The organism is Pseudoclavibacter soli DSM 23366 (assembly GCF_000423505.1).
Taxonomy (GTDB): domain Bacteria; phylum Actinomycetota; class Actinomycetes; order Actinomycetales; family Microbacteriaceae; genus Pseudoclavibacter_A; species Pseudoclavibacter_A soli.
On sequence record NZ_AUIC01000003.1, the window covers coordinates 460,112 to 641,879 of the forward strand.

Below are 181,768 nucleotides of genomic sequence, written 5' to 3' on the forward strand. Positions count from 1 at the left end.
CGCTCCAGCCGGCGGTTGCTGAGACAGTCATTTGCGTCGCCGCCGCAGGCGCCACCAGACGAATGCCGCCACGGCCAGCAGCAGCACAATGATCACCACCCACTGGAACATTCCGACGAATTCTTCGATGACCCCGAAGTTGGCGCCGAGGGCATAGCCGGCCAGGATCAGCACAGTGTTCCAGATGAGGCTGCCGAGGGCGGTCAGCGGAAGAAATACCCGAAGGCGCATACGTTCGATGCCAGCCGGAATCGAGATCAGGCTGCGAAACAGCGGAATCAGCCGGCCGAAGAAGACGGTCGCCGGGCCGTGCTTGAGAAACCATCGTTCGGTGGCAGTGATGTCGTCGGTGTTGATCAGCGGGATGCGCGCGGCAAGCCGGATGAATCGGTCCCGTCCCAGCCACGCCCCGAGAGCGTACAGCGCCAGCGCACCCACCACTGAGCCGACCGTCGACCAGATGATCACCGCGACGAGGTCGAGCTCGCCGGTAGAGGCTGCGAACCCGGCCAGCGGCAGAATGGCTTCGCTGGGAATCGGCGGAAAGAGGTTCTCGGCGGCGACCAGCACGGCGACGCCGAAGGCTCCCAGTGCGCCCATGATGTCGGTGATGAAGTTTGCATAGACGCCGAGATCGACGCCGTCGGGTGTGGTGACCGTGCTGTAGGGGATCATTCCGCGGTGTCTTTCTGTGGTCATCGCGTAGTGCAGCAGTGCATTCGTGGTGCGCCCCCTGGGACTTGAACCCAGAACCCGCTGATTAAGAGTCAGCTGCTCTGCCAATTGAGCTAGAGGCGCTCAGAACTCGTCCGAGCCAAGAGACAACGATAGCACCAGATGTGCGCGCGCACAAACCGCCGACGTGCCTCACGTTCTTTGAGCGCGTGGTGGCTGTTGGTGCCTCAGCTTCTGTGAGCGCGAAGCTTGCCTGTGTGGAAGGCAAGATACCTATGGCCGCGAGAAGGCACGTCACGAATAAGCTCCGTACCGCGTATCGGAAGGCATCGAAGGCCGAGAAGGCCCGGATCCTTGACGAGGTGGTCGCGACGACGGGGATGGGCCGGTCGACCGCTCGGCGGATGCTGACCGGGCCTGCGCTACCGGCCCCGGCCGAGCAGGTCGACCGGCGCAGGCTGCGGCCCAAGCAGTACAGCGACGACGCGCGGAGCCTGCTGGAGCGCGTGTGGGCGTTGATGGGCATGCCGTGCGGGAAGTACCTGACCGTGATGCTGCCGCTGTGGCTGCCGCTGCTGAACGAGGCCGGCGACCTGGACAAACCGTTCGCGACACCCGCGACGGTCAGTGAGTTGGAGGCGATGAGCGCCGCGACGATCGACCGGTACCTGGCCCCGGCGCGCAAGACGATGCAGCTACGGGGCATCTCGACGACGGTCCCGGCCCCGGCGGTGTTGCGCAACTCGATCGGCCTGTCCAAGGTTGGGGATGCCCCGCCTGCGACACCGGGTGTGATCGAGGCGGACACCGTCGCGCACTGCGGACCCACCTTCGCCGGGGAGTTCGCCCGCACCCTGACGATGACCGACCTGGTTACCGGGTGGACCGAGAACGCCTCGATCCGCAACAACGCGTCCCGCTGGATCGTGCAGGCCGTGGGCCAACTGCGGGACGCGTTCCCGTTCCCGCTGACCGTGTTCGACTCGGACAACGGTTCCGAGTTCATCAACCACGACGTCGCCGACTGGCTCCAAGAGCGCGACATCGCCCAGACCCGCTCCCGTCCCTACAAGAAGAACGACCAGGCCACCGTGGAATCCAAGAACAACCACGTCGTCCGCAAGCACGCGTTCCACTGGCGCTACGACACCGCTCAGGAACTGGCCCTGCTGAACGAGCTCTGGCCGCTGGTGTCACTGCGGCTGAACTTCTTCACCCCGACCAAGAAGCCGCTCGAGTACTCCACCGCCGCGGACGGGCGCCGACGCCGCGTCTACGACAAGCCCGCGACCCCGTGGCAGCGCGTGCTCGCCTCCAGCATCCTCACCGACGAGCAGACCACCAGCGTCGCCGCGCGGATCGAGGGCATCAACCCGGCCGACCTGACCCGGCAGATCAACAAGATCCAACTCCGCCTGATCGAACTATCCCAACACAAGACCGAGGCCATGGCCGCATCCCGCGGGCTCGATATGGCATCCTTGAAACCGTCGATCCGTCGACTCACAACAACCAAATGAACCGCAAGCCTCGCGCTCACAACCCGTGAAGCACCAGCTCACCTCTCGCGCTCACTATTCAGTGAGGCACCTCGACCGCGACTAGACTCGCCGGTATGAGCACCGAAACCACGCGCTTGCAGGCGGGCGACGCCGCACCAGAGTTCCAGCTGCCCGACGCTGAGGGCAACACCTTCGATCTCGCCGACCCACGCGGCCAGAAAGTGGTGCTGTACTTTTACCCCGCCGCCGGCACGCCTGGATGCACCACCGAGGCCTGCGATTTCCGCGACAACATCGCTTCGTTGCAGAGTGCCGGCTACCGCGTGGTCGGGGTGTCGAAGGATGCTCCAGCCAAGCTCCAGCGCTTCGCTGAGACGCAGGCACTGCCGTTTTCACTGCTGAGCGATCCTGAGCTCACGGTGCACCGCGCTTATGGGGCCTACGGCACAAAGAAGCTCTATGGCAAAGAGGTTCAGGGTGTCATCCGCTCGACGTTCGTGATCGACGAGCAGGGCGTCATCTCGCTGGCCCGGTATAACGTGCGAGCCAAGGGCCATGTTGCATCGCTGCGACGGGCGCTCGGCCTCGACGACTGAGCCGTTCAGTCGCGACGGCTGCGGTCGCTCGTGGCCTCGACAACAGCCGGGGTGAACAGCAGCACCCCTTCGACGACAGCTGGGAGCACCAGGGCCAAGCAGATGACCACACTCGAGGTGCTGCCCCCAAGGCTGCCCACGCCCAGTGCGGTCATCACCAACTGAACGAAGACTGCTGCCGAGCGCGCCCATGCCCGCCCAGCCCGCAGGCCACGCGCAGCCAGCAACACCCACAGGCCAAAGCCGACCAGCACGACGATGAGCGCCAACGCGAGTGGCACCGACTGCGGCGTGGCGATCACCATCTCGAGTGCGAGCCATGCTGCCCAGCCCAGCGCAGCCACCGCCTCGAGCGTCAGCAGAGCTGCAGCAAGCCTCAGCTGCCAGGACTGTGCGGGGTTCGCCATGGTGATCCTCTCCGATCGTCGTCACCATCTTATCGACGCCTTGGACCCACAGGATTGTGAGCCATGGATTCCTTGCAATCACCGTGGTGCTGTGGCAATATTCGGAGTGCCAAACCGTTGACTGGCATTGGGGAACAACTCGAATCGCGAGTGTTCTGGCGTGCCCGAAATAGGAGTGTTATGGACTGGCGGGACACCGCGGCCTGTCTGCAGGCCGACCCGGAACTCTTCTTCCCCGTGGGCAACACCGGCCCGGCTGTCGACCAGATCGAGAAGGCTAAGGTCGTGTGCTCCACCTGCGAGGTCACCGACGCGTGCCTGCAGTACGCCATGGAGACCGGCCAAGACTCCGGCGTGTGGGGTGGCCTCAGCGAAGACGAGCGCCGTGCCCTCAAGCGCCGCGCAGCTCGCGCTCGCCGAGCCAGCTGAGCCGCGCGCGCATCCTTTGGGCGGTTGATCGCCGCGCAAAGGTCTCGAAGCGCTGGGTGTCAGACCCCGAGCGCTGACACCGGAATCGTGATGGTCACCTCAGTGCCGCTGCCGGTCAGCGTGTGCCAGTCAATCGACCCCGAAAGCTCACCCTCGATCAGCGTGCGCACAATCTGCGTGCCCAGGCCAGCACCAACTTTACCCTCGGGCAGCCCTCCCCCGTCGTCGCCAACGACGATGCTCAGCTGCTCGTCATCTCGACGCGCCTCGACCCACACCTGCCCGTCTGAGCCGTTGAGGCCATGTTCGACCGCATTGGTGACCAGCTCGGTCAGTGCTAGTGCCAGCGGCGTCGCCGAACGCGAGGGCACCTCGCCAAAGCTGCCAGTAAACGTAGGGTACACCTTCATGTTGTCGATCGAGGCCACCTCGGTGATCAAGCGCAGCACCCGCTCGAACACCTCGTCAAAGTCGACCGACTGCGTCAGGCCTTCAGAGAGCGTGTCATGCACAACCGCGATGGCCTCGACTCGTCGCATCGCCTTCAGCAGCGCTGAACGGGCTTCTTCTGCCTGTGTGCGACGCGATTGGATGCGCAGCAGCGACGAGACGGTCTGCAGATTGTTCTTGACGCGGTGATGCACCTCACGGATAGTGGCGTCTTTGGTCAGCAGCTCCTGCTCTTGTCGACGCACCTCTGACACGTCGCGGCACAGCACGATGCCGCCGATGCGCTCATGGTGATGCCGCAGCGGAATTGCCCTCAGGGTGATTGTCGCCCCGTTTCCCTCGACGTCGGCGCGCCACGATGCCTGCGAACTGGTGACCACAGGCAGGCCCTCGTCGGTGGTCGACCGGTCAGAAACCAGGCGGGCGGTGATGGTGGTCAGATTGCCGCCCTCGAGCTCCCCGTCGAACCCGAGCCTGTTGTAGGCCGAGATCGCGTTCGGGCTGGCGAAAAGCACATCGCCACGTCGGTCGAGGCGAATAAGCCCGTCGCTGACCCGTGGAGCGCCGCGCCTGGGGCCAGTGGGCGCTGAGAGGTCGGGAAAATCACCGCTGGCGACCATGTCGAGCAGGTCGCTCGCACAGCTGAGAAACACCAAATCTTGCCGGCTGGGGGTACGCGACTCGGCGACGTTGGTATGCCGGGTCACCACGGCAATGGGAGGTGTCACCTCAACCCGATCGTCGTCTCGGCGCAGCGCTCGCACTACGGGCACGGCCCGCAGTCGAGTGGGCGAGTGTTGGGTCCAGTCGGGGCTTTGTGAGACATGCACCTGGCCATCGGCATAGGTACGCTCGATGAGCTCTTGCCACTCCCCATGAGCATGATGTCCGATGAGGTCGCGCGTGAAAGCCGTGGCCGAGCCGCTCGGGCGGGCATGAGCGACCGCTTCGAAGGCGCCGTCGGCATCAGGCAGCCAGAGGATGAGATCGGCGAGGGCCATATCGGCGATCATCTGCCAGTCGCCGATCAGTGAGTGCAGCCAGTCGACGTCTTCGGCTGAGAGCTGGGGGTTGCGCTGGGCGAATTCGGAGAGGCTGGACACGGGGTCAATCCTAACCGTTCGCCACCAGCCCGACTCAAGCACTCATGGACGACTTATACACAGGGGCACCCGCCGCTCCCTCGTGCCAAAGCACAGCCGCCTCTACGCTGGTGCACAGGGGCGGCGATAACTGCCCTGAAGATGCCGACAATGACTTCGACAGGGGGAGAAATGTCACATCGAAGCCACCTCGCACCACATATCAGCACGCCCGGGGCCACTGTAGACCCTGCGGCCACTTCAACACATGAGCGCATTGAACGCATGCTGGCTGGGCTCTTTCTCGCCTGCATGGAGATCGTAGCCGGAGTGCGCCCCGTCGAACACGTGAGCCGATGGGTCACTGCTCCCCTGCTCGACAAGCTCCGCATTCGTGCTGAGCTCGAACGTCAGCAGCGTCAGATCGCCCGCGAGGGCGCTCGACGACCAGGTTTGCACATCCACCGCACGCTGGTGCGCCCCAGCTACCATCACCGGCGCATCGAGTGCCTCGTGGTGTTCGACAACCATCACGGCCGCACACGAGTAGCCACAGCCGTGTTCGAACGCTCACACACCCAACGCTGGCTGCTCAGCGACTTCGCCGTGCTCTGAACCTGAGCACGGCAGACAAGTCAACGCTTGCTGCGCCGCTGCGCGCGGTTGCCGCCCTGCTGTTTCTTCTGCGCTTTCGCGCCCTTCGCCGGCGTGGTCACCTCTTCTTCACCCGACTCGTCGGCAGCCGAGTAGCTGAACTGTGCCGGCGACTGCGTGGGCTCGAGACCACGAGCCTCAACCTGAACATCAGGCACACCATCACCGTCGACGTCTTCATGACCAACCTGCACCTCGAGGTTGAAGATGAAGCCGATCGACTCCTCTTTGATGGCACCCATCATCTGGTTGAACATCGTGAAGCCCTCACGCTGGTACTCGACCAACGGATCGCGCTGCGCCATCGAGCGCAGCCCGATGCCCTCTTTGAGATAGTCCATCTCGTAGAGGTGGTCACGCCACTTGCGGTCGAGCACCGAAAGCACGACACGGCGCTCAAGCTCGCGAATGGCCTCCTCGCCGAGACGGTCGGCGCGCTGCTCGTAGGCGATGCGCGCGTCGCTGAGCAGCTGCTCTTTGAGCCACTTGTCGGTGATGCGCCCGATATCGCCAGCCTCGTCGATGATCTCTGTGGTGGTCACACCCACCGGATACAGGTTGCCCAAATCACGCCACAGGCCGTCGAGATCCCAGTCAGCGGCCGTGCCCGAGGTCACGTGGTCGTCGACAATTGCCTCAACGCTGTCGGTCAAGAAGCCCTGCACCTGTTCTTGCAGGTCAGCGCCTTCGAGGATGCGGCGGCGGTCGGCGTAGATCGCCTTACGCTGGCGGTTCATCACGTCGTCGTATTTCAGCACGTTCTTGCGAATCTCGGTGTTGCGCGCTTCGACCTGCGACTGCGCGCTCTCGACTGCACGCGAGACCATCTTCGATTCGATGGCAACCTCTTGCTCCCCTGACGACCGAGCCATCAAGGCCTCAGCCGCCGCTGAGTTGAACAGGCGCATCAGGTCGTCTTCGAGTGAGAGGTAGAACCGAGACTCGCCGGGGTCGCCCTGACGGCCGGAGCGGCCGCGCAGCTGATTGTCGATGCGTCGTGACTCGTGTCGCTCGGTGCCCAACACGTAGAGACCACCTGCCTCCACCACGTCAGCAGCTTCTTTCTCAACCCGCTCTTTGACTGCGGCGAACGCGTCGTCCCAGGCAGCCTCATACTCTTCTGGGGTCTCGGTGGGCGAAAGCCCCTTGCTGGCCAGTTCGGCGACGGTCAAGAACTCGGCGTTGCCACCGAGCATGATGTCGGTGCCTCGACCGGCCATGTTGGTAGCCACCGTCACTGCACCCAGACGACCGGCCTGGGCCACGATGGCAGCCTCACGGGAGTGGTTCTTCGCGTTGAGCACCTCGTGCTTGATGCCACGCTTGGCGAGCAGGCGCGAAAGATACTCGCTCTTCTCGACGCTGGTGGTGCCTACGAGAACCGGCTGGCCGCTCTCATGGCGCTCGGCAACGTCGTCGACCACTGCCTGGAACTTGCCCTCTTGGGTGCGGTAGATGAGGTCGGGCTTGTCGACTCGCACCATCGGCTTGTTGGTCGGAATCGGCACCACACCAAGCTCGTAGGTGCTTGAGAACTCGGCAGCCTCGGTCAGCGCTGTGCCGGTCATACCGGCGAGTTTGTCGTACGAACGGAAGTAGTTCTGCAGGGTGATCGTAGCGAGCGTCTGGTTCTCGGCCTTGACCTCGACGCCCTCTTTCGCCTCGATGGCCTGGTGAATGCCCTCGTTGTAGCGACGCCCCTCCATGATGCGACCGGTGTGCTCGTCGACGATGAGCACCTCGCCGTTCATCACCACATAGTCTTTGTCGCGCTTGAACAGCGCCACCGCCTTGATGGCATTGTTGAGGAACGAGATCAGCGGAGTGTTCGCCGACTCATAGAGGTTCTCGATACCCAAGTAGTCTTCGACCTTGGCGATGCCCGACTCGAGCACACCGATAGTGCGCTTCTTCTCGTCAACCTCGTAGTCGATCTCTGGTTTGAGCCGCTTGGCGACCTTTGCGAACTCGGTGAACCACCGGTTGGCCTGCCCGTCGCCGGGGCCCGAGATGATCAGCGGTGTGCGTGCTTCGTCGATAAGGATCGAGTCGACCTCGTCGACAATGGCGAAGAATCGCTCGCGCTGCACCAAATCGCTCTTCTGCCAGGCCATATTGTCGCGCAGGTAGTCGAAGCCGAACTCGTTGTTGGTGCCGTAGGTGATGTCGGCGGCGTACTGTTCACGCCGCTGCTGTGGGGTCTGCCCAGCCAAGATGCAGCCGGTGGTCGCACCCAAGGCGCGGAAGACACGACCCATCAGGTCGCTCTGATACTTCGCCAGAAAGTCGTTGACCGTGACGACGTGCACGCCCTTGCCTGCGATGGCGTTCAAGAACGCGGGCAGCGTGGCCACCAACGTCTTGCCCTCACCGGTCTTCATTTCGGCGATGTTGCCCTGATGCAGTGCCGCACCGCCCATGATCTGCACATCGAAGTGGCGCATGCCAAGCGTGCGAGATGCCGCCTCGCGCACGGCAGCGAACGCCTCGGGAAGCAGGTCGTCGAGCGTCTCACCCTCGGTATACCGCGCTTGAAACTGAGCGAACTCCTCGTGCAGTTCGTCATCGCTGAGTGTCTTGTAATCGTCTTCGAGTGTGTTGACCTCGTCGGCGATTCGGCGCAGACGCTTGATGACGCGACCCTCGCCGATGCGCAGGATGTTGTCGAGAATTCCAGCCACGTGTCTACTTTCTCTTCAGCTCGAGCGCCTGCCCACGGCGCACACCTGCCCCATTCTACGTGTTCGACCGCCCGAGGTCAGGCTTCGGGGTGTTTTCTCAGTTTTCTGCTGGGATGCTCGCGCGGCACCTGCGCCAGCGTCACCGCTGCAACCACCGCACCGCCGGCTGCACTGACTGCTTCTATCGCTGCCCGCAGGGTGGCTCCGGTGGTCATCACATCGTCGACGAGCACCACCGTGCGCCCCTGCACAAGCGACTGGTCGGCGTACATGGCAGCAGTCAGGTTGCCCGCGCGCTCCGCGCGACTCAGCCCGCGCTGATCACGCACCGAGCGAACGAGCCAGAGGCCGTCGTCGCTCACCACATGAGCTGCGCTCGAAAAGAGCAGACCAGGCAGGGCGAAGCCCCTGCGCCGACGCGCTTGGGCACTTGAGGGCAGCGCCAGCCAGAGTGCGCTCCGAGTCTGCGGCAGCACCGCGAGCGCACCGCTCAGCCGAGCTGCAACAGCGCGCAGCAGAGGCAAAGCGGCCCGGGCATCCTGATCTTTCACCGCCCGCACCATGGCTCGCACCCGCCCCCGCTCGTCTGAGATGCCGACCACTGGCACGGCCTGCACGCCGTCGTCGACCCAGCGCACGGCATGAGGGGCATCAGCCCAGCCCAGGCAGGCAGCACAGCAGAGTCGCCCGGCCCGGCCGCAGCCAACGCAATGCGCGGGCATCAGCAGATCGAGAAGGCTGGAACAGAGCGCAGCGAGCGCAGCGGGCGCAGCGGGCGCGAACCGTCGCGATCGTTTCATGTCACCCATGCTGCCGCACTCGTCTCATTCGCGACAGGCGGCACCGGCGATCTGTGGAGAGATCAGCGCCAGATCCAGGCCAGAGCCGAGAAGCTCTGACGCGCATCAACCCACGAGGTGCCCTGTTGGGTGAGCACGCTGCCTCCCGCGAGCGCACGAATGGATGCTGTGCGCGGGCCGGCGACGAGCGCGTCGATGGCCTGACCTCCAGTGGTCTGGGCAGTCTGCGTCGTCTGCCCGCTGATCGCAGCCAACGTCACCGTGCTGCCGGCGTCTGTCGGGCTCGCCCACAGCAGAGTGTCATCGGCATACCAACTGAATGCCGAGACCGCCTCGCCCGTGCCCAGCTGCACCGCAGCAGTGGTCTCCGCTGGATGCCCCTGTGCGTTTCTGGCCACACCGACGACCTCGATGGTCGTTTGCCCTTGAGGGCCGACGGCCACGCCGAGGCGCGACCCGTCTGGGGTGATGATCGCCTGCTGCACTTTTTGCCCCCCGAGATCGAGCACACCGCTGTCGCCGGAGTCGAGGTCGAGCCAGGTGATCTGTCCACGGGATACATACCAGGCATAGCCCTGGCGATCGAGCGACACCGCAGTGGAGGCGATGTCTGCCGTGGTATGCGCAGCGCCATCGGCGCCCATCCAGCGCAGCTCGGTGCCCGTTGCCGCGACGAAGCGCCCGTTCACCACCGCGAGCGAGAGCACTGTCACTCCGCTCAGCGACTGAGTGATGCGTGTGTTCGTCTCACCGGGGTCTGATTCGGGCGTCCACGCGCTCTCATCGAGCACCTGTGCGCCGCCGCTGTTGACCACGATCATGCGCCCGTCATCCACCTGTTCGAAGTCGAGTTCGTCGGAGGAGTACTCCTGCACATCGATGGGCACATTATTGACCACAATGCTCACATCAGTCACATTCGACACTTGGGTGAGCGAGCGCACCAGCATCGTCTTCACCTGGCGCTGCTCGGTCTGCCCAAGCATCAGAAAATCCGCGTTCAATGAGACCGCAGCCACTCCGTCAGCGACCGCGACCGAGTCGACGGCCATGCGCACATCACTGGTCAGCGCGGTGCCGACGACGCCTTTGAGCAGCGGGCTCGGCCCAGCAAACCAGGCCGAAGCAATACGTGTGACCGCTTGGTCACCGACAGGAAACCAGCGCACGTCGGCGACAAGCGAGCCCGCGCCAGCCCCCAGATAGGCCAGCGACACCGATCGATACACCAAGCTGAAGCTCGCCTGGGTGAGGGTGATGCCCTGCGGTGCAGAGTCGATGCGCCATTGTCCGTCGACTTCGGTCAATCGATACGCATCTGCCACGGTGTCACCGGCTGGGCGGAAAACGCCGATGTCATCGACCACTGCCGATCGTTGGCCGGTGGCGATATAGACGTCTCCGTCGCTGTGCTGCAGACTCGGCGAATCGGTGATCACCTGCACCTGCTGGTCAGGGTGCCAGGTCTGCGCGAATTCATCGGTGAGATACTCACGGGCGACGGCGTGCGAGGCCCTTGTGTCGGCAGAAGCCAGGATGAAGCCGGTGATGATCTCCTCTGGAGAGGCGCCATCACTCGGGCCGGAGGCGTTGACCACATACCCGGTGTCTCCAGAGACCGTCTGGTCGCCCACCCGCTCTGGGCTGCCGCTGTCGGGCAGGCGCACACAACCTGAGGCGGTCACGGCCACGAGCATCAGACCGACGAGAGCCCGATGCAGACGATGCAGATGTCGACGTCTCATGCGACAGCCTCCTTCGGCAGGATGATCGCGAACGTCGACCCCTCACCTGGCGTGGACTCGACGGTGATGATGCCGTGGTGCAGCTGCACATCTTCTCGCGTGATGGCCAGCCCAAGGCCGGTTCCCCCGAGCGTGCGCTGCCGAGAGGTGTCTGCTCGCCAGAAGCGGTCGAACACATGCGTCAGCTGGTCTGGGGCCAGGCCCACACCCTGATCGATCACGGAGATGGAGACCGCCGCCCGCGCCAGGCCATCGATCGTGAGCTGAGCGTCGGAGACCTGCACTCGGATGGGTCGCCCCTGCCCATGCTCAATGGCGTTGGCCAGCAGGTTTCGCACGGCACGGGCAATGCGCCCGGCATCAATCTCGGCAATCTCCGGTGTCTGCCCGATCTCAACGTCGAGCGAGCACCCACGGTCATCGGCCAGCATTCGGGCTCCATCGACCACCCCCAGCACGAGCTGACCGACGTCGGTGAGTTCTGGATGCACCCCGGCCACACCCGCATCAAAACGGCTCATCTCGAGCAGATCGCTGAGCAGCACTTCGAACCGTTCGACCTGTGCGTGCAGAATCTCGGCAGACCGTGCGGCTCGCGGCGGCAGTTCTGCCCGACTGTCATAGACCACGTCAGCGGCCAGGCGAATGGTAGTGACCGGTGTGCGCAGCTCATGAGAGACATCAGAGACAAAGCGCTGCTGCACGGTGGAGAGTGTCTTGAGCTCGGTGATACGACTCTCGAGCGCGTCGGCCATGATGTTGAACGAAGAACCCAGATCAACCGCTTCGTCGGCACCGGTCTGCGGCAGCCGCTGCCCGAGATCTCCGGCGGCGAGCCTTCGCGAGGCCTCTGCCGTGCGACGAATGGGCTGCAGAATGGCCGCGGCGCTGGCCGCGGTGATCGCGACCGAGGCAAGCGTGAGCACTGCGGCTCCGATCGAGAGCATCCACTGCACGAAACTCAGCGTCTGCTGCTCGGCCTCCAGCGAATAGCGAATGTACAGCTCGTAGTCACCGCCCAGCGGCAGCGAGACCGTCGTGCCCACCATGATGCCCGGGGTCTCACCACCGATACTCACCGGCTGCCAGTAAATGCTGTCGGGTGCGGCACGCACCTGCTCACGCAGTCGATCGGGAATCTGGTCGGCCTCGAGCGTCGCGCTGATCAGATCAGTGCCGGCCAAATCACCGACGCTGTCTGCGGTGTGCAGCAGCGCAACCTCCTGCGACCCAGAAGTGGCCTCCGCAGCGCGCAGCATCGACGCTTTCAGCACCTGCAGGGTTTGATCGTCTTGCGCGGTGGAGGCCAGCGCAAGCGACTTCACATCTGACACGGCCGTCGTGCTCACCGCGAGCACATTGTCACGCCGTGCGTCATAAAGCTGTGAGGCGATGCGCAGTGTGAGCAGACCGAACACGATGACCGAAACAGTCAGGCTGAGCACCAGAGACACCGCAGTGGCTCGGGCCAGCAGCGAGCGGCGCAGCCACTGCAGCACCGATCGCACTGCCCGCGGCATGCGACGGCCGGGCATCTCAGCGCCCCGCAGCGTAGCCGATGCCCCGCACCGTCAGCACGTAGCGGGGGTTTTCGGGGTCACGCTCGATCTTCGCTCGCAGTCGCTGCACATGAACGTTAACCAGTCGGGCGTCGGCCTTATACGAATACCCCCACACGCGTTCGAGCAGTTCGTCACGGCTGAACACCCGGTCAGGCTCCGAAGCGAGGGTAGCCAGCAGATCGAATTCAAGCGGCGTGAGGGCGACCTCTTGACCGTCACGGGTGACCCGGTGCGCGGCCTGTTCAATGAGCAGGTCACCCAGGTGCAGCACCTCGGGGCCGGTGGCGCTCAGCCGACGCAGCCGTGCCTGCACTCGAGCCACCAGCTCTTGCGGGGCGAAGGGTTTGGGCACGTAATCGTCAGCCCCGGCAGCGAGGCCGCGCACCACGTCGTCGGTGTCAGAGCGAGCTGTAAGCATCACGATGGGCACATCAGAAGATTCCCGGATGCGTCGCGCCACCTCGATGCCGTCGAACCCGGGCAGCATAACGTCAAGCAGCACCAAATCTGGGTGCTCTCGCTCGAATGCCGAGACTGCGCTCGGGCCGTCGCCAGCCGAGACGACCTCCCACCCCTGCCGACTCAGCACGATTTCGAGCATCTCAGCAAGTGCCTCATCGTCATCGACCGCGAGTATGCGATATCGCATCATCGCCTCCTGTGCGTCACCGTTGTACAGAGTATGCCAGCTGAAGCGGTGTGCCGCCTGTGTCAGTACCGGTAGTGATCTGGTTTGTACGGGCCTTCAACCGGCACACCGAGGTAGTCTGCCTGGCGCTCGGTCAAGGTGGTCAGCCGCACGCCAAGGGCGTCGAGGTGCAGCCGCGCCACCCGCTCGTCGAGCAGCTTGGGCAGTCGGTGCAGATCGGTGGTGTAGTGCTCAGTGCGCGTGTGCAGCTCGATCTGCGCGAGCACCTGGTTGGTGAACGACGCGCTCATCACAAAGCTGGGGTGCCCAGTGGCGTTACCGAGGTTCATCAGCCGACCTTCGCTCAGCACCAGGATGGCTCGCCCATTGGGCAGTCGCCACTCATCGACCTGCGGTTTGATCGGCACGCGTACGGCTCCCTCGAGTCGCTTCAGGCCGGCGATGTCGATCTCATCGTCGAAATGGCCGACGTTGCCCACGATCGCGTGGTCTTTGAGACGCAGCAACTGGTCGACGGTGACCACTTGGGTATCGCCGGTGGTGGTGATCACGATATCGACGGTCTCGACGACTTCGTCGAGCGTGGTGACCTGGTATCCCTCCATCGCCGCCTGCAGCGCGCAGATCGGGTCGACCTCAGAGACGATGACTCGAGCCCCCTGACCACGCAGCGCGGCGGCAGCGCCCTTGCCGACGTTGCCGAAACCGACCACAAAGGCAACCTTGCCGCCGATGAGCACATCGGTGCCGCGGTCAAGGCCGTCAGGCAACGAATGGCGGATGCCGTACACATTGTCGAATTTGCTCTTGGTCACCGAATCGTTGACATCGATCACCGGAAAGAGCAGCTGACCGCGGCGAGCCAAATCAGCCAGGCGGTAGACGCCGGTGGTGGTCTCTTCAGAGGCACCGCGGATCTCCGTGGCGAGTCGCCCGAACACTCCGGGCTGCTCGTCAATCAGACGCCGGATGACCTTCCAGAGGTACTGCTCTTCTTCGGTCAGCCCTTCAGATGACGGGATGCGCTGAGCGTCGAGCTCTGCAGCGAGGCCGAAGTGCACGAAGGTGCTGGCGTCGGCGCCATCGTCGAGAATGAGATTCGGACCTGTCCAGTCAGCCTGCTGAGCCTGGGCCTCACCGCTCCAGTCGAACACCCGCGCCAACAGGTTCCAGTACTCTTCGACGGTCTCACCCTTCCAGGCGAACACCGGCACGCCGCGAGGGTCTTCTGGAGTGCCATCAGGCCCAACCACGACCGCAGCAGCAGCCTCATCCTGCGTCGAGAACACATTGCACGAACTCCACCGCACCTGCGCACCAAGCGCCACCAGAGTCTCGATCAGCACTGCCGTCTGCACGGTCATATGCAGCGAACCTGCGATACGCGCGCCTGCCAGCGGTCGACTACCCGCGAATTCCTCGCGCAGAGCCATGAGACCGGGCATCTCGTGTTCGGCGAGTCGAATCTGGTGACGACCTGCCTCGGCGAGGCCGAGATCGCGAACCTGAAAGTCGGTGACCGGTGCGGTCGTGGTCATGCTGCTCCTTTATGAACATCTCTGGGTGGGCTTGCTCAACTGTACCCGGGCTGCCGAGAGCCTGCATGCACCCCGCCTTATGATGGAGGGATGGATCCCCGTCGAATGCGCTCCGGTCGCGCCTCGCGCCACCGCAGGCTGAAGAGCCCGGTGAGCGGCCCACTGCTGCCTCCGCTCGACTCCCGACGACATCGCCTGATGGATCGCGTGGCCTCCACCTCGACATATCTCAAGAACACTTGGTCGCCAGAACTCGACGACGTCATGGTGCTGCTCAGTGATATGCCGGTCACCATCAGCGATCATGATCCTCGCTTCACCATCGATCGTCCGCAGCGCACCATCGTTTTTCACCGGCTGCCGATCGAACGCTCCGCCGATATGCGCGAGGCTGATCCGCTGCAGCGTCAAATGATGGTGGAGTACTGTGTGTTCAGCGCGTTCGCCGAGCTCACCGGGCGCGAGCCCTGGGAGATGTCTGGCGAAGGTCGGCCGCGCTGAGATCTGGCCTCAGCGGGCCACAATGTGCACTGTGCTGCTCAGCGATGCGCTCTGCAGCGCGGTCGCCGAGGTGGTCGACCCTGTGGTGCTCGAGATGGCCAAATACAGTGGCTCGTCGCTGCTCACCGTCGCACGGGCTCCCGCCGACAGCTCGACGGAGGCAAGCCCGGTGTCGTCGATTTCCACCGTCCGAGTGGCGCCGTCGACCTCAACCTCGACCTGCTGCCCAGACTGCCCTGCCACCACCAGTCGTGCGTCGGCAACCCCGTCAGGCACTGCGACCGTCATCGGCTCTGCAATCGCGTTGGCGCTCTGCACCCAAGTGAAATCGGGGGTTGAGCTGCCGCCGACGACGGTACGGGCAGCAGCAACCACCGGCGCATCGGCAGTGACATCGATGCGATAGTCACCGTCTGGGAGGTCGGTCAGCGCGGAATCACTCACCGCGCCGCCGGTCAGTACCACGTCGAACTCCTTGGTTGTCGCACCAGTGATGCGCACATGCGCGGTCGTGTTGGCCTCGGTCGCCAGCAGACGAAGGGTGTTCTGCGCGTCTTCGAAACCAGCCGTCTGACTTGTCTCAGTCTGGCCCACGCTGTCGACGATGTGCACGCCGACCACGGTCTGCGTGCGCGCCGGCGCCGCCCCAGCGGCCTGCACATCGGCACCGCCGGCCTCGAGTACACGCACGGTCGACTGCTGCACGAAGGCGGCAACCGGAGCCCGGCTGGCCTGCACGCGAACCACGAGCTGTTCATCGCCATTGGAGTATGCCGACAGCGGCAGCACGCGCACACCGCCCGCAGCCACGGTGAGCGAGTCGCGGTCGATGATCAGCTGGCCCTGCGCGGTGTACACGCTGAGCGTGACCACTGACTCGAGGTCGCTGGGATTTGCCAGCAGCACAGAGGTGGTGCGACCGACGGTCTGCGATCCAGCAGCGATCCAGCTGTCAAACGTCGGGCTGGCGCACTGCGTGAGGATGCCCCCGCGCACTTGATCGGCATCGGCCGACTGCCAGCTCAGCGCGGCGATATCCGCTTCGCTGGTCGAAGACGTGATCGCCAGTGGCGCCGCGATGCCGCTGCGCTGCACGACGCCCTGTTCTGCCGAGGCTGTGCTGCTCGAGCCAGACCCAAGATCAGTCAGGGTGAGGCCGCCAGTCGCCGCGGCTGCGGCCTGCGCCGCTCCCACGGCCTGGCCGGCATCGATCGCGCTGAATGATCCTCCGGTGCGCAGCGAGCCAGGGCAGACACGCGTATTCTCAACGGCCTGTGGCACGACCTCAAGCGGATCGGCAACCGCCGCGCCCGTCGGCAGCGATACTGAGCGGGCCATCCATGCGCCGCCGAACAACGCAGCCACCACGACCACGGTCACTGCCCAACGTGCGGCGCTGCGCAGCACACGACTGGCGCGCCCGGCGCGCTGTGCAGACTCTGGCTCAGTCGTCATCACCTGCTCCTTCCAGCAAGGCGAAAGCGGCAGACTCGGCTTCAGCCCCGCTGCGGCCGATCGGCAACGCCAGCACAATGAACAGCAGCAATAGCACGCCGCCGAGCACGGACAACCACCAGATGTTTGTCGTCGGCTGCGCCGACGCAACACTGTCACTGACCTGCCAAAGGCGCCCAAAGTCACTCGAACCAGCCGGTTCTAATGACGAGTTCGCATCGAGTGCGGTCACCAGCGTCTCAGCGGGCTGTGCACCGTCGCTGGAAGCGACCAGCACGAAACGCACCCCGTTGGTCGCAAACCATTCATTGGCGTCGTACCCGCTGTAGCTCAGCAGATTCGCTGTGGTCTCGGCCAGCTGATACTGCTGGTCGGTACTCGACACCATCGATTCGGTGATGCGCTGCTGCCCGATCAGTGTGCCGAACGTCGCTGAGTCGACAAGGGTGGAGTCGATCACGTCGTCGGAGCGCAACGTCACGACCAGCACTCGCCCATCGGCCTGGGCCCGCTCGTCGGCGGTGACCAGAGCCGGACGTGCCGTGTCGGTCGGGCTCACCGCACCGCCGTGCACCAGCGCGAGGCCGGCTGGAGCAGCAGCAACCGCGCCCAGCAGCACCACAACGGCAGCCGTGAGCATACGGGGCATGAGCCGCCCACGAAGCCGTTCAATGCCCGCCAACCCGACCAGAAGCCCCAGAAACGCCAGGCTCAGCAACGGCAGCGCATCAATCGGCTGCTCGCCGACGGCTGAGGTGGCGACCAGCAGGTGCTGCGAGGCGAAGGCAATCGCTGTCGCAAAGAAGAAGGCGACGAGGCCGCCCAGCGCGGCACGCCAACGCTCGGTCAACAGCGAAATCACCAGCAGCGCCAGCATGCCCGCGACGGGCAGCGCAGCCACCGCCAATGCGATGGTCGCATGCCCCGACAGCACCGGCACGAGCTGCTGCAGCGCAGTGGTGTTCAACGCCTGAGCAAGCCACCCGGGCAGCGTGAGACCCAGCACGTTGTCAACCAGTGGCCCCGGGTCGACGATGAGCGAGCTCCAGACTCCGGTGACTGCGGCGTTGTACACCTGCACCGCAGCAACAGCCAGCGAGGGTGTGAGCAGAGCCCAGAGCAGTCGGGCGGTGCGTGGTCGAACAGCCACAGCGATCAGCCCACCGACTACCAGCAGCAGCCACCCTGCCGGAGAGACAACGAGCGCGACCGCTGCCCAGAGGCCCGCCGCGGCTGCCTGGCCAACGGCTCGCGTATGTGCTGCCTGGCGCCGGGTCGCTCGCACAAAGGCGCCCAACGCGACCGGTGCAGCGAACAAAAAGATCAGCACCGGCACACGGCCGTCGACGAGCGCAGTCACGGCAACTGGAGAAAGCGCCCACGCGACTCCCCCGATCGAGCGGATCCAGCCGACGGTGGTCAGGCCGCCCACGGCGTACCACCCCGCCAAAAAGAGCAGGGGAAGCGTGCTGAGCAGCATGATCACCACACTGGCCGACGGGTTCCAGAACGTCACCGTGGAGAGCAGCAGCCAGAGCGCGTTGTACGGGTCTGGCAAGACCGGCAGCTCGAGGGCACCGGCACGGGGAAGGTGTGTCACCGCGGCAAACGCTGAGGCCCAAGAGTCTGCCACTGGCGCCGCCTGGCCTCCGGTTACGGCAGAAGCGGCAATCAATCGCCACCCGACCAAGACGTTGAGCACCCACAGGATCAGTGCGACCAGCGGAGCCTTCGACCGCCAGAACGGCACGGAGTCATCGTCATCTGGGCTCTCGCTCACATAGGCAGCGTCTTCTCGGGCGCCGGCGCGCAACTGCCCCACTCGAGCTGAGGAGATCAGCAGCGGCTCGACGGCCGACCAATCGGCACTCGACTGCTGAGCGATACGACGACGCTTGGCACGCACCCGCCCACCGTTGAACATCACAGCCATGGCCGCGGCCCACTCGCCCAAGATCAGCTGGGGGCGCTTGGCCGTGAGATGAGCGATGGTCGACCACAATGCCAGCAAGGGCAACCCCAGCCAGAGCAGCACAGACTCAAGCGGCTTCGCATAGCTGAGGCGCCGGTACAGCTGCGCCCAACGGATCTGCCGGTACGTGGGCCCCGCAGTGCGAGAGTTCGACAGGCGCAGCGTTTGCCGCTGCGGGCGATGCCGCACTCGTGCGCGCGGCACGGTGACGACTCGAGCGCCAGCGAGCCTGGCCCGAACACCGAAGTCAAGCCCGTCATCGCTGAAGGTGAGCAGCGGGTCGAACCCACCGAGACGCCGCCACAGCCCGGCCTGCACCAACATGCCAGCGGTGCCCACAGCGAGCACGTCAGCCTGGGTGTCGAACTGAGCCTGATCGAGCTCGCCCGTGGCGGGGCTGATCTTCTCGCCTCGCACGGTCATGGTCAGGCCGAACTCGTCGAGACGATCCGGGCTCTGCGCCTCGACCACCTTCGGCCCAAGCACCAAGGCACTGGGAGAGCGTTCCTGCTCAGCGAGCAGCTCGGCCAGCGCATCAGGTTCTGGCGCACTGTCATCATGCAACAGCCACAGCCAGTCATCATCAGCCAAATCGGGGATGACCGCTTCAACAGCTCTGGCGATCGCGTCGCCGAAGCCCGTCTGAGCACTCGCCTTGACAATGAAACTCACATTGGCCGCTCGAGCGACCGAGACAGAGTCGTCAGAAGAACCAGTGTCTGCCACGATAACCGGCACAGGTCGGGTCTGCGCTGCGAGGCCTCGCAGGGTGTCTGGCAGCACATCAGCACCGTCATGGGCGACGACGACGGCGAAGACCCGAGCGTTCATGGAGTGTCCATCAGATCGCCCGACGCCGCAGCTTTCTGCGCTCGCGCTCACTCAGCCCGCCCCAGATTCCGAAACGCTCATCGTTCTCGAGCGCAAACTCTAGGCACTGGGAGCGCACCTCACACGACGAGCAGATGCGCTTGGCGTCACGGGTGGAACCGCCCTTTTCGGGGAAGAAGGCCTCGGGATCGGTCTGCGCGCACAGCGCCTGCACCTGCCACGAGAGCTCTTCGGACTCGCCTGCGTGCTCGGTGTACCCTGCGACACCGCGAAGAATAGGATCGTCGAACCAGTCTTCGGGTACGGCACTCAGTCGATCACTCGGCATGGGCACGCCCCTTCCTTTGACTGGTTCATTGACATCCGGACAAACTCATTACACCGGTGTAGTTCGTCTGAGTCAAGTCGAGCGGTCATGAGACCGGCTATAGTCGAAAACCATGAGCACTCTCGTTACCGGCGGCGCCGGCTATATCGGCGCGCACGTCGTACGTCTTCTCCAAGAGCGCGGCGATCGAGTCATCGTCGTCGACGATCTCACCACTGGTGACGCCACTCGAGTGGGCGACGCCACACTGCATCAGTTCGATATTTCTGAACCCTCGGCACGCGCACATCTCACTGATCTGATGCGCAGCGAAGAAGTCGACTCGGTCATTCACTTCGCAGCCAAGAAGCAGGTCGGAGAGTCCGTTGAGCGCCCCCTCTGGTACTACCGCCAGAACCTCGATGGTCTCAACAATGTGCTCGGCGCAGTAGTCGACGCCGGCGTCGACAATGTGGTGTTCTCGTCATCGGCCGCAGTCTATGGCGAGCCCGATGTCGCTGTGGTCACAGAGGAGTACCACTGCCGCCCGATCAATCCGTACGGTCAGACGAAATTCGCCGGCGAGTGGCTGCTTGACGCCGTCGCGAAGGCCCACGGCGTGCACGTTGCCAAACTCCGGTACTTCAACGTCGCAGGCGCTGGCTGGGACGACCTGGGCGATCCCGCTGTGCTCAACTTGGTGCCAATGGTCTTCGAACGCATCGAACGTGGTGCGGCACCGCTGATCTTCGGTGATGACTACGACACCGCCGACGGCACGTGTGTACGCGACTATATCCACGTCTATGACCTGGCTGAGGCGCACTTGGCCACGCTCGACTACCTGCGCGGCGACGACCGCCCCGAGTCGACGTTCAATATCGGCACTGGCACCGGCTACAGCGTTCGGGAGGTCGTCGACGAGATTCTGCGGGTGACTGGCTCCGACGTCACGCCTGAGGTGCGCGAACGTCGCGCCGGCGATCCGGCCCAGCTGATTGCCGACAGCTCGCGCATCACCAGCGTGACCGGTTGGCAGGCGAGTCACGGCCTCAGCGAGATCGTGACGAGCGCATGGAGTGCATGGCGCCTGCGCCATGATCACCCTGCTGCTGACTGATACACTTGCGACCCGCAGTCTTTTCCGCTGACATGAGGAGGGCATCCCTGTGACCGTTTTGCGGGTCATCGTCGACAACCTCTTCACTGCCGTCCCAGACGACACCACACGGTACACACGTGAGCTCACTGCGGCGCTTATCCGCACGGCTCCAGATGCGTGCTCTGTGCAGGCAGTGACTGGCACCCACTCGGCTGAAAGCATCGCCGAGGTGCGCGCTGCCCTCCCCGGCCTCGAAGATCTGATTCAGCTGCCCGCTTCCAGCGCGCAGCTGGCGCTGGCTTGGAATGTCGGTATTCCACCGCGCATGCTCCCCGACGGCCTGACCCACTCTCCCACCACATTGGCACCGCTGTTCGCGCACAACCGACGTCTCGATCCTGGAGTGCAGACCGTGGTCACGGTACATTCCGCACGGTATTGGGATGACACCGCCGACCTCTCGTTGACTGCGCGCGCCCGAATTGGCCGTCTGCTGCGCCGCATCGAGCGTTTTGCCGACGCTGTGGTCGTTCCCCGCCACTCTGTCGCGGAGATTCTCGACGAGCGCACCACACTGGGCGACCGCATCCAGGTGATCCCGATGTCTCCGTCACGCACGATGGTCGCACGTGGCCCCGTGGCTACTCGGGCCACCGAACTTGGCTGCCCGGCGAAGTTTCTGCTGACGTATGCAGCCGAGGGTGAGACCAATCTTCGGCTCATCCTGACGGCCGTGGCGCGGGCTGACGCAGGTGTCCCGGTGATCGTGGCCGGTCGCACTCGCCCCGGCGACACCTCGATCGAGTCGCTGCGCGATCAGGCGGGGCTGACAGCTGAGCAGGTGCTGCCATTTGCCGAAGTCGACGAAGAGTCTTTGGCTGTGCTCAATACCCGTGCTCTCGCGTTGATCGCTCTCGGCAACGAAGACAGCTCGGGGCTCAGCCTGTTCGACGCGATGGTTGCCCGCACACCAGTCATCTATGCAGGCACCCCAGACATGCTTGAGATCACCGGTGGCGCTGGCCTGTCCGTCAGCGCCGACAGCTTCGATCTGGTCGATCAGCTTGCGCAGGCAATCACCACGGTGACCACCGACCGAGAGCAGCTGCGCGTATTGCAGCAAGAAGGCGCCGATCGAGCTCGCTCTTTCACTTGGGAAGACTCCGCACGGGCAGTCTGGACACTCCACGCCGAACTCTGAGGCGCTCGCTGAGCGGTCAGTTCGTTGAGGTCGAGGCCGCAGAACTCGCCAGCAGATCGGCAACCGCGCTGTCGACAGAGCCCCAATCGAGGTTGCTCTCGGCGAACTGTGGCGGTGTGAGTTCGAGCGTGCCGATCTCCTGCTCACGGCTGAGCCCGGCCAATCGGGTGAGCACACCCACCCCAGATCTCGGAATATCGGTGTTCACAAACTCAGGGCTGGCTGCGGCAATGTCTTGAAACTTGGTCAACAGCGTCTGCGGCGTGAACTGCTTGAGCAGTGCCTCCTGCACCTGACGCTGTCGGCGCATGCGATCCCAGTCGCTGGTCGTCTTGCGCGAGCGGGCGTACCACAGCGCCGTCTCACCGTCCATATGCTGCATTCCTGCTTCGACTGAGCCGTGATAGACGTGGTTGGTGTCACTGCCGTCGACGAAGTCGAGATGCTCTTGCACATCGATGTCGACTCCGCCAAGTGCGTCGACCATGGCCGCGAAGCCGTTCATATCGATCAGCACATAGTACTGAATCTGCAGACCGGTAACTCCTGAGGCCACATCTTTCATAGCCTGCATGCCCTGTGTGAACCCGGTGGAGTCATCGATATCCGGGTACAGGTCGGTCTTGATCTGCGTCGCGTAGGTATACGCGCCATTGGCCTTCCACGAGCTGGGGTACACCCCGTTCAGCGGTGAGTCGGCCGGAAAGCGCACCGGGTGCAGATCGCGGGGAATGCCGATCATGACGGCAGCGCCGGTCTCAGCGTCGACGCTCACCACCGTGATCGAGTCAGGGCGCATGCCCTCACGCCCCTCGCCACTGTCAGCTCCCAGCAGCACAAAGTTGTAGCGGCCGTCGACGGGGTCGAGCGATCCCTGGTCGGCAAAGAGTTGGTCGAGCACTCCCTTGGCGGAGTTCACATATGAGACGGCCTGCACAGTGACAAACGAACCTGCCACCAGCCCGGCGACAGTCAGCAGACTCAGCGCCACCCGCGCTCGGGGACGTACCCGCCCGATGCGGGCCAGGCGAAACGCGTCGATGGTGAGCACCACCCACAGCGCACACCAGGCCACCAGCACAGCCTGCACTGCAGTGAGCACCCACGTGCTGGTAAGCCAGCTCACCACACCTGAAATATCGCCATGCGAGGCGATGAGCAACCACACCACACCGGCGATGCCCAACAGCCAGACAGTCAGCCCGAGGCGGCCGAGTCGACGGTTGCCGGCAACCACCTGTGGCAGTCCGGGTACCAGAAAATTGAGCAGGATGATCCACCAGGCGCGCCGTCGCATGAGCGGCTCGTCTTGCTGCCGGGGGGTGCGCAGCGGCGTCTGATACGACATGGTCAGGCGAGTCGCTCCTGCAGCGCGGCATTCTTCTGAGCGACCAACTCGGTGAGCTCTTCGGCGTAGTCGGCCAGCCGATCACGCAGACGCTCATCGTGCACGCTGAGGATGCGCGCGGCGAGCAACCCGGCGTTGAACGAGTTGCCAATCGCGACGGTGGCCACAGGAATGCCCGCCGGCATCTGCACGATCGACAGCAGTGAGTCGAGCCCGTCGAGCTTGGCCAGCGGCACTGGCACACCGATCACGGGCAACGTGGTGACCGAAGCGAGCATGCCCGGCAGATGCGCTGCACCGCCTGCCCCGGCGATGATGACTTTGATGCCGCGAGCGCTGGCTTCGGAGCCGAACTCGATCAGGCGCTTCGGCGTGCGATGGGCCGAGACCACCTCGACCTCGTGAGAGATGCCGAACCGGTCAAGCGCTTCGACTGCCTTGGACATCACCGGCCAGTCGGAGTCTGACCCCATGACCACTGCCACTTCTGCACTCATCGTTCGCACACCATCCTTTCGATCCGCTAAAGCCTACCGTGCAAGTCTGTCTACGACCTCTGAACCCAGCAGGGCGGCCGTCTCGCGTGCAGCATCGCGCACTTCGTCAGGATGCGCACCAGAGACGTTCACATGACCCACCTTGCGACCCGGCCGGTATGACTTGCCGTACCAGTGCACTTTGGCCTCAGGATGTGCCGCCAACGCTTCACGCAGCGCCTGGCCGTGTGCCGATTCGGGAGTGCCACCGAGCACATTGACCATCACCGTCACCGCGTCGCGGGGCTGGGTTGATCCCAGTGGCAGATCGAGCACCGCACGGAGGTGCTGCTCAAACTGGCTGGTGACGGCGCCGTCTTGGCTCCAGTGGCCCGAGTTGTGCGGACGCATCGCGAGCTCGTTGATCAGCACCCGACCGTCGGTGGTCTCAAACAGCTCGACGGCGAGCGCACCGGTGACATCGAGGCGCTCCGCCAACGTCACCCCAATGTGCAGGGCCTCGTCACGCACAGCGTCTGCGGTGTCTGGTGCCGGCGCCACCACCTCGGCGCAGACCCCATCGACCTGCTCACTGGCCACCAACGGCCACGCGGCGATCTCGCCACTGGGACGACGCGCCACCTGCTGCGAGAGTTCGCGACGAAACTCGATCGCCTCTTCGATGAGCAGTGCTCCACCGACGTGAGCGAGAGCCTCGTCGGTGAGCCAATCAGCCACATCTGCTGCAGAGGTGATGACTCGCACTCCGTGACCGTCATAGCCTCCTCGTGGAGTCTTCGCCACGGCACGGCCATCGTGGGCGGCCAGAAACGTTTCGACCGCGGCGGCATCAGCAGCTGCAACCCACTGCGGCTGGGGCAGCCCGAGTTCTGCAACTCGGGCACGCATCTCGAGTTTGTCTTGAGCGAAGCGCAGGGCGGCCGACCCCGGGCGCACCGCGATGCCCTCGGCCTCGAGAAGGGTCAGCACCGACTGTGGCACATGCTCATGGTCAAAGGTCACCACGTCGACGCCGCGCGCGAAGTCGAGCACCTGTTGGGCATCGGTGTAGTCACCAACCACCGTGGTGGCCAACGATGCCGAAGCACCGGCGTTCTCAGCGAAAACCCGCAACTCGATGCCGAGGTTGATCGCCACCGGGGTGAGCATTCTCGCCAGTTGCCCTGCACCGATAACTCCGACCACGTCACTCATTCTCTTGCCTCTCTGTGGCGTCCCGGTCGCCTCTGCTGCGCCCGCCGCTCACTGTCACGTCAGTCGCTGAGCGACGACTCATTGGTCTGGGCGCCCACGGATGCGAGCGCGACGGTCTCGAATGTGGCCAACTGTGTGTGACGCATGCGCACACGAGACTCGGCGGCGATCTCGGTGATCAGCCGCTGCACCGCCCTGGGGTCTGGCACATGTCGCAGGCGCAATGACTCGCCGTCGCCGATCTCCAGATGCAGATCTCCGGCGCCGAGCGTGCGCTGCCACAGACTCTGGCTCGTCTCGACGGCAGTGATTGCCGCGGCCGCAACCTCGCGGCGGCGTCGACGCAACACGCCTGACGACTCGCTGATGTGTTCGCTGTCGATCTCATACACGTGCGACTGCCACCCGAGCCAGCTCAGCAGAGTCAGTGCAACCAACACCGAGACTGCGGTGATCGCCCACGTGCGCCAGGGCTCAAGCTGATCCCAGTATTGGGTCACTCCCCAGACGGCCGCCCACGTCAGGATGACCGGTGCCAGCAGACGGTCGGCTCGCGAGCGCAGCCGGATCGGTCGATTCTCTGTGGCGGTCATGCTCACCAGACTAGCTGCCGAGCGTGCGCAGATGCGTGATATCGCCCACGGAGAGCGCCTGTGTCTGCCCATCTGCGCGAACCAGGATGCGCCCGCCCGCATCGATACCCGTGGCCACACCGATCAGCTCGGCGTCGCCGGGCAGCAGCACGCGAACGTTTCTGCCGATGGTCGTGCAGGCGGCACGCACCTCGTCAAAGACCGAGGCGTCACCGGTCAGCAGACGATGCCAGTGGCTGCGCAACTGGTGCAGCAGATGTGCGAGCACCTCGTCGGCACTCGCGTCGATTCCGGCCAGGGCGAGCGAGGTCACCCTCGACAGGTCAATGCCTGCCGCGGCGAAGTCGGCTTCGGTCTGCCGCAGGTTCACGCCAATGCCCACGACAACCTGCAGCGGCTGTGTGCCGCCGCTGACGATCTCACTGAGAATGCCGCTGACTTTGCGTTCGCCGATCTGCACGTCGTTCGGCCACTTGACGCCGGCGACACCGCCCAGCTCACGGATGGCCGCACGCAGCGCTGTGCCGGCGATCATGGGCAGCCATGGCAGCACGTCTACGTGTTCAGCCGGAACGTGAAAGAGCACTGACGCGGCCAAGGCGGTGTCTGGCGGGGTGTTCCACACCCGCTGCATGCGACCGCGGCCAGCCCGCTGGTCGAGGGTGGCAATCACAGTGAACTCAGACAGGTGCTCGCGGCCGGCGGCCTCAACCAGCACCGCGTTGGTTGAAGTGGCATTGTCGAGCACGATCAGCCGCTCGGCAGCCTGCTCGCTCAGCGGAAAACTCATGCGCTCATGATACGGCGCTGCGCTGGGCCACCACGCGCGCACTGCCAATCCGTACAACTCGAATCGGATCGTCTTGCACGATAACTACACAGGTCGGCCGACCGGCCGCCGGTAGACTCGACACCGTTCGACAAGCGAGGAGACCCCGGTGTCCACAGACCACTCAACCCGAGACAGCTCGGCCGAGAACGTGCCGTCGACCACGGCCGACCGCATCTCAGACCTGACCGATCGCTACCGCGAGGCGGTGGTCGCGCCGGCAGCACGGGCAGCCGAGAAACAGCATGCCCGCGGCAAGAAGACCGCTCGTGAGCGCATCGAAGAACTGCTCGACGCAGGCTCCTTCGTTGAGCTCGACGCCTATGTTCGCCACCGCACCCACGCCTTCGGTATGGACAAAAACCGCCCGTATGGCGACGCCGTCGTCGTCGGCACCGGTACGGTCAACGGTCGCCAGGTGGCGGTCTACAGTCAAGACTTCACCGTGTTCGGTGGCTCACTCGGCGAAGTCGCCGGTGAGAAGATCGTCAAGGTGATGGAGCTGGCGCTCAAGACGGGCATTCCGGTCGTTGGAATTCTCGACTCGGGCGGCGCACGCATTCAAGAGGGCGTGATCGCACTGTCGAAGTACGGTGAGATCTTCCGACTGAACACCAAGTCGAGCGGCGTCATTCCGCAGATTTCTGTCGTGCTCGGCCCAGCCGCAGGCGGCGCGGTCTACTCCCCCGCGCTCACCGACTTTGTGATCATGGCCGACAAGACCAGCCACATGTTCGTCACTGGCCCTGATGTGATCAAGACGGTCACCGGCGAAGATGTCTCCTTTGACGAGCTGGGCGGTGCGCTCACGCACAACAAGATTTCGGGTGTCTCGCATTACCTCGCCCAAAATGAAGAAGACGCGCTCGACTATGCTCGAGCCCTGCTGAGCTACCTGCCGGCCAACAACCTCAACGACCCGCCGGTGTATGCAGCCAACGCACAGCTCGAGATCACCGACGTCGATCGCCGTCTGAACCAGCTCATCCCTGACTCGACCAACCAGCCATACGACATGAAGACGGTCATCAAGACCATCGTCGACGACGGCGAGTTCCTCGAAGTGCAGGCGCTGTTCGCTCCCAACATCGTGATCGGTTTCGGTCGCGTCGAGGGGCACAGCGTGGGCATCATCGCGAATCAGCCTGCCGCGATGGCGGGCACGCTCAACATCGACGCCGGTGAGAAAGCTGCCCGCTTCGTGCGCTTCTGCGACGCGTTCTCGATTCCGATCATCACCCTGGTCGATGTGCCCGGCTACCTGCCCGGCACCGATCAAGAGTGGACCGGCGTGATTCGCCGTGGTGCGAAGCTCCTCTATGCATACGCTGACGCCACGGTGCCGCTGATCACCGTCATCACGCGCAAGGCGTACGGCGGTGCCTACATCGTGATGGGCTCCAAATCGATGGGGGCCGACATCAATCTCGCCTGGCCCACCGCAGAGATCGCCGTGATGGGCGGTCAAGGCGCGGTCAGCATCCTGTATCGGCATGAGCTCAAAGCCGCCGCTGAGCGTGGCGAAGACGTCGAGGCCGTGCGTGCGCGCCTGGCCAACGAGTACACGTACAACGTGGCCAGTCCCTTCCTCGCCGCGGAGCGTGGCGAACTCGACGGAGTGATCGAGCCAGCAGCCACTCGTATCGAGATCACCAAGGCACTGCGCACCCTGCGCACCAAACGCGACAGCCGCCCGGCCAAGAAGCATGGGAACATCCCGCTGTGAGCACCACACGAAATCACACAGCGGCCGACTACCTGCGTCACATCGAGGTGGTGGCCGGTTCGCCATCGCCCGAAGACCTGGCGGCAGTGGCAGCCGCACTCAGCATCGCCGAGCGCGAGCGCCACGAGTGGCTTGAGCAGCGCTCTCGCCTGCTGGCTCCTGCTGACCCCACGTGGCGTCAGCGGGAGCGCACCGCGCGCCGAGACCGCCAGCTCTACTAACCCACTTCGACGTGCGGCTCAAACGTCGCGCGAACGCACCAGCACCAAGGCGATGGCACCGGTGCCGACCACCCAGGCCGCAAGCCCTGAGAAGCCCTGGGTCACACTGAGCCCGTCGGCGGTGCCGCCGAGGCTCTCTGGCAGCGCGAGCGTCATGATGACATCACCCAAGTTTGAGGGCAGCCAGTCAGAGACCGTCTGCGCCCAGCTGATATCGAATCCAGACATGATCGCCAGCACGACTGGCACCACGAGCACGAGCCCCAGCGCAATCGAGACTGCACCGGCAGTGCTGCGCACAATCACGCCGATATGCGCAGCGATCAGCGCGAGCGCAGCGAGGTAGACCCCGGCACCGATGATCGCACGCCAGGCATCGGCATCGAGACCGACCTGATCGGGCAGCAAGCTGTGCAGCAGGGCGGCGGTGATCAGATAGCTGGCCAGCGCCGAAACCGCACCCAGCACGAAGAGCACCGCGGCAAGCACCAAATCTTTGGCCAGCAGGGCCGGCCAGCGTTTTGGCACCGCCAAGAAGGTCGAACGAATCGCCCCAGTGCTGTACTCACCAGTGACGACTAGAGCGCCGAGGATGCTCACCACCAGCGCGCCGAAACTCACGCCGCTGGTCGCGATCATGAACGCCTGCGCCTGCTGCTCGGCTGCGGTGCCACCTCCAAAGAAGCTGGCACCCACGTCTTCGCTGCCCAGTGAGAATGCGACCAGCGCGCTCATCCCGACGACCAGGGTGACCATAATCGACAAGGTCCACCAGGTGGATCGCACCGTCCAGAGTTTGGTCCACTCCGAGCGGAGCACACCAGTGAAGCGCAGGCGGATGGCTGATCCAGCCGGTGAGGTGGGTGCGGGGGCAGCGTGACTCATCGATCGGCTCCATTCGCGGTCTGGGCACTCGGGTCGGCGTACTCGACCTGGCCGTGGGTGAGATTCAGGTAGGCCTGCTCCAGGGTGATCTCGACGGTGTGCAGCTCGTGCAGAGCCCAGCCACCTCGTGCAGCAGCCTCGCCCACCGCCGCAGCGTCAACACCATATGCGTCGAACCCTCCGTCAGGGCTTGGTGTCACTGTGGCACCGTCTTGCTGCAGCGCAGCAGCCAGGTGGTCGGCAGCGGGCGTGCGCACGTGCACATGACTCTGGCCACCGGCAGCGATGACCTCGCGAACCGGCGCGTCGGCCAAAATGCGCCCGCGACCCAGCACGATCAAGTGGTCGGCCGTCTGTGCCATCTCGCTCATCAAGTGGCTCGACAGCAGCACGGTGCGCCCACGAGCGGCCTCGGCACGCAGCAGCTGACGAATCCAGACCACGCCATCGGGGTCGAGACCGTTCACCGGCTCATCGAGAATGAGGGTCTGCGGATCGCCCAGCAGTGCCTGAGCAATCCCCAGCCGCTGGCTCATTCCCAAAGAGAAGCCGCCGGCTCGGCGCCCACGCACACTCGTCAGACCGGTGATCTCGATCACTTCGTCGACGCGAGCGGCCCCAATGCCATGTGTGGCGGCCAGAGCACGCAGATGCGAGCGTGCACTTCGACCACCGTGCACGGCTTTGGCGTCGAGCAGCGCGCCCACCTCATGCAGTGGCGCGGCATGCTGCACATATGGGCGACCGTTGACGGTGGCCGTGCCCGCATCGGGTTTGTCGAGCCCGAGAATCAATCGCATGGTGGTCGATTTTCCGGCGCCGTTCGGCCCAAGAAACCCAGTCACCACTCCTGGGCGCACTGCGAAGCTGACATGGTCGACGGCCGTGCGATCACCATATCGTTTGGTCAGATCGTGCACTTCAATCACAATGCGGCTCCTCTGTTCGGCTCAGCGGCCAGGTCGGTCTTGGTCGGTCGGGTCAATCTCGATCACGGTCAGCTCGCCGATGTCGACCGGGCGACCCGCCGTGTTCGCACCGCGAAAACTTGCTTTGGTCTGTTCGACCAGCCGATGACTCTCGCGAAACAGGCGCCATCCGGCGGCCCAAATCGCCACGATCACCACCAGCGCCAGCAGCGAAATGCGCCACCACGCGAATGGGCCGGCGAATGCTGCGAGAAGGGTCACTGCGGTGACTGCCAGCCAGCTCACCGCATCGGCCCAGTCCAGCCCGCCGCGAGCGCGGCGATCGGGGCGCAGCCAGATCAGCACGGCCAGCACGATGAGGCCGGCGAACAGCAACGGCGCGCCAACGCCAAGCACCAGCACCTGCCAGCCGCTCTCGACGAAGAACCCGCCGCCGAAGAACAGCAGCACTGGCAGCAGCGCGACCAGAAACGGCTGCGCTCGGGAGATGACGGTCAGGGCCTTCATGGCGTCAACCCTACCGGGTCGAGCTGGCCGCCTCTCGAATGAATGAGGCGACAGTCTCGAAATGGTGACTGTGCGGAAACAAATCGAAGGCCTGCAGCCCGGCGAGGCGATACCCCTGGTCGGCGAGCGCTCTGGCATCGCGGGCAAGCGCCACCGGGTCACAGGCGACATACACAATCTGCGCAGGATGCAGGGCGACAAGATCGCCGATCACTTTCGTTCCAGCGCCCGAGCGTGGTGGATCCAACACAACCAGCGATTCGCGATACATCGTGGCCGAGGCCTGCTCGCGCTCCCGTTTCAGAAACTGCTCCGTGCTCTCGCCACGGGTGTCGAGTCGGTCGAACTGCTGGGCGTTCACCGCGGCCAATTCGGCCGCTCGCTCATCGGCTTCAACAGTGGTCACCGACATGCCCGCACGAGCCAGCCACGCACCGAACATGCCCACCCCGCCATAAAGATCGAGATGCGGCGCGTCAACGCTGATACGCGAGACATCGACGGCTCGAGCGACCGCGTCGACCAAGGTGTTCGCGGCGTCGCGATGCACCTGCCAGAACCCGGCCTCATCGACCAGCAGCTCGAGATCGTGCACGCGCCGGGTCACCGTCGCACGATGCCCACCGTCGAGCACGATGCGCGCGCTGTCGCCGTCGGTGACCAGCTGCACACGCTCGTGGCCTGCCCACCGTCGGCGGTGGGCATCGAGCGTCTCGATGGCAATACTCGCCAGCGGGAGGCGCTCAAGCGGCACCACCGTGTGGCTGCGCGCTGCGAAATGCCCCACGGTGCCGTCGTCTGCGACGTGCAGGGTCTCCCGGGTGCGCCAGCGCAGCCCCGGGCGCGCATTCGCGGGCAGCCCGGCGGGGTCGGTCACATCGACTGCCAGACCGTCATCAGCACTGTCGTCGCCGGTCGAGACCAGCCCAGCTTCGGCGCCGACTGCACGCACCGAGGTCGACAGCCCCTGCAACTGATCGTCAGTGAAGCGACCGATGCGCCGCAGTGCGTCGTCGAGCACCTGCTGTTTGAGCACGCGCTGGCGAGGCAGTGCGATATGCCCCAGATCGGCGCTGCCGACTCGCTGCTCGGGTGCGCGCGCGATCGCAGCCTCCGCCACGGGGTTCGGTCGCCGGTCGGCAGAGGCATCGAGCACCTCCAACGCCACCGCGCGAGCGAAACGCGGGCGGGTCTCGATCAGGCGCGCCCGCACCCGCTCGCCCGGGATGGCGCCCGAGACGAAGACGACGCGGCCTCCGTCACGGGCCACGAACACGCCTTGGTGGGCGACGCCGGTAATATCAAGGTCGACGGTCTCGCCGACACCGGGCAGGCTGGAGGAGGTTTCGGGATGCACGTCAACGACTCTAGCGGTTCGCCTCGGCGCACCGTGCCACTGCTGCTGGCCTCCACGTCACCGGCTCGACTTGCTGTGCTGCGCTCGGCCGGCATCGAACCAGAACTTCGCCCCAGTCACGTCGACGAAGATGCCGTGCTCGCCGAAGCACAGGTCTCTACGACAGCGCAGAAGGTGCTGGTGCTGGCACAGGCGAAAGCTCAGGCCGTGCTCAACGACGACGTCGATGCGCTGGTGCTCGGCGGCGACTCTCTGTTCGAACTCGACGGAGTGGCCCTGGGCAAACCACACACGCCCGAACGCGCCGTCGAGCGTATTCGTTCCATGCGCGGCCGCACGGGCATATTGCACTCCGGGCACTGGCTGATCGATCATCGCGGGGGCTCGCAGGTGGCCGAGGTCGGTGCCGTCGACACTGCCAGGGTGACGTTTGGTGATATCAGCGACGCCGAGATCGAGGCCTATGTGGCCACTGGCGAGCCGCTCGAAGTCGCCGGGTCGTTCACGGTCGACGGGCTCGGGCAGGCGTTCATCACCCGCGTTGAGGGCGCGCCCAGCTGCGTGATCGGCCTGTCGGTGCCGATGGTGCGCGACCTTGCGAGTCAGCTCGGGGTGAGTTGGCCACAGCTGTGGAACCGAGGCGAGACGGCGCTGTGACGCCCTCGCACATCCACCCGGCCTTGTAGGAGCACACGAAACCCGTGGAGGGTTTTTGTGCACGTGGCTGCACCGCCAGCGCACACCCCCACCGTAGGCTGGTGCACTATGAGCACACCTGTGTCGGCCGTCGAGCCTCGCAAGATCACCAAACTGCTGGTCGCCAATCGTGGCGAGATCGCCGTGCGCGTCATCCGCGCGGCCCGCGACGCCGGCATCGCATCGGTGGCGGTATATGCCGATCAGGACATCAATGCCATTCACGCCGGCTTGGCCGATGAAGCCTACGCACTCGGCGGCGACAGTGCCGCCGACACCTACCTCTCGATCGAGAAACTCATCTCGGTGGCACGACGTGCCGGTGCTGACGCTGTGCATCCCGGTTATGGCTTCTTGTCTGAGAACGCCGACTTCGCGCAGGCCGTCATCGACGCCGGCCTGATCTGGGTGGGTCCGCCACCGGCTGCCATCGTGGCGCTGGGCGACAAGGTCTCGGCTCGACACATCGCCGAGCAGGTCGGCGCTCCCCTGGCCCCCGGAACGGTCGACCCGGTCTCGAGTGCCGACGAGATCGTAGCCTTCGCTGAGCAGGTCGGCCTGCCCGTTGCAATCAAGGCAGCGTTCGGCGGCGGCGGCCGCGGTCTGAAGGTCGCGCACACCATCGAAGAGATTCCCGCGCTGTTCGAGTCGGCCACCCGTGAGGCAGTAGCTGCGTTCGGCCGTGGCGAGTGCTTCGTCGAGAAATTCTTGGTGCATCCTCGCCACGTCGAGACGCAGTGCCTCGCAGACGCACACGGCAACGTCGTTGTCGTCAGCACCCGCGACTGCTCGCTGCAGCGCCGCAACCAGAAGCTCGTCGAAGAGGCTCCAGCACCCTTCCTCACCGACGAGCAGCAGCACCGGCTCTACGAGGCGAGCAAAGCGATCCTGCGCGCCGCCGGCTACGTCGGTGCAGGCACCTGCGAGTTTCTGATCGGCCGCGACGGCACGGTCTCGTTCCTCGAGGTCAACACGCGTCTGCAGGTCGAGCACCCCGTCTCCGAAGAGGTCTCGGGCATCGATCTTGTGCGTGAGCAGTTCCGCATCGCCGAGGGCGGCGAACTTGACTACAGCGACCCCGAGCTGCGCGGCCACTCCATCGAGTTCCGTATCAACGGCGAAGACCCGGGCAACAACTTCCTCCCCGCACCGGGCGTGATCACCTCGTACCGCGGCTGCACTGGCCCCGGCGTACGCGTCGACTCCGGCGTGACCGGCGGCGATGTGATTTCGGGTGCCTTCGACTCGCTGCTGGCCAAGGTGATCATCACCGGCGCCACCCGCGAACAGGCCCTCGAGCGCGCACGCCGCGCACTCGCCGAGTTCGAAATCACCGGCATTCCGACCGCACTGCCATTCCACCGCGTGGTGGTCAACGAGCCCGACTTCGTGGCTGCCGACGGCGACTTCAAAGTGCACACCACCTGGATCGAAAACGACTTCGACAACCGCATCGCGCCATGGAGCGGCTCGCCCGCAGAGGCCAGTGTGTTCGACTCGCGCAGCCCGGTCGTACTCGAGGTGGATGGCCGCCGCATCGAGGTCACTGTGCCTGACGTGCTCATCCACGGAGACTGGGGCACCGCCAGCCAAGCCGCACCCAAGCGCCGCTTTCAGCCTGCCGAGGTCTCGGGCACGGCATCCAACGCAGTGACCACCCCGATGCAGGCCAGCGTCATCAAAGTCGACGTGACCGAAGGCCAGAAAGTACTCGAGGGCGACCCCCTGGTGGTGCTCGAAGCCATGAAGATGGAGCAGCCGATCACCGCCTCGCGCGCCGGCTACGTGCGCAACCTGCAGGCTCCGCTCGGGCAGACGGTCTCAGCCGGGCACGTGCTGCTGACCATCGAAGACGAGTAGCCTCCGCCCGCACACACAAACGCGCTGACCGCCCACGCAAATTCGGGTCGGTCAGCGCGTTTTTGGTCTCTGGTCTCAGCCCTTGAGCAGGTGCAGCGCCCGAGCGGCATCGGTGATCGCACCACTGAGCGACGGGTATACCGCGAAGGCATTGGCCACCTGATCGACCGTCAGACGCTGCTCAACAGCGAGCGCCAACGGGAAGATCAGCTCGCTGGCCTTGGGCGCCACCACGACGCCACCGATCACCGTGCCCGATTGCGTGCGGGCGAACAGCTTGACGAACCCGTCGGTGATGTTCTGCATCTTTGCGCGGGGGTTCTCTTCGAGGGGGTACTTGTAGATGACGCCCTGTGCGAGCCCCTCTTCGATCTGCGCCTGCGACCAGCCGACGGTTGCGATCTCGGGCGAGGTGAACACGTTGGAGGCCACGTTGCGCAATTTGATCGGCTGCGCGGCATCGCCCAATGCGTGGTACACCGCCGTGCGACCCTGCATATTGGCCACGCTGGCCAGTGGGAAGAAGTCGGTGCAGTCGCCGGCCGCGTAAATCTCAGGCACTGAGGTGCGCGCCACCCGGTTGACCTTCACATGGCCGGATGCCGTGGTCTGCACGTTCGCACCCTCCAGCCCCAGCCCGGCGGTGTTGGGGATCGAACCGACCGCCATGAGGCAATGACTGCCAACCACCGTGGTGCCGTCAGAGAGCGTGGCGATCACCTGATCGCCATCACGCACAACGCTTTCGGCGCGCGACTTGGAGAGCACATGCATGCCCTCGCGCAAGAACACCTCTTCGATGACCCGGGCAGCGTCTTCGTCTTGCCCGGGCAGCACGCGATCGCGGCTTGAGATCAGGGTGACCTCTGACCCCAGATGACGGAACGCACTGGCGAACTCGGCGCCGGTGACACCGGAGCCGACCACGATCAGGTGCTCTGGCAGCTCTTCGAGTTGGTACAGCTGGGTCCAGGTGAGAATTCGCTCGCCGTCGGGCATGGCGCTGGCAAGCTTGCGCGGGTGCGCACCAACCGAGATCACCGTGGTGTCGGTGTGAAACTCAGTGACCTCGCCATCGGCAAGGTCTGCGGCGACTGCATGGTGGTTGAGCAGTCGACCGGTGCCGTTGACGATGCGCACGCCCTGCTTTTCGAGGGCCGCTGTCATGTCGGCTGACTGCTTGCGCGCCAGATCGAGCAGACGACTGTTGACTGCTTTGAGATCGACTTTGTAGGTGGGTTCGACTGGGGTGTCAGAATCACCGACGAACACCTCGACGCCCAATGACCGCGCGGCCGCAGCATTAGTCATGGCCTCGGCCACCGCAATCAGCGCCTTCGACGGCACGACGTCGCTCAGCACCGCTGAACCGCCCACGCCAGAACGCTCGATCAGTGTCACATTGGCCCCCAGCTGCGCACCGGTGAGCGCCGCCTCGTAACCGCCCGGACCGCCGCCGATTACGACAAGGTCATGCTTCTCACCGAACTCATACGCCATTGCACTGTATTCCCATCCTGGTCGCGCACCGACCGGCCCGGCGGGCTGGTCTCACACGCGCCATCGCCTATCGTTACCAGTATGACAGCTCAGCAGTCTCCCTCTGACCCGTCTGCGGCGCTGGCTGCCCGAGCCGCCGCAGTTCTTCGCGAGGCCGCCGGTCTCGACAGTGTCGACCTCGCAGTAGTGCTCGGCTCCGGCTGGACCCAAGCCGCTGATCTGATCGGCACGACAGTGGCCAGCGTCGCTGCCGAGCAGCTGCCTGGCTTTCACGTCTCAGGAGTGCCCGGCCACTCAGGTCGCGTCACGGTGGTACGCAGCGCAGCCGGTCAGACCGTGCTGGTCATCGGCGCGCGCACGCATCTGTATCAAGGGCTCGGTGTCGACGCAGTCACTCACGGGGTGCGTGCAGCCGCTGCTTTGGGCGCACACGCTGTGGTGCTGACCAATGGATGCGGTGGCATCGACCCAGCGCTGGCCCCTGGCACACCCGTGCTCATCGCAGACCACATCAATCTCACAGGCGAGTCGGCGTTGCGCGGGCCGCGCTTCATCGACTGCACCGAGGTGTACTCCGCACGCCTGCGTAGCCTGGCTCGAGAAGTCGCGCCCGAACTGCCCGAGGGCGTCTACGCCCAATTCCGTGGGCCACAGTACGAAACCCCTGCGGAGGTGCGCATGGCGCGCACCCTCGGAGCCGACTTGGTGGGCATGTCCACCGCGCTTGAGGCGGTCGCAGCTCGCGCCGAGGGCCTTGAGGTCCTAGGCTTGTCGTTGGTCACGAACTTGGCAGCAGGCGTCTCCGCGACGCCGCTGAGTCACGCCGAGGTGATGGAGGCCGGCCGCAGCGCCGCCCCCGTGATCACGAAACTGCTCGCAGACATCGTTGGGAAGATCGCATGACGCAAGACCAGAACCCGTCGGCCGCTGAGGCCGAGGCCGAACTGCTGGAGCGTGCCGAAGCTTGGCGCGCCCAAGACCCGGATCGCCAGACCGCACAGCAGCTGGCCGATCTCATCGAGCGCACGGCGAACGGTGATGCGCAGGCAACCGCCGAGCTGCACGCACGCTTCGACCACCGCCTCGCCTTCGGCACCGCCGGACTGCGCGGAGAGATGGGCGCCGGGCCAGCACGAATGAACCGCGTGCTGGTCTCACAAGCCGCCGCAGGTTTGGCCGCCTACCTCGTCGAGCATGGCCCCGCCGGCGAGCGCCCCAAGCTGGTCATCGGCTACGACGGCCGCTACAATTCCGAAATCTTTGCTCGCGACACTGCCGAGCTCGCTCAGGCAGCGGGAGTCGACGCACTTCTGCTGCCGCGGGCCATGCCCACTCCGGTGACCGCCTTCGCGTTGCGCCATCTCGACGCAGCTGCGGCCGTCATGGTCACCGCCAGCCATAACCCTGGCGCAGACAATGGTTACAAGGTCTACCTCGGCGGAGCAGACGAGGGCTCTCAGATCATCAGCCCGGCCGACCAGCACATCGCCGCCCACATCGACGGCATCGCGCGAGACTTCACCGTCGACCAGCTGCCTCGGTCACAGGCCTATGTCGTGCTCGATGATGACGTGCTCGAGGCCTACGTGGCGCAGACCGCCGAGGCGATCGCTCGACGCGCACCGGGCGATGCCCGTGAGATTCCCTTCGTGTACACCGCCATGCATGGCGTGGGCTGGGAGACTGCACGGCTGCTGTTTGAGCGTCTGGGCATCACCGCTCCCGAGATCGTCGATGAGCAGATCGCTCCTGATCCTGATTTTCCCACCGTCTCCTTCCCGAACCCCGAGGAGTCCGGTGCGCTCGATCTCTCATTCGCCAAGGCTCGCGCCACGGGAGCCGAGCTGATCATCGCCAACGATCCCGATGCCGACCGTCTCGCTGTGGCCATCCCTGCGCCCGACACTGAAGCCGGCTGGCGCCGCCTGACCGGCAACGAAGTCGGCTGGCTGCTGGGCGATCTGCTGGCGAGCGAACACCCACAGGCCACGCCCGGTGCGCTTGCAGCATCTCTGGTGTCGAGCCCGTTGCTCGGGCGCATCGCCGCCCACTACGGTCTCACTCACGTCGAGACCCTCACCGGTTTCAAATACGTCAACCGCGTGCCGAACCTCGTCTTTGGCTACGAAGAGGCGCTGGGGTATCTCGTCGACCCCGAGCTGGTGCGCGATAAAGACGGCATCTCAGCAGCCGCGATCTTCCTGCTGCTGGCCGCCCGGTTGCGCTCACAGGGCGAGACCGTTGCCGCAGCGCTCGACCGTATCGGCGCTGAGTATGGTTTCGCCGCCAGCGACCAAGTGTCGCTGCGAGTGGCTGATGTCTCACTGATCGCGCAGGCAACGCAGGAGCTGCGCGACCAGCCGCCTACTCAGATCGCGGGCCGCACCGTCGAGCAGGCAGAAGACCTCGCCCACGGACTCGACGGGCTGCCCCCGGCTGATATTCTGCGGTACCACCTGAGCGATGGCTCACGCGTGATCGTGCGCCCGTCAGGCACCGAGCCCAAGCTGAAGATCTACCTCGACGTCTCAAGCTCTGCCGCCGATGCGGCGCAGGCTCACGCCGAGAACGCTCAGGCGTTGGCCGAGCTGGCCGCTTGGTGGCGGGAGCACCTGAGCCTCTGACTCAGTGCCGCTGGCGCAGTGCACCCGCGCAGAGCTCAGTGCACCCGAGCAGGCTCAGTGCACCCGCCGGGGCTCAGCGCTCGGCGCGTGCGAGGTCGTAGGCGGCGATGATGCGGTCGGCGAGGTCTTGGCGATCAGTTGCCGGAATGAACGCCGACTCTGCCGCGTTGAGCGTCAGCACAGCGAGGTCGTCGAGCCCGTACTCGAAGGCATCGGCTACCCGTGCCAGCTCTTGAGTGAGCGTGGTGTTCGACTGCAGGCGGTTGTCGACGTTGACGCTCACCTTGAAGTCGAGCTGGTAGAGCAGATCGAGCGGATGCTCGTCGAAAGGCCCCACCCACGCGCCGGTCTGCAGATTCGACGAGGGGTTCGCCTCGATGGCGATGCCTCGATCGCGCACCCACGCCGCCACATCGCCGAGCACGGCGATGGTCTCATCTGGATCGTCACCGTCAAGCAGCTCGATGTCGTCGAGCAGTCGAGTGCCATGCCCCAGGCGAAGGGCCCGAGCGTCGACGAGAGCCGACACAATCGACTCGATGCCGTCGGCCTCGCCTGCGTGCACGGTCACGGGGAAGAACTCTCGCGCCAAGTAGTCGAAGGCCTCTTGGTGCTGGCTGGGCGCAAACCCCAGCTCGGGGCCGGCAATGTCAAAGCCCACCACACCGGCGTCGCGATGGCGCACGGCAAGCTTGGCGATCTCGAGCGCCCGGTCGTTTTGCCGCAGCGCATCAAGCACCTGATTTGCCTCGATGTGGTAACCGTTGAGAGCCGCGTCACGCACGCCCTCCTCGAGCCCGGCAGCCACCGCCTCGACTGCCTCGTCGAGACTGAGCCCGGCACGCAGATGCTGTTCGGGAGCCCAACGCGCCTCAACATAGACGATGCCGTCGGCGACACTGTCTTCGACGAACTCACGCGCCACTCTGGCCAAGGCCTCGGCGCTCTGCATCACGCCGACCGTCTGGTCAAAAGTCGTGAGGTAGGTGGGCAGGTCACCCGAGTCGGCGCTGGATACGAACCAGTCGGCGAGATCATCGGGGTCGGTCTCGGGGAGCGGAAAGCCGGTCTGCTCGGCGAGCTCGACGATGGTCGCGGCGCGCAGGCCGCCGTCGAGGTGGTCATGCAGACTCACCTTGGGCAGAGAGACGAGGTCGACCCCGTCGACGATGTAAGACTCGGATGCGGGCTGTGCGGCGTTCATGGGAAAACTCTATCCGAGACCGCCGACAGGCGCGCCGCTTGCCGGCAGAGTTCGCCGTCACGTTACCCAATGGTGAGCTACAGCAGCCCGTCGTTGCCGGTCTGTCGCACCATCTCGACCATCTCTTTCACCCTTTGGGTGTTATCGCCGGTGGTCACCAGCAGCACGTCGTCGGTATCCACCACGACAAGGTCTTGCACTCCGATCAGCGCGATGAGGCGATCCGTCTCACTGACCAGCACACCGGTGCTGCCCTCGGAAAGCACCTGGGCATCCCCCAGAATCGCCAGGTTGCCCGGCTGATGACGCCGCACCTGTCGCGCCACGGCAGAGAAGTCGCCGACATCATCCCAGTCGAAGTGTGCCGGAATCACTGCGACCTGCCCACGGGCGGCCACCGGCTCGGCAACGGAATAGTCGATCGCGATGCGTGCGAGCGTCGGCCAGACGCGGTCGACGACTCGCTGTCGCTCATCAGTGTGCCAGGCCTCGGCGATCTCGGTCACCCCGTCGACCAGCGCTGGCTGTGTCTGGGCCAGCCACGCGAGAAGGTCAGCCGCACGGGCGACGAACATACCCGCGTTCCAGAGGTAGTCGCCGCTGCGCAGGTACGACTCGGCGACATCGGCACGCGGCTTTTCGACAAACTGCGTCACGGCATGCGCTGTGGTGCCCGCAGGCTCGGTCAGCGCCTCGGCGAAGCGAATGTAACCGAACCCCGTGGCCGGCCGAGACGGCGTGACACCGATGGTCACGAGACGTCCGGTTGCAGCGACCGACGCAGCATCCTGCAGGGCCGCCCGAAATGTCGGCTCATCACCAATCACATGGTCGGCGGGCAACGAGGCCATGATGGCATCCGGGTCATGTTGCACCAACAGCGCCGCGGCCAAACCGATCGCCGCGCTCGAATCACGAGGCTCGTTCTCCGCCACGATGTGTTCGGCGCTGACGTCGGGCAGCTGCGCTGCCACCGCCTCGCGATGCCGGCGACCCGTAACCACCAGCACATGATCGGCGCCGACCAGAGGCAGCACTCGATCAACTGTGGCCCGCAACAGTGAACGGCCGGTGCCGGTGAGGTCGAGCAGAAACTTCGGCTCGCTGGCGCGCGACAGCGGCCACAGCCGAGAGCCGACACCTCCGGCGGGGATGACGGCATACAGATGAGACGATGGCACAGAGGTCGCTGGCATGTGCGACACCATACCAGCGCGGGCTCGGCGACACCTGTCGGAAAAGTGTCTGTCGAGCATATATTTTTAGGCTCGCCTTACTCACATGCGCGCATACCCCGGGTCTACACTGATCAAGAACACCGACGCCATCGTGTTGTGTGGCGGCCGTCTCAACCAAGGAGGGTTGTTCGTGGCAGCGAAACCAGCCGGTACTCTGTACCGCGGCCGGGAGGGCATGTGGTCCTGGGTCTTTCACCGCATCACCGGCGTAGCCATCTTTTTCTTCCTGTTGGTGCACATTCTCGACACCGCGCTGATCCGCCTCTCACCTGAGGCGTACAACGCGGTCATCAGCACCTACAAGAACCCCATCATGGGCCTCGGCGAGGTCGCGCTGGTCGCAGCAATCGCCTTCCACGCCCTCAACGGTCTGCGCGTGATCCTGATCGACTTCTGGTCGAAGGGCACCAAATACCAGGCCGTGCTCTTCTGGGTGGTCATCGCCCTGTGGATCGTCACTCTGGCCGGCTTCGTGCCCCGCCACCTCGCGAACGTCTTCGGACACTAGGAGCAGACATGAGCGTCACCATCGAGAAGCCCGATCGCAAAAACCCGACGTGGTACACCCGCCAGCCGCACAAGCGTTCCAACCGTGAACGCACGGCATGGCTGTTCATGCGCGGCTCCGGCGTGCTGCTGGTCGTGCTCATCTTCGGCCACCTCTACTTCAACCTGATGACCGGCTCTGGCATTCACCAGGTCGACTGGGGCTTTGTGGCTGGCAAACTGGCCAATCCGTTCTGGCAGGTGTGGGACATCCTGCTGCTGTGGCTGGCGCTGCTGCACGGCGCCAACGGCATGCGCACTATCGTCAACGACTACGTCGCCCGCGAGGGCGTCGCTCGCGGGCTGCGCATTGCGATCTTCGCCACCGCTGGCGTGCTGATAGTACTGGGCACTTGGGTCGTCTTCGGCTTCAGCCCCTGCGATGACCCGAGCCTCGCCGCCTCCTGGCAGCAGTACTGCAAGTAGATTTGAACACCCCAAGTCAAAGGTGATGAGAGACTGATATGACCGAGACCACCACTACCACCAACGGCAGCTACACCGTGCACCACCACCAGTACGATGTGGTCATCGTCGGTGCCGGCGGCGCCGGCATGCGCGCCGCGGTCGAGGCCGGGCCGCACGCCAAAACCGCGGTCATCTCCAAGCTGTACCCCACGCGTTCGCACACCGGTGCTGCGCAGGGCGGCATGGCCGCTGCACTGTCGAACCTCGAAGAAGACTCGTGGGAGTGGCACACCTATGACACCGTCAAGGGCGGCGACTTCCTCGCCGACCAAGACGCCGTCGAGATCCTCGCCAAAGAGGCCATCGACGCAGTGATCGATCTCGAGAACATGGGGCTGCCGTTCAACCGTACTGACGAGGGCAAGATCGCCCAGCGTCGCTTCGGCGGGCACACCCGTGAGCATGGCAAGGCTCCGGTGCGCCGCTCTTGCTACGCTGCCGACCGCACTGGCCACATGATTCTGCAGACGCTGTACCAGAACTGCGTCAAGCTCGGCATTGAGTTCTTCAACGAGTACTACGCGCTCGATCTCGTGTTCAACGAGGTCGACGGCGAGCGTCGTCCGGCTGCGGTCATCGCCTACGAGCTGGCCACCGGTGACATTCACGTGTTCCAGGCCAAGTCGATCATCTTCGCGACCGGCGGTTTCGGCAAGATCTTCAAGACCACCTCGAACGCCCACACACTCACCGGCGACGGCGTGGGCATCATCTGGCGTCAGGGCCTGCCGCTCGAAGACGTCGAGTTCTTCCAGTTCCACCCGACCGGCCTCGCCGGCCTCGGCATCCTCATCACGGAGGGCGCTCGAGGTGAGGGCGCGATCCTGCGTAACTCCACCGGTGAGCGCTTCATGGAGCGCTACGCACCCACTATCAAAGACCTCGCACCTCGCGACATCGTGGCGCGATGCATGGTGCAAGAGGTGCAAGAGGGTCGCGGTGTCGGCCCGAACAAAGACTATGTGCTGCTCGACTGCACGCACTTGGGTGCAGAGGTGCTCGAGACCAAGCTCCCCGACATCACCGAATTCGCTCGCACCTATTTGGGTGTCGATCCGGTGACCGAGCCGGTGCCCGTCTACCCCACCGCGCACTACGCTATGGGCGGCATTCCCACAAACAACAACTCTGAAGTGCTGCGCAACATCAAAGATGTCGTGCCCGGCCTCTACGCCGCTGGCGAGTGCGCCTGCGTGTCGGTGCACGGCGCCAACCGCTTGGGCACCAACTCACTGCTCGACATCAACGTGTTCGGCAAGCGCGCCGGGCGCCAGGCAGTCAAGTACTCACGTGAGGCCGAGTTCGTGCCGGTTCCGGCCCATGCCGAGCAGGGCGTCATCGATCTGCTCGAGAAGGTGCGCAACTCCACCGGCACCGAGTCGGTGTCGCAGATCCGCAAAGAGCTGCAAGAGACCATGGACACCAACGCCCAGGTGTTCCGCACCGAAGAGACCCTCCAGCAGGCACTCGTCGACGTGGCAGCACTGCGCAAGCGCTACGAGAATGTGGCAGTGCATGATCACGGGCGTCGATTCAACACCGACCTGCTCGAGGGCATTGAGCTCGGGTTCCTCATCGACCTTGCCGAGGTGCTTGTGGTGGCTGCGCTCAACCGCAAAGAGAGCCGTGGCGGTCACATGCGCGACGACTACCCCAAGCGTGACGACGCCAACTACCTCAAGCACACCATGGCCTGGCTCACTGGCGAACCCGACAAAGAGCAGCCTGGTGACCATATCGCCCTCGGCTGGAAGCCGGTCGTTCTGACCCGGTACGAGCCCAAAGAGAGGAAGTACTGACATGTCCGCCGCGACCCAAGCTCCCGAAGACATCACGTCGAAGGCACACGCCGAGTCATACAGTGCTGATGCCGCTGACCGGTCGAAGCACGCTCCGAGTGCACATGATGCGTCGGTGAAGCCCTTCACCGTCACGTTCATCATCCGTCGCTTCGACCCCGACGTCGACTCTGAGCCGCACTGGGAAGACTTCGACGTCGAGATGTACTCGACCGACCGTGTGCTCGACGCACTGCACAAGATCAAGTGGGAGCAAGACGGCTCACTCACGTTCCGTCGTTCGTGCGCTCACGGCATCTGCGGCTCTGATGCCATGCGCATCAACGGGCGCAACCGCTTGGCCTGCAAGACACTGATCAAAGATCTCGACATCGAGAAGCCGATCTACGTCGAGGCCATCAAGGGCCTGCCACTCGAGAAAGACCTCGTCGTCGACATGGAGCCCTTCTTCCAGTCGTACCGTGAGGTGCAGCCCTTCCTGCAGGCTCACTCAGAGCCGCATGAAGGCCGCGAGCGCCTGCAGACCATCAAAGATCGCGAGATCTTCGATGACACCACCAAGTGCATCCTCTGCGCCGCCTGCACATCGAGCTGCCCGGTCTTCTGGACCGACGGCCAGTACTTCGGCCCCTCGGCAATTGTCAACGCGCATCGTTTCATCTTCGATTCTCGTGACGACGAGTCGCAGGTGCGCCTCGATATCCTGAATGACAAAGAGGGCGTGTGGCGCTGCCGCACTACCTTCAACTGCACCGAGGCCTGCCCTCGTGGCATTCAGATCACCAAGGCGATCGCCGAGGTGAAGCAGGCCGTCATCCGCGGCCACCGCTGATCACTCATTCGATCGACCCCCTCACGCGACGCGTGCACCCACACACCGGTGCACGCGTCGCGTAGTCTGTGAGCATGTCCGACTCCCCTGCGCCGGTACGATTCGTCCAGTCTTTAGTGGCCTGGGCGCAGCAGACCCGCCCCGCACGCGTGTTCCGCCTTTACCAAAGCCGCGGTGGGCCGCTGATGGCCGGCGGCATGAGCTACAGCTCACTGTTCGCCTCTTTCGCTGGCCTCTGGTCCTTATTCAGCGTGATTGGAGTGGTGCTCGCTCGCAATGCCACGCTCTGGGACACCCTGATCGCTTATCTCTCGCAGTCGGTGCCCGGGCTGATCGACACTGGTGAAGGCGGCGCCATCTCCACCGCCACGCTCGACTCGGTGCCTTCGACACTTTCCTGGACCGGCATCATCGCCTTCGTCTCGCTGCTGTTCACCATGATGGGGTGGCTCGGTGGCGCCCGCACCGGAGTGCGCGCCATGTTCGGCCGCACCCCACTGCCGCAACAGCCGTTGCTTGGTCAGCTGCGCGATCTTGCCGTCATTGCCGGGTTCGGCATCCTCGTCGTCATCTCGGCATTCGCCTCCGCGGTCAGCAGCCGTCTGGGGCGGGCAGTCGCCGGTGCGCTCGGCTTCGATGAGCGCAGCGTCGTCGGGTCAGTTCTCGTCATCGGCGGCGCCATACTGGTCTCGCTGATTCTCGACGTGGCCATCCTCATCGTCATCTTTCGTGTGCTGGCGCAGATCACCGTGCCGCTGCGGCGCATGCTTCCGGTCGCTCTCACCGGCGGAGCAGCGACCACCCTGCTGAAGTTCGCCGGCGGCGCACTCATTGGAGCGGGCAGCAATCCCCTGCTCACTGGCTTCGCCACCATCGTCGGTCTGCTGATCTGGTTCAACTTGCTCAGCCAAGTCATTCTGTTCTCTGCCGCCTGGTTGGCCGTCGTGCTCTCAGACCGCGCAAGCGAACATCCACTGGGCTTTTGGGGGCGACACCATCTGCCCGAGGCACTGGCCGACGAGGCCACAGATCTCACCCCGCAACCCGTGCACGTGCCCGACTCTGACATTGAGACCGCCGACAGCGACGTGGCTCCCCAGCCCGACGCCGACGAGGCCGCCGCCGACCCGTCTCAGTCTTCGAGCCGACGCGGGCGTGACGATACCGCCAAATAGCCGCTCAGCGCTCCGCCGGCGACCAGACCGATCGCGAGCATCGGCGCCGTCCAGCGGCGAAGCTTTGGAATGCCCTGCACCAGCGGCACCATGCCCTGCAGCACCGCAGCGGCCAGCATGCCGGCCACCACCCGGTTGCCGAGACGCTCGACTCGTGCCACAAGTGGTTCGAGTTCAGCCACCGGAATCTGCACCCGCATGCCGTCGCTCTCCAGCTGCTTGAGCAGGCGGCGGATGGCCACGGGCGCTTCGACGCCCAAGCGCACGGCGTCGACACTCGCCTTGGCTGCTTTGCGCATGAGGCGACGGGGATCGAGTCGCTCTTGCATGATCTGCTGAGCGTACGGCTCGAACAGTGCCACCATGCTGAACTCGGGGTCGAGCCGCCGGCCGAGCCCCTCGGCTTGAAAGACGAGTTTCGCCAGCAGATCGAACGTGCCTGGCGCCGCAGATGGTGCCGCCGCATCACGGTCAGCATGCGGCGACCGACTTTCGACAACTCGACATCGGCCAGCGACTGGCTGCGCACCGTGTCGAGCAGCTCACCGAGTTCTCGTTCGAGTGACAGACGCCCGGGGGCCTGTGTGGTCTCGGCGATCGCCAGCACCGCATCGGTCAGCCGCTCGGCGTCGCCCGAGACGAAGGCCACGATCAGATCGTCAAGCTGTGCGGCCTCAGCCTCAGTGACACGTCCGACCATGCCGAAGTCGATCAGCGCGATCGAACCGCCATGCTGCACGAACATGTTGCCCGGGTGCGGGTCAGCGTGAAAGAACCGGTGCACCAGCACCATGTCGACCAAGGTGGTTGCGGCCAGCTGAGCCAGGCGTTTGCGATTGATGTGCTGCCGTTTGAGCTCGGCAACATCGTCGACGCGCACCCCACGCATGCGGTCGAGGGTGAGCACCGCTGCCGTGCTGAACTTCGGGTGCACTCGCGGAATCACTATGCGCGGCTCGTCACGATAGATCTCGGCGAAGTGCCGGGCATTGTCGGCCTCAAGTGTGTAATCGAGCTCGTCGAGCGTGGTCTGGGTGAATTGCTCGACAAATGGCAACAGGCCGATCTGATGTGCCTTGGCCGAGCTGCGATCAGCTTCTTCGGCGATGCGCCGCATCATGCGCAGGTCGGCACGCACCTGCTCGACGGCGCCGGGCCGCCGCACCTTGACCACGACCTCGTCGCCGCCTTTCATTCGTGCGGTGTGCGCCTGCCCGATCGACGCACAGGCCAGCGGCTCGTCGTCGAAATGGGCAAACAGCTGCTCGGGCTCAGCGCCCAGCTCGGCCACGATGGTGGCTCGAATCTCTGCGATCGGTGCAGGCGGCGTGTGATCTTGCAGCCTGGCCAGGGCGGCCGCCACCTCGGGCGGCACGAGATCTTCTCTGGTCGACAGCAGCTGCCCCAACTTGATGTAGGTCGGCCCGAGCTCCTCGAAGGTGCTGGCGAGGTCAACACCGAAGCTGTGCGTGCCACCCGGCTCGATGTGTGAGCGCACCTCAGCCACCAGCCCGGTGTCGAGCCCCAGTAAGTCGACGATCTGGGTCAGCCCGTGGCGGGTGAGGGCCACGGCGACCCGGCGATAACGTTCGAGATCCTCGTTCGGCATGGGGGCATCCTTTCATCGGCCTGCTGCCACCAGCCTACGCGTGCCAGGCCGTAGAATCGGGGCCATGACCACTCCTGCCGTCGACCCCGCACTCAGCTCTCATGTGATCGCCCCGCCGCCGCTCGACGAGCAGCCCAAACCCAAACCGGGCGTCAATGGCCAGGCTGCCCGCACCGAGCTCTCGAGCACCGTCGCCCGCCCCGACGCGGCCATGCGCCTGGCGACGATCAACGTCAATGGCGTGCGGGCAGCATTTCGCAAGGGCATCGACGCCTGGTTGGCCGCATCGCGCCCTGACGTTCTCGCCCTGCAGGAGGTTCGGGCCGCCGATGCCGACCTCGCCTCCCTGCTGCCCGGCTGGACGATCGCGCATGATGCCTGCAGCCAGAAAGGCCGTGCCGGGGTCGCCGTGGCGATCGCCCCTGACAGCGACATCGAGATCGCTGGCACCCGCACCGCCATCGGCGATGATGATTTCGACAGCTCGGGACGCTGGCTCGAGACCGATCTGCGCGTCGGCGACGAGACGGTGACCGTGGTCAGCGCCTATGCGCATTCCGGCGAGGTCGACACCCCGAAACAGGTCGAGAAGTATCGCATGCTCGAGGCGATGTCGGTACGCCTTGACGAGCTGGGCGACGAGCATGAGCTGGCGGTGGTGGTCGGCGACCTCAATGTATGTCACACCCCCATCGACATTCGCAACTGGCGCTCGAACCTCAAGCGCGCCGGTTTTCTGCCCGACGAGCGAGCCTACTTCGACCAGTTCTTCGGCGACCCGGAGCACAGCTATACCCGAGTCGATGGCACTGATCTCGGCACCGGACTCGGCTGGATCGACCTCGGTCGCGCTGCTGCCGGCGACGTGCCCGGCCCCTACACCTGGTGGTCATGGCGTGGCCAGGCCTTCGACAACGACGCCGGGTGGCGCATCGACTATCAAGCTGCCACCGCGGCGCTGGCGGCACGCGCACTGGCCTACTTCGTGGATCGCCCGGCAGCCTACGATGCGCGATTCACCGATCACAGCCCGGTGGTCGTCGACTACGCTCGCCGGGCGACGTCGTAGACTTGTTCTATGCCTGAACAGACCAACACCCGTCAGCCACGTATCTTCTCGGGAATGCAGCCCTCCAGTGATTCGCTGCATCTCGGTAATTATGTCGGGGCCCTGACCAACTGGGTGCGTCTGCAAGACGACCACGAGACCATCTACTGCGTGGTCGACCAGCACGCGATCACCGTGCCTCAAGACCCCGAACAACTGCGTCGCAACACTCGGGGCACCGCCGCTCAGTACATCGCGGCCGGCATCGACCCCGAACGCTCCACCCTGTTCATTCAGTCGCACGTGCCCGCTCATGCCCAGCTGTCGTGGGTGCTCGGAACCATCACCGGCTTTGGTGAGGCCAGCCGCATGACGCAGTTCAAAGACAAGTCAGCCAAGCAGGGCGCTGAACACACCTCAGTGGGCCTGTTCACCTACCCGGTGCTGATGGCCGCTGACATTCTGCTCTACCAGGCCGATCTGGTGCCCGTGGGCATCGATCAAAAGCAGCATCTCGAACTCACTCGCACCCTGGCTCAGCGGTTCAACTCACGATTCGGTGACACCTTCACGCTGCCCGAGGGGTATATTCCGGCCGAAACCGCCAAGGTTTACGATCTGCAGAACCCCACCGCCAAAATGTCAAAGTCGGCAGCCAGCGATGCCGGTCTGATCCGTCTGCTCGACGACCCGACGAAGACCGCCAAGAAGATCAAGTCGGCAGTCACCGACGACGAGCGCGAGATTCGCTTCGACCGCGAGCACAAGCCCGGCGTCTCAAACCTGCTGGCGATCAACACCGTGTTCACTGGCAAGAGCATCGAGCAGCTCGAAGACGAGTACGCCGGGCGCGGTTATGGCGATCTCAAGAAAGACCTCGCCGAGATCGTGGTCGACGCGCTCTCCCCCATTCGCACCCGCGCGCTCGAGCTGCTCGACGACCCCGCCGAACTCGATCGACTGCTGGCCGTCGGCGCCGAGCGGGCCGACGCCATCGCTCGAAAGACACTGGCCACCGTCTACGACCGTATCGGCTTCGTCGCGGCGCGCTGAACGTCACCGTGGAATGAACCAGCACCCGGCACTGTTCGATCGTTTGTGACCGCCGCAGCCGCACCTCTACCGAACCGCTATGACGCGGCGATGCGTCGAGCGCTGCAGCTGGCCGAACGCGGCCCCCGCACCGGCGGCAACCCGCGGGTGGGCTGTGTGCTGCTCGACCAGCAGGGTGCCACGATCGCCGAGGGCTGGCACCGCGGGGCTGGCACACCACACGCCGAGATTGATGCGCTCGCCCAGCTCGCCCCGGGGCAGGCCTCCGGCGCCACTGCGGTCGTCTCGCTCGAACCCTGCAATCACACCGGACGCACCGGCCCCTGCAGCCACGCACTGGTCGATGCAGGCATCACCCGCGTGGTCTATGCACTGCCCGACCCAGGCCAAGCCAGTGCCCATGGCGCCGAGCACTTGGCCGCCCATGGTGTCGAGATTATCTCAGGGGTGCTGGCTGACGAAGCCGAGGCGCTCAACCACGAGTGGCTCACCGCCATGCGACGCCAGCGCCCGTGGGTGATCGCCAAGCTGGCCATGTCACTTGACGGCCGCGGGGCCGCTGCCGACGGTTCGTCACAATGGATCACCTCGGCCGCCGCTCGCGAACACGCACATGTGGTGCGCTCACAGGTCGATGCCATCTTGGTCGGGCGCGGTACCGTCGCGGCCGATGATCCCGCGCTCACCGCACGCCGCCCCGACGGCTCACTGTTCGCTCACCAGCCACTGCCCGTCGTGCTGGGTCGTGGTGGTGATCTGCCGGCCGACTCGCAATTGGTGCGCTGCCACAGCACAGTGCGGTCTTTTGACATCGACGTCTCGGCACACACCGCGACCGAACCGCTTCGTGAGCAGCTCACCTCGATGCTCACCCAGTTGTTCGACGAAGATGTGCGCTTCGTGCTTGTCGAAGGCGGCCCCACCACCACGACCGCGCTGCTGCGTGCCGGCCTGGTCGACGAGGTGCAGGCGTACCTCGCCCCGCAGCTGATCGGCGGCCCACGCACACTGATCGGCGACATCGATGTCACGACACTGGCTCAGCGCCTCGAATTGGATAGTCTTGAGGTCGCACAGCTGGGCTGCGACATGTTCTGGCGCACACGAGTGAAGGAAGCATGACCGACCACACCAGCGACGCACGTGTCGAGTTCGTCGTCGAGACCAACGTTCCCACCGATCACGGCGTCTTTCGCTTCCGCGGCTACCGAGACCTGCTCACCGGCGCCGATCACCTTGCCGTGCTCTCGGCGAAGTCGCTCGGTGAGCGCCCGCTGGTGCGGGTGCATTCCGAGTGCCTGACCGGCGAGGCCTTCGGTTCGCGCAAGTGCGAGTGCGGCCCACAGCTGCAGGCCGCGCTCGACCGCATCAACCGTGACGGCGGTGCCGTGATCTACCTGCGCGGGCACGAAGGGCGCGGCATCGGGCTACTCGAGAAGCTGCGCGCCTACCGCCTGCAAGAAGAGGGCCTCGACACCGTTGACGCCAATCGCGCGCTCGGCCACGGCGATGATGAGCGCGAGTATGGGGCGGCCGCGGCCATCCTGCATGATATCGGCGCCATGCAGGTGCGGCTGCTGACCAACAACCCCGGCAAGCGCCGAGACCTCGAAGCCCACGGCATCGAGGTGGTGGCTTTAGAACCCTTGATCGTCGGCGAGAATGCGGTCAACCAGGGATATCTCGAGACCAAACGCGACCGCATGGGGCACCTGCTGCCCGACAGCCTCTGAGCGACACAGCACCGAAATCGCGCGCCCAGTTGCCGAATAAAGTAACCGGGGCGTAATATATTGCTTCGTTGCGCCACAAGCGCAGGTTTCTTGGCGCTCGATCACGAGCCTCTCACGCATCACAGCGACAGAATCGCCGTGCATCGCTGCGTCTTCATGTCATCACTGGAGTTCCCCCTTATGTCTGCAACAACGACTGCCTCCGCCACAGGCACGCCCAAGCCGGCCAACTCGACGTCACGTGTGGTGCTGGCCAGCCTCATCGGCACCACCATCGAGTTCTACGACTTCTATGTCTACGCGACCGCCGCCGTGCTCGTCTTCCCCACACTGTTCTTCCCCTCGGGCAACGATACCGTCGCACTGATCTCGTCGTTCGCTGTCTTCGGCGCTGCGATGATCGCCCGGCCGTTCGGCGCCCTCGTCTTCGGACACCTCGGCGACAAGATCGGTCGCAAGACGACGCTGATCTGGAGCCTGCTCACGATGGGCATCGCGACCTTCCTGATTGGTCTGCTGCCCACCTATCACGACATCGGCATCACCGCCGCCGTGCTGCTGCTGATCCTGCGCCTGGCCCAGGGCTTCGCGCTCGGTGGCGAGTGGTCGGGTGCGGCGCTGGTCGCCACCGAGAACGCTCCGAAGGGCAAACGCGCCTGGTTCGGCACCTTCCCGCAGGTGGGTGCACCCATCGGCTTCATCATCGCCAACGGCCTGTTCTTGATCATCAACTGGCTGCTGCCGCACGAGAGCGGCGACACCACGCTGCAGTCTGCCGCGTTCCAGTCATGGGGCTGGCGTATTCCCTTCCTGTTCAGCGCAGTCATGGTGATCATCGGCCTGTGGGTGCGCATGCACCTGGTCGAGTCAGAGAGCTTCACAAAGGTGAAGGCCTCGGGCAAGATCAAGAAGCTGCCGCTGGGCGAGGTGCTGCGCAAAAACTGGTGGGAGCTCATCCTCGGCACCTTCGCTATGCTCGCCACCTACGTGCTCTTCTACTTGATGACCGCGTTCACGCTCTCGTACGGCACCAAGGGCGCCGACGCCGAGGCCGCGGCAGCCAAGGCAGAGGCCAAGGCCACCGCCGCGGGCACCGCGTTCAACCACGACGCCTTCGTCAGCTCGTACGTGCCCGGTCTGGGCTTCACCTATACCAACTTCGTGCTGATGATGATCATCGGCGTGATCTTCTTCGGTGCGTTCACCTTGCTCTCCGGCCCGATCGCCGACCGCCTCGGTCGCAAGAAGACGCTGGTGTGGGTCACGGTGGCCATCGTGGTCTTCGGTCTGCTCTTCCAGCTGTTCCTGCTGCCTCAGGCCGACGAGAAGTTCACCGGTGCACTCGTGCAGGGCTTCTTGGTGATCGGCTTCACCCTGATGGGTATCACGTTCGGTCCGATGGGCGCCTTCCTGCCTGAGCTTTACCCCACTGAGACTCGCTACACCGGGTCGGCGATCGCCTACAACATCAGCTCCATCTTGGGCGCGGCTCTTGCGCCGATCATCGCCGTCTGGCTGTGGTCGGTGGGTGACGGCAACCCGGTATGGGTCGGCGTCTACCTGACGCTGAGCGCAGTGCTGACCTTGGTGGCCCTAGTGCTCAGCCCAGAGACCAAAGACATCGAGCTCGACGAAGTCTGACTTCGTCGTCGGTGATCGTATTCGGGGGAAGCGATCACTCGAGGGGCCTCGTGCATGCGAGGCCCCTCTTTTTGTGCCCGAATACTCGCTGAGGCATGGTTTCGGCTGCGGGTAGCATGAAGAGGTCTGTACCGAAGGAGCATCATGAGCGCAGTCAGGCCTCCGCGTCGCGGTCGCCCAGAGGATGGCCCAAAGGCCAGTTTGCGGCAGCTGTGGCCGTATCTCGCAGAGCACCGTACCGTGCTCATTGTGACGGCTGTGTTGTCAGTGCTCAGCGCACTGGCGACGGTCTCTCAGCCGCTGCTGGTCAACCAGCTGATCACTCGCGTGCAGCAGGGCGAAACGATCGGTGCCATTGGCTGGGTAATCGTGATTCTGCTCGTCGCCGCAGCACTGGTCACCGGGCTGCAGTACTATCTGCTGAGCCGCACTGGCGAGGGCATCGTGCGCTCGTCGCGCCGCGACTTGGTGCGCCATATTCTGCGCCTGCCCGTCGCCGAGATCGACCGGCGACGCACGGGCGATCTGATCTCGCGTGTCTCAAGCGACACCACGCTGCTGCGAGCTGTGCTCACCCAAGGCCTCGTCGACAGCATCGGCGGAGTGTTCCTGTTGATCGGCTCGATCATCGGCATGCTCATCATCGATCCTCTGCTGTTCGCGCTCACCGCGGCGGTCGTGGCCGTCGCGGTCTTCGCGGTGAGCCTCATGGCTCGACAGGTCTCGCGGGCAACACGGGAGAGCCAGACGAGAGTCGGTGCACTCTCGGCCGCGGTCGAGCGGGCTGTCAGCGCAACCCGCACCATCCGCGCCGGTGGGGCAACCGACCGTGAGACCGCATCCATCGTCACCGAGGCCGACGGCGCGTACCGCAGTGGCCTGCGCGTGGCCGCGTTGTCATCGGCTGTGGGCCCGATCGTGCAGCTGTCGCTGCAGGTGGCCGTACTCGTCGTGCTCGGCGTCGGTGGCTGGCGCGTTGCGGCCGGGCGCAGCGACATTGCCGGGCTAGTCAGCTTCGTGCTGTTTCTTTTCGTCATGATGGTGCCACTGGTCACCATGGCCGGCGCATTCACCTCTGTGCAGTCAGCGCTCGGCGCACTCGGGCGCATTCAGGAGATTCTCGCACTGCCCGAAGAGACTGCCGCAGACGAGGTACCGGCAGCTGACCGGCTGAGCCCACCGTCAGCCCAAGACGCCATTGTCTTCGACGATGTGCGCTTCGGGTATCCCGTGGCGAGTGCTCCGGTGCTCGACGGGCTGAGTTTTCGGGTGCCACGCGGCACCAAGACCGCGCTGGTCGGCCCCTCGGGCGCTGGCAAGTCAACGTCACTGGCATTGCTGGAGCGCTTCTACGACGTGACTTCAGGAAGCGTACTCGTTGACGGGGTCGATGTGCGGCAGTGGCCTCGCCTGGCACTGCGCGCGCAGTTCGGATACGTCGAGCAAGACTCTCCGGTGCTTGCCGGTTCGATCGCCGACAACCTCCGGCTGGCCGCCCCTGACGCCACTGACGAGCAGTGTCTGGCGGTGCTGCGACAGGTCAACCTCGAGCACTTGGTGCAGCGCGATGCTGCTGGTCTTGCGGCTGCCGTGGGTGAGGACGGCGTCATGCTCTCTGGTGGGGAGCGCCAGCGCCTGGCTTTGGCACGCGTGCTGCTGGCCGGGCCACCGGTGCTGCTGCTCGACGAGCTCACCTCAAGCCTCGACGGGCTCAACGAGCAGCTGCTCAACCAAGCCATCGAGGTTGCGGCGCACGGGCGCACCCTGCTGGTCATCGCCCACCGACTGGCCACGGTGATCGATGCCGATCAGATCGTGGTCATCGATGGTGGCCGCGCGATTGCCAGCGGCACCCATGCCGAGCTGCTCGAGTCGAGCCCGCTCTATCGCAGTTTGGCCGAGCAGCAGCTGCTCGTCTAGCGGTTGGGCACCCGTGCTTCGGCCAGGCGCACCACGTTGACCAGCAGCTCTGCACGAGTCATCGGGCCCACCCCGCCGGGGTTTGGCGTGAGCCATCCAGCGACCTCGGCCACATCAGGATGCACGTCGCCCACTGGCCGAGATTTGCCGGTCTCGGGGTCGGTGACCCGTGAGATGCCCACGTCGACCACTGCAGCACCGGGCTTGACCCAATCGGGCTGCACGAAGTGTCGCTGCCCGAGCGCCGCCACCACGATATCGGCACGACGCACCTCGCCGGCGATATCTGACGTGCGTGAATGCACGGTGGTGACCGTGGCGTCGACCCCGCGGCGGCTGAGCAACAGCCCCAACGGGCGGCCCACTGTGACTCCGCGGCCGATGACCACCACGTGCCGACCGGCCACCGGCACGTCATACCGCCGCAGCAGATCGAGAATGCCTGCCGGCGTGCACGGCAATGGCGTCGGGCGCACCCCGTCGACATCGAGCACGAGGCTGCCTAGGTTCGCAGGATGCAGCCCATCAGCGTCACGCATCGGATCGATGCGTTCGAGCACCGACATCTCGTCGATGCCGTCTGGCAGCGGCAACTGCGCGATGTAGCCGGTCACTGCCGGGTCGGCGTTCAGGCGATCGATCGCGGCATGCACATCGGCGGTGGATGCGGTGGCCGGCAGATCGACTCGGATCGACTCGATGCCCACCTCAGCGCAATCGCGGTGCTTGCCTGCGACGTATATCTGTGACCCCGGGTCGTCACCCACCAGAAGCGTACCGAGCCCGGGAAAGACGCCCTGCTCGCGCAGGGTGTCGACCCGGGCTCGGATCTCGCTCTTGATCTGCTGGGCTGTGGCTTTGCCGTCAAGAACGATGGCGGTCATCGACTACCACTGCTCCAGACCGGGGTACAGCGGGAAGTCATCGGCCAGACGGCTGACACGTGCCTTGAGGCTCTCAACGTCGGGAGACGGCTTGAGTGCCTCAGCGATCACGTCTGCCACCTCGGTGAACTCGGTGGCGCCGAAGCCGCGCGTCGCCAGAGCAGGCGTGCCGATGCGCAGACCGCTGGTCACGCGCGGGGGGCGGGGGTCGAACGGCACGGCATTGCGGTTGACCGTGATGCCGACCTCATGCAGGATGTCTTCGGCCTGCTGCCCATCGAGCTGCGACGTGCGCAGATCAGCGAGCACGAGGTGCACATCGGTGCCACCGGTGAGCACGTCAATGCCGTTGGCCTTGGCATCGGCTGCGGTGAGGCGCTCGGCGATGATCTTCGCACCCTCAAGGGTGCGCTGCTGACGATCTTTGAATTCGGCGCTGGCTGCAATCTTGAACGCGATGGCCTTGGCGGCCACCACGTGCATCAGCGGGCCGCCCTGCTGACCGGGGAACACTGCCGAGTCGATCTTCTTGGCGAACTCAGCCTTCGAGAAGATGGTGCCCGAGCGGGGGCCGCCGAGAGTCTTGTGCACCGTAGTGGAGGTCACGTCGGCGATCGGCACCGGGTTCGGGTGCAGTCCGGCAGCAACCAGACCGGCGAAGTGGGCCATATCGACCCACAGCCGTGCGCCGATCTCATCGGCGATCGAGCGGAACGCCTCGAAGTCGACCGTGCGCGGGTAGGCCGACCAGCCGGCGATGATCACCGACGGACGCTCGGCGAGCGCGATCTCACGCACTTTCTCCATGTCGATGCGGAAGGTCTCAGGGTCAACGCCGTAGGCGCGAGCATTGTAGAACTTGCCCGAGAAGTTGATCTTCATGCCGTGACTGAGGTGACCGCCATGGGCCAGCTCAAGCCCCAAGATGGTGTCGCCGGGCTTGGCGATGGCGTGCAGCACGGCGGCGTTTGCCTGAGCGCCCGAATGCGGCTGCACATTGACGTGATCGCCGCCGAAGACCGCCTGAGCGCGCTGCTGGGCGAGGGTCTCGGCAACGTCGACGAACTCGCAGCCGCCGTAGTAGCGACGCCCGGGGTAGCCCTCGGCGTATTTGTTGGTCAGCACTGAGCCCTGCGCCTCGAGCACGGCCCGCGGCACGAAGTTCTCAGAGGCGATCATCTCGAGGGTGTTGCGCTGACGGTTCAGCTCGTTCTCGAGCACCGTGGCGATCTCAGGATCGACCTCGGCGAGGGGGGCGTTGAGGATGGGATTGGTTCCAGTCACGCAAATCTCCTTGTTTCTGTGGACATCTTCAGTATCAAGCAGATTGTCGAGGCCCAGGCGTGCGGCCCAATCTTCGTGTCGCTTCCCGATGGTGACCATCTCTGCGCGGGTGGCTTGCACCACCCGGCGACGCCAGTCGCGACCGCTTTAGTCTAGCAAGGCCACGGTGCGGTTGCCGACCCGAATTCTCGCGCTGCTCTAGAGTGGAGGTTGCACTTTTCTCAATGCGATTTGGAGCACGCCGTGACCTCTCTGTCAACCGTCGAGACCACACCGAGCTGGATCATCACGATCACCTGTGACGACCAGGCCGGCCTGGTGCATGCCATCACCGGCGCGATTGTCGAGGCACGGGGCAACATCGAAGAGTCGCAGCAATTCCACAGCCCCGACACCGGTCGCTTCTTCATGCGCCTGCGCGTCACCACGGCGCAGTCAGAGCAGTCACTGCGTGAGGCATTCGCCACAGTTGTCGAGCGCTACACGCTCGACGTGGCCATCGTGCCCGCAGACCGCCCCATCCGCACCCTCGTGCTGGTCTCCAAGGCCCCGCACTGCCTGCAAGATCTGCTGTTTCGCCAAAACTCCGGCCAGGTCAACATCGAGATTCCGCGGGTCTTCGGCAACCACCCAGACCTCGCCGATTTGGCCGGCTTCTATGGGGTGCCGTTCACTTCTCTGCCGATCAAGAGCATCGAAGACAAACAGGCCTTTGAACAGCGTGTGCTCGACTACGTCGATGAGAACGACATCGAACTGGTTGTGCTCGCCCGCTACATGCAGATCCTCTCCCCCGAGCTGTGCCAGCGGCTGGCTGGCCGGGCCATCAACATCCACCACTCGTTTCTGCCGGGTTTCAAGGGAGCAAACCCGTATCTGCAGGCGCACCGCCGCGGCGTCAAGCTCATCGGCGCCACCGCACATTTCGTGACCGAAGACCTCGACGAGGGGCCGATCATCGAACAGAACGTGGTGCGGGTCGATCACTCGAAAACCCCCGATCAGCTGCGCGCGATCGGTCAAGACGTCGAAAGCCGCACGCTGCGACAGGCCGTGACCTGGTTTGCCGAGCGCCGCATCCTGCGCGACGGCCAGCGCACCATCATTTTCCAGTGACCGGCGGTTGGTGGGCAACCAACCGGCCGCTGCCGGCAGCAGACAAACGAAAGAGGCCCGCCCGAAATAGGCGAGCCTCTGACGAATGGATGACCGCGTCAGCCGCGCTCAGAACGCTCCACGAAGTGCTCGAACACGGTGCGGGACAGCGAGAGCACGCCGAACGAGATGACCACGACGCCGATCAGCGTCGCGAACAGCGCATAGATACCCCAGACCGTGTTGGTGCCTCCACTGCTGTATGAGCTCAGCTGGAAGTAGTTCACAGCGACCTGGATACCAGTGACCAGAGAGTGCACGCAGGCGGCCGCTACCGCGATGAGCACCCAGAGGTAGCGCGTGCGCGCCTTGGCCGCCGCGGCGGAGGTGCCGAAGTTCAGGCTGAAGAGCTCGCCCAGGCCGCCAGCCTGACGCTGCTGCGGTGCGTAGCCGAACTGCTGGGGCACTGGGCCTCCTTGGGGCAACTGACCCGACGGCTGACCGTAGGGTGCAGGAGGCGGAGCCTGAGGAGCGCCGGGAGGCGGAGGCAGTGTCGACATGGTGATAAACCCCTTTCGAAAGGACGGACGCGGGTCGCCGCGCCGTGCGACCCCGACAGCATGCTACCAGTGCACTGTGTCACTCGGGTATTTCTTTCACAGCCTTGCGTGTGCGGAAACACAGCAGACATCTGCAGGAGATATCATCTGCACATATGCCCTCTCCAGATCTTTCCACCCAGTGGGCTGGCCACCAGCCGGGCAGCCGCAGCTACCAACGCATCCTGATCGGCCTGTTCTTCGCCGGTGTCGCCACCTTCGCTCAGCTGTACTCCTTTCAGGCGATCCTGCCCGAAGTGTCGTCAGCGCTTGGCACCGATGCCGCCTCCACCGCCCTCACAGTGTCTGCCGTGACACTCGGCATTTCCGCCGCGGTTATCCCGTGGTCGTCAATCGCCGACCGCATCGGGAGGGTGCCGGCAATGGTGATCTCCATCTCAGCGGCCACCGTACTCGGCTTGGCCGCGCTCAGCGTCGACTCGTTGTGGCCGATCGTGGCCTTCCGCCTGCTCGAGGGGTGCGCCCTCGGTGGCGTGCCCGCCATCGCGATCGCCTACCTCAACGAAGAGGTCGCGCCCAAAGCCGCGGCGAAGGCTTCGGCCATCTACGTCGCTGGCACCTCAATAGGCGGTCTCAGCGGGCGCATCGTATCTGGGCCGGTCACCGAGCTGACCGGCAGCTGGAAATTGGGCGTGCTCTCCGTGCTGGTGCTGTGCACGGTCTCGGCGATCATCTTCGTCAGTCTCATCCCCCGCTCGCGAGGGTTCGTCCCCTACCGGCTGCGCTCCACCACGATGCTCCCCGACGCGCGTCTGCTCGCGCAACTGCGCCGCCACCTGCGCAACCCCGCCACTCTCGTGCTCTTCTTCACTGGTTTCTTGTTGATGGGCTCGTTCGTCGCCGTCTACAACTACCTGGGTTTCCGCCTGACTGAGCCTCCGTACAGCCTGCCGCAGACCGTCATCAGTCTGCTCTTTTTGGCCTACCTGCTGGGTACGCTCTCCTCGTCGCTCGCCGGGTCGTTCGCAGACCGTTTTGGCCGGCTGCGCGTGCTGCTGAGTTCGACGCTGTTGATGGTTCTTGGCGCGCTGATCACGCTGTGCGCGAGTCTGTGGCTGATCTTGTTGGGGCTGTTAGTGTTCACCGCGGGTTTCTTCGCCGCGCATGCCATCGCGTCAGGATGGGTGGGAGCCATCGCCACGAAAGGGCGTGCTCAAGCGGGCTCACTCTACAATTTGTTTTACTACGGCGGCTCGAGCTTGCTTGGCTGGGTGGCAGGTTTCGCGCTGCACCGCTATGGATGGCCGGGGGTCGCGTTGCTTGCCACCGTCGCGCTGCTGCTGTGTGCAGCAGCCGTCTGGTTCGTGCTGCGCGACCGCCCGGTCGACATCAGTGGAAGAAGTGACGCTCGCCAGTGAAGTAGAGCGGCACGCCGGCTGCCTGAGCAGCAGCGATGACCTCATCATCGCGAATTGACCCGCCCGGCTCGACCACGGCACGCACCCCGGCGTCGAGCAGCACCTGCAGCCCGTCGGCGAACGGGAAGAACGCATCGGAAGCCGCGACCGACCCGTGGGCACGATCCCCTGCACGATTGACCGCCAGGTGTGCCGAGTCGACCCGATTGACCTGCCCCATGCCCACGCCCACCGAGGCGCCATCGTCGGCGAGCAGAATGGCGTTCGACTTCACGGAGCGCACTGCGGCCCAGGCGAACTCGAGGTCTCGACGAGTAGCCTCATCAACGGCCTCGCCGGCGACCAACTGCCAGCCGCTGCTGTCGACGCCGTTGGCGAAGTTGTCGGCATCGCTGACCAGCAGCCCTCCGGAGATCTGCTTGACGATCGTGGCGTCGCGGTGGAAGTCAGCAGGCAGACGCAGCAGACGCAGGTTTTTCTTCGTCTGCAGCAGCTCGAGAGCGGCCGGCTCGAAATCTGGCGCGACAACGACCTCGGTAAAGATGCCCTTGATGGTCTCCGCCAGTGCCTGCGTCACCGTGCGGTTCGCCGCGATCACGCCACCATATGCCGACAGCGGGTCGCAGGCGTGCGCCTTGGCGTGCGCAGCCTCAATGGTGTCGGCCTGGGCAATGCCACAGGGGTTCGCATGCTTGATGATCGCCACCGCAGGTTCGCTGAAGTCATAGGCCGATCGGATGGCCGCGTCGGCGTCGACGTAGTTGTTGTAGCTCATCTCTTTGCCGTGCAGCTGCTCGGCTTGAGCGATGCCGTGCCCCAGCGGCTGTGCGTAAAGCGCAGCTTGCTGGTGCGGGTTTTCGCCGTATCGCAGCACGTGTACCAGTTCACCGGCAACACCGACGCTCTCTGGCCAGACCCGTTCGGTGGTCTCGGGGTGGGTGACCAGGTTGGCCTGGAACCAGTCGGCCACCGCGCGGTCGTACTCGGCGGTGTGGCCGAAGGCCTTGGCCGCGAGGTTGCGACGCTGAGCCAGCGTGGTACCTGTCTCTAGAGAGGCGATCACCTCATCATAGTCGCTGGGGTCGACCACGATCGCAACGTTGGCGTGATTCTTGGCGGCGGCGCGCACCATCGCCGGGCCGCCGATGTCGATCTGCTCGACCACGGCATCCCCGGTGGCGCCGGAGGCGACGGTCTGTACGAACGGATACAGGTTGACCACGACGAGGTCGAACGCGGCGATGCCCAGCTCGGCGAGCTGACGCTCGTGGTCTTCGAGCCGGAGGTCGGCGAGAATGCCCGCGTGCACGGCCGGGTGCAGGGTCTTCACTCGCCCGTCGAGCGACTCGGGAAACCCAGTGACTTCGCTGACCTCGGTCACCTGAGCGCCAATGGCCGCGAGCGCTTTGGCTGTGGACCCAGTCGAGACGACCTCGACACCAGCAGCTGCCAGCGCAGCACCCAAGCGGTCGAGATCGGTCTTGTCTGAGACCGACACGAGGGCGCGGCGCACCGGCACCACGTCTCGTTCACGGTAGTCGGCGGGTGCGTGGGATGCGGTGCTCATGCGGTCTCTTTCTGTTGCGTCAGCTCGATGGTTCCGTTGGAGATTTTGGTGAGCGTCTCGGCCAGCAGCTCGCGCTCGGCGATCTTGATGCGCTCGTGCAGAAGTGATTCGTCGTCACCGGTCAGCACTGGCACTGCCTGTTGGGCGAGCACGGGGCCGGTGTCGACTCCAGCGTCGACCAGATGCACTGTGGCGCCGGTCTCAGAGACACCGGCGGCCAGCGCGTCGCGCACGGCGTGGGCCCCGGGAAAGCTGGGCAGCAGCGCCGGGTGGGTGTTCACGAGACGCCCGGCGAAGTGGTCGACGACTTCAGGCGGCAGAATGCGCATGAGCCCCGATAAGACGACCAAATCTGGCTGATGTGCGTCGACCGCGGCGATCAGTGCCTGCCCCCATGCGGCGCGATCTGGAAATGCCCGGTAGTCGACAATGAACGTGGGCAGATCGTGTCGTGTGGCGAAGCGCAGCCCCTCGGCCTGCCGGTCAGCTCCGACGGCGACCACGGTGAACCCTGCGCCGCTGCGCTGCTGCGCATCGAGGAGGGCCCGGAGGTTGGACCCCACCCCGGAGATGAGCACGACCAGTTTCAGCACGCCCTCCAGCCTACCTGCTGGTGACAGAGGCCGTGGCCCCCGGACGCAGTCGTTGCCAGATGAGCAGAGCAAAGCCTGCGACGAACACGAGCGCGGCCGTGATCAGCGTGCGGGCGGGCGCCACACCGACATCTTGCAATCGCCCGGGCCCCAGCGCACCTGAGGCCAACGCCCCGACAACCAGCAGCAGCAGGCCTGTGCCAGCTGCCTGCACCAGTGCGAGCAACGCGCAGACGCCCCAACCTTTGGGGCCAGCGATCACGTCGGTGGCGAGCTGCCCGAAGCCGTACCAAGCGCCACCGAGGGCAGCAGCGACTGCCACAACCACAAAGACCGATTGCCATCCCGCGCCCTGCGGCAGCGCCGCAAGCAGGGGAATCGACGGCAGCGGTGCCACTTGAGTGACGAACGGCGAGATGAGCGACCCTGTTCCGAGGGCAAACCCTGCACCGCCCAGCCAGGCTGCAGCAAACACCAGCAGGTTGGGCAGGTACAGCAACTGCAGGCCGGTCAGAGTGATCACCCCGACCCACCCCGCGTGGAGGTTGTCGTAGACGGCGACCACGGCCATCCAATTGAACAGCAATGACACCGTGACCATGATCGACGCGGCAGTGAGCAGCAGCGCAGCGGTCATACCAATCGCGCGCCAAGCGGCACGCAGCAGACCGAGCGGGATGCGCGCGCTCAGCTGGTGCCCCAACGCTGCGACCCAGCCAACCACTGTTGCTCGCTCTGAGGTCGCCGCAGCTGTTGATGCAAGAGACCCGGCAACGAAAACGCAGCCCAGCCAGATCACGGGGTGCCAGACCGATGCCGCGACCGATACCGAAGCGGTGCCGTCTGATGCGCTCAGGCCAAGCAGCAACGAGAGCAGCGCGGTGACTGTCACAAAGATCGCCCACGCCGCCCAGAGCGGCTCGGCGTCACTGCTGCGACGGGCAGATACCCACGTTCGCCAGAGCGCGAGGGCAAGCAGCCCCAAAGGTGCGATGGTCAGCGAATAGCCTTCGCTGAGCCCTTGCACTGCCAGTGCGTCGGGGCCGATGTCTATCGGCACTCCAAAGGCGAGCAGCCACAGGCGTACAGCTTGCCCCCACCCGGCGGCCCAACTGCTCTGCAGGCGGTCGTCGACGATCCAGGAGAGCGTGGTGAGCGCAACCACCGGGCCCAAAGTGATGATGATGATGCCGAGTGGTTCGAGAGCGACCGGAAGGATCTCACGCAGTCGACGTCTCAGCACTCCTTCAGCGTACGGCATGGTCACTCGGCCAAGGTGATCGGCGCGAGGGCGACAACAAGTTTCTTGCGTGCACCACCGTCAAATACAATCGTCGCCACTTGTTTGCGCCCCTCACCGGCCAGCTCACGCACAGTGCCCTGGCCGAAGCTTGCATGTCGAATGCGGTCGCCGACGCTCACCTGCAGCATCGGCTTTGCGAGCGACTCGGCGGTCACCTGTGACGCCCACCCTCCGCGTTTGGGCGTCTGCGTGCGACGACTGGAATCCTCGGGCGACAGCGAGGGGGTCGAACGCCTCGAAGAGTCGCCCCGGCTGCCGAGTGACGAGACCATCAGGTCTTCGGGGCGCTGACGCCAGTTGATCAGGTCGTCTGGAATATCGGCGAGAAACTGACTTGGTTCGTGTGTCTGCGCTTGACCGAAAACCGTGCGATTGACCGCGAGACTGAGGTAGAGCCGTCGCTGGGCTCGCGTGAGCCCGACATAGAACAGACGGCGCTCTTCAGCGATACCGCCGATCTCGTCGATCGACATCTGGTGAGGCAGCAGACCCTGTTCGAGGCCGGTGACGAACACAGCAGGATATTCGAGCCCTTTGGCCGTGTGCAAGGTCATCAGCACAACACTGCCCGACTCGTCTTCGAGGTCATCGGCGGCCGCGGTGAGTGACACTTCTGTGAGAAAGTCGATCAGCTGAGCATCGGGGTTCTTCTCGGCGTAATCGGTCAGCTGGGCCTCGAACTCTTCAAGGTTCTCAGCCCGGGCATGGTCTTGGTCGTCGAGCGATGTGCGCAATGCCTCGATGAGGCCGATGTGTTCGAAGAAGCGGTGCACGACTTCATCGAGCCGCTCGGTGCTGAGCGCTCGCTGGGCATCTTCGAGGGCCTGACCGAGACTGGTCATCGCCTGCGTGACCTTCGGCCCAAGGCCGATGCCCTTGGCCTGGCTGAGCGCCTGCGGCAGGGTGAGGCCGTGCTCGGCGGCAAAGTGCACGAGCCGAGACTCTGTGGTGGGGCCGATGCCCCGGCGCGGTACGTTGAGCACCCGTCGCACCGAGAGCTCGTCTGCCGGATTAACCAACGCGACCAAGTAGGCCAGCGCGTCTTTGATCTCGGCCCGATCGTAGAATTTGGTGCCCCCGACCAGCCGATAGGGCACCCCGGCACGTACAAAGATCTCTTCGAGGGCGCGAGTCTGCGCATTGGTGCGATAGAACACGGCGATATCGCGATAGTCAAGCCCTTCTCGGTGCAGCCGCGTAATCTCATCGGCGACGAATTGCGCCTCATCGTGGGCGCTGTAGCCGGCGAAGGCCTCAATGGGCTCGCCGTCTCCCAGAGAGCTCCACAGTTGCTTCGCAGCTCGATCGTAGTTGCGCGCGATCACCGCGTTGGCCGCATCGAGGATGCGCTGGGTTGACCGGTAGTTCTGCTCGAGCAGCACCACATGGGTGCCCGGGAAGTCTTTGTCGAAGTCGATGATGTTGCGCAGGTCGGCGCCGCGGAATGCGTAGATCGACTGGTCAGAATCACCCACTACTGTGAGTGCGGGCACCGGCTGCCCTTCGACGGCCGGTGTGGTGAGTGCTCGGATGAGCTCGTACTGCGCCTTATTGGTGTCTTGATATTCATCGACCAGCACGTGCAGCCACTTCTGCTGGTAGCGATGGCGCACCTCGGGAAAGCCGTTGAGCAGATGCACCGTATAGACCAAGATGTCGTCGAAGTCGAGCGCATTGGCTCGCCGCAGCGCATCGTCATATGCCCGATACACATCGAGCACGGCCTCGCCGGTGGGGTCACCCGGCTGCAGTTCGCGCGAGACGTCATCGGGATCGCGCAGCTCGTTCTTCCAGGCTGAGATGCGGTGCTGCGCCGCAGCAGCGGTGAGCCCCTCGACATCGGCGTGACGCTCTTTAATCAGCCGTTTGAGCAGCACACGCGAGTCGTGAGTGTCATAGATAGTGAAACTCGCGCCAAGGCCGAGTGCGGCAATCTCGCGGCGCAGAATGCGCACGCACGCCGAGTGGAACGTGCTGATCCACATGCCCTCGGCGGCCGCGCCCAACAGCTGCCCGACGCGCTCGCGCATCTCGTTGGCCGCCTTGTTCGTGAAGGTGATGGCGAGGATTTGGCTGGGCCAGGCATCGTGGGTGCTGATCAGATGAGCAATGCGATGAGTGAGCACGCGGGTCTTGCCAGAGCCTGCCCCTGCCACAATCAGCAGCGCCGGGCCGCGATAGAGCACGGCTTCGCGCTGCTGCGGGTTGAGCCCGCTAACCAGCGGATCTGCAGCGACAGCGGGGTGTTCAGAAGAAGGTGAGTGCGGCATCCATTCGATTGTACGTGGCACCACCGACAGCCTCAGACCTCGGGCAGCTCTTCGTCAGAGTCGGGGTCGTCGGCTGCGAGCACAACCTCATGCTCTTTGCGCCGCACGGGCAGCGCAGGCAGATCGGGGCCATCCCAGACCTGCAGCACCGACCAGGCCGCAGCGGTCAGCGGCACGGCGATGATCGCGCCGAGCACCCCGCCGAGGCTCGCGCCTAAGGTCAGTGCGATCAGAATGACCAGGGGGTGCAGCTTGAGTGTGCGGCCCATGACGATCGGCTGCAGCAGGTTGCCCTCGATCTGATTGACCCCGACCACAATGCCAATGACGATCAACGCAGCGACCGGCCCGTTAGCCACCAACGCCACCAACGCGGCGACGATCCCCGCAAGAGTGGCGCCCACGATCGGAATGAAGGAAGTAATGAACACGATCACGGCCAGCGGCAGCGCAAGCGGCACCTGCAGAATGGCGAGCCCGACGCCGATGCCGACGGCATCTGCTGCCGCCACGATGGATGTGCCGCGCAGGTACCCGCCAAAGGTGGCCGTGGTGGCCCGGCCAACACGCAGACCGCGCTCATAGGCTTCGCCGTGGAAGGGGCGCAGCAGAAACTCCCAGATCTGAGGGCCGTCTTTGAGAAAGAAGAACAGCACCACAACAAAAATGCCGAAGCCAGTGAGGAAGCTCGCGGTCGCCGAGAGGCCGGCCAACGCGCCCGACTGGAATCCGCTGGTGCTCAGCACATCGGTGAACCAACCGGTGATCTGGTCAGGCGTGGGCAGCTGATCGGCGAACGACTGGTTCGACAGGAAGCTCTGCAGCGACCCTAGCCCGTCATTGGTGGCCGTGACCAGGTCGTCCCACTGGTTAATCACGGCGAGCACGATCAGCCAGATGATCAGCGCCAGAATCAGGATGATGGAAAGCAGCGCGATCCAGGTGGCCAACATGCGATGCACACCATGGCTGTGCAGCCAGGCGATGGCCGGGTGAATGGCACTGGCCACGATCAGCGCAAGCAGTGCCGGGGTGACTACCACAGACAACTGCACAGTCAAGGCAACCACGATCGCGACCACCGCGAGCACGGCGAGAATCTGCACGCTGCGTGTGGCGGCTCGGCCAAAACCGCTGCCCCACAGCGCAGACGCTGATCGGGATTCACGAACCGGTTCGGCCTGTGGATGTGTTGCCATGATGGCTCCCTTCTCGGCACCGAATCTGATCGACTCGGCTTGAGCATGCGGCAGCCCGCGTAACATCATCGCGCGACTGCGCACAGGGTGCTCAACGGTTCGCACCGCATGCCGGGCGTTGCGTGGCGTGCGCTGCGTGGAAAACGAGCGCACAGTGGTGGAGACGCCGGGAATCGAACCCGGGTCCACTGCTCGGTTCATGCGACTTCTACGGGCGTAGCCTGTATTCACGTTCTACTCGGCTTTGACCTTTACGACAGGCGCGAGGTCAACAAGCCCAGTGGAGATCAATGTCCCGAGGCGGCCCTCCACGTGCCGTACCGGTGAGTCTTCTCAATGACGTTCAGCACCCGGTCGAAGACTTCCCGGGGTGAACGGATTTCGAGGCTCGCTTTACGCAGCGAGGGCGAAATCAGTGCGTTTTGCTTTTGCACTTATTGGTTGCGTGACTTGGTTTACGAGATCATCCACGCCTTCTCGGCCCGCTTCTCACAATCTTCAAGACAGTGTCGAAACCGATCGTCCCCATGTTCAGTTGTCAATCGTCACGGTCTCGCATCGAAGACACGACACCGGACTCACCACCATATAACAGCGATACACCACCTGTCATTCCCGATCAGCAAAGATCAGGCAGGGTCTCCGCGCCGGTTGACCCGAGCCATCGCCCGCTTGGCCTCCATGCTGTCGTGGCGCTCACGCAGAGCCTGACGCTTGTCGTACTCGCGCTTGCCACGCGCGAGCGCGATCTCGACTTTGGCCCGACCGTCTTTGAAGTAGAGCCGCAGCGGCACAAGCGTGATGCCGCTGTCGCCAAGCTTGTGCGAGATGCGAATGATCTCTTGCCGGTGCAGCAGCAGCTTGCGCTTGCGTTTCGGCGCGTGATTGGTCCAGGAGCCGTTGAGGTACTCGGGAATGTGCACGTTGTCGAGCCACATTTCGCCCCCGTCGAGATAGGCGTAGCCGTCGAGCAGCGAGGCACGCCCTTCGCGCAGCGACTTGACCTCTGAGCCCGTCAGCACCATTCCTGCCTCATAGGTGTCGAGAATGGTGTAATCGTGCCGAGCTTTCTTGTTGCTCGCGATCAGGCGCTCTCCGACTTCTTTGGGCATGCCCCCAGTGTAGTCGTGCCGCTGACAATCAGACCCGCAGATACCGCCGAATCGCGAAGGCCGAAGCCAGGGCAGACAGCACCACGCCGACGCCGATCACCACGAGGAACACTGGCCAGGCGGTGCCGAGGGTGATGAATGCCGTGTATGGCATCGCATCCGCCAAATATCCCTGCACGAAGAACACGAGTACTGCTGCCAGTGCACCACAGGCCAGCAGCGAGCCGATCAGCGCCGAGATCACCCCTTCGAGCACGAATGGCGTTTGAATGAAGAAGTTCGACGCACCGACCAGACGCATGATGCCGAGCTCTCGGCGTCTCGAGAACGCAGAGAGCCTGATCGTTGTGGTGATCAGCAGGATAGCCGCCACCAGCATCAGCCCAGCCACCACCAAAGCGGTCAGCGAGGCGACGTTGAGCACCCCGAAGATCTGATCGAGATACGCCTTCTGATCTTGCACTTGATCGACCCCAGCCACATCGGTGAAGCTCTGGATGATCACCGCCGAGTCTGTTGCCGGGTTCTTCAGATTCACCCAGTAGGTGCTCGACAGCTGATCTTCGGTCACGAAGTCGAGCGCCTGGTTGTTGGCAAACTGCTCTTTGAAGTTCGCATAGGCGTCAGCCTGCGACTCGTAGTAGTACTTGTCGACATACTGCGAGAGCGTCGCCGACTCAAGACGCTGTTCGATGGCGGCCCGCTGGTCATCGGTGACTGCGCCGTCTGGGCAGCGATCAACCGACGAGGAATCAGCACACAGGTAGATGGCCACCTGCGCTTTGTCGTACCAGAAGGTCTTCATCGCGCTGATCTGCTGCTGCAGCAGCACGGCGGCGCCCACGAAGGTCAGCGAGATGAACGTCACCAGCACGATCGAGACGACCATCGAGAGATTGCGGCTGAGTCCGCTGCGGGTCTCAGCCAGGATGCGGCGGAAGATCACTTGCGCTCCTCACTCGCGCTCGAGTCTGGTGCAGGTGGGGTCGCCGGGCGAGCAGCGCCACCAATGAGCCCGAGTCGTTCGGTCAACGGCTGCGACTCATGGGCGATGACCTGAATGTCGGGCGCCTCAGACGGCTGCGCCTGCGGCCGTGCCACAGCAGGCTCTGCGGCAGGTTCGGTCTGCGGCTGAGCGGCCGGTTTCGGCGTCGCCGGCACTGCCGCGATCCGCGGAGGCGGCACCTCCGCAGAGACCGTCTCGACAGTCGTGGTGGCTGTGCGTGCGGGCAGCGCTGGCGCAGGTTCTCCGTCATGCAGGGCCGCACGGCGCGCACGACGCTCAGCCCGTGCATCCGGCGCCGAAGGCACCTCACGGTAGACCGCGTCGCGCTCATCACGCACGAGCCGACCGAGCTCAAGCCCGATCACACGCTTGCGCATGCGGTTGACAATCGTGGTGTCATGCGTCGCCATGAGAATCGTGGTGCCACTGGCGTTGATGCGCTCGAGCAGGCTCATGATGCCCGCGCTGGTGTCTGGGTCGAGGTTGCCGGTGGGCTCATCAGCGAGCAGGATGGCCGGCTTGGTCACCACCGCCCGGGCAATCGCCACACGCTGTTGCTCGCCACCAGAGAGCTCATGCGGCAGCGCGTCACCGCGCCCGTCGAGACCCACCAGACGCAGCACGTCTGGCACTGCCTCTTGAATATAGCCGGCCGACTTGCCGGTGACTTCGAGCGCGAAGGCGATGTTCTCGCTGGCCGATTTGTTGGGCAGCAGACGGAAGTCTTGGAACACGACCCCGAGGTTGCGTCGGTAGAACGGAATACGTCGCGATGAGATCGAGCGCAGGTTGTAGCCGAGCACGTGCACGGCACCGCTGGTGACACGCTCCTCTTTGAGCACGAGACGCAGCAGCGTCGACTTGCCGGAGCCGCTGGCGCCGACAAGGAACACGAAGTCGCCCTTGTCGATCTCCAGCGAGACGTCTTTGAGCGCCGGGCGGTCGCTGTTCTTATACGTCTTGGTGACGTTCTCGAAACTAATCATGGCGAGTGAAGTCTACGGTGCTGAATCTGTGCGCCAGCCGTGCGCGGGCGCGTGTTGACGACTTGGCTCAGCTTTCGCTGTGCGCTTCGCCGCTCTTGCGCCAGCGAATACCCGCCGAGATGAACCCGTCGATATCGCCGTCGAACACATCATCGGGGTTGTTGACCTCATACCCGGTGCGCAGGTCTTTGACCATCTGGTACGGCGCCAGCACATATGAGCGCATCTGATCGCCCCAGCTGGCTTTGATGTCTCCGGCGAGGCCCTTCTTCGTGGCCTCTTCTTCTTGACGGCGAATCTCGAGCAGGCGAGACTGCAGCACGCGCAACGCGGCAGCACGGTTCTGAATCTGGCTCTTCTCGTTCTGGCAGCTGACCACGATGCCTGTGGGCAGGTGGGTGATGCGCACCGCAGAGTCGGTGGTGTTCACTGACTGGCCACCCGGCCCCGAGGAGCGGAAGACATCGACACGGATGTCGGTGTCGGGAATGTCGATGTGCTCAGTGGGAGCCACCAGCGGCACCACCTCGACTGCTGCGAACGACGTCTGCCGTTTGCCCGCCGAGTTGAACGGGCTCATGCGCACCAAGCGGTGAGTACCCGCCTCAACCGAGAGCGTGCCGAACACGTACGGCTCGTCGATCTCGAACGTGGCCGACTTGATGCCCGCCTCTTCTGCGTACGAGGTGTCGAGAATCGTGGTCTTATGCCCGTGATGCTCGGCCCAGCGCAGGTATTCACGCAGGAGCATCTCAGCGAAGTCTGCCGCGTCAACGCCGCCAGCACCCGCCCGGATGGTCACCACAGCGCCGCGATCGTCGTATTCGCCGTTGAGCAGCGTCTGCACCTCAAGATCGTCGATCGACTTCTGCAGCTGCTCGAGTTCGTGCTCGGCCTCGTGCTTGGAGGCTTCGTCATCTTCTTCGTTGGCCAGCTCGACCAGCACCTCGAGATCATCGATGCGCTGCCCCACCTCAGTGACCTTGGCCAGCTGGGCCTTGGCGCGTGACAGCTGGCTGGTCACCTGCTGAGCACGCTCGGTGTCATCCCACAGGCCAGGCTCGACGGCCTGCTCATTGAGCTCGGCGATGCGCGCCTCGAGCCCCTCGGGGTCGACCACCTGCCGAATGTCGGCGAAGGTGCTGCGCAGTGCAGCGATGCGTTCAGAGATGTCAAGATCAGCCATAGCCCTGACAGTCTACCCGGCACCTGCCCCGGCGTCAGGCGGATGCGAGATATCGCTGGTAGTCGACGGCCACCTGATCGGCATAGGCATTGGCCCACCGTGTCATCGCCGCATCGAATCGCACGCCCTTCGTGAGGTACCCGGCGATCCAGTGCACCGCGGGGCTCTGCGCGTGCGCACGGGCCAGCAACAGGCCGCAGCCGATCACGTACTCTTCATAGCCGCGCAGCTCGAGACGGTCGAGATCGACCGACCCTTTCATGTCACGGAACTGCCGCAGATAGAACTGGTGGCCGCTCGCCGACCCCCAGCCCAAGAACGGGTCTGAGACCGCCTGCAGAATGCGCTGGTGTTCGACCACACGTTGCCCGTTGTGGCCATGGCGACCCAACGTTGCCGGCGTCGTCTCGTTAGGCAGATTGAACTCGGTGACCACCGACTCCACCGCCTCTTTGATCTGCAGCACAAGTGGCTGATCCAACCGGTCAAGCAGCAGCACCACAAAACAGCGCGTGCCCACGCTGCCCACGCCCACAACCCGTCGGGCACCATCGATGAGTCGGTACTTCTGCAGCAGCAGACGGATGTCCGGTGCGGCAGACGCCATGTACTCGCGATACAGCTCGCGCACGCCGCGCGCCCGGGCATCGACCAGATGCGTCAGCACCGGCGGCTCCTCGCGAAACTGCAGCTGCCCGTGCTCGTCAAACTCGGTCAGTCGGTCAACCGCCTGCACTGACGTGCGACGCCGGGCCTTCTCGACCAGCCGCGTGAATGCCGGCGCCGTCGAGGCATCAAGCGCCGCCGCGATGCCCGCATCGTCGACACTCTCGTAATAACGATCGAGCGCGGAGAGAGTCGAGAGCCGGCGCATCGCCCGTCGATAGGCCTGCGAGGCCTGCATCGCCAGATGCGTGGTGGCGTCGGCCGAGAATCCTCGATCACGCGCCCCCACGACCACACTGGTGATCATGCGGCGCACATCCCACTCCCAGGGCCCCGGTGCCGCCTCATCAAAGTCATTGAGGTCGAACACCAGCCGCCGCTCTGGAGAGGCGAAGAATCCGAAATTGCTGATGTGAGCATCCCCGCAAATCACAATCTGCTGACCGGTGTCGATCTGATGCGCCAAGTCAAAGGCCATCAGCCTGGCGCTGCCACGATAGAACGAGAACGCCGATGCACTCATGCGCTCACGCCGCAGCTCGACCAGCTCAGGCAGTCGAGTGGCATTCTGCGCATCAAGAATGGCCGACGGATCGCGATCGGCCGGCGCGAACACCCCGAGATCGTCAATCGGAACAGTACGCCGATACCGCTTGCCATCAGCGCGCAGCTGATCAGCTGACGCGAACACATCGCCCGTGCGCGAGCCGTAAATGCTGCGAGACATGACCCCTCCTCGGTGCGTGCTGCCCATTGGCAGCCTCATCTCCCGATGGTACGCCGCCACTTTGGTAGGCTCGATGCGGTTTCGTGCGGTTTCACCGCACCCCGCGGATGTGGTGGCAGCGCCCACCAAGGTTTCACCACACCCGCGACCACGCGGATGTGGTGAAACTGGCAGACACGCAGGATTTAGGTTCCTGTGCCGAAAGGCTTGCGGGTTCGAGTCCCGCCATCCGCACTGTGCTTATTGCCGCGCCGCATCTGCGTCGCGACTGCCTTCGCGGACGCCTCCGCATTCGCCGCACAGGTCGCCGAACGCTCCGGCTGCTCCGGCCTTTCTCGGGGTCTGGGACTCTGCGGTCAGGCGCACCATGCCGTGGCCTCGCTTGCCGCCGCGTACCCTCACTGGTCAGCACGCACACGCTGCCGACCAGCGAACATGCAGTCTGACCAGCGAGCACGCAGGCGCACTCACATCAGCTTGGTCGACTCGATCGCTGCGATCAGCTTGCGGTTGCCCTTGATCAGCGGTTTGCGCAGCACCAGGCCGAGCAGCAGCGCGGCCAGCGAGAACAGCGAAAGCAGCCCCAGATCAATCCAGTAGTCGGCGCCGTAGGTGCCGGCGATCGCCGCACGCAAGGCATCAACTGCATGGGTGGCCGGCAAGAACGGGCTGATGTTCTGGAACCACTGCGGCAACATCTGCAGCGGATAGGCCCCGCCCGAGCCCGAGATCTGAATCACCAGCAGCAGCACACTCAGGGCCTTGCCCGCGTTGCCGAAGGCCACCACCGACGTATAGACGATCAGCGTGAACACGAGCGACGTCACCCACCCGGCAAGCATCAGCAGCATCGGATGCGCCGCCTCAACCTGCACGAAGAAGATCAGCCCGAGGCACAGCAGCGTGCTCTGCAGCAGGCCGATGAGAGCGAACACGCCGAACCTGCCCAAGTACTGCTGATGCAGTTTCAGTGACTCAGCGCCGTCGAAGGCGTCGGCCGGCACCTCGACCCGAATCGACACCGACATCAGCAACGCACCCACCCACAGCGCAAGCACCATGTAGAGCGGAGCCATCGCCGCTCCGAAGCTCACCACCGGGTATACCGCGTTGCGTTCCAGCCCCACCGGGGAACCCAGCGCCGCAGCGATCAGATCGGCGTTGCCACCGATGGCTTGTCGGATGGCCTCGAGATCGCCGCCGTCGCCCACCGACCCCAGCGCACTCGCCACGGCATCAAAGCGCTCCGCCGCAGCTTCGAGGCTCTGTGTGACTTCATCGGTGGTCTGCTTCGCCTGAGCCAGTCGAGTCGTCACTGAAGAGTCGGAGCCGGCGACGTCGGCGGCGGCCGAGTGCAGATCCTGCCCCGCCGCAGACAGCGAACTGGTCGCCTGTGAGATCGTCGTGCCCAGCTGATCGAGCCGAGGCTTCAAGTTGGTATCGAACGAGCTTTGCACATCGCTGATGCGCTGCTTGGCGGTGTCGATCTGCGCATCGAGCTGCTGCACGCGAGCTGTGACCCCATCTGCACCCTTGCGCAGATCGTCACGCAGCTGCTTCAGCTGATCGACGACTGCCTGCTGTGCGCTGATGGCCAGGTCTAACACTTTGATCTGCGCCTGCAGCGCGGTCTTGGTGGCCTCATCGATTGTCGAATCCTTGAGCTGCTCTTTCAGTGCCTCGCGCTGCTGCTCCGTGGCGGTAAGCTGCTGCTGCGCCGGGCCGATGAGCGCGTCAACGCGATCGGCCTGCTCGCTCGCCGCCGCTGCCCCATCGGTCAGCGACTGGTCGATCACCGACTTCATTGCGTCGTAGCCGGCAGCGGTCTGCCCGATCGCATCAGACAGCGACTGACTCGCCGCATCGAGCGTGCCTGAGATGTCGTCGGCCGCGGCCGAGCCCTGACCGATAGCCCCCGACGCCTCGTCGAAGGTGCCCCCGGCTGCCGTGATCAGGTCGTGACTGCTGGTGACAATGCCGCTGGTCGAGTCGAGCAGCGTGCCCATCAGATGCGAGGTCTGCGCTGCCATGCGCAGCTGATCTGCAGCAGCGCCCGCCCCGGTCTCAAGGCGTTTGAGCACGGCCTGCGCGTCACCATCTTGCAGCGAATCGGCAACCGTCGAAACGATATTGAGTGCGACGTCGCTCAGCGTCTCGGTGAACATGTTGTTGATGCGCTCTGACACTTGGTCGGCACCTTGACCGGTGATCTTGGGCGCCAGCGCGTTCTTCTTCTCGTTGGTGTAATAGACGATGTCGGTGGGTGCGGCATCGTTGGCATAGAACGTCATCATGTCGGCGCTGAAGTCGGGTGGCAGCACGATGGCGGCATAGTAGTCACCGGTTTCGGTGCCCGAAATGGCGTCGTCTTCGCTGGTCACGACCCAGTCGAGATCGTCGTTCTCGCGCAGCGCGGCCAGCACCTGTTCGCCGATGTTGATCTTGATCGGCACCAGATCGCTTTTATACCCCTCGTCAGTGTTGGCTACCGCCACCTTGAGGTTCTTGGTGTTCGAAAATGGATCCCAGCTGGCGATCACATTGAACCAGGTGAACAGCGAGGGAATGGCCACCAGCCCCACCACCACGATCACGACCATGGCGTTTTTGGTCATGCGCCGCAGATCGCTGGCGAACAGCTTCAGCATGCCCTTCATCGGTCGTCCTCCGGCTTCGCCTCGACGTCGTCACCGGCGCGCACATGCGCATGCGGCAGCCACTGCTCTCCCCCATCAGCCAACACTGCGGCCCGCAGCTGCTGGTCGGGCATACGCCCGATCTCACCGGCGCGCATCAGACTGAACCGGATGTATTCGATCACCACAACGAAGGCGAACAGCAGCAGCGCCCAGCCCACCCAGAGGCCCAATACCGTGGCTTTGCCACCAGGGATGACCGGCAGCAGCGCGCCGATGACGGCCACTCCCAGCACGCCCACCACCACTGCCCAGCGGCGCAGCAGCCGATACCGGTGTCGGAACACCGCAGTGCGTCGCTCCAGGCTCTTGGTGAACTCTTGGCGATTCGACAGCACGTGGATCACCTCAGAGAGGCGGTAGCCACCGCCAGTGATCTGCACGTCTTCGGCGATCAGCAGCCCGCTGGCTGCGATCTCGCGGTTGAACAGGCGGTTGAGGTTGCCCAGCCAGCGGCGCAGCAGCAGCCCGAGCACGAACGACGCCACCACGTAGAGCAGCAGCACGCCCATGTTGCGCCCCCAGGCCAGCCCAGAGAAGCCCGAGATCGTCTCACGCATGGCGTCAATACCGTAGGTGAACGGCAAGAAGGGGTAGATCGCGCGGAAGAAGCCCGGCATCATCTCGATCGGGTAGATGCCCGAGGCCCCGGGGATCTGCATAATCACCAGCACCACGCACAGCCCTTTGCCCACGTGCCCGAACGATACCGAGAGCGCGTAGATGATGCTGAGATAGCTCAGCCCGATCAGCATGCTGGTGCCCACGAAGGCGAACGCGCTGGCGGGCTGCACCCCGATGACCAGCTCGCCACAGGCGACCAGCAGCCCCTGCAACGCGACCAACACCGCCAACAGCAGCCAGCGAGCCCAATACGCCTGTGAGACGGTGATGCCCGGAATGCCCTCGCGGTCAACCTCGAGCTTCAGGATGACCATGAGCACGAACGGGCCGATCCACAGCGACAGGTTGGTGAACATCGAGGCCATCGCGGCTCCGTACGACTGCACCGGGAAGATCACCTGCTGGTCGACCTCGACCGGGCTGGCCATAAACGCCGCGATCTGCTCGGGATCGAGCCCGCTGAGCTGACCGAGCCGGTCGACTATTGCCGCGCTGCCCAGCGCTGACACATCGGTGCGCAGCGTGGCCAGGTCATCTGCCGTGGTCGCCAATGATGTGTCAAAACCAGTGAGTGTCTCAGTGGCCAGTGAGATCTGCTGATCGATCTGCGTCAGCAACGCACGAGCCTGCCCGACCTGCGCGCGCTGCGCGTCGATCGTCGAAGAGAGCGCCGCCGCACTGCCTGACAGCTGCGCCACCGATGAGCTGATCGACGGCAGCGTCGTCTTGGCAACGTTCTGCAGAGCATCGGCGCCGGCGGCAGCATCCTGCGCCGCCTGATCGATGGTGTCAGCCGCCTGCTGCAACCGCTGCAGCGTGTCGCTGGCGTCGGCCAGCTGCTGCGACTGCTGCAGCTTGGCCGTCAGATCGCTGATCACGGCATGCGCCTGGGCTGAGGCTTCGGCGAGCGCCGCCTGCGAGTCGGCGTATGCGGTGGTGACCGTCGAACTGAAGTCAGCCACTTGTGTCTGTGCGTCGGTCACGATGCCCGAGGCCTGGTCGAGCGCACTGCTCGCATCGGCAAGCGCGTCATCGACATGCGCGAGTGCGCTATCGGCCGCAGACAGCTGCGAGCGTGACGAGCTGAGCCCGTCGGCCACGCCCGACAGATTGGAGCGCACTGAGTCGATGGTGGCCATCGCCGAGTCGAGGTCTGCCAGTGCCGTGCCCTGTGCAGCGTCGAGGTCGTTGAGTGTGCCCAGGCTGCCGGCGACGATCTTCTCGGTGACGGTGTCGGCCACCACCGAGGTGAACGTGCTGGTGATCTGTGTCTCGAGTCGACTGGAGCCGGTGTCGGTGACCTTCGGCGCGATCGCGGAGAGTTTTTCGTTGACGTAATACTGCAGCTGCGGTTGGGTGAAATTGCCTGTGGTGATGCTCAGCAGGTCGCTGCTGAAGTCTTCGGGAATGATGACCGCGGCATAATAGCGGCCACTGTTCACCGCATCCATCGCCTCGTCTTCGTCGACGAACTGCCAGCCGAGCTGCGTGTTCTCGTGCAGTTTCGCCACGATCTCATCGCCGGCGTCGACCTGGCCCGCCTCGCTCGAGCTGGCACCCCGATCGAGGTTGACCACGGCCACATCGATGTTGCCGGTGTTCTCATACGGATTCCAGAAGCCGACGATGTTGAACCAGGCATACAGCGATGGAGTGACGATGACCCCGACGACGATGATCCACGCTTGGGGCACACGCAGAATGCGCCGCGCATCGCGCGCGAACACACGCCAGATGTTTCTCATGAGCGCTTCCTCGTCGGGTTAAAATCGGGGGTCTGCGAGCGGCCACATCGACGTTCGAGTCTAGTTCATCATGTCTTGAGCTCCGCGGGGTGCGAGGGGATGCTCCACTCACTGAGCGCTGACATGACGCGAAGAGAGCAGACTACTCGCATTCCTTGGCAATTGCGCGAGAATGGAGAGTGAGCCGGTCATCCATCGGCCTCACCAGAAAGAGGAGCAGACATGTCAGTGCCCACATTCGAGAAGAGCGCGATCAACGGCATTCGCACCGCCTTGGGGGTGAGCGGCCTAGTCTCGCTGGTCATCGGCGTGCTCGTCGTATTCTGGCCGGGCAAGTCGCTGGTGACCATCGCGGGTGCACTCGCCCTGTTGCTTGGCATTTATGCGGTCGTCGCCGGCGTGATCTACTTAGGCATCGGCATCTTCGCCAAGGGCGGTTCGGGCTGGAGCCGCGCGGGCAACCTGCTGCTCGGCGTGTTCTTCTTGATCGCCGGTATCGTCACCTTCGCCAATCTCGGTTCAGCCGGCATCACCTTGGTGTGGCTGTTGGGCATTCTGATCGGCATCGTCTGGATCACCGAGGGCGTCGTCTCATTCACCACCCTGCGCGAGGTGTCGTCGAAGGGCTGGGCCGTGTTCTATGCCGTGGTCAGCATCATCGCGGGCATCTGGCTGATCATCGCACCGTTCATCGGGGTCGCCTTCCTGTGGTGGTTCACCGGGTTCGCCTTGGCCGCACTGGGCATCGTGCAGATCGCCCGCGCCTTCACTTTCGGTCGCCGCGCCTGAGCACACGATCACTCAAAGCCCCCGCTTACTGCGGGGGTTTTGTGTATATGCCACAACTTGGTGCGGGCGATTCCGTGCGCCGCTGCGCAAAGACCGCACCGCCGCCAAGTAATGTGAGCATCACCCTGTCGTATCGCGCCGCATCGGAGCCGCCATGTCTCATCAGACCATTCGCCCTTGGACAACCTCCTACGCGCCTGGCGTGACCCCAGACATCCCCGAGCACTACGACACGCTCTCACACGCCTTCGCCCGCAGCGTTCGCGACTACGGCAGCCGTGTTGCCACTGATTTTGTCGGCGCCACGCTCACCTACCGCCAGCTCGGCGAGCAGGTTGACGCTGTGGCCGAAGGTCTGCGCGGTCTGGGCGTGACCCGCGGTGACCGCGTGGCGCTGGTGATGCCCAACTGCCCCCAGCATGTGGCCGCGTTCTACGCGGTGCTGCGCCTCGGGGCCATCGTCGTCGAGCACAACCCGCAGTACACCCGTGACGAGCTGCAGCATCAGTTCGCCGATCACGGCGCCCGAGTCGCGATCGTGTGGGACGCTGTGGCCGACACCATCGCATCCTTCGACACCCCCTACCGCCCCGAGCACCTGATCACCGTCAGCTTGATCAGCGCACTGCCGCTGTCGCGCCGCCTGGCGCTGCGCCTGCCGGTGGCCAAGGCCCGCGCCGCGCGTGCGACACTGGGGGCGAATGTTGAGGCTCCACATCTGCGTTTCGAACGGATGGCCGCGACCACGCCGCCGATCGCCGACACGATCTCCCTGCCCGCCCTCGACGATGTGGCTGTGCTGCAGTACACCTCGGGCACCACCGGTGCACCAAAGGCCGCTATGCTCACGCACCGCAGCCTGCGCGCAAACCAGCTGATGGGCGAAGCGTGGGTGCCCGGGCTGCGCCCCGGCGCCGAGACGTTCGCCTGCGTGCTGCCGTTCTTTCACGCCTATGGGCTGACGCTCTGCCTGTCATACGGCGTGGCCATGGGCGCCAGTCTGCTGCTGATGCCGAAGTTCGACCTCGATCTGTTCGTGGCCGGGCAGCGCCGCCGACCAGTCACCTTTTTGGCCGCGGTGCCGCCCATCTACGACCGCCTGAGCGCGGCGGCCGAGGCCGGGCGCATCGACCTGCACAGCATCCGCTTCTCGATTTCGGGCGCAATGGCGCTCAGCGCAGAGAGCGCCCAGCGGTGGGAACAGATCACCGGCGGACTGCTCGTCGAAGGCTATGGCATGACCGAGGCCTCACCGATCATCGCTGGCAACCCGATGGGGCCGTCGCGCCGCTCGGGCACCGTAGGCGTTCCCTTTCCCGGCACCGACGTGCGCGTAGTCGACCCCGAAAACCCCACCCGCGAAGTCGCTCCCGGTGAGCCGGGCGAGCTGATCGTCGACGGACCGCAGGTGTTCGTCGGGTACTGGAACCGCCCGGCGGAGACGGCGCAGATGCTCATCGACGGACGCTGGCTGCGCACCGGTGACATCGTCACCATGTCTGACGATGGTTTCATCACCGTGGTCGACCGCATCAAAGAGCTGATCGTGACCGGCGGGTTCAACGTCTCGCCGAGCGAGGTCGAGGCAGTGCTGTGCTCACACCCTGATGTGCGTCAGGCTGCGGTCGTGGGTGCTCCACAGCCCTCTGGCAACGAAGAAGTCTCGGCTGCACTCGTGCTGCGCGAGGGCAGCACTCTGGATGTGGCCGCGCTGCGGGCCTTCTGCCAACAGACGCTGGCCCGGTACAAGGTGCCACGCAACTTCATCAGTGTCGAATCGCTGCCGACTTCAATGGTGGGCAAAGTGCTGCGCCGCAAGGTGCGCGACCTGTTGTTCGGGCGCACCCAGCCGGCTGCCTGATCAGCTGCCGAACTCTTCGATGAGAATCGGCACCAGCGCCCGGAATGCGCGAGCACGGTGCGAGAGCTCGTTCTTCTGCTGCGCGGTGAGTTCGGCTGAGGTGACCTCGAACCCGTCTGGCACGAAGATCGGGTCGTAGCCGAAACCGCCAGTGCCGTGCTCGGCACGGGCGATCGTGCCCGGCCAACGCCCCACCACGGTGTGTTCACGCGGTGCGGCGCCGTCTGTCGAAGGCACGACCAAGGCGATCGCCGCCACGAACTCTGCCCCGCGATGCTCGTCGGGCACATCGGCCAGCTGTTCGAGCAGCAGACGTCGGTTGAACTCATCGCCGGCCTGTGCACCACCCCACCGCGCCGAAAAGATGCCGGGGGAACCACCAAGCACGTCGACGGCAATGCCGGAGTCGTCGGCGAAGGCGGGGCGGCCATCCTGCGCAACTGCGGCACGCGCTTTGATCAGCGCATTCTCGACAAAGGTGACCCCCGACTCGATTGGAGCGGGCCCCTCATACTCTTCGAGTCGAGCCAGCGGTAGGGCCTGCGCGACGATGGCGCGGAACTCGCTGAGCTTATGGGCGTTGTGGCTGGCGAGGATCAGTTCGGTCATGCGGTCATTATCTCAAGCTGGGCCGCCAGACCGACGCAGATTTCACGCTGAACAGGTCTGAACACGCGGTGTTACAGTGGCAGCATGCGCCATGCACCCTCGTCTTCCATCGCCCGAGCTTCGACCGCTCTGCTGACCGACCGCTACGAGCTCACCATGCTCGATGCTGCACTGGCCGACGGCACTGCCGAGATTCCGTCGCTGTTCGAGCTGTTCGCCCGCCGCCTGCCGGATGGCCGGCGCTACGGCGTTGTGGCCGGGGTCGGTCGCCTGCTCGAGGCGGTCGAGTCGTTCCGCTTCGACGATGCGCAATTGGAGTTTCTGCGGGCTGAGCGGGTGGTTCGCCCCGAGACTATCGAGTGGCTGGCCGATTATCGTTTTACGGGCAACGCCTTCGGCTACCGTGAGGGCGAGCTCTACTTCGGCCACTCTCCCCTGCTGACCATCGAGACCGATTTCGCGCACGGCGTGGTGCTCGAGACTCTCGCATTGAGCGTCTACAACTATGACTCCGCCGTGGCCAGCGCGGCCAGCCGCATGACCTCGGCGGCACAGGGGCGCCCCCTGGCTGAGATGGGTTCGCGGCGCATGAACGAAATCGCCGCGGTCGCGGGTACGCGTGCGGCGTTCATCGCCGGATTCTCAGCCTCGTCGAACCTGGAGGCTGGCCGCCGTTGGGGCATCCCCACTATGGGCACCGCAGCCCACGCCTGGACCTTGCTGCACGACACCGAAGAAGATGCCTTCCGAGCCCAGATCGAGACCATGGGCACCGACACCACGCTGCTGGTCGACACCTACGACATCACGCAGGGCGTCGAGACGGCGATCAAAGTCGCCGGCCCCAAGCTTGGTGGTGTGCGCATCGACTCTGGCGATCTCGCCAGCACAGTGGCCGCTGTGCGCCGCCAGCTCGATGCGCTGGGTGCCACCGAGACCAAGATCACGGTAACCAACGATCTCGACGAGCACGCCATCGCCGCTCTGCAGGCCAGCCCAGTCGACAGCTATGGCGTGGGCACTGCGGTGCTGACCGGCTCGGGCCACGCGACCGCGGGCATGGTCTACAAACTCACCAGCCGCGAGAACGCCGACGGCACCTGGACGGCAGTCGAGAAGGCGAGCGCTGGCAAGGCCCATCGCGGTGGGCGCAAAGACGCCGCCCGCCGCATCGGTGCGCGTGGGCGTGCCACCGCCGAGGTCATCGCAGTAGAGAAGTCGGCTGCCCGAGACGACAACGATCGCTCACTGTTGGTGCCACTGATCACTCGCGGGGTGCCCGAGCAGCAGCATCTGGGTGCCGCCGGCACACTCGCGGCACGCGAGCATCACGCACGTGCACTCGAAGAGCTGCCCGCAAACGGCCGCCGACTCTCCCGAGGCGAGCAGGCCATCCCAAGTATCTTCGAATGAGTGCCCGAGAGGCCTACTCTTCGCTCATGCGCTCGTAGATCTCTTTGCACTCGGGGCAGACCGGAAACTTGCCCGGGTCACGCCCTGGGGTCCAGATTTTGCCGCAGAGCGCCCGCACTGGGGTGCCGTTGACCGCAGACTCTAAGATCTTCTCCTTCTGCACGTAGTGCGCAAAGCGATCGTGGTCGCCGTCTTCTTCGAGCTCGCGCATCTCGCGCTCGAGCAGCGCGATGCTGCCCGAGTCGAGCTCACGTTCGAGTTCGGTGAACGGATCATCAGTGGGCATGGCGTCTCCCGTCGTTACTCTGTGGCGGCGGTGAGCGTGACCTCGGTGGTCTGGGTCTGGCCGTCGCGCAGGTACTCGACAGTGATCTTAGTGCCGGGGCCCGACTGACGCACAGTGCCGATCAGATGATCAGAGCCGGTGATGCGCACATTGTCGACCTTGGTGATGATGTCGCCCTCTTTGAGCCCGGCGGCCTCGGCCGGGCCACCCGAGGTGACACCCTTGATGAGCGCTCCCGTGGCGCCGTCATCTGCCGTGGCACTGGTCACGGTGGCTCCGAGCTGCCCGTGCTGGGCGGTGCCGTCAGAGATCAGCTCACTGGTCACGCGTGAGACCACATTGGCCGGAATCGAGAAGCCGAGGCCGATGCTGCCGGCGCTGCTGCTGTCTGAGGTGCTGCTGCTCGCGGTAGCGATAGCAACGTTGATGCCGATCAGCTCACCGCTCGCGTTGACCAGCGGCCCACCGGAGTTGCCGGGGTTGATGGCCGCATCGGTCTGGATCACCGAGAGGTAGATCGACTTCGACGTCGACTGGGTGTTGCCCTGCGAGCTGCCGAAGTCGTTCCAGTAGTTATATCCTCCGCCCCCATTCGACTCGCCGTTCGACCCCGAACCGCTGTCGGAGTCATCTGCCTCAGACGAGCTGAGCGAGATGGCGCGGTTCAGCGCCGAGACGATGCCGCTGGTCACGGTGTTCTCGAGCCCCTGCGGGGCACCGATAGCCACAGCCAGGTCACCGACGTTCAGAGCCGACGAGTCTGCGATGGTGATGGGGGTGAGGTTGCTGGCCCCCGAGATTTGGATGACCGCGAGGTCAGTGGTCGAGTCGGTGCCGACCACCTTGGCGTCGTAGATGCTGCCATCGCTGAGGGTCACGCTCAGTGTGGCGTTGTTGGTCGCCCCGTCGAGGGTGACCACGTGGTTGTTGGTCACGATATGCCCTTCAGTGTCGAGAATGACGCCTGATCCGGTGCCCTCTTCACCGTTGGTGCTGGCACTGATCGTCACCACTGACGGAGCTGCCTTGGCTGCTGCAGCCGTCACGTCGGTGACCTGTTCAGGGTTGTTGATCACGACGTTCGACGAGCTGCCACTGGTCACCGCAGAACTGCCGTTCGACGAGAGTTTCCAGCCCACGGCTGCTCCGGCGCCACCGCCCACTAGCGCCGAGACCAGCACGGCAATGCCGACGGTGCGGCCGACCGTGCCGAGACCCCGCCGCGAACGCCCATTCGATGACGTCTGCTGACCGGGGTCAGCCTGCTGCCCGAAGCTGCCCGACTGCCCGGCATCGGCTGGCTGCCCCAGATCGGCTGGCTGGTAAACCGGCTGCCCATAGGCGTCATAACCGGGGTTGGTCAGCTGCTGCGTGGGCGCGTATTGCGGCTGCTGATACTGGGGCTGCTGGTATTGGGGCTGCTGCGAATTCGGTGCGGCCTCGGTCTGGGTGGTATCGATTGAGGATGCCCCAGTGGCGCTCGCGTCGGCGACCGGCGCTGCTGAGGGTGCCGGGTTCGACGGGGGCAGTGGGGCTTGCTCGGCAGCCTGCGTCACGCTCTCTTCGAGAGGCGTCGTGGGGGCCTCGCTCGACAGTGACTGATCATTCGCACCAGTCTGCTCTGATTCGTCAGAACGACGCTCTGGAGTCTCTGGGGTTGACGACATGGATGATCCTCTCGCTCGCAGTTCAGCGTGCTCTCAGTGCCTGTGCACAGCCTGTGTCGAGGCTGAGCGGTGGCAACGGCTACCAGTCTAGAGTGGGGGAATGGTCGACCACACTGCACATTTCGCCGATTCCCTGCCCGCGGGGCCGTGGCGCCGAGTTGCTGCTGGCACCGGGCTGCTCGATGCCGACGGTGGGCTCGCTGCCACCGTCTTCACCGAGATGACGCAGTTGGCCCTGCAGACTGGGTCGATCAACCTCGGCCAAGGGTTTCCCGACGCCGACGGCCCCATCGAGGTGCTGGAGGCTGCCCGTCAGGCAATCGCCGCAGGGGTCAATCAGTATCCGCCTGGCCCCGGTGCCACCGAGCTGCGCGAAGCCATCGCTGAGCATCAGCATCGCTTCTATGGGGTCAACGTCGATGCCGGCGGCGAGGTGCTGGTCACCACCGGCGCAACTGAGGCCATCGCCGCCACACTGCTGGCCTTGGTGACGCCAGATGACGAAGTGGTCACGCTCGACCCGAGCTATGACGCGTACTCGGCCATCATCGCGCTGACCGGCGCTCGGCATGTACGCGTGCCGCTGACTCCGCCGCTGTTCACTCTCGATCTTGATCGTCTCGCGGCAGCGGTCACTCCGCGCACACGCATTATTCTGATTAACAATCCGCATAATCCGACGGGTACGGTGCTTGACCGAGACACGCTCGCTGGCATCGTGCGCATCGCAGAGGCCAATGACGCCCTCGTGGTCACCGACGAGGTCTACGAGCACCTCGTTTTTGACGGCGCGGTGCACACCACCCTCGCGAGCATCCCCGGAGCGTTCGAGCGCAGCGTGACCATCTCATCCGCCGGCAAGACCTTCTCGACCACCGGCTGGAAGATCGGCTGGGCGATCGGCCCGAAGGCACTGATCAGCGCAGTGCAAACGGTCAAACAGTTCTTGACCTTCACCACGGGCGCACCCTTCCAGCCAGCCATCGCGACCGGTCTGCGTCTGCCCGATGCCGTGTTCAACGGTGTGCGAGACCAGCTGCAGCAGAGCCGCGACATTCTCGTCGAGGGGCTCAACGCCGCTGACCTCACAACCCGCCCAGCACCGGCCACCTACTTCGCCGTGGCAGATACCTCGGCACTCGGGTGGCCCGACGCGACCGCTCTGGCGCGTGAACTGCCAGCAAAGGTCGGTGTAGTGGCCATTCCGCTCAGCGCGTTCGCTGGGTCAGAGCACGCCGAGTTGTATCGCCCATATCTGCGCTTCGCCTTCTGCAAACAGCAACCGGTGCTGCGCGACGCAGCAACCAGGCTGGCGTCACTGCGCGATCGGTGAGCAGTCGCCTGGCTGCGGCACGGTGATCTCGAGTCGGCGAGCGGCCAATGCGGGGTTCACCTCGCGCACCTGTGCGATGCGCTCAGGCTGCACGCGAGCGCTGATGAACGCGTCTTCTGCACCTGCGGCCGAGAGCACCACGCCCATCGGATCGACGATCAGCGACCGGCCGATGCCGTGTGGAATCGACTGACCTGCGGCGAGCACATAGGCCGTATTCTCGATGGCTCTGGCCTGCACCAGGGTGCTCCAATGGTGCTCTTTGAGTGGCCCACCCACCCACTGTGCCGGAATCACCACGAGCTCGGCACCGAAGTCGATCAGACGGCGAGTGACCTCGGGAAAGCGCAGGTCGTAGCAGGTCTGGATGCCCACACGCAGACCGTCGATGTCAAAGATCTGCGGGTCGACCAGCGGGCCCGGAACCACCCACTGCGACTCGCGATGCCCGAAGGCATCGAACAGATGCACCTTGCGGTATTCGGCGACAATCTGGCCCTGTGGCGAGACGGCGACGATGGTGTTCGAGAAGCGTCGTTCGTTATCGACTTGTTCGAGCATGCCAGCGACAATCGTGAGATTGTAGCGTTCGGCGAGCCCGGCCAGCGCCTGCACGAACGGCCCGTCGAGTGGCTCGGCATTATTCACATAGTCTTCGCCCAACCGACCGCTGAAATACGAGGCATACTCAGGAAACACAATGAGCCGCGCGCCGCGATCGGCAGCCTCCTGCACATACATCGTGATCAGCCGCAGATTCTCAACCTTGTCAGCACCCGGAGCAAACTGCCCCGCCGCCACCGTGAGCGCCGTCGGCCCCATCAGTTGCGCTCCTCGGCCGCAGGCACGGTGACCCGCAGGCGGCGCATCTGCAGCGCAGGGTTCGCCGCACGAACCTGGGCCGTGCGCTGCAGGCTGACCTCGGTGCTGAGAAACGCGTCTTCGGCACCCGCAGCCGAGAGCACCACACCCATCGGATCGACGATCAGCGACCGGCCAATGCCGTGCGGCACCGACTGGCCGACGGCCACCACGTAGACGGTGTTCTCGATGGCTCTGGCCTGCACCAGGGTGTTCCAGTGCAGCTCTTTGAGTGGGCCGCCCACCCAGTGCGCGGGCAGCGCGACCAGTTCGGCTCCGGCGTCGACGAGGCGTCGGGTGAGCTCGGGAAAGCGCAGATCATAAGAGCTCTGAATGCCCACGGCAATGCCATCGACTTCGAAGACCGTGGGAGCATCAAGAGGTCCCGGAGCGACCCACTGCGACTCGCGATGCCCAAAGGCGTCGAGCAGATGCACCTTGCGATACACCGACTCGGTCACCCCCGCCGGTGAGACGGCCACGATGGTGTTGAAGAACTTGCCCTCGATCTCGGTGCGCTCGTTGAGCCCGGCGATGATGTGCAGCTGGTAGCGCTCGGCCAACGCGGCGATGGCCTGCACGAATGGCCCGTCGAGCGGCTCGGCATTATTCACGTAGTCTTCGCCCAACCGACCGCTGAAATACGAGGCATACTCAGGAAACACAATGAGCCGCGCGCCGCGATCGGCAGCCTCCTGCACATACATCGTGATCAGCCGCAGATTCTCAACCTTGTCAGCACCCGGAGCAAACTGCCCCGCCGCCACCGTCACCGTGTTCGTCAGCCACAGAGAGTCTTCAGGAGTGGGCACAGTCAGTCTTCCTTCCCGCGGCGCGCCGGCGAAGACGCGCCCGTCTCGCAGTCTAGCGGGTGCTCAGTGGCCGCTGGGGCTCAGAGCTGCCAGCAGCAGCGCCTCGGCCAGCGCAATGTGTTCGATCTCGCTGGGGTCAACGCTCTCATTGGGTGCGTGAATAGCCGCCGCCGGGTCTTCGACGCCGAACAGGGCGATCTGTGCATCGGGAAAACGCTCGTGCAGGGCATTGGTCAGTGGGATGGCCCCGCCGCTGCCAGCGAAGGTGACGGGAGCGCCGAATGCAGTGGTCATCGCCGCCCCGAGTAGTGCATAGACGGGCGTGGTCACATCGGCGGCGAAGCCCTCGCCGGTGCCTCCGACGGTGATCTGTGCTTTGGCGCCCCACGGTACGGCGGCGCGCAGGTGTTCGACCAGTGCCTGCTGCGCCTGCTCGGCAGCCATGCCCGGCGGCACACGCAGATTCAGGCGCGCGGCGGCATGCCCTTGCACTGCAGCACTCGACCCCACCACAGCCGGCGCGTCAATGCCGATCACCGTCACGGTGGGCCTGGCCCACAGCTGGTCGGCCACGCTGCCGGTGCCGAGCACCTGTGCACCTTCGTCGAGTTCGGCGTCAATGCGAAACTGCGCCTCATCGTAGTCGGCGCCCTGCCAGCGCTGGTGGGCCTCGATGCCGGCGACGCTGAGGTCGCCGTGCTCGTCACGCAGGGTGTCGAGCACCCGAATCAGCGCCTGCAGCGCGTCTGGGGCGGCGCCGCCGAACTGGCCGGAGTGCAGGGGGGTGGGAAAGGTGTCGAGTGTGATCTGCACGTCGGCCACTCCACGCAGCGAGACGGTGAGGGTGGGCTGCCCCACCCCGACATTGCCCGAGTCGAGAATGATGATGGTGTCTGCGGCAAAGTCTTCCGGATGCCGGGCCAAGTGATCGGCCAGGCCGGCACCGCCCTGCTCTTCAGAGCCCTCGACGATGATGCGCACGCCCACGGGCAACTCGCCGAACACCTGTCGCAACGCCCGCAGCACGGCCAGATGCGCCACCACGTTGCCCTTGCAGTCGGCCGCACCACGCCCATAGAGACGGCCGTCGTCTCCGGTGGTGAGTTCGAACGGCGGAGTGCGCCACGCTGATTCGTCGAGGGGCGGCTGCACGTCGTAGTGGCTGTAGAGCAGCACTGTGGGAGCCCCTTCAGGCCCAGGGGCCCAGCCGACCACAGTCTGGCTGCCGTCGACGGTGTCTACGGTGTGGGCATCCGGCACGCCCGCGTCGCGGAATGCCGCGACAACCCATTCTGCTGCGGCGCGAGAATGGCTCCAGTCAAACTGCGCCGGATCGGCCACCGAAGGAAACGCCACCAGCTCGGCCAGGTCTGCCAGCGCCCGAGGCTGCTCGGCCTGCACGGCATCGCGCAGGCGATCGATCAGCTCTGCGGTGAGTGGCAGCGGGGTGGATGCGGCAGCGGTCATGGTTCCCTCTCTGCTGCGCCCGGCTCAGCAGGCGCGCGACAGGGTCATCCTACCTGCCACGGTTGCCTCGGCAGTTGCTCGGGGTCGAAGTGTGCCAGCAGGTCGGGCAGCGTGTCGGCGTCGATGTGCAGAGAGCGCGCAATCATGCCCAACACCTGTGGTGGGGTCACACCGCGAGCGCGCAGGCAGGCGAGGGTGAGCCCGCCCGATCGCTTGGCCATCCGTTCGCCCGACGCATCGACCACCAGCGGCACATGGGCATAGCGCGGTGGTTCGTACCCGAGCAGCTGGGCCAACACCGCCTGTCGGGGTGCCGAGCTCAGCAGATCGTCGCCACGCACCACTTGGTCGACCCCCTGCGCTGCGTCGTCGACCACGACGGCGAGGTTGTACGCCCATTCTCCGTCGGATCGCCGCAGCACGAAGTCGTCGACGTCACCGGTATAGTCGCCACTCAACTCGTCGTGCACCGTCGCGTGGTCAACCGGTGCACGAAGGCGCAGCGCGGGCTGTCGATGCCGGCGACACTCGGCGCGCTCGGCCTCGCTGAGCGACCGGCACGTGCCCGGGTATCGCCCCGGAATGCCATGGGGCGCGCTGACTGCCTGCGCGATTTCGCGGCGTGAGCAGAAGCACTCGTAGACCAAGCCCGCTTGTTGCAGCTGCGTGAGCGCACGTTCGTAGCGGTCGAAATGCTCGGACTGCACCTCGATGGGGCCGTCCCAGTCGAGACCGAGCAGGCGCAGATCGTCAAGCTGTGTGTGCCATGGGCGGGCCCGCGCCCGATCGACGTCTTCGATGCGCAGCAGAAAGCGGCGCCCACTGCTGCGTGCAAACAGCCAGGCCAGCACGGCAGTGCGCAGGTTGCCCAAATGCAGATCGCCACTGGGCGACGGCGCGAACCGGCCCGCGCCGGTGACGAGATCTCGGGTCACCATGGCATCACGCTAGCACCGCCCGGTGTAGCATGACAGCCGACCAGCACAGAGGGGCGCCCTATGGACTCATTCGTCAACGCCATCACGTGGCTTTACTCTGCCACCATTCCGCTCGGCGACCTGAAGCCCCTACTGCTGCGCGAGGTGATCGGCAACGCCTTCGGCCTGGCCAGCGCCTTGGGTGGCCTGCGTCGTCGGGTGTGGGCCTGGCCGGTGGGCATCATCGGCAACGCCCTGCTGTTCACGGTGTTCATTGGAGCCATCACCCATCAGGCCGACACCCCTGCTCTGCTGGGCCAGGCGGGCAGACAGGTCATGTTCATCACGGTATCGGTGTGGGGATGGTCGCGTTGGCGGCAGAGCGTACGCGAACGTCGACGCACTGCGGCGACCGAACAGGCAGAGGCCGCCAGTCTGGTTGGGCAGGCGGACGCTGCTGATGACGGCGTGCTGCCACAGTGGGCGTCGTGGCGCACCCGAGCCTCGCTCGTCGTGGCGTTGGTCGGTGGCACGGTCGCCCTCACTCCGTTGTTTCGGGCACTGGGCTCATACGAACCGGTGTGGGCTGACGCCTGGACGTTCATGGGTTCGCTGCTGGCCACCTACGGCATGGCTCGGCGCTGGGTCGAGTTCTGGCTCATCTGGGTCGCCGTCGACATCGTCGGCGTTCCGCTGCTGCTGAGCGCCGGATACTACGCCACCGCCGTGATGTACATCTTCTACGGAATGTTCACGCTCAGCGGCTTCTTCGTGTGGCGTCGCGTCGACGCCCGCGCACAGAAGTCGGGGCCGAGCTCGCAATGAGCCCGACCCCGACCATCCCTGCGGCGTCAGCCGATATGTTCAGTATCAGTGGCTGACAGCACCCTCTGCGCCATGACCGGTGAGGGAGCGCACATCCATCTCGGCCTCGAGGCGGGGGTCTTCCTTGGTCTTCGCGGGGATGACCGAGCCGAGCCATCCAAGCAGGAAGCCGGCCGGGATCGAGATGATGCCGGGGTTCTCCAGGGGGAACCAGGCGAAGTTCACGCCGTCGCCGAGCATCGAGGTTGCCTTGCCAGAGACCACCGGTGAGAAGGTGATCAGCAGCAGGGTGAGGATCAGACCGCCGTACATGCTCCAGACCGCGCCACGAGTGGTGAAGCCCTTCCAGAACAGCGAGTAGACGATCGTGGGCAGGTTCGCACTGGCCGCCACTGCGAAAGCCAGGGCCACCAGGAAGGCGACGTTCTGCCCCTGCACCCCGATACCGCCGACGATGGCGAGCACGCCAATGATCACCACGGTGTAGCGGCCGATCTTCACCTCGGTCTCGGGCGCAACCTTCTCGCCCTTCTTGATCACGCTGGCGTAGATGTCATGGGCGAACGATGCGGCCGCGGTGATGGCCAGACCAGCGACAACCGCGAGGATCGTCGCGAAGGCCACCGCCGAGATGAAGCCGAGCAGAATCGGACCGCCGAGTTCGAGCGCCAGCAGCGGAGCCGCCGAGTTCACGCCGCCCGGAGCAGCCTTGATCTCATCGGCACCGATGATGTACGCAGCGCCGTAGCCGAGCACCAGAGTGAACACGTAGAACAGACCGATCAGCCAGATTGCCCACACCACTGACTTGCGGGCCTCTTTGGCCGTGGGCACGGTGTAGAAGCGCATCAGCACGTGGGGCAGGCCTGCGGTGCCGAACACCAGAGCCGCGCCCAGCGAGATGAAGTCGAGCGGATTCTTGCCGTATTTCTGACCCGGAGCCAGAATCGCCTCGGTGCCCGCGGCGTTGACGGCGTTCTCGAACAGGCTGTTCAGGCTGAAGCCGTTGAGTGCGAGCACCCAGACCGTCATGGCTGCCGCGCCGCTGATCAGCAAGATGGCCTTGATGATCTGCACCCAGGTGGTGCCCTTCATGCCGCCGACGAGCACGTAGACGATCATGAGCACGCCCACGATGGCGATGACCAGTGACTGACCGAGGTGGTCGTTGATGCCCAGCAGCAGCGAGACGAGACCGCCAGCGCCGGCCATCTGGGCCAGCAGGTAGAAGAAGGTCACCGCAAGTGTGCTGACGGCCGCAGCCAAGCGCACTGGCCGCTGTTGCAGACGGAACGAGAGCACGTCGGCCATAGTGAACTTGCCGGTGTTACGCAGCAGCTCGGCCACCAACAGCAATGCCACCAGCCAGGCGACCAAGAAGCCGATCGAGTACAAGAAGCCGTCGTAGCCGCTGACCGCAATGGCACCGGTGATACCGAGGAACGACGCAGCCGACAGGTAGTCGCCGGCGATCGCCGTGCCGTTCTGGCCGCCGCTGAAGCCGCGGCCGCCAGCGTAGAAGTCGTCAGCCGACTTATTGCCCTTGCGGCTGGCGCGAATCACCACAAACAGGGTGACGCCCACGAAGAGCACGAAGATGCCGATATTGAGAATCGGGTTGTTCTCTTTGGTGGTCTCGGCCACCGTAATGAAGCTGTTCATGCGCTCACTCCCCTGCTGCTGCGGTGCTGTGGATCTTCGCGGCCTCGTTCTCGGCCGCGCTCAGCTCGGCGCGCAGGCGCTCCGCCTGCGGGTCGAGGGTGCGGTTCGCAAACGACACGTACCACATAGTGATGGCGAAGGTCGTCACGAACTGGGCCAGCCCGAGCACGATGCCGAGGTTGAGTCGGCCGATCACCGGCGTGGCCATCAGTGCGGGTTGGGTAATGGCGACCACCACGAAGCCGAAGTACCACACCAATGCGATGGCGAGCACCGGCAGCACGAAGCCGCGGTGGTTTTTCTTCAGCTGTCTGAACTCTGGTGATGCCTGGACGGCGATGTAGTCGATCTCACCTCTTTGTGCATCGACATATGCGTTGTGCGCCACGGGGCCTCCTTGCCTCGTCGGGAATTTGCATCAATCTATCGAGGGCGCACAAGGATGCTCGAATCGTATACGCGCATCGTATATCACCGATTCAGGTGGGCAGCTGGGTGCTGCTGTTCAGTGTGATTTGAGATATAGGAGGCTCGATCAGGCCTCAGCGCGGGCGCGACATGGCCACACTGCGGGCCTGCTCCACATAGGGGTCGTCGAGCGACGGTGTGGTGAGTATGCCATAGCGGTTGGCCAAGGCAGCGCCGATGAGATAGTCGGCCACTGCGGGGTTCTTGGGCAGCAGCGAACCATGCAGGTAGGTGCCGATCACGTTGGCGCGGCGGGCCCCCTCGGTGCGATCAGTGCCGTTGTTGCCGGCCCCGTGGCCTGGCCGCACCAGTCCGAGAGGTTCGACCTGTTCGCCCAGGAAAGTCTGGCCGCTGTGGTTCTCAAACCCCACAATGGGGCCGAACTGTTCGGTGTCGACGATGACGTTGCCCACGAGCCGGTCGCTCTCTCCCTTGGTGGTCACGTCAAGGATGCCGATGCCGGTGAGCTGCTGGCCGCCGATAGTGTCGAAGCTGCGCCCGAACAGCTGATATGACCCGCAGACCAGCAGCATGGGTATACCCAGGTCGACGAGCCCGCGCAGCCATCGTTCGCGCTGCAGCAGATCTCGGTAGACCTGCGCCTGGCCGGAGTCTTGCCCACCGCCACCGATCACGATGTCGGCGCGGCGCGGCAGTGGCCCGCCCACTTCGAGGTCGTGCACCCGCGGCACGTAGCCGAGCCATTCGAGACGCCGCACCAGAGTAAGAGTGTTGCCCCAGTCGCCATAGATGTTGAGCTCGCGTGGGTAGAGCTGCACGATGTCGATCGGGCGCCCTACCTCATCGGCGGGCTCACCTGTGATCGGGTTCGTCTGCGCCATGATCACTCCCCCATTCGCGTGACGGTGGTGTACTGCCCCAGCTCGCGACGAAGCCGCAGCATGGCCGTATACGTGGCGAAGATACGCACGGGTAGCCCGGGGTTGTCGTTGAGCACGTGCGCGAGCGCCTTGGCGAAGTCGGGTTCGACGGTATCGACATCGACTAAGTCGTAACGCAGCCGCAGCGCCATCTCGGCCGCGCGCACGCCCGAGACGGCAGACACCCCCCGTTTGCGCAGCGCGCTGAAGTCGACATCCCACAGCCAGCTGAGGTCGCGGCCGTCGGCATAGGCATCGTTGATGGCGATGAGCACACACTCGCGAGGCTCGGCGGAGCGCAGCGAAGATCGAAAGCCACTCGGGTTCTTGACCAGCGTGATGCGCACCGGCCGCCCCCACACCTTCAGCACCTCGCCACGGCCGAACGCCGCGGTGACGGTGCCGAGCGCGTCGATGAGCTCGCCGGTGTCGATGGGGTGCTCGGCGCTCGCTAGCGCCCGCACTCCGGCGAGTGCGGCCGCGGCGTTGAGCGCGTTGTGCGCCCCGCTCAGCTGCAGCGTGACCGGATATGAGGTGTCGTCGATCTCGTAGGCCACCTGCTGCCCATCGACCACGTCGAGACGCACATCGGCGTGCGGGGTGTGGCGCGCCAGCGCGGAGCTGACGTGCACATCTCGCGACTCGTGGCCGTCGTGCAGACTCTCGTCATCGGGAAACAGCTGGGAGAGCCCCTCGGCGAAGCCGAAGTAGCGCACATCGGTGCTCTCTGGCAGCGTCTCGGCGATGGCACGCACCCGCGGGTCTTCGCGATTGAGCACGACCGTCTCGGTGGTGGCTCGAGCCACGGTGCCGAGCAGCTCGGCGGTGGTGTCGATCTCGCCGAAGCGGTCGAGCTGATCGCGCAGCACGTTCAGCAGCACCGATACCCGCGGGCGAACCTGCTCGACGAAGTGCACCGCGTGCGCCTCGTCGAGTTCGAGCACCGCGATGTCGGCGTGCAGCTCGCCGCGCCAGTCGACCTCGCCAAGCAGTGCAGCTACCACGCCACGCGTGAAATTCGAGCCGGTGGGGTTGGTGAACACCTTGAGCCCTTGAGCCTCGAGCACCTGCGTGATGATGCGAGTGGTGGTGGTTTTGCCATTAGTGCCAGACACCAGCAGCACACCTTGCGGCAGCTGCGCGAGGGTGTCGGCCATAAAACGCGGCGACAACCGCTCAACCACGAGCCCGGGCAGTGCCGAGCCTCCTCCGCGCAGCCGAGCAGCCAGCCTGGTGAGGCGGCCGATGGCGACGACGAAGGGGTTGCTCATAACGCCCAATTGTAAACGCGACCGCCGACACCACCGGCCTCCACGCCGGGCGATTCACAGCTCAGTCTTGACCGTTGCCCGCTGCGAGGGTTCGGGCTGCCTGCCAGGCACCGAGCGCAGCTGAAACAGCCTCAGCACCCTTGCTCTCGACCGACCCGGGTAGTCCGGCACGATCCAGAGCCTGCTGCTCAGTGTCGCAGGTGAGCAGACCGAATCCCACCGGCTTGCCGGCGTCGAGCCCCACACGCAGCAACCCGTCGGTTGCCGCCTGACTCACATACTCGAAGTGCGGCGTGCCACCGCGGATGATCACGCCCAGCGCGACCACCGCATCTGCCCCGCCTGCGAACGCGGCTTGGGCCGCGAGCGGCAGTTCGAAGCTGCCGGGCACTCGCACGAGACGCCACTGCGCCCCGCTGGCACGCAACGACTGCTCAGCGGCGGCGATCAGGCCATCCATCACCTCGGTGTGCCAGCTCGAAGCCACAACAGCCACCGACAGACCGGTGCCGTCAACGGTGAGTTCGGGCGCTCCCTGGCCGCTCATGCGCCGACCTCCTCAAGCTCTGGCGCGGCAGTCGCGCTCTCGCGACGCCACTCGATCAGCTGTGCGACGGTGATCACCGGCAGCCCCTCTCGCTCACCGATGCGCTGTAGATCAGGCAGACGCGTCATCGTGCCGTCGTCTTCGACCATCTCTGCGATCGCGGCCACCGGCGGCAGCCCGGCGATGCGCATCAGATCGACTCCGGCTTCAGTGTGGCCGGCGCGTTCGAGCACACCGCCATCGCGGGCACGCAGAGGCACCACATGCCCGGGTCGCAGCAGGGATGCGCTGGTCGAGCGGGCATCGGCCAACACGTTGAGCGTCGTGGTGCGGTCGGCGGCCGAGATGCCTGTGGTGATGCCCCCAGCCGCGTCGACGGTCACCGTGTAGGCCGTGCGCTTGGGATCTTGGTTGTGCTCGACCATTGGCGGCAGATCGAGCCGGTCGGCCAACTCTGCCGGCATGGGCGCGCAGAGAAACCCGGAGGTGTGCCGAATCATCCAGGCGATCCATTGGGGCGTGGCCAGCGCGGCCGAGATGATTGCGTCGCCTTCGTTCTCGCGGTGTTCGTCATCGGCGACCAGCACGGGCTTGCCGGCCCGAAGTGCGGCGACCGCTTCGGCGATGGTGCCGATCATCATGCGCCTCCTGCAGTGGCGGCCAGCAGTTGTCGCACGTGGCGAGCGAGCACGTCGGTCTCGAGATTGACTTGGTCACCCACGGCGAGCGCCCCGAGGTCGGTGTCTGCCTGCGTCTGCGGAATGAGCGACACCTCGAACCAATCGTCGTCGCGAGCGCTGACGGTCAGTGAGACGCCGTCGATGGCGATGGACCCCTTGGCGACCAACAGATCGGCGATCTCGCCGGGCAGCGCGAAGCGCAGCACGAGCGAATCGCTGACCGGGGTGCGCGAGACCAACGCGGCCACCGCATCCACATGGCCCTGCACGATGTGCCCACCGAGGCGGGCGTCGGCGCGCAGTGCACGTTCGAGGTTGACCGTGCGGCCGATTGGCAGCGCGCCGAGGGTGGTGCGGGCGAGCGTTTCGGGCATCGCGTCTGCGGTGAACTGAGTGTCGGTGTGATCGAGCACGGTCAGACACACGCCGTTGACCGCCACCGAATCACCGCGACGCAGGTCAGCGGCGAAGTCGACGTCTGCAATAGTGACGTCGGCGGAGCGATCATGACGGCGCAGATCGGAGAGCGTGCCCCGGGCCTCAATGAGACCGGTGAACATGTGTTCCTCTCTGCGCACGGGGAACACACCGGCCCGTGCCGCGCATGGTGCGCGACAACACGCCGATCAGTGCTGACTCTCATCCAGACTGTGACTGTCGGTGCCGGAGTTTCACCGGCTCGGCCGCAGGCACCCACCAGAAGAATGAGCACCCGAGGTTCGCGGACTATAACCGCCGGTTCGGAATTACACCGACCCCGTGAGCACTTGTTTAGCTTCTCTCAGTATGCTCCTCGCCGCAGCGGCCGACAACTCCGCAGACATCAAGCGTCACGAATGCGGCGACGCGCTAGGCTCAAGGGGAACTGTGCAACGAGGAGGACAGCGATGGGCAAGACCAAGAGCGAACTGACCGAGAAGAAGCTGCAGCGCCTGTCGACCGGCCAGCGCGTGGCAACTGTCACGCTGACCGTAGCGCAGATCGGCCTGGCAGCCTACGCCGCGTTCGATCTCGTGCGTCGGCCCGAGTCGCAGATTCGCGGCTCGAAGGCGGGCTGGGCACCGGCTCTGCTGGTGAACTGGGTGGGCCCAGCCTCATATCTCGCGTTCGGGCGCATCAAGCCCAAGAAGGTCGTGGTTAAGCCAGCGAAGGCCGCTGACGCCGACGACTGATCTAGTGCTCGCCGAGGGCTTTGGCCACTCCGGCGATCAGCAGACGGCGTGGCACCAATCGCGCCAGCGTCGCGCCGAGGGCATTGCCCAGGCCGGCGACCACTGACGGTGCCGGGCTGCGCCGCTCGAGCTCGCGAAAGGCCCGATCAACCACCTGCGGCACACTGAGATGCTGCCCCACGTCGAAACGATCGGTGCCCACCACGTCGAAGAACTCGGTGCGGGTGGGTCCGGGCGAGAGCGCGATCACCCGAAGCCCGCGGCGCCGATACTCGCCCCACAGCGCCTCGGTGAACGAGCGCACATATGCTTTGGTCGCCGCGTAGACGGCCATGTACGGCACCGGCTGATACGAGGCAGTGCTCGCAACGTTGATCACGGTGCCGTCGCCCACTGCCAGCAGGTCGTCGATGAACGCCCGCGTGAAGGTGGTGAGCGCCCGCACGTTGAGGTCCACCTCCTGCGCGATACGCTCCGGGTCTTCGTGCTCGAACGGGCCGAACGTGCCGAATCCGGCATTGTTCACCAAGATGCCCACGCGACCACCAGCGTTGGTGACAGATTCGCGCACCTTGGCCACGGCATCCGGCGCGGTGATATCGACCGCGATCACGTGCACCTGCGCGGCGTAACGGTGGCGCAGTCGTGCGGCGATGCCCTCGAGTCGATCGGCGCGGCGGGCAACCAAATGCACGACGGCGCCGGCGGCCGCCAGACGTTCGGCGAACTCCTCGCCGAGTCCGGAGCTGGCTCCAGTGACAACAGCGTGGCGTCCGAGGTAGCGGGTGGTGTCGATCCAGGCAGTGCTCATGCGCATGAGTCTACGGCCATGTGTGTTCGTTGGTCACGCTGCGCCATCGCTCGCCGCTGCCAGGCCTCCCTGTGACCAACGAACATACCGGCTGACCAACGAGCGCGCGCATGAGCGCAGAAAAAGGCCCTGCTAGCAGTAAACAACTGACTAACAGGGCCTTTGCCTTGTTGCGGGGGCTGGATTTGAACCAACGACCTCCGGGTTATGAGCCCGGCGAGCTACCGAACTGCTCCACCCCGCGGCACAAACACCGACTGTACCACATCTTCCACACCCTGCCAACACCTGCACCATTTCTACACAGGCGCGACTCTGGTCGAATCTCTCCACAAGGCGCCCCGTGAACAAGTCTGCGCAGCGCAGCGCCCATAACGTCAGAGCACCCCCACATCCCTGTTCACGATCACGGAGGTCTCTATGTCACGTCATTCCGCAGAAATGCGCTCGCATCTCTCCAAACCCATTGCCGCCGTGGTGCTCATGGCCATGGTGGTCGCACTGTCGCTGTTCGGCACCGCGAGCGCTCCAAGCGCTCAAGCATTGGGCGGCGGAGCAGCCTACGCAGGCACCGTATCCGACGGCCTCTGGATGGGCAGCTACCGGCTGGATGACGGCCGCATCACTTGGTGCGCGTTCGACCCTGGGCTGAGTTCGCCCATCCAAGGCGATTACTCATACGAGCCCTGGCAGCGAGTCGACGAATACACCGCGCGCTATGGGCAAACGCTCACGGGCACTCATCTGCAGCGACTCGCCTATGTGCTCTCGGTGTACGGCGACACGCAAGACCCGCAGACTGCACGCGCGGTGTACCGCCTGCTCCATCTGCATTCTGGCACCGGATTCTCAACCAACTCGTCTGATGCACTCACAGCCGATGCCGCCGCCCAGGCTGATGCACTCTGGAGTGAGAGCGCCGAGCGACACGGACCCTATGCCCTGGCAACTCCCGAGATCACACCTCTCGACGGAGGCCAGCGCTCCGCAGTCGCTCTGCGCACCGCACGCAACGCCAATGGCTACGCCTTCACCAGCCAACTCACAGCAACGATCGACGGTCCCGGCATCTGGGAGACTTCAGGCACGCGCACACTGACCACCGTCGCCGATCAGACCGCCACGATACGCGCAACCGGCACCGGAGTCATCACCGTGAACGTCAAGCAATCTACACCGGCCCCGTATCTGTTGATCGCCCAGCCCGATCGCGCCGAAGCGCAACGCATCATGGCCGGCGGCGAATGGGAGTCTCTCTCCGCCAACTCTTCGGCGTCTGTCGTGCATACGTTCTCGCCGACCGCAGAGAGCACCGCAGACACCTGGCGGCAATTCGACCCGAGCCGGAGCACACCTGCTCCACTCACCGACATTGTGCACGCAGCCAGCTCGCCCGAAAGCCCCTGGTTGACTCCTCTTGGCGCCTCCGAGCCAGTGCCCGCCGCCTACCGCGTCGACTGGTATTACTCCGAACGACAGCAGAAACCTTCGCCCTCGGTGCCCGATGACGTGGAACTGTTCGACTCGACGTTGGTCACCGCGACCGGCCCAGGCGACTACGTGGCCACTTCATCACGTGTCGCAGATCAGCCCGGCTGGTACTACCCCGTCGTGTCATTCCGCCTTGACGACCAGCCCGAAGCACTGCGCCGCTGGTTTGCTGCGGAGTTCACCGCCGGATTCCACGACGAACGCGAGCAGACCGTTGTGCCCTGGCAGCCCAATGTCAGCACGCAAACCACCGAGATCGTCGACGGTCAGCTGGCCGACGTCATCGCAGTGACCGGCAACGACCCTGAGCAAACGCTAGAAATCAGCTCCGACTTATGGATGACCAACGAGCGTGCCGTCGCCGGCGGCGTCGAGAGCGCACCTGACGACGCCGTCTTGGTCGGCACTGTGACCACCTCGATCACCGGTGACGGCACAGTAGTCACCCCAGGTATCGATGTGCCTTGGTCAAGCTTCATCGGGCGGGATCAGTGGCCCACGTTCTATTGGAGCGAACGCATCGAAAGCACCGTCAGCACCGTTGCTTGGAACGGACGCCACCTGCTGCCTGACGAGACGATCACGCTCGAACGTCCGAGCGCGACCACACGCACAGCTGCGCATGTGAAAACTGGCGACGCCACCACCGACGAAGCCGAGGTGATTGGTACCATCCCCACCTCGAATGCCACCGAGCAGGTGACCCTCCGATTGAATTTCTCACTGTATCGGTACGGCGATGCTCTGGACAGTGCGCCTGTGTGCGACTCGGCAATCTGGCGGCAGCCAGATGATCAAGTGGTCGATGCCACCGGACGATACACATCAGCGGCGGTCACGGTGAACGAGGCAGGGGCATATGGTTTCCGGCACCGACTCATCGCTGAGGTGACGACCCCGACTGGCACAACTGCGACCGTCATCGACGAGGGCGCCTGTGGGGCAGATTCAGAGAGCTTCGTCGCCTCTCCTGCGCTCGCTGAGACAGCGGGCATGCCCACCAGCATCCCGTTGCTCCTCACCATGGCAACGATGCTGTCGCTCGCTGGCATCGGTTCGCTGATCTGGCGAACCGCACGACGGTGATGCCTGCCGGTCATGAGCTCTGCCACTACGCTTGGAGCGACACCAGACACGAGGGGGACTCATGACCGGCTATGGCTACGCTCCACAACGACGCACTCACAGCTTTCTCATTTGGCTGATTACCGTGCTGGTCGTGCTCTCCACACTTGGTGCTGCAGCACTCTGGCTGCAGCCGAGCACCCTCGGCGACCGTTTCACCGCGCTGATCCACCCCGTCGACACGGAGGTCAAGGCTCTGGCCGAATCGGTCGGCCTCACCGATAGCGCCAAGATTCGCCTCTATGGCACGCAGCCTCAGCTGCTGTCCGACGATGAATTCGTTGAGCGCTGCGGCACCGACGATGAAGAGGGGGCCGTGCTCGGCTGCTACACCCCGGAAGGTCGTGTCTTCGTCTCGAACATCACCGATGCCCGCTTCGACGGCATCCGCGAGGTGACTCTCGCGCACGAGGCGCTGCACGCAGCCTGGGATCGCCTCGACTTCGAGACGAAGACCAAGCTGACGTCGCAGTTGGAGAATGCCTATGACCGCGTGCGCACCGACGAGTTAGACGAACGCATGGCGGCCTACGAGACCAGCGAGCCCGGCCAGCGCGCGAACGAGCTGCACTCCATTCTGGCGACCGAAGTCGCCGACCTTGGCGATGACTTGGAGTCGTATTACGCCACGCTCTTCACCGACCGCAGCATCGTGCTGCAGAAGTATGAGAGCTACCGTAGCCAGTTCACTGAAAACGAGGCACAGATCGAGAGCCTGGGCTCATCAATTGAGCAGGCCCGAACCTCTCTCGAACAACGTTCTGCCGACTACGATGCTGCATTAGCCCAATACGAGGCCGACGCAGCCGCGTTAGAGGCACGGCGCGCCTCAGTCGATCGCACCAGCACGTCGGCGGTCGACGCGTTCAACAACGAACTCGACGCACTGCGGCAGCGCCAAGTCGCTTTGAACGCCGAGGCCGATTCGATCAACGTGGGCGTGGCGCGACTCAACGCAGACATCGACGAATACAACAGCCTGCTCGGCGTACGCGAACAGCTCTACGCCGACATCACTGCTGGGAGCTGATTGCGTCGTTGATCGCCTGCTGCAGTTTGGCATCGGCTGTGCCGTAGGCTGCCCAGTCGCCTGACACCCGCGCCGCCTCTCGCTCCTGCAGCGCCTGGCGTGCAGTTTCGAGTGCCTGGTTCAGAGCAGAGCCGTCGACGTTCGACGGAGAACCATCAGTCGTCGAGGAGCTGCCGGATGACGAAGCCCCGGCTCCATCAGACACAACCGCACCAGAGTCTCCCCCGAAGATGTCATCGAGTGCAGCGTCAAGAGTGTCTTCGAAGGCCACTTGATCGCCGAATGCCACCAGAATCTTGCGCAACAGCGGGTATGAAGTCTCGCCGGTAGATCGCACATACACCGGTTGCACATAGAGCAGACCATCGCCCACTGGCAACGTCAGCAGGTTGCCACTGGTGACTGTGGTCTGCCCCTGGCGCAGCAGGTTCAGCTCGGTTGAGACGGTGTTGTCTGAGTCGAACAGGTTCTGCACCTGACCCGGCCCCGGCACGTTCGTCTCACCCGGTAGCTGGAGCAGCGTCAGCTTGCCATAGCTCTCTGACTTCTCGCCTGCGGTTGACCCGGCATCACCGTTGGCGGCAAGGTAACCACGCAGCACATTGCGAGAGCTCCCCGATGACTGCTGCACGGGAATGAACGTGCTGTACAGCGTGAATGCGGCATCACTCTGCCCCGGCAGCTTCATCGTCAAGTAGTAAGGAGACTGCTTAGCGCCGGAATCGGTGCTTGCCTGTGGATCGGCCGGCACCTGCCAGGCATCTTCGTTCGAGTAGAACGATCCGGCATCAGTCACGTGATACGTGCCCAGCTGCAGGCGCTGCACTTTGAACAGATCAGTGGGATAGCGCACATGCGAGAGCAGCTCGGCACTCATCTCGCTGATCGGCGCCAAGGTGCTCGGAAAGACCTTCTGCCACGTTTGGAGCACCGGATCTTCGGTATCCCAGGCATAGAGCTTCACCGAACCGTCATAGGCGTCGACTGTGGCCTTGACCGAGTTGCGCACGTAGTTGATGCTGTCGGTGGTCGTCCGTGTGGTCGACTGTGTGCTGTCGTTGATCGCCGAGTTGTAACTCACCTTGTTGGAGTACGGGTAGCTGTTTGATGTCGTGTACCCGTCAATGACCCACTGCACTCGCCCGTCGACCACTGCCGGGTAGGGGTCGCTGTCGAGGGTGAGATAAGGGGCTACCTTCTGCACACGATCGACCGGATCGCGATCGTAGAGAATCTGCGACCCGCTGCTCACCGCGTCGGAGGTGAGAATCTCGATGGAACCGAACTTCATGGCATAGAGCAGCTTGGTGAGCCCGTCACCGAGCACCGGGCCGCCGTCGCCTGAGAAGGTCGTGTAGGTCTGATTCGAATCGCTCGACGCGGTATCGTCGCCTTCGGCAGAGCTCGAGGCCGGGTAGTCGAGCTCGTTGGGGCTGCCGCCGTCATCGCCGCCGACGATGGAATACTCGGGAGAGTTCTCACCGAAGTAGATGCGCGGCTCGTAGTCTTCAAGCGCACCGCTGACCGGAATGTTGCTCTCGAAGAAGATCGGCTTGCCATCAGAGGTGACCTGATTGCCATATGCTGCGACCACCCCATAGCCGTGCGTGTAGACGATGGTGTTGTTGTACCAGCTGTCGCTGGACTGCTGGCTGAGCTCACGCACCGCGAGTACGGTGTCGACGCTGCTGCCATCGATGTCGTACCGGTCAACGTCGAGCGCCGCGTCTGACGAGGCGCCAAACTGGTAGTACTGCTTGTACTGCTGCAGTTGGCGGAAGGTGTCGCTGACCAGCTCTGGGTCGAGCAGACGAATGGATGCGGTGGTCTCGACGTCGGAGCGCAGCGCACCGGCCTGCGCTGTGGTCACCGCGTCGTATTCTTCGACGTCGATATCGTCGAGACCGTATGCTGCCCGCGTCGCATCGATGTTTCGCTGCAGATACTCCTGCTCGAGACTGCGCTCGCTCGGCTGCACACGGAAGGCCTGAATGCCCCATGGGTAGGCCACACCGATGACCAGTGCAGCAACCACCAGCACAGCCCCGCCGACCAGCGACACACGCCAACGCCCGGTGACGGCGGCAACGACGAAGCCGATCACTACGAGCACGGCGATCGCAGCCAAGATGGTCTGGCCAGGAATGACCGCATTGACACTGGTGTACCCAGCACCGGTGAACAGCCCACTGCTGTCGGTGAGCTGCTGATACCGCGACAGCCAGATCTGCACGGCCTGCAGGGCAATGTAGACAGCGATGGTGACCGCCAGCTGCACGCGAGTGGTCTTAGCCACCCGCAGGCGGCGCTGCTCGATGCGAATCGCCCCGTACAGGTATGACAGCGCCACGAGCAGCACTGCACTCAACAGCACGACAATCAGGGCGAATGAAACGACCTGCTGATAGAACGGCAGATCGAACATGTAAAAACCAAGATCGAGACCGAACTGGGCATCGGTCGTGCCGGTGTCGACGCCATTGAGCCAAAGCTGTGCGGTGGTCCAGTTGGATGCCGCAGCCAGGCCCGCGATCAGGCCGAAGAAGATCGGCAGCCCCCATGTGATACCGGTGCGCAGCGGTTCAAGCACACGCTGATACTGGTCAAGTGTGGCGTTGACTCGCACATAAGTGGGTTGGCTGCGGAACGACAGCCAGATACTCAGCCACAGCGGTGCGGCCATGCCGAGAAAGCCGATCACAAACATCACTGCACTTGACCCCCACTGCGTGGTGAGCACCTGCAGATAGCCGAGCTGCCGATACCAAAGCACGTCGGTCCAGATGGAGGCTGCGGCGTACAGCAGTGCCACAAGACCGCCCAGCACAATGAGACTGATGACGATGAGGCGAGTCGATCGGCTGGGCGATACGGCGGGCTTCGGGTCACTCATTGTGTGCGCTCCTTTGTGCGGCGTTCGGGGTATGGTCGGACGTCGGTTTCACGACAGTCTAGTGGTGACCGCCGACACTGGCACTTGGCACCCGGTCACAGCCCCGGACATTCTGGCAGGCCGGTGGCTGTGCGAGTCGTGGAAATGACGTTGAGCGCATCCAGCGCATCGTCGAGCGTGTCGACCGGGATTGCGCGGACGCCGTCGGGCAGCCCGCCATCGGCGAGATCAGAACAATTCGAGGTCGGCAGCAAGAACCACTTGACCCCGGCGTTGGCAACCGTAACCACTTTTTGTCGGGCGCCTCCAATGGCCCCCACCGTGCCGTCAGCCGAGATCGTGCCCGTGCCGGCAACCGCCTCACCGCCGGTGATCGACCCCGGCGTGAGCTTGTCGATGATCGCCAGAGTGAACATCATGCCAGCACTGGGGCCGCCCACATCGCTCAGCGAAATCGTCACGTCAGGGCGCTGGGCGTCGTCATCGAGCCCCAAGTGGTGCAGCGCCGCGTCGATTGCCGCCTGCTGGGAAGAGGTCATCAGCTCTTCGTTAGCGGCTTGCTCTTCTTCTGTGGTGGTGCCAGGCGGAAAATATGCCTCGATCGGCATGACTGCCGAGGACGAGGCGAAGAACGCCCAAGCGGTCTGCAGCCAGCTGGGCTGCGCATCAGGATTGCCTGCCACGTTCACGGTGAGCATGTACAGCGAACCGGTGGTTGGGTAGGTCTGCGCGCCGGTGATGCTGATCACATCGCCGCCGGATGAGGTGGTCGTGTCGGTGCCGAGGGTGTCGAACGCGGGCCCCGGCTGTCGAAAGACATATGGGCTGGGAATCAGCGCCGACAGCACCAGTGCCGCGCCCGCGACGTACGCGAGCCCGTTGCGCAGTCTGAAATGTGCTCTTCGCATGGCGGTCAAGCCACTAGTGTACCGTGGATATGTCAATAAAGGAGGTCAGCCATGGTTCCCCCTGACAGCCCCGAGGATTCCTCCGCAGAGCATCCCGAAGACGAGTTTCAGCGGCTGCTGCGCCAGCTGCTCTCGGGCGATGCCGAAGGTCTCGCACAGGCCTCTGGCCTGCCACTGAACCCCGCCATGCTCTCTGGCCTGTTCGCCTCAGTGCAGCAGGCTGCCGCCTCAGGCGATGACATCGACTGGTCACAGGCGCTGACTCGTGCGCAACAAGTCGCAGAATCTCAGCAAGTGCCGCTCACCGCAGAAGAGCGCGAGCGCGCCGAGCAGGCGTTCTCGATCTCGAGCCTATGGCTGACCGAGGCCACCGATTTCGACACCTCGACCGACTGGCAGGTCGTCAGCCGCCGCGAGTGGGCCACCGCCACACTCCCCTTCTGGCAGCACTTGAGCGAGCCGGTCGCCGCCAGCGTCTCAGACGCACTGTTGAACACCTTGCAGCAGAACCTCCCTGACGAGCTCTCCGCAAGCCTCGGCCAGGCCGCCGGGTTCATGCGCCGGATGGCCTCGACCGTCTTCGTCGTACAGCTCGGCCAGGTGGTTGGCCAGCTCGCCTCCGAAACGGTCTCTGCCAATGAGATCGGCATTCCCGTGGTGCCAGACAACACCCCGGCTCTGCTGCCACAGAACATCCATGACTTCTCTGAGGGCCTCGAAGTGCCCGACAGTGAGATCACCATCTACTTGGCCACTCGCGAACTCGCGCATGTGGCGCTGTTCCGACACGCGCCCTGGCTGACCAGCGAACTCACCAGCGCTATCACCGCCTATGCCAGCGGCATCCACATCGATGTGACCCGCATCGAGGCGCTCGGCGGCGACATCGATCCAACCGACCCCAGTTCGCTGAAAGCCGCCATAGAAGCTGGTGCGCTCATTCCGCCGCGCACCGAGGCCCAAGATGCGGCGCTGGCCCGCATTGAGAACCTGTTGACCCTCATTGAGGGCTGGGTCGACACCGTCACCACACAGGCCACACACCGCCTGCCCAAGCAGTCGGCCATCGCCGAGGCCGTCAACCGCCGTCGCGCGATCGGCGGCCCAGCCGAGCATGCCTTCAGCACCTTGATCGGGCTGGAGTTTCGCCCGCGCCAGCTGCGCCGCGCCGCAGCCCTGTGGCAGGCGGTCACCGACCAACTCGGCTCGACAGCTCGCGACGCGATCTGGCAGCATCCTGACCTGCTGCCACAGCCAGAAGACCTCGACGACCCGCAGGCTTTCATCGCCCGCTCGACACAGGCACCCACCTCTGACTTCGACAGAGATCTGGCGCGACTGCTCGACGGAGAGCTGCCCGAGCCCGGCGACGAATCCGACGCTCCAGACGCCTGAACCTACGTCACCACGGCCTGTGGAAAGTGCCTCGTGCCATCGCCTCGCCTGCGTCAGACTCGAGGCATGATCGCTCAGCTGCATCCTGCTCACCCACTCATCTGGCGCGCCGGCGGACACCTCCAGGTCGGCCTGACCAACCCTGTTGTGTTTCACGACCCGACGGCCTGCCAAGAAGACCTGCTCGTCGCCCTGCAGTCCGGGGCTCGCGAGGTCGATCTCCGCGAGGTGCTCGCTCAGTACGGCGAGCCCGAACAAACGCTCAGCGCCATGCTGCACCGACTGGGCGATCGAGTGCAGCACGTGCCTCGCGCGTTGGGTCTGCACCGCATGTGGGCCGTGCATCCTGATCAGCCGCTGGCTGAGCACAACCGGCTCATGCGCGCTCTCGACACCTCCTGCGTCGCGGTCATCGGCGACAGCCCCATGAGCACCCAGCTGCTGCTCGTGCTCGCCGCCAGCGGAGTGCGTCGACTGGTGCACGCCCCCGATCCTTCAGAGCCCCGCTGTGAGTCACGTCCGCCAGAGTGGCATATGCGCAGCGCCCCTTCGTCAGCCAGCAGCCCGCCGATCGACCATCTCATCTCGTCGCTCTACGAATGCGACGTGCGGCGAGTTGGGCCCACCGAGGCCGATCTCAGCGTCATCTGTGGCTATGGGCCACCGCACCCGGCACAGTGGGTGCCGTTGCTGCGCCATGATCAGCCGCATTTGAGTATGTGGTCCACTTCCACGGGTGCCGTTGTCGTGGGGCCGCTGGTAGTGCCGGGGCAGACCGGTTGTCTGGGGTGCGTACACCAGCATGCCCGAGATCATCACGTTGATTGGGCGCTGATGTGCGATCAGCTGTGGCGGCGCCCCAGGCTCGCTGCCGGCGCCAGCGACATCGCCCAAGCCAGCGCGATCGCAGCGCAGGTCGTGTTGCGGGCGCTCACTGCCACTCCGGCGCAGCTGCCCGGGGTCTTCGACCGGCGAGTTCAGGTCATGGGCGGGGCCACCCGACTGTTTTCGCACCGGCCGCATCCGCAGTGCCTCTGCCGTGATGCGACGCAGCTTACCGCCCCTCCAGAAAGCGCGAGCGCTGCGCCGCACGACCGCCCGAGCGCTCGGCATACGACAGATGCAGCGTGCGTCGCGCCCGCGTAACCGCGACATAAAACAGGCGACGCTCCTCGTCGATCTCTGCCTCGGTGGTGGCGGTGCTGATCGGCAGCAGCCCCTCATTCACACCAATCACATGCACGTGGTCCCATTCCAGGCCCTTTGCGGCATGCACCGTCGACAGTGTCACTGTCTCGGTGGTCGGTGGATGCTGCTGCTCGCGCCGTTCCAACAGCTCACGATGCAGTGCAGCAAGCGTGGTCTGCTCCCCAGCATCGATGCACACGCGACGCAGCGCTTCGAGAGTCTGCCACCGCTCACGCACTTCACCGGCCTCAGCCGGCGGCGTCGGCGACCATCCTGCCTCGGTCAGCGCACGCTCGAGCGCCGGCAGCGCGGCAGCACTCGGCTGCTCGGCCGCGGCCACACCGATGAGCAGCATGACATCGACGATCTCGCGTCTGGCGAAAAACGGCGTGGCATTGCGCAGAGCGAATGGCACACCGGCCTGGGTGAAGGCCTGCTCGAGCCTGGCGGTCTGGCTGTTGACTCGCATCAGCACAGCGATCTCGCGGGGCGAAGCACCGCCTGCGATCTGCGCGGCAACCGCACGTGCCACATGCTGGGCCTCGTCGGTCTCGTCGGCACACGCTGCCAGCTGTGGCGGGGGGCCGGCCACATCCGTCTCAAGACGCACTGCGCCGGGCCGCCCCTGCATTGCGGCGTTCGCCAGTGAGACGATGGGTGCGCTCGAGCGATAGTTGTGGGTAAGCTCGACCGTTTGTGCACCGACGAATTCCTGCTCGAAGTCGAGCAGATACCGCGGGTCAGCTCCCGAGAACGAATAGATCGTCTGGCTGGGGTCACCGACGACGCAGAGGTCGCGACGCCGCCCCATCCACTCGCGCAGCAGATCGTGCTGCACCGGCGAAACGTCCTGGTACTCGTCGACCACAAAGATGCGGTACTGGTCACGCACCTCGTCGGCAACCGCCGGCTCTTGCCGCAGCATGCCGGTCAGCGTGAGCAGCACATCTTCGAAGTCGATCACTCGGCGATCATCTTTGAGTCGCTCGTAACGCAGCATCACTGCGGCCATCTGCTCATCCGCGACGCCGTGCACTTGGCGATGCGGTGTCGCCAAATACTGATCAACCGTCAGCGCGCGCACTTTGCGCCACTCCACTTGGGCGGCCAGATCGCGCAACGTGGCCGTGTCTGGCTCGGGCAGCCCCACCGCATGCACGGCTTCAGCGATCACTGCGGCCTTCGACGAGAGCAGTCGCGGCAGCTGCGCGCCGAGGGTGCGCGGCCAAAAATGTCTCAGCTGCGCTAATGCAGCCGCGTGAAAAGTGCGCGCGGCGACCGGTGGCAGCCCGAGATGTGCAAGGCGCAGTCGCAGCTCGGCGGCGGCCTTGCTGGTGAAGGTGAGCGCCAGCACCGACTGCGGCTGATAGACCTGCTGTTCAATGCCCCAGGCGATGCGGTGTGTGATGGCTCGAGTCTTGCCAGTGCCCGCTCCGGCGAGCACACGCACCGGCCCGGTGAGCGCTTCGGCGACCGCCCGCTGCCGAGGATCCAGCGCATCAAGCGTGGCGGTCGCGGCTGGGCGCATCGAATCCTCTACTCTGGTCACATGAGTCGGTCTCCACTTACCTTAGCGGCACTCGCAACCTCGGCGATTCCGGGGCTGAACGTGGTCTCGGCGGCCCTGCACACCGCCGGCAGCACCGGGCGTTACGACTCCGCGGTGATCATCGGAGAAGACGGCTCGCACTACATCATCCGTGTACCAGAGACCCCCGCGGCCTACCGACTGCTCGAAGCCGAGCTGAAGTCGCTCAGCGCATTGAGCGCGGGCATCCGCACGCGTCTGCCGTTCGCCATTCCCAGCGAAGCCGGCCGGGTCGATGTGGGCGGCCTCAGCGCACTGGTCTACACCTACGTGCCGGGCGTGCTCATCGATGTCACCTGGCTGAGCCCGACCGACGGGCTGAGCACCTCAATCGGCGAGAGCTTGGCTGCACTGCATGCGCTGCCCACCGGCTTCATCGATGACTACGGCCTCCCCCATGAGACGCCCGAGGCCGTGCGCGAATCGGTGCGTCAGCTTCTTGTGCGAGCCGAGGCCAGTCGGCTGGTTCCGCCATCACTGCTGGAGCGTTGGACGGGCGCTCTTGACGATGATCCGCTGTGGGAGTTCGACCCCACCGTGGTGCACGGCGATTTGGATGACCAGTGCGTGTTAGTCGAACACAGTCACGTCAGCGGGGTGCTGTCGTGGTCTCAACTGCGTATCTCCGACCCGGCGCTCGACCTCGCCTGGCTGATTCACGCCGCCCCGGTGGCTGCCATCGACTCAGTATTCGCCGCGTATGCGCGAGACCTGCAGGAGGGCAGCTCCGTCATGCTGCGGCGACGTGCCACACTGCACGCTGAGCTGCATGTGGCGCGCTGGCTGCTGCACGGCGTTGATAAGAGCGATGCCGCCATCGTCGACGACGCAAAGAGCATGCTCGACCGTCTGGCAGACACCGTGCTCGATGACTACCAGCTGGCGCTGACCGACGTGGTGTTCGAGGCCGAGCGCGATGAGCATCCTTCCGAAGATGCCGAACCTGTGGCAATCGAACTGGAAATCGAGATCGAGGCTGAAGCCGAAGTCGAGGCAAGCGAGCCGCAGACGCCCGCGGCCAGCGCGGCAGCCCCGACACCCGAGCAAACGTCAGCCGCAGCTGATTCGACGACTCCTGCTGCCGATGAGCCAGACGTGATCATCACCGAAGAGCACGAAGAGATCATCGTCGCCGAGGTCATCGACGAAGACGAGGCTGCGCCAGTTGACCGCCCCGGCGCCAACGAAGAGACTGCTACCGTCGTCGACGACGCTGCTGAGTCGTCACAGCGCAAAGCGCGTTCGTCTCTGCGCACGGGGTTTCACGAGCGGCTGTAGAGCGACTCCCACTGCTCAGCCAGATGCTGTGCGTCGAGCCACTGTTCTGGCGCGATCTCAATGTCGTCTGCCACGTAATAGAACCGCGCACTGACCTGCTGTACGTCGATGCCTGCATGCGCCGCCCAAGCCAGCCGATAAAGCGCTAACTGCAGCTGTCGTGCACGCAGCTGCTCGTTGTCGCTCGGCGGGCGACCAGTCTTCCAGTCGACCACTTCGAAGCCGTCATCGGTGGCGAACACTGCGTCGAGCTTGCACACGACATGGGCATCTGCGAGGGGCAGACGAATCTGCGTCTCAACGGCCACCGGGCGCTTGGATGCCCACCGGCTGCGTTCAAACGTCTCGCACAGCTGCTGCAGCATGCGACGGCTGCCAGCGTCAAGCACCACAGGGGTAATCGGTGCGAGCTCATCCGCATCGTCGATCGTTGCGAGCAGACCAGGGTCGCCGTCAAACTCGGCCAGCCGATCGGCAGCCAGCGGCAGGGTCTGGTCAGCGTTGCGATACCGCTGTTCGACCCATTCGTGAAACAGCGTGCCTACACGGGTCTGCACATATGGGCGTGAGGGCATGGGCCGGTACATCTCGGCGGCAGCACGCTCAGGCTGCAGCACAAAGTCTTTGAATCTCGAGGCCGCCACGCGCTCGGGCAGAGGCAGCAGCAGCGTTTGCGCCTGCTCTTCACGCTCGCGCAGCAGCCCCTCGACTCGCGCCTGCCAAGGGCCCAATTCGGCCACCGTGGGGTCGGTGAGCAGGTGCGCGGCTGCGGTGCGCGCTTGCTGGGCAGCGGCCTCAACTCGAGGCCGTCGGCCGCCGAGCGGGTCGTTGGGCCAGGCATACCATTGGGTCTCCGCCTCGTCAGGCGCGGGCACGTCTGCATATTCGGCAGACAGATCAGGAATCGCTCCGGCGGCACCGAGTGCGGAAAGAAATGGGCTGAGCTCGGCAGCGCGAGATGTCGCGTCGCGATAGGGTGCAGCACTCAGCAGCAGATCGTGGCGGCCACGAGTGAGCGCAACGTACGCGATGCGTCGCTCCTCGGCTAGATGGCGCTGCTTCTCAAGCTCGGCGAAGGCCTTGAACCTGCGGTTCAGGTCGGTGGAATCAGTCGCCTCTCGCCAGTCGAACGCCGGCAAATCGGCGCTGTCACCGCGAAAGTCGTATGGCAATTCGCCAATAGCGACCCACCCGCGCGTGCTGCGCGGTTTGGTGGGTAGCTCGCCGAGCACCATGCGCGGCACCGCAACGTGATCCCATTCAAGGCCTTTGGCTGCGTGTACTGTCAGCAGCTGCACGACCCCCGGGCGGGCTGGCGCACTTTCGAGGCTCAGGTTCTCTTGCTCAGCGACTCGTTCGAGCCAGGCGAGCAGTCCGGGGAGTGTGGCCGCCGACACAGTGCGGTCGTAATCGGTCACCTTACCGATCAGAGCATTGAGATTGCGCAGTGGATGGGCGAGGCTTTCGTTGGCCTGCAGCTCGATGTCGAGACCGATGCGTTCGATCACCAGCCGAACGAACTCCACAACGGGCAGGTGCGCGTCTCGTCGCAGATCGGCGAACAGCCGCGACGCCTGTTCGAGTCGCTGTAGAGCAATCTCAGTGAAGCCCGCGCGCGCAATAAGCCGAGCTGTCGAACGACTGGGGTGATGCAGCAGGTCAAGCGCGTCGACCAGCGAGGCATGCTCGTCGCCAGACACCGACTGGCGCATGCGACGAGCAACTTCGGCATCGAGACGTGCGCCATCGTCTGCGTAGCTTGCGACGTCGGCGGCGAAACGTCCGAGGGCGGCAAGGTCTGCGGGGCCGATGCGCCAGCGCGTGCCGCTCAGCAGGCGCACCAGTTCGTTGTCTGCCTCAGCGTCAGCGACGACGTGCAACGCACAGAGCAGATCGACGACTTCGGGCGACTCCAGCACACCAGCGAAGCCGACGATCTCGTGCGGGATGCCCCGATCAGCCAGAGCGCGGGCGAATGCTGGCATAGTGGCCCGAACCCGAAAGAGCACGGCTGCGGTGGTCTCTGGTGTCAGCCGCGGTTCGAGCCAGGCGGCTACTGCTGCAGCCTCATGCTCCGCGTCTGCTGCGATGAGCGTGTCGACTGCCCCCTCGTCGGCAGCCGGCCTCGCCCGCAGCGTGAGCACGTCAGCGGTGGGCGATGCGGCGTCGGCCGGCTCGGCAACCAGCGCATTGGCCGCAGCCAGAATGCGCTCTGAGTTGCGCCAGCTGGTGGCCAATTGGAACCGTGGCCCAGCGACGTCATGGAAGTCGGCCAGAAACCCCGCCAGGTTGCTGCTGCTGGCTCCGCGCCAGCCGTAGATGGCCTGGTTTGGGTCGCCGACAGCCATTACTCGCAATCCGGCGAACAGTTGGCTGAGCAGTCTGGTCTGCGACACCGAGGTGTCTTGATACTCGTCGAGAAACACCGCGCGATAGCGCTTTCGATAGGGCTCGATCGCAGCTGGGTCACGGCGCAACGCCTGTGCAGCCAACGCCACTTGGTCGGCATACTCGATGAGCCCAAGTTCGCGCTTGCGTCGCCCGTAGTCGACAGCCAGCGGCACGAGCGCCTCAAGGGCTGTCACCCGGTCGACGAGATCAAGCACGGCTTTGACAGGTTCTGCCTGACCCGGGCGCTTGGCCGGGCGCAGCGCAGTGAGGCTGCGGAAGTGCTCGGCAAAGGCCAGCAGATCGTCTGGGTCTGCGGCATTATCGACCATGGCATGCGCCAGCTGCAGCACGAGTGCCGCCACCTGCGCGGGGCCGCGCCCCAACAGATAGAGTGCCTCGTCGGCATCAGCATCGAGCACCACTTGGTGCGCGAGTTCCCATGCTCCGGCCTCGGTGAGCAGCGTGGCGTCGGGTTCATAGCCGATGCGCAAAGCGTTGTCTTGAAAGAGCGTGTTGGCAAAGGCATTGTAGGTCGAGACGGTGGGGCGGGCTTCGAGCGGCGTGCGCGTGGTGAGCCCGGCATCTTCGAGCGCATCGAGCGAGCGGTTGATGCGCGCCCCGAGCTCCGTGGCGGCCTTACGAGTGAACGTGAGACCGAGCACTTGCTCGGGGCTCACGAGCTGATTCGCCACCAGCCAGACCACCCGACGGGCCATGGTCTCGGTTTTGCCGCTGCCAGCCCCGGCGATCACAAGCGCCGGCCGCTCTTCAGCGAACTCGATCACCTGCTGCTGCTCGGCAGTCGGGCGATGAATGCCGACGTGATCAGCAATATCGACGGCGCTCAAACGGGCCATGTGATCTCTCCTCTGGTGTGAATGTAGGTGAGCGCCGGCCGGCCTGCCCCGCGCAGTGTGGCCCCGAGATCGGCCGGGAAAGAGCTGCCCGCCATGCCGTGGGCAAGGGCAATGATCTGTTTCTCGGCCTCGGCCAGCGCCTGGCCGTCGAGATGACTCTGAGCCACTAGGGCATGCCCCTTGGGGCCGTCGCCCACGAACAGCAGAGCAGCCTGAGCAAGCTGCTCAGCGGGCAGATCAGCCAGCGCACCCTCAGCCCAAGCCACCTGATAGGCGCGCAGCTGCAGGTGCTCTTCGGCGTCTTCTTGACTGATGCGCCTGCCGGTCTTGAGGTCGATGATGCGCAGCCGCTGGCCGTCGCTTTCGATGCGATCTATGCTGCCGCGCATCTCGACGATGTCAAAGGTGGTGGCAAACCCCTGCTCTGCCTCGAGGGCTCTCCACCCCTGCCCCTCGGCCTCGCGCAGATAGTCGACGGTGCGCTGCAGCATCTCGGTGGCTCGGTCAAGCTGCAAACGCGCCTGCCATGGGGTTTCGAAATCGAGTTCGCCCCACCTCGCACGCACCACCTCGACCAGCGGCCCGAGGTCGCGCAGGTGCTCGCGCCCTGCCCGTTCGAACGCTGCGTGCACCAGCGTGCCGATGCCTGCTTGGGTGCTGCGGTCGCTGGCCCCCACGTGCTGCAGAAACCACAGCAGTGGGTCTCGATCAAAGGTCTCGAGCTTCGACGGGGAGACCCGAACCAGCTCACCCCCTGCGATATCGGTGAGGTCTGCGGTGGTACTCGGCTCAGCCAGCCCGTTCCAGTCGGCGACAGCCGCACCGGGCACCTCTGCTGCAGCGAGCGTGGCGAGAGCCGCAGCTGCGGTGGTGTCGTCAGGATGCCCGTTCAGCCGCCGCCGCAGCGCACCTACCAGCCCACGCAGGGTGTATGCCCCGAGGTCGTCTGGCACATGGTCAACGAGCTCGACGACTTGGTGCATCAGACGGAACGCGAGGCTCGGCGCATTGTCTTCGTCGACGATGGTGGTCAATCGCAGATGCCGCTGTGCTCGGCTGAGCGCCTGCACCAGCAGCCGCAACTCATCGTGCAGGGTGGTGATGCGTCGGTCGACGTCGACAGTGCCGCAAACGTGATCGACGAGGTCGTCGGCCCCCAACAGGGTGTTGCGCACTCTCGTGTTGGGCCACAGCCCATCTTGCAGACCGAGCACCACCACGGTGTCGAACTGCTGACCGATCACGCTGGTCGGAGTGCCTAAATGCACGGCAGCTCGCCGACCTGTGTGCGCCAGTGAGTCTTCAGGAACCCGCTGATCGAGCTGCTGAGTCACGAACTCGGCGGCGCTGGCGTCGGGCTGCCGCTCGACATGACGCTGTGCCGCGGTAAACAGCGCTACCACCGCATCGAGTCGGCGGTTGGCGTCGACCGCCTGCACCCCGCTGCCGAGCGCCTGCTGACGCCACTGGTCGGCGACTGCTGCAGCATGCCACGCGCTCCACAGCAGATCAACGGCCGCCGCCTGCTCTTCGCCTTGCACCTGCACCTCTGTGAGCACCTCATGCAGGCGGTTCACCCGACGCAGCAGCGGCGAGACCGCCGATCTGCCCTCGTCTGGCACCCCCTCGCGCAGAGCAGCCACCAGCAGTTCGTCGGCATGCCGCTGCCCGCCGTCGCGCAGTTCGCGCTCGCGCAACAGTCGGCGCACGCGGCGCAGCCCCACCGCATCGAGACCACCGACGAACCCGGTGAGCAGTCGCTGGGCGGTGGCGGCATCGAGTGGGGTCAGCCCCAGCCCCACGGCAACAACCGTGAGCAGATCAAGGTTGACAGCCTCGTCGCGCAGCGGCCCGGCCACACCTGCGACAGCCACCGGCACCCCGGCCGCGGCCAGATCTCTCGACAGCTCGGCCAATCCTGCGCTCGACCGGGTGATGACCGCCATCTGCTGCCACGGCACGTCGAGGTCGATATGCCGACTGCGCAGCAGACTGGCCACATCGGTGACCTCGTCGATGCCATCGGAATATGCCCGTGCCTCGATGCCCACCGGGGCCGAATCGCCACCGGCTGCAACCAGCGCCGCACGCTGCGAACCGGCTTGGGCAACACCGACGTGATCGCTGACGGATGCGCAGGCTAGCGCCAGCGCGCCGTGCAGTCGATGACTCGTCTCAAGCACCACGGTATGTGCGTCGAGGCCCAGCTCGTGATGCAGGGTTGCGGCGAATGCCGCCTGCCCGCCGCGAAAGCCGTTGGTGGCCTGATCGGGGTTGCCGAACGTGACCAATGTGGCACCTCTGCTGACGAGCGCACGCAGCACCGGCAGCACTGCCCGAGTGTGCTCTTGGGCGTCGTCGATCAGCACCAAACGCACCTGTCCGAGCACGTGAGGGTCGCGCTGCAGCAGCGCTGCGGCACGCCCCACCAGCTCGCCGGTGTCGAAGGCCTCGGCGAGCCCGGGCGTAGCCGCCTTGATCTCGAAATAGTCGTCGAACAGGTCTGCTGCGGCGGCCCAGTCGGCTCGCCCGGCTGTGCGTGCGATCTCACGCAGCCGCTGTGGTGAGACGTCGAGCTCGAGCGTGCGGGCAAGCAGCTCACGAACCTCGGTGCGAAACCCGCGCAGCCGCAGCACCTCTTCGGTGATGCCCTCGGGCCACTGCGGCAGCCGGCCCGCCACCTGCCCGCTGGCGTAGCCGGTGAGCAGATCGGCCAGCAGGCGATCTTGTTCGCCGCCGGTGAGTAGCCGTGGCGGCGCCTCGCTGAGTTCGAGTGCCCGTGCCCGAAGCACCTCGAAAGCGAGCGAGCCGAGCGTGCGCACCACACCACCGGTCGAGACCTGTGACACCTCGGCGTCGATGAGTGCAGACAGCTGCGCGGCTGCTTGACGAGTGGGAGCGAGCACCAGCACCTGGTCGGGAGCGAAGCCATCTGAGAAGGCCGCCGCGGCCAGGCGCACCAGTGCGGTGGTCTTGCCGGTGCCCGGGGCGCCGAGTACCTGCATGTGGCGCTCGACGCCAGCGCGCACCACTTCGAGCTGAGACGCATCGAGCGCCTCAAGCGGGCACGCGGTGGCGTGCTCCGGTGCAGTGAATCTGATCTGCGGCATATCTCCACGCTAGAGCATGCCTCTGACACGCCCGCCGCTACACTGGGAGTCGGCGCCACACGGCGCCCGGTGGAAGGAGCAGCATGGAGATCAAGATCGGCATCCGCGAGACAGGTCGCGAGATCGTTCTCGAGTCGTCACAGAAGGCCGAAGAGGTCACCGAGGCAGTGCGCACCGCGCTCGCCGACGAGGCTCCCGTGCTCGAACTCACCGATGAGAAGGGCCGCCTGTACCTGGTGCCGTCAAAGGCACTGGCCTACATCGAGATCGGCCCCCAAGAGACCCGCAAGATCGGCTTCGTCTCGTAAATCGAAGCCGGGCTGCTCAGGCAGTCAGCCCGAGCGATTCCATACGCGCGGTGTGCGCGGCGATCAGATCGCCGTGCACGGCCTCGATCTGCGAGATCACCTGTTGCACCTCTTCGTCGCGGTGCAATGAGGTGTCACGCAGAGCACGCAGCACCGGGTCTGAGAGCACCATCAGCGACCGGCACCACAGCAGCGAATCGCCCACGACGCGCCGGCCCCACAATGCCAGCCGATCGGACATCCATGGGATGCGCTCGCTCTCGGCCGCCAGCACCGCCACCGCGTGCTTGGCCTCTGGGCGGTCGCCAAACGTCTGACGCAGACCGCCGCGCAGGCGCAGCCCGCGGCCAAGTGCCTTCGAGAAGTCGACGGCAATGCCGTCTACGAGATACGCGGCGAGCACGGCCTCCTGCCACAGCGCGGGTTGCAGCCGCCCCCACAGCGCCCGCGCCTCGAACTGGCCAATGCTGGTGTCGGCGAACGACCTGCCCGCAGCAGACTCATAGGCCTCGCGCAGCTGCACGTGTCGCTCGTAGAGCTCTTGAGCGAGTTCGGCCACATGCGCCTGTTCATCGAGATCGTCGATGTCAGCCAGCACCCGAGTGAGATATTCGAACCCCTCGAGTTTGAACGCCGCCAGCGAGGCGATCAGCCGTTCCGGCTCCGGCGCCAGAAAGTCGATGCGCACCGTCGAAGGTCGCACCGCATGCGCTGACTCCGAACGCGAGCGCACCCGCATCTCTTTGCCGACGCGACGCCGACCGAACAGTTTAAACACGCTCATCATCGTACCCGGTCGTGGCGGGCGCACCGGGGCGTCAGCGGCTCGAGGTCACGCGCACCGGCTGTGGTCGCTTGGCTCGCCGGCCGTCGCCCGACGAGGTGCCGCGCACACGACGCACCACCCACGGCCACAGGTAGTCACGCGCCCAGTGCAGATCTTCGGCCGTGGGCAGCCAGCCGTGAGCCGGTGTGGGCAGCGGCTGCTCGGGCGTGAGCTCATGCGGCACGCCCAGCGCGTCGAGCACCTGGATCGCCATGTTGTGATGCCCCAGCGGCGACATGTGCAGCCGATCGGTCGACCACATTCTGGGATCTTTGAGAAAGTCCATGCCCCACATGTCGACCACCGTCGCGCCGTGTCTGGCCGCCGACACTCGAATGTGCTCGTTATAGACCGCCACCTTGCCGCGCACCAGCCCGAACACCGGACGGTGCCCCACATCGATGCCGGTGAACACCGCCACATGGGCACCAGTTGAGCTCAGGCGCGACAGGTCATCGTCGAACAGCTGAGCCACCGCATCCGGATCGCTGCCGGGCCGAATGATGTCGTTGCCACCGGCGCAGAACGTGATCAGGTCTGGGCGCAGGGCCACTGCGTGCTCGATCTGCCCAGAGGTGATTTCATCGATCAATTTGCCGCGCACCGCGAGGTTCGCGTAGTCGAAGTCGGGGGTGCGCTCGGCCAGCACCTCCGCGACGCGGTCGGCCCAGCCTCGCACGCCACCGACGGCGTTGGCGTCTTCGTCGCCGATGCCCTCGGTGAAGCTGTCGCCGACAGCGACAAAACGGTTGATGGCCGGTGCGGCCCAGGTCGGATGTTCGGTTTCGGGGGTGGGTGACATACGACTCCTCTCACCGAGCATTGTGCGCGCCAGAGCCTCGGCGGTGCAACTGAACGGGGCCGGGGCTTGACGCACCCGGTAGACTGATCATGATGCCTCGAGTCCGAGGCAGTGCAGACAGCGCCGTGACCTCGCCCTGTGAGGCGTCGTCTCTCTGGCGCGCAGATGAAAGAATCCACACACGTGACCACCTTTGCAGAACTGAACATCGACGATTCGCTCGTCGCAGCCCTCAACGATTTGGGCTTCTCCGAGGCCTTCCCCATCCAAGAGCAGGCCATTCCCCTCGCCCTCAAGGGCAACGACATCATCGGCCAGGCCAAGACCGGCACTGGCAAGACATTGGGCTTCGGCCTACCGCTGCTGCAAGAGCTCGGCGAGCACCCCGACGCCCATGTACAGGCGCTTATCGTGGTGCCCACGCGTGAGCTGGCTCAGCAGGTGCACGAAGACCTCGTGGCCGCCACCACGCACCGCCCCGACGTGAAGATCGCCGCCATCTACGGCGGCAAGGCCTACGACGAGCAGATCGCCGCACTGAACGACGGCGCTCAGGTCGTCGTCGGCACCCCTGGCCGCCTGCTCGACCTCAACCAGCAGCACATTCTGCAGCTCGGCCAGGTGCGCTTCGTGGTGCTCGATGAAGCCGACAAGATGCTCGACCTGGGCTTTTTGCCCGACGTCGAGCGCATCTTCGCCAAGCTGCCCGAGGTGCGCCAGACCATGCTGTTCTCGGCGACCATGCCCGGCGCGATCGTCACGCTCAGCCGTCGGTTCATGTCGAACCCGATTCACGTACAGGTCGTCGACCCCGACGAGGGGCTCACCCAGGCCAATATCGACCACTTCGTCTATCGTGCGCACCCGCTCGACAAAGATGAGATCATCGCGCGCATCCTGCAGGCCGAGGGCCGCGGCCGGGTGGTCATCTTCACGCGCACCAAGCGCGCTGCGAGCCGCCTGGCTGATGAGCTGATCGACCGCGGGTTCAACGCGGTGGCCGTGCACGGCGACCTCAACCAAGAGCAGCGCGAGCGCAACCTGAACAAGTTCCGTGAGAACAAGGCCGATGTGCTCGTGGCCACCGACGTCGCCGCCCGCGGCATCGACGTCGATGACGTCACACACGTGATCAACCACAGCATCCCCGAAGACGAGAAAGACTACCTGCACCGGGTGGGCCGCACGGGGCGCGCTGGCAAGCACGGCGTGGCCGTCACCTTCGTCGACTGGGAAGACGTGACCCGCTGGGCACTGATCAACAAGGCCCTCGACTTCGGTCAGCCCGAGCCCACCGAGACGTACTCCACTTCAGAGCACCTGTTCACCGACCTGCACATCGACCCGTCGGTGAAGGGGCGACTGAAGCCCACCAGCCGCACCAAAGACGACCATGCCAAGGGGCGCGGCCGGGGTCGCGGCGGCAACAACAAGGGCGGCGAGCGCCGCGGTGATCGTTCGCACGGTCGCGGCGGACGCAGCGAGGGCCAGCACAAGCAGCATGGTGAGGCGCAGAGCGAGACCGCCGCAGCCGACGGCGCGCCCAAGCGCAACCGTCGCCGGCGCCGGCGCAGCTCGGGCAATGGCCCGGCCGCTGCCGGCACTGGCCCGGCCGCTGCCGGCACTGCCAGCACCCCCGAGGCCACCCCGCAGGCGTAGTCGCCGGGCACCAGCACAGAACGCCGCCTCCCAACCAGGAGGCGGCGTTCTGCGTCGTGTACCTTGCTGCCCAGTGATCGCATGCAACGCTTGCACTTCTGCAACTTCGTGGCTCGTGGGGCTGTACCTTCCTGCCCAGTGGTCACCGGCAGCACTCGCGTCTCGCGCGAGTCGGCCCGCGGCGTGGCACGAGAAATGGCGCCTATCGCACCTCAGTGGTCGTGCAGGTCAGGCGATCACTGGGCAATTCGGCACAGGCAGACGCGCGCCTAGCGCGCGTGCCCGCCCAACGCGCGTTCGTCGGCCGCACCAAGGTCGCGACGCAGCTCTTTGGGCAGCGAGAACATCAGGTCTTCGGTGTCGGTGCGCACCTCTTCAACATCGGTGAACCCCGCGTCGGCCAGTGTGGCAAGCACCCCATCGACCAGCACCTCGGGCACCGATGCGCCAGAGGTCACCCCGACAGTGCCTGCCCCCTCGAGCCAGGCCGGGTCGATCTCACTGGCGTAGTCGACCCGATAGGCGGCGTCGGCACCGTGCTCGAGCGCCACGTCGACCAGGCGCATCGAGTTCGACGAGTTCGCCGACCCCACCACGATCACAACATCAGACTCAGCAGCCACCTTCTTAATGGCCACCTGCCGATTCTGCGTGGCGTAGCAGATGTCGTCGCTTGGCGGGCTGACAATGCCCGGGTATCGCTCGCGCAGCAGCTCGACCGTCTGCATGGTCTCGTCGACCGAGAGCGTGGTCTGGCTCAGCCACACGGTTTTCTCGGGGTCGGTGACCGTGACTTTGTCGACCTCACTCGGGTCGTTGATGATCTGCACGCGATCTGGAGCCTCGCCCGCGGTGCCCTCGACCTCTTCGTGCCCGCGATGCCCGATCAGCAGGATGTCGTAGTCGGCTTTCGCGTATCGTCGCGCCTCGCGGTGCACTTTTGTGACCAGAGGGCAGGTGGCATCGATGGCGGTCAGGTCTCGATCTTGCGCATCTTGCACCACCGCCGGAGACACTCCGTGCGCACTGAAGACCACGCGTGCACCGGCGGGCACCTCGTTGAGCTCATCGACGAACACCGCGCCCTGGGCCTCGAGTTCGCGCACCACATGCACGTTATGCACGATCTGCTTGCGCACATAAATGGGTGCACCGTACAGCTCTAGAGCCTTCTGCACCGCCACAACCGCACGATCGACTCCGGCACAATAGCCACGGGGTGCAGCGAGCAGCACGCGTCGGCCGGGCTCAACATGTGCGGCACTGCGGGTCGCCGCGGGCACATGGGGCGTGGGCACGAAGACTTTGCTGTCTGGTGCCGACGATGCGTTCGCGCCGACGGATGATGTCACACCTCCATGATACGGTTGCCAACCGTGAGCAGGTGCACCCAGCCTGATCGACGCCGCTGAGCCCGCGCCTGCCCAGAAGACGAGAGGTCCTGCATGAGCGAACACGCACCGGCCGACGGCCCAGCCACCGCCGACGCGCCCTGGTCGGTGGCGCGGGTCAGCCAGCAGCTCAAGACGTATATCGATCGCTTGGGTGCCATCTGGGTTGAGGGCGAGATCACTCAATGGAATGTGCGCGGCGGCAACGTCTTCGGCAAGCTCAAAGACCTCGAACAAGACGCCACCTTCAGCTTCGCCATCTGGTCGTCAACCGCACGGCGCATCGATTTGGCCGAGTTCAGCGCCGGCGACCGCGTCATCGGCCTGTTCGCCCCCAATTACTGGCCCAAAGGAGGCTCCCTCACTTTTGTCACGCAGGCGCTGCGGCATGCGGGGCTGGGCGACCTGCTCGAGCGGCTCGAGCGGCTGCGCCGCCAGCTCGCCGAAGAAGGTCTCTTCGATGCCGCTCGCAAGCATCCACTACCGTTTCTGCCCGGTCTAATCGGATTGATCACCGGGGCCAACTCCGATGCCGAGAAAGACGTGCTGCGCAACGCCGCCCTGCGCTGGCCGGCCGTGCGATTCCGCACCATTCATACCGCAGTGCAGGGCGAGCACGTGCCAGAGCAGGTGGTCGCAGCCATCGAGACCCTCGACGCCGACCCCGAGGTCGAGGTCATCATCATTGCGCGCGGCGGCGGCGACTTTCAGCATCTGCTGGGTTTCAGCGACGAGCGTCTGCTGCGCGCAGCGGCCGCCGCGACCACACCGATCGTCAGCGCGATCGGCCACGAGAACGACCGCCCGCTGCTCGACGAGGTAGCCGACCTGCGCGCCAGCACCCCCACCGATGCGGCCAAGCGCGTGGTGCCTGATGTCTCCGACGAGCTGCTGCGCACCGCCCAGGCACGCACCAGACTGCTCACCGCCGTCACCGGTCTCGTGCGCATCGAGACCGACCGCCTCACCCAGCTGCGCTCCCGCCCTGTGCTGCGCGCACCCGAATGGATCATCCAGCAGCGCGCCGAGCAGACCAACCGCGACCGCGACCGTGCCACCGAGCTGTTCAGCCGGCTCGTCGAGCGCGAGGGCAGTCGCATCTCGGCACTGCGCGGGCAGTTAGTGGCGCTGTCACCTCAGGCCACGCTGCAGCGCGGCTACGCCATTGCCCGCGACGAAGCCGGGCATGTGCTGACCGACGCGAGCCGGGCATCCACCGGCGACCATGTGTCGGTGCTGCTGGCCGCCGGCAGCATCGCAGCCACCGTCAACGCCACCAGCGACCACACCCTCGAGAAGAAATAGACTGATCACCATGGCACATGACTACGCGACCGAGGTCGCCGACCTCTCGTACGAACAAGCCCGCGACCAGCTGGCCGACACCGTGGCACGCCTCGAACAGGGGGCAGCAACGCTTGAAGAGTCGCTTGAGCTCTGGGAGCACGGCACCGCGCTGGCCGACCGCTGCGAACTATGGCTCACCGGCGCTCGCGAGCGGCTCGAGGCTGCGCAAACGGCCAGCGCGCGCACCGCGCAGGCTCGTGCCGCAGCCGACGAAAGCGACGCTGATGCCTGAGGCGCCGGTCGACGAGTCGGCACAGGCCCCTTCGGTCGAGCCACAGCCTGCGGCTCGCTCCGCCGAAGACATCGCCCGCGAGCAGCAAGAGTTCGCGGCCAAACAGCGGCGTGCCAAGCAGACTGTGCGCAACCTGCTCATCGCGCTGCTCGCCTGCCTGGGCGTGGTGGTCGTGCTGCTGGTGGCGGTGCCCCGTGACGACTCGTCGCGGCTGAGCACCGTCGACTTCCATCAGGTCGCCGACGGGCTGCAAGACAGCGCCGCGATGACTCTGGCCGTGCCCGACGTCGACGACCGCTGGATCGCCAACCGCGCCGATTACACGCCCGACACCGACACCGGCCTCGACGTCTGGTACGTCGGGCTGCGCACACCGAACAAACAGTTCATCTCGATCACGCAGTCGTCTGAGGTCAACGCCACCTGGCAGGTGCAGCAGCTCACGCCACGCAAGGCCACCGGCACCACGACCATCGACGGCGTCGAGTTCACCGTCTACGACCAGCGCGACGACTCCGACTACGCCGGCCGCAGCGATTACGCGCTGACGGCAGACGTCGATGGAACTACACTGATCTTCAACGGAACGGCCGATGACGACGAGTTCGCGCAGCTGGTGACCGCCACACTCACGTCGATGGGAGCCGGTTCCGAGGCATCGTGACCGGCACAAAGGAGAGTCATGAACGAGCAGATCAGTCAGGCCAAGACGCCCGCCGAAGTGTGGAGCGAGCTGCTCGCCGGCAATGACCGCTTTGCCACCGAACAATGCCTGCACCCCCACCGTGACGAGGCACGCCGCCAGCAGCTGCTCGAAGGGCAGAGCCCCAAGGCCGTGATCTTGGGCTGCGGCGACTCCCGCGTGCCCGCCGAGATCATCTTCGACGCCGGCCTCGGCGACCTGTTCGTGGTACGCAATGCCGGCGCCGTCATCGGCACCAGCATTCTGGGCTCACTTGAGTTCGCCGTCGGTTCGCTGCACGTGCCACTGGTGGTTGTGATGGGTCACGAGCACTGCGGCGCCATCGCCGGTGCCATCGCTGCGGCCGACCCGGCACAGCCGACCCCTCCCGGCTACTTCCTCGAAGAGCTGCTGCACCGCATCAAACCGGCTGTGCAGCAGGCCACCCGAGAGGGCAATGCCACTCCCGAGCACATCGGCGAGCTGCAGGTCGAGAACACCGTGCAGGCCATCATGGAGCGCTCTGAGCTCATCGCCGCGGCAGTCGGCCAGGGCACCACCGCCGTGATCGGTATCACCTACGACCTGAGCACCGCACGGGTGCGCACACTCACCGACCGCGGCCTCGGCCTGGGCCTCGACGAGCGCGCTGCCCGACGTGAGCTTTCCCACTGACCTGACTCCTGTATCCAACCGCGCTGAAATTCAGCACCAAACACCCAACAGAAAGAGGGGCGTCACCGTGACCGAATACCGCATTGAGCACGACACCATGGGAGAGGTTCGGGTTCCGGCCGACGCTCTCTATGGTGCCCAGACCCAGCGTGCCGTCGAGAACTTCCCGATCTCGGGCACCGGCCTAGAGCGCCGCCACATCGCGGCACTCGCGCGAATCAAGAAGGCCGCTGCGCTGGCCAACGCGAAGCTGGGCATCCTCGACGACGATGTCGCCCAGGCCATCGCAGACGCCGCTGACAAAGTGGTCACCGGCGAATACGACCGTCACTTCCCCATCGACGTATACCAGACTGGCTCGGGCACCTCGTCGAACATGAACACCAACGAGGTGCTCGCAACGCTCGCCTCTGACGCACTCGGCAAGCCCGTGCACCCCAACGACCACGTGAATGCGTCGCAGTCGTCGAACGATGTGTTCCCCACGTCGGTGCATGTGGCCGTCACCGGTGCACTGCTCGAAGATCTGATTCCCTCGCTCGACGAGCTGGCTCGTTCGCTCGAGGCCAAGGCCACCGAGTGGAAGGATGTGGTCAAGGCCGGCCGCACGCACCTGATGGACGCCACCCCGGTGACCGTGGGCCAGGAATTCGGCGGCTACGCCCGCCAGATCCGCCTCGGCATCGAGCGCGTTGAAGCCGCGCTGCCTCGCGTGGCCGAGGTGCCGCTGGGCGGCACTGCCACCGGCACCGGCATCAACACGCCGAAGGGCTTTCCGCAGCAGGTCATCGAGCTGCTGCGCGATGACACCGGCCTGCCGATCACCGAGGCCAAAGACCACTTCGAGGCCCAGGGTGCGCGTGATGCGCTCGTCGAGGTCTCGGGCGCGCTGAAGACCATCGCGGTCAGCCTGATCAAGATCCAAAACGACCTGCGCTGGGCGTCGTCAGGCCCCAACGCGGGCCTGGGCGAGCTGCATCTGCCCGATCTGCAGCCCGGTTCGTCGATCATGCCCGGCAAGGTCAACCCGGTGATTCCCGAGGCCGTGCTGCAGGTGGCCTCGCGCGTGATCGGTAATGACACCGTCGCCACGTGGGCCGGCGCCTCGGGCAACTTCGAGCTCAATGTGCAGATCCCGGTGATCGCCAACGCGCTGCTCGAGTCGATCCGCCTGCTGACCAACTCAACCCACCTGCTCGCAGTCAAGACCGTCGACGGCATCAAGGTCAACGTCGAGCGAGCTCGCCAGCTGGCCGAGTCGTCGCCTTCGATCGTGACCCCGCTCAACCGCATCATCGGCTACGAAGCAGCCGCGAAGATCGCCAAGTACTCGGTGGCCAACAAGCTCACCGTGCGCGAGGCGACCATCGCACTCGGCTTCGTCGAGCGCGGAGAGATCACTGAAGAGCAGCTCGACAAGGCTCTCGACGTGCTGTCGATGACTTCACCGAACCTCTGATCGCGACCAGACTCTTTCAGCGGTAACCCGCTGATCCAGAGTTGAGGGGCGGGCCGCATGCGGCCCGCCCCTTTTCTGCATGCTCTTGACGAGCGCGTTGTTGAGGGGTTTCTGCGCAACGGCGCGCGCGTGAGGGGCAAGCTGTTCGGCATCACGAGGCGAGGGTGCGGCGGTGGCCGCGCGCGCATCCATTCGCCCGCTGAGCCCGTTTCGCAACCGTTCACACACTCGTAACCGGCGCGCGCCCCGCAATGCACGGTGGCGGCGCACGCCTGACATAGGCTCCAAGCAACCGGTCAACCGATCGGTGCGGGATGGGCCAGCCCCTCCCGAAAGGAGGTCGGCCCCCTCGCTCGGCACAGCCAGCAGTTTGAGGAGTCATCGTGGCCACCACCTCCACTCGTCGCACACCGCACCAGCCGAAGACGCGCTCGTCAGCAGCCGTCGAGACGACGAGCACTGACACGCGTTCTGAGATCGCCGACGAGTTCGGCGTTCTGCCCGACACCGCACAGCGAACCTATGTGCTCGACACCTCGGTGCTGATCAGCGACCCCGACGCCATTTTCAAGTTCGCCGAGCATCAGGTGATCATTCCGATCGTGGTAATCACCGAACTCGAGGGCAAACGGCACCACCCTGAGCTCGGGTACTACGCACGCAAGGCGCTGCGCAATCTCGACGCGCTGCGAGATCAGCACGAGCGGCTCGACATCGCGGTGCCCATCGGCGATGTGGGCGGGTCGCTGCGCATCGAGCTGAATCACTCCAATACGGCAGTGTTGCCGAGCGGATTCCAGTCAGCCGGGTCGACCAATGACTCGCGTATCCTTGCCGTCGCGCGCAACCTCGCGAACGAGGGCGCGCACGTGACCGTCGTCTCGAAAGACATGCCGATGCGCGTGAAGGCCTCGGCGCTGGGGCTCGCCGCCGACGAATACCGGGCCGAGCAGGTCTCAGACACCGGCTGGACCGGCATCGCCGAACTGCAGATCAGCGAGCAGCAGATGAGCGAGCTCTACGACGACGAGACGGTCGATCTTGATGCGGCCGCCGAGCTGCCGGTGAACACCGGGCTCGTGTTGCAGTCACCGCGCGGGTCGGGCTTGGGTCGCGTGCTCGCCGACGGACAGGTCAAGGCGATCGCCGGCGACCGCGACGTGTTCGGGGTGCACGGGCGCAGCGCCGAGCAGCGGCTGGCCATCGATCTGCTGCTCGACCCGAGTGTGGGCATCGTCTCGCTCGGCGGACGGGCGGGCACCGGCAAGTCGGCGCTGGCGCTGGCCGCTGGGCTCGAGGCTGTGCTCGAGCGCGATCAGCACCGCCGCATCATGGTGTTTCGGCCGCTGTATGCCGTTGGCGGTCAAGAGCTCGGCTATCTGCCCGGCGACCGTGACGAGAAGATGAACCCGTGGGGCCAAGCGGTCTATGACACTCTCAGTGCCGTGGTCTCGCCGCAGGTGATGACCGAGATCATCGCGCGAGACCTCATCGAGGTGCTGCCGCTGACGCACATCCGCGGCCGGTCGCTGCATGACGCATTCGTGATCGTCGACGAGGCGCAGTCGCTCGAGCGCAACGTGCTGCTGACGGTGCTCAGCCGCATCGGGCAGAACTCTCGCGTGGTGCTCACACACGACGTCAACCAGCGCGACAACCTGCGCGTGGGGCGCCATGACGGCATCACCTCGGTGGTCGAGAAGCTCAAAGGTCACCCGCTGTTCGGGCATGTGACGCTCACCCGCAGCGAGCGCAGCCCGATCGCGGCTCTGGTGACCGATCTGCTGGGCGGTATGTAGCCCGGGCTGCGCCATAGGGGTGAAAGCCTGCCGTAGGGGTGAGCCTGCTTCACCCCTACGGCACAAACCCGCGATCTTTCACCCCTACGGCACGCTGTGCCTCAGTGCTGGCCAGATGTATGGCTGAGGTGCGGCCCGCCACCGTTTCTGCACAGGCGACATTTTCTCCGAATCTGTCCACATACTGCCCGCCCCACTCGCCTCGGCACGCTCGACTCGGCGAGCCTGTTCTCATGCAAGAAGTGCTGAACCGCATCCCCACTGGAGTCGTCACGCCAGCCTGGCTCGACCAGCACGGCGCAGACCGCGCAGTCATCTCACGCGTGCTGCGTCGCGGCATGCTCAGCCAGCTTCGCCGAGGCTGGTACGCCACCCCCGAAGCCGACCCAGACGTCGTGCGCGCCATCAGATTCGGCGGAGCTCTCTCTGGCCCGCATGCTCTGCGCCGCCACGGCGCTTGGGTGCCACCGGGCGCACAGCTGCAGATCGTTCGGTTCTCGCATCACCCAACCCGCGGATCGCTGCTGGCACAAGCGCACAATGCGCGCGTGCACGAAGAATACGGCCGAGCCATGCGAGCGGTAGCCCCGTTTGGTGTGGCCCCGTGGCGCATGGCGCTGCAGCACTGCGTCAGAACCCTCGACCTCCCCGACGCCGTGGTTGTGGCCGACGGAATGCTCCATGCCGCTCGAGCGCAAACCCTCGCCCCGCACGACCACCTCGACGAGCAGCTCATCCGTGAAGCGTTGCAGGCCACCGCTCGAGGCCGCAAGATCGAATCTCTCACCGATGCCGACTCCGAGTCCATCATCGAGTCATACCCGAGGGTCTGGCTCACCCTTCGCGGGTATCGGGTCAAAATCCAGTTCCGGCTGCACAGCAACGAGCGCGTCGACATCGTCATCGAAGACCTCATCGCCCTCGAACTTGACGGCCGTCACCATGGCGACCCTCTGCAATACCTCAAAGACCATGCCAAGGCGGCCCGAACCGCGATCGCCGGCCTCATCCCCTTGCGCTTCTCATATCAGCAGGTCATCGAGCACTGGGATCTGGTGCTCGAAGCCATCGAAACCCTGCTCGCCCGGTTCTGCCCCGGTCTGCTGCTGCGCACCGCCTAGGGGCTGGTCGCAGATATGGCAGGCGCATGCCGCGCCGGTCTGTTACCACAGGGTCTGACCTGACTCTTCCGAGCCACCCCACCCTCAGCTGGACTACCAGCCTGCTTTGTCCCATCTCTGGCACCCCCGTAGGGGTGAAGAATCGCGGATTTATGCCATAGGGGTGAAGCACACTCACCCCTACGGCAGGCTTTCACCCCTGCGGCGCACCCCGGGCAAGCTAGACTTGTCCCTCGTGGCGCTGACTATCGGAATCGTGGGACTCCCCAATGTGGGCAAGTCGACCCTCTTCAATGCACTGACCAAGAACTCCGTGCTCGCGGCGAACTATCCGTTCGCCACCATCGAGCCGAACGTGGGGGTGGTCAGCCTCCCCGACAAGCGCCTCAACCGCCTCGCCGAAATCTTCGGCAGCGAGCGAATTCTGCCCGCGCCGGTGTCTTTCGTCGACATCGCCGGCATCGTCAAGGGCGCCAGCGAGGGCGAGGGGCTGGGCAACCAGTTCCTGGCGAACATCCGCGAGGCCGACGCGATCGCCCTCGTCAGCCGCGGCTTCAGCGACCCCGACGTCGTGCACGTCGACGGTTCGGTGGATGCCGGACGCGACATTGACACCATTCTCACCGAGCTCGTGCTCGCTGACCTGCAGACTCTCGACAAGGCCATCACCCGCTACGAGAAAGAGGTGAAGGGCCGCAAGATCGACAAGTCTGTACTCGACACCGCGCTGGCAGCTAAAGCACACCTCGACGAGGGCAAGCCCCTGTCGACAGCGACTGGCCTCGACCTCGACCAGCTCAAAGAGCTCGGCCTGCTCACCTCGAAGCCCATTGTCTACGTGTTCAACGTGGATGAATCGGTGCTGACCTCTGCCGAACGTCGCGCCGAACTCGAAGCGCTGGTCGCCCCGGCAAAGGCGATCTTCCTTGACGCCAAGACCGAGAGCGAGCTCATCGACCTCGAGCCTGAGGAGGCACAGGAACTGTTGGCCAGCCTCGGTCAAGAAGAATCCGGCCTCGACCAGCTGGCCCGCATCGGCTTCGAAGCACTCGGCCTGCAGACGTATCTCACCGCTGGCCCCAAAGAGGCTCGCGCCTGGACGATTCACAAAGGCTGGACCGCGCCCCAGGCAGCAGGTGTGATTCACACCGACTTCGAGAAGGGCTTCATCAAGGCCGAGGTCGTCTCGTTCCATGACCTCGACGCCGCTGGCTCGCACAACGAGGCGAAGGCCCAAGGCAAGGTGCGCATGGAGGGCAAAGACTACGTCATGCAAGACGGCGACGTGGTCGAGTTTCGGTTTAACGTATAGCGTTATTGACACGTTCCGTTATGTGCCGGCGGTGTGATCAGATCGTTCGGCAGCAAAGACATCGAGTTGCTGTGGCGTCAGGAGCGAGTGCCGTCCCTCGATCCGCGGATTCAGCGGGTGGCGTAGCGCAAGCTTCGTCAGGTGGGATCCGCGGTGGTGGTCGACGACAGCTCCCCTGACAGCCGGCTCGAGCTGCTCAAGGGTGGCCGAGTTGAACAGCCAGCATCGACGAACAATGGCGCATCTGCTTCATATGGACGGACACCGGCCCGGAGGAGTTGGAGATTGTTGACTACCACTGACAAACCTACGCCGATCCATCCCGGTGAGGTTCTCATGAAGTACTTCGGCACGTCCGTGCAGTTCTGGCTCAATCTGCAGAGCCACTACGAGCTCGACTGCGCCGAGGATGCCTCCGGTGAGCAGATCGTGCAGATCACCCCGCATCACCAACGAGCACCGGCTGGTGTACCTCGTGAACGGCGACGACCTCGTGATCTTCCAGGCGCGCTACCACTACTGAGCTGGCTGGGGGCTCCCCGCCGCCCGCCGACCGCGCCACCGATCCAGCGCGATGGCCGCGAGGCCCAGCACCACGATGCCCGCCGCGAGCGCGGCCACGTTGAGCACCACCTGCCCCACACCGAGCGAGTCGACATCGAGAAACGGATACGGCGCCCGCGAGGTGCGCGCCATGCCGCCAGCCGCACCAGCCGCACCAGCAGCTCCAGCGCCGGCGCCATCAGGCGCGATACCAGCCCCACCGCCGAGGCTGCCGCCGGCCGCGAGCACCACGGCGAACTCGACCAGGTAGAGCATCGGCGCGATCAGCCACAGCAGCGCGTCGCGCCAGCGCAGCCGCCCGGGAGCGTCGAAGAGCACCCAGTCGGCAACGGCCATCAACGGCACCACCACGTGCAGGCCCAGCAGGGAGGCATCGGCCGCCGACCCGAAGCTCACCGACATGTGCAGCACCAGCCAGGCCACCAGGAACGTGATGGTCACCGCCATCGTCGCAATGCCCTTGACCACGGGCGCGAACGGCTGGCCGACCGCATCCCGCCCGGCCCACAGTCGCACGGTGGCGACGGTGAAGTACAGCGTGCACAGGATGTTGCTCTGCGTGGTGAACATCTCGAGCGCGCTCCACGACGCACGGCCGTCGAGCAGCCCGGTCGTGGCGATGATCGAGACCCAGCCGATCAGGCTGAGCAGACTCTTGTACACGGCGGAGGCAGGACGGCTGGCGATGAGCGGCATTTCACCGACACTACCGCTCGCACCTGTGCATCACCGAGCAGTCTGGTGCCGACTAGCACGCCCCCGTCGCCTCTGCCACCATGGATGCCATGCCACAGCCGCAGAACACCAGCCGCACCGACTCCCAAGACGGCCTCGTCGTCGGCTCCGACGGGCTGGCCCGCCCGACTTGGGCGGCGAGCGACCCGCTGCTGCGCGAGTACTACGACACGGAGTGGGGACTGCCCGTGCGCGATGAGCAGGGTGTGTACGAGCGCCTCACGCTGGAGGCGTTTCAGGCCGGCCTGTCGTGGGCGACCATCCTGCGCAAGCGCCCCGCGTTTCGCGAGGCCTTCGCCGGGTTCTCCCCCGATCGGGTGGCCTGCTACGACGAGGCCGCTGTCGACCGTCTGCTCGCGAACCCCGGCATCGTGCGCAATCGCGCGAAGATCCTTGCGGCGATCACCAACGCCCGGGCCACGGTGCGCCTGCGCGATCGTGGTGGGCTGGCCGCGCTCGTCTGGTCGTTCCGGCCCGACGACACTCCGCGACCGCGCACCCAGGCCGAGGTGCCGACGCGTTCCCCCGAGTCTGCCGCGCTGGCCCGCGCGCTGCGGGCCGAGGGCTTCGTGTTCGTGGGGCCGACCACCATGTTCGCGCTGATGGAGGCGATCGGCATCGTCGACACCCATCTGCTGGGCTCTCACCGGCGTGGCTGCTCCGGGCTCTGGCCCGAGTGAACGGAGCCGCTCAGCGGGCGGTCTCGCGCCCGGGTCGGATCAGCAGCGCCGCCGTGAGGAACGCCAGCGCCATGAACCCTCCCGCGGCAAGAAACACCAAGCTGTACGCATGCGTGAGCGAGTCAGCCATCGGCACCGCGGGGTCGGCGGCCGCCAGCACACGGGCGGCGATCACCGAGTACACCGACAGCCCGATCGACCCGCCGATCTGCATCGATGAGTTCACCAGGGCCGAGGCCGCCCCGGCATCGTGCGGCGCCACTCCGGTGAGCGCCACGTTCTGCAGGGGCACGAAGATGAATCCCATGCCGATGCCGATCAGCAGCAGGGAGGGCATCACCTGCGTCCAGTAGCTGGCCTCGGGCGTGATGCGCGCCCACAGCAGCACGAGCCCTGTCGCCACCACGAGTGGCCCGATCATCAGAAAACGACGCGCCCCCAGGCGCCCGATCAACCGGGTCAGCAGGGGCGTCGAGGCGAGCGTGGTGCCCGACATGGCGATGGTGGCCAGCCCCGTCTGCAACGGAGAAAACTCGAGTACTCCCTGCAGGTAGAGCGTGATGAACAGCATCGAACCGATCAGCACGGTGCCGACGATGCCCTGCACGATGAATGCGCCGGCACGGGTGGCATCGGTCACGATGCGCAGCGGCAGCAGTGGATTCTCGACCCTCGCCTCGATGACCACGAACACGCCGATGAGCACGAGACCGGCCCCCAGAAACCCGAGGGTGCCCCAATCGGTCCAGCTGCTCTCGGCCAACGTGAACCCATACACGAGCGACCCCAGACCGAGCGAGATCACAAGCGCACCCCACAAGTCGTAGCGGTGGCTGCCCTCGGCCCGGCTCTCCTTGACCAGGGTGAGCCCGCCGATCACTCCGATCACGGCGAAGATCACGTTGACCAGCAGGCACCAGCGCCACGAGACGAACTGCGTCAGCGCACCGCCGAGCAGCAGCCCGACCGCCGCCCCACTGCCGGCCACCGCCCCGAACACCGCGAACGCGATTTGCCGCGACCGGCCACTCGGAAACGTCACCGTCAGCAGTGCGAGTGCCGCGGGGGCGAGCAGCGCCGCGAACATCCCCTGCAACCCACGCGCGGCGATGAGCTCGCCCGCACTCTGAGAGAAACCGCCGAACGCCGAGGCCGCGGCGAACCCGACCATGCCGACCAAGAAGGAGCGCTTGCGCCCCCAGTAGTCGGCGATGCGCCCGCCGAGCAGCAGCAGCGCGCCAAATACCAGCGCATAGGCCGTGACCACCCACTGCCGCTGCAGGTCGGTGAGCCCGAGCTCGGCCTGGGCATGCGGCAGCGCGATGTTGACGATGGTGCCGTCGAGCACCACCATCAGCTGCGTCATCGCGATCACCGCCAACGGCAGCCAGCGCGAGCGAGCGTCAGACACGTCAGTCATGAAGAGCCTCCGGGGATTGCGAGATGCGTGCGCTGGAGGTTTCCAGCCTCGGACCGCGTCGAAATGCGTCTGGCCACTCGAGCCGACCGGCCCGACAGGAGCCGTCAGTCTATCACCGCCCAGACCGTATATCACCGCGTCATGAGCCCGCTCTCTGCCCCCATTCTCGATAGGCTGAGAACGTGAGCGATAACAGCGAGGTTCCCGTCACATCCACCGCGGCCGCCAGCGGCGATCAGCCGCGCGAGGGGGTGCTGCGCGGCGCGCAGGATGCCCTGGTCGCCCCCGCCTCAGTGCCAGACTTGGCTGGCCTGCTGGCTCGATACACTCGTGCCCTCGGCACCGAAGACCTGGCCACCATCGGCGCTCCGCTGCTGGCCGCCGTGGTCGATGATCACTTGGGCATCGGGGCCGAGCGGCCGTCGGGCACCTCGCTCGTGCATTTCGCCAACACGACCGTGGCCGATGCGCGCGGCCAACTCAGCGGCGAGCTGCTCATCGTCACCGATGACAAGCCCTTCATTGTCGACTCGGTTCTCGTACAATTGGGCATTAGCGGCATCGAGGTGCAGTCGGTGGTGCACCCCACCTTTGTGGTCACTCGTGATGCCCAGGGCACCGCCACCGCGATCGCGAGCCCGCTCGAAGCCGGTCAGCCTCGCACCGAGGCGCTCGTGCTGCCGGTGCCCGGGCACGAGGTCGACATCGAGTCATGGGTCTACGTGCGCACCGGCATCGTGCCCGACGAGGCCGACCGCGAGGCGCTAGTCACCGCGGTGCGCCGCACCCTGCACGACGTCGACGAGGTCAATGCCGACTGGCCGCAGATGCGCGCCCAAGCGCAGCGCATCAGCGCCGAGCTCACCGCACACGCACCCTACGGCCTCGAAGACCGCGCCGAAGAGGCCTCGCACTTTCTCGACTGGCTCGACGACAACTTCAGCTTCTTCGGATACCAAGAGTATGACCTGGTCACCCTCGACGATGGCACCGATGCACTGCAGGCGGTGGCCGGCTCGGGGCTCGGCCTGTTCCGCCGGCCATCCGACGCACCCACGCCGCAGCCGAAGCCTTTGCGCCGCAAAAACCTTGAGAAGGCCCGCGAGCGCGCGGTGCTCATCATCACCAAGGCGAACTCGCGCTCGACCGTGCACCGCGACGCATTTCTCGACTACATCGGCGTCAAACGGTTCGACGCGTTCGGCCAGGTCAACGGCGAGCGCCGATTCCTCGGCCTGTTCACCCTGTCGATCTACACGCAGTCGGTGCAGCACATTCCAGTGGTCAACCGCAAGGTTCGCGAGGTGCTCGAGGGCAGCGGGTTCCGCGCCGACAGCCACAACGGCCGCGACGTGCTCGCGATTCTCGAGAACTACCCGCGCGACGAGCTGTTCCAGGCCGACGCCGCCACCCTGCGGCACAACGTGCTGGCCATCCGACAGCTGGCCGAGCGCCGCCGCTCCTGGGTGTTCGTGCGCACCGACCCCTACGAGCGCTTCGTGACCGCACTGGTCTACCTGCCTCGCGACACCTACAACACCAAGGTGCGCGTGCGCATCGCCGACCTGCTGCGCGATGCATATGGTGCCTCGTATGTCGAGCACGAGTCGCGCGTCTCCGACTCGCCGCTGGCCCGGCTCTACTTCGTAGCCCGGGTGCCCTCGGGGCAGCGCCTGCCCGAGGTCGATGCGGTCGAGCTGCGCCGCCGCATCGTCGAGACGGCACGCTCGTGGAACGACCAGCTCACCGAGCAGCTGACGGATGCCCGGGGCCAGTTCGAGGGCATCGCTCAGGCTGCCAGCCTGCGCGGCGCGTTTCCCGACTCGTACCGCGAGGCGTTCGCGCCTGCCGACGCGATCGCCGACCTGCCTCACATCCTGACTGTCGTGGGCGAGGGCGCCGAACCCGCCCGCACGGTGAGCGCCGGCGAGCAGCGCACTCCGGCGCCCTCAGCCATCGCATTCGCCGACCGGCTGTCGCTGCGGCTGTATCACGATGTCGAGGGCGGGCAGCGCATCAAGCTGTTCCACGACCAGCCCGTGACGCTGAGCGAAGTGTTGCCCATCCTGACGAATCTCGGCGTCGAGGTGATCAACGAGCACCCCTATGTGATCGCCCTGCCGGCCCGCGCTGAGGGCGATGCGCCCCGCGTGGCCTACGTCTACGACTTCGGCGTGCGCGCACCTGACACCTTCGATGTGCTCGCCGGTGACATCGCCGAGGCTTTCGCCGCCGCCTGGGTGGGCTGGGTCGAGTCTGACCCACTCGACCGCCTGATCACCACGACCACGGCGACCTGGCGCGAAGTGGGCATTCTGCGCGCCTATGTGCGCTACCTGCGCCAGATCGGACTGTCGTTCTCGACTCGATTCATCGCCGACACGCTGGTCGCACACCCCGAGATCACGCTCGCGCTGATCGAGCTGTTCGAAGTGTCGTTCGACCCGGCCACCGGGCTCGATCTCGACCAGCGGCGCGCGGCCGGCCAACAGGTGGTCGACCGCATCACCCAGCAGCTGACTGCGGTAACCAGCCTCGACACCGACACCGTGCTGCGCCGTCTCACCGAGACGGTCGTGGCCACCGTGCGCACCGATGCCTACCAGTTCGACGCCGACGGCGCCCCGAAGCCGCAGCTGACCTTCAAGATCGAGCCCCGCCGCATCCAGGGTGTGCCCAAGCCCGTGCCGCTGCACGAGATCTGGGTCTACTCCCCCGAGGTCGAGGGCGTGCATCTGCGCTTCGGGCAGGTGGCCCGCGGCGGGCTGCGCTGGTCTGACCGACGCGAAGACTTCCGCACCGAGATTCTGGGCCTGGTCAAAGCGCAGATCGTCAAGAACGCGGTGATCGTGCCCACCGGCGCCAAGGGCGGATTCTTCCCCAAGCGTCTGCCCGACCCTGCGACAGATCGCGCGGCGTGGGCCGCGGCCGGGCAGCATGCATATGAGCTGTTCATCCGCGGGCTGCTCGCGGTGACCGACAACCGCGATGGCTCCGGGGCCGTGGTGCGCCCGCCATCCGTCATCGCCTACGATGCCGACGACCCCTACCTCGTGGTGGCGGCCGACAAGGGCACCGCCCGCTTCTCTGACGTGGCCAACCGCATCGCCGACGAGTTCGACTTCTGGCTGCACGACGCGTTCGCCTCGGGAGGCTCACACGGCTTCGACCACAAGGCGATGGGCATCACCGCGCGCGGCGCCTGGACCTCAGTCGAGCGCCACTTCCGCGAACTCGGCGTCGACGTCGCTACCGATCCGTTCACTGCGGTGGGCATCGGCGACATGTCGGGCGATGTGTTCGGCAACGGACTGCTGCTGAGCCACTCGGTGAGGCTGGTTGCGGCGTTCGATCACCGCGATGTGTTTCTCGATCCGGCCCCCGACGCCGAGGCCGCATGGGCCGAACGCAAGCGTCTGTTCGAGCTGCCGGGCTCGTCATGGGCCGACTACCGCGCCGACCTGATCAGCACCGGCGGGGGCGTGTACTCCAGGCGCTCGAAGGCTGTGCCGATCAGCCCCGAGGTCGCCGAGGTGCTCGGTCTGCCCACCGGCGATCAGGCTCCCACCGAGCTCACCCCCGACGAACTCATCCGGGCCATTCTCACGGCCCCGGTCGACCTGCTCTACAACGGCGGCATCGGCACCTATGTGCGCGGCAGCGAAGAGACTGACGCCGAGATCGGCGACCGCGCCAACGATGCGATCCGCGTCACCGGAGCTCAGCTTCGCGCACGCGTGGTCGGCGAAGGCGGCAACCTCGGGTTCAGCCAAGCCGGTCGCATCGAGGCGGCACACCACGGCGTGCGTCTGAACGTCGACGCGATCGACAACTCGGCCGGCGTCGACACCTCCGACCACGAGGTGAACCTGAAGATTCTGCTGGCTGGCCCCGACGACGCCGGCGAGGTCATCTCGTTCGAGGCGCGCAACCAGCTGCTGGCCGGCATCACCGACGAGGTCGCGGCCCTCGTGCTCGACGACAACTACCGGCAGAACCGACTGCTCGGCCTCGAACGCGATGTCGCCGAGCTGGTGCCCTACTTCCAGCGCCAGATCGCTCAGTGGCAGCACACCGGGGTGATCGACCGCCAGCTCGAACACCTGCCCGACGATGCCGAGCTCACTCGGCGCATCGAGGCAGGTCAGGGACTCACCTCCCCCGAGCTGTCGACGGTGATCTCCTACGCCAAGATCACGCTCAAGCAGCAGATCATCGACTCGCCCATCCCCGACGAACCTTGGACCACTCCACTGCTCGACGCCTACTTTCCGCCAGAGATCACCGCACGGTACGGCACTCGGCTGCGCGCGCATCCATTGGCTCGCGAGATCATCGCGACCGTGCTGGCGGGCGACATCGTCGACCACGGCGGTGCACACTTCGCATTCAGCGTGATCGAAGAGACCAGTGTCGAACCCGCGCAAGTGGTGCGCGCCTGGGCTGTGGTGCGCGAGGTCTTCGCCGTCGACGACCTCTATGCCCGCGTACGCGCCACCGACAACGTGGTGGCCGTCGCTGCGCAAGACGAAGTGCTGGTGTGCTTCAAGCGTGCGCTCGGTCGCGCGGTGCGGCTGATCATCGAGCAGCACGGCGCCGACCTTGACGTCACGGATGCCCGCGCCCGCTACGTCGACGCAGTCGCCTCCCTGCGCCCGCTGCTGGTGTCTGCGGCCTCCGCCGACGATGTGGCTCTGCGCGACCGCCTGGTCACAGCCGGGTTCGACACCGCCGTCGCTGACGCCGCATCGACTGCCTTAGAGCAGGTGCACCTGTTGGGCGTGGTCGATCTGACCGAGGCGAGGGTGGAGCATCCCACCGAAGAGCAGCTGCGCCACACCGCAGAGCTCGAGTTCGCGGCGCTGCACCGTTACCGCATCGAGACCCTGCTGGTGCTGGTCTCGGGCCTGCCCCGACGCGACCTCTGGCAGACGCTGGCGCGCTCGTCACTGCGCCAAGATGTGTATGCGGTGCTGCGCCAGATCACCGCACGCGCGCTTGAGGTGCAGGGGCTGCCCGATACTGCCGACGCCGATGCCCGGCTCGACGCCTGGGAGGCTCAGCACGCCGACACGATCGCTCGAGTCGATGCGCTAGTTGATCGGTTGGCCGATGCTCCCGCGGGCGATCCGTCGCCGCTGCTGGTGGCCTTGCGGCTGCTGCGCACGGTGCTCTGAGCGCGGCACACGCTCGGCCGGGAGGCTACACCGCCACCAAGAAAATGGCGACGCAGTGGCAGGCGAATGCCAGCACGGTGAAGGTGTGAAACACCTCGTGAAACCCGAACACCCCGGGCACCGGATTGGGCTTCTTGAGTGCGTAGACCACTGCGCCCAAGCTGTAGAGCGCTCCGCCGACGATGATCAGAATCATCGTGGCCGCGTTTGCCGCGAAGAAGTCGGGCAGATACATCACCGCTGCCCAGCCGAGGGCCAAGTAGATGCCGACATAGAGCCAGCGCGGCGCAGTGATCCAGAAGACGCGAAACAGGATGCCCGCGAGGGCTCCCGTCCAGACGATCAGCAGCAGCAACCTCGCCTTGTCGGCGGGCAGGGTCAGCACACTCAGTGGCGTGTAGGTGCCGGCGATCAGCAGCAGGATGTTGGAGTGGTCGATGCGTTTGAGCACCACCTTGACCTTGGGGCCCCAGTTGAACAGATGGTAGATCGCCGAGTTGCTGAACAGCATGATCGAACTGGCCATGTACACGGCGCAGGCCGCCTTTGCCGCCGCACCATGGGCGAGCACGATCAGCACGATGCCGCTGGCCAGAGCAAACGGGAAGGTGATGGCATGGATCCAGCCACGCCACGTCGGCCGCTGATCGCCTCGAATCTCGCGAGTGACCTCGGTGATCGGCAGGTGCGGCAGGGTGCTGGTCTCGGCCTGCACAGCCTGCTCGACCGCCTGCTCGTCGCCGTGCACGGCAGCGTGCACTGCGGCCTGCTCAGCCGAGCCCGCCTGTGCGTCTGATTGGGCCGTCACGCGCTCATCTGTCATGGGGTTGATTCTACGCTGGGCCACCGACTGGCGATCGTGCGATCGTTACAGCCGCACCAAGCGTGCGCCGATTGGGTATCGTTGAGGGAGTGTCCACCATCACGCCGCGCTCGTCATCGCTGATCTATCGCTTATACGAGCGACGACTCGAGCGGCAGCTGCGCGACACCGTTCCACCCCAGCACGTGGCGGTCATCCTTGACGGCAACCGACGCTGGGCGCAGAAACAGAACTCCAAAGCATCCACCGGCCACCGTGCCGGCGCCGCAGTCATTCGGCAGTTTCTCTCGTGGTGTGACGCCAGCGGCATTCAGGTGGTCACCCTCTACCTGCTCTCGACCGACAACCTCACCAACCGCACCAGCGAAGAGCTCGACGAGCTGTTTCAGATCATCATCGACCTCGCCGACGAGATCTCGCGCGGCGGCACCTGCCGCATTCGTCATGTCGGCAGCCGCGAAGGGCTGCCAGAGCAGCTGTGCGAGGCGCTGACCGCGGCCGAGGCCCGCAGCGCCGACGTGCCCGGCATGCAGGTGAACCTTGCCGTGGGCTACGGCGGCCGGCGTGAGATTGCCGATGCCGTGCGTGCTGCGGCCAGCGAGTGGCTCGCCCAAGGGCGCACCCTCGAGCAGTTCGCCGCCAAAGTCGACGTCGGCGAGATTTCGGCCCACCTGTACACCGGCGACCAGCCAGACCCTGATCTGATTCTGCGCACCTCTGGCGAGCAGCGTCTCAGCGACTTTCTGCTCTGGCAGTCAGCGCACAGTGAGTTCTACTTCGCCGATGTGCTGTGGCCCGATTTTCGTCGCGTCGACTTTCTGCGCGCGCTGCGCTCGTACGCCAGCCGTCAGCGCCGGTTCGGCTCGTAGCCGCAGCCGCAGGCCCACCTTCTGCGAGCAGGGCGAGTCAGCGTCCGCGACGGCGAGCGCGCTCCTCCCAGCGACGGTCTTCTTCAGCGACCTTGCGCTTCTTGCGCTCGATGGGGTCAAGGCGGTCGTCGTCTTCGACTGGCGACCCCTCGGGAAACTCTTGATCGGTCACCCCGTATTCTTCGGCCAGCTGCTCGCGAGCCTGGTCACGGTAGCGCATGCGGCGCAGTCGGCGCACCATGTCGACTACCAGCAGCGTGACGACGATCGCGGCGATGAAGGTCAGCCAGAACGCTCCGGGGCCGGCACCGATCTCTTCGGTGGTCTCGGTGGTGTCAGTCGAGGGTGAGGGCGATGGCTCGACGGTCTCGGTGACGAAGACGCCGGGCACCTGCCCCAGCGCGGCCCAGTCGGCAGACAGACTCATCGGGATTCCTCTCTGTGCGCGCCTGACGCGCGCGGGTCGTTCCAGTCTCTCACGTCGGCCTCGCTGCTGAACCCGTCGTCGTCAACTCCCTCGAACAGATCGCTTTCAGGCACCGCGGTGGGCACTCGCGAGTCGACCAGCTGAAAGTCTTCGTAGGGCCACACCCGAGACTGCACGTCGTTGGGCCAGAAGAAGAACATGCTGTCTGGGGCGACTTGACTGGCATGCGAGCGCAGCGCCGCGTCACGCTGCTCGAAGAAGGCATCGCAGCGCACCTGCGTGGTAACCCGGTAGGGCCGCTCGCGGAACATCTCAAGCATGCGCTCGATGCGCTCGTCTGCGCCTCGCTCTGCCGCGATGGCCTGATACACCGTGTGAAAGCGGTCGAAGTTCTGAATGCGGTCGTAGTACAGCTTCTCGATCTGCCACGGGGCGCCGAGCTCGGGATGCACTGCCGGGTTGGCCGCGTCACGCAGCGCGCGCACCGCCACTTCGTGGGCGCGTATGTGGTCAGGATGCGGGTACCCGCCCCGTTCGTCATAGGTCACCATGACCTGTGGTCGCGTTCGACGAATCAGGCGAATGAGCGGCTGCACGGTGATGTCAATCGGCAGATCGGCGAAGCTGCCGGGCGGTACGGGATCGCCCTCGTCGGGCAGGCCCGAGTCGAGGTAGCCCAGCCAGGCATGGCGAATGCCCAGAATCTGCTGTGCCTGCTGCATCTCGCGGTGTCGCAGGCCGGCGATGTCGCGCTCGGCCCAAGCTCGATCAGCCACGCGCTCGTTGAGCACCGAACCACGTTCGCCCCCGGTGCAGCTGACCACCGTGACCTCGACGCCCGCGGCAGCGTACGCCGCATAGGTGGCCGCACCCTTGCTCGACTCGTCGTCGGGATGCGCGTGCACGGCAAGCAGTCGCAGAGACACCGCACCCTCATTTCTTCGGGCACCGGCCCGCTATCCGTCACGTACAATCAAGTTTAACGATTCCAAGGATGCCGCATGTCGAACAGTGACCCGCAGCGAGCCGAACTGCTCGCCGAGCGCTATGGCACACCCCGTCGACACCTCTCCCGCCGGGCGTGGCTGTGGCTCGGCACGGCGCTGGTCGTGGTCTCGTCGGTGGCAGTCGCTCTCTTCACTCTCGTGATGCCGAGCACCAACATCAAATACCAGACTGCCACCTCTGAGGTCACCGCCGACGGCGATGTCGTCGTCGGCATCTCGATCAGCACCACTGGCGGCCAAGCCGCCCGCTGCCTGGTAGACGCCCGCGGCGACGACCAAGACCAAGTCGGCTGGCGCTACGTCGACATTCCGGCCAGCGATCAGGCCAGTCGTGTCGTCGAGGTCACGGTGCGCTCATATCGCCCGGCACTGGCGGGCTCAGTGCAGAACTGCTGGACGATCTGACCACCCGCCCCACCACCAGCCGCAAGCCGTGAGATGACGGCTGTGAACATCCTGCCGACCCCTTTGTCACAGGCCCGGAGTAGACTGTGCGTTCAGGTGTCGCGGTTTGGGCACCTGCGTTCACGACCTGAAGGAGACATGCACATGGCTGATGAGCAAGAGGGCACCTGGCTGACGCAAGAGGCCTACGACCGTCTGACTGCTGAGCTCGACCACCTGCGCGGGCCGTGGCGCAAAGACATCGCCAAGCGCATCGAAGAGGCTCGTGCCGAGGGCGACCTGCGTGAGAACGGCGGCTACCATGCGGCCAAAGACGAGCAGGGCAAGTTCGAGGGGCGCATCCGCGAGCTCGAGGTGCTGCTGCGCGATGCCAAGGTCGGCGATGTGCAGCTGCACGACGGCAAGGCGGCCAGCGGCACGCTGATCACGGCAGAGGTCGCCGGGCGCGAGCTGGTGTTCTTGCTGGGCAACCGCGAGATCGCCAGCGGCGACGTCAAAGTCTTCAGTGCCGAGAGCCCATTGGGTGCGGCCGTGCTGGGCCATCAGGCCGGCGACACCACCACCTATGAGGCGCCCAACGGCTCGACCATCACGGTCAAGGTGGTCTCGGTCGAGCCCTATACCGGGGCCTGAACCTAGCGGAGGCTGGTCTGCGCCTGCGCGTTTTCACCGCTGCGCGCTCCAGAGCAGCGCGCCCGCGCACAATTTCACGCCCGCGCGCACAATTTCACCCCAACACCCCCACCAACGGCGAAATCACGTACACAGGGGTGAATCCGCGCGCGCTCTGGCCGATCATGCGTCAGGACATATCCCGGCTACTCACCGCGCGCGGCACAGGTCAACCGGCGGCAGCACAAAGTCGGCACCACAAGCACAAAGTCGGCACCGACACCCACGCACCTGCAGACATCACGCCGACCCTGCCGACATTACGCACCGTATTCGGATCGCATGACTCGAAACACAGGGCCAACTTGCAGGTGCGCTAGCGCACCACGTTCGGATCGTAGCCGATCTCACGCAAGCTGGCCAGCACGGCCTGCAGGTGCTCCTCGCCCTTGGTCTCAACGGCGAGCTGCAGCTCAACGCGCCCGATGCCGAGGCCGCGCCCGTGGCGAGTGTGCAGCACCTCAACCACATTGGCCTGCGCCGCAGCCACCGTCTCTGAGATGATCTTGAGCTGGCCGGGTCGATCCGGCAGCATCACCGAGATCGTGGCGTAGCGCGACAGCTCCACAAGCCCGTACTGAATGATCTGCTGCAGCAGCAGCGGGTCGATGTTTCCGCCCGAAGTGACCGCCACCGCGGTGCCCTCCGAGCTCACTTTGCCCGCAAGGATGGCCGCCGCAGCAGCAGCCCCCGCGGGCTCGACCACCAACTTGGCGCGCTCGAGCAGCAGCACGATAGCCCGGGCGATCTCATTGTCACTCACCGTGACGATCTCATCGACCTTTTCTGCCACGATGCCGAAATTCAGATCGCCGGGGCGCCCTACGGCGATGCCATCGGCAATGCTCGGCTCGACTGGCACGGCAACTGGGTGACCGGCCGCCAGCGAAGGCAGGTACGAGCTTGCGCGATCCGACTGCACCCCGACCACGCGGATGCGCCGGCCGAGCAGCTGCGCCTTCTCTTTGACCGCGGTGGCCACGCCCGAGATCAGGCCGCCGCCGCCGATCGGCACCACAACCGTGGTCACGTCAGGCTGCTGGTCGATGATCTCAAGCCCGATCGTGCCGGCGCCGGCGATCACATTGGGGTCGTCGTATGGCGGAATGAACGTGGCGCCGCTCTCTTCGGTGAACCGTTTGGCCGCGGCCAAGGTCTGATCGAAGATCTCGCCCTCGAGCACCACGTCGGCACCGTAACGCTTGGTGGCCTGCAGCTTGGGCAGTGCCACACCAAGCGGCATAAAGATGGTTGCCTTGATGCCGAGCTCTTTGGCAGCCAGCGCCACACCCTGCGCATGATTGCCCGCCGAGGCCGCAACCACGCCGTGGGCTCGCTCCTCGTCGGTCAGGCTCAACAGTTTGATGTAGGCCCCACGCACCTTGTAGGCACCGGTGCGCTGCAGATTCTCGCACTTCAGAAACACCTCGTGACCGAGCTCCGCGCCGAGCGCCTTCGACCGCTCAATCGGCGTGACCTTCGCAATCTCAGACACACGAGCGCGAGCGCGCTCAATGTCTTGCAGAGTGGGGGCCGCCGGTCGGATCAGTTGCTCGTTCGTCATTTCGTTCTCTCTTGATCGTCTGGGTCGTCAAGTTCTGTCTGCTGCGCTAGGTCGCGCTCGTCGATCTCCTCGGCCAGGGCATGCGGGTCACGCTCGTCGTTGGTGCCCATGGTCTCGGCCACAGCCTTCGCAAAGTCGTCGTGCTCCCATTCGCGCCCGTAGAAATAGCCGACCACGCGGTTGATCACCGCCACCAACGGCACCGCGAACATGGCTCCGGGAATGCCTCCGAGCATGGTGCCGATGGCCACTGAAAGCACCACGCCCAATGGATGCACTTTGACTGCGTTGCCCATCACCAGCGGCTGCAGCACATGTGACTCGATCTGCTGCACAGCGATGACCACGGCCAGCATGATCAGCGCAACCACCCAGCCCTTGTAGATGAGTGCCACCAGGCAGACCAAAGCGCCCGACACCACTGCACCGAGAATGGGCACGAACGAGCCCACGAAAACCAGCAGTGACAGCGGCAGCACCATCGGCAATCCCAAGGCCAGTGCGCCGATGCCAATGCCGATCGCGTCAATGGCCGCCACCAGAATCTGCACGCGCACATAGCTCGAGAGTGTGCGCCAGCCGGCGCGCCCCGCCCCGGCGATGGTGGGCCGCAGGTAGGCCGGCAGCAGCGTGGTCACCCACGAGAAGATCAGCGGCCCATCGGCCAGAAAGAACAGCAGCGAGAAGATCACCAGCAGCACGCCGGTGGCCAGATGCCCGGCCGTGGTGCCCACCGAGAGGGCGCCGTTGACGAGCACGTTGCGGTCTTGCTGCACCGACTCGAGCAGGCTCTTCACATAGTCGGTGATGTTGTCCTGCGTGATATGCAGCGGCGAGTCGAGCAGGTACTGCGCGAGCTGCAGATACGCATCTTTGGTGCGCTGAACGAAGTCGTCGACACCATCGGAGAACTGCGCCACGATGATTGCGACCAGGCCGCCGACGAGCGCCACGAACAGCAGCTCGACGCTGATGACGGCCACCCATTTGTGCAGGCCGGCCCGGCGCATCCGTTCGACTAAAGGCCGCAGCAGCGACGCGAACAGCAGCGCGACAATCACCGGAATGGCGACCAGCCGCACTTGAATGAGTGCCCAAACGAGCACAGCGAGCGCTGCCGCGCTGATCAGCAGGCGCCAGCTCCAGCCTGCGGCGACGCGCACACCAACAGGAATGAATCGGGCGTCGACCTCGGCGTTGCTGAGGTTCGACTTAGGTTGCGACATGCGATAAGTCTAGGCGCCGAGCGTGGTGAGCTGCTCTGCGGTGACCTTGCGAGCGCGGGCGCGTTTGGGCCGGTCGCTCAGACCGCCCACGTAGAGCCAGCCGAGCAGCTGCTCGTCGTCGGTGAGCCCGTGCGCGCGCCGCACGACATCGGCCTCGACAATTCGACCCGTGCGCCAGAACGAGCCCCAGCCCTCGGCCAGCAGCAGGTGCTGCAGATTCTGGGCGACCTCGACGGCCACGGCGAGCTGCTCCCACTGTGGCACCTTGCCGAACTTCGACGGGCGGTACGAGGCCACCACAGCGATCAGCAGCGGTGCACGCAGCGGCTTGGTGCTCGGGTGGCGATCGCCCTGGGCCTCGGCGATGGCCTCGCCAAGACGCAGGCGCGCATCACCGCGCAGGGTGATCAGCCGCCAAGGCCGCAGCCCAGAGTGATCGGCCACGTTGGATGCGCTGGCCAGGTAGCGCTTGAGGCGCTTGTCGCTGGGTGCGTCGTCGGTGACACGTGGCTGGGAGGCTCGATCGGCGAGAATGCGCGCAACGCGCTTGCCCTCTTTGGTGCGGAAGCTCATAGAGCAAGTTTAGTCGAGCCGGGTGCTGCTGCGGCGCCTGCCGGTCATGCGGCAGCGGCGAATCGGTTGGCGACCGCAGCCACCGCGTTGTTGTAGTCGACGCCTTGGTTGTAGGCGTCGATCGCGGCGATCCAGCCCGACGAGGTGGAGAGATCGTACCCGGTGGCACACAAATAGTGGGCGGCCGCGAGCGCGGCATCGTCGATGTTCTGTGGGTCGGCGACGCCGTCGCCACTGCCGTCGACGGCGTAGACGGCCCAGGTCTGCGGGATCATCTGCATCGGCCCCACCGCTCGATCGTGCTCGCTGTCGCCGTCGAGCGCGCCGCCGTCGGTGTCGGCAATGTCGGCCACCCCGTCACCGTCGAGGGCGATGCCCACGATGCCCGGCGTGGCCCGGCCAGTGTCGTCGAGCACCGATCCGCCGATGCGCCCGTGGTCGCTCTCCACTTCGCCGATGGCTGCGAGGGTGTTCCAGGCCAGCCCGCAGCCGGGCTGGTCACGCGCCACCGAGATCGTCGCACCGGCGTAGGCGCGCATCGCCCGCTCGGGAATGCCGGTCTGCTGGGCGATCTGCTTCGCCCATGCGGGCTGCACCAGCGCGGTGATCGAACCGGAGCCGACCACTTGAACGTCGGCGTCTGCCGAGCCCGAGGCTTCGGGCGCGGCATCGGCGACGTGGCCGGTGGGCTCGCCGGCGGCGGCTTCGGTGGATGCCCCACTCCCCACACCGGTGAAGGCCAGCACCAGCCCAACGGCGAGGGTTCCCACGCCGAGCGCTCCGAGGGATACCGCGGTGCGCAGCAGCATCCGTTCGCGCCGACTGCGCGCACGAACACTGCGGCGCGTCGCTGATGTGGTGGGATCGCTCATCGCGTGCCCCGTTCAGCAAACAGTCGCTGCAGCGCATCGGGCAGCGTGCGCCGCCACCACGCGTAGTCGTGACCGCCGTTGACCTCGGTGAGTCGCACATCCACCCCGTCGCCGGCCAACTGCGCCGCGAATGCGCGCGCCGGTGGCAGCAGCACCCACTCCTGCTGGCCAACCTGTATCTCGATGCGCGCCTCGCGTGGCGGCCGCGCGGCGGCTTCGTCTACCACGTCGGTCTGCCACAGCGCCGCCGACTGCGCGATGGCGCCGCCAAACGCGTCGGGGCGGCGCACAACGGCGGCGAGCGCGGCCAGCCCGCCGAGGCTCTGCCCAACCACCACGGTGTGCTGCGGGTTGGTGGCGATCGACGCATTCGGCAGCTCGGTGAGCCAAGGGCGCAGTCGGTCGGCCATCCAGTCGGCGATGCCGCCGTGCTCGTCGAGCTCGCTCCACCGCTGCTCTCGGTCGGCGCTGTCGACGAACACCGCAACCACCGGCGCGATCGCCTGTGCCTCGATGAGGTTGTCGAGCATGGTCGGCAGCGGCTGTGTGCCGCGCCACACGTCGCCGTCGAGCACGATCAGCAGCGGCGCACCATCGGCACCGCACCCACCTGCCGGCAGGTACACCCAGAGTCGGCGCCCGTCTGGGCCAGTGTGCGCGGTGAGTTCGCCGGCGGGCGCACCGTGAGGTGTGCTCCAATGGTCGCCAGGCGCGGCCTCGAGTGCCACCACCGACACGCGACGCCCGGCGCGGTTGGTCATCGTGAGTGGGTTGCGTGTGTCGGGCTCGCCGTGATCGAGCGCCTCACGGATGCCCCGCTGATCGGGTTGCCCCCGCCACGGCGCAAGCTCGCCTGCCTTGGCCACGTTGAAGCTGTACGAGGCCACCCAGTCATCGCGCATGCGGTAGCTCAGGTGCCAGAGGTCGGTGCCGGCGACGTGTTGCATGAGCGACCGATCGAGATCGGTCTCGTCGGTGAGCCTGTTGACGAACAAGAGCACCTCGGCAGCGTTCGCGTCTTGTCGCACGAAGGTGACGATGCGGTGGTGTGCATCACCGGCCGGGTCGGGCTCAACAATCGGGCTTGTTGGATGCTGCCCCAGAAACGCATCGACGGCCTGCTGCCGGTCACTGGTCGGGTGGTGGTGCATCTGCTGCGTGAGACCTGTGATCAGTGCGCTCTCTGCCACCGGCGCCGGCTCTGGCCGGCGCACCTTCGGCGGCTGGCGACGTGACGGGGTGGCTGCAGACATCTTTCTCAGGCTATCGCCCAGGCCACGGCGCCACCACTGTTCGCACGGGATGCGTCGAATCTGACACCCGGCGCGCTCTCCAAGTGCCATATGTCTGCTCGGCCGGCCGGGCCTGCGCCGTGGCTTGGGGCATCCATATGCGCCTATCTTCACCGAATGTACAGAAAAGCTGCCTACGAGGCGGGGTGTAGGCAGCTTTTCTACACACTCGATGCCGACAAGGTGCCGGCTCAGCTCAGATCGTCTTTTGTCAGCGCAAGCAGTCGCGCCAATTGCCGAGAAACCGCATGCATCTGCGCGGCGGTGAGCTCGCCCACACAGCGCCCGAGTTCGTGTTGACGCACCGTAACGATTTTGTCTGCCATCACATAGCTGGTCTTCGAGAGACCATTGCTCGGTGTCGGATCGACTCGCACACGCTCGGCGTCTGGCCGATGAAATGAGGTGAGTAGGCAGAGCACTACCGAATCAAACTGTTCAAGATCACCTTGCACGACGACAGGGCGCGCTTTTGACGCGTAACGGTCATCGCGGAGGGTCCAGATCTCACCCCGCCGCATCGAGCAGCTGCCCCGACACGTGGGAAGCGAATTCAGTGGCTTCGTCTTCGGTCTCGAGCGGCTCTACTTCGGCTGCCAACCGCACATCGAATGGGAACCCGCGGTGCTGGTTGAACGCGGCCACGAAGACCCGCATTGCATCTGCGGGCGTCGTGCCTAATCGCCGTGCGGTTTCACGGAACAGCTGTTCTTGAGAGACCTCGATTCGAGTCGCGAGCTGCACCGTGGCCACACCAGCCTTGGCTGACTTACCTGCACTCATCGCCAACTCCTCATCACGAATGACCCCAATACCTATCAAATACTACCATTCGCTACCACAGAGGGAGGAGCCAGATTCACGCCCTCACCGAATGTACAGAAAAGCTGCCTACGAGGCGGGGTGTAGGCAGCTTTTCTACACACTCGATGCCGGCAACCACTGAAAAGAGGTCAGGCACTCGATGCCGGCAACCACGCTGCGGGGCCAGCCCCGCCCTCACTCCTCGTCGATGCGCGGCACCACGAGCGGCGACCCACTCAGCGGGTCGGTGATGATCGCGTTGGGCAGCCCGAACACCTCTTCAATCAACTCGGTCGACACCACGTCGGCGGTGCTGCCCGTAGTCACGATCTCCCCCTCTTTCATCACGATCAGGTGGGTGGCGTATCTAAAGGCCAAATTGAGCTCGTGCAACACGGCGACCACTGTGCGTCCGCCTCGGTGCAGCCGGCGAGCGAGGTTGAGCACCTCGACCTGGTGGGCGATATCGAGGTAGGTGGTGGGCTCGTCGAGCAGCAGCAGCGGGGTCTGCTGCGCCAGAGCCATCGCGATCCAGACTCGCTGACGCTGCCCGCCCGACAGCTGGTCGATCGTGCGATCGGCCAGGTCGGTGACGTTCGCCGCGGTCATCGCTTCGATCACGGCTTGTTCGTCGGTGGATGTCCACTGCCGCAGCAGGTTCTGGTGCGGGTACCGGCCGCGCGCCACGAGATCCGACACGATGATTCCTTCAGGGGCACTCGGATTCTGTGGCAGCAAGCCGAGGCGACGAGCCACCTCTTTGGGCGCATATTCGGTGATCTCGCGGTCGTCGAGCCACACCGACCCGGCTGCCGGCGGCAGCATGCGGGCCAGCGCCTTGAGCAGCGTCGACTTGCCGCAGGCGTTCGGGCCCGCGGCGGCCACGGCGACGGCCATCAGCGCGACACCGATGATCACCATCAGCAGACGAGAGCGCTCCACGCACTCACGAGATTGCCAAGGTGATTCTCGAAGACCCAGCCCATCTTTCGACGATTGAAGACTGGGCGGTCAAGTTCCCGCGTTCAAGCGCGAATTCGGGCGCCCGCCGCTGTCGTTCATGGTCGACAGCGGCTCATGGACCGAAGATCGGGCGGCAGCCGAAGCCCAGGCCGCAGCCACTGCAGCGGTGCTCGAGCAGCAGACTCAACAGGCGTATCGCGAGCGGTTCGGGCTGCCCGAACCGATTGGTACGAACAGGGAAGTCGAGACAGACGAGCACTGAGCGGGCCATGCGGCTCTGCCAGCTCAGCGCATAGCCGGTACTCAGGCGTGGCTGAGCACACGCACTGGTGAAGCAGATAGCCTTACTGACGTTCCGTACCCTTCGTAGGGTTCTTGTCTTCCCAGAAAGCACGATGAGCGCAACCCCCGAGTCTCCTGAGCCCACGCACTCTCCCCGACCCTCCAGGTCGTGGTCACGCAGGCAGTGGATATGGCTGAGCGCACTCAGCCTGGTCGCAGTGGCTGCGTTCAACTGGCCGCTGCTGTCGATCTCGGTGTGGTTCGATGAGGGGTTCACCGATACCTTGATTGGCTTCTCCTTCGCAGACATCTGGCGGTACACCGCAGCCGACGTGCACCCTCCCCTGTATTACTGGACTCTCAAGGCCTGGAGTCTCATGTTCGGCGACTCAGTGGTCGCACTGCGCATGCTGAGCGTCACATTCGCCGCTGCTGCCATCGTGTTGGCCACCAGGCTGGCCTCGCTCCTGTTCTCGAAGCGTGCTGCCACAGCCACCGCAATCGCCCTGTTCATCTCACCCGTCACGCTACGGTACGCCCACGAGATGCGTATGTATGCCATGGTCGCCATGTTGGCATTCGCCGCGACACTCATGCTGCTGCGAGCCAGCGCATCCGGCCGACGCCGTGACTGGACGATCTATGGCCTGCTGATCGCCGCCGGCATGTGGACGCACTACTTCATGGTGTTGGTCTGGCTGTCGCACTGGGCGTGGCGTGCAGTGGCTGTGCACCGAACCGCCCCCGGGTGGCAGGCGTGGATGCGCGCCTTTTTCAGCCGCAGCTGGCTCGCCACGCACATGCTGGGCATCGCCCTGTTTTTGCCCTGGGTGCCTGCCGTTGTCACTCAGATGAAGACGGTGCGCAAAGGCGGCTTCTGGATCCCCGAGGTTTCATGGTCGACGCTGCCGGGATTCGTCTCGGATACGCTCGCGTTTCGAGAGTTCGGCGAACTGAGTGTGCCAGAGGGCATCTGCATTTTTGCCATCGCTGCTGCCTGCGTCGTGCTGGGCGTGCGCGCTTGGCGGCGCAGTGCCGGGCGGGCACGTCGCGGCTGGCTGCTGCTGTTCTGTTTGGCCGGAGTGCCGCCGGTGCTACTGCTGCTGTTCTCGCTACCGCCGTTGACCTCGTCGTTCATTTCGAGGTATCTCGTGCCCTCGTCACTGGCGCTGACCATGATCGCCGCGATCGCTGTGACTTGGCCTGATCATGGTCGCGTATGGCGCTTCGTTCGCGGCGCCACCGGCATCGCACTCGTCGCCACTCTCTGCTTTGGCATGGCCGCAGAGTATCGGCTGGGTGATTTCAACAAAGTCGAGCAGGCGAGCAGCGAATCACAGTCACTGATCGCACAGATCAGAGAGCGCTCCGGCGACAACGCCGTGATCGTCGCAGATACTCCCATCTTCTACTACGAGGCCTCGACCTACGAAACCGATGCGTCGCCAGTGCTCTATATTCCACCATTGACATATGAGTGGGGATCGCTTGCGATGCTCAAAGACACAGACATCGGGCGTGCTGACGATCTGCCCCGGCTGGCCGCGGACAATGGGTCGATCTGGGTGATCTCACAGGTGCAGCAGTCGTCCTTTGGCGAGGGATACGACGGCCTCGCCGAGCTGTCACGATTCACTATGACCGACCCGATCACCGGGCGCGACCTTTACCTTGCCGTGCAGTACGGGGCGACGTCGTGAGTCTGGGGATCAGTCGAGCCCCCGGGGAGCGAACATAATAACGCTCACGCCGGCCAGGCAGATCGCCGCGCCCACCCAGTCCCAGAGCGTGGGCCGAAAACCGTCGACGAGCATCCCCCAGGCCAATGAACCGATGATGAACACCCCGCCATATGCGGCCAGCACCCGCCCGAAATCGGCATCTGGCTGCAGCGAGGCGACGAACCCGTAAACGCCGAGCGCCATCACCCCGAGGCCGGCGAACCACCACGGGCGAGATTCGTGCACTGCCTGCCAGACCAGCCAGGCGCCGCCGATCTCGGCGATCGCAGCGAGCATGAACAGCACGGTCACGCGCAGCAGGTGCATGGGCCAGCTCCTTTCAGTGCGGTGGATGCGCCAGGCTCAGCTCGTCACCGCAGCGCGAGCAGCTGCTCGTGCAACACCTCAAGGGTGGGGGCTTTCTCTGCCGCACCCTGACCGGGCTTAGTCGCGATTTGATGGGTGAACGAGTCGATGCGACGGCTGGTGTCGCGCAGGTCATAGTACGTGGTGACGACCTGGTCGTACTCGGCGAGCGCTTGCTGGTACGAGTCAATCTCGGGGTACGCGTCGGTGGCCGTCAGGATGCTCTGCGGCAGTCGCGGCTTCAGCTGAGGCTGCTGGTCAGGGTGCCCGATGATCAACCCCACCAGCGGGAAGGTGCGCTTGGGCAGCCCCAGTGCGCGGATCACCTTGCGCGGGTCGCCGCCGATGCTGCCCAAGTAGACCGTGCCGAGGCCAAGTGACTCGGCCGCGACCACCACGTTCTGCGCGGCGATCAGCACGTCTTCGACGCCCTGCAGAAACAGCGGCATGGTCTCAAGCACCGCCACGTCGGCATCCTGCTCTTCGCGGATGCGCGCGTTGCGGTAGAGGTCGACCACGAACACGAACAGCTCGCCGCGATCTCCACCGACATAGGGCTGGCCCGAAGCCTCGAAGATCTGCTGTCGCACCTCGAGGTCTTTGACTCGAATGATGGTGCGCTGCTGATAGAAGCTGCTGGTGGGTGCCTGGCGCGCGACTTCAAGCAGAGTCGCGATGGTGTGCTCGTCGACCGGTTCGTCGGTGTATGCGCGGATGGTGCGGTGCGCCAGCTGCGTGGCGATGGTGTCGTTGGCTGGGTGCTGGTCGCTCATTCGGGCTCCTCGGGTCTTCTGATGTGGAGGCGCGGGGCCTCGTTGGTCAGCTGGTGTCGTCGTTTGCCACGTGCGGCCCCGCTGGTGACCAGCGATCGCACACCGTGGCGAACGACGACGCAGACAGTGCCCCCAGTGGGACTCGAACCCACACTGTGCCGATTTTAAGTCGGCTGCCTCTGCCGATTGGGCTATGGGGGCGGCGACCCTCACATCTTACGCGGGCAGCGTACCTTCCTGCCCAGTGATCACGACGATGATGCCGCTGCGGCTGGTGCCTAAGCCCGAGATTCCGGGGTTCTTGGCGTGCACTCCGCAACCATCTGCACACGACACAAATGATCGATGGGCAATTCTGCACAGGCACCCTCTGTGCCCGCCGAAAACACCACGGTAGACTGGTTCCACTTCTGAGACGCATGCCCAAAGGAGGCCGACGTGAGCGGTGGATGGATCGCATTGATCGTGGTGATCGCGTTAGTCGTGATCATCGGCGGGTGGCTGTGGGCCACCTACAACGGGTTGGTCAGGCTGCGCGTGCGCGTCGACGAAGCATGGAGCGACATCACGGTGCAGCTCAAGCGCCGGGCCGACCTGATCCCCAACATCATCGAGACGGTCAAGGGCTATGCCAGCCACGAGCGCGAGGTGTTCGAGCGGGTTACCTCTGCACGCAGCGAGACCATCTCGGCGCAGAGCCCCGAGCAGGCAGCAGTCGCCGAGAGCCACCTGCAGGGTGCGCTCAAGAGTCTGTTTGCCGTGGCCGAGGCTTACCCCGATCTCAAGGCCAATCAAAACTTCCTGCATCTGCAGCAAGAGCTCGTCGACACCGAAGACAAGATTCAGGCCTCCCGCCGGTTCTACAACGGTGGTGTGCGCGAGCTCAACACCAAGATTCAGACCTTCCCGACCAACCTCATCGCTGGTCCCTTCGGCTTCACCGCTCGCGAGTTCTTCGAGGTCGCCGACCCTTCGGCGATCGCCGAGCCCCCGCGGGTGCAGTTCTGACCGTGACACCCCTGCCTGCCACTGCGTCAAGGGAACGTTCTGCCCAGCACACCACCCGAGTGGGCTGGCAACGCACGGAAGGCTGCTGAATGTACCGGGCCATCCGTCAAAACAAAGTGAACACGGTGCTGATCATCATCGTGTTCGTAGCGATCATCGCCGGCCTCGGCTGGATCGCCAGCTTGATGTTCGACAACTGGACGATCACAATCTGGGCGCTCGTCGGCGCGGCGATCTACGCGACTATTCAGTACTTTGCGGCCGGTTCTGCAGCCGTCGCCATGAGTGGTGCGCGCGAGATCACCAAGGCAGAGAACCCGCGGTTGTGGCGCATCGTCGAGAACCTGGCGATCACCACCGGCACCCCGATGCCACGCGTGTACATCATGGACGACCCCGCCCCGAATGCCTTCGCCACCGGCCGCGATCCGGAGCATGCCATTGTGTGCGCGACCAGCGGCATCCTTGATCTCATGACCGATCGCGAGCTCACCGGTGTGATGGCCCACGAGATGGGGCATGTGCGCAACTACGACATTCGGCTCAACATGATCGTGTTCGGGCTGGTCGCCGCGGTGGGCATCATCGCCGACATTCTGCTGCGAGTGAGTTTCTTCGGTGGCAACCGACGCAATAACAACAATGGCGGCGGGGTGCTCATGATCGTACTGGCCGTGCTGGCATCCGTGCTGGCACCGCTGGCGGCGACCTTGGTGCAGCTGGCCGTCTCGCGGCAGCGCGAATACCTCGCCGATGCCACAGGTGCGCTCACCACGCGCGACCCCGAGGGGCTGGCCAGCGCACTCGACAAGCTGCAGCGCTACTCGCAACCGCTGCAGCGCGCGAACTCTGCGATGGCGCACATGTACATCGCCGACCCGCTGAAGCCCGGCGTCATCGACCGCCTGTTCGCCACGCACCCGCCGCTGCCCGACCGCATCCGGCGTCTGCTCGGCAGCGCAGACCACTTCTGATTCTCGGGGTGCTGCGGCGCCGCCGCGCTGCTGCCTGCACGTCGCCGCTCGATGGCATGCAGGTTGCCGCTACCAGCACATTCGCGCCACCACTTGGCAGCACCCCGCCGGCGCACCACCACTCGCCAACCTGCGCGCTCACTCGCCACTCCAGCACCGCTCGGACCAACGAGCACACACACTGACCAACGAGCACGCAGCACGGCAACTGCAGACACAAAGAAGCGCCCCGCCGGTGGTTTACCAGCGGGGCGCTTCTTGCAGCTCAGCGACTACTTCGCGTCGTCGGCCTGAGGCTCAGCCTTCTTGTCTGCTGCTTTCTCGGCCTTGGCCTCAGCAGGCTTCTCAGCCTTCTTGTCTGCAGCCTTCTCGGCCTTGGCCTCAGCAGGCTTCGCGTCGTCAGCAGGCTTCGGCTTGGGGCGTGAGGCGAACTCTTCGAAGAACGCGCGCGGGTTCTGCACGTGTGTGGTGGTCGCGATGTCGCGACCCAGCCAGATCTGGTGCCACCAGTCGCCGAACACACGCCACTTGCGCTCCCACGTGGGGATAGCCAGGCCGTGGTAGCCGCGGTGGAACAGCCAGGCGATGCCACCCTTGAGGGCGAACTTCTTCTTGCCCCCGGTGAACACGCCGTTGCCCACGCCGAGGCCAGCGACAGCACCAGCCGGCTTGTGCACGTAGTCGACCGGCTGATCGCCACGCAGCGAGGCGACGATGTTCTTGCCCAAGCGACGTGCCTGACGCACTGCGTGCTGCGCGTTCGGCACGCACGAGCCATCGAAGGGCAGGCCGTTGCCCGTCACGTCAGGCACCTGGGTGGAGTCGCCAGCACCCCAGACGCCCTCGATGATGCCGTCGTCATCGGTGGCACGAAGGTCTGCGCGCAGACGCAGGCGACCGCGCGGCTCAAGCGGAAGGTCGCTGTTGCGCAGCACCGGGTTGGCCATCTGACCAGCGGTCCAGATGATCACGTCGGTGGGGAACTTGTCGCCCTTCGACGTCTCGACCACGCCGTCGACGGCGCTGGTGACCTGCGTCTCGAGGTGCACCGTTGCATGGCGCTTGGCCAGATCGGCGATGACCCACTTGGCAGTTTCGAGCGAGACCTCGGGCATAATGCGGTCAGCAGCCTCGATGAGGTGGAACTGCAGCTCGTCTTCGGTGATCTCAGGGTAGTGCTTGAGCAGCTTGGTGGCCAGGCCGCGCACCTCGGCGAAGCCCTCAATGCCAGCGAAGCCGCCGCCGACCACTACGAAGGTCAGCAGGCGCTGGCGCTCGGGCCCGGCGGGCAGGTTTGCCGCACGGTCGAAGTTGGTAGTCACCTTGTTGCGGATCCACTCGGCTTCTTCGACAGACTTCAGACCGATGGCATTGTCGGCGATGCCCGGAATGGGGAAGGTGCGCGAAACGGCGCCCAGCGTCACGACCAGCACATCGTAGGCCAGGGTGTAGGGCTCGCCGCCCTCAGCCTGCACCGTGACCTGCTTATCGGCGTTGGAGATGCCGGTAACCTTCGCATTCACCACCTGAGTGGTCTTCAGATGACGACGGTGAGGCACCAGCACGTGGCGCGGCTCGATCGAGCCCGCGGCAACCTCGGGCAGGAAGGGCTGGTAGGTGAGATATGGTCGCGCGTCGACCAGGGTGACCTCTGCCTCACCCTTGTTAAGCAGCTTCTCGAGAGTGCGGGCAGTATAGAAACCCGCGTATCCTCCACCGATGATCAGGATCTTGGTCACAATGTTCCTTTGCGCAGATGACGTATTACCCGCCTAATCTACTCCAAAGATCTGTGGATTTCTCAGGTGTTGGGCACATTGCGCTCAGTTGCGAGATGAGGCAGCAATGTCCCCTCTTCGCGACTCCACCCAATCTCGTCGAGCACGATGTCGCCGATGGGGTTCACCCCAGGCCCGGCCGCGAGCGCGTGCCCGACCAACGCATGCAAGCACTTAACACGCGTGGGCATCCCCCCGGCCGACACCCCGGCGATCTCCTCGACCACGCCATAGGCCTCTCGATCGGCAATGTAGCGCTCATGCGCGGCACGATACCGCGCAGCGAGATCGTCATCTGCAGCGAGCAGCTCGTTGAGCTCGGCCATGCGCCCGGCCGCCTCGAGGCGCGACACCTCACGGGTGACCTCGGGATGCGTCAGGTAGTAAAAGGTGGGAAACGGCGTGCCGTCGGCCAGCCGCGGGGCGGTGGAGACCACCATCGGTGTGCCGTCGGCAGTGCGCGCCGGGATGCCCACTGCAGATCGCATCGGACGGCCCAGCTGCTCGGCCATCACCTCGAGATCATGCTCGGTGACCGTGCTGTCGTGCGTCATTGCCCCTCCGTGCCATCGCCGGTGCCGTCATCGGTGCTGGTGTTACTCAAGGGCGCGTCGCTGGTGCCCGCCTGTGCAATCGACTGCCCGAGCAGCTCGCTCCAGTTCTGCTGAGTGGTGGTGACATCGGTGCTCGGCGCCTGTGTGGCCTGGGTATCGGTGCTCGACTCGGTGACGCTGTCGCCGTCGACCACCACGTATGTGGTTTCACCGGGCACCACGAAATACAGTCGTTCGCGGGTCTGCGCGCGAATATATGCCGGGTCGTCCCAGCGGGCGCGCTGCTGTTGCAGCTCGGTGAGGCTCGAACTCTGCGCATCGACTTCTGCCTGCAGGTCGGCAACCTGCTGCTGCTGCTCGATGTAGAGCTTGATGCTCGGCGCCAATACGAGCGCCACGCCGATGAGCGCCAGAGACAGCAGCACGGGAAAGCCGCGGAACCCGTGGGTGCCCGCCGCTGTGCCCTGTTCGCCGCCGTCTCTGGCCACCGGATGCCCTACTTGCCGAAGCGAGGGAAGGCCTGAGCCCCGGCGTAGCGTGCGTGGTCGCCCAGCTCGGCCTCGATGCGCAGCAGCTGGTTGTACTTGGCGACGCGCTCCGAGCGGGCCGGAGCACCGGTCTTGATCTGCCCGGCGTTGGTGGCCACCGCGAGGTCGGCGATGAAGGTGTCTTCGGTCTCGCCCGAACGGTGCGAGATCATGGCGGTGTAGCCATTGGCCTGTGCCAGCTCGACGGCACGCAGCGACTCGGTCAGCGAACCAATCTGGTTCACCTTGACCAGAATCGAGTTGCCGGCCTTGTCATCGATGCCGCGCTGCAGGCGCTCCGGGTTGGTGACGAACAGGTCGTCGCCCACCAGCTGCACTCGATCGCCGAGACGCGCGGTCAGCGCGCTCCAGCCAGCCCAGTCGTTCTCGTCAAGACCGTCTTCGATCGAGACGATCGGGTAGGTCGAGATGAGTTTGTCGTAGTAGTCGATCAGCCAGGCCGAGTCGCGACCCTCACCCTCGAACTGGTAGGCACCGTCAGTGAAGAATTCGCTGGATGCGGCGTCAAGCCCCAGCGCCACGTCGCTGCCGAGCGTGAAGCCGGCGCGCTCGATCGCGGTGGTGATCGCCTCGAATGCATCGGCGTTGTGCTCCAGGCTGGGAGCGAAGCCGCCCTCGTCGCCGAGCCCGGTGCTCAGGCCGCGCTCTTTGAGCACCGACTTGAGAGTGTGGTACACCTCAGAGCCCCAGCGCAGCGCCTCGGCAAAGGTGGGTGCGCCGATCGGCGCGATCATGAACTCTTGGAAGTCGACGTTGGAGTCTGCGTGTGCACCGCCATTAAGGATGTTCAGCAGCGGCACCGGCAGCACAGCGGCATCGTCGCCGCCAATGGCTCGATACAACGGCTGGCCGGTGGAGAGCGCGTTGGCACGAGCCACAGCCAGCGATGCGCCGAGAATGGCGTTGGCGCCCAGACGTGCCTTGTTCGGCGTGCCGTCGAGGGCGATGAGCGCCTCGTCGATGCCCTGCTGGTCGGCGCTGTCGCGACCATTCAGCAGCTCGGCGATCTCGGTGTTGACCGACTCGACCGCGCCCAGCACGCCCTTGCCGAGGTAGCGGCCACCGCCGTCGCGGCGCTCGACCGCCTCGAACTGCCCGGTTGACGCACCCGAGGGAACGTCTGCCCGAGCGAGCGTGCCGTCGGCCAGACCGACCTCGACCTCGACGGTGGGATTGCCGCGCGAATCGAGAATCTCGCGTGCCGAAACGGAAACGATGCCTGCCATACTGCTGCCTCTCTGCTGAGCGTCAGGATTTGATGAAACCAGCCTACCCGAGCGAGCGCACGTCGAGCCCGGCGAACGCCCGGTCTTCGGCGCCGACTCGCGCGAAATGTGTGTAGCCCTGAGCGGCCAGCTCGTCGAGCAGACGACCGACTTTCTTGGGCTCGGCGACCACGTCGACACGGGCGTGCTGGCCGGTGGCCAGTGCCTGCGCCTTAACGGCGATCAGGTGCTCGGGCAGCGCGGCGCGATCGGCCAGCAGCACCAGCCCGCCGGGCACCTCGTCGGCGCCCTCGTCGACCAAGTCGATGATGCGCTCGAAACCGATCGAGAAACCCGCCGCAGGCACGTCGGTGCCGAGGAAGCGTCCGATCATGCCGTCGTAGCGGCCGCCGCCGCCAATCGACGAGCCCGACTCGGGATGCGAGATCTCGAAGATGGTGCCGGTGTAATAGCCCATACCGCGCACGAGTGTGGGGTCGAACACGAGCGTGGGCGCGCTGGCCGGATCGGCCTGCGAGCTCTGCGCCACCGCACGAGCGATCGTGACAAGGTTTTCGACCGCAGCTGGCGCTTCGATGTCGCCGAGCAACTCGGCGATGCCCGCTTCGCCCAAAGACTGCAGCCCGGTCTGCTCGACGCGCTGCAAGAACACGCCGAGTCGCTCAGCCTGCGCAGCCAGCCCCGCCTCGGCCAACTCAGCGAGCACACCAGCAGCACCGATCTTGTCGAGTTTGTCGATGCTGATCAGCACGCGTGAGGTGTCGGCGGCAGCAAAGCCCGCATCGGCCAGCACAGCATCAAGGATGCCCCGGTCGTTGACCCGGATGGTCGCGCCGGTCAGCCCCAGGCGCGCCAACGCTGCTGACGTTGCCGTGATGAGCTCGAGCTCGGCCAGCACGCTCGGCTCGCCGAGAATGTCGATATCGCACTGCACGAACTGGCGATAGCGGCCCTTCTGCGGGCGCTCGGCGCGCCAGACCGGCCCAGTCTGGATGGCGCGGAACACCTTGGGCAGTTCGGCATGGTGGCTGGCGTAGTAGCGGGCCAGCGGCACGGTCAGATCAAAACGCAGGCCGAGATCGGCCAGCACCTTCTCATCGCCGGTATCGGCGGCTTCGCGCAGTCGCTCTGGGGTGAGCCCGCGGCGCAGCACACGGAAGGCCAGCTTCTCGTTGTCGCCGCCCAAACCTGAGGTCAGGCGCGAGAGGTCTTCGAGCACCGGGGTCTCGATCTGCGTGAACCCATGCTGACGGTAGGTATCGAGAATCGTGGCGAGCACCCGCTCACGGCGGGCCTTCTCAGCGGGCAGGAAGTCGCGCATCCCGCGGGGCGGAGTGATCTGTTGGGCCATGGTGCTCTATTCTGCCACGCCGCGCTGAAACGCCCCGCAAAGCCTCGCTCGACCGTAGGCTGAGAAGGGCGGAGCCACGGCCCTGAACTCAGGATGCCGCACCCCGCCCACGAGAGCCGATGAACGTGAGGGCATGAGCATGGCGAACAACGACAACGAGGGCAAGCGCAAAGGCTTCTGGCACCGGCGCAAAGAGGCCGAGGTCGTCGTCGAGCAGGTCGAAGGCGACCTGAGCGCGGCCGATGCTGCCCTGCCGGCCGATGCTGCTGCACCCAGCGCCCCCGAAGAGCCAACAACCCCCGAGGTATCAGCCCCGACCCCCGCCAAGTCGACGGAGGCTGCGGCCGAGGCCGGAGCCCAGGCTTCAGAGTCGACTCCTGAGCCAGTCGAAACCGAGAGTGCCGAACAGAGCGGCCATGTGCTCACCGGGTTCGCCTCGTCGGCCACTCCACCCGAGACCCGCCCGGTCTACGATGCCGGCCAGGCCGCCGCAGACGCCGCGCGCATTCAGAAGGCAGTGCGGGTAGCCCGCCCCGCCGGAGTGCCTGATCCGCTGCCCGAGACCAAGTCGAGCAGCGCAGGCATCGCTCCGCTGCCGACCGCCAGCGCACAGCCCGAGGCCGAGGCACAGCCGCAGACCCAGCCCAACCCCACCGCTGCCGAGGAGGCTGCGCTGGGGGCGCAGATCGCCAAAGCGGTCGAGCCCGCGCCTGCTGCTGCGAAGACCACACCGGCTGGCACCACTGACACCACTGACACCGCAAAACCTGCCACTTCGAGCAGCCAGACGGCCGATGAACTGCCTACTGCCCCTGAAGCGCAGGCCGCCAAGTCCGATACCGACGATCGCACTGCCGAAGAGAACAGCGACGAAGCCTCGACGCAGCCACCGACTGCGGTGCTCGCCAGCCAGAGCAGCGCACCCAGCGCTGCAGCAGAGCCGGCGACTGAAGTCGCAGTGGCGAGCGGTGCTGCCGACCACTTCCCGGCTTCGACGGCAGCCAACGCCGAGCCCACTGCCCCCAAGGTCGCAGCCACCGACACTGCAGTGCCTGAGGCCGAAGCGGTGGACGAGACGCCAGAGTCACTGGTCGCCGCAGCAGCTGAAGCCGCCGAAGCCGAGGCTGCGGCAACCGAGGCCGAGGCAGCGGCCGCCCATGCGCATCCTTTGGTCGTGACGCCGGTCAGCCTCGACGAAGCCGAAACTGCCCAGCAGCCCGAAGAGCAAGTGGCGCCGCTGATCACCGAGCGCAACGTGACCGTGAGCGGACTGCGCCGTTCGTTCGGGCGCCGCAACGTGGTGCTCGACGGAGTCGGGTTCACGGCACGCTCTGGTCAGGTCACGGCAATCGTCGGCCCCAACGGCTCGGGCAAGACCACGCTGCTGCAGGTTCTCGCCACCGTGCTGCGCCCCCAAGAGGGTGACGTGCGCATCAACGGCATCGACGCCGTGGTGCGGCCGCAGGATGTTCGCACATCAATCGGCTGGCTCACCGATTCTGTGGCCCTGTGGCCGAGACTCAGCGTGCGCAAGACGCTGCTGGCGTTCTCTCGGCTCTACGGCTATTCGCGCTCAGAGAGCCGCACCCGGGTCGACGAGCTGTTGGCCACCCTCGATCTGACCGACCGGGCGAAGACCCCGGCTCGTCAGCTCTCGCGCGGCGAACGCCAACTGCTCGGGCTCGCCCGTGCGCTCGTGCACGACCCCCAGGTGCTGCTGCTCGACGAGCCCACCGAGGCCCTCGATGCCCGGCACCGCACGCTGGTGCTCGACCTGATCCGCGGGCTGGCCGGAGAGGGCAAGACGGTCATCGTGGCCACCCACGACTTCGACCAGCTCGATGCCTGCGCCGACAACGTCGTGTACCTGCACGACGGGCGCACGGCCACCGCTGCTGAGATCGAGCAGGCACAGACCCTGCCGCGACTGTGGCGCATCAAGACCCTTGACCCGGCCGCGCTGCTCGAAGCCTTGCAGCGCTTCGACGTCGACTTCAGTGTCGACGAGAACAGCCAGTCGATCGAGGTGTTCGTCGACGACGAAGCCCAGGCCAACCTGTTGCTCGCTCGCCTAGTGATCGCCGGGGTGCCAGTGCACGCGTTCTCACCCGCGACCAGCCTGATCGAGCAGACCTACAACGTGCTCAGCGGCACCGGCCCACAGCCGTCGCAGCTGACCCTGCTCGAGCAGACCGCGCGCACGCCGACCGCCGAGGTCGAGATTCCTGAACAGCCGCGACGACGTGGCCGACGCGCCGCCGCACATTCCACCGACACCAAGGGAGACCGCTGATGGGCACCCTGATCGCACTCGAGCTACGCACCCGCGCACGCGGCATCGGATGGATCGTGCTGCAGATTCTGTGGGTGCTCGCCATCGGCGGGCTGACTGCCGGCGTGTACTTCACGGCCACCAACTCCGGCGAGCCGGTGGGCAAGTGGCTGTACTCGATCATTCTGTACTTCACCCTGTTTCTGGCCACGATAGTCACACCGGCCATCGGTGGCGGGTCGATCAACGGCGACCGAGCCAGCGGCCTGCTGACACAGGTGCAGACCACCGCGGCCAGCGCATCCACCATTGTGTGGGCCAAGGCATTCGCCGCGTGGATCGCCTCGCTCGGCTTCGTGCTCACCGCAGCCCCGTTCTTGGCGTTCGCGGCGTGGGCCGGCGGCGTCGACTGGCCGGTAGTGCTCGTGTCGGTCGTGGTGCTGATCGCCGAGCTGGCGTTCTTCGCTGCGCTGAGCGTGGCATTCTCGGGGCTGTTCAGCCGCTCGGTGTTCTCTGTCGCACTGTCGTATCTGGTGATCGCGCTGCTGTCGGTGGGCACGGTGCTCGGGTTCGGCATCGGCTCAAGCCTGCTGACCAGCACGCGCGACGTGCAGGTGTCGACCTATGACGAGAGCGCCTCAGAGCTGGGTCAGGCCAATTGCACCACGGTCACCGAGCAGCGCACCTATCAGCGCGCCGACCTGCTGTGGCCGGTGCTCGCCGCCAACCCCTTCGTGATCGTGGCCGATGCCACGCCAGCCAGGTTCACCACTGCCGCAGGCGGCGCCACACCCGGCTACCCCGACAACCTGCTCACCGGGGTGAAGGTGGCTTTGCGCACGGCGCAGGCCTCGCCCATCCCTACCGAGACGGTCAACGAGTGCACCTGGAACAATGACACCCTCACCCCCCGCGAGCAACTCGCCGGCACGCAGCCGGTGTGGTTCTACGGGTTGGCCGCACAGTTCGTGTTCGCTCTGGTGCTGCTGGGCTGGGCCACCGCCCGCACCCGTCTGCCCTACCGCTCACTGAAGAAGGGCACCCGCATTGTCTGATTCGCAGCTGTTCTCGAATGCTCCGTCTGCCGGCGGCAGCGCGCTCGACGGGCTCGTCGACACCGTCGACCAGCTGCTGCGCGAAGGCGGCTGCCCCTGGGATCGCGAGCAGACCCACGAGAGCCTGGCAAAGTACCTGCTCGAAGAGACCTATGAGACCCTCGACGCCATCGAGAGCGACGACGGGTCACCCGAGGCCACGCAGGCGCTGGTCGAAGAGCTGGGCGACGTGCTGTATCAAGTGCTCTTTCATGCCCGGCTGGCGCAGACCGAGGGGCGTTTCGACATCGACGATGTGGCTCGGGCCGTTGATCAGAAGATGCGTGCCCGGCACCCGCACGTGTTCGGCGATGCCGAAGGCAACCGACCAGTGGCCGAGACCGCAGACGATGTGGTCGGCATCTGGGATGCTGCCAAGGCTCGCGAGAAGAGCTCACGCACCAGCGTGCTCGATGGCATTCCCCAGGCGCTGCCTGCCCTCTCGCTGGCCGACAAGCTCATCGGGCGTGCGCACAAGCTCGGGTTGCTCGATGCAAGCGTGCCCGGGGCGGTGCCGGTGACGGATGAAGACGACCTCGGCAAACTGCTGCTGGCCATCGTGGCGTCGGCCAAGGCTGCGGGGCTCGACTCAGAGCGTGCGCTGCGCACCACCCTGCGCGGATTCGCCGACGAGATTCATGCCGCAGAGCAGGCGGGTGCCGACGCCGGGGTGATCGGCGTGTCTGAGGGCTGAGGCGCGCGCTCGCCACCCCGCAGGCTCACCCAGTGCACGGAACGCGCGCTCGCTCGCCAGCATGCACTGCCGCTGGTCACCACAGCCCCCCACCGGTGACCAACGAGCACACACCCTGACCAACGAACGCGCGGCAGCCCACGCAGCAAGCTCAGCTCTGCTCTGCCGCAGGCTCCCGCTCGATGATCTCGAGCGCCACCAACAGCTTGCGCACCCAATCGACCAGCGGCTCGGCGTCGTCTTGGGCCAACAGCTCGGTCGGGATGGGCACAAGCAACCCCTGCCCGTTCGGCAGGTACTTGGCCTGGCCGTAGAGGCGACGCAGACGCGCCTGCAATGAGTCGCTGAGCTGCAACGGTGCGACCCGCAGCCTCCCGCCCATGGCCGTGACCTCGGCAAGACCGCTGCCGGCCAGCGACCGGCGCAGCCGCGAGACCGCGAACAGGTTGCGCACCGCTGGCGGCAGGGCGCCGTACCGGTCGACGAACTCCTCGGCCACCGCATCGATCGCCCCGGGCCGCCCCGTGGGGCTCGACGCCGTGGCCAGCTTCTGATACGCCTCGAGACGCAGACGCTCCGAGTCGACGTACGCGGTGGGGATGTGCGCATCCACCGGCAGCTCGAGACGCAGCTCGACCTGCTCGTCGGTGTTCTCGCCCTTGAACGTGTTGACCGCATCGCCGATCATGCGCAGATAGAGATCGAAGCCGACGCCGGCGATATGCCCCGACTGCTCGCCGCCGAGCAGGTTGCCCGCACCGCGAATCTCGAGGTCTTTCATGGCGACCTGCATGCCGGCGCCGAGCTCGTTGTTCGCCGCAATGGTCTCGAGCCGGTCGTGCGCCGTCTCGGTGAGCGTCTTCTCTGGGTCGTACAAGAAGTACGCGTAGGCCCGCTCGCGCCCACGCCCCACGCGCCCACGCAGCTGGTGCAGCTGCGAGAGGCCATAGCGCTGAGCATCGTCGACGATCAGCGTGTTGGCATTCTGGATGTCCATGCCGGTTTCGATGATCGTGGTCGACACCAGCAAATCGAACTTGTGCTCCCAGAAGTCGACGATCACGCGTTCCAGCTCGGCTTCGTGCATCTGCCCGTGCGCCACCCCGATGCGCGCCTCGGGCACCAACTCGGCGAGATGCGCAGCCACCTTGCTGATTGATCCCACGCGGTTGTGCACGTAGAACACCTGGCCCTCACGCAGCAGCTCGCGGCGGATGGCCGCCGCAACTTGGCGATCGCTGTACGCGCCCACATAAGTGAGCACCGGATGCCGTGCCTCGGGCGGCGTGGCCAGCGTCGACATCTCGCGGATGCCGGTGACTGCCATCTCGAGCGTGCGCGGAATCGGCGTGGCACTCATCGACAGCACGTCGACGTTGGTCTTGAGCTCTTTGAGACGCTCTTTGTGCTCGACACCGAAGCGCTGCTCTTCGTCGATGATGACCAGACCGAGCTTGGCGAACTTCACCTGTTTGCTGAGGATTCGATGCGTGCCGATGACCATGTCGACTGTGCCGTCGGCCAGCCCGGCGATGGTGTCTGCGCTCTCTTTCGGCGTTTGGAATCGCGAAAGCGTGCGCAACTTGACCGGAAAGCCGGCATAGCGCTCGGCGAAAGTCTCGGCGTGCTGCTGCGCGAGCAGTGTGGTGGGCACCAACATCGCGACTTGGTAACCGTCTTGAATGGCCTTGAACGCGGCCCGCACTGCCACCTCGGTCTTGCCGAAGCCGACGTCACCGGCGAGCAGACGATCCATCGGCATCTCGCGCTCCATGTCGCGTTTGACCTCGTCGATGGTCTGCAGCTGGTCGTGCGTCTCAGCGAACGGGAACGCCTCTTCGAGCTCGTGCTGCCACGGGGTATCGGGCCCAAACGCGTGGCCCTTGGCCTGCGCGCGTTCGGCGTAGAGCTTGACCAGCCCAACCGCGATCTCGCGCACGGCCTTGCGCGCCTTGGCCTTGGTGCGCGACCAGTCAGAACCGCCGAGTTTCGAAAGCGCGGGCTCTTCGCCGCCGACATATCGGGTGAGCTGATCGAGCTGATCGGTGGGTACATACAGCCGATCACCCGGGTGCCCGCGCTTGCTGGGCGCGTATTCGATGAGCAGATACTCGCGCTGGTGCTTCGCCTGGCCGGTGCCGACCTCGCGGCTGGTCATCTCGATGAACCTTCCGATGCCGTGTTTGTCGTGCACCACGAGGTCGCCCGGTTTCAGCTGCATCGGGTCGACGGTGTTGCGCCGCCGACTGGCCAGCTTCTTGGGCTGCCCTTGACTGTATGCGGCCGCGCGCCCGAAGAAGTCAGCCTCGGTGAGCAGTGCCAGCTTGGGCCCGGGCAGCTCCCACCCCTCGGCGAGATCCGCCACGACGACGGTCGCGAAGCCTGCTTTTGGCTGCCACCCGTCGACGGCGGCCTCAGCCGGGATGCCCTCATCGGCCAGCAGCTGCAGTGCACGCGCCGCGGTGCCCGCACCTGCGGCCGCGACCACTACCGCCCACCCCTCGCCCAGCAGGCTGCGCACATGACGGATGGCCCCGCTCGCGTCACCGGCGAAGCTCGGCACGGCACGGCCAGCGAGTTGCACACCCGTGGCCGGTGCCACCACTTCTGGCTCACCCGGCGCCGCCTCGAAAGGCGAGATCTGCCACCACGAGCGAGGTTTGGCCGCCTTGCGCAGGGCATCGAGGTCGAGGTATTCGCCGGCGCTCAGATCGATCGGGGCATCGGCACCGGCGACTGCGGCGCTCCACGCCGCATGCAAAAACTCTTTGTTGGTGGCGACCAGATTCTCGGCCCGGCTGCGCGCCCGCTCTGGGCTGAGCACCGCAACCACCGCATCCGGCGCAAAGTAATCGGTGATCGGCACCAAATGATCGTCGAGAGCAGGAGCGAGCGACTCCATGCCCTCGACGGGAATGCCCTCGGCCAGCTTCTCGAGCATGCCCGCGAGATTGGGAAACTCGTGCTGCATCTCGGCGGCGCGCTGGCGCACGTGCTCGGTGAGCAGCAGCTCACGGCTGGCGCCAATCGACACGTGCTGAAGCGGTTCGCCCACAGTGCGCTGGTCGGCCACGTGAAACTGTTTGATGGTGTCGACCTCGTCGCCGAACAGCTCGATGCGCACTGGCAGATCGGCGGTGGGCGCGAACACGTCGAGAATGCCGCCGCGCACGGTGAACTCGCCACGACGAGTGACCAGATCGACGCGGGCGTAGGCCAGTTCAACCAGGCGGTGCGCCAGCTCGTCGAGCGGGTGCTCTTCGCCCACGGTCAGCTCGATGGGGCGGATGTTCGCAAGGTTGTCAGAGACCGGCTGCAGTGCTGCGCGCACACTGGCGACCACCACCTGCACGCCTGCCGCTGTGCCAGTCTGGCGCGCCTGGCGCCAGTCGCTGACCTCGCGGATCACATCGAGCCGGGCACCAGTCACCTGCGGTGAGGGGCTCAGCCGCTCGTGCGGCAGCGTCTCCCATGCCGGCAACTCGCGCACCCATGCCGTGGGCAGGTACTCGTGCACCGCTCGCACCAGCACGTCGGCCTCACGACCGGTCGGGGTGACCACGAGGTATTGCCCGCCAGATGCGCCGGCATGTTCGGCGATCATGGCCGCGGTGAGCACCGTGCGCAGTCGTTCGATCGCGACCACGCTGACCTGTGACGAGTCGATCTCGGCACGCACCGCGTCGAAGGCGTCGGCCTGGCGCAGCGCATCCGCCAGCGCGGCGGCGCGGGTGACAGATGCGGGCTGGGTGTTCTCAGACATGGCGGCCTTCAGGATGCGCGGTCGGGCAGAGTACGGAGGAGATCATTTGGCCTGTGGTGCGTGAAATCGCTGCTGCGCCTGGGTCAGGCCGTCGGTGACCACGGTGAGCGCCGCATCTGCAGCGGTGGTGATCACGTCATCGAGGGTCTTGCGCTCAGTGGCCGAGAACGGCTTGAGCACGTAGTCGGAGACGGGCTGGCGGCCGCTGGGGTGGTCGATGCCGAATCGGATGCGGGTGAAGTCGCGGCTGCCCGTGGCCGCGATGATATCGCGCAGGCCGTTGTGGCCGCCGTGACCGCCGCCGTGCTTGATGCGCACGGTGTCGAAGGGCAGGTCGAGGTCGTCGTGCACCACGATCAGGTGATCGATGGGAATGCGGTAGTAGCCGAGCAGCGCTGCAGTGGGCCCACCCGAGGTGTTCATGAAGCTGCCGAGCCGGGCGACGAGCAGCTTGCCCGCCGTCGTGCGGCCGGTGGCCACGAACGCGTTGTTGCGCTTGTCACGCTGAAAAGCGCCTGCGCTGATGTCATCGGCTAGGCGCTCGACCACCATGTGGCCGATGCTGTGCCGGGTAGACGCGTAGTCGGGCCCGGGATTCCCGAGCCCGACTACGAGGTAGGGGGTGTCAGACACCGTTACTCAGCGTCACCTGCGCCAGCAGCCTCAGCAGCAGCCTCGGCCTCGGCGGCCTCGACGGCCAGCTCGTCGGCGGTGTCACCCAGGTCAGAGGCGCTCGGGGTGAACACCGAGACGATCAGGGCGTCGCCTTCGGTGACCAGCTCGGCACCCTCGGGCAGCACCAGGTCTTTGGCGTGAATCTGGGTGCCGTCTTCGGCGCCCTCGATGTTGACCAGCACGCGCTCGGGGATGGCGATGGCCTCGACGCGCAGCAGCACGGCGTTGATGTCGAGCTCGGCGATGGTGCCGCCGATCGACTCGCCCTCGAGGTGCAGCGGCACCTCGACCTCGACCTTTTCACCGCGCTTGACGACCAGCAGGTCAACGTGCTCGATGATGCGGCGAACCGGGTCGCGCTGCACGTCTTTGACGAGCACCAAGTTCTCGTCGCCGTTGATGTCGACGGTCAGCAGGGCGTTGGCGGTGCGCAGCGCCAGGCTCAGCTGGTGAGCGGGCAGCGCGATGTGCTTGGGCTCGGTGCCGTGGCCGTAGATGACCGCGGGGGTCTGCTCGGCGCGGCGCAGCTGGCGGGCAGCGCCCTTGCCGAAGCTCTCGCGCACGGTGGCGACGAATGAATGGACGTCGTGTTCGGCTTTTTCAGCCATGATGTTCTCCTTTGGTGGGATGCTCTCGCACCCGCCGGTTATTTGTCTCAACTCAAGCACTCACGCGCGAGGAGAGGGCGGGATGGCCCACTCACTGCGTCGATAACGGCCCCGATGTGCACCAGATGGCTGGCACACACCTCAGCCCTCGCCGAAGTTCTCGCCTAGTCTAGCGGCTCAGCCGCGCCAAGTGGAAACCTCGTCGAGAGCGGCCACCTCATCAGCGGTGAGTTCGGTGGTGGCCACGTCGAGCAGCCCCTGGATCTGCTCGGGTTTCGAGGCCGAGGCGATCGGGGCCACAATCTGTGGCTTGGCCAACAGCCAGGCCAGTGCCACCGTGGCAATGGCCACACCGTGCGCCTGCGCGATCTCGTCGAGACGGTCGATCACCGCGAGCCCGGCAGGCACCGCGTATTTCGAAGCTTCACCGGCACGCGGTGAGTCGCCCTGTTGGATCGGAGTGCGGTACTTACCGGTCAAGAACCCTGACGCCAGCGACCAGTAGGGCAGCACCGCGAGGTCTTCGCGCACTGCGATCGGCGCCAGATCGGCCTCATAGTCGTTGCGGTGCACGAGGTTGTAGTGCGGCTGCAGCGCAACCGGCACTGCCCAGCCATGCTCGCGTGCGACTTTCACCCACGCCTGGGTGCCCTCAGGAGTGAAGTTTGAGATACCGAGTGCACGCACCTTGCCAGCGGTGACCAATGCATCAAAGGCCGCCGCGGACTCTTCGATGGGTGTGTTCGGGTCTTCTTCGTGTGCGTAATAGAGGTCGATGTGGTCGGTGCCCAGCCGGCGCAGCGAGTCATCGGCCGCGGCGGCGATGTTCGCTGCCGCCAACCCCGGACGCTTGGCATCTTTGGCGACCTTGGTGGCGATCACCACGTCGTCGCGACGTTTGGCCTTCAGCCACTCGCCGATGATGCTCTCAGACTCACCGCCCACGCGCCCCGGTGCCCACGCCGGGTAGACGTCAGCCGTGTCGATCAGATTGCCACCGCCGGCGGTGAACTGGTCGAGCAGGGTGTTCGCCCCCTGCTGATCGACCGTCCAGCCGAAGACGTTGCCGCCGAATGCCAACGGAAAGATCTCAATGCCGCTTGCGCCGAGTGTGCTCATGATCTTGGTCTCCTTGTTCTGTGTCAGCCCCCGCTTGGCACGAACTGTACCCGCTGCCGGTGACATCAGGTGTACCGCAGCGTAACGTGCCGCGAAATGTCTGCAGTGCTGGCGCAGAAACAGCTCTGGCGGCAGCCGAAGTCGACCACCGCCAGTCTGCAGGTTGGCGCGCGATTCAGCGGGGCCTCCCCCATCAGTCTCCGTCGGCTCTCGGTTCCGGCGACGTCTGAATAGCAACGCTGTCTCACGCACTGCACATGCTACGAGCGTTCACCGCGCCGAAAGCGAATGTGACGAAACACGACGCCGCCGCTGCCCGGCGTGCACCGCGCCGGCTGCGAGCGCGGCCACGAGTGAGGCGGCGAACACCGCCAGCGTTGCCCGATCGGTCTCGAGCACCTGCCCGTCGAAGGCAAGACCGGCCACCAGCAGCGACACGGTGAAGCCAACACCAGCCAACAGGCCGACCACCGTGAGGTCTGCCCACGAGGCGATTCGGGCATCCGGCCGCACCAGACTGACCAGCCACACCACCGCAAGAATGCCCAGCGGCTTGCCCACCACGAGCCCGAAGAACACGCCAAGTGCAACGGGGTCACCGGTCAAACCGGCGAGGCCGTCGGCGTTGATCGACACGCTTGCGCTCACGAACGCGAACAACGGCACCGCCAGCCAGGTGGCCACCGGCGATGCGATGCGCAGGATGCGCGAGGCAGCATCCGGCCGCACGGCAATCCCCAGCGCGACCCCCGCGATGGTCGGGTGCACGCCCGAGCGCAGGGTGGCCCACCACACCAGCACCGCAACGGGCAGCGCGAGCAGATCGAGCGCCGCCCACACCGCGCCGAGCCGCTGCAGCACCACGAACCCGATGAGCCCGAGCACTGCAACGCCCAGCCAGCCCAGCGCGATGCCCGAAGAGTAGCCGACCGCGATCACGATGATGGCAAACAGGTCGTCAGCCACTGCGAGTGCGAGCACGAACGCGCGAGCGGCGAGCGAGACTCCTGGTGCCACGAGCGCCAACAGCGAGACGACAAAGGCGATATCGGTCGCGGTGGGCACCGCCCAGCCATGCGGATGCCCACCCGGTCCGAGGTTGAACGCGAGGTAGACGGCCGCGGGGGCGAGCATCCCACCGAGCGCGGCGAGCACGGGCACCGCTGCACGAGCTGGTGTGGCCAGGCTGCCGTGGGTGAGTTCGCGCCGCAGGTCGATGCCCACCACGAGAAAGAACACGACCAGCAGGCCGTCAGACACCCAGTGGGCAAGGCTGAGCCCGGCGAAATCGAAGCTTTCGATGGCCGCAACGCGACTGGCCGCGGGTGAGTTCGCGAGCGCGAGTGCGGCGATGACTGCGACGATCAGGGCCAGGCCAGGGGCGGCCGCGCGCAGTCGGGAGGGTGTGGGAGTGGGTGTAGGGGTGTGCTGTGACATGGTGCCTTTCGCCGTCGACGGATCGATTGCCGACCAGGCTTCCCGGCACTCCACCCGGCGGCACGAGGGCGCACGAGATGCCTCCAGTGTAGCCGGGGGCGGCAGGCCGGGCTGCGATAGACTGCCGCCCATGACGACCTCCTTCTCAGCACCCGCCAGCCCGACCGCCAACATCGGCGTGGTCGGCCTCGCGGTCATGGGCAGCAACCTGGCCCGCAACCTCGCTCGGCATGGCAACACGGTGGCGCTGTACAACCGCACCGCCCAGCGCACTCGAGACTTGGTCGCCGAGCATGGTGACGAGGGTGCGTTCGTGCCCGCCGAGACGGTTGCCGACTTCGCGGCGAGCCTGCAGCGGCCGCGCACTGCGATCATCATGGTCAAAGCGGGTGCCCCCACCGATGCTGTGATCGACGAGCTCGTCGAAGTGTTCGAGCCCGGCGACATCATCGTCGACGGCGGCAACGCGCAGTTCACCGACACCATTCGACGTGAGGCCGCGGTGCGCGAGCACGGCATCCACTTTGTCGGCGCCGGCATCTCGGGCGGCGAAGAGGGCGCACTGAACGGCCCCTCGATCATGCCCGGTGGCAGCGACGAGTCGTATGCGACGCTGGGGCCGATTCTGGCATCCATCGCCGCTGTGGTCGACGGCGAGCCGTGCGTGACGCATGTCGGCACCGACGGCGCCGGGCACTTCGTGAAGATGGTGCACAACGGCATCGAATACGCCGACATGCAGCTGATCGGCGAGAGCTACGACCTGCTGCGGCGCGGCGCGGGGCTCACCCCGGCCGAGATCGCCGACGTGTTCGCCCAGTGGAACACCACCGAGCTCGACTCGTACCTGGTCGAGATCACCGCCGAGGTGCTGCGCCAGGTCGACGCCGCCACCGGGCGGCCGTTAGTCGACGTGATCACCGATCAGGCCGGCATGAAGGGCACCGGCACCTGGACGGTGCAGAACGCACTCGACCTCGCCGTGCCGGTCACGGGCATCGCGGAGGCCGTGTTCGCCCGCGGGCTCTCGGGCCGCACCGCGCAGCGCGAGGCCGCCCAGGCGCGTTTCACCGAGGGTCAGCCCACCGGCGAGCTCGGGGTCACCGACCGCGATGCCTTCATCGAGGCGGTGCGCCTGGCGCTGTTCGCCTCCAAGATCGTGGCCTACGCGCAGGGCTTCGACGAGATCACCGCAGGCGCCGAGAAGTACGGCTGGCAGATCGATCTGGGCGAGATCGCGCGCATCTGGCGCGGCGGGTGCATCATCCGGGCCCGCTTCCTGGGCACCATCACCGAGGCCTATGCCGCCGACGAGCCTCCGGTGTCGCTGATCACCGCACCCTATTTCGCGGCTGCGCTGGATGCCACCCACGCGGCATGGCGGCAGGTGGTCGCCCATGCGACCCTGGGTGGCATCCCGGTGCCGGCGTTCGCGAGCTCGCTGGCGTACTTCGACGGGCTGCGCTCACCGCGCCTGCCCGCGGCGCTGATCCAGGGCCAGCGCGATTTCTTCGGGGCGCACACGTATGGGCGCATCGATCGCCCCGGTGCGTTCCACACGCTCTGGTCGGGCGACCGGTCTGAGGTGGAGGCGTAGGGGCTCCCGTGCTCACCGGAGCGTATTCCGACGGAGGCTGCAGGCCGGGATTCCATTCCTTCACGTTCCCGCCATCACTGGGCGTTCCCTGCAGCACACCAGGCGGCAACACCTTGCGAAACCGCCGCCTGGCCTTCTTCGACACCGGCGCCCCCGACGACACGAAGCCCGGCAACACGTACTGAGCATCCACACGCTCAACATTCGACAGACCATCATGCGGGGCTGTGGTCGGCAGTGGTCAGGAGTCGGCGGCGATGCAATCTGCGGGTACGTAATCGGTGAGAATGACGCTATCGGACCCGTTCCTGAACTGCACGCCGTGGCCTGCCGCACGTGCAGTGTCGATGCGCAAGAGGACCGGTCGCTGGGCGTGGCGTCGTCCCACGATCATGGCCTGTTCTGCGCTGGTGGCCAAATGCACGAACTGCCGCCCCATCGGTTTCAGGCCTTCCCGGAGAATGTGCTCCCACGCCTCGGGTGACGTCGCGTGGAACAGTACCGGAGGTGGTGTCGAGACGACAACGTGATCGACGACCGTCGACAACGAATGCCCGTACGCGGCACGGATCCGATCCCCGCTGATCTCCAGACGAGTCTTCGTCTGACGGGCGACCAGATCACGCACCGTGGAATCTTCCACACTCGTGAAACCTGCCCGGCCGATAGCAGCGACCACGTCAGGCAGCTTCGCCCACCCCTGGTCGTCGAGCACGAGCCCGAACTCGCCGGGCACATGCCTCAGCGCCTGCGTCAGCAGCTGAGACAGGCGCAGCCGGTTCACCCCGCTCATGACCGCCTCCACCACCTGCGGCGGCGCGGCGGCGCCTTCCACGCCTCGTCGTACAACGGCACATCCCACTCCAGATACCGGTCATCATCCGCGACGAACAACGCATGCAACTGCTCCGCACGCTCCAACCACGCCGCATAATTCGGCCAATGCCCCCGATACTCCCACCCCGGATCACAAAACGTATGAATCACCAACACCGCCGGATCGCCAGATAGATCAGCACCATCAAAACAAAACACATCATCAGTACCATTCATGACCGCAAATGGAACCAACGCACGGTACGGAAACTGCTCACGCACAACTTCAACGTAAAACGACTGATTCCCCTCGAGCGCTGCGGTAAAGAACCACGGATCGAGGTCAGGCAATGGGTCTCGTGCAATCTGTTTAATGAACTGCTCGGGGAGACGAAAACCCGCAGGTATCGAGGCGAGCATCTGCCGTTCTCGCTCCTCGGACGATAACTCGCGTCTTATTCTACCCATGAGGTCTACCGGTGATCCTCGGCAAGGTGTCTGACCCTAACGGATGGTTCCGAGACCACGAAGCTCCCTGTTTCTGAATACGATTGGTCACGCCTTCGCCCCAAGTGGCGGCATCTTCGTGCGTCTTATGGTTCTGTAGTCGCTGCGCAGTGCCACTATTCTGAATCGCGTCTGTCGGTTTGTGTACTCTTGCTTCGACCGTGGTATCGGTTTCTCTCGCGGCTGTGATCCGTGTGTTGTCGACGCTCGTGATGCGACCATCAGGTTGCCGAACGACATCAACCCTGTCGCCACGCCATCCACACCGCTGCATGCTCGCCACGATGTCATCATAGGTCTCACCTGACGGTTTCTTGAACGAAACCGTCTTCTGTGAGAACCGAACATCAGACGCACTATACTGCCGTCTGGAGGACCCCACTGAACGGTAGAGCCCATTGTTCGCAGCATCATCCAAACGCCTTGTCACGGTCACGGCACGCCCGCACGCCTGGCCGCATCCAGGCGGGCCTGCGCGTCACCGACCTGAGTCGACGCAGCCCCGACACGGGATGCGGCGTCCTGCTGCTGCCGGAACAGCGAACGCACCACAGACCCCGACGGCACACACAACCCAGCAGGCACCTGCCCGGCCGGTGCAGCCACCGCAGCAGCCAGACCCTGATCAGCCGTCGAGGCCGAACTCACCCCAGCGCACCACCCGCACGCAAAAACGCAACACCCAGATACACCTGGCCCGCACCCAACACAAGTGTGAAAGGGATGCCGCCCAGTACGCTCACCAATAGGCTCAGCAACTTCACTTGTCCCCCCTGGTTTTCCGAGCAGCTCTCCACAGTTGCCACAGCACGTACGGGGGGATGAGCAGGGCTGGGAGTGGGGCGCCTCCGCGGAAGTGGCGCACCCCGCCCTCGATGGTGGTCGTCAGTGGCACTTGTGTGGGCACGTAGACCACTACCGCCACTGAGACGACAAAACAGACAAGTGTCACCTACGAGATAATCCTTAGCCAAGCTGGTGGACTCTGCTGTCCGGCGTCCTCCGCCGTCACTGGGCGTCTCCAGGAGCAGCTGCTTCAGATGATGGGGCGGGTGCCGGTTCGGGGTCAGGTTGGGTGACTTCTTCGATGACGTACTTGATCGCGTCGACGCCCAGGCCTGCATGTTCGCCGGCATAGGCTGCACCGACATGCGCACCCCACGACGGCCGCCCCGACCAGGTCAGCTGTTCAGCACCCGGGAACTTCGCCAACGCAGCACCACCAACCGCATCCAAAAGACCGTCATCCACACCATACCCCTCGTCGGAATCGTCCAGCCCAGCCTGCACCAGACTGCCAGCAACCTCCGCAGCAGCAGGCACACCAAACTCCACAGCTCCCTGCCACCTCGGACCCTCTATGTGTTTGGCGAGGTGTCCGCCTTGTGCTCCGGCTGCTCCTGCGACGGCGCCGCCGGCCGCGGCTGCTGCTGCTCCTTGAACGGACCAGTCCTGTTGGTCGGTCGTGGCGAGATAGACGCCGGTGTTGCCCACCGCGCCGAACGCCCCATTCGATACCGCCGACATGCCCATCTGCCCCCACTCCACTGACTGGCGGCTGCTCCCACCATCACCAGGCACGCTACCACCAACACCACCCGATCCGATCCACCTGGCCCGGCACGAGCCCACCTCACCCATCACCGTTGACGCCGGCAGGAGAAGCCGGTCAGTGTCCACACGCTCGACCCCACCAACCAGGGAGCATGCCAGCTTCACGGCCCCTGCCATTCAGCTTTGATTGGTGTGGGCGATCCTGCCAAGCCTTCAAAGCGGGATCCCCTGTGCTGCTGATCAAGACAGCACATGTGCTACTTGCTTGGAACAGGTGTCCATTGCCGAGCGGCGAGCCGTGTCTGCTCGATTTCGCGAAGATCGACGGCAGGCACCTGGAACACACCAGGATCAATCATGGTCGCATTCACCGTGGCTGCGGCCCGCGGGTCGCTCGTCTGGAGAATGACCGTGCCAGTTGCCCCGTGTACGTCGACGATGCGAACAGGAATACCCTGATACGTGCCGGTGAACTGCAACTCGAATATCTCGGTATCCTCAACAGGAACCGTCGTCGTCCAGACCCCGGCACGCACCTGCTGCCAGCAGGCGGTTGAAGGCGGCTGCTCTACTGCCGTCAGTTCCACCTGGCCGCCCCGAACGTCCGCAGCATACTCAGCACCGTGCCACATCGCCCGACAACCCACCCAACGCGAAGGCGGCCGCCAGACTGGCACGCCGTGCCATCCCAATGCCGCACCACGATACCAGGACACCTGCTCCTGGATTCCATCAGTGTGGATTCGCCACAATTCGGCACCTGCCGGCCACCGCGTGTAGCTCACCTGCCACACCGGCACCAACGCACCGTCAACAGGCCTGAGAAAACCGTTCTCGTACGTCGGCCACGGCCTGGACTCGTCAACCGGAGCCGAGACACGAGCCCCTGGCGGTACGAGAAAACGCACAACATCCACAGTCGCAGGCTCATCACCAGCAAAACCATACCCAGACAGCAGCTTCTCAGGCGTATCCAGAGTCGCAGCGGCAGCAGCCTCGACCACGAACCCAGCAACCCGATCGTATCCCTCATGCAAAACCATGCGCGAAAGACCCGCATGCAGCAACTTCTGCACCACAACGCCACTCATGACCCAGCCTTCAGAGGACGCTCAGTGATCGTGACATCCGTAACCTCAACCTCGGCAGGATCCGCCGCCACATACCACCCCATATACTGGTCACCCCTGAACCCCAACGCCAACGCCTCCTCCGGAGACGACCCCTCATACGCCAAAGTGACTTTTCCCTCGTGCCAGCCCGAAGCATGGAGTTCCCAGACATCAACTTCTGCTCCACGCCAAAGCCCGGTCACGGTGCGCCTAAAGCGATGAGAAATTGAACTGCGCGGAACCTCTACCCAGTCCCGACCTTTCGAATGGCCGAACTCAAGGGCGTCTGGAAACGCGGAATGATCCGTGTCACTGGCAATTTTCAGACGCGCAAAATCCTCACTTCCAGGCAGTGCCTCATACCTCTCACCTCGGTACTCGTACAATGTACAGGTAGTCGGGATTCCACTCATATGTGGACCTCCGTCAACCATCTGTCGTTCTTGAAAACAGCCGTCAGCCGCTGAGATCCGTCGTACAGAATTTCCCAGATCTCAGCACCTTCTTGGATGTCTGCCTTCCCTAGATGATACTCGGGGATGATGCTATCAGCGGCTTTCGTGAACCCATTGCCTGTATAGGGGTCGCTCCATTGATCGGACCGCCCGGATCCGCCCATGGAACTATGCAGTGAAGAAGATATGTCAGCATCTTCAACTTTGAATCGTAAAGCGAACACCGATTGGTCATTGGGGCTGAAGCTCGTGCCCTGATAGTCAAGGCGCAGACCGCGATCAATCTCGGCGACAGTGGCAAGGTGTGCCGTATCAGAGGCTACCGTAACCGAACCACCAATAGTCGAAGCGTCCTCGGCCATCATCTTACCCGCCGTGCCGTCGAACGAAATCTGCAGCTCACCAGTTACGGGGTCAGTATCAAAATGAGGTTGCTGGAGAACCTTCTGAAACACAGTCCCATCGACTGGTGGCATGAGATCCTCCCTCACCGAGATCAGTACGTCACGCTCCGCCGCAGTCAGCTCAGTGACGGGTTTGTTCACCAAATCAACGAATGTCTCTCTGCTCACATTATGCGCGTCGAGCAATTCGTCCGTGACACGAGACTGTCCCAACTGCTCAGGAGGGAACGAAGCCACATGATCACTGCCATCCGCCATCAGATACGTTCGATCATGACCAACGATATCTCCTTCGGAGTAGCCATGCTCCGCTGGGAGCGCATCCGATGGCCCAGACGTCACTTCAGCAGGCTCTTCCGCGTGCTCTGGCGTGATCTGATCACTGTCACCAGCAGACTCGAGTTCGCTGCCTTGCCGAACGTCATCCGAGCCGTCTGCTGCTGTCGAGGACTCGGTCGTGGCATGACTGCTGTCGTCATCAGGGTGAGCCTCAACTTGGCGCTCGGGGCTATGATCGCCCCCGGTCTCATGTACGCTCGGAGCATCCACAGAGTCCGCCGCATCACCATGCCCAGGCTGGCCGTTTCCAAGACTGGGCTGACTGCCTCCATGACCGTGGGAACCGTTTCCGGTGCCGGTGTCTGGGGTGGTGGCCTGTCTGGCGTGTGCTCCGTGACGGAGGTCGCCGGTGACCCGTGTTGTTGACCGCTCGGCGCCGGCACCGGCGTGTGCCAAAGAGGGCCGCCCACTCGCGCGGGCCAGCAGAGCCGTGACGTTGTCGATCGCACGCTTGCCCGAGGAGAGCACGCCCTGATAGATCGGGTCGGTGCGCACCGACCGTTTCGCACCATCCCACACCCGCTGCGACGCGGCAGACACCCGATCCCCCGCACGCTGGGCGGCACTCCACGCCTTCTTCGACCCGGACACAACAGTGTCTGCGGCGTGGGTCGCGGCCTGCCCGACACGACCTGAGGCGGCAGCCACTCTGCCCGCGCCATGGGCGATCGCACCGACTCCCTTAGCCAGCGCCTTTCCTCCCTTGGCGATCGCGCCGCCCGGGATGAAGTTCAACCCCAACGCCAGCAGGAACTGCCCGGTCGACATGTTGCCCTTCGCGTATTCCGCGATATCGTCAGCGGTCAGCAACGCCCCGGCACCGAACGCGATACCGGCAGCGATCCACCCCGCAGGCCCCGACAGGAACAACCCCGCCACCGCGGCGACGACGACCACGACCGTCGCGACCGTGACCAGCACTTTCCACGCATCCGAGTTGGTGAGTTTCTCCCACCAGGAGTCCGCGGGGATCGCGTGCTCGGTCGCGGCCTGCAAACGCCCGGCCGTGGTGTGTGCATCTTCCTGGTACGACTGCTTCGCAGAGGCCACCAGTCGCCTGGCCGCATCCAGCCGGGCCTGCGCGTCACCGACCTGGGCCGACGCTGCTCCGACACGGCCTGCGGCGTCCTGCTGCTGCCGGTACAGAGAGCGCACCACAGACCCCGACGGCACGCTCAACCCCGACGGCACCTGATCAGACGGTGCAGATCCCCACTGCTGGAACACACGATTCTGTCTCGAGTACTCGGCCTGCGCAGACTGCTGAGCCGACTGAGCGGAGGCCAGCGAGGCCTGCGCCGAGACCAGATCAGCCTGAGCCGCCACCGCAGCAGCCAGACCTTGGTCGGCCGTCGACTGGTGAGACTCCATCACTGA

152 protein-coding genes, 4 tRNA genes, 1 other RNA gene, 5 pseudogenes and 2 riboswitches (1 of these 164 only partly in view) are annotated in these 181,768 nt (G+C 65.2%); of the genes and pseudogenes, 63 read left to right on the forward strand and 99 right to left on the reverse strand.

All coding sequences use genetic code 11. The annotated features are described in order from the left end of the window. From G557_RS0102145 to G557_RS0102155, 3 genes are all read right to left on the reverse strand, one after another. Window positions 1–31 carry the beginning of an MFS transporter gene (locus tag G557_RS0102145; RefSeq protein ID WP_028244778.1) on the reverse strand. Its footprint begins 1,502 nt before the window's first position, so the window shows 31 of its 1,533 coding nt (coding positions 1–31); its start codon is at window positions 29–31; the stop codon falls past the left edge of the window. Then, window positions 28–675, reverse strand: coding sequence for a DedA family protein (locus G557_RS0102150; RefSeq protein ID WP_051224149.1), 648 nt, complete (start codon window positions 673–675; stop codon window positions 28–30). Before G557_RS0102150 ends, G557_RS0102145 begins: the two co-directional genes overlap by 4 nt. Before the next feature lie 47 nt (window positions 676–722). Then, a tRNA-Lys gene (locus G557_RS0102155) sits at window positions 723–798 on the reverse strand. Window positions 799–911: 113 nt separating this feature from the next. Here G557_RS0102155 and G557_RS0102160 point away from each other — a divergent pair. Further along, complete coding sequence (locus tag G557_RS0102160; protein WP_211220503.1) at window positions 912–2,195, forward strand: integrase catalytic domain-containing protein; 1,284 nt, start codon at window positions 912–914, stop codon at window positions 2,193–2,195. A gap of 95 nt (window positions 2,196–2,290) precedes the next feature. After that, window positions 2,291–2,773 carry a thioredoxin-dependent thiol peroxidase gene (gene bcp / locus G557_RS0102165; RefSeq protein WP_028244781.1) on the forward strand — a complete coding sequence of 161 codons (483 nt, stop codon included), beginning with the start codon at window positions 2,291–2,293 and terminating at the stop codon, window positions 2,771–2,773. A gap of 5 nt (window positions 2,774–2,778) precedes the next feature. Here the strand turns inward: bcp and G557_RS13215 are convergent, their stop codons facing one another. Continuing rightward, complete coding sequence (locus tag G557_RS13215) at window positions 2,779–3,180, reverse strand: hypothetical protein (RefSeq protein WP_028244782.1); 402 nt, start codon at window positions 3,178–3,180, stop codon at window positions 2,779–2,781. A 180-nt stretch (window positions 3,181–3,360) separates the two neighbouring features. Here G557_RS13215 and G557_RS0102175 point away from each other — a divergent pair, with 180 nt between their 5' ends. Then, entirely contained in the window at window positions 3,361–3,609 is a 249-nt protein-coding gene (locus tag G557_RS0102175) for a WhiB family transcriptional regulator (RefSeq protein ID WP_028244783.1), read from the forward strand. 59 nt (window positions 3,610–3,668) lie between these two features. Here the strand turns inward: G557_RS0102175 and G557_RS0102180 are convergent, their stop codons facing one another. Further along, complete coding sequence (locus tag G557_RS0102180; RefSeq protein ID WP_028244784.1) at window positions 3,669–5,162, reverse strand: sensor histidine kinase; 1,494 nt, start codon at window positions 5,160–5,162, stop codon at window positions 3,669–3,671. Window positions 5,163–5,333: 171 nt separating this feature from the next. Here G557_RS0102180 and G557_RS11110 point away from each other — a divergent pair, with 171 nt between their 5' ends. Further along, window positions 5,334–5,756 carry an Rv3235 family protein gene (locus tag G557_RS11110; RefSeq protein ID WP_036960313.1) on the forward strand — a complete coding sequence of 141 codons (423 nt, stop codon included), beginning with the start codon at window positions 5,334–5,336 and terminating at the stop codon, window positions 5,754–5,756. Window positions 5,757–5,776: 20 nt separating this feature from the next. On the opposite strand, the gene secA is transcribed toward G557_RS11110, so the two are convergent. Continuing rightward, window positions 5,777–8,476, reverse strand: a complete 2,700-nt coding sequence (gene secA, locus G557_RS11115; protein WP_084626918.1) for a preprotein translocase subunit SecA — start codon at window positions 8,474–8,476, stop codon at window positions 5,777–5,779. A 77-nt stretch (window positions 8,477–8,553) separates the two neighbouring features. Then, window positions 8,554–9,114, reverse strand: coding sequence for a ComF family protein (locus G557_RS11120; protein WP_051224152.1), 561 nt, complete (start codon window positions 9,112–9,114; stop codon window positions 8,554–8,556). Between the two features lie 3 nt (window positions 9,115–9,117). Between G557_RS11120 and G557_RS14270 the strand changes: the two genes are divergently transcribed. Next, entirely contained in the window at window positions 9,118–9,375 is a 258-nt protein-coding gene (locus tag G557_RS14270; protein ID WP_245542748.1) for a hypothetical protein, read from the forward strand. On the opposite strand, the gene G557_RS0102205 is transcribed toward G557_RS14270, so the two are convergent. From G557_RS0102205 to ahcY, 4 genes are all read right to left on the reverse strand, one after another. Further along, window positions 9,339–11,021: an LpqB family beta-propeller domain-containing protein gene (locus tag G557_RS0102205; protein ID WP_028244786.1), complete on the reverse strand. Its 1,683-nt coding sequence runs from the start codon at window positions 11,019–11,021 to the stop codon at window positions 9,339–9,341. The two genes, G557_RS14270 and G557_RS0102205, sit on opposite strands and share 37 nt — an antisense overlap. Continuing rightward, window positions 11,018–12,541: an MtrAB system histidine kinase MtrB gene (gene mtrB, locus G557_RS11125; protein WP_211220504.1), complete on the reverse strand. Its 1,524-nt coding sequence runs from the start codon at window positions 12,539–12,541 to the stop codon at window positions 11,018–11,020. The genes G557_RS0102205 and mtrB overlap by 4 nt, the downstream gene beginning before the upstream one ends. 16 nt (window positions 12,542–12,557) lie before the next feature. Beyond that, complete coding sequence (gene mtrA, locus G557_RS0102215; protein ID WP_028244787.1) at window positions 12,558–13,232, reverse strand: MtrAB system response regulator MtrA; 675 nt, start codon at window positions 13,230–13,232, stop codon at window positions 12,558–12,560. A 62-nt stretch (window positions 13,233–13,294) separates the two neighbouring features. Next, window positions 13,295–14,770 carry an adenosylhomocysteinase gene (gene ahcY, locus G557_RS0102220; RefSeq protein WP_028244788.1) on the reverse strand — a complete coding sequence of 492 codons (1,476 nt, stop codon included), beginning with the start codon at window positions 14,768–14,770 and terminating at the stop codon, window positions 13,295–13,297. Window positions 14,771–14,860: 90 nt separating this feature from the next. Here ahcY and G557_RS0102225 point away from each other — a divergent pair, with 90 nt between their 5' ends. After that, window positions 14,861–15,271 (forward strand): hypothetical protein, encoded by a 411-nt coding sequence (locus G557_RS0102225; protein WP_028244789.1) that lies wholly within the window; start codon window positions 14,861–14,863, stop codon window positions 15,269–15,271. Window positions 15,272–15,280: 9 nt separating this feature from the next. On the opposite strand, the gene G557_RS0102230 is transcribed toward G557_RS0102225, so the two are convergent. The 3 genes from G557_RS0102230 to G557_RS0102240 are packed head-to-tail and all read right to left on the reverse strand — an operon-like array spanning window position 15,281 to window position 19,857. Beyond that, entirely contained in the window at window positions 15,281–16,726 is a 1,446-nt protein-coding gene (locus G557_RS0102230; protein ID WP_028244790.1) for a DUF5719 family protein, read from the reverse strand. Further along, complete coding sequence (locus tag G557_RS0102235) at window positions 16,716–19,529, reverse strand: glycosyltransferase family 2 protein (RefSeq protein ID WP_028244791.1); 2,814 nt, start codon at window positions 19,527–19,529, stop codon at window positions 16,716–16,718. Before G557_RS0102235 ends, G557_RS0102230 begins: the two co-directional genes overlap by 11 nt. 10 nt (window positions 19,530–19,539) lie before the next feature. Further along, complete coding sequence (locus G557_RS0102240) at window positions 19,540–19,857, reverse strand: WhiB family transcriptional regulator (protein ID WP_084626920.1); 318 nt, start codon at window positions 19,855–19,857, stop codon at window positions 19,540–19,542. A gap of 112 nt (window positions 19,858–19,969) precedes the next feature. Between G557_RS0102240 and galE the strand changes: the two genes are divergently transcribed. Beyond that, window positions 19,970–20,956: a UDP-glucose 4-epimerase GalE gene (gene galE / locus G557_RS0102245; protein ID WP_028244793.1), complete on the forward strand. Its 987-nt coding sequence runs from the start codon at window positions 19,970–19,972 to the stop codon at window positions 20,954–20,956. A 49-nt stretch (window positions 20,957–21,005) separates the two neighbouring features. Further along, window positions 21,006–22,139, forward strand: a complete 1,134-nt coding sequence (locus G557_RS0102250) for a glycosyltransferase (RefSeq protein ID WP_028244794.1) — start codon at window positions 21,006–21,008, stop codon at window positions 22,137–22,139. Between the two features lie 16 nt (window positions 22,140–22,155). Here the strand turns inward: G557_RS0102250 and G557_RS0102255 are convergent, their stop codons facing one another. The 5 genes and pseudogenes from G557_RS0102255 to G557_RS0102275 all read right to left on the reverse strand — a co-directional run bounded on the left by G557_RS0102255 (window position 22,156) and on the right by G557_RS0102275 (window position 26,561). Further along, window positions 22,156–23,487 carry an LCP family protein gene (locus G557_RS0102255; RefSeq protein WP_036960319.1) on the reverse strand — a complete coding sequence of 444 codons (1,332 nt, stop codon included), beginning with the start codon at window positions 23,485–23,487 and terminating at the stop codon, window positions 22,156–22,158. Between the two features lie 2 nt (window positions 23,488–23,489). Next, on the reverse strand, window positions 23,490–23,984 hold the full coding sequence (gene purE / locus G557_RS0102260; protein ID WP_028244796.1) for a 5-(carboxyamino)imidazole ribonucleotide mutase: 495 nt from the start codon (window positions 23,982–23,984) through the stop codon (window positions 23,490–23,492). A gap of 33 nt (window positions 23,985–24,017) precedes the next feature. Then, window positions 24,018–25,190: pseudogene (locus G557_RS0102265) on the reverse strand (5-(carboxyamino)imidazole ribonucleotide synthase); the annotation flags it as partial. Window positions 25,191–25,237: 47 nt separating this feature from the next. Continuing rightward, a complete protein-coding gene (locus G557_RS0102270; RefSeq protein WP_028244798.1) occupies window positions 25,238–25,771 on the reverse strand; it encodes a PH domain-containing protein in 534 nt (177 codons plus the stop codon). A gap of 10 nt (window positions 25,772–25,781) precedes the next feature. Continuing rightward, window positions 25,782–26,561, reverse strand: a complete 780-nt coding sequence (locus G557_RS0102275) for a biotin--[acetyl-CoA-carboxylase] ligase (RefSeq protein WP_028244799.1) — start codon at window positions 26,559–26,561, stop codon at window positions 25,782–25,784. A 148-nt stretch (window positions 26,562–26,709) separates the two neighbouring features. Here G557_RS0102275 and G557_RS0102280 point away from each other — a divergent pair, with 148 nt between their 5' ends. Both G557_RS0102280 and G557_RS0102285 read left to right on the forward strand, forming a co-directional pair. Then, entirely contained in the window at window positions 26,710–28,326 is a 1,617-nt protein-coding gene (locus tag G557_RS0102280) for an acyl-CoA carboxylase subunit beta (protein WP_051224161.1), read from the forward strand. Continuing rightward, window positions 28,323–28,547 (forward strand): hypothetical protein, encoded by a 225-nt coding sequence (locus G557_RS0102285; RefSeq protein WP_028244801.1) that lies wholly within the window; start codon window positions 28,323–28,325, stop codon window positions 28,545–28,547. The genes G557_RS0102280 and G557_RS0102285 overlap by 4 nt, the downstream gene beginning before the upstream one ends. Window positions 28,548–28,565: 18 nt before the next feature. On the opposite strand, the gene G557_RS11130 is transcribed toward G557_RS0102285, so the two are convergent. From G557_RS11130 to G557_RS0102305, 4 genes are read right to left on the reverse strand one after another with little or no spacing between them, the layout of a single operon-like run. Further along, the gene (locus G557_RS11130) at window positions 28,566–29,432 is read right to left on the reverse strand and encodes an ABC transporter permease subunit (RefSeq protein ID WP_051224165.1); all 867 of its coding nucleotides are present in this window, start codon (window positions 29,430–29,432) and stop codon (window positions 28,566–28,568) included. Continuing rightward, on the reverse strand, window positions 29,429–30,361 hold the full coding sequence (locus tag G557_RS0102295) for an ABC transporter ATP-binding protein (protein ID WP_028244802.1): 933 nt from the start codon (window positions 30,359–30,361) through the stop codon (window positions 29,429–29,431). Before G557_RS0102295 ends, G557_RS11130 begins: the two co-directional genes overlap by 4 nt. 21 nt (window positions 30,362–30,382) lie before the next feature. Next, entirely contained in the window at window positions 30,383–30,868 is a 486-nt protein-coding gene (locus G557_RS0102300; protein ID WP_028244803.1) for a hypothetical protein, read from the reverse strand. A 10-nt stretch (window positions 30,869–30,878) separates the two neighbouring features. Further along, window positions 30,879–32,225, reverse strand: coding sequence for a class I SAM-dependent RNA methyltransferase (locus G557_RS0102305; protein ID WP_051224168.1), 1,347 nt, complete (start codon window positions 32,223–32,225; stop codon window positions 30,879–30,881). Here G557_RS0102305 and G557_RS0102310 point away from each other — a divergent pair. After that, the gene (locus G557_RS0102310) at window positions 32,220–32,882 is read left to right on the forward strand and encodes a Maf family protein (protein ID WP_051224171.1); all 663 of its coding nucleotides are present in this window, start codon (window positions 32,220–32,222) and stop codon (window positions 32,880–32,882) included. The genes G557_RS0102305 and G557_RS0102310 overlap by 6 nt on opposite strands. A 108-nt stretch (window positions 32,883–32,990) precedes the next feature. Continuing rightward, window positions 32,991–34,781: an acetyl/propionyl/methylcrotonyl-CoA carboxylase subunit alpha gene (locus G557_RS0102315; RefSeq protein WP_036960322.1), complete on the forward strand. Its 1,791-nt coding sequence runs from the start codon at window positions 32,991–32,993 to the stop codon at window positions 34,779–34,781. 75 nt (window positions 34,782–34,856) lie between these two features. On the opposite strand, the gene G557_RS0102320 is transcribed toward G557_RS0102315, so the two are convergent. After that, window positions 34,857–36,281 (reverse strand): NAD(P)H-quinone dehydrogenase, encoded by a 1,425-nt coding sequence (locus tag G557_RS0102320; RefSeq protein WP_028244807.1) that lies wholly within the window; start codon window positions 36,279–36,281, stop codon window positions 34,857–34,859. Window positions 36,282–36,362: 81 nt separating this feature from the next. Between G557_RS0102320 and G557_RS0102325 the strand changes: the two genes are divergently transcribed. Next, complete coding sequence (locus tag G557_RS0102325; protein ID WP_028244808.1) at window positions 36,363–37,184, forward strand: purine-nucleoside phosphorylase; 822 nt, start codon at window positions 36,363–36,365, stop codon at window positions 37,182–37,184. After that, on the forward strand, window positions 37,181–38,905 hold the full coding sequence (locus G557_RS11135) for a phospho-sugar mutase (protein WP_051224175.1): 1,725 nt from the start codon (window positions 37,181–37,183) through the stop codon (window positions 38,903–38,905). The genes G557_RS0102325 and G557_RS11135 overlap by 4 nt, the downstream gene beginning before the upstream one ends. A 73-nt stretch (window positions 38,906–38,978) precedes the next feature. On the opposite strand, the gene G557_RS0102335 is transcribed toward G557_RS11135, so the two are convergent. Both G557_RS0102335 and G557_RS0102340 read right to left on the reverse strand, forming a co-directional pair. Beyond that, entirely contained in the window at window positions 38,979–40,109 is a 1,131-nt protein-coding gene (locus G557_RS0102335; RefSeq protein WP_036960325.1) for an adenosine deaminase, read from the reverse strand. Window positions 40,110–40,186: 77 nt separating this feature from the next. After that, on the reverse strand, window positions 40,187–41,305 hold the full coding sequence (locus G557_RS0102340; RefSeq protein ID WP_028244810.1) for a mannose-1-phosphate guanylyltransferase: 1,119 nt from the start codon (window positions 41,303–41,305) through the stop codon (window positions 40,187–40,189). A gap of 172 nt (window positions 41,306–41,477) precedes the next feature. On the opposite strand from G557_RS0102340, the gene sdhC reads away from it, so the two are divergent. The 5 genes from sdhC (at window position 41,478) to G557_RS11145 (ending at window position 46,167) form a co-directional block, all read left to right on the forward strand. Continuing rightward, window positions 41,478–41,855 (forward strand): succinate dehydrogenase, cytochrome b556 subunit, encoded by a 378-nt coding sequence (gene sdhC, locus G557_RS0102345; RefSeq protein WP_281167709.1) that lies wholly within the window; start codon window positions 41,478–41,480, stop codon window positions 41,853–41,855. 8 nt (window positions 41,856–41,863) lie between these two features. Further along, window positions 41,864–42,319: a succinate dehydrogenase hydrophobic membrane anchor subunit gene (locus G557_RS0102350; protein ID WP_028244812.1), complete on the forward strand. Its 456-nt coding sequence runs from the start codon at window positions 41,864–41,866 to the stop codon at window positions 42,317–42,319. Between the two features lie 38 nt (window positions 42,320–42,357). After that, the gene (gene sdhA, locus G557_RS0102355; RefSeq protein WP_028244813.1) at window positions 42,358–44,160 is read left to right on the forward strand and encodes a succinate dehydrogenase flavoprotein subunit; all 1,803 of its coding nucleotides are present in this window, start codon (window positions 42,358–42,360) and stop codon (window positions 44,158–44,160) included. A gap of 1 nt (window position 44,161) precedes the next feature. Beyond that, the gene (locus tag G557_RS11140) at window positions 44,162–44,992 is read left to right on the forward strand and encodes a succinate dehydrogenase iron-sulfur subunit (RefSeq protein ID WP_084626923.1); all 831 of its coding nucleotides are present in this window, start codon (window positions 44,162–44,164) and stop codon (window positions 44,990–44,992) included. A gap of 74 nt (window positions 44,993–45,066) precedes the next feature. After that, complete coding sequence (locus G557_RS11145; RefSeq protein ID WP_084626924.1) at window positions 45,067–46,167, forward strand: YihY/virulence factor BrkB family protein; 1,101 nt, start codon at window positions 45,067–45,069, stop codon at window positions 46,165–46,167. A gap of 4 nt (window positions 46,168–46,171) precedes the next feature. On the opposite strand, the gene G557_RS11150 is transcribed toward G557_RS11145, so the two are convergent. Further along, on the reverse strand, window positions 46,172–47,776 hold the full coding sequence (locus G557_RS11150) for an ABC1 kinase family protein (protein ID WP_051224183.1): 1,605 nt from the start codon (window positions 47,774–47,776) through the stop codon (window positions 46,172–46,174). A 211-nt stretch (window positions 47,777–47,987) separates the two neighbouring features. On the opposite strand from G557_RS11150, the gene G557_RS0102375 reads away from it, so the two are divergent. The 6 genes and pseudogenes from G557_RS0102375 to G557_RS0102400 all read left to right on the forward strand — a co-directional run bounded on the left by G557_RS0102375 (window position 47,988) and on the right by G557_RS0102400 (window position 55,171). Continuing rightward, window positions 47,988–48,845 (forward strand): exodeoxyribonuclease III, encoded by an 858-nt coding sequence (locus tag G557_RS0102375; protein WP_028244814.1) that lies wholly within the window; start codon window positions 47,988–47,990, stop codon window positions 48,843–48,845. Between the two features lie 9 nt (window positions 48,846–48,854). Beyond that, window positions 48,855–49,877, forward strand: a complete 1,023-nt coding sequence (gene trpS / locus G557_RS0102380) for a tryptophan--tRNA ligase (RefSeq protein ID WP_028244815.1) — start codon at window positions 48,855–48,857, stop codon at window positions 49,875–49,877. Window positions 49,878–49,967: 90 nt separating this feature from the next. Then, window positions 49,968–50,999, forward strand: coding sequence for a bifunctional diaminohydroxyphosphoribosylaminopyrimidine deaminase/5-amino-6-(5-phosphoribosylamino)uracil reductase RibD (gene ribD, locus G557_RS11155; RefSeq protein ID WP_051224186.1), 1,032 nt, complete (start codon window positions 49,968–49,970; stop codon window positions 50,997–50,999). Between the two features lie 17 nt (window positions 51,000–51,016). After that, window positions 51,017–51,610 (forward strand): annotated as a pseudogene (ribA, locus tag G557_RS0102390) (GTP cyclohydrolase II); the annotation flags it as partial. Between the two features lie 180 nt (window positions 51,611–51,790). Then, the gene (locus G557_RS0102395; protein WP_028244817.1) at window positions 51,791–53,251 is read left to right on the forward strand and encodes an MFS transporter; all 1,461 of its coding nucleotides are present in this window, start codon (window positions 51,791–51,793) and stop codon (window positions 53,249–53,251) included. A 144-nt stretch (window positions 53,252–53,395) separates the two neighbouring features. After that, on the forward strand, window positions 53,396–55,171 hold the full coding sequence (locus G557_RS0102400; protein WP_028244818.1) for an ABC transporter ATP-binding protein: 1,776 nt from the start codon (window positions 53,396–53,398) through the stop codon (window positions 55,169–55,171). On the opposite strand, the gene G557_RS0102405 is transcribed toward G557_RS0102400, so the two are convergent. After that, entirely contained in the window at window positions 55,168–56,055 is an 888-nt protein-coding gene (locus G557_RS0102405) for a bifunctional methylenetetrahydrofolate dehydrogenase/methenyltetrahydrofolate cyclohydrolase (protein WP_028244819.1), read from the reverse strand. The genes G557_RS0102400 and G557_RS0102405 overlap by 4 nt on opposite strands. Before the next feature lie 3 nt (window positions 56,056–56,058). After that, on the reverse strand, window positions 56,059–57,339 hold the full coding sequence (gene glyA, locus G557_RS0102410; RefSeq protein ID WP_028244820.1) for a serine hydroxymethyltransferase: 1,281 nt from the start codon (window positions 57,337–57,339) through the stop codon (window positions 56,059–56,061). Between the two features lie 44 nt (window positions 57,340–57,383). Further along, window positions 57,384–57,489, reverse strand: a riboswitch (ZMP/ZTP riboswitch). Between the two features lie 93 nt (window positions 57,490–57,582). On the opposite strand from glyA, the gene purU reads away from it, so the two are divergent. Further along, on the forward strand, window positions 57,583–58,455 hold the full coding sequence (purU, locus tag G557_RS0102415; protein ID WP_084626949.1) for a formyltetrahydrofolate deformylase: 873 nt from the start codon (window positions 57,583–57,585) through the stop codon (window positions 58,453–58,455). A gap of 98 nt (window positions 58,456–58,553) precedes the next feature. Here purU and G557_RS0102420 read toward each other — a convergent pair whose 3' ends face one another. Beyond that, on the reverse strand, window positions 58,554–58,901 hold the full coding sequence (locus G557_RS0102420) for a hypothetical protein (protein WP_028244822.1): 348 nt from the start codon (window positions 58,899–58,901) through the stop codon (window positions 58,554–58,556). A 248-nt stretch (window positions 58,902–59,149) separates the two neighbouring features. Here G557_RS0102420 and G557_RS11160 point away from each other — a divergent pair, with 248 nt between their 5' ends. Beyond that, on the forward strand, window positions 59,150–60,412 hold the full coding sequence (locus G557_RS11160; RefSeq protein WP_051224189.1) for an MFS transporter: 1,263 nt from the start codon (window positions 59,150–59,152) through the stop codon (window positions 60,410–60,412). On the opposite strand, the gene purH is transcribed toward G557_RS11160, so the two are convergent. From purH to G557_RS0102475, 11 genes are all read right to left on the reverse strand, one after another. Further along, on the reverse strand, window positions 60,384–61,979 hold the full coding sequence (gene purH / locus G557_RS0102430; protein ID WP_028244823.1) for a bifunctional phosphoribosylaminoimidazolecarboxamide formyltransferase/IMP cyclohydrolase: 1,596 nt from the start codon (window positions 61,977–61,979) through the stop codon (window positions 60,384–60,386). The genes G557_RS11160 and purH overlap by 29 nt on opposite strands. Beyond that, window positions 61,976–62,572: a phosphoribosylglycinamide formyltransferase gene (purN, locus tag G557_RS0102435; protein ID WP_028244824.1), complete on the reverse strand. Its 597-nt coding sequence runs from the start codon at window positions 62,570–62,572 to the stop codon at window positions 61,976–61,978. Before purN ends, purH begins: the two co-directional genes overlap by 4 nt. A 10-nt stretch (window positions 62,573–62,582) precedes the next feature. Further along, window positions 62,583–63,833, reverse strand: coding sequence for a cell division protein PerM (locus G557_RS13220; RefSeq protein WP_051224192.1), 1,251 nt, complete (start codon window positions 63,831–63,833; stop codon window positions 62,583–62,585). A gap of 2 nt (window positions 63,834–63,835) precedes the next feature. After that, a complete protein-coding gene (locus G557_RS0102445; protein ID WP_028244825.1) occupies window positions 63,836–66,145 on the reverse strand; it encodes an ATP-dependent helicase in 2,310 nt (769 codons plus the stop codon). A gap of 32 nt (window positions 66,146–66,177) precedes the next feature. Then, window positions 66,178–67,545 (reverse strand): AI-2E family transporter, encoded by a 1,368-nt coding sequence (locus tag G557_RS11170; protein ID WP_245542749.1) that lies wholly within the window; start codon window positions 67,543–67,545, stop codon window positions 66,178–66,180. Then, window positions 67,500–67,871: a transfer-messenger RNA gene (ssrA, locus tag G557_RS13625) on the reverse strand. The genes G557_RS11170 and ssrA overlap by 46 nt, the downstream gene beginning before the upstream one ends. A gap of 102 nt (window positions 67,872–67,973) precedes the next feature. Continuing rightward, entirely contained in the window at window positions 67,974–68,456 is a 483-nt protein-coding gene (gene smpB / locus G557_RS11175) for an SsrA-binding protein SmpB (RefSeq protein ID WP_036960328.1), read from the reverse strand. Window positions 68,457–68,484: 28 nt separating this feature from the next. Continuing rightward, a complete protein-coding gene (gene ftsX, locus G557_RS0102460; RefSeq protein ID WP_028244826.1) occupies window positions 68,485–69,402 on the reverse strand; it encodes a permease-like cell division protein FtsX in 918 nt (305 codons plus the stop codon). After that, window positions 69,399–70,448, reverse strand: a complete 1,050-nt coding sequence (ftsE, locus tag G557_RS13630) for a cell division ATP-binding protein FtsE (protein ID WP_084626925.1) — start codon at window positions 70,446–70,448, stop codon at window positions 69,399–69,401. The genes ftsX and ftsE overlap by 4 nt, the downstream gene beginning before the upstream one ends. A 67-nt stretch (window positions 70,449–70,515) precedes the next feature. Further along, on the reverse strand, window positions 70,516–71,634 hold the full coding sequence (gene prfB / locus G557_RS0102470) for a peptide chain release factor 2 (RefSeq protein WP_028244827.1): 1,119 nt from the start codon (window positions 71,632–71,634) through the stop codon (window positions 70,516–70,518). A gap of 34 nt (window positions 71,635–71,668) precedes the next feature. Further along, window positions 71,669–73,027 (reverse strand): DUF2252 domain-containing protein, encoded by a 1,359-nt coding sequence (locus tag G557_RS0102475; RefSeq protein WP_051224194.1) that lies wholly within the window; start codon window positions 73,025–73,027, stop codon window positions 71,669–71,671. Window positions 73,028–73,179: 152 nt separating this feature from the next. On the opposite strand from G557_RS0102475, the gene G557_RS0102480 reads away from it, so the two are divergent. Further along, window positions 73,180–73,261, forward strand: a tRNA-Leu gene (locus G557_RS0102480). Between the two features lie 233 nt (window positions 73,262–73,494). On the opposite strand, the gene G557_RS0102485 is transcribed toward G557_RS0102480, so the two are convergent. Next, window positions 73,495–75,684, reverse strand: coding sequence for a YhgE/Pip domain-containing protein (locus tag G557_RS0102485; RefSeq protein WP_028244829.1), 2,190 nt, complete (start codon window positions 75,682–75,684; stop codon window positions 73,495–73,497). Beyond that, a complete protein-coding gene (locus tag G557_RS0102490) occupies window positions 75,681–78,092 on the reverse strand; it encodes a YhgE/Pip domain-containing protein (protein WP_028244830.1) in 2,412 nt (803 codons plus the stop codon). Before G557_RS0102490 ends, G557_RS0102485 begins: the two co-directional genes overlap by 4 nt. A 222-nt stretch (window positions 78,093–78,314) precedes the next feature. Here G557_RS0102490 and G557_RS0102495 point away from each other — a divergent pair, with 222 nt between their 5' ends. Together G557_RS0102495 and G557_RS0102500 are read left to right on the forward strand one after the other, a co-directional pair. Next, window positions 78,315–78,881 (forward strand): HdeD family acid-resistance protein, encoded by a 567-nt coding sequence (locus G557_RS0102495; RefSeq protein WP_028244831.1) that lies wholly within the window; start codon window positions 78,315–78,317, stop codon window positions 78,879–78,881. A gap of 154 nt (window positions 78,882–79,035) precedes the next feature. Then, entirely contained in the window at window positions 79,036–80,742 is a 1,707-nt protein-coding gene (locus G557_RS0102500) for a long-chain-fatty-acid--CoA ligase (RefSeq protein WP_028244832.1), read from the forward strand. Here G557_RS0102500 and rdgB read toward each other — a convergent pair whose 3' ends face one another. Then, window positions 80,743–81,351, reverse strand: a complete 609-nt coding sequence (gene rdgB / locus G557_RS0102505) for an RdgB/HAM1 family non-canonical purine NTP pyrophosphatase (RefSeq protein ID WP_028244833.1) — start codon at window positions 81,349–81,351, stop codon at window positions 80,743–80,745. It abuts the gene before it with no gap. 84 nt (window positions 81,352–81,435) lie between these two features. On the opposite strand from rdgB, the gene G557_RS0102510 reads away from it, so the two are divergent. Next, window positions 81,436–82,764, forward strand: coding sequence for a nicotinate phosphoribosyltransferase (locus G557_RS0102510; RefSeq protein ID WP_051224197.1), 1,329 nt, complete (start codon window positions 81,436–81,438; stop codon window positions 82,762–82,764). Between the two features lie 13 nt (window positions 82,765–82,777). Here the strand turns inward: G557_RS0102510 and G557_RS0102515 are convergent, their stop codons facing one another. Further along, the gene (locus G557_RS0102515; protein WP_028244835.1) at window positions 82,778–83,050 is read right to left on the reverse strand and encodes a DUF3039 domain-containing protein; all 273 of its coding nucleotides are present in this window, start codon (window positions 83,048–83,050) and stop codon (window positions 82,778–82,780) included. Window positions 83,051–83,064: 14 nt separating this feature from the next. Continuing rightward, window positions 83,065–84,717: a S1C family serine protease gene (locus G557_RS11185; protein WP_036960331.1), complete on the reverse strand. Its 1,653-nt coding sequence runs from the start codon at window positions 84,715–84,717 to the stop codon at window positions 83,065–83,067. Window positions 84,718–84,817: 100 nt separating this feature from the next. On the opposite strand from G557_RS11185, the gene G557_RS0102525 reads away from it, so the two are divergent. Beyond that, the gene (locus G557_RS0102525; RefSeq protein ID WP_051224200.1) at window positions 84,818–86,050 is read left to right on the forward strand and encodes an aminotransferase class I/II-fold pyridoxal phosphate-dependent enzyme; all 1,233 of its coding nucleotides are present in this window, start codon (window positions 84,818–84,820) and stop codon (window positions 86,048–86,050) included. Here G557_RS0102525 and G557_RS0102530 read toward each other — a convergent pair. From G557_RS0102530 to gluQRS, 4 genes are all read right to left on the reverse strand, one after another. After that, window positions 86,033–86,872, reverse strand: a complete 840-nt coding sequence (locus G557_RS0102530) for a carbon-nitrogen hydrolase family protein (protein WP_036960334.1) — start codon at window positions 86,870–86,872, stop codon at window positions 86,033–86,035. The two genes, G557_RS0102525 and G557_RS0102530, sit on opposite strands and share 18 nt — an antisense overlap. After that, window positions 86,872–87,723 (reverse strand): carbon-nitrogen hydrolase family protein, encoded by an 852-nt coding sequence (locus G557_RS0102535; RefSeq protein ID WP_211220506.1) that lies wholly within the window; start codon window positions 87,721–87,723, stop codon window positions 86,872–86,874. The genes G557_RS0102530 and G557_RS0102535 overlap by 1 nt, the downstream gene beginning before the upstream one ends. Before the next feature lie 63 nt (window positions 87,724–87,786). Beyond that, window positions 87,787–89,190, reverse strand: a complete 1,404-nt coding sequence (locus G557_RS0102540) for a dipeptidase (RefSeq protein ID WP_051224203.1) — start codon at window positions 89,188–89,190, stop codon at window positions 87,787–87,789. A 44-nt stretch (window positions 89,191–89,234) separates the two neighbouring features. After that, window positions 89,235–90,128, reverse strand: a complete 894-nt coding sequence (gene gluQRS, locus G557_RS0102545; RefSeq protein WP_028244840.1) for a tRNA glutamyl-Q(34) synthetase GluQRS — start codon at window positions 90,126–90,128, stop codon at window positions 89,235–89,237. 60 nt (window positions 90,129–90,188) lie between these two features. On the opposite strand from gluQRS, the gene pnuC reads away from it, so the two are divergent. Beyond that, window positions 90,189–90,932 (forward strand): nicotinamide riboside transporter PnuC, encoded by a 744-nt coding sequence (pnuC, locus tag G557_RS0102550; protein WP_036960336.1) that lies wholly within the window; start codon window positions 90,189–90,191, stop codon window positions 90,930–90,932. 45 nt (window positions 90,933–90,977) lie between these two features. Here pnuC and G557_RS0102555 read toward each other — a convergent pair whose 3' ends face one another. From G557_RS0102555 to G557_RS0102585, 7 genes and pseudogenes are all read right to left on the reverse strand, one after another. Beyond that, complete coding sequence (locus tag G557_RS0102555) at window positions 90,978–92,594, reverse strand: solute symporter family protein (protein ID WP_028244842.1); 1,617 nt, start codon at window positions 92,592–92,594, stop codon at window positions 90,978–90,980. A 4-nt stretch (window positions 92,595–92,598) separates the two neighbouring features. Beyond that, entirely contained in the window at window positions 92,599–92,982 is a 384-nt protein-coding gene (locus tag G557_RS11190; RefSeq protein ID WP_051224206.1) for a DUF485 domain-containing protein, read from the reverse strand. A gap of 154 nt (window positions 92,983–93,136) precedes the next feature. Then, complete coding sequence (locus tag G557_RS0102565) at window positions 93,137–93,904, reverse strand: type 1 glutamine amidotransferase (RefSeq protein ID WP_051224210.1); 768 nt, start codon at window positions 93,902–93,904, stop codon at window positions 93,137–93,139. A gap of 2 nt (window positions 93,905–93,906) precedes the next feature. Then, a complete protein-coding gene (locus tag G557_RS0102570) occupies window positions 93,907–95,214 on the reverse strand; it encodes a Mur ligase family protein (RefSeq protein WP_036960340.1) in 1,308 nt (435 codons plus the stop codon). 61 nt (window positions 95,215–95,275) lie between these two features. Next, entirely contained in the window at window positions 95,276–95,761 is a 486-nt protein-coding gene (gene ribH / locus G557_RS0102575; protein ID WP_028244845.1) for a 6,7-dimethyl-8-ribityllumazine synthase, read from the reverse strand. Between the two features lie 35 nt (window positions 95,762–95,796). Continuing rightward, window positions 95,797–96,402 (reverse strand): annotated as a pseudogene (ribB, locus tag G557_RS11195) (3,4-dihydroxy-2-butanone-4-phosphate synthase); the annotation flags it as partial. Beyond that, the gene (locus tag G557_RS0102585) at window positions 96,399–97,001 is read right to left on the reverse strand and encodes a riboflavin synthase (RefSeq protein ID WP_028244846.1); all 603 of its coding nucleotides are present in this window, start codon (window positions 96,999–97,001) and stop codon (window positions 96,399–96,401) included. The gene G557_RS0102585 and the pseudogene ribB, both read right to left, overlap by 4 nt. 67 nt (window positions 97,002–97,068) lie before the next feature. Next, a riboswitch (FMN riboswitch) is annotated at window positions 97,069–97,210 on the reverse strand. Between the two features lie 118 nt (window positions 97,211–97,328). On the opposite strand from G557_RS0102585, the gene G557_RS11200 reads away from it, so the two are divergent. Next, window positions 97,329–97,613 (forward strand): PLD nuclease N-terminal domain-containing protein, encoded by a 285-nt coding sequence (locus G557_RS11200; protein ID WP_051224216.1) that lies wholly within the window; start codon window positions 97,329–97,331, stop codon window positions 97,611–97,613. Between the two features lies 1 nt (window position 97,614). Here G557_RS11200 and G557_RS0102595 read toward each other — a convergent pair whose 3' ends face one another. Together G557_RS0102595 and G557_RS0102600 are read right to left on the reverse strand one after the other, a co-directional pair. Continuing rightward, window positions 97,615–98,424, reverse strand: a complete 810-nt coding sequence (locus tag G557_RS0102595; RefSeq protein WP_036960344.1) for an SDR family NAD(P)-dependent oxidoreductase — start codon at window positions 98,422–98,424, stop codon at window positions 97,615–97,617. A 170-nt stretch (window positions 98,425–98,594) separates the two neighbouring features. Beyond that, window positions 98,595–98,668, reverse strand: a tRNA-Met gene (locus tag G557_RS0102600). 176 nt (window positions 98,669–98,844) lie between these two features. Here G557_RS0102600 and G557_RS0102605 point away from each other — a divergent pair. Together G557_RS0102605 and G557_RS0102610 are read left to right on the forward strand one after the other, a co-directional pair. After that, the gene (locus G557_RS0102605; RefSeq protein WP_156877049.1) at window positions 98,845–101,001 is read left to right on the forward strand and encodes a hypothetical protein; all 2,157 of its coding nucleotides are present in this window, start codon (window positions 98,845–98,847) and stop codon (window positions 100,999–101,001) included. Window positions 101,002–101,062: 61 nt separating this feature from the next. Next, the gene (locus G557_RS0102610) at window positions 101,063–102,070 is read left to right on the forward strand and encodes a hypothetical protein (protein ID WP_028244849.1); all 1,008 of its coding nucleotides are present in this window, start codon (window positions 101,063–101,065) and stop codon (window positions 102,068–102,070) included. On the opposite strand, the gene G557_RS0102615 is transcribed toward G557_RS0102610, so the two are convergent. Both G557_RS0102615 and G557_RS0102620 read right to left on the reverse strand, forming a co-directional pair. Then, the gene (locus G557_RS0102615) at window positions 102,054–104,963 is read right to left on the reverse strand and encodes a UPF0182 family membrane protein (protein ID WP_028244850.1); all 2,910 of its coding nucleotides are present in this window, start codon (window positions 104,961–104,963) and stop codon (window positions 102,054–102,056) included. The two genes, G557_RS0102610 and G557_RS0102615, sit on opposite strands and share 17 nt — an antisense overlap. Before the next feature lie 95 nt (window positions 104,964–105,058). Continuing rightward, on the reverse strand, window positions 105,059–105,871 hold the full coding sequence (locus G557_RS0102620) for a YlbL family protein (RefSeq protein ID WP_051224218.1): 813 nt from the start codon (window positions 105,869–105,871) through the stop codon (window positions 105,059–105,061). Between the two features lie 51 nt (window positions 105,872–105,922). Between G557_RS0102620 and G557_RS11205 the strand changes: the two genes are divergently transcribed. Together G557_RS11205 and G557_RS0102630 are read left to right on the forward strand one after the other, a co-directional pair. Beyond that, window positions 105,923–107,266: a zinc-dependent metalloprotease gene (locus G557_RS11205; RefSeq protein ID WP_051224221.1), complete on the forward strand. Its 1,344-nt coding sequence runs from the start codon at window positions 105,923–105,925 to the stop codon at window positions 107,264–107,266. A gap of 66 nt (window positions 107,267–107,332) precedes the next feature. After that, window positions 107,333–108,412 (forward strand): hypothetical protein, encoded by a 1,080-nt coding sequence (locus G557_RS0102630; protein WP_028244852.1) that lies wholly within the window; start codon window positions 107,333–107,335, stop codon window positions 108,410–108,412. Here G557_RS0102630 and G557_RS0102635 read toward each other — a convergent pair. Further along, entirely contained in the window at window positions 108,321–110,003 is a 1,683-nt protein-coding gene (locus tag G557_RS0102635) for an ATP-dependent helicase (RefSeq protein WP_245542750.1), read from the reverse strand. The two genes, G557_RS0102630 and G557_RS0102635, sit on opposite strands and share 92 nt — an antisense overlap. Between G557_RS0102635 and G557_RS11210 the strand changes: the two genes are divergently transcribed. After that, on the forward strand, window positions 110,004–111,320 hold the full coding sequence (locus G557_RS11210) for a phosphotransferase (protein WP_084626927.1): 1,317 nt from the start codon (window positions 110,004–110,006) through the stop codon (window positions 111,318–111,320). It abuts the gene before it with no gap. On the opposite strand, the gene G557_RS11215 is transcribed toward G557_RS11210, so the two are convergent. Next, window positions 111,305–114,568, reverse strand: a complete 3,264-nt coding sequence (locus G557_RS11215) for an ATP-dependent helicase (protein WP_051224227.1) — start codon at window positions 114,566–114,568, stop codon at window positions 111,305–111,307. The two genes, G557_RS11210 and G557_RS11215, sit on opposite strands and share 16 nt — an antisense overlap. Beyond that, the gene (locus tag G557_RS11220) at window positions 114,556–117,678 is read right to left on the reverse strand and encodes a UrvD/REP family ATP-dependent DNA helicase (RefSeq protein ID WP_051224230.1); all 3,123 of its coding nucleotides are present in this window, start codon (window positions 117,676–117,678) and stop codon (window positions 114,556–114,558) included. Before G557_RS11220 ends, G557_RS11215 begins: the two co-directional genes overlap by 13 nt. An 83-nt stretch (window positions 117,679–117,761) precedes the next feature. Between G557_RS11220 and G557_RS0102655 the strand changes: the two genes are divergently transcribed. Beyond that, window positions 117,762–117,986, forward strand: a complete 225-nt coding sequence (locus G557_RS0102655) for a DUF3107 domain-containing protein (protein WP_028244854.1) — start codon at window positions 117,762–117,764, stop codon at window positions 117,984–117,986. Between the two features lie 16 nt (window positions 117,987–118,002). Here G557_RS0102655 and G557_RS0102660 read toward each other — a convergent pair whose 3' ends face one another. Further along, on the reverse strand, window positions 118,003–118,764 hold the full coding sequence (locus tag G557_RS0102660; RefSeq protein WP_169337733.1) for a ferritin-like fold-containing protein: 762 nt from the start codon (window positions 118,762–118,764) through the stop codon (window positions 118,003–118,005). Between the two features lie 40 nt (window positions 118,765–118,804). Next, entirely contained in the window at window positions 118,805–119,614 is an 810-nt protein-coding gene (locus G557_RS0102665; RefSeq protein WP_156877051.1) for an SGNH/GDSL hydrolase family protein, read from the reverse strand. Between the two features lie 183 nt (window positions 119,615–119,797). Here G557_RS0102665 and G557_RS0102670 point away from each other — a divergent pair, with 183 nt between their 5' ends. Further along, on the forward strand, window positions 119,798–121,273 hold the full coding sequence (locus tag G557_RS0102670; protein WP_028244857.1) for a DEAD/DEAH box helicase: 1,476 nt from the start codon (window positions 119,798–119,800) through the stop codon (window positions 121,271–121,273). Between the two features lie 269 nt (window positions 121,274–121,542). Here G557_RS0102670 and G557_RS0102675 read toward each other — a convergent pair whose 3' ends face one another. After that, complete coding sequence (locus tag G557_RS0102675; protein WP_051224359.1) at window positions 121,543–122,556, reverse strand: 4-hydroxy-3-methylbut-2-enyl diphosphate reductase; 1,014 nt, start codon at window positions 122,554–122,556, stop codon at window positions 121,543–121,545. Window positions 122,557–122,718: 162 nt separating this feature from the next. Between G557_RS0102675 and xseA the strand changes: the two genes are divergently transcribed. From xseA to G557_RS13645, 9 genes and pseudogenes are all read left to right on the forward strand, one after another. Beyond that, complete coding sequence (gene xseA / locus G557_RS11225) at window positions 122,719–123,969, forward strand: exodeoxyribonuclease VII large subunit (protein ID WP_036960353.1); 1,251 nt, start codon at window positions 122,719–122,721, stop codon at window positions 123,967–123,969. A 10-nt stretch (window positions 123,970–123,979) separates the two neighbouring features. After that, on the forward strand, window positions 123,980–124,243 hold the full coding sequence (locus G557_RS11230) for an exodeoxyribonuclease VII small subunit (protein WP_036960357.1): 264 nt from the start codon (window positions 123,980–123,982) through the stop codon (window positions 124,241–124,243). Continuing rightward, window positions 124,236–124,907, forward strand: coding sequence for a DUF4245 family protein (locus G557_RS0102690; RefSeq protein WP_028244859.1), 672 nt, complete (start codon window positions 124,236–124,238; stop codon window positions 124,905–124,907). Before G557_RS11230 ends, G557_RS0102690 begins: the two co-directional genes overlap by 8 nt. A gap of 18 nt (window positions 124,908–124,925) precedes the next feature. Beyond that, window positions 124,926–125,600, forward strand: a complete 675-nt coding sequence (locus tag G557_RS11235; protein WP_051224232.1) for a carbonic anhydrase — start codon at window positions 124,926–124,928, stop codon at window positions 125,598–125,600. 67 nt (window positions 125,601–125,667) lie between these two features. Continuing rightward, a complete protein-coding gene (locus G557_RS0102700) occupies window positions 125,668–127,059 on the forward strand; it encodes a class II fumarate hydratase (RefSeq protein ID WP_028244860.1) in 1,392 nt (463 codons plus the stop codon). 476 nt (window positions 127,060–127,535) lie between these two features. Beyond that, a complete protein-coding gene (phoH2, locus tag G557_RS0102705; RefSeq protein WP_051224362.1) occupies window positions 127,536–128,858 on the forward strand; it encodes an RNA 5'-3' helicase PhoH2 in 1,323 nt (440 codons plus the stop codon). Window positions 128,859–129,091: 233 nt separating this feature from the next. After that, window positions 129,092–129,979: an endonuclease domain-containing protein gene (locus tag G557_RS0102710; protein ID WP_028244862.1), complete on the forward strand. Its 888-nt coding sequence runs from the start codon at window positions 129,092–129,094 to the stop codon at window positions 129,977–129,979. 235 nt (window positions 129,980–130,214) lie between these two features. Next, window positions 130,215–131,291, forward strand: coding sequence for a redox-regulated ATPase YchF (ychF, locus tag G557_RS0102715; protein ID WP_028244863.1), 1,077 nt, complete (start codon window positions 130,215–130,217; stop codon window positions 131,289–131,291). A 436-nt stretch (window positions 131,292–131,727) separates the two neighbouring features. Then, window positions 131,728–131,814: pseudogene (locus tag G557_RS13645) on the forward strand (type II toxin-antitoxin system YoeB family toxin); the annotation flags it as partial. Here the strand turns inward: G557_RS13645 and G557_RS13225 are convergent. After that, window positions 131,808–132,551: a Pr6Pr family membrane protein gene (locus G557_RS13225; protein ID WP_051224234.1), complete on the reverse strand. Its 744-nt coding sequence runs from the start codon at window positions 132,549–132,551 to the stop codon at window positions 131,808–131,810. The pseudogene G557_RS13645 and the gene G557_RS13225 overlap by 7 nt on opposite strands. An 89-nt stretch (window positions 132,552–132,640) precedes the next feature. On the opposite strand from G557_RS13225, the gene G557_RS0102730 reads away from it, so the two are divergent. Next, a complete protein-coding gene (locus G557_RS0102730) occupies window positions 132,641–133,270 on the forward strand; it encodes a DNA-3-methyladenine glycosylase I (RefSeq protein WP_028244864.1) in 630 nt (209 codons plus the stop codon). A gap of 10 nt (window positions 133,271–133,280) precedes the next feature. Here G557_RS0102730 and G557_RS11245 read toward each other — a convergent pair whose 3' ends face one another. Next, the gene (locus tag G557_RS11245) at window positions 133,281–134,690 is read right to left on the reverse strand and encodes an MFS transporter (RefSeq protein WP_051224240.1); all 1,410 of its coding nucleotides are present in this window, start codon (window positions 134,688–134,690) and stop codon (window positions 133,281–133,283) included. 182 nt (window positions 134,691–134,872) lie between these two features. Here G557_RS11245 and G557_RS0102740 point away from each other — a divergent pair, with 182 nt between their 5' ends. Next, window positions 134,873–139,867: an NAD-glutamate dehydrogenase gene (locus G557_RS0102740; protein ID WP_051224243.1), complete on the forward strand. Its 4,995-nt coding sequence runs from the start codon at window positions 134,873–134,875 to the stop codon at window positions 139,865–139,867. A 25-nt stretch (window positions 139,868–139,892) separates the two neighbouring features. Here the strand turns inward: G557_RS0102740 and trhA are convergent, their stop codons facing one another. Next, on the reverse strand, window positions 139,893–140,561 hold the full coding sequence (trhA, locus tag G557_RS0102745; RefSeq protein ID WP_028244866.1) for a PAQR family membrane homeostasis protein TrhA: 669 nt from the start codon (window positions 140,559–140,561) through the stop codon (window positions 139,893–139,895). Between the two features lie 227 nt (window positions 140,562–140,788). On the opposite strand from trhA, the gene G557_RS0102750 reads away from it, so the two are divergent. Continuing rightward, window positions 140,789–141,559, forward strand: coding sequence for an isoprenyl transferase (locus G557_RS0102750; protein WP_036960877.1), 771 nt, complete (start codon window positions 140,789–140,791; stop codon window positions 141,557–141,559). A gap of 37 nt (window positions 141,560–141,596) precedes the next feature. On the opposite strand, the gene G557_RS13230 is transcribed toward G557_RS0102750, so the two are convergent. Next, window positions 141,597–141,986 carry a hypothetical protein gene (locus G557_RS13230; RefSeq protein ID WP_051224246.1) on the reverse strand — a complete coding sequence of 130 codons (390 nt, stop codon included), beginning with the start codon at window positions 141,984–141,986 and terminating at the stop codon, window positions 141,597–141,599. Beyond that, complete coding sequence (mca, locus tag G557_RS11255; protein WP_051224249.1) at window positions 141,983–142,912, reverse strand: mycothiol conjugate amidase Mca; 930 nt, start codon at window positions 142,910–142,912, stop codon at window positions 141,983–141,985. Before mca ends, G557_RS13230 begins: the two co-directional genes overlap by 4 nt. Before the next feature lie 75 nt (window positions 142,913–142,987). On the opposite strand from mca, the gene G557_RS0102765 reads away from it, so the two are divergent. Then, window positions 142,988–143,398, forward strand: a complete 411-nt coding sequence (locus tag G557_RS0102765) for a DUF4307 domain-containing protein (RefSeq protein ID WP_028244868.1) — start codon at window positions 142,988–142,990, stop codon at window positions 143,396–143,398. Between the two features lie 138 nt (window positions 143,399–143,536). After that, entirely contained in the window at window positions 143,537–144,031 is a 495-nt protein-coding gene (gene greA / locus G557_RS0102770) for a transcription elongation factor GreA (RefSeq protein WP_425414027.1), read from the forward strand. 355 nt (window positions 144,032–144,386) lie between these two features. Here the strand turns inward: greA and ilvA are convergent, their stop codons facing one another. The 8 genes from ilvA to G557_RS11270 form a co-directional block, all read right to left on the reverse strand. After that, window positions 144,387–145,634 (reverse strand): threonine ammonia-lyase, encoded by a 1,248-nt coding sequence (ilvA, locus tag G557_RS0102775; protein ID WP_028244870.1) that lies wholly within the window; start codon window positions 145,632–145,634, stop codon window positions 144,387–144,389. Next, entirely contained in the window at window positions 145,631–146,860 is a 1,230-nt protein-coding gene (locus tag G557_RS11260; protein ID WP_051224252.1) for an AI-2E family transporter, read from the reverse strand. Before G557_RS11260 ends, ilvA begins: the two co-directional genes overlap by 4 nt. A 9-nt stretch (window positions 146,861–146,869) precedes the next feature. Then, window positions 146,870–147,433, reverse strand: a complete 564-nt coding sequence (locus G557_RS0102785; RefSeq protein ID WP_028244871.1) for a nitroreductase family protein — start codon at window positions 147,431–147,433, stop codon at window positions 146,870–146,872. Window positions 147,434–147,477: 44 nt separating this feature from the next. Further along, window positions 147,478–148,305 carry a lytic transglycosylase domain-containing protein gene (locus G557_RS0102790; protein WP_084626931.1) on the reverse strand — a complete coding sequence of 276 codons (828 nt, stop codon included), beginning with the start codon at window positions 148,303–148,305 and terminating at the stop codon, window positions 147,478–147,480. After that, a complete protein-coding gene (locus G557_RS11265; RefSeq protein WP_051224255.1) occupies window positions 148,302–149,558 on the reverse strand; it encodes an alpha/beta hydrolase in 1,257 nt (418 codons plus the stop codon). Before G557_RS11265 ends, G557_RS0102790 begins: the two co-directional genes overlap by 4 nt. Before the next feature lie 230 nt (window positions 149,559–149,788). Beyond that, window positions 149,789–150,118 (reverse strand): type II toxin-antitoxin system PemK/MazF family toxin, encoded by a 330-nt coding sequence (locus G557_RS14420; RefSeq protein WP_028244873.1) that lies wholly within the window; start codon window positions 150,116–150,118, stop codon window positions 149,789–149,791. Further along, a complete protein-coding gene (locus G557_RS0102805) occupies window positions 150,105–150,380 on the reverse strand; it encodes a hypothetical protein (protein ID WP_051224258.1) in 276 nt (91 codons plus the stop codon). The genes G557_RS14420 and G557_RS0102805 overlap by 14 nt, the downstream gene beginning before the upstream one ends. Window positions 150,381–150,596: 216 nt before the next feature. Continuing rightward, window positions 150,597–151,322, reverse strand: coding sequence for an ABC transporter ATP-binding protein (locus G557_RS11270; RefSeq protein WP_084626954.1), 726 nt, complete (start codon window positions 151,320–151,322; stop codon window positions 150,597–150,599). 139 nt (window positions 151,323–151,461) lie between these two features. On the opposite strand from G557_RS11270, the gene G557_RS13880 reads away from it, so the two are divergent. Beyond that, a complete protein-coding gene (locus G557_RS13880) occupies window positions 151,462–151,626 on the forward strand; it encodes a hypothetical protein (protein ID WP_156877052.1) in 165 nt (54 codons plus the stop codon). 238 nt (window positions 151,627–151,864) lie between these two features. Then, on the forward strand, window positions 151,865–153,346 hold the full coding sequence (locus G557_RS0102820) for a glycosyltransferase family 39 protein (RefSeq protein ID WP_028244875.1): 1,482 nt from the start codon (window positions 151,865–151,867) through the stop codon (window positions 153,344–153,346). Between the two features lie 9 nt (window positions 153,347–153,355). Here the strand turns inward: G557_RS0102820 and G557_RS0102825 are convergent, their stop codons facing one another. From G557_RS0102825 to G557_RS0102835, 3 genes are all read right to left on the reverse strand, one after another. Beyond that, on the reverse strand, window positions 153,356–153,694 hold the full coding sequence (locus G557_RS0102825; RefSeq protein ID WP_028244876.1) for a YnfA family protein: 339 nt from the start codon (window positions 153,692–153,694) through the stop codon (window positions 153,356–153,358). A gap of 44 nt (window positions 153,695–153,738) precedes the next feature. Beyond that, window positions 153,739–154,506 (reverse strand): NADPH-dependent oxidoreductase, encoded by a 768-nt coding sequence (locus G557_RS0102830; protein WP_028244877.1) that lies wholly within the window; start codon window positions 154,504–154,506, stop codon window positions 153,739–153,741. Between the two features lie 127 nt (window positions 154,507–154,633). Next, a tRNA-Leu gene (locus tag G557_RS0102835) sits at window positions 154,634–154,707 on the reverse strand. 237 nt (window positions 154,708–154,944) lie between these two features. On the opposite strand from G557_RS0102835, the gene G557_RS0102840 reads away from it, so the two are divergent. Together G557_RS0102840 and G557_RS0102845 are read left to right on the forward strand one after the other, a co-directional pair. Beyond that, window positions 154,945–155,514 carry a LemA family protein gene (locus tag G557_RS0102840; RefSeq protein ID WP_028244878.1) on the forward strand — a complete coding sequence of 190 codons (570 nt, stop codon included), beginning with the start codon at window positions 154,945–154,947 and terminating at the stop codon, window positions 155,512–155,514. An 89-nt stretch (window positions 155,515–155,603) separates the two neighbouring features. Further along, entirely contained in the window at window positions 155,604–156,488 is an 885-nt protein-coding gene (locus G557_RS0102845; protein ID WP_028244879.1) for a M48 family metallopeptidase, read from the forward strand. Between the two features lie 272 nt (window positions 156,489–156,760). On the opposite strand, the gene G557_RS0102850 is transcribed toward G557_RS0102845, so the two are convergent. The 5 genes from G557_RS0102850 to hisS form a co-directional block, all read right to left on the reverse strand. After that, on the reverse strand, window positions 156,761–158,227 hold the full coding sequence (locus G557_RS0102850; RefSeq protein ID WP_028244880.1) for an NAD(P)/FAD-dependent oxidoreductase: 1,467 nt from the start codon (window positions 158,225–158,227) through the stop codon (window positions 156,761–156,763). Between the two features lie 62 nt (window positions 158,228–158,289). Beyond that, entirely contained in the window at window positions 158,290–158,820 is a 531-nt protein-coding gene (locus G557_RS11275) for a DUF501 domain-containing protein (protein WP_051224263.1), read from the reverse strand. Then, window positions 158,817–159,308, reverse strand: a complete 492-nt coding sequence (locus tag G557_RS13235; RefSeq protein WP_051224266.1) for an FtsB family cell division protein — start codon at window positions 159,306–159,308, stop codon at window positions 158,817–158,819. The genes G557_RS11275 and G557_RS13235 overlap by 4 nt, the downstream gene beginning before the upstream one ends. A gap of 8 nt (window positions 159,309–159,316) precedes the next feature. Next, entirely contained in the window at window positions 159,317–160,594 is a 1,278-nt protein-coding gene (eno, locus tag G557_RS0102865) for a phosphopyruvate hydratase (RefSeq protein ID WP_028244881.1), read from the reverse strand. 43 nt (window positions 160,595–160,637) lie between these two features. Next, entirely contained in the window at window positions 160,638–161,945 is a 1,308-nt protein-coding gene (gene hisS, locus G557_RS0102870) for a histidine--tRNA ligase (protein ID WP_028244882.1), read from the reverse strand. Between the two features lie 139 nt (window positions 161,946–162,084). Between hisS and G557_RS13240 the strand changes: the two genes are divergently transcribed. From G557_RS13240 to G557_RS11290, 3 genes are read left to right on the forward strand one after another with little or no spacing between them, the layout of a single operon-like run. Beyond that, complete coding sequence (locus tag G557_RS13240; protein ID WP_169337734.1) at window positions 162,085–164,238, forward strand: ABC transporter ATP-binding protein; 2,154 nt, start codon at window positions 162,085–162,087, stop codon at window positions 164,236–164,238. Continuing rightward, on the forward strand, window positions 164,238–165,272 hold the full coding sequence (locus G557_RS0102880; RefSeq protein WP_036960367.1) for an ABC transporter permease: 1,035 nt from the start codon (window positions 164,238–164,240) through the stop codon (window positions 165,270–165,272). The genes G557_RS13240 and G557_RS0102880 overlap by 1 nt, the downstream gene beginning before the upstream one ends. Beyond that, on the forward strand, window positions 165,265–166,005 hold the full coding sequence (locus G557_RS11290) for a nucleoside triphosphate pyrophosphohydrolase (protein ID WP_051224272.1): 741 nt from the start codon (window positions 165,265–165,267) through the stop codon (window positions 166,003–166,005). The genes G557_RS0102880 and G557_RS11290 overlap by 8 nt, the downstream gene beginning before the upstream one ends. A gap of 151 nt (window positions 166,006–166,156) precedes the next feature. Here G557_RS11290 and mfd read toward each other — a convergent pair whose 3' ends face one another. From mfd to G557_RS11300, 5 genes are all read right to left on the reverse strand, one after another. Beyond that, window positions 166,157–169,768, reverse strand: a complete 3,612-nt coding sequence (gene mfd / locus G557_RS0102890) for a transcription-repair coupling factor (protein ID WP_051224276.1) — start codon at window positions 169,766–169,768, stop codon at window positions 166,157–166,159. Between the two features lie 42 nt (window positions 169,769–169,810). Further along, window positions 169,811–170,401, reverse strand: coding sequence for an aminoacyl-tRNA hydrolase (gene pth / locus G557_RS0102895; RefSeq protein ID WP_028244885.1), 591 nt, complete (start codon window positions 170,399–170,401; stop codon window positions 169,811–169,813). A 2-nt stretch (window positions 170,402–170,403) separates the two neighbouring features. Next, window positions 170,404–171,051, reverse strand: coding sequence for a 50S ribosomal protein L25/general stress protein Ctc (locus G557_RS11295; RefSeq protein ID WP_036960370.1), 648 nt, complete (start codon window positions 171,049–171,051; stop codon window positions 170,404–170,406). A 177-nt stretch (window positions 171,052–171,228) separates the two neighbouring features. Further along, the gene (locus G557_RS0102910) at window positions 171,229–172,170 is read right to left on the reverse strand and encodes an aldo/keto reductase (protein WP_028244886.1); all 942 of its coding nucleotides are present in this window, start codon (window positions 172,168–172,170) and stop codon (window positions 171,229–171,231) included. 270 nt (window positions 172,171–172,440) lie between these two features. Then, on the reverse strand, window positions 172,441–173,607 hold the full coding sequence (locus tag G557_RS11300) for a Na+/H+ antiporter NhaA (RefSeq protein WP_051224279.1): 1,167 nt from the start codon (window positions 173,605–173,607) through the stop codon (window positions 172,441–172,443). Between the two features lie 130 nt (window positions 173,608–173,737). Between G557_RS11300 and gndA the strand changes: the two genes are divergently transcribed. Then, window positions 173,738–175,204 (forward strand): NADP-dependent phosphogluconate dehydrogenase, encoded by a 1,467-nt coding sequence (gndA, locus tag G557_RS0102925; RefSeq protein ID WP_028244887.1) that lies wholly within the window; start codon window positions 173,738–173,740, stop codon window positions 175,202–175,204. Between the two features lie 241 nt (window positions 175,205–175,445). Here gndA and G557_RS0102930 read toward each other — a convergent pair whose 3' ends face one another. From G557_RS0102930 to G557_RS14085, 6 genes and pseudogenes are all read right to left on the reverse strand, one after another. After that, window positions 175,446–175,997, reverse strand: a complete 552-nt coding sequence (locus tag G557_RS0102930; RefSeq protein ID WP_028244888.1) for an RNA 2'-phosphotransferase — start codon at window positions 175,995–175,997, stop codon at window positions 175,446–175,448. Next, entirely contained in the window at window positions 175,994–176,440 is a 447-nt protein-coding gene (locus G557_RS11305; protein WP_051224282.1) for a hypothetical protein, read from the reverse strand. Before G557_RS11305 ends, G557_RS0102930 begins: the two co-directional genes overlap by 4 nt. 519 nt (window positions 176,441–176,959) lie before the next feature. Beyond that, a complete protein-coding gene (locus tag G557_RS0102940; RefSeq protein WP_028244889.1) occupies window positions 176,960–177,175 on the reverse strand; it encodes a hypothetical protein in 216 nt (71 codons plus the stop codon). Window positions 177,176–177,535: 360 nt separating this feature from the next. Continuing rightward, window positions 177,536–178,054, reverse strand: coding sequence for a hypothetical protein (locus G557_RS0102945; RefSeq protein WP_156877053.1), 519 nt, complete (start codon window positions 178,052–178,054; stop codon window positions 177,536–177,538). A gap of 284 nt (window positions 178,055–178,338) precedes the next feature. Further along, complete coding sequence (locus G557_RS14190) at window positions 178,339–179,172, reverse strand: hypothetical protein (protein ID WP_051224284.1); 834 nt, start codon at window positions 179,170–179,172, stop codon at window positions 178,339–178,341. A gap of 430 nt (window positions 179,173–179,602) precedes the next feature. After that, window positions 179,603–181,768 (reverse strand): annotated as a pseudogene (locus G557_RS14085) (hypothetical protein); the annotation flags it as partial.

What these genes read in the sequence shown, in the direction of transcription:
- G557_RS0102240 (WP_084626920.1), bottom strand. Translation starts at nt 19,857, where the DNA reads ATGCCGAGTGATCGACTGAGTGCCGTACCCGAAGACTGGTTCGACGAT.
- G557_RS13220 (WP_051224192.1), bottom strand. Translation starts at nt 63,833, where the DNA reads ATGCCGTACGCTGAAGGAGTGCTGAGACGTCGACTGCGTGAGATCCTT.
- G557_RS13230 (WP_051224246.1), bottom strand. Translation starts at nt 141,986, where the DNA reads ATGAGTCTGTCTGCCGACTGGGCCGCGCTGGGGCAGGTGCCCGGCGTC.
- G557_RS0102530 (WP_036960334.1), bottom strand. Translation starts at nt 86,872, where the DNA reads ATGGGGCCGACGGCGCTCACGGTGGCGGCGGGGCAGTTTGCTCCGGGT.
- G557_RS0102500 (WP_028244832.1), top strand. Translation starts at nt 79,036, where the DNA reads ATGTCTCATCAGACCATTCGCCCTTGGACAACCTCCTACGCGCCTGGC.
- G557_RS11300 (WP_051224279.1), bottom strand. Translation starts at nt 173,607, where the DNA reads ATGTCACAGCACACCCCTACACCCACTCCCACACCCTCCCGACTGCGC.
- G557_RS0102845 (WP_028244879.1), top strand. Translation starts at nt 155,604, where the DNA reads ATGTACCGGGCCATCCGTCAAAACAAAGTGAACACGGTGCTGATCATC.
- G557_RS11145 (WP_084626924.1), top strand. Translation starts at nt 45,067, where the DNA reads ATGTCCGACTCCCCTGCGCCGGTACGATTCGTCCAGTCTTTAGTGGCC.
- G557_RS11275 (WP_051224263.1), bottom strand. Translation starts at nt 158,820, where the DNA reads ATGACGCACGACAGCACGGTCACCGAGCATGATCTCGAGGTGATGGCC.
- G557_RS0102570 (WP_036960340.1), bottom strand. Translation starts at nt 95,214, where the DNA reads ATGAGCAACCCCTTCGTCGTCGCCATCGGCCGCCTCACCAGGCTGGCT.
- mtrA (WP_028244787.1), bottom strand. Translation starts at nt 13,232, where the DNA reads ATGCGATATCGCATACTCGCGGTCGATGACGATGAGGCACTTGCTGAG.
- G557_RS0102485 (WP_028244829.1), bottom strand. Translation starts at nt 75,684, where the DNA reads ATGAAGGGCATGCTGAAGCTGTTCGCCAGCGATCTGCGGCGCATGACC.
- G557_RS13225 (WP_051224234.1), bottom strand. Translation starts at nt 132,551, where the DNA reads ATGCCGCTCATCGCCAGCCGTCCTGCCTCCGCCGTGTACAAGAGTCTG.
- G557_RS0102945 (WP_156877053.1), bottom strand. Translation starts at nt 178,054, where the DNA reads ATGTCGGCGGTATCGAATGGGGCGTTCGGCGCGGTGGGCAACACCGGC.
- G557_RS11210 (WP_084626927.1), top strand. Translation starts at nt 110,004, where the DNA reads ATGAGTCGGTCTCCACTTACCTTAGCGGCACTCGCAACCTCGGCGATT.
- mfd (WP_051224276.1), bottom strand. Translation starts at nt 169,768, where the DNA reads ATGTCTGAGAACACCCAGCCCGCATCTGTCACCCGCGCCGCCGCGCTG.
- G557_RS0102275 (WP_028244799.1), bottom strand. Translation starts at nt 26,561, where the DNA reads ATGAGTTTTCCGCTGAGCGAGCAGGCTGCCGAGCGGCTGATCGTGCTC.
- G557_RS0102175 (WP_028244783.1), top strand. Translation starts at nt 3,361, where the DNA reads ATGGACTGGCGGGACACCGCGGCCTGTCTGCAGGCCGACCCGGAACTC.
- ribH (WP_028244845.1), bottom strand. Translation starts at nt 95,761, where the DNA reads ATGAGCGGCCAGGGAGCGCCCGAACTCACCGTTGACGGCACCGGTCTG.
- G557_RS0102495 (WP_028244831.1), top strand. Translation starts at nt 78,315, where the DNA reads ATGTCAGTGCCCACATTCGAGAAGAGCGCGATCAACGGCATTCGCACC.
- G557_RS0102555 (WP_028244842.1), bottom strand. Translation starts at nt 92,594, where the DNA reads ATGAACAGCTTCATTACGGTGGCCGAGACCACCAAAGAGAACAACCCG.
- G557_RS11305 (WP_051224282.1), bottom strand. Translation starts at nt 176,440, where the DNA reads ATGCTCGCCTCGATACCTGCGGGTTTTCGTCTCCCCGAGCAGTTCATT.
- G557_RS0102585 (WP_028244846.1), bottom strand. Translation starts at nt 97,001, where the DNA reads ATGTTCACCGGTCTCATTGAGGCCCGGGGCACGCTCTCCGATCTGCGC.
- G557_RS0102225 (WP_028244789.1), top strand. Translation starts at nt 14,861, where the DNA reads ATGGATCCCCGTCGAATGCGCTCCGGTCGCGCCTCGCGCCACCGCAGG.
- G557_RS11245 (WP_051224240.1), bottom strand. Translation starts at nt 134,690, where the DNA reads ATGACTGACGTGTCTGACGCTCGCTCGCGCTGGCTGCCGTTGGCGGTG.
- G557_RS0102620 (WP_051224218.1), bottom strand. Translation starts at nt 105,871, where the DNA reads ATGCGAAGAGCACATTTCAGACTGCGCAACGGGCTCGCGTACGTCGCG.
- purE (WP_028244796.1), bottom strand. Translation starts at nt 23,984, where the DNA reads ATGAGTGCAGAAGTGGCAGTGGTCATGGGGTCAGACTCCGACTGGCCG.
- G557_RS11220 (WP_051224230.1), bottom strand. Translation starts at nt 117,678, where the DNA reads ATGCCGCAGATCAGATTCACTGCACCGGAGCACGCCACCGCGTGCCCG.
- G557_RS0102910 (WP_028244886.1), bottom strand. Translation starts at nt 172,170, where the DNA reads ATGAGCACACTCGGCGCAAGCGGCATTGAGATCTTTCCGTTGGCATTC.
- G557_RS14190 (WP_051224284.1), bottom strand. Translation starts at nt 179,172, where the DNA reads ATGAGTGGCGTTGTGGTGCAGAAGTTGCTGCATGCGGGTCTTTCGCGC.
- G557_RS0102615 (WP_028244850.1), bottom strand. Translation starts at nt 104,963, where the DNA reads ATGAGTGACCCGAAGCCCGCCGTATCGCCCAGCCGATCGACTCGCCTC.
- G557_RS0102595 (WP_036960344.1), bottom strand. Translation starts at nt 98,424, where the DNA reads ATGAGCACTGCCTGGATCGACACCACCCGCTACCTCGGACGCCACGCT.
- G557_RS11205 (WP_051224221.1), top strand. Translation starts at nt 105,923, where the DNA reads ATGGTTCCCCCTGACAGCCCCGAGGATTCCTCCGCAGAGCATCCCGAA.
- trpS (WP_028244815.1), top strand. Translation starts at nt 48,855, where the DNA reads ATGCCTGAACAGACCAACACCCGTCAGCCACGTATCTTCTCGGGAATG.
- G557_RS0102655 (WP_028244854.1), top strand. Translation starts at nt 117,762, where the DNA reads ATGGAGATCAAGATCGGCATCCGCGAGACAGGTCGCGAGATCGTTCTC.
- G557_RS0102340 (WP_028244810.1), bottom strand. Translation starts at nt 41,305, where the DNA reads ATGCCAGCGACCTCTGTGCCATCGTCTCATCTGTATGCCGTCATCCCC.
- G557_RS0102205 (WP_028244786.1), bottom strand. Translation starts at nt 11,021, where the DNA reads ATGAGACGTCGACATCTGCATCGTCTGCATCGGGCTCTCGTCGGTCTG.
- G557_RS11140 (WP_084626923.1), top strand. Translation starts at nt 44,162, where the DNA reads ATGTCCGCCGCGACCCAAGCTCCCGAAGACATCACGTCGAAGGCACAC.
- G557_RS11235 (WP_051224232.1), top strand. Translation starts at nt 124,926, where the DNA reads ATGAACGAGCAGATCAGTCAGGCCAAGACGCCCGCCGAAGTGTGGAGC.
- G557_RS11230 (WP_036960357.1), top strand. Translation starts at nt 123,980, where the DNA reads ATGGCACATGACTACGCGACCGAGGTCGCCGACCTCTCGTACGAACAA.
- G557_RS0102690 (WP_028244859.1), top strand. Translation starts at nt 124,236, where the DNA reads ATGCCTGAGGCGCCGGTCGACGAGTCGGCACAGGCCCCTTCGGTCGAG.
- G557_RS14270 (WP_245542748.1), top strand. Translation starts at nt 9,118, where the DNA reads ATGAGGGGCATCAGCCCAGCCCAGGCAGGCAGCACAGCAGAGTCGCCC.
- sdhA (WP_028244813.1), top strand. Translation starts at nt 42,358, where the DNA reads ATGACCGAGACCACCACTACCACCAACGGCAGCTACACCGTGCACCAC.
- gluQRS (WP_028244840.1), bottom strand. Translation starts at nt 90,128, where the DNA reads ATGGTGACCCGAGATCTCGTCACCGGCGCGGGCCGGTTCGCGCCGTCG.
- G557_RS0102825 (WP_028244876.1), bottom strand. Translation starts at nt 153,694, where the DNA reads ATGCACCTGCTGCGCGTGACCGTGCTGTTCATGCTCGCTGCGATCGCC.
- G557_RS0102805 (WP_051224258.1), bottom strand. Translation starts at nt 150,380, where the DNA reads ATGAGTGCAGGTAAGTCAGCCAAGGCTGGTGTGGCCACGGTGCAGCTC.
- G557_RS13215 (WP_028244782.1), bottom strand. Translation starts at nt 3,180, where the DNA reads ATGGCGAACCCCGCACAGTCCTGGCAGCTGAGGCTTGCTGCAGCTCTG.
- G557_RS0102610 (WP_028244849.1), top strand. Translation starts at nt 101,063, where the DNA reads ATGACCGGCTATGGCTACGCTCCACAACGACGCACTCACAGCTTTCTC.
- G557_RS11160 (WP_051224189.1), top strand. Translation starts at nt 59,150, where the DNA reads ATGCCCTCTCCAGATCTTTCCACCCAGTGGGCTGGCCACCAGCCGGGC.
- G557_RS0102510 (WP_051224197.1), top strand. Translation starts at nt 81,436, where the DNA reads ATGCGCCATGCACCCTCGTCTTCCATCGCCCGAGCTTCGACCGCTCTG.
- pnuC (WP_036960336.1), top strand. Translation starts at nt 90,189, where the DNA reads ATGGACTCATTCGTCAACGCCATCACGTGGCTTTACTCTGCCACCATT.
- G557_RS0102395 (WP_028244817.1), top strand. Translation starts at nt 51,791, where the DNA reads ATGTCTGCAACAACGACTGCCTCCGCCACAGGCACGCCCAAGCCGGCC.
- G557_RS0102565 (WP_051224210.1), bottom strand. Translation starts at nt 93,904, where the DNA reads ATGGCGCAGACGAACCCGATCACAGGTGAGCCCGCCGATGAGGTAGGG.
- G557_RS0102475 (WP_051224194.1), bottom strand. Translation starts at nt 73,027, where the DNA reads ATGTCTCGCAGCATTTACGGCTCGCGCACGGGCGATGTGTTCGCGTCA.
- G557_RS11200 (WP_051224216.1), top strand. Translation starts at nt 97,329, where the DNA reads ATGGGCAAGACCAAGAGCGAACTGACCGAGAAGAAGCTGCAGCGCCTG.
- greA (WP_425414027.1), top strand. Translation starts at nt 143,537, where the DNA reads ATGCACATGGCTGATGAGCAAGAGGGCACCTGGCTGACGCAAGAGGCC.
- eno (WP_028244881.1), bottom strand. Translation starts at nt 160,594, where the DNA reads ATGGCAGGCATCGTTTCCGTTTCGGCACGCGAGATTCTCGATTCGCGC.
- G557_RS0102790 (WP_084626931.1), bottom strand. Translation starts at nt 148,305, where the DNA reads ATGAGCGATCCCACCACATCAGCGACGCGCCGCAGTGTTCGTGCGCGC.
- G557_RS0102490 (WP_028244830.1), bottom strand. Translation starts at nt 78,092, where the DNA reads ATGAGAAACATCTGGCGTGTGTTCGCGCGCGATGCGCGGCGCATTCTG.
- G557_RS0102235 (WP_028244791.1), bottom strand. Translation starts at nt 19,529, where the DNA reads ATGAACGCTCGGGTCTTCGCCGTCGTCGTCGCCCATGACGGTGCTGAT.
- G557_RS0102405 (WP_028244819.1), bottom strand. Translation starts at nt 56,055, where the DNA reads ATGACCGCCATCGTTCTTGACGGCAAAGCCACAGCCCAGCAGATCAAG.
- purH (WP_028244823.1), bottom strand. Translation starts at nt 61,979, where the DNA reads ATGAGCACCGCATCCCACGCACCCGCCGACTACCGTGAACGAGACGTG.
- G557_RS13880 (WP_156877052.1), top strand. Translation starts at nt 151,462, where the DNA reads ATGGTCGACAGCGGCTCATGGACCGAAGATCGGGCGGCAGCCGAAGCC.
- G557_RS0102445 (WP_028244825.1), bottom strand. Translation starts at nt 66,145, where the DNA reads ATGCCGCACTCACCTTCTTCTGAACACCCCGCTGTCGCTGCAGATCCG.
- xseA (WP_036960353.1), top strand. Translation starts at nt 122,719, where the DNA reads ATGAGCGAACACGCACCGGCCGACGGCCCAGCCACCGCCGACGCGCCC.
- G557_RS0102730 (WP_028244864.1), top strand. Translation starts at nt 132,641, where the DNA reads ATGCCACAGCCGCAGAACACCAGCCGCACCGACTCCCAAGACGGCCTC.
- G557_RS0102540 (WP_051224203.1), bottom strand. Translation starts at nt 89,190, where the DNA reads ATGACCGCTGCCGCATCCACCCCGCTGCCACTCACCGCAGAGCTGATC.
- G557_RS13240 (WP_169337734.1), top strand. Translation starts at nt 162,085, where the DNA reads ATGGCGAACAACGACAACGAGGGCAAGCGCAAAGGCTTCTGGCACCGG.
- bcp (WP_028244781.1), top strand. Translation starts at nt 2,291, where the DNA reads ATGAGCACCGAAACCACGCGCTTGCAGGCGGGCGACGCCGCACCAGAG.
- G557_RS0102375 (WP_028244814.1), top strand. Translation starts at nt 47,988, where the DNA reads ATGCGCCTGGCGACGATCAACGTCAATGGCGTGCGGGCAGCATTTCGC.
- G557_RS11265 (WP_051224255.1), bottom strand. Translation starts at nt 149,558, where the DNA reads ATGTCTGCAGCCACCCCGTCACGTCGCCAGCCGCCGAAGGTGCGCCGG.
- G557_RS0102765 (WP_028244868.1), top strand. Translation starts at nt 142,988, where the DNA reads ATGTCGAACAGTGACCCGCAGCGAGCCGAACTGCTCGCCGAGCGCTAT.
- G557_RS11150 (WP_051224183.1), bottom strand. Translation starts at nt 47,776, where the DNA reads ATGCCGAACGAGGATCTCGAACGTTATCGCCGGGTCGCCGTGGCCCTC.
- rdgB (WP_028244833.1), bottom strand. Translation starts at nt 81,351, where the DNA reads ATGACCGAACTGATCCTCGCCAGCCACAACGCCCATAAGCTCAGCGAG.
- G557_RS0102710 (WP_028244862.1), top strand. Translation starts at nt 129,092, where the DNA reads ATGCAAGAAGTGCTGAACCGCATCCCCACTGGAGTCGTCACGCCAGCC.
- G557_RS11260 (WP_051224252.1), bottom strand. Translation starts at nt 146,860, where the DNA reads ATGTCGCAACCTAAGTCGAACCTCAGCAACGCCGAGGTCGACGCCCGA.
- G557_RS0102335 (WP_036960325.1), bottom strand. Translation starts at nt 40,109, where the DNA reads ATGAACGCCGCACAGCCCGCATCCGAGTCTTACATCGTCGACGGGGTC.
- G557_RS0102880 (WP_036960367.1), top strand. Translation starts at nt 164,238, where the DNA reads ATGGGCACCCTGATCGCACTCGAGCTACGCACCCGCGCACGCGGCATC.
- G557_RS0102665 (WP_156877051.1), bottom strand. Translation starts at nt 119,614, where the DNA reads ATGTCACCCACCCCCGAAACCGAACATCCGACCTGGGCCGCACCGGCC.
- G557_RS0102325 (WP_028244808.1), top strand. Translation starts at nt 36,363, where the DNA reads ATGACAGCTCAGCAGTCTCCCTCTGACCCGTCTGCGGCGCTGGCTGCC.
- ahcY (WP_028244788.1), bottom strand. Translation starts at nt 14,770, where the DNA reads ATGACCACGACCGCACCGGTCACCGACTTTCAGGTTCGCGATCTCGGC.
- G557_RS0102630 (WP_028244852.1), top strand. Translation starts at nt 107,333, where the DNA reads ATGATCGCTCAGCTGCATCCTGCTCACCCACTCATCTGGCGCGCCGGC.
- G557_RS0102255 (WP_036960319.1), bottom strand. Translation starts at nt 23,487, where the DNA reads ATGTCGTATCAGACGCCGCTGCGCACCCCCCGGCAGCAAGACGAGCCG.
- mtrB (WP_211220504.1), bottom strand. Translation starts at nt 12,541, where the DNA reads ATGCCGCGGGCAGTGCGATCGGTGCTGCAGTGGCTGCGCCGCTCGCTG.
- G557_RS0102830 (WP_028244877.1), bottom strand. Translation starts at nt 154,506, where the DNA reads ATGAGCGACCAGCACCCAGCCAACGACACCATCGCCACGCAGCTGGCG.
- smpB (WP_036960328.1), bottom strand. Translation starts at nt 68,456, where the DNA reads ATGCCCAAAGAAGTCGGAGAGCGCCTGATCGCGAGCAACAAGAAAGCT.
- G557_RS0102150 (WP_051224149.1), bottom strand. Translation starts at nt 675, where the DNA reads ATGATCCCCTACAGCACGGTCACCACACCCGACGGCGTCGATCTCGGC.
- G557_RS0102320 (WP_028244807.1), bottom strand. Translation starts at nt 36,281, where the DNA reads ATGGCGTATGAGTTCGGTGAGAAGCATGACCTTGTCGTAATCGGCGGC.
- G557_RS0102310 (WP_051224171.1), top strand. Translation starts at nt 32,220, where the DNA reads ATGCACGTCAACGACTCTAGCGGTTCGCCTCGGCGCACCGTGCCACTG.
- ftsE (WP_084626925.1), bottom strand. Translation starts at nt 70,448, where the DNA reads ATGATTAGTTTCGAGAACGTCACCAAGACGTATAAGAACAGCGACCGC.
- G557_RS11295 (WP_036960370.1), bottom strand. Translation starts at nt 171,051, where the DNA reads ATGGCTGAAAAAGCCGAACACGACGTCCATTCATTCGTCGCCACCGTG.
- G557_RS0102525 (WP_051224200.1), top strand. Translation starts at nt 84,818, where the DNA reads ATGGTCGACCACACTGCACATTTCGCCGATTCCCTGCCCGCGGGGCCG.
- G557_RS11170 (WP_245542749.1), bottom strand. Translation starts at nt 67,545, where the DNA reads ATGAACCGAGCAGTGGACCCGGGTTCGATTCCCGGCGTCTCCACCACT.
- G557_RS0102350 (WP_028244812.1), top strand. Translation starts at nt 41,864, where the DNA reads ATGAGCGTCACCATCGAGAAGCCCGATCGCAAAAACCCGACGTGGTAC.
- G557_RS11215 (WP_051224227.1), bottom strand. Translation starts at nt 114,568, where the DNA reads ATGGCCCGTTTGAGCGCCGTCGATATTGCTGATCACGTCGGCATTCAT.
- G557_RS0102515 (WP_028244835.1), bottom strand. Translation starts at nt 83,050, where the DNA reads ATGCCCACTGATGATCCGTTCACCGAACTCGAACGTGAGCTCGACTCG.
- G557_RS0102400 (WP_028244818.1), top strand. Translation starts at nt 53,396, where the DNA reads ATGAGCGCAGTCAGGCCTCCGCGTCGCGGTCGCCCAGAGGATGGCCCA.
- G557_RS11185 (WP_036960331.1), bottom strand. Translation starts at nt 84,717, where the DNA reads ATGTCGTCAACCCCAGAGACTCCAGAGCGTCGTTCTGACGAATCAGAG.
- gndA (WP_028244887.1), top strand. Translation starts at nt 173,738, where the DNA reads ATGACGACCTCCTTCTCAGCACCCGCCAGCCCGACCGCCAACATCGGC.
- G557_RS0102930 (WP_028244888.1), bottom strand. Translation starts at nt 175,997, where the DNA reads ATGAGCGGGGTGAACCGGCTGCGCCTGTCTCAGCTGCTGACGCAGGCG.
- G557_RS0102785 (WP_028244871.1), bottom strand. Translation starts at nt 147,433, where the DNA reads ATGAGCTTCCGCACCAAAGAGGGCAAGCGCGTTGCGCGCATTCTCGCC.
- galE (WP_028244793.1), top strand. Translation starts at nt 19,970, where the DNA reads ATGAGCACTCTCGTTACCGGCGGCGCCGGCTATATCGGCGCGCACGTC.
- G557_RS11110 (WP_036960313.1), top strand. Translation starts at nt 5,334, where the DNA reads ATGTCACATCGAAGCCACCTCGCACCACATATCAGCACGCCCGGGGCC.
- hisS (WP_028244882.1), bottom strand. Translation starts at nt 161,945, where the DNA reads ATGGCCCAACAGATCACTCCGCCCCGCGGGATGCGCGACTTCCTGCCC.
- prfB (WP_028244827.1), bottom strand. Translation starts at nt 71,634, where the DNA reads ATGGCTGATCTTGACATCTCTGAACGCATCGCTGCACTGCGCAGCACC.
- G557_RS0102300 (WP_028244803.1), bottom strand. Translation starts at nt 30,868, where the DNA reads ATGAAGGCCCTGACCGTCATCTCCCGAGCGCAGCCGTTTCTGGTCGCG.
- G557_RS0102230 (WP_028244790.1), bottom strand. Translation starts at nt 16,726, where the DNA reads ATGACGACTGAGCCAGAGTCTGCACAGCGCGCCGGGCGCGCCAGTCGT.
- ribD (WP_051224186.1), top strand. Translation starts at nt 49,968, where the DNA reads ATGCGTCGAGCGCTGCAGCTGGCCGAACGCGGCCCCCGCACCGGCGGC.
- ilvA (WP_028244870.1), bottom strand. Translation starts at nt 145,634, where the DNA reads ATGACGAACGAGCAACTGATCCGACCGGCGGCCCCCACTCTGCAAGAC.
- G557_RS11130 (WP_051224165.1), bottom strand. Translation starts at nt 29,432, where the DNA reads ATGAGTCACGCTGCCCCCGCACCCACCTCACCGGCTGGATCAGCCATC.
- G557_RS11135 (WP_051224175.1), top strand. Translation starts at nt 37,181, where the DNA reads ATGACGCAAGACCAGAACCCGTCGGCCGCTGAGGCCGAGGCCGAACTG.
- G557_RS14420 (WP_028244873.1), bottom strand. Translation starts at nt 150,118, where the DNA reads ATGCGGCGGGGTGAGATCTGGACCCTCCGCGATGACCGTTACGCGTCA.
- G557_RS0102270 (WP_028244798.1), bottom strand. Translation starts at nt 25,771, where the DNA reads ATGACCGCCACAGAGAATCGACCGATCCGGCTGCGCTCGCGAGCCGAC.
- G557_RS0102605 (WP_156877049.1), top strand. Translation starts at nt 98,845, where the DNA reads ATGTCACGTCATTCCGCAGAAATGCGCTCGCATCTCTCCAAACCCATT.
- G557_RS11270 (WP_084626954.1), bottom strand. Translation starts at nt 151,322, where the DNA reads ATGGTGATCATCGGTGTCGCGCTGATGGCCGTCGCCGTGGCCGCCGCG.
- G557_RS0102315 (WP_036960322.1), top strand. Translation starts at nt 32,991, where the DNA reads ATGAGCACACCTGTGTCGGCCGTCGAGCCTCGCAAGATCACCAAACTG.